Annotated in this window: 205 protein-coding genes, 1 tRNA gene, 1 pseudogene and 2 riboswitches (1 of these 209 cut by a window edge); of the genes and pseudogenes, 82 read left to right on the top strand and 125 right to left on the bottom strand. The window is 72.5% G+C overall.

The annotated features are described in order from the left end of the window. A protein-coding gene (locus ACWEEU_RS18290; protein WP_385744820.1) for a helix-turn-helix domain-containing protein crosses the window boundary here: on the bottom strand, positions 1–53 show its 5' end (the start). The gene continues 808 nt to the left of window position 1, outside the view; only the first 53 of its 861 coding nucleotides appear in the window; it begins with the start codon at positions 51–53; its stop codon lies beyond the left edge, outside the window. Positions 54–277: 224 nt separating this feature from the next. Here ACWEEU_RS18290 and ACWEEU_RS18285 point away from each other — a divergent pair, with 224 nt between their 5' ends. The 3 genes from ACWEEU_RS18285 to ACWEEU_RS18275 all read left to right on the top strand — a co-directional run bounded on the left by ACWEEU_RS18285 (position 278) and on the right by ACWEEU_RS18275 (position 3,701). Then, complete coding sequence (locus ACWEEU_RS18285; protein WP_385744822.1) at positions 278–1,117, top strand: ATP-binding protein; 840 nt, start codon at positions 278–280, stop codon at positions 1,115–1,117. Then, complete coding sequence (locus ACWEEU_RS18280) at positions 1,114–1,533, top strand: hypothetical protein (RefSeq protein ID WP_385744824.1); 420 nt, start codon at positions 1,114–1,116, stop codon at positions 1,531–1,533. The genes ACWEEU_RS18285 and ACWEEU_RS18280 overlap by 4 nt, the downstream gene beginning before the upstream one ends. A 305-nt stretch (positions 1,534–1,838) precedes the next feature. Further along, positions 1,839–3,701, top strand: a complete 1,863-nt coding sequence (locus ACWEEU_RS18275) for an ABC transporter ATP-binding protein (RefSeq protein WP_385744826.1) — start codon at positions 1,839–1,841, stop codon at positions 3,699–3,701. A gap of 18 nt (positions 3,702–3,719) precedes the next feature. Here ACWEEU_RS18275 and ACWEEU_RS18270 read toward each other — a convergent pair whose 3' ends face one another. The 4 genes from ACWEEU_RS18270 to ACWEEU_RS18255 all read right to left on the bottom strand — a co-directional run bounded on the left by ACWEEU_RS18270 (position 3,720) and on the right by ACWEEU_RS18255 (position 7,474). After that, positions 3,720–3,896 carry a hypothetical protein gene (locus ACWEEU_RS18270; RefSeq protein ID WP_086022358.1) on the bottom strand — a complete coding sequence of 59 codons (177 nt, stop codon included), beginning with the start codon at positions 3,894–3,896 and terminating at the stop codon, positions 3,720–3,722. 99 nt (positions 3,897–3,995) lie between these two features. After that, on the bottom strand, positions 3,996–4,619 hold the full coding sequence (locus ACWEEU_RS18265; RefSeq protein ID WP_451733457.1) for a DUF899 domain-containing protein: 624 nt from the start codon (positions 4,617–4,619) through the stop codon (positions 3,996–3,998). 116 nt (positions 4,620–4,735) lie between these two features. Beyond that, entirely contained in the window at positions 4,736–6,583 is a 1,848-nt protein-coding gene (locus tag ACWEEU_RS18260; RefSeq protein ID WP_385744830.1) for an FUSC family protein, read from the bottom strand. A 129-nt stretch (positions 6,584–6,712) separates the two neighbouring features. Next, the gene (locus ACWEEU_RS18255) at positions 6,713–7,474 is read right to left on the bottom strand and encodes a nucleotidyltransferase domain-containing protein (protein WP_385744833.1); all 762 of its coding nucleotides are present in this window, start codon (positions 7,472–7,474) and stop codon (positions 6,713–6,715) included. Between the two features lie 173 nt (positions 7,475–7,647). Here ACWEEU_RS18255 and ACWEEU_RS18250 point away from each other — a divergent pair, with 173 nt between their 5' ends. Both ACWEEU_RS18250 and ACWEEU_RS18245 read left to right on the top strand, forming a co-directional pair. Beyond that, positions 7,648–8,064 (top strand): RidA family protein, encoded by a 417-nt coding sequence (locus ACWEEU_RS18250; RefSeq protein ID WP_385744835.1) that lies wholly within the window; start codon positions 7,648–7,650, stop codon positions 8,062–8,064. Continuing rightward, positions 8,061–8,516 (top strand): N-acetyltransferase family protein, encoded by a 456-nt coding sequence (locus tag ACWEEU_RS18245; RefSeq protein ID WP_451733452.1) that lies wholly within the window; start codon positions 8,061–8,063, stop codon positions 8,514–8,516. Before ACWEEU_RS18250 ends, ACWEEU_RS18245 begins: the two co-directional genes overlap by 4 nt. 48 nt (positions 8,517–8,564) lie before the next feature. Here ACWEEU_RS18245 and ACWEEU_RS18240 read toward each other — a convergent pair whose 3' ends face one another. Together ACWEEU_RS18240 and ACWEEU_RS18235 are read right to left on the bottom strand one after the other, a co-directional pair. Beyond that, on the bottom strand, positions 8,565–9,260 hold the full coding sequence (locus tag ACWEEU_RS18240) for a uracil-DNA glycosylase (protein ID WP_385744839.1): 696 nt from the start codon (positions 9,258–9,260) through the stop codon (positions 8,565–8,567). Positions 9,261–9,309: 49 nt separating this feature from the next. After that, the gene (locus ACWEEU_RS18235) at positions 9,310–10,830 is read right to left on the bottom strand and encodes a YfcC family protein (RefSeq protein ID WP_451733448.1); all 1,521 of its coding nucleotides are present in this window, start codon (positions 10,828–10,830) and stop codon (positions 9,310–9,312) included. Positions 10,831–11,036: 206 nt separating this feature from the next. Between ACWEEU_RS18235 and ACWEEU_RS18230 the strand changes: the two genes are divergently transcribed. Then, on the top strand, positions 11,037–11,633 hold the full coding sequence (locus tag ACWEEU_RS18230) for an RNA-binding S4 domain-containing protein (protein WP_451733445.1): 597 nt from the start codon (positions 11,037–11,039) through the stop codon (positions 11,631–11,633). 69 nt (positions 11,634–11,702) lie between these two features. Here the strand turns inward: ACWEEU_RS18230 and ACWEEU_RS18225 are convergent, their stop codons facing one another. Then, complete coding sequence (locus ACWEEU_RS18225; protein WP_385744845.1) at positions 11,703–12,401, bottom strand: class I SAM-dependent methyltransferase; 699 nt, start codon at positions 12,399–12,401, stop codon at positions 11,703–11,705. A 192-nt stretch (positions 12,402–12,593) separates the two neighbouring features. Here ACWEEU_RS18225 and ACWEEU_RS18220 point away from each other — a divergent pair, with 192 nt between their 5' ends. Beyond that, positions 12,594–12,914 carry a DUF6343 family protein gene (locus tag ACWEEU_RS18220; RefSeq protein ID WP_385744847.1) on the top strand — a complete coding sequence of 107 codons (321 nt, stop codon included), beginning with the start codon at positions 12,594–12,596 and terminating at the stop codon, positions 12,912–12,914. A gap of 40 nt (positions 12,915–12,954) precedes the next feature. Here ACWEEU_RS18220 and ACWEEU_RS18215 read toward each other — a convergent pair whose 3' ends face one another. The 4 genes from ACWEEU_RS18215 to rpsA all read right to left on the bottom strand — a co-directional run bounded on the left by ACWEEU_RS18215 (position 12,955) and on the right by rpsA (position 16,790). Further along, a complete protein-coding gene (locus tag ACWEEU_RS18215; protein ID WP_385744849.1) occupies positions 12,955–13,335 on the bottom strand; it encodes a tetratricopeptide repeat protein in 381 nt (126 codons plus the stop codon). Positions 13,336–13,384: 49 nt separating this feature from the next. Continuing rightward, on the bottom strand, positions 13,385–13,999 hold the full coding sequence (gene coaE / locus ACWEEU_RS18210; RefSeq protein WP_451733440.1) for a dephospho-CoA kinase: 615 nt from the start codon (positions 13,997–13,999) through the stop codon (positions 13,385–13,387). Between the two features lie 100 nt (positions 14,000–14,099). Continuing rightward, positions 14,100–15,038, bottom strand: coding sequence for a PAC2 family protein (locus ACWEEU_RS18205; protein ID WP_385744853.1), 939 nt, complete (start codon positions 15,036–15,038; stop codon positions 14,100–14,102). Positions 15,039–15,290: 252 nt separating this feature from the next. Beyond that, positions 15,291–16,790, bottom strand: coding sequence for a 30S ribosomal protein S1 (gene rpsA, locus ACWEEU_RS18200; RefSeq protein WP_199587394.1), 1,500 nt, complete (start codon positions 16,788–16,790; stop codon positions 15,291–15,293). A gap of 390 nt (positions 16,791–17,180) precedes the next feature. On the opposite strand from rpsA, the gene ACWEEU_RS18195 reads away from it, so the two are divergent. Beyond that, on the top strand, positions 17,181–17,993 hold the full coding sequence (locus ACWEEU_RS18195) for a class I SAM-dependent methyltransferase (RefSeq protein WP_451733436.1): 813 nt from the start codon (positions 17,181–17,183) through the stop codon (positions 17,991–17,993). 55 nt (positions 17,994–18,048) lie between these two features. Beyond that, a complete protein-coding gene (hrpB, locus tag ACWEEU_RS18190) occupies positions 18,049–20,568 on the top strand; it encodes an ATP-dependent helicase HrpB (protein WP_451733433.1) in 2,520 nt (839 codons plus the stop codon). Positions 20,569–20,575: 7 nt separating this feature from the next. Here the strand turns inward: hrpB and ACWEEU_RS18185 are convergent, their stop codons facing one another. After that, positions 20,576–22,339, bottom strand: a complete 1,764-nt coding sequence (locus ACWEEU_RS18185) for a lytic transglycosylase domain-containing protein (protein ID WP_451733430.1) — start codon at positions 22,337–22,339, stop codon at positions 20,576–20,578. A 304-nt stretch (positions 22,340–22,643) separates the two neighbouring features. Between ACWEEU_RS18185 and ACWEEU_RS18180 the strand changes: the two genes are divergently transcribed. Continuing rightward, positions 22,644–23,486, top strand: coding sequence for a DUF4184 family protein (locus ACWEEU_RS18180; RefSeq protein ID WP_451733427.1), 843 nt, complete (start codon positions 22,644–22,646; stop codon positions 23,484–23,486). Positions 23,487–23,605: 119 nt separating this feature from the next. Here ACWEEU_RS18180 and ACWEEU_RS18175 read toward each other — a convergent pair whose 3' ends face one another. Both ACWEEU_RS18175 and polA read right to left on the bottom strand, forming a co-directional pair. Next, entirely contained in the window at positions 23,606–23,989 is a 384-nt protein-coding gene (locus tag ACWEEU_RS18175) for a hypothetical protein (protein WP_451733424.1), read from the bottom strand. Positions 23,990–24,369: 380 nt separating this feature from the next. Continuing rightward, positions 24,370–27,090, bottom strand: coding sequence for a DNA polymerase I (gene polA / locus ACWEEU_RS18170; protein WP_451733421.1), 2,721 nt, complete (start codon positions 27,088–27,090; stop codon positions 24,370–24,372). Positions 27,091–27,411: 321 nt separating this feature from the next. Between polA and ACWEEU_RS18165 the strand changes: the two genes are divergently transcribed. From ACWEEU_RS18165 to ACWEEU_RS18135, 7 genes are all read left to right on the top strand, one after another. Continuing rightward, entirely contained in the window at positions 27,412–29,712 is a 2,301-nt protein-coding gene (locus ACWEEU_RS18165) for an FdhF/YdeP family oxidoreductase (protein ID WP_451733418.1), read from the top strand. An 85-nt stretch (positions 29,713–29,797) separates the two neighbouring features. Beyond that, on the top strand, positions 29,798–30,271 hold the full coding sequence (locus tag ACWEEU_RS18160; protein ID WP_451733415.1) for a PaaI family thioesterase: 474 nt from the start codon (positions 29,798–29,800) through the stop codon (positions 30,269–30,271). A 585-nt stretch (positions 30,272–30,856) separates the two neighbouring features. Beyond that, complete coding sequence (locus ACWEEU_RS18155) at positions 30,857–32,065, top strand: branched-chain amino acid ABC transporter substrate-binding protein (RefSeq protein WP_385747056.1); 1,209 nt, start codon at positions 30,857–30,859, stop codon at positions 32,063–32,065. 116 nt (positions 32,066–32,181) lie between these two features. Next, entirely contained in the window at positions 32,182–33,111 is a 930-nt protein-coding gene (locus ACWEEU_RS18150) for a branched-chain amino acid ABC transporter permease (RefSeq protein ID WP_385747052.1), read from the top strand. 5 nt (positions 33,112–33,116) lie between these two features. Then, positions 33,117–34,922 (top strand): branched-chain amino acid ABC transporter permease, encoded by a 1,806-nt coding sequence (locus ACWEEU_RS18145; protein ID WP_451733411.1) that lies wholly within the window; start codon positions 33,117–33,119, stop codon positions 34,920–34,922. A gap of 6 nt (positions 34,923–34,928) precedes the next feature. After that, complete coding sequence (locus ACWEEU_RS18140; RefSeq protein ID WP_451733408.1) at positions 34,929–35,885, top strand: ABC transporter ATP-binding protein; 957 nt, start codon at positions 34,929–34,931, stop codon at positions 35,883–35,885. Then, the gene (locus tag ACWEEU_RS18135; protein ID WP_385747046.1) at positions 35,882–36,598 is read left to right on the top strand and encodes an ABC transporter ATP-binding protein; all 717 of its coding nucleotides are present in this window, start codon (positions 35,882–35,884) and stop codon (positions 36,596–36,598) included. Before ACWEEU_RS18140 ends, ACWEEU_RS18135 begins: the two co-directional genes overlap by 4 nt. A 75-nt stretch (positions 36,599–36,673) precedes the next feature. Here the strand turns inward: ACWEEU_RS18135 and ACWEEU_RS18130 are convergent, their stop codons facing one another. After that, entirely contained in the window at positions 36,674–37,345 is a 672-nt protein-coding gene (locus ACWEEU_RS18130) for an ANTAR domain-containing response regulator (RefSeq protein ID WP_199587380.1), read from the bottom strand. A gap of 100 nt (positions 37,346–37,445) precedes the next feature. On the opposite strand from ACWEEU_RS18130, the gene ACWEEU_RS18125 reads away from it, so the two are divergent. After that, positions 37,446–37,528: transfer RNA gene (locus tag ACWEEU_RS18125), tRNA-Leu, on the top strand. Between the two features lie 89 nt (positions 37,529–37,617). Beyond that, positions 37,618–38,397 (top strand): helix-turn-helix domain-containing protein, encoded by a 780-nt coding sequence (locus ACWEEU_RS18120; RefSeq protein WP_451733404.1) that lies wholly within the window; start codon positions 37,618–37,620, stop codon positions 38,395–38,397. A 1-nt stretch (position 38,398) separates the two neighbouring features. Here the strand turns inward: ACWEEU_RS18120 and pyk are convergent, their stop codons facing one another. Together pyk and ACWEEU_RS18110 are read right to left on the bottom strand one after the other, a co-directional pair. Then, the gene (pyk, locus tag ACWEEU_RS18115) at positions 38,399–39,835 is read right to left on the bottom strand and encodes a pyruvate kinase (RefSeq protein ID WP_451733401.1); all 1,437 of its coding nucleotides are present in this window, start codon (positions 39,833–39,835) and stop codon (positions 38,399–38,401) included. Between the two features lie 216 nt (positions 39,836–40,051). Next, positions 40,052–40,744: an SIMPL domain-containing protein gene (locus tag ACWEEU_RS18110; RefSeq protein WP_451733398.1), complete on the bottom strand. Its 693-nt coding sequence runs from the start codon at positions 40,742–40,744 to the stop codon at positions 40,052–40,054. Positions 40,745–40,893: 149 nt separating this feature from the next. Here ACWEEU_RS18110 and ACWEEU_RS18105 point away from each other — a divergent pair, with 149 nt between their 5' ends. Continuing rightward, positions 40,894–42,717 carry a bifunctional metallophosphatase/5'-nucleotidase gene (locus ACWEEU_RS18105; protein WP_385747036.1) on the top strand — a complete coding sequence of 608 codons (1,824 nt, stop codon included), beginning with the start codon at positions 40,894–40,896 and terminating at the stop codon, positions 42,715–42,717. A gap of 17 nt (positions 42,718–42,734) precedes the next feature. On the opposite strand, the gene ACWEEU_RS18100 is transcribed toward ACWEEU_RS18105, so the two are convergent. Further along, positions 42,735–44,147, bottom strand: a complete 1,413-nt coding sequence (locus tag ACWEEU_RS18100; RefSeq protein ID WP_385747035.1) for a lysine N(6)-hydroxylase/L-ornithine N(5)-oxygenase family protein — start codon at positions 44,145–44,147, stop codon at positions 42,735–42,737. Further along, positions 44,144–45,502 (bottom strand): pyridoxal phosphate-dependent decarboxylase family protein, encoded by a 1,359-nt coding sequence (locus ACWEEU_RS18095; protein WP_451733393.1) that lies wholly within the window; start codon positions 45,500–45,502, stop codon positions 44,144–44,146. The genes ACWEEU_RS18100 and ACWEEU_RS18095 overlap by 4 nt, the downstream gene beginning before the upstream one ends. Positions 45,503–45,647: 145 nt before the next feature. Here ACWEEU_RS18095 and ACWEEU_RS18090 point away from each other — a divergent pair, with 145 nt between their 5' ends. Further along, complete coding sequence (locus tag ACWEEU_RS18090; RefSeq protein ID WP_451733390.1) at positions 45,648–46,178, top strand: GNAT family N-acetyltransferase; 531 nt, start codon at positions 45,648–45,650, stop codon at positions 46,176–46,178. A 24-nt stretch (positions 46,179–46,202) separates the two neighbouring features. On the opposite strand, the gene pepN is transcribed toward ACWEEU_RS18090, so the two are convergent. Together pepN and ACWEEU_RS18080 are read right to left on the bottom strand one after the other, a co-directional pair. Next, positions 46,203–48,686 carry an aminopeptidase N gene (pepN, locus tag ACWEEU_RS18085; protein ID WP_385747030.1) on the bottom strand — a complete coding sequence of 828 codons (2,484 nt, stop codon included), beginning with the start codon at positions 48,684–48,686 and terminating at the stop codon, positions 46,203–46,205. A gap of 303 nt (positions 48,687–48,989) precedes the next feature. After that, positions 48,990–49,331 carry a chorismate mutase gene (locus ACWEEU_RS18080; protein ID WP_385747028.1) on the bottom strand — a complete coding sequence of 114 codons (342 nt, stop codon included), beginning with the start codon at positions 49,329–49,331 and terminating at the stop codon, positions 48,990–48,992. 98 nt (positions 49,332–49,429) lie between these two features. Here ACWEEU_RS18080 and ACWEEU_RS18075 point away from each other — a divergent pair, with 98 nt between their 5' ends. Both ACWEEU_RS18075 and ACWEEU_RS18070 read left to right on the top strand, forming a co-directional pair. After that, positions 49,430–50,317 carry a hypothetical protein gene (locus ACWEEU_RS18075; RefSeq protein ID WP_451733386.1) on the top strand — a complete coding sequence of 296 codons (888 nt, stop codon included), beginning with the start codon at positions 49,430–49,432 and terminating at the stop codon, positions 50,315–50,317. A 198-nt stretch (positions 50,318–50,515) separates the two neighbouring features. Next, complete coding sequence (locus ACWEEU_RS18070) at positions 50,516–51,433, top strand: rhomboid family intramembrane serine protease (RefSeq protein WP_451733383.1); 918 nt, start codon at positions 50,516–50,518, stop codon at positions 51,431–51,433. 157 nt (positions 51,434–51,590) lie between these two features. Here ACWEEU_RS18070 and ACWEEU_RS18065 read toward each other — a convergent pair whose 3' ends face one another. The 3 genes from ACWEEU_RS18065 to ACWEEU_RS18055 form a co-directional block, all read right to left on the bottom strand. Further along, positions 51,591–53,054 (bottom strand): glutamate synthase subunit beta, encoded by a 1,464-nt coding sequence (locus ACWEEU_RS18065; RefSeq protein WP_385747022.1) that lies wholly within the window; start codon positions 53,052–53,054, stop codon positions 51,591–51,593. Then, positions 53,047–57,642, bottom strand: a complete 4,596-nt coding sequence (gltB, locus tag ACWEEU_RS18060) for a glutamate synthase large subunit (RefSeq protein WP_385747054.1) — start codon at positions 57,640–57,642, stop codon at positions 53,047–53,049. The genes ACWEEU_RS18065 and gltB overlap by 8 nt, the downstream gene beginning before the upstream one ends. A gap of 465 nt (positions 57,643–58,107) precedes the next feature. Then, entirely contained in the window at positions 58,108–58,839 is a 732-nt protein-coding gene (locus ACWEEU_RS18055; RefSeq protein ID WP_451733380.1) for a VIT1/CCC1 transporter family protein, read from the bottom strand. 284 nt (positions 58,840–59,123) lie between these two features. Between ACWEEU_RS18055 and ACWEEU_RS18050 the strand changes: the two genes are divergently transcribed. Genes ACWEEU_RS18050 through ACWEEU_RS18020 form a run of 7 tightly spaced genes read left to right on the top strand, consistent with a single transcriptional unit; the run spans position 59,124 to position 66,970 of the window. Continuing rightward, entirely contained in the window at positions 59,124–60,395 is a 1,272-nt protein-coding gene (locus tag ACWEEU_RS18050) for an ADP-ribosylglycohydrolase family protein (RefSeq protein WP_451733377.1), read from the top strand. After that, positions 60,392–61,504, top strand: coding sequence for an ADP-ribosylglycohydrolase family protein (locus tag ACWEEU_RS18045; protein WP_385747016.1), 1,113 nt, complete (start codon positions 60,392–60,394; stop codon positions 61,502–61,504). The genes ACWEEU_RS18050 and ACWEEU_RS18045 overlap by 4 nt, the downstream gene beginning before the upstream one ends. 7 nt (positions 61,505–61,511) lie before the next feature. Continuing rightward, on the top strand, positions 61,512–62,687 hold the full coding sequence (locus ACWEEU_RS18040) for an ADP-ribosylglycohydrolase family protein (protein WP_385747014.1): 1,176 nt from the start codon (positions 61,512–61,514) through the stop codon (positions 62,685–62,687). After that, the gene (locus ACWEEU_RS18035; RefSeq protein ID WP_451733373.1) at positions 62,684–64,045 is read left to right on the top strand and encodes an ADP-ribosylglycohydrolase family protein; all 1,362 of its coding nucleotides are present in this window, start codon (positions 62,684–62,686) and stop codon (positions 64,043–64,045) included. The genes ACWEEU_RS18040 and ACWEEU_RS18035 overlap by 4 nt, the downstream gene beginning before the upstream one ends. Beyond that, a complete protein-coding gene (gene rbsK, locus ACWEEU_RS18030; protein WP_385747011.1) occupies positions 64,042–64,935 on the top strand; it encodes a ribokinase in 894 nt (297 codons plus the stop codon). Before ACWEEU_RS18035 ends, rbsK begins: the two co-directional genes overlap by 4 nt. Then, positions 64,932–66,161, top strand: a complete 1,230-nt coding sequence (locus tag ACWEEU_RS18025) for a CaiB/BaiF CoA transferase family protein (protein ID WP_385747009.1) — start codon at positions 64,932–64,934, stop codon at positions 66,159–66,161. Before rbsK ends, ACWEEU_RS18025 begins: the two co-directional genes overlap by 4 nt. Further along, positions 66,158–66,970 carry an HpcH/HpaI aldolase/citrate lyase family protein gene (locus ACWEEU_RS18020; RefSeq protein WP_451733368.1) on the top strand — a complete coding sequence of 271 codons (813 nt, stop codon included), beginning with the start codon at positions 66,158–66,160 and terminating at the stop codon, positions 66,968–66,970. The genes ACWEEU_RS18025 and ACWEEU_RS18020 overlap by 4 nt, the downstream gene beginning before the upstream one ends. Before the next feature lie 78 nt (positions 66,971–67,048). Here the strand turns inward: ACWEEU_RS18020 and lgt are convergent, their stop codons facing one another. From lgt to hisI, 11 genes are all read right to left on the bottom strand, one after another. Further along, on the bottom strand, positions 67,049–68,122 hold the full coding sequence (gene lgt, locus ACWEEU_RS18015; RefSeq protein ID WP_451733365.1) for a prolipoprotein diacylglyceryl transferase: 1,074 nt from the start codon (positions 68,120–68,122) through the stop codon (positions 67,049–67,051). Between the two features lie 85 nt (positions 68,123–68,207). Further along, complete coding sequence (locus ACWEEU_RS18010; protein ID WP_385745556.1) at positions 68,208–68,984, bottom strand: DsbA family protein; 777 nt, start codon at positions 68,982–68,984, stop codon at positions 68,208–68,210. A 100-nt stretch (positions 68,985–69,084) separates the two neighbouring features. Further along, the gene (gene trpA, locus ACWEEU_RS18005) at positions 69,085–69,903 is read right to left on the bottom strand and encodes a tryptophan synthase subunit alpha (protein WP_385745558.1); all 819 of its coding nucleotides are present in this window, start codon (positions 69,901–69,903) and stop codon (positions 69,085–69,087) included. Next, on the bottom strand, positions 69,900–71,183 hold the full coding sequence (gene trpB / locus ACWEEU_RS18000) for a tryptophan synthase subunit beta (RefSeq protein WP_385745560.1): 1,284 nt from the start codon (positions 71,181–71,183) through the stop codon (positions 69,900–69,902). Before trpB ends, trpA begins: the two co-directional genes overlap by 4 nt. 78 nt (positions 71,184–71,261) lie before the next feature. Continuing rightward, positions 71,262–71,489, bottom strand: coding sequence for a tryptophan biosynthesis modulator TrpM (gene trpM / locus ACWEEU_RS17995; protein WP_385745562.1), 228 nt, complete (start codon positions 71,487–71,489; stop codon positions 71,262–71,264). A 21-nt stretch (positions 71,490–71,510) separates the two neighbouring features. Then, positions 71,511–72,320, bottom strand: coding sequence for an indole-3-glycerol phosphate synthase TrpC (trpC, locus tag ACWEEU_RS17990; protein ID WP_385745564.1), 810 nt, complete (start codon positions 72,318–72,320; stop codon positions 71,511–71,513). 151 nt (positions 72,321–72,471) lie between these two features. Further along, the gene (locus ACWEEU_RS17985) at positions 72,472–72,930 is read right to left on the bottom strand and encodes a DUF2752 domain-containing protein (protein ID WP_385745566.1); all 459 of its coding nucleotides are present in this window, start codon (positions 72,928–72,930) and stop codon (positions 72,472–72,474) included. A gap of 138 nt (positions 72,931–73,068) precedes the next feature. Continuing rightward, positions 73,069–73,326: an HGxxPAAW family protein gene (locus ACWEEU_RS17980; RefSeq protein WP_385745568.1), complete on the bottom strand. Its 258-nt coding sequence runs from the start codon at positions 73,324–73,326 to the stop codon at positions 73,069–73,071. Between the two features lie 146 nt (positions 73,327–73,472). Further along, entirely contained in the window at positions 73,473–74,111 is a 639-nt protein-coding gene (locus ACWEEU_RS17975; RefSeq protein WP_385745570.1) for a TIGR02234 family membrane protein, read from the bottom strand. 50 nt (positions 74,112–74,161) lie between these two features. Next, positions 74,162–75,643 (bottom strand): anthranilate synthase component I, encoded by a 1,482-nt coding sequence (locus tag ACWEEU_RS17970; RefSeq protein ID WP_451733524.1) that lies wholly within the window; start codon positions 75,641–75,643, stop codon positions 74,162–74,164. Between the two features lie 5 nt (positions 75,644–75,648). Further along, the gene (gene hisI, locus ACWEEU_RS17965; RefSeq protein WP_361108001.1) at positions 75,649–76,038 is read right to left on the bottom strand and encodes a phosphoribosyl-AMP cyclohydrolase; all 390 of its coding nucleotides are present in this window, start codon (positions 76,036–76,038) and stop codon (positions 75,649–75,651) included. Positions 76,039–76,120: 82 nt separating this feature from the next. Here hisI and ACWEEU_RS17960 point away from each other — a divergent pair, with 82 nt between their 5' ends. After that, the gene (locus tag ACWEEU_RS17960) at positions 76,121–76,756 is read left to right on the top strand and encodes a TIGR03085 family metal-binding protein (RefSeq protein ID WP_451733357.1); all 636 of its coding nucleotides are present in this window, start codon (positions 76,121–76,123) and stop codon (positions 76,754–76,756) included. Positions 76,757–76,773: 17 nt separating this feature from the next. Then, positions 76,774–77,172: a VOC family protein gene (locus ACWEEU_RS17955; protein ID WP_356097825.1), complete on the top strand. Its 399-nt coding sequence runs from the start codon at positions 76,774–76,776 to the stop codon at positions 77,170–77,172. A gap of 9 nt (positions 77,173–77,181) precedes the next feature. Here ACWEEU_RS17955 and ACWEEU_RS17950 read toward each other — a convergent pair whose 3' ends face one another. The 10 genes from ACWEEU_RS17950 to hisD form a co-directional block, all read right to left on the bottom strand. Then, positions 77,182–78,555 (bottom strand): MFS transporter, encoded by a 1,374-nt coding sequence (locus ACWEEU_RS17950; protein WP_451733354.1) that lies wholly within the window; start codon positions 78,553–78,555, stop codon positions 77,182–77,184. After that, positions 78,548–79,144, bottom strand: coding sequence for an ArsR/SmtB family transcription factor (locus tag ACWEEU_RS17945; RefSeq protein ID WP_451733351.1), 597 nt, complete (start codon positions 79,142–79,144; stop codon positions 78,548–78,550). Before ACWEEU_RS17945 ends, ACWEEU_RS17950 begins: the two co-directional genes overlap by 8 nt. Positions 79,145–79,240: 96 nt before the next feature. Beyond that, complete coding sequence (gene hisF, locus ACWEEU_RS17940) at positions 79,241–79,996, bottom strand: imidazole glycerol phosphate synthase subunit HisF (protein ID WP_451733348.1); 756 nt, start codon at positions 79,994–79,996, stop codon at positions 79,241–79,243. Beyond that, positions 79,993–80,388, bottom strand: coding sequence for a RidA family protein (locus tag ACWEEU_RS17935; protein ID WP_385745581.1), 396 nt, complete (start codon positions 80,386–80,388; stop codon positions 79,993–79,995). The genes hisF and ACWEEU_RS17935 overlap by 4 nt, the downstream gene beginning before the upstream one ends. Continuing rightward, entirely contained in the window at positions 80,385–81,110 is a 726-nt protein-coding gene (gene priA / locus ACWEEU_RS17930) for a bifunctional 1-(5-phosphoribosyl)-5-((5-phosphoribosylamino)methylideneamino)imidazole-4-carboxamide isomerase/phosphoribosylanthranilate isomerase PriA (RefSeq protein WP_385745583.1), read from the bottom strand. Before priA ends, ACWEEU_RS17935 begins: the two co-directional genes overlap by 4 nt. A gap of 4 nt (positions 81,111–81,114) precedes the next feature. After that, positions 81,115–81,762 carry an imidazole glycerol phosphate synthase subunit HisH gene (gene hisH, locus ACWEEU_RS17925; protein ID WP_385745585.1) on the bottom strand — a complete coding sequence of 216 codons (648 nt, stop codon included), beginning with the start codon at positions 81,760–81,762 and terminating at the stop codon, positions 81,115–81,117. After that, positions 81,753–81,917, bottom strand: a complete 165-nt coding sequence (locus ACWEEU_RS17920; protein ID WP_018545636.1) for a hypothetical protein — start codon at positions 81,915–81,917, stop codon at positions 81,753–81,755. Before ACWEEU_RS17920 ends, hisH begins: the two co-directional genes overlap by 10 nt. 3 nt (positions 81,918–81,920) lie before the next feature. After that, positions 81,921–82,514 carry an imidazoleglycerol-phosphate dehydratase HisB gene (gene hisB / locus ACWEEU_RS17915; RefSeq protein ID WP_026248532.1) on the bottom strand — a complete coding sequence of 198 codons (594 nt, stop codon included), beginning with the start codon at positions 82,512–82,514 and terminating at the stop codon, positions 81,921–81,923. Further along, positions 82,511–83,617, bottom strand: a complete 1,107-nt coding sequence (locus ACWEEU_RS17910; protein ID WP_451733343.1) for a histidinol-phosphate transaminase — start codon at positions 83,615–83,617, stop codon at positions 82,511–82,513. The genes hisB and ACWEEU_RS17910 overlap by 4 nt, the downstream gene beginning before the upstream one ends. Beyond that, positions 83,614–84,939, bottom strand: coding sequence for a histidinol dehydrogenase (hisD, locus tag ACWEEU_RS17905; RefSeq protein WP_385745590.1), 1,326 nt, complete (start codon positions 84,937–84,939; stop codon positions 83,614–83,616). The genes ACWEEU_RS17910 and hisD overlap by 4 nt, the downstream gene beginning before the upstream one ends. A 178-nt stretch (positions 84,940–85,117) precedes the next feature. Here hisD and ACWEEU_RS17900 point away from each other — a divergent pair, with 178 nt between their 5' ends. The 4 genes from ACWEEU_RS17900 to ybaK all read left to right on the top strand — a co-directional run bounded on the left by ACWEEU_RS17900 (position 85,118) and on the right by ybaK (position 89,189). Beyond that, complete coding sequence (locus tag ACWEEU_RS17900) at positions 85,118–86,695, top strand: oxidoreductase (protein WP_385745592.1); 1,578 nt, start codon at positions 85,118–85,120, stop codon at positions 86,693–86,695. A 167-nt stretch (positions 86,696–86,862) separates the two neighbouring features. Further along, positions 86,863–87,915 carry a hypothetical protein gene (locus ACWEEU_RS17895; RefSeq protein ID WP_385745594.1) on the top strand — a complete coding sequence of 351 codons (1,053 nt, stop codon included), beginning with the start codon at positions 86,863–86,865 and terminating at the stop codon, positions 87,913–87,915. Positions 87,916–87,926: 11 nt separating this feature from the next. Next, entirely contained in the window at positions 87,927–88,664 is a 738-nt protein-coding gene (locus ACWEEU_RS17890; RefSeq protein WP_385745596.1) for an LON peptidase substrate-binding domain-containing protein, read from the top strand. Positions 88,665–88,688: 24 nt separating this feature from the next. Continuing rightward, positions 88,689–89,189 carry a Cys-tRNA(Pro) deacylase gene (gene ybaK / locus ACWEEU_RS17885; protein WP_451733338.1) on the top strand — a complete coding sequence of 167 codons (501 nt, stop codon included), beginning with the start codon at positions 88,689–88,691 and terminating at the stop codon, positions 89,187–89,189. A gap of 105 nt (positions 89,190–89,294) precedes the next feature. Here the strand turns inward: ybaK and ACWEEU_RS17880 are convergent, their stop codons facing one another. The 4 genes from ACWEEU_RS17880 to ACWEEU_RS17865 all read right to left on the bottom strand — a co-directional run bounded on the left by ACWEEU_RS17880 (position 89,295) and on the right by ACWEEU_RS17865 (position 93,259). Beyond that, entirely contained in the window at positions 89,295–89,960 is a 666-nt protein-coding gene (locus tag ACWEEU_RS17880; RefSeq protein WP_451733335.1) for a DUF2567 domain-containing protein, read from the bottom strand. Positions 89,961–89,994: 34 nt separating this feature from the next. Then, entirely contained in the window at positions 89,995–90,816 is an 822-nt protein-coding gene (locus ACWEEU_RS17875; RefSeq protein WP_385745602.1) for an ABC transporter permease, read from the bottom strand. Between the two features lie 94 nt (positions 90,817–90,910). Continuing rightward, positions 90,911–91,924, bottom strand: coding sequence for an ABC transporter ATP-binding protein (locus tag ACWEEU_RS17870; protein ID WP_385745604.1), 1,014 nt, complete (start codon positions 91,922–91,924; stop codon positions 90,911–90,913). Between the two features lie 102 nt (positions 91,925–92,026). Beyond that, complete coding sequence (locus ACWEEU_RS17865; RefSeq protein WP_451733331.1) at positions 92,027–93,259, bottom strand: NYN domain-containing protein; 1,233 nt, start codon at positions 93,257–93,259, stop codon at positions 92,027–92,029. Between the two features lie 225 nt (positions 93,260–93,484). Here ACWEEU_RS17865 and ACWEEU_RS17860 point away from each other — a divergent pair, with 225 nt between their 5' ends. Next, positions 93,485–93,661 carry a hypothetical protein gene (locus tag ACWEEU_RS17860; RefSeq protein ID WP_385745608.1) on the top strand — a complete coding sequence of 59 codons (177 nt, stop codon included), beginning with the start codon at positions 93,485–93,487 and terminating at the stop codon, positions 93,659–93,661. Between the two features lie 107 nt (positions 93,662–93,768). Here ACWEEU_RS17860 and dnaE read toward each other — a convergent pair whose 3' ends face one another. After that, a complete protein-coding gene (dnaE, locus tag ACWEEU_RS17855) occupies positions 93,769–97,308 on the bottom strand; it encodes a DNA polymerase III subunit alpha (RefSeq protein ID WP_385745610.1) in 3,540 nt (1,179 codons plus the stop codon). A 201-nt stretch (positions 97,309–97,509) separates the two neighbouring features. On the opposite strand from dnaE, the gene ACWEEU_RS17850 reads away from it, so the two are divergent. The 5 genes from ACWEEU_RS17850 (at position 97,510) to ACWEEU_RS17830 (ending at position 102,723) form a co-directional block, all read left to right on the top strand. Continuing rightward, positions 97,510–98,835, top strand: coding sequence for a DUF2252 domain-containing protein (locus ACWEEU_RS17850; protein ID WP_385745612.1), 1,326 nt, complete (start codon positions 97,510–97,512; stop codon positions 98,833–98,835). Positions 98,836–98,902: 67 nt separating this feature from the next. After that, the gene (locus ACWEEU_RS17845) at positions 98,903–99,592 is read left to right on the top strand and encodes a hypothetical protein (protein ID WP_451733327.1); all 690 of its coding nucleotides are present in this window, start codon (positions 98,903–98,905) and stop codon (positions 99,590–99,592) included. 96 nt (positions 99,593–99,688) lie between these two features. Then, positions 99,689–100,498, top strand: a complete 810-nt coding sequence (locus ACWEEU_RS17840) for a thioredoxin domain-containing protein (RefSeq protein WP_385745616.1) — start codon at positions 99,689–99,691, stop codon at positions 100,496–100,498. 80 nt (positions 100,499–100,578) lie between these two features. Further along, the gene (locus ACWEEU_RS17835) at positions 100,579–102,249 is read left to right on the top strand and encodes an alkaline phosphatase D family protein (protein ID WP_385745618.1); all 1,671 of its coding nucleotides are present in this window, start codon (positions 100,579–100,581) and stop codon (positions 102,247–102,249) included. Between the two features lie 123 nt (positions 102,250–102,372). Continuing rightward, positions 102,373–102,723 (top strand): hypothetical protein, encoded by a 351-nt coding sequence (locus ACWEEU_RS17830; RefSeq protein WP_385745619.1) that lies wholly within the window; start codon positions 102,373–102,375, stop codon positions 102,721–102,723. A gap of 133 nt (positions 102,724–102,856) precedes the next feature. On the opposite strand, the gene ACWEEU_RS17825 is transcribed toward ACWEEU_RS17830, so the two are convergent. Beyond that, on the bottom strand, positions 102,857–103,426 hold the full coding sequence (locus ACWEEU_RS17825) for a dienelactone hydrolase family protein (protein WP_385745621.1): 570 nt from the start codon (positions 103,424–103,426) through the stop codon (positions 102,857–102,859). Between the two features lie 110 nt (positions 103,427–103,536). Between ACWEEU_RS17825 and ACWEEU_RS17820 the strand changes: the two genes are divergently transcribed. Further along, entirely contained in the window at positions 103,537–104,643 is a 1,107-nt protein-coding gene (locus tag ACWEEU_RS17820) for a mechanosensitive ion channel family protein (protein WP_385745623.1), read from the top strand. A gap of 47 nt (positions 104,644–104,690) precedes the next feature. Here the strand turns inward: ACWEEU_RS17820 and ACWEEU_RS17815 are convergent, their stop codons facing one another. The 5 genes from ACWEEU_RS17815 to ACWEEU_RS17795 form a co-directional block, all read right to left on the bottom strand. Next, positions 104,691–106,277, bottom strand: a complete 1,587-nt coding sequence (locus tag ACWEEU_RS17815) for a Na+/H+ antiporter (RefSeq protein WP_385745625.1) — start codon at positions 106,275–106,277, stop codon at positions 104,691–104,693. A 97-nt stretch (positions 106,278–106,374) separates the two neighbouring features. Beyond that, positions 106,375–106,842, bottom strand: coding sequence for a GNAT family N-acetyltransferase (locus ACWEEU_RS17810; protein WP_385745626.1), 468 nt, complete (start codon positions 106,840–106,842; stop codon positions 106,375–106,377). Next, positions 106,839–107,783, bottom strand: a complete 945-nt coding sequence (locus ACWEEU_RS17805; RefSeq protein ID WP_385745627.1) for an RluA family pseudouridine synthase — start codon at positions 107,781–107,783, stop codon at positions 106,839–106,841. The genes ACWEEU_RS17810 and ACWEEU_RS17805 overlap by 4 nt, the downstream gene beginning before the upstream one ends. Before the next feature lie 70 nt (positions 107,784–107,853). Further along, entirely contained in the window at positions 107,854–108,465 is a 612-nt protein-coding gene (gene lspA / locus ACWEEU_RS17800; protein ID WP_385745629.1) for a signal peptidase II, read from the bottom strand. 67 nt (positions 108,466–108,532) lie between these two features. Next, positions 108,533–109,780, bottom strand: coding sequence for a TraR/DksA family transcriptional regulator (locus ACWEEU_RS17795; protein ID WP_451733319.1), 1,248 nt, complete (start codon positions 109,778–109,780; stop codon positions 108,533–108,535). A 584-nt stretch (positions 109,781–110,364) separates the two neighbouring features. On the opposite strand from ACWEEU_RS17795, the gene ileS reads away from it, so the two are divergent. Continuing rightward, positions 110,365–113,502: an isoleucine--tRNA ligase gene (ileS, locus tag ACWEEU_RS17790; RefSeq protein ID WP_451733316.1), complete on the top strand. Its 3,138-nt coding sequence runs from the start codon at positions 110,365–110,367 to the stop codon at positions 113,500–113,502. A 443-nt stretch (positions 113,503–113,945) separates the two neighbouring features. Here ileS and ACWEEU_RS17785 read toward each other — a convergent pair whose 3' ends face one another. The 16 genes from ACWEEU_RS17785 to rsmH all read right to left on the bottom strand — a co-directional run bounded on the left by ACWEEU_RS17785 (position 113,946) and on the right by rsmH (position 131,838). Beyond that, entirely contained in the window at positions 113,946–115,199 is a 1,254-nt protein-coding gene (locus tag ACWEEU_RS17785) for a DivIVA domain-containing protein (RefSeq protein ID WP_451733313.1), read from the bottom strand. Positions 115,200–115,251: 52 nt separating this feature from the next. Beyond that, positions 115,252–115,542: a YggT family protein gene (locus ACWEEU_RS17780; protein WP_018545609.1), complete on the bottom strand. Its 291-nt coding sequence runs from the start codon at positions 115,540–115,542 to the stop codon at positions 115,252–115,254. A gap of 49 nt (positions 115,543–115,591) precedes the next feature. After that, positions 115,592–116,233, bottom strand: a complete 642-nt coding sequence (gene sepF, locus ACWEEU_RS17775) for a cell division protein SepF (protein WP_385747540.1) — start codon at positions 116,231–116,233, stop codon at positions 115,592–115,594. A gap of 127 nt (positions 116,234–116,360) precedes the next feature. Continuing rightward, a complete protein-coding gene (locus ACWEEU_RS17770; protein WP_451733309.1) occupies positions 116,361–117,080 on the bottom strand; it encodes a YggS family pyridoxal phosphate-dependent enzyme in 720 nt (239 codons plus the stop codon). Between the two features lie 6 nt (positions 117,081–117,086). Continuing rightward, positions 117,087–117,815 (bottom strand): peptidoglycan editing factor PgeF, encoded by a 729-nt coding sequence (gene pgeF, locus ACWEEU_RS17765; protein ID WP_385747544.1) that lies wholly within the window; start codon positions 117,813–117,815, stop codon positions 117,087–117,089. After that, the gene (ftsZ, locus tag ACWEEU_RS17760) at positions 117,812–119,020 is read right to left on the bottom strand and encodes a cell division protein FtsZ (RefSeq protein WP_199588012.1); all 1,209 of its coding nucleotides are present in this window, start codon (positions 119,018–119,020) and stop codon (positions 117,812–117,814) included. Before ftsZ ends, pgeF begins: the two co-directional genes overlap by 4 nt. A 277-nt stretch (positions 119,021–119,297) precedes the next feature. Beyond that, positions 119,298–120,092 carry a cell division protein FtsQ/DivIB gene (locus ACWEEU_RS17755; RefSeq protein WP_385747546.1) on the bottom strand — a complete coding sequence of 265 codons (795 nt, stop codon included), beginning with the start codon at positions 120,090–120,092 and terminating at the stop codon, positions 119,298–119,300. Between the two features lie 26 nt (positions 120,093–120,118). Then, positions 120,119–121,207, bottom strand: coding sequence for an undecaprenyldiphospho-muramoylpentapeptide beta-N-acetylglucosaminyltransferase (murG, locus tag ACWEEU_RS17750; RefSeq protein ID WP_385747548.1), 1,089 nt, complete (start codon positions 121,205–121,207; stop codon positions 120,119–120,121). A gap of 6 nt (positions 121,208–121,213) precedes the next feature. Beyond that, positions 121,214–122,575: a putative lipid II flippase FtsW gene (gene ftsW, locus ACWEEU_RS17745; protein WP_451733306.1), complete on the bottom strand. Its 1,362-nt coding sequence runs from the start codon at positions 122,573–122,575 to the stop codon at positions 121,214–121,216. 68 nt (positions 122,576–122,643) lie between these two features. Next, positions 122,644–124,086 carry a UDP-N-acetylmuramoyl-L-alanine--D-glutamate ligase gene (murD, locus tag ACWEEU_RS17740; RefSeq protein ID WP_451733303.1) on the bottom strand — a complete coding sequence of 481 codons (1,443 nt, stop codon included), beginning with the start codon at positions 124,084–124,086 and terminating at the stop codon, positions 122,644–122,646. Continuing rightward, positions 124,068–125,141 carry a phospho-N-acetylmuramoyl-pentapeptide-transferase gene (mraY, locus tag ACWEEU_RS17735; protein ID WP_199588007.1) on the bottom strand — a complete coding sequence of 358 codons (1,074 nt, stop codon included), beginning with the start codon at positions 125,139–125,141 and terminating at the stop codon, positions 124,068–124,070. The genes murD and mraY overlap by 19 nt, the downstream gene beginning before the upstream one ends. Next, positions 125,138–126,553, bottom strand: coding sequence for a UDP-N-acetylmuramoyl-tripeptide--D-alanyl-D-alanine ligase (locus ACWEEU_RS17730; protein ID WP_385747554.1), 1,416 nt, complete (start codon positions 126,551–126,553; stop codon positions 125,138–125,140). Before ACWEEU_RS17730 ends, mraY begins: the two co-directional genes overlap by 4 nt. A gap of 4 nt (positions 126,554–126,557) precedes the next feature. Continuing rightward, positions 126,558–128,213: a UDP-N-acetylmuramoyl-L-alanyl-D-glutamate--2,6-diaminopimelate ligase gene (locus ACWEEU_RS17725; protein ID WP_451733299.1), complete on the bottom strand. Its 1,656-nt coding sequence runs from the start codon at positions 128,211–128,213 to the stop codon at positions 126,558–126,560. 44 nt (positions 128,214–128,257) lie between these two features. Beyond that, the gene (locus tag ACWEEU_RS17720; RefSeq protein ID WP_451733296.1) at positions 128,258–130,222 is read right to left on the bottom strand and encodes a peptidoglycan D,D-transpeptidase FtsI family protein; all 1,965 of its coding nucleotides are present in this window, start codon (positions 130,220–130,222) and stop codon (positions 128,258–128,260) included. A gap of 5 nt (positions 130,223–130,227) precedes the next feature. Then, positions 130,228–130,839: a septum formation initiator family protein gene (locus ACWEEU_RS17715; RefSeq protein ID WP_451733293.1), complete on the bottom strand. Its 612-nt coding sequence runs from the start codon at positions 130,837–130,839 to the stop codon at positions 130,228–130,230. A 42-nt stretch (positions 130,840–130,881) separates the two neighbouring features. Next, positions 130,882–131,838 carry a 16S rRNA (cytosine(1402)-N(4))-methyltransferase RsmH gene (gene rsmH / locus ACWEEU_RS17710; RefSeq protein WP_385747562.1) on the bottom strand — a complete coding sequence of 319 codons (957 nt, stop codon included), beginning with the start codon at positions 131,836–131,838 and terminating at the stop codon, positions 130,882–130,884. A gap of 424 nt (positions 131,839–132,262) precedes the next feature. Here rsmH and ACWEEU_RS17705 point away from each other — a divergent pair, with 424 nt between their 5' ends. The 4 genes from ACWEEU_RS17705 to ACWEEU_RS17690 all read left to right on the top strand — a co-directional run bounded on the left by ACWEEU_RS17705 (position 132,263) and on the right by ACWEEU_RS17690 (position 138,239). After that, positions 132,263–132,841 carry a beta-class carbonic anhydrase gene (locus tag ACWEEU_RS17705; protein WP_451733289.1) on the top strand — a complete coding sequence of 193 codons (579 nt, stop codon included), beginning with the start codon at positions 132,263–132,265 and terminating at the stop codon, positions 132,839–132,841. A 621-nt stretch (positions 132,842–133,462) separates the two neighbouring features. After that, positions 133,463–134,503 (top strand): AAA family ATPase, encoded by a 1,041-nt coding sequence (locus ACWEEU_RS17700; protein ID WP_385747566.1) that lies wholly within the window; start codon positions 133,463–133,465, stop codon positions 134,501–134,503. Beyond that, positions 134,503–135,855: a DUF58 domain-containing protein gene (locus ACWEEU_RS17695; RefSeq protein ID WP_451733286.1), complete on the top strand. Its 1,353-nt coding sequence runs from the start codon at positions 134,503–134,505 to the stop codon at positions 135,853–135,855. Before ACWEEU_RS17700 ends, ACWEEU_RS17695 begins: the two co-directional genes overlap by 1 nt. After that, positions 135,852–138,239 (top strand): transglutaminase TgpA family protein, encoded by a 2,388-nt coding sequence (locus ACWEEU_RS17690; RefSeq protein ID WP_451733283.1) that lies wholly within the window; start codon positions 135,852–135,854, stop codon positions 138,237–138,239. The genes ACWEEU_RS17695 and ACWEEU_RS17690 overlap by 4 nt, the downstream gene beginning before the upstream one ends. Before the next feature lie 291 nt (positions 138,240–138,530). Here the strand turns inward: ACWEEU_RS17690 and ACWEEU_RS17685 are convergent, their stop codons facing one another. The 4 genes from ACWEEU_RS17685 to ACWEEU_RS17670 all read right to left on the bottom strand — a co-directional run bounded on the left by ACWEEU_RS17685 (position 138,531) and on the right by ACWEEU_RS17670 (position 141,674). Then, entirely contained in the window at positions 138,531–138,920 is a 390-nt protein-coding gene (locus ACWEEU_RS17685; protein WP_385747571.1) for a DUF3040 domain-containing protein, read from the bottom strand. 274 nt (positions 138,921–139,194) lie between these two features. After that, positions 139,195–139,962, bottom strand: coding sequence for a methyltransferase (locus tag ACWEEU_RS17680; protein ID WP_385747573.1), 768 nt, complete (start codon positions 139,960–139,962; stop codon positions 139,195–139,197). A 185-nt stretch (positions 139,963–140,147) separates the two neighbouring features. Continuing rightward, the gene (locus tag ACWEEU_RS17675) at positions 140,148–140,672 is read right to left on the bottom strand and encodes an SAV_6107 family HEPN domain-containing protein (RefSeq protein WP_385747574.1); all 525 of its coding nucleotides are present in this window, start codon (positions 140,670–140,672) and stop codon (positions 140,148–140,150) included. 189 nt (positions 140,673–140,861) lie between these two features. After that, positions 140,862–141,674, bottom strand: a complete 813-nt coding sequence (locus tag ACWEEU_RS17670; protein ID WP_451733521.1) for a class I SAM-dependent methyltransferase — start codon at positions 141,672–141,674, stop codon at positions 140,862–140,864. 198 nt (positions 141,675–141,872) lie between these two features. On the opposite strand from ACWEEU_RS17670, the gene ACWEEU_RS17665 reads away from it, so the two are divergent. The 5 genes from ACWEEU_RS17665 to ACWEEU_RS17645 all read left to right on the top strand — a co-directional run bounded on the left by ACWEEU_RS17665 (position 141,873) and on the right by ACWEEU_RS17645 (position 147,941). Then, positions 141,873–142,682, top strand: coding sequence for an ATP-binding cassette domain-containing protein (locus ACWEEU_RS17665; protein WP_451733278.1), 810 nt, complete (start codon positions 141,873–141,875; stop codon positions 142,680–142,682). Beyond that, complete coding sequence (locus tag ACWEEU_RS17660) at positions 142,654–144,738, top strand: YhgE/Pip family protein (RefSeq protein WP_451733275.1); 2,085 nt, start codon at positions 142,654–142,656, stop codon at positions 144,736–144,738. The genes ACWEEU_RS17665 and ACWEEU_RS17660 overlap by 29 nt, the downstream gene beginning before the upstream one ends. A 56-nt stretch (positions 144,739–144,794) precedes the next feature. Next, a complete protein-coding gene (locus ACWEEU_RS17655; protein WP_385747580.1) occupies positions 144,795–145,424 on the top strand; it encodes a TetR/AcrR family transcriptional regulator in 630 nt (209 codons plus the stop codon). A 346-nt stretch (positions 145,425–145,770) separates the two neighbouring features. Then, complete coding sequence (locus tag ACWEEU_RS17650) at positions 145,771–146,382, top strand: DUF4126 domain-containing protein (protein WP_385744030.1); 612 nt, start codon at positions 145,771–145,773, stop codon at positions 146,380–146,382. A gap of 71 nt (positions 146,383–146,453) precedes the next feature. Beyond that, positions 146,454–147,941 carry a phytoene desaturase family protein gene (locus ACWEEU_RS17645; protein ID WP_451733271.1) on the top strand — a complete coding sequence of 496 codons (1,488 nt, stop codon included), beginning with the start codon at positions 146,454–146,456 and terminating at the stop codon, positions 147,939–147,941. A 13-nt stretch (positions 147,942–147,954) separates the two neighbouring features. On the opposite strand, the gene ACWEEU_RS17640 is transcribed toward ACWEEU_RS17645, so the two are convergent. The 6 genes from ACWEEU_RS17640 to ACWEEU_RS17615 all read right to left on the bottom strand — a co-directional run bounded on the left by ACWEEU_RS17640 (position 147,955) and on the right by ACWEEU_RS17615 (position 152,903). Then, complete coding sequence (locus ACWEEU_RS17640) at positions 147,955–148,914, bottom strand: SCO2102 family sporulation regulator (RefSeq protein ID WP_385744027.1); 960 nt, start codon at positions 148,912–148,914, stop codon at positions 147,955–147,957. A gap of 56 nt (positions 148,915–148,970) precedes the next feature. Beyond that, complete coding sequence (gene metF, locus ACWEEU_RS17635; RefSeq protein WP_385744026.1) at positions 148,971–149,894, bottom strand: methylenetetrahydrofolate reductase [NAD(P)H]; 924 nt, start codon at positions 149,892–149,894, stop codon at positions 148,971–148,973. A 112-nt stretch (positions 149,895–150,006) separates the two neighbouring features. Then, complete coding sequence (thiE, locus tag ACWEEU_RS17630; RefSeq protein WP_451733267.1) at positions 150,007–150,654, bottom strand: thiamine phosphate synthase; 648 nt, start codon at positions 150,652–150,654, stop codon at positions 150,007–150,009. Between the two features lie 127 nt (positions 150,655–150,781). Beyond that, entirely contained in the window at positions 150,782–151,147 is a 366-nt protein-coding gene (locus tag ACWEEU_RS17625; RefSeq protein WP_199583366.1) for an Rv2175c family DNA-binding protein, read from the bottom strand. A gap of 109 nt (positions 151,148–151,256) precedes the next feature. Further along, positions 151,257–152,489, bottom strand: a complete 1,233-nt coding sequence (locus tag ACWEEU_RS17620; protein WP_385744022.1) for an NAD(P)/FAD-dependent oxidoreductase — start codon at positions 152,487–152,489, stop codon at positions 151,257–151,259. Between the two features lie 9 nt (positions 152,490–152,498). Further along, positions 152,499–152,903 (bottom strand): hypothetical protein, encoded by a 405-nt coding sequence (locus tag ACWEEU_RS17615; protein ID WP_385744020.1) that lies wholly within the window; start codon positions 152,901–152,903, stop codon positions 152,499–152,501. Positions 152,904–153,006: 103 nt separating this feature from the next. Beyond that, positions 153,007–153,118, top strand: a riboswitch (TPP riboswitch). Between ACWEEU_RS17615 and thiO the strand changes: the two genes are divergently transcribed. From thiO to ACWEEU_RS17590, 5 genes are all read left to right on the top strand, one after another. Next, on the top strand, positions 153,116–154,351 hold the full coding sequence (gene thiO / locus ACWEEU_RS17610) for a glycine oxidase ThiO (RefSeq protein WP_385744018.1): 1,236 nt from the start codon (positions 153,116–153,118) through the stop codon (positions 154,349–154,351). Its footprint overlaps the riboswitch before it by 3 nt. Then, complete coding sequence (thiS, locus tag ACWEEU_RS17605; RefSeq protein WP_356097664.1) at positions 154,348–154,548, top strand: sulfur carrier protein ThiS; 201 nt, start codon at positions 154,348–154,350, stop codon at positions 154,546–154,548. Before thiO ends, thiS begins: the two co-directional genes overlap by 4 nt. 3 nt (positions 154,549–154,551) lie before the next feature. Then, entirely contained in the window at positions 154,552–155,349 is a 798-nt protein-coding gene (locus ACWEEU_RS17600; RefSeq protein WP_451733261.1) for a thiazole synthase, read from the top strand. 86 nt (positions 155,350–155,435) lie between these two features. Beyond that, positions 155,436–157,367, top strand: coding sequence for a Stk1 family PASTA domain-containing Ser/Thr kinase (pknB, locus tag ACWEEU_RS17595; protein WP_385744014.1), 1,932 nt, complete (start codon positions 155,436–155,438; stop codon positions 157,365–157,367). 93 nt (positions 157,368–157,460) lie between these two features. Next, complete coding sequence (locus ACWEEU_RS17590; protein ID WP_385744012.1) at positions 157,461–158,363, top strand: deoxyribonuclease IV; 903 nt, start codon at positions 157,461–157,463, stop codon at positions 158,361–158,363. Positions 158,364–158,393: 30 nt separating this feature from the next. On the opposite strand, the gene ACWEEU_RS17585 is transcribed toward ACWEEU_RS17590, so the two are convergent. After that, positions 158,394–159,026 carry a sulfite oxidase-like oxidoreductase gene (locus ACWEEU_RS17585; protein ID WP_385744010.1) on the bottom strand — a complete coding sequence of 211 codons (633 nt, stop codon included), beginning with the start codon at positions 159,024–159,026 and terminating at the stop codon, positions 158,394–158,396. Between the two features lie 153 nt (positions 159,027–159,179). On the opposite strand from ACWEEU_RS17585, the gene bfr reads away from it, so the two are divergent. Continuing rightward, positions 159,180–159,698, top strand: coding sequence for a bacterioferritin (bfr, locus tag ACWEEU_RS17580; RefSeq protein WP_385744008.1), 519 nt, complete (start codon positions 159,180–159,182; stop codon positions 159,696–159,698). Between the two features lie 51 nt (positions 159,699–159,749). Here the strand turns inward: bfr and ACWEEU_RS17575 are convergent, their stop codons facing one another. Together ACWEEU_RS17575 and ACWEEU_RS17570 are read right to left on the bottom strand one after the other, a co-directional pair. Continuing rightward, positions 159,750–160,001, bottom strand: a complete 252-nt coding sequence (locus ACWEEU_RS17575; protein ID WP_385744036.1) for a (2Fe-2S)-binding protein — start codon at positions 159,999–160,001, stop codon at positions 159,750–159,752. 152 nt (positions 160,002–160,153) lie between these two features. Beyond that, complete coding sequence (locus tag ACWEEU_RS17570; protein ID WP_385744006.1) at positions 160,154–161,509, bottom strand: class II 3-deoxy-7-phosphoheptulonate synthase; 1,356 nt, start codon at positions 161,507–161,509, stop codon at positions 160,154–160,156. Between the two features lie 105 nt (positions 161,510–161,614). On the opposite strand from ACWEEU_RS17570, the gene ACWEEU_RS17565 reads away from it, so the two are divergent. Then, positions 161,615–161,671 (top strand): trp operon leader peptide, encoded by a 57-nt coding sequence (locus tag ACWEEU_RS17565; protein ID WP_356098408.1) that lies wholly within the window; start codon positions 161,615–161,617, stop codon positions 161,669–161,671. A 118-nt stretch (positions 161,672–161,789) separates the two neighbouring features. Continuing rightward, positions 161,790–163,691: an anthranilate synthase family protein gene (locus ACWEEU_RS17560; protein ID WP_385744004.1), complete on the top strand. Its 1,902-nt coding sequence runs from the start codon at positions 161,790–161,792 to the stop codon at positions 163,689–163,691. A 15-nt stretch (positions 163,692–163,706) separates the two neighbouring features. On the opposite strand, the gene ACWEEU_RS17555 is transcribed toward ACWEEU_RS17560, so the two are convergent. From ACWEEU_RS17555 to ACWEEU_RS17540, 4 genes are all read right to left on the bottom strand, one after another. Beyond that, the gene (locus tag ACWEEU_RS17555; RefSeq protein WP_385744001.1) at positions 163,707–164,735 is read right to left on the bottom strand and encodes a 6-phosphofructokinase; all 1,029 of its coding nucleotides are present in this window, start codon (positions 164,733–164,735) and stop codon (positions 163,707–163,709) included. A 109-nt stretch (positions 164,736–164,844) separates the two neighbouring features. After that, on the bottom strand, positions 164,845–165,519 hold the full coding sequence (locus tag ACWEEU_RS17550; RefSeq protein WP_385743999.1) for a response regulator: 675 nt from the start codon (positions 165,517–165,519) through the stop codon (positions 164,845–164,847). Next, complete coding sequence (gene macS, locus ACWEEU_RS17545) at positions 165,516–166,739, bottom strand: MacS family sensor histidine kinase (RefSeq protein ID WP_451733253.1); 1,224 nt, start codon at positions 166,737–166,739, stop codon at positions 165,516–165,518. Before macS ends, ACWEEU_RS17550 begins: the two co-directional genes overlap by 4 nt. 97 nt (positions 166,740–166,836) lie before the next feature. Beyond that, the gene (locus tag ACWEEU_RS17540; RefSeq protein WP_385743996.1) at positions 166,837–167,571 is read right to left on the bottom strand and encodes a lysophospholipid acyltransferase family protein; all 735 of its coding nucleotides are present in this window, start codon (positions 167,569–167,571) and stop codon (positions 166,837–166,839) included. 192 nt (positions 167,572–167,763) lie between these two features. Between ACWEEU_RS17540 and ACWEEU_RS17535 the strand changes: the two genes are divergently transcribed. Beyond that, the gene (locus ACWEEU_RS17535; RefSeq protein ID WP_385743994.1) at positions 167,764–168,543 is read left to right on the top strand and encodes an alpha/beta hydrolase; all 780 of its coding nucleotides are present in this window, start codon (positions 167,764–167,766) and stop codon (positions 168,541–168,543) included. Further along, positions 168,536–169,189 carry a hypothetical protein gene (locus tag ACWEEU_RS17530; protein ID WP_451733249.1) on the top strand — a complete coding sequence of 218 codons (654 nt, stop codon included), beginning with the start codon at positions 168,536–168,538 and terminating at the stop codon, positions 169,187–169,189. Before ACWEEU_RS17535 ends, ACWEEU_RS17530 begins: the two co-directional genes overlap by 8 nt. Before the next feature lie 43 nt (positions 169,190–169,232). Here ACWEEU_RS17530 and ACWEEU_RS17525 read toward each other — a convergent pair whose 3' ends face one another. The 6 genes from ACWEEU_RS17525 to ACWEEU_RS17500 all read right to left on the bottom strand — a co-directional run bounded on the left by ACWEEU_RS17525 (position 169,233) and on the right by ACWEEU_RS17500 (position 174,517). Further along, positions 169,233–169,982: an endonuclease/exonuclease/phosphatase family protein gene (locus tag ACWEEU_RS17525; protein WP_451733246.1), complete on the bottom strand. Its 750-nt coding sequence runs from the start codon at positions 169,980–169,982 to the stop codon at positions 169,233–169,235. Positions 169,983–170,112: 130 nt separating this feature from the next. Next, a complete protein-coding gene (locus tag ACWEEU_RS17520; RefSeq protein WP_451733243.1) occupies positions 170,113–171,066 on the bottom strand; it encodes an ROK family glucokinase in 954 nt (317 codons plus the stop codon). Positions 171,067–171,144: 78 nt separating this feature from the next. Then, positions 171,145–171,657 carry a DUF5304 family protein gene (locus ACWEEU_RS17515; protein WP_451733240.1) on the bottom strand — a complete coding sequence of 171 codons (513 nt, stop codon included), beginning with the start codon at positions 171,655–171,657 and terminating at the stop codon, positions 171,145–171,147. An 82-nt stretch (positions 171,658–171,739) separates the two neighbouring features. Beyond that, on the bottom strand, positions 171,740–172,912 hold the full coding sequence (locus ACWEEU_RS17510) for an ArsA family ATPase (RefSeq protein ID WP_451733237.1): 1,173 nt from the start codon (positions 172,910–172,912) through the stop codon (positions 171,740–171,742). Between the two features lie 148 nt (positions 172,913–173,060). Beyond that, a complete protein-coding gene (locus ACWEEU_RS17505) occupies positions 173,061–173,498 on the bottom strand; it encodes an SRPBCC family protein (protein WP_018545556.1) in 438 nt (145 codons plus the stop codon). A 209-nt stretch (positions 173,499–173,707) separates the two neighbouring features. Continuing rightward, a complete protein-coding gene (locus ACWEEU_RS17500; protein WP_451733234.1) occupies positions 173,708–174,517 on the bottom strand; it encodes a metallophosphoesterase family protein in 810 nt (269 codons plus the stop codon). Positions 174,518–174,814: 297 nt separating this feature from the next. Here ACWEEU_RS17500 and ACWEEU_RS17495 point away from each other — a divergent pair, with 297 nt between their 5' ends. Continuing rightward, positions 174,815–176,611, top strand: a complete 1,797-nt coding sequence (locus tag ACWEEU_RS17495; RefSeq protein WP_451733231.1) for an AMP-dependent synthetase/ligase — start codon at positions 174,815–174,817, stop codon at positions 176,609–176,611. Between the two features lie 19 nt (positions 176,612–176,630). On the opposite strand, the gene ACWEEU_RS17490 is transcribed toward ACWEEU_RS17495, so the two are convergent. Further along, positions 176,631–177,773, bottom strand: coding sequence for a glycosyltransferase family 4 protein (locus ACWEEU_RS17490; RefSeq protein ID WP_451733228.1), 1,143 nt, complete (start codon positions 177,771–177,773; stop codon positions 176,631–176,633). A gap of 161 nt (positions 177,774–177,934) precedes the next feature. On the opposite strand from ACWEEU_RS17490, the gene ACWEEU_RS17485 reads away from it, so the two are divergent. Continuing rightward, positions 177,935–179,170 (top strand): glycosyltransferase 87 family protein, encoded by a 1,236-nt coding sequence (locus ACWEEU_RS17485; protein ID WP_451733517.1) that lies wholly within the window; start codon positions 177,935–177,937, stop codon positions 179,168–179,170. Positions 179,171–179,188: 18 nt separating this feature from the next. On the opposite strand, the gene ACWEEU_RS17480 is transcribed toward ACWEEU_RS17485, so the two are convergent. The 5 genes from ACWEEU_RS17480 to ACWEEU_RS17460 all read right to left on the bottom strand — a co-directional run bounded on the left by ACWEEU_RS17480 (position 179,189) and on the right by ACWEEU_RS17460 (position 184,521). Then, complete coding sequence (locus ACWEEU_RS17480; protein ID WP_451733225.1) at positions 179,189–180,370, bottom strand: hypothetical protein; 1,182 nt, start codon at positions 180,368–180,370, stop codon at positions 179,189–179,191. A gap of 34 nt (positions 180,371–180,404) precedes the next feature. After that, a complete protein-coding gene (locus ACWEEU_RS17475) occupies positions 180,405–181,415 on the bottom strand; it encodes a C40 family peptidase (protein WP_385744032.1) in 1,011 nt (336 codons plus the stop codon). 215 nt (positions 181,416–181,630) lie between these two features. Next, the gene (locus ACWEEU_RS17470) at positions 181,631–182,671 is read right to left on the bottom strand and encodes a C40 family peptidase (RefSeq protein WP_385743974.1); all 1,041 of its coding nucleotides are present in this window, start codon (positions 182,669–182,671) and stop codon (positions 181,631–181,633) included. A 222-nt stretch (positions 182,672–182,893) separates the two neighbouring features. Then, complete coding sequence (locus ACWEEU_RS17465) at positions 182,894–184,237, bottom strand: NYN domain-containing protein (protein WP_385743972.1); 1,344 nt, start codon at positions 184,235–184,237, stop codon at positions 182,894–182,896. A gap of 44 nt (positions 184,238–184,281) precedes the next feature. Further along, positions 184,282–184,521, bottom strand: a complete 240-nt coding sequence (locus tag ACWEEU_RS17460) for a hypothetical protein (protein WP_014672226.1) — start codon at positions 184,519–184,521, stop codon at positions 184,282–184,284. A gap of 153 nt (positions 184,522–184,674) precedes the next feature. Here ACWEEU_RS17460 and ACWEEU_RS17455 point away from each other — a divergent pair, with 153 nt between their 5' ends. Together ACWEEU_RS17455 and ACWEEU_RS17450 are read left to right on the top strand one after the other, a co-directional pair. After that, on the top strand, positions 184,675–185,418 hold the full coding sequence (locus ACWEEU_RS17455; RefSeq protein WP_385743970.1) for a rhomboid family intramembrane serine protease: 744 nt from the start codon (positions 184,675–184,677) through the stop codon (positions 185,416–185,418). Next, positions 185,415–185,696 carry an Lrp/AsnC family transcriptional regulator gene (locus ACWEEU_RS17450; protein ID WP_018545545.1) on the top strand — a complete coding sequence of 94 codons (282 nt, stop codon included), beginning with the start codon at positions 185,415–185,417 and terminating at the stop codon, positions 185,694–185,696. Before ACWEEU_RS17455 ends, ACWEEU_RS17450 begins: the two co-directional genes overlap by 4 nt. 329 nt (positions 185,697–186,025) lie before the next feature. On the opposite strand, the gene ACWEEU_RS17445 is transcribed toward ACWEEU_RS17450, so the two are convergent. The 6 genes from ACWEEU_RS17445 to ctaE form a co-directional block, all read right to left on the bottom strand. Further along, a complete protein-coding gene (locus ACWEEU_RS17445) occupies positions 186,026–187,366 on the bottom strand; it encodes an aminotransferase class V-fold PLP-dependent enzyme (protein WP_451733219.1) in 1,341 nt (446 codons plus the stop codon). Positions 187,367–187,515: 149 nt separating this feature from the next. Next, positions 187,516–187,632: riboswitch (SAM riboswitch) on the bottom strand. An 82-nt stretch (positions 187,633–187,714) separates the two neighbouring features. After that, complete coding sequence (gene trpD / locus ACWEEU_RS17440; protein ID WP_385743967.1) at positions 187,715–188,779, bottom strand: anthranilate phosphoribosyltransferase; 1,065 nt, start codon at positions 188,777–188,779, stop codon at positions 187,715–187,717. Between the two features lie 165 nt (positions 188,780–188,944). Further along, complete coding sequence (gene qcrB, locus ACWEEU_RS17435; RefSeq protein ID WP_385743965.1) at positions 188,945–190,582, bottom strand: cytochrome bc1 complex cytochrome b subunit; 1,638 nt, start codon at positions 190,580–190,582, stop codon at positions 188,945–188,947. Beyond that, on the bottom strand, positions 190,579–191,637 hold the full coding sequence (gene qcrA, locus ACWEEU_RS17430; protein WP_385743963.1) for a cytochrome bc1 complex Rieske iron-sulfur subunit: 1,059 nt from the start codon (positions 191,635–191,637) through the stop codon (positions 190,579–190,581). The genes qcrB and qcrA overlap by 4 nt, the downstream gene beginning before the upstream one ends. Beyond that, positions 191,634–192,446, bottom strand: coding sequence for a cytochrome bc1 complex diheme cytochrome c subunit (qcrC, locus tag ACWEEU_RS17425; RefSeq protein ID WP_385743961.1), 813 nt, complete (start codon positions 192,444–192,446; stop codon positions 191,634–191,636). Before qcrC ends, qcrA begins: the two co-directional genes overlap by 4 nt. A gap of 62 nt (positions 192,447–192,508) precedes the next feature. Beyond that, positions 192,509–193,129: an aa3-type cytochrome oxidase subunit III gene (gene ctaE, locus ACWEEU_RS17420; RefSeq protein WP_385743959.1), complete on the bottom strand. Its 621-nt coding sequence runs from the start codon at positions 193,127–193,129 to the stop codon at positions 192,509–192,511. Positions 193,130–193,274: 145 nt separating this feature from the next. Between ctaE and ACWEEU_RS17415 the strand changes: the two genes are divergently transcribed. Further along, complete coding sequence (locus ACWEEU_RS17415) at positions 193,275–193,676, top strand: response regulator transcription factor (protein ID WP_199583407.1); 402 nt, start codon at positions 193,275–193,277, stop codon at positions 193,674–193,676. A gap of 57 nt (positions 193,677–193,733) precedes the next feature. Here the strand turns inward: ACWEEU_RS17415 and ACWEEU_RS17410 are convergent, their stop codons facing one another. The 4 genes from ACWEEU_RS17410 to ctaC form a co-directional block, all read right to left on the bottom strand. Then, on the bottom strand, positions 193,734–194,999 hold the full coding sequence (locus ACWEEU_RS17410) for a L,D-transpeptidase (protein WP_385743956.1): 1,266 nt from the start codon (positions 194,997–194,999) through the stop codon (positions 193,734–193,736). Between the two features lie 144 nt (positions 195,000–195,143). Next, positions 195,144–195,542, bottom strand: a complete 399-nt coding sequence (locus tag ACWEEU_RS17405; protein ID WP_018545535.1) for a cytochrome c oxidase subunit 4 — start codon at positions 195,540–195,542, stop codon at positions 195,144–195,146. Continuing rightward, positions 195,539–197,269 carry an aa3-type cytochrome oxidase subunit I gene (gene ctaD / locus ACWEEU_RS17400; protein WP_385743953.1) on the bottom strand — a complete coding sequence of 577 codons (1,731 nt, stop codon included), beginning with the start codon at positions 197,267–197,269 and terminating at the stop codon, positions 195,539–195,541. The genes ACWEEU_RS17405 and ctaD overlap by 4 nt, the downstream gene beginning before the upstream one ends. After that, positions 197,266–198,225 (bottom strand): aa3-type cytochrome oxidase subunit II, encoded by a 960-nt coding sequence (gene ctaC / locus ACWEEU_RS17395; protein ID WP_451733210.1) that lies wholly within the window; start codon positions 198,223–198,225, stop codon positions 197,266–197,268. The genes ctaD and ctaC overlap by 4 nt, the downstream gene beginning before the upstream one ends. A gap of 298 nt (positions 198,226–198,523) precedes the next feature. On the opposite strand from ctaC, the gene ACWEEU_RS17390 reads away from it, so the two are divergent. After that, positions 198,524–199,900: a cysteine desulfurase/sulfurtransferase TusA family protein gene (locus tag ACWEEU_RS17390; protein ID WP_385743951.1), complete on the top strand. Its 1,377-nt coding sequence runs from the start codon at positions 198,524–198,526 to the stop codon at positions 199,898–199,900. 69 nt (positions 199,901–199,969) lie between these two features. On the opposite strand, the gene ACWEEU_RS17385 is transcribed toward ACWEEU_RS17390, so the two are convergent. Continuing rightward, positions 199,970–200,944 (bottom strand): carbohydrate kinase family protein, encoded by a 975-nt coding sequence (locus ACWEEU_RS17385; RefSeq protein ID WP_385743949.1) that lies wholly within the window; start codon positions 200,942–200,944, stop codon positions 199,970–199,972. A 130-nt stretch (positions 200,945–201,074) separates the two neighbouring features. On the opposite strand from ACWEEU_RS17385, the gene ACWEEU_RS17380 reads away from it, so the two are divergent. Together ACWEEU_RS17380 and ACWEEU_RS17375 are read left to right on the top strand one after the other, a co-directional pair. Further along, positions 201,075–201,284 carry a hypothetical protein gene (locus ACWEEU_RS17380; protein ID WP_451733206.1) on the top strand — a complete coding sequence of 70 codons (210 nt, stop codon included), beginning with the start codon at positions 201,075–201,077 and terminating at the stop codon, positions 201,282–201,284. 92 nt (positions 201,285–201,376) lie between these two features. Next, complete coding sequence (locus ACWEEU_RS17375) at positions 201,377–203,257, top strand: hypothetical protein (protein WP_451733203.1); 1,881 nt, start codon at positions 201,377–201,379, stop codon at positions 203,255–203,257. 91 nt (positions 203,258–203,348) lie between these two features. Here ACWEEU_RS17375 and erpA read toward each other — a convergent pair whose 3' ends face one another. After that, positions 203,349–203,705 (bottom strand): iron-sulfur cluster insertion protein ErpA, encoded by a 357-nt coding sequence (erpA, locus tag ACWEEU_RS17370; RefSeq protein WP_451733200.1) that lies wholly within the window; start codon positions 203,703–203,705, stop codon positions 203,349–203,351. A gap of 270 nt (positions 203,706–203,975) precedes the next feature. On the opposite strand from erpA, the gene nadA reads away from it, so the two are divergent. Then, positions 203,976–205,160, top strand: a complete 1,185-nt coding sequence (gene nadA / locus ACWEEU_RS17365; RefSeq protein ID WP_451733197.1) for a quinolinate synthase NadA — start codon at positions 203,976–203,978, stop codon at positions 205,158–205,160. A gap of 70 nt (positions 205,161–205,230) precedes the next feature. Here the strand turns inward: nadA and ACWEEU_RS17360 are convergent, their stop codons facing one another. The 4 genes from ACWEEU_RS17360 to ACWEEU_RS17345 form a co-directional block, all read right to left on the bottom strand. Then, positions 205,231–205,593, bottom strand: coding sequence for a hypothetical protein (locus ACWEEU_RS17360; RefSeq protein WP_451733194.1), 363 nt, complete (start codon positions 205,591–205,593; stop codon positions 205,231–205,233). Between the two features lie 128 nt (positions 205,594–205,721). Next, the gene (locus ACWEEU_RS17355) at positions 205,722–208,838 is read right to left on the bottom strand and encodes an efflux RND transporter permease subunit (protein WP_451733191.1); all 3,117 of its coding nucleotides are present in this window, start codon (positions 208,836–208,838) and stop codon (positions 205,722–205,724) included. Positions 208,839–209,016: 178 nt separating this feature from the next. Beyond that, on the bottom strand, positions 209,017–209,694 hold the full coding sequence (locus ACWEEU_RS17350; protein WP_451733188.1) for a response regulator: 678 nt from the start codon (positions 209,692–209,694) through the stop codon (positions 209,017–209,019). Beyond that, entirely contained in the window at positions 209,691–210,911 is a 1,221-nt protein-coding gene (locus ACWEEU_RS17345; protein ID WP_385748435.1) for a sensor histidine kinase, read from the bottom strand. The genes ACWEEU_RS17350 and ACWEEU_RS17345 overlap by 4 nt, the downstream gene beginning before the upstream one ends. A 234-nt stretch (positions 210,912–211,145) precedes the next feature. Here ACWEEU_RS17345 and ACWEEU_RS17340 point away from each other — a divergent pair, with 234 nt between their 5' ends. Next, positions 211,146–212,537 carry a DUF3616 domain-containing protein gene (locus tag ACWEEU_RS17340; RefSeq protein ID WP_385748433.1) on the top strand — a complete coding sequence of 464 codons (1,392 nt, stop codon included), beginning with the start codon at positions 211,146–211,148 and terminating at the stop codon, positions 212,535–212,537. Between the two features lie 30 nt (positions 212,538–212,567). Here ACWEEU_RS17340 and pspAA read toward each other — a convergent pair whose 3' ends face one another. Further along, positions 212,568–212,846: a PspA-associated protein PspAA gene (gene pspAA, locus ACWEEU_RS17335; RefSeq protein WP_385748431.1), complete on the bottom strand. Its 279-nt coding sequence runs from the start codon at positions 212,844–212,846 to the stop codon at positions 212,568–212,570. A 32-nt stretch (positions 212,847–212,878) separates the two neighbouring features. Then, positions 212,879–213,655, bottom strand: coding sequence for a PspA/IM30 family protein (locus ACWEEU_RS17330; protein WP_385748428.1), 777 nt, complete (start codon positions 213,653–213,655; stop codon positions 212,879–212,881). A gap of 299 nt (positions 213,656–213,954) precedes the next feature. On the opposite strand from ACWEEU_RS17330, the gene ACWEEU_RS17325 reads away from it, so the two are divergent. The 3 genes from ACWEEU_RS17325 to ACWEEU_RS17315 all read left to right on the top strand — a co-directional run bounded on the left by ACWEEU_RS17325 (position 213,955) and on the right by ACWEEU_RS17315 (position 216,553). Further along, on the top strand, positions 213,955–214,551 hold the full coding sequence (locus tag ACWEEU_RS17325) for a DUF3043 domain-containing protein (RefSeq protein WP_451733183.1): 597 nt from the start codon (positions 213,955–213,957) through the stop codon (positions 214,549–214,551). Positions 214,552–214,634: 83 nt separating this feature from the next. Beyond that, positions 214,635–215,399, top strand: a complete 765-nt coding sequence (locus tag ACWEEU_RS17320) for a class I SAM-dependent methyltransferase (RefSeq protein ID WP_385748424.1) — start codon at positions 214,635–214,637, stop codon at positions 215,397–215,399. A gap of 86 nt (positions 215,400–215,485) precedes the next feature. Beyond that, positions 215,486–216,553, top strand: coding sequence for a S1C family serine protease (locus ACWEEU_RS17315; RefSeq protein WP_385748422.1), 1,068 nt, complete (start codon positions 215,486–215,488; stop codon positions 216,551–216,553). Positions 216,554–216,774: 221 nt separating this feature from the next. Here ACWEEU_RS17315 and ACWEEU_RS17310 read toward each other — a convergent pair whose 3' ends face one another. The 3 genes and pseudogenes from ACWEEU_RS17310 to ACWEEU_RS17300 form a co-directional block, all read right to left on the bottom strand. Further along, a complete protein-coding gene (locus ACWEEU_RS17310; protein WP_385748420.1) occupies positions 216,775–217,680 on the bottom strand; it encodes a GlxA family transcriptional regulator in 906 nt (301 codons plus the stop codon). Next, positions 217,677–218,215: pseudogene (locus ACWEEU_RS17305) on the bottom strand (cysteine hydrolase family protein). The gene ACWEEU_RS17310 and the pseudogene ACWEEU_RS17305 overlap by 4 nt, the downstream one beginning before the upstream one ends. A 126-nt stretch (positions 218,216–218,341) precedes the next feature. Beyond that, positions 218,342–218,557 carry a hypothetical protein gene (locus ACWEEU_RS17300; RefSeq protein ID WP_385748414.1) on the bottom strand — a complete coding sequence of 72 codons (216 nt, stop codon included), beginning with the start codon at positions 218,555–218,557 and terminating at the stop codon, positions 218,342–218,344. Between the two features lie 205 nt (positions 218,558–218,762). Between ACWEEU_RS17300 and ACWEEU_RS17295 the strand changes: the two genes are divergently transcribed. Continuing rightward, a complete protein-coding gene (locus ACWEEU_RS17295) occupies positions 218,763–219,962 on the top strand; it encodes a bifunctional adenosylcobinamide kinase/adenosylcobinamide-phosphate guanylyltransferase (RefSeq protein ID WP_385748411.1) in 1,200 nt (399 codons plus the stop codon). 33 nt (positions 219,963–219,995) lie between these two features. Here the strand turns inward: ACWEEU_RS17295 and ACWEEU_RS17290 are convergent, their stop codons facing one another. Next, entirely contained in the window at positions 219,996–220,976 is a 981-nt protein-coding gene (locus ACWEEU_RS17290) for a class I SAM-dependent methyltransferase (RefSeq protein WP_385748408.1), read from the bottom strand. A gap of 133 nt (positions 220,977–221,109) precedes the next feature. On the opposite strand from ACWEEU_RS17290, the gene cobT reads away from it, so the two are divergent. The 3 genes from cobT (at position 221,110) to ACWEEU_RS17275 (ending at position 224,919) form a co-directional block, all read left to right on the top strand. Continuing rightward, positions 221,110–222,213: a nicotinate-nucleotide--dimethylbenzimidazole phosphoribosyltransferase gene (cobT, locus tag ACWEEU_RS17285; RefSeq protein WP_451733176.1), complete on the top strand. Its 1,104-nt coding sequence runs from the start codon at positions 221,110–221,112 to the stop codon at positions 222,211–222,213. Between the two features lie 74 nt (positions 222,214–222,287). Beyond that, on the top strand, positions 222,288–224,066 hold the full coding sequence (locus ACWEEU_RS17280; RefSeq protein ID WP_451733173.1) for a phosphatidylglycerol lysyltransferase domain-containing protein: 1,779 nt from the start codon (positions 222,288–222,290) through the stop codon (positions 224,064–224,066). A 10-nt stretch (positions 224,067–224,076) separates the two neighbouring features. Beyond that, on the top strand, positions 224,077–224,919 hold the full coding sequence (locus ACWEEU_RS17275) for a hypothetical protein (protein ID WP_451733170.1): 843 nt from the start codon (positions 224,077–224,079) through the stop codon (positions 224,917–224,919). On the opposite strand, the gene ACWEEU_RS17270 is transcribed toward ACWEEU_RS17275, so the two are convergent. Continuing rightward, positions 224,817–225,581: a hypothetical protein gene (locus ACWEEU_RS17270; RefSeq protein ID WP_385748398.1), complete on the bottom strand. Its 765-nt coding sequence runs from the start codon at positions 225,579–225,581 to the stop codon at positions 224,817–224,819. The genes ACWEEU_RS17275 and ACWEEU_RS17270 overlap by 103 nt on opposite strands. Positions 225,582–225,684: 103 nt before the next feature. On the opposite strand from ACWEEU_RS17270, the gene ACWEEU_RS17265 reads away from it, so the two are divergent. Both ACWEEU_RS17265 and ACWEEU_RS17260 read left to right on the top strand, forming a co-directional pair. Beyond that, entirely contained in the window at positions 225,685–226,497 is an 813-nt protein-coding gene (locus ACWEEU_RS17265; protein WP_451733167.1) for an adenosylcobinamide-GDP ribazoletransferase, read from the top strand. A 277-nt stretch (positions 226,498–226,774) separates the two neighbouring features. Beyond that, positions 226,775–228,289, top strand: coding sequence for a leucyl aminopeptidase (locus ACWEEU_RS17260; RefSeq protein WP_385748393.1), 1,515 nt, complete (start codon positions 226,775–226,777; stop codon positions 228,287–228,289). Positions 228,290–228,469 lie beyond the last annotated feature (180 nt).

Raw genomic sequence — 228,469 nt, 5'->3', positions numbered from 1 at the left:
CGTCGGCCGAGGACCACCTGACCCACGGTCGGCGCGGACCGCGGTTCGCTCACGTGCCACCTCCGACTGACATCCCGCTCCGGCAAAGAATCGCGGCAGCGCCGAGGCGCGCCGGGCACCGTGTCCCGACAGCCCTGCGGCGCCGTTCGAAGACGCGTACGTGGATCCGGCCGGATCGACGACGGTCTCAATTGGCGCCGCGCGACGTGCTGTTGTCAGCAGTGTGCCACGGCGCTTCACCGCGTCACACAGCACTCTGCATTTTTCAGAGTGACACTTGCCAAGTGTTCACGGCGGGGAGATAGTGGCAAGCGTGATTCCGTCCGCGCCCTTAGGAACAGACTCCGCCGCAGACCGGCCCGGTCTCGGTGTCGCCACCGGAGAAGCCCCGGTCAGGGGCGCCACCAAGCGACGGTTCCGCTTCGAGCTGGCCGCACATCCGACGTCCTCCGCCGAGGCCCGACGCGTGACGCGCGCCCGGCTGAGGGGCTGGTCGGTGTGCGCGGACACGTGTGACAGCGCCGCCCTCGTGGTGTCCGAGCTGGTCACCAACGCGATCATGCACACCGCGAGCAGCCGGGTCGTGTGCGAGCTGCACGACCAGGACGACGCGGTGCGCATAGCCGTGCGCGACGAGGGGTGCGCGCCCGGCGATCCCCACCCGGCACAGCAGCGGCCCGACGAGGAGCACGGGAGGGGGTTGCTTCTCGTCGACGCGCTGTGCCGGGCCTGGGGCACCCGGCAGCACGGGCCGGGCCTGCTGGTGTGGGCGGAGCTGCCGAGGGAGGGCGACGCCAAGGGTCCCGCGCCGCACGAGGCCACTCACCACGCGGCGTACGACACGGCCCACCTCACCGCCGACGAACTGTTCGCCGCGTACGCCGGGGCGGACGACGCCGACGACACGCCCTCCGCCGAAACCCGGGAGCACGCTCCCGCCCGCGATCCCCGCTGCGATCTCGGCTGGGGTGTGCGCCCCAAGCCGGACCCGTCGCCCGTTCCGGGTGAGGACGAGTCCACCGGCCCCGCCGCGCGGCGCGGCGACACGGTTCCGGCCCAGCGGGCCGGGCGCGGCGCCCTCCCGTCGGCGCGGATCCAGACGTGGGCCCTCCCATGACGAGCGCCGGGCAGCCACTGGGGCTCGACACGCTGGTCAAGCTGGGGCGTCGTCGTCACCTGTCCGTACCGACCGGTCGGCCTGTCCTCCCCGAGGGCATGACGACCCCGCTCGGCATGGACGCCGTGGCGGTGCCGGACCGGCTCGGCGCCCTGCTGATGCCCCGGCTGCCGCGCGTGGGCTGTGTGTACGCCGACGCCACGCACTGGTGGTGGATCGTCCCCGCCGACTCCGACTACGCCCTCTCCTGGCCCTCCCCGGCCCACTACGCCACCGGCGCCCCCGTCCCCGGCACCGCCCGCCTCCTCCACCACCCCGAGGGCACGATCCCCTACACCCCACCGATCCCCCTGTACCTCGCCCTCTGCCGGGCAACAGGCACGACCCCGGACTGGTCCCGCCCGCTGTCGGCCTGAGCCGGCGCCCCGAGGACCGCTCTCACCGCGCCGACCACAAACGCCGCCCCCGTGCGCCCTGCATGTCCTCGTCGTGCCCCACTCATGCGCGGGACCGCCCGGAAGGCGTCGTTCCGGAGTGTGTCGCACTCCCCCCGCGCCCCCCGTACCCCCGTTCGCGCCCTGCCCGTGTCGGTGGTGGGTCGGGATAGTGGCCGTTCGGGCGTGGCGGCGGGAGGTTCGGGGTGGGGCGGAGGCGGGGGCGGGAAGAGACCGAGGTGTCGGAGTCGGAGCGGCTGTTGTTCGGGGGGCCGCTCAGGTATGACATGGGGTGGAACGAGCACTCGCAGGCGTTCCTGGAGCTGAGCTTCCGGGCGATGGTGCGGCGGCTGCCGGGGATGCTGGCGTCCAGTCTGCGGCTGGCCCGGCGGGCGGACCCGGCGGCCGCGCGGACCGTGCTGGCCGCCGAGGTGGGCCGGGGTGTGGCGCAGGCGGTGAGTCTGCTGGCCGTGAACAGCGCGCTCGGCAGTCTGCTCACCGGGCCCGACATCGAGGAGCGGCTGCGGTCGGCGGCACCCGCGCTGGCCGTGATGGCCGCCATGATGCTGGTCGCCGCGCTGCTGCGGGCGGCCTCCACCTACGCCACCGGGCGCCTGGAGCCCAAGGTGGAACGTGTGGCGACCGAGCTGTATCTGGAACGCGCCGCCAACGTGGAGCTGGCGGCGATCGAGGACCACGCCTTTCACAAGCTGCTGGACACCGCGCAGTACGGCGCCCGCTCGGCGCGGCACATGATCTCCTACAGCGCCCGCGTGATCAACGCCCTGATCTCCCTGATCGCGGCCGCCGGTGTGCTGACCGTCCTGCATCCGGCGCTGCTGCCGCTGCTGGTCACCATGACCCTGCCGAGCGCCTGGAGCTCCCTGACCATCGCGCGGCGCCGCTACGAGTCGTTCCACATCTGGGTGCAGCACGCCCGGGCCGGCCAGCTCATCGGCAGTCTGCTCACCGAGCAGGGCGCGGCGCCCGAGATCCGGGTGCACGGGGTCGGCCCGTTCCTGCTGCGGCACTACCGGTCGATGTCGGAGACGGCGGAGGCGGAGCAGGCCAGGCTGTCACGGCTGGCCGCGCGGACCGGCCTGGTCGCGGCCGCCTGGACCGGTCTCGCGACGCTCGCCACGTACGCCACGCTCGGCGGGCTGCTGATCGCGGGCGCGATGGCGCTGTCGGTGGCCGGCACGGCGGTCATCGCGATCCGGACCGGCGCGGCGAGCCTGGACACGCTGGTGCTGGAGATCAACCAGTTGCACGAGGAGGCACTCTTCGTGGGCGACCTGGAGCGGATGTACGCGGAGGCGGCCGAGCGGGCGATCCCGGTCGGCGGGGAGGAGCTGCCCGAGGACCCGAAGGAGATCCGGTTCGAGGACGTCACCTTCGGCTACCCGGGCGAGAACACCCGCCCGGCCCTCGACGGCGTCAGCCTCAGCCTGCCGACGGGCCGGATCATCGCGCTGGTCGGTGAGAACGGCTCGGGCAAGACCACCCTGGTCAAGCTGCTGGCGGGGCTGTACAACCCGGACCGGGGCCGCATCCTGTGGGACGGCGTCGACGCGGCACGGGCCGACCGGCGGGCGCTGGCCGAGCGGGTCGCGATGGTGGCGCAGGACTTCAAGCGCTGGCCGTTCACCGCGAAGGTGAACGTGGCCGTCGGCCGCTCGTCGGTGCCCATGACGAAGGAGCGGCTGGAGGCGTCGGTGTCCGAGGCGGGCGCCGAGGAGGTGGTGGCCGCGCTCCCGAACGGCCTGGACACCCTGCTGGCCCGCAACTTCAGCGGCGGTCACGAGCTGTCCGGCGGCCAGTGGCAGCGCCTCGGCATCGCGCGGGCCGCCTACCGGCGCGGCGACATCCTGATCGTGGACGAGCCGACGGCGGCGCTGGACGCGCGGGCCGAGCTGGCGGTGTTCGAGAAGATCCGGGCGCTGGCGGGCAGCGGGCAGACCGTCGTACTGATCACGCACCGGCTGGCGTCCGTACGCCACGCCGATCTGGTGCACGTGCTGGAGCGCGGACGCCTCGTGGAGTCCGGCACGCCGGAGGAGCTGCTGGCCGGGGGCGGGGTGTACGCGGAGCTGTACGCGCTCCAGGCGGACCAGTTCACGGCGCCGGTGCCGACGCCCGGGCCGGCGTGAGCGGGCCGCCCGCCCTCCTCAGTCGGCGCCCTCCGGCCCCCGCAGGATCACCAGGAACGTGTCCGTGGCCAGGTCCATCACGACCTCCGCGGGCAGCCCTTCGAGGCGTCGCGCGTGCGCGAACTCCTCCGCCGGCCATGATCCGCGCGGTCCACCGGCGGGAAAGCGCCCGAGCTCCGTTCGCCCGTTCACCATCTCGCACCTCCAGAAGACGTCGTACTTCATGGAAGTCAACGCTTCGAAGGGGGTGATCGCCTCGGCCGGTGACCGGACTGAGACATTGCCGACACCAAGTCAGTGCGCACCGCCACCGTTCGGGTGCCTGCCGAGCGCGGTCAGGTCGAGCAGGCGGGGGACGGCGCCGAGTCCGTCCAGGACGTCGTCGTCGTGGACCGAGTAGGTGTGGAAGACCCGGTCGCGGTCGCGCAGGAAGCAGCTCAGACCGGGGCGTTCGACCGGCCGTCCGTCCTGCTCCACGGTCGCCTCGAAGTCGCGGTTGAAGTCACCGGGGGCCGAGGAGTACCAGGGCACCGCCCAGCCCATCCGCGCCTTGAACGGCAGGATCCGGGTGAACGGGGCGCGGGAGACGGCCGCGAACGCGGTGTCGCGGGCGCGCAGCCGGTCGAGGTGGCCCAGTTGGTCGAGGAAGGCGGCGCAGCAGGGGCAGCCCTCCGTCCAGTCCGGGGCGAACATGAAGTGGTGGACGACGAGTTGGGCCTGTCCGTCGAAGAGGTCGAGCAGGGTGGCCTTGCCGTCGCCGCCCTCGAAGACGTACTCCGGGTCGACCTCCACGACGGGCAGCCGCCGCCGCTCGGCGTCGAGCGCGTCCCGGGCCCGGGCGACCGCCTCCTCCTTGCGCCGTAACTCCTCGCGCGCCGCGCGCCACTCCTCGCGTGTGACGATGTCCGGAAGCGACATGGGCCCTCCTGCCTGTCCGACGGTCGGTGTCGTGGTGCTGACCGCGGCCGGAGGCGGAACTCATCGCGAGGCGCCGTGCTTTCTTCGCCGGTTTCCCGGCGCCCGGATGCAGGGGGTCAGGCGGCCGGGAGCACTCGCCAGTCCCGGCCGCCGCTCTCCAGCTCGCGCAGGGCCTCCCGGAGCCGGTCGGTGTGGCGCGGGGTGAGGCGGCCGGTGTCGTCGAGGTGGACCGCGCAGGCGGTGGTGGTGTCCACGAGCCGTTCCAGGGCGGTGGCCACCGCGCCGGTGTCGCGGGTGTGCCGGGCGAGGGCGGGCAGTTCGGCGGCGGCGACCGCCATGGCGGTGTGGGCCTCGGCGAGCGTGCGGTACGCCTCGCGGCGCAGCGCCCAGCGTTCCGCCGGGTCGCCGGACTCGGCCATGACGTGCGCGAGGTAGGCGTGGGCGGCGGTCCCGGCGGCGGCGAGCCGGGCCCGTACGCCCGCGCCCCGCTTCCCCGGCATCGGCAGATGTCCGACGATCAGCACCAGCGCGCAGGCCAGCATGGTCTCCGCGATCCGGCTGACGCTCGCCTGCGGTTCGCCGCCGATCATGATCAGGGCGAGGACGAGGACGGTGACGACGGCGGTCAGCGCGGCGAAGTGCCGGGTGGAGACGGGCAGCAGCGCCCCGCACACCGCGACCAGGGCGATCAGTCCGAAGGGACTCGGCAGCACGGCGGCGAACCCGGCGAAGACCAGCGCGCCGAGCACGGTGCCCGCGGCCCGGCACAGCACCCGGGAGGCGAGCGGACCGAGGTCGGGCTTGACGAGGAAGACGGCGGTGACGGGCAGCCAGTACCAGTGCTGGTGCCTGCCGTACCAGCCGGTCTGGTGCAGGGCCTGGGCGATGCCCGCCGCCGCGCCGAAGGAGAGGGCGACGCGCAGCCCGTACTCGCGGCCCCCGGTGCCGAACGCGGCCCGCAGCGCGCGCCGGACGGCCCACGGGCGCACGAGCAGCCGGTGTGCGCCGCCGTCGGCCCGGTCGAACGCCTCGGCGGCGCGCAGCAGTGCGTCGTCCAGGGCGCGCAGGGCGGGGGTGGTGCGTGCGGGGGCGGGCAGCGGTCCCGTTCCGGTGTTGCCGCGCACGGCGGCGGCGAGCCGCCGGGGGCCGGCCGACGCCCGCGCGGAGAGGGGTTCGCCGGCCCAGAAGAGGGCGGTGGCTGCCTCGGCGAGCGGGAGCGCGGCGACGTACTGCGCGTGCAGCTTCCGTTCGGGGGCCAGGGTGGCGTAACGGCGCAGCCGGGGTCCGGCCAGAACGTCCTGGGCGCGGTCGAGCGCGGCGGTGAGCGCGGCCCGGCGGGCGGTGGCGTCGGGGCCGCCGACGGCGTCGAGCAGACCGGCGACGGCGTCGTACACCTCCGCGACCGCCGTCCGTTCGCCCTCGAAGCGCAGGTCGGAGACGAGCGAGCCGGGGGTGGGCAGGGCGAGGCGCAGCAGGAGCAGCCAGGCCGCTCCGGCGAGGAAGGCGAGGGCGCGCTGCCAGCCGCTCTCGGGGCTGGGCATACCGGCGCCGATGGCGGCGGTGACGAGCAACTGGGTAGCGGAGGCGGATGCCAGCGGCCCGACGGCGCTGAGTGACCCGGCGACCAGACCGAGCAGGGCGAGGACGAGCGTCAGCGGTACGGCGGGCAGACGCTCCCCCGCGCCGGTGCCGACGAGCAGCCCGAGTCCGCCCGCGAGCGCGGGGACGGCGAGGCCGCGGACGGCGAGGCGGCGGCCTCCGGGGCGGTCGTTGATCCCGGCGAGCATCGCGCCGGTGGCGGCGAGGACGCCGTCCGCGACGTGTCCGGCCAGTACGCCCGCGAGCAGCAGCGGTCCGGCGGCGAGCGCGCCACGGGCGACCGCGCTCCAGGGGACGGGCCCGCGCTGGGCGCGGAAGGCGTGGGCGAGCCAAGGCGGCAGTGACCGGGCGGCGGGGCGCGACACGGGGCTCCTGTTCGTACGAGGGCGGGGGCGTGCCTTCGGACGACGGTGGCCGGGCTGGTGCGCCTTCAACAGTACGGGGCGTTGTCGCGTACCGGCGACGAGCGGGTTTCCGGCAGGTGAAAGGAGCGTTCAGGTGTGCGTGCCGAGCAGCTCCTCGGCCTGTTCGACGGCGCTCACCAGGGTCTGCGGCTCGGGGCGCAGGGCGCCGGTGATCGCGTCCATGGCGCGCAGCCCGGCCCGCTCCAGCAGCCGTTTCTCGTTGGTCACCCACACGCCGCGCGCCGCGAGCACGGCGTGGGCGCACTGGGCGGCGGCGACGGCGAGGGCGCCGGCGACCTCGGTGAGGCGGCCGTGCGGGGCGTGGTGCGCCTTGGCGTAGCCGAGGGTGGCGCGGGCGGCGCCGGACCAGCGCGGCGGGGCGCTGCGGCGCAGGGCGTCCGGGTAGCGGGCGGGGCGGGGCAGGCTGCCGCGCAGCACCTGGTTGACGGCCAGCTCGGCGACGATCAGATAGGTGGGGATGCCCGCGAGGTGGAACAGCAGCGGCTCCACCCGGAACCGGCCCTGCTCCGCCTCGGCCAGCTCGTGCTCCACCACGTCCAGGTCCCGGTAGTGCACGTCCACCCGGCGTCCGTCGATCGTCAGCCAGGCTCCGCCGTTGAACACCCCGCCGCCCCAGCCGCCCACCTCCGACACTTCGCCCTCCCAGCCGAGGGCGCGCAGGTCGCCGGGGTCGAAGGCGCCCCGGTAGTAGAGGGCGAGGTCCCAGTCGCTGTCGGGCGTGTGGGTGCCCTGCGCCCGTGATCCGCCGAGGGCGACGGCGCGGACGGTGGGCAGAGCGGCGAGGCGGTCGGCGGTGGCGGCGAGGAAGCCGGCGTCGGAGCGGGCGGGCATGGGCGGGGTCCTTGGGTGTCGCGCAGGGTGTCTCGGGATGTCCTTGGGCAAAAACGGAGGCCGGAGCGACGCTACGGGAGGCGGCGGCCGGGCGCACCGAAATTCGGGTGCGGGGGCGGGTCGTAGCGGCGAATGATGCGGAGGTCACCCGTCGTCCCGTCCCTGGAGCCGCCATGATCCGCCGCGTGACCGTCCCCGGTCTCTTCCCGCCGCCCACCTACTCCCACGCCTCCGTGGTCGAGGCGGGCACCCGGATCGCCTTCCTCGCGGGCGCGGTACCGCTGGACGAGCACGGCGAACTGACCGGCCCGGGCGACCCCGTGCGCCAGGCCGAGCAGGTCCTCGCCAATCTGCGCGCCCAGCTCGGGGCCGTGGGAAGCGACCTCGCACATGTCCTCGCCACCGACGTGTACGTGGTGAGCGACGACCCCGCGGTCCTCGCGGCCGTCTGGAAGGTGGTCGAGGCGTCCGGCCTGAGCCACGGCCCCCACTCCTCCACCCTGCTCGGCATCGCGTGCCTGGGGTATCCGGGCCAGTTGGTGGAGATCACGGCGACGGCGGCGGTGCCCGAGCCGGAGGAGGAGCGGTGACGGACTCGGCCGTCCTGCGCCGGGCGGTGCCGGGGGACGCCCCGGCCACCGCCGAGGTCTGGCTGCGCTCGTTCGCCGCCGCGCTGCCCACGGTGGTGCGGCCGCGCTCGGACGACGAGGTGCGCGCCTACATCCGCGAGGTGCTCGTCCCGCTGCGCGAGACCTGGGTCGCCGAGGACGCGGAGGCGGGGATCACCGGCATGATGGTCCTCGACGGGGAGACGCTGTCCCAGCTCTATCTGGACCCGGCCTGGCGCGGGCGCGGCCTCGGGGACCGGTTCGTGGCCCTGGCCAAGGAACGGACCCCGGGCGGACTCGCTCTGTGGGCGTTCCAGGTGAACAAGCCCGCCCGCCGCTTCTACGAGCGGCACGGCTTCACCGCCGTCGAGTACACCGACGGCGCCGGCAACGAGGAGCGGGAGCCGGACGTGCGCTACGTCTGGCGGCCCTGACGCGCGGGAAGCGGCCGGCCCCGGCCCTGAGGTGACGGGACCGGCCGGTCAGCGCAGCCGGGCCGCCCGAGCCGCCGTGCTCAGGACCTCGCGGAGCATCTCCGTCGTCAGCCGGCCGGTGAAGGTGTTGCGCTGGCTGACGTGGAAGCACCCGAAGAGGTCCAGGCCGCCGAGGGCGACGCGGGTGCCGTGGGCGAAGGGCGGCCGGGGGCGCGGTACGGGCCAGCCCGCCTCGGCGAGGGCGGGAAGCGCCGCCTGCCAGCCGAAGGCGCCGAGGACGACGGCGGCTTTGAGCGTGGGGCGCAGCAGTTCGAGTTCGCCGACCAGCCAGGGGCGGCACATGTCGCGCTCGCCTGGGGTGGGTTTGTTGGCGGGCGGGGCACAGTGCACGGGGGCGGTCACCCGGACGCCGTACAGCTCCAGGCCGTCGTCCGCGCTCACGGAGGTCGGCTGCGAAGCCAGACCGATGTCGTAGAGCGCCTGGAAGAGCACGTCCCCGGAGCGGTCGCCGGTGAACATGCGGCCGGTGCGGTTGCCGCCGTGCGCGGCCGGGGCCAGGCCGATGATCGCCAGGCGGGCGTCGGCCGGCCCGAACCCGGGCACCGGGCGCCCCCAGTACGGCTGGTCGGCGAAGGCGGCGCGCTTCGTACGGGCCACCTCCTCGCGCCACTCGACCAGGCGCGGGCAGGCCCGGCACTCGGTCAGCCGCCGGTCGAGGCGGGCGAGGGCGGCGCTGTCGTCCATACCGGCCACCGTAAGCCCCGCGCCCGCGCCGGGCGCCAGGCCCCACCCCTCACGTGAACGCCGCCCCCAACGCGACGAAGCCGCAGATCAGCACGAACAGCACCGCGAGCAGCGGCCACACGAACCGCAGATACCGGTCGTAGCCGACCTTCGCCAGCGCCACCCCGCCCATGACGACGGCGGTGGTCGGCACCCACAGGTTCATCCAGCCGCTGGACGCCTGCCACGCGGTGACGACGACCGCGCGCGAGACCCCGGCGAAGTCGGCCAGCGGGGCGAGGATCGGCATGGCGAGCGTGGCGTGGCCGGAGGTGGAGGGGATGAGGAAGGCCAGCGGCAGGTTCACCACGAACACGATCACCGCGAAGACACCGGAGGACGTGCCCCTGACGACGCCCTCGATGGAGTGCAGCACGGTGTCGGTGATCCGCGAGTTGTTCATGATCACGGTGACGCCCCGGGCGAGCACGATCACCAGCGCGGGCGCGATGAAGTCCGCCGCGCCCTGCACGATCGTCGTGCTCAGCCGCTGCTCCCCCATCCGCGCCACGAGCCCCACCAGCACGGCCGCGCACAGGAACAGCGCGGCGAGCTGCGGGAACGACCAGTCCAGCTCGAAACCGTACGGCTTCGCGTCCGCGTCCCCGCTCAGCGCGCTCGACCAGGGCACCACCGAGAAGATCATGAACGCGAAGACCAGCACCATGGTGATCAGGACCGCCTTGTGCAGCCCGGTCAGCTCGGGCTCCGCGTCCGGCGCCTCGGTGGCGTGGTCCCGGTCGCCGGGCAGGAACCCGGTGAGCGACCGCGCCGGATCGCGTCGCACCCGGCGCGCGTACCGGATCACGTACGCCACCGTCACCGCCGTCAGCACCAGCCACATCGCCGAGCGCAGCAGGATGCCGTCGCCGAGCGAGATGTCGGCGGCCGAGGACGCCGCCCCGGTCGCGAACGGATTCACCGTCGAGCACAGCACCCCGATCCCCGCGCCGAGGATGATCGTGCCGACGGCGACCATCCGGTCGTAGCCGAGGGCCAGCATCAACGGCACGATCAGGCCGTAGAAGCCGAGGGTCTCCTCGGCGAAGCCCTCGACCGTGCCGAGCACCGAGAACACCACCATGATCCCGGCGATCAGCAGCGCGCCCCGCTCCCGCAGCCGGTGGGCGAGCCGGGCGATGCCCCGGTCCAGCGCACCGGTCGCGAACACGACGGTGATGAACGCCCCGATGGCGAGCACGAACAGGAACACCCCCGCCGCGCCGTACAGACTCCCGGACAGGTCGGGTCCGACCAGGCCGCTCCTGGCGTCCCGCAGTCCGTACAGCCCGTTCACCGGCGAGAGGAACAGATCGTCGAGCCGGTCCGTGAGGGAGCGCCCCGAGGACACCCGGTGGTACGTGCCCTGGACCGGGGCGCCCGAGGCGTCGCGGGCGTACTCCCCCGGCGGGATCAGGAAGGCCAGCAGCCACACCGCCACGGTGACGACGGCCAGGACGGTCAGCGCGCTCGGGAAGGTGAACTTCCGCTCGCGCCGTGGCGGTTCCTGGGGCTTCGCCGCCGTCTCCATGTCCCCTCCTCGTCCCTCCTCACCCGTATCGATCACTTCAGCGTCGGGGCCGGTCGGCCGGGGCGCATCCGGGGGTGGGCCGTGGGAGGGGCCGCTGGAGGAGCACGGCACCGGCGCAGGACGGCGCCGGCGGCGGCTCGTCCCGAAGGATCACCCGGCGGAAAACGGGTCCGGCCCGGACGGCACGACGCAGTAGGGTCGGCAGCATGGCTTTGGCTGCACAGGACTCACCGGACGCGGACGACGACGTGAGCCGTGACTCCGCCGCCCCCGACCCGAAGACCTCGGCCGCCGTGGCCGCCGCGAAGGCCGCGGGACCGGTGACGGGCGAGAGCGTCCGGATCGACAGTTGGATCTGGGCCGTGCGCCTGGTCAAGACGCGTTCGCTGGGCGCGACCGCCTGCCGTGGCGGCCATGTCCATGTGAACGGCGACCGGGTGAAGCCCGCCCACTCGGTGCGGGTCGGCGACGAGGTACGGCTGCGGCACGAGGGCCGGGAGCGGGTCGTGATCGTCAAGCGGCTGATCCGCAAGCGGGTCGGCGCGCCGGTGGCCGTCGAGTGCTACGTCGACAACTCACCCCCTCCGCCGCCCCGCGAGGCCGTCGCCCCCGCCGGTGTCCGGGACCGTGGCGCCGGCCGCCCCACCAAGCGCGACCGCCGCGAGCTGGAACGGCTCCGGGGCCTTGGATCGCTGGGCGCCTCGGCGGCGGCACTCAGAGCGCCCGAGGAACGGGACGACACCGGCCGCCCCGACCGATCCGACCGACCCGGCGGCTCCGGAGGGCGACGCCGAGGACGGTGACCCCCGGCGCGCACCCCGCGTCCAGCCCACCCCCGACCAGCTCAGTCCCGCCGGCTCTGCCCGGTTCGCTCAGCCCAGCGGCAGCGCCACCGCCCGTACCCACATCCCGTCCTCCGTCAGATAGCTGTCGACCTCCAGTCCCGCCTCCGCCAGCGCCTCCTCGAACTCCGTCACGGTGAGGGGGCGCGCCCGGAAGGTCTGGGTCCAGACCGCGTCCGGGAACACGTACTCGGCGCGCACCGAGCGCACCCCCTCCCCCACCGGCTCGCTCCCCACGATCCGCACGGTGAAGCCGCTCGGGTCGACCCGCTCCCTCGGTATCCGGGTGTGATAGTCCGCGCCCTCCCGCTGGAGGAGGACACAGCCGCCCTCCGCGACGTGCCGGACGCAGGTGCGCAGCAGGCCACGCCGCACCTCCGGGTCCCCGGTGTGCACCAGGAACGAGGCGAGCATGACCACGTCGAACCGCTCGCCCAGGTCCAGGTCCTCGATGGGCGTGCATATGGTGCGCGCCCCTCTCACCCGGGCCAGCATCTCCGCCGACTCGTCCACGGCGGTGACCGTGAAGCCCCGCTCCAGCAGGGCATGGGTCACCCGGCCCACCCCGCTGCCCAGCTCCAGGATGTGTGCCCCGGCGGGCACGGCCGCCGCGATGACGTCCGGCTCGTCGCCGACCGGCAGCCTGCTGTACAGCTCGACCGCGCAGCCGTCCGGGGTGATCGCCCCGGGACCCGTGCCCTCGTATCCCTCACGCATTTCGACCGTCATGCCCGCACAACGCGCGGCGCTCGCACGGCCGTTCCCGTCCGTCGGCCAGTCCACTCGTTCGAGTCAATTCGCGGTCGGCGGGAACTCTCCGCCCTCGGTACCGCCCCGGGTGGCGCCACTGGTGCCGCCCCTGATGACGCCCTTGGTCGCGGGTCCGGCGAAGAGTACGTTGCAAGGAGGAGTGGAGACGGAATGCGTACGGGCAGTGAGCCGACGACCGCGCGCAGTGCGCTGCGAGCGCGGTTGTGGCTGGCCGTGTGGGGGTTCGGCTGGGCCGTGTTCGGGACCGTCGCCTTCGTCCTCGTCGGACGGCCGGGCTGGGCGGCCGCCTGTGCCGTGCTGTGGCTGGTGGTCACCGTCGATCTGACGCTGGTCGTGCGGCACTTGCGGCAGGGTCCGCACTATCAGCCGGGCCGCGACGTCCCGCCGTACGAGCCCGTGGACGACGAACCGCCGGGCGGACCGGAACCGCCGCGGCGGCGCCGTCTACCGACACCGCGCCGGCACCCCTGACCCCGGGACACCACGGCTTGGCAGGAGCACAGGTCCGCGCTCAGGAGTCGAAGCGCGCCGCCCGCAGATACTGCGGGTTGGGGTCGAGGGCCGCGGCGAGCCGGAAGTGGCGGCGGGCCTGGCCGGGCCGTCCCTGGCGCTCGTAGGTGCGGCCGAGGGCGAAGTGGGCGAAGGCGTTGTCCGGCTCGCGCTCCAGCACGATGGTGAACTCAAGCTCCGCGGGGCGCAGTTGGGCGGCCGCGAAGAAGGCACGCGCGCGCAGCAGCCGGGCGGCGGTGTTCTCGGGATGGGCGGCGATGACCTCGTCTAGCAGCTTCACCGCGCCTCTGGGGTCCCGCGCGTCGAGCAGGCGCTCGGCGGCACGGAAGTCGATGACATGCGTCTCCGGTGTACGTCCGGTCGATCCGCTGGTCTCGGGCACGGCGAAGTCCTTCCCTCACTCGGGCATTCCAACGCCTGTACGCCGAGGGCTATTCCGTCGAGCCGTCCTCGCGGGCGCGGGCCGCCAACTGCTCCCATACCCGGTCGACGCGTTCCTTCAGCGCCTCCAGGGGCACATCGTTGTCGACGACGATGTCCGCGATCTCCAGTCGCTGTTCGCGGCTCGCCTGGGCGGCCATGCGCGCGCGGGCGTCCTCCTCGGTCATCCCGCGCAACCGGACCAGCCGGTCGAGCTGGGTCTCGGGGCCGGCGTCCACGACGATCACGAGGTCGTAGAGGGGAGCGAGCCCGTTCTCGGTGAGCAGCGGCACGTCGTGGACCACGACGGAGCCGGGGCGCGCGGCGCTCTCCAGCTCACGGGAGCGGGCGCCCACCAGGGGGTGCACGATCGAGTTGAGCAGGGCGAGTTTCTCGGGGTCGGAGAAGACCAGGGCGCCGAGCCGGGGGCGGTCCAGGGAGCCGTCCTCGGCCAGGATCTCCGTCCCGAACGCCTCGGTCACGGCGGCGAGACCGGGGGTGCCCGGCGCCACGACCTCCCGTGCGATCCGGTCGGCGTCGATCAGTACGGCCCCGTGCTCCACGAGCAGCCGGGACACCTCGCTCTTGCCGGCGCCGATGCCACCGGTCAGGCCCACTGTCAGCATGACCGGAAGCTTAGAGCCCGCCCGACGAGCGCCGGCGCCCGGCTCGGCCCCGCCGGCCACCGCGCTCCGGCCGGCCGCCCTGGCGTACCGGTGGCCCGGCTCAGCCCTCGCCCTCCCGCTCCGCGAGGAACCGCTCGAACTCGCGGCCGATCTCGTCGGCGGAGGGGATGTCGACCGGCTCCGCGAGCATGTTGCCCCGGGTCTCGGCGCCCGCGGCCGCGTCGTACTGGTGCTCAAGGCCCTGGACGAGCGAGGTCAGTTCCTCGTCGCCCTCGCGGATCTGCCGCTCGATCTCGGTCTGCGTGCGGTGCGCCTCGGTGCGCAGGGAGTGCGCGACGCCGGGCAGCACGAGTCCGGTGGCGGCGGTGATCGCCTCCAGGACGGTCAGGGCGGCGTCCGGGTAGGTGGAGCGGGCGATGTAGTGCGGGACGTGGGCGGCGACACCGAGCGTGTCGTGACCGGCCTCGGAGAGCCGGTACTCGATCAGGGCCTCGGCGCTGCCGGGCACCTGGGCCTCGTCGAAGGGGCTGCGGTGGCCGGGCACGAGGTCGGTGCGGTTGCCGTGCGGGGTGAGGCCGACGGGACGGGTGTGCGGGACGCCCATCGGGATGCCGTGGAAGTTCACCGCCAGGCGGACGCCGAGCCGCTCCACGATCTGCCGCACGGCTGTCGCGAACCGCTCCCACTCCACGTCCGGTTCGGGCCCGGAGAGCAGCAGGAAGGGCGCGCCGGTGGTGTCCTGCACGAGGTGGACCTCGATGGCCGGCACCTCGTAGTCGGTCCATTGGTTCCGCTGGAACGTCAGCAGCGGCCGGCGGGCCCGGTAGTCCACGAGCCGGTCGTGGTCGAAGCGGGCGACGAGCTGGTGGGGAAGCGTGTCGAGAAGCCGCTCGACGATCTGGTCGCCGGCCTCTCCGGCGTCGATGTATCCGTCGAAGTGGTAGAGCATGACCAGCCCGGCCGATTCCTGAGCCAGCGCCATGTCCACCACGGCCAGCCCCTTCGGCTCCCACGCGTACAAACCCTGCGGATCAAGCACGATGACCGCCCCTCCTAGTGTCCATACCTCCCAACACCCACAGGACCAGAGCCATTCCCAAGATCACCGAGAGCAAGCCACGGAGAGCCCCCACAGCTCAACCCCTTGGGGGTCAACTCCCTGAGGGGCGCGGGGAACTGCGCGACAGACCACAGCGCACCCGCACCCGACAACGCACAAAAACCCGAGGGGCCCGTACCTCGAAAGGTACGGGCCCCTCGGGCCTACCTGCTAAGCCTCAGCGGCGAGCGTTCAGCTCTGGCCGCCCGCCAGCTTCTCACGCAGCGCGGCAAGCGCCTCGTCGGAAGCCAGGGCACCGGAGGTGTCCGCACCCTCGGAGGAGTACGAACCGCCACCGGACGCGGCCGGAGCGGCACCCGCGACGTCGCCACCCTCGGCAGCGGCCTTCTCGTCCGCCTCGCGGGACTTGATGACCTGCGCCTGGTGCTGCTCGAAGCGGGTCTGCGCCTCGGCGTACTGGCGCTCCCACTCCTCGCGCTGCTTCTCGTAGCCCTCGAGCCAGTCGTTGGTCTCGGGGTCGAAGCCCTCGGGGTAGATGTAGTTGCCCTGGTCGTCGTACGACGCGGCCATGCCGTACAGGGTCGGGTCGAACTCGACCACGGACGGGTCGGCACCGAAGGCCTCGTTGGCCTGCTTCAGCGAGAGGCTGATGCGGCGACGCTCGAGGTCGATGTCGATGACCTTGACGAAGATCTCGTCGTTGACCTGGACGACCTGCTCCGGGATCTCCACGTGGCGCTCGGCCAGCTCGGAGATGTGGACCAGACCCTCGATGCCCTCGTCCACGCGGACGAACGCACCGAACGGAACCAGCTTGGTGACCTTACCCGGGACGACCTGACCGATCTGGTGGGTCCGGGCGAACTGCTGCCACGGGTCCTCCTGCGTCGCCTTCAGCGACAGGGAGACACGCTCGCGGTCCATGTCGACGTCGAGAACCTCGACGGTGACCTCCTGGCCGACCTCGACAACCTCGGAGGGGTGGTCGATGTGCTTCCAGGACAGCTCGGAGACGTGAACCAGACCGTCGACGCCACCCAGGTCCACGAAGGCACCGAAGTTGACGATCGAGGACACGACGCCGGAGCGGACCTGACCCTTCTGGAGGGTCGTGAGGAACGTCTGGCGGACCTCGGACTGGGTCTGCTCCAGCCAGGCACGGCGGGACAGGACCACGTTGTTGCGGTTCTTGTCCAGCTCGATGATCTTCGCCTCGAGCTCCTTGCCCACGTAGGGCTGGAGGTCGCGGACACGGCGCATCTCGACCAGGGAGGCCGGGAGGAAGCCGCGGAGGCCGATGTCGAGGATGAGACCACCCTTGACGACCTCGATGACGGTACCGGTGACGATGCCGTCCTCTTCCTTGATCTTCTCGATGGTGCCCCAGGCGCGCTCGTACTGGGCGCGCTTCTTCGAGAGGATCAGGCGGCCTTCCTTGTCCTCCTTCTGGAGAACCAGGGCCTCGATCTCGTCGCCGACCTTGACGACCTCGTTCGGGTCGACGTCGTGCTTGATCGAGAGCTCGCGGCTCGGGATGACACCTTCGGTCTTGTAACCGATGTCGAGCAGGACCTCGTCCCGGTCGACCTTCACGATGACGCCGTCGACGATGTCGCCGTCGTTGAAGTACTTGATCGTCTCGTCGATCGCGGCGAGGAAGGCTTCCTCGTTACCGATGTCGTTGACCGCAACCTGCGGGGTGGTGGCGGTGGTCTCGGTGCTGCTCGTCATGTGGGAAAGGGCTCCGGTACGGACATTGAAGTCGTAGGTACTGCTTACGCCGGGAGCCCGTTTCGCTCTGCAGAAGCCGGACAGCCAAGGAAGCGCCACATAAGCACCGGGTGCCCGGTGGCGCCTCGACAACCGAGGGGACATACATACAGATGCGAGCGCGACCTGCTACGTCTGAGGTGCGCAGGCCCGCAGCGCAACTTGTAGCATACGGGGGCAGCCGGGCAGGGTCAATGCGCGAAGGCGCACACCCGGGGCGGATCACCGCATTCCCGGCAGAAGAATCGTCCCAACTGGCCACGCAGGCCCGGGAGACCCGTTCCGTGACACTCGCCCGGCGGGCCGGATGGACGGAAGAGTACGACGAGGGAGCCGATCATCCAAGAGCCCATGGGGCCCGATCCCGAGGGGACCGAGCCGGAAGCAACCCGCCGTGACGCGGACGTCGCGGAGAGCAGCCGCGCCAACCGCGGCTGGTGGGACCGCAACGCGGACGAGTACCAGGTCGAGCACGGCACGTTCCTCGGCGACGACCGCTTCGTGTGGGGCCCGGAGGGCCTGGACGAGGTGGAGGCCGAACTGCTCGGCGCGCCCGAGGACCTGAAGGGCCGGGACGTGCTGGAGATCGGCGCCGGCGCCGCCCAGTGCTCCCGCTGGCTGGCCGCGCAGGGCGCCCGCCCGGTCGCGCTCGACCTCTCCCACCGCCAGCTCCAGCACGCCCTGCGGATCGGCGGTTCCATCCCGCTGGTCTGCGCGGACGCGGGCGCGCTGCCCTTCGCCGACGCCTCCTTCGACCTCGCGTGCTCGGCGTACGGCGCGCTGCCGTTCGTGGCCGATCCCCGGCTGGTGCTGCGCGAGGTGCGCCGGGTGCTGCGGCCCGGCGGCCGGTTCGTGTTCTCGGTGACGCACCCGATCCGCTGGGCCTTCCCGGACGAACCGGGGCCCGAGGGGCTGTCGGTCGCCGCGTCGTACTTCGACCGCACGCCGTACGTGGAGCAGGACGAGAACGGCCACGCCGTCTACGTGGAGCACCACCGCACGATCGGCGACCGGGTGCGGGACATCGCGGCCTCCGGGTTCCGCCTGGTGGACCTCGTGGAGCCGGAGTGGCCGGCCTGGAACACCTCCGAGTGGGGCGGCTGGTCCCCCCTGCGGGGCGCGCTGATCCCGGGCACCGCGATCTTCGTGTGCGAGCGGGACTGAAACCCTCCCCGGGAGTGAGATCCCCGTGCGCCGGACGGCGTACGACACTGGGGGCGTGATCCGTGACGACGCCCTCGCCGCGCTGCCCGTGCGCTCCGCCCTGCCCGCCCTGACCGACGCGCTGGACGGGAGCGGCGCCGCCGTCCTGGTGGCGCCGCCGGGCACCGGCAAGACGACCCTGGTGCCGCTGGTGCTGGCCGGGCTCGTCGGCGGCGGGCCCGCGCGGCGGATCCTGGTGGCCGAGCCCCGGAGGATCGCGGCGCGGGCGGCGGCGCGGCGGATGGCGTGGCTGCTGGGCGAGAAGCCCGGCGAGAGCGTCGGGTTCACCGTGCGCGGCGAGCGGGTCGTCGGGCGGCACACGCGCGTGGAGGTCGTGACCACGGGCGTGCTGCTCCAGCGCCTCCAGCGCGACCAGGAACTGCCCGGGGTCGACGCCGTGGTCCTCGACGAGTGCCATGAACGCCATCTGGACGCGGACACGGCGGCCGCGTTCCTGTGGGACGTGACGCAGACCCTGCGGCCCGACCTGCGCCTGGTGGCGGCCTCCGCGACCACGGACGCCGAGGGCTGGGCACGGCTGCTCGGCGGGGCGCCGGTGGTGGAGGCGGCGGGCATCACGCATGCCGTCGAGACCGTGTGGGCGCCGCCCGCACGTCCGGTCCGGCCGCCGCACGGGATGCTGGTCGGCCCGGCGCTGCTCGCGCACGTGGCCTCCGTAGTACGGCGGGCGCTCGCGGAGCGCCCCGGTGACGTGCTGTGCTTCCTGCCCGGCGTCGGTGAGATCGCGCGCGTGGCGGGGCAGCTGGGCGAGCTGCCGGACGTGGACGTGCTCCAGGTGCACGGGCGGGCGCCGTCCGCCGTGCAGGACGCGGTGCTCTCGCCCGGGGTGCGGCGCCGGGTGGTGCTGGCCACCTCGGTCGCCGAGTCCTCGCTGACGGTGCCCGGAGTGCGGGTGGTCGTGGACTCGGGGCTGGCGCGTGAGCCGCGCGTGGACCACGCGCGCGGGCTGAGCGGCCTGGCGACCGTACGCGCCTCGCGTGCGGCCGGGCGCCAGCGGGCGGGCCGCGCCGGGCGTGAGGCTCCGGGCGCGGTCTACCGGTGCTGGGCCGAGGCCGAGGACGGCAGGCTGCCCGCCTTCCCGGCACCCGAGATCAAGGTGGCCGACCTGACCGCCTTCGCCCTCCAGGCCGCCTGCTGGGGCGATCCGGATGCCTCGGGCCTCGCCCTTCTGGACGCGCCGCCCGCCGGGGCGATGGCGGCGGCCCGCGAGGTCCTGACGGCGGTGGGCGCCGTCGACCCGGCGGGCCACGCCACCGGCCGGGGCGCCCGCCTGTCCCGTCTCGGCGTCCACCCCCGTCTGGGCCGAGCCCTGCTGGACACCGACCCCGCGGGCGCCGAGGCGGTCGCCCTGCTGTCGGAGGAGGTCCCGCGCGAGTACGGCGACGACCTCGCGACGGCCCTGCGGCGCGCCCGGCGGGGCGGGGACGCGTACGCGGCGCGGTGGCGCGCCGAGGTACGGCGGCTGCGGGGGCTCGCGGGGACGGCGGAGCGGGCGGACGGCTCGAGCGCGGGTGCCGCCGTTCCCCCCTCCCCCGACGGTCTCGACGCGGTCGTGGGCCGCGTGGCCGCGCTCGCCTTCCCCGAGCGCGTGGCCCGGCTGGAGGGAGGTTCGTATCTCATGGCCTCCGGGACGCGGGCCGAACTAGCGGAGGGGTCGGCGCTGCGCGGGGCGCCGTGGATCGTGGTGGCGGTGGCCGACCGGCCCGGTGGGAAGGGGCACGCGCGCGTGCGGCTCGGGGCGGCCGTACCGCGGGACGTGGCGCGGGAGGCGGCCCGCGCGCTGCTCTCCGAGGGGGAGGAAGTGCGCTGGGCCGACGGGGAGGTCGTGGCGCGGCGGGTCGAGCGGCTCGGGGCGGTGGAGCTGGCCGTGCGGCCCCTCGCGGACCCTGAGCCCGAGTTGGTGCGCGCGGCGCTGCTCGACGGGCTGCGGCGGGAGGGTCTCGGGCTGCTGAGGTGGTCCGAGGGTGCGACGGCGCTGCGGCGGCGGCTGGCGTTCCTGCGGGCACGACGGGGCGGGCCGTGGCCCGACGTGTCGGACGAGGCGCTGTACGCGCGCGCGGACGAATGGCTGGAACCCGAGCTGAGCCGGGCCCGGCGGCGCGCCGATCTCGGCCGGATCGACGCCGGGCAGGCGCTCGGCCGGCTGCTGCCGTGGGCGAGCGGGGAGGCGGCCCGCCTGGACGAGCTGGCGCCGGAGCGGATCACGGTGCCCAGCGGGTCGAGCATCCGGGTCGACTACACCGATCCCGAACGCCCGGTGCTGGCGGTGAAGTTGCAGGAGATGTTCGGGCTCGGGGAGACCCCGGCGGTGGCCGGGGTGCCGCTCCTCGTCCATCTGCTCTCCCCCGCGGGACGGCCCGCCGCCGTGACCGCCGATCTCGCCTCGTTCTGGCGGGACGGCTATCGCGGCGTACGGGCCGAGCTGCGCGGGCGCTATCCGAAGCACCCGTGGCCGGAGGACCCGGCCACGGCCGAGCCCACCCGGCACACCAAGGCTCGTCTCAACCGGAGTTGATGAGGCGTCAGGAACTCGCGGAGGGGCTCGGCGACGGCTGCGCCGAGGTGTCCCCTGCCGGGGCGACCGTCAGCTTCACGGTGAGGGTGGCGCCGCCCGTGGTGGTGATCCGGAGCAGATAGGTGCCGCTGGCGTCGTCGGCGTACAGCTTCGGGAGGGTGAGCAGGCCCTTGTCGTCCGTCTTGAGCCCGCTGAGAGTGCGGACGGGCTTGCCGTCGGCGTCCTTGAAGTAGGGGCCCTTGTCGTTCTCGGCGGGGTCGTCGTCGGACTTGATCAGGGTGGCGGTGGCCTCGACCCGGTCGGCTACGGCGCCCTTGTAGGTGGCCTTGACCTGGACGGGGTCGGTGAACTCGCCCCCGGGCACGCAGGTGTGGGCCAGGTCGTCGGTGGGGGCGAGGGCGTCGGCGGCGCGCGGGGTGACGGTGGCGTCGTAGGTGACGCCCTCGACCCGGTGGCCGACGAGCGTGGTGGTCACCTTGAAGGCGCCGGTCTTCTCGCCCGCCCGGAGCTCGGGGGCGGTCGCCACGCCCTTGGCGTCGGTGGCGACGGTGGCCACCTTCTCGCCGCCCGCGAAGGTGGCGTCGGTGTCCCCGGTGATCGTGAAGCGGACCCGCACCTTGGCCACGGCCTTGCCGTCCTCGGTCTCCGCGCGGGCGGCGATCTTCTCGGCGAAGGCGTGCCCCGCCATCGCGTTCGGTTCGGCCGCGTCGGGGTCGGCGTAGGCCAGGTGGTCCACGGTGTCCGAGGGGGTGGGCTGCTCCCATGGCGGGGTGGGCGGCTTGGGGGACGGGCGGTCGTCGCCTCCGCCCGCGTTGCCCGGGTCGGGCTTCGACGGCTTCGTGGGCTTGCCGGGCTTGTGGGGCTTCGCGGGCTTGGCCGGCTTCGACGGCTTCGCGGGTGCGGAGGGTCCGGTGGTGCCGGGGTGCGTGGTGGTGTCGTCGCTGCGGTGGGTGGGCAGGCCGCCGGTGCCGTCGGGGACGGTGTGGACGCCCTTGCGGTAGTAGTTCACCCAGTTCAGGACGAGGTTCAGATAGTCGGTGGAGTTGTTGTAGCTGAGGATCGCGCTGTGCAGGTCGTCCTCGCGGGACAGGTCCCGGTCGCCCCGGCACAGGTAGTGACCGGCGGCGAGGGCGGCGTCGTAGACGTTGTTCGGGTCGGCCTTGCCGTCGCCGTTGCCGTCGCGGCCCGCCCACGCCCAGGTGGAGGGGATGAACTGCATCGGACCGATGGCCTGGTCGTAGGAGGCGTTGCCGTCGTACGCGCCGTGGTCGGTGTCCTTGATCAGCGCGAAGCCGTTGCCGTCGAGCTGGGGGCCGAGGATGCGGCCGATCGTCGTACCGTCGGCGTCCACGCGGCCGCCGCGGGCCTGACCGGACTCCACCTTGCCGATGGCGGCGAGGAGTTGCCAGGGGAGGTTGCAACCGGGCTTGGAGCTGCGCAGCTCGGCCTCGGCACGCTTGTAGGCGTCCAGGACGGTCGCGGGGATCTGGCCCGCGACCTCTCCGTCGCCCTGCGCCACGGGGGTGCCGACGACGGGTGAGGGGCTGGGCGCGGGGCTGTGCAGCGGGGGCAGGTCGGTGTAGTAGGGGGAACCGCCGGTGGCGTCCGACGCCGTGTCGGGCACCGGGGTGCTGACGCCCGCGGTCTGTGCGCCGCCGCTCGCTCCGGTCGCTCCCGGAGCCTGGGACGCGGACAGAGCCGCGACCGCCGCCGCGGCCACGGCGGTGGTCGCCGCTCCCTTGCGCAGCCGCCTGCCGAAATGCGCCGCCATAGAGTGAACCCTCCCGCTGGGCGCTCGGGGCGCCCGTCTCCGTCCGACTGCCTCGCTGGTGTGACGGTTGACGCCGTGTTCTGGTTGCCCCTGTTTCGCGATTCCGTCCGAGTGACAGGTGAGCGCGCGTGCGCACCGGCACGACGGCCCAGTTGACCCTACGACAACTTGTTTGCCATGGGCACCCGTTCGTGTCCGGATTCCGTCCGCGTCGGGGCGTGTGCTCCACCGCGCATACTGGGACGCGCTCGATCACTCGCCCCGGGGGTGACGGGTCGACCTACTGCCGCTTCCGGAGGCTCCGTTGCCCTTCACCCTCAGCCACGCGGCCGCCGTGCTGCCCGCGGTCCGCCGGGACGGCGGCGGGCGCGGTCCCCTGGTGCCCGCGGTGCTCGTCGCCGGTTCCTTCGCGCCCGACCTCACCTACTTCGCGGCGAGTTTCGTACCGGGGGCGATGGAATTCGGGGCGGTCACGCACTCCTTCGCCGGTGTGGCGAGCGTGGACGTGCTCATCGCGTGGGGGCTGGCCGCCCTGTGGCTCCTGGTCCGCGAACCTCTCGTGGCGCTGCTCCCCCGGTCCCTGCGGGGCCGCCCGGCCACGCTGCTGCGCTGCGGTACGCCCCTTGGACGCCCGCGTGCCGCGACCGCGCTGTGGTGGTACGTCTCCGCCGCCCTCGGCGCCCTGACCCACGTCGTCTGGGACGCCTTCACCCACCACGACCGCTGGGGCTCCCGCCTGGTCCCCGCCCTCATGCGACCGGCCTGCGGCCTCCCCCTGTACACCTGGCTCCAGTACGGCACCTCGGCGCTGGCGGCGGTGGTGCTGGTGGTGTTCGTGTCGCACGCGCTGCGCCATGCACCCGCGTCGGTGCCGCATGACGTACCGGTCCTCTCCCTCCGCGACCGCGCCCTGGCGGCGGGCTTGCCGGGCGGCTGCGCGACCCTGGCCGCGCTCCGGAGGACGACGCTCTGGTGGGGTCGCCCGAACGCCCGGCTCCTTGAGCTGGTCCCCACCGTGTGCTTCGGCGCGGGCGCCGGGCTGCTGGTGGGAGTGGTGCTTTACACCGTGGCCGTCAGGGTGTGGCGCCCGGCTGCGGCGCGGGCGGGTGCGGGTGCGCGGGAGCCGGTGGGGCCCGGGGCACGGTGAGCGCCCGGTGCGTCCATGCCGTCGCCGGTGTTCCCGGGCGAGCGGAGGCGCCCCCGACTCGGGGACCCGTGCCGGGTGACCCGGGTCGCCCGTCGAGGTGGCGCGTCACGCCGTCACCGTCAGGACGCGGCACCCGGCTCCCGCCTGGACGCCCGCCCCCGCACGGGAGCCGACGAGTCGGGGCGCTCCGTGAGGGACGCGACGAACACGGTCAGGGTGTGCCGGGGGCGTGCCTTGGGCAGCGCGGCCGGCAGCAGGGCGAGGTAGCCGCGGGCGACGTCCGCCCGGGCTCGCCACTGGAGCGCGGCGAGGCGACGTCTCAGCCCCACGAGTGCGGCGCGTACCCGCGCGGCGGGGTCGACGGGAATGCGGGCACTGCTCGCGTCGGCCGCGAGCGACGGCACCGACGAGGCGTCCCCGCCCCGCCCCGGGTCCGCCTGCGCCCGCTCGATCCGACGGTGCCACGCCTCGGTCCTGCGGCGGTGGAGCATCCGTATACCCATGCTCGCAGTGTTGCCGCAGGTACGGCCGCGAGGCGTTCTGACGGGGGCCACGTGAGTGACGGGGCTCTCCGGAGGCTGGGCCGCGACCCGGAGCGGGCGGCGCCGGTGTGGCCGTGGACGGCCGCACGCCCCGATGGGACCGCCGAACGCCCGTCGGCCAGGGCCGGGGACATGACACTGGTGCACGGGCTCCCGTCGGCCCGGTCCCCGCGGCACAGCCTCCGCAGGTCAGCCCCCGCCGGGGAAACCCTCTCTCCGGCCGACCCGGGCCAGAGGCACGGCATCCGTCGGCCGCACCAAGGCGACCGAACCGGCACGGCCGCGTACGCGGGAGGGGAGGGCACCGCGTGGCGTACCCTCCCCTCCCGCGCGGGCTGACATCAGTGGGCCGCCGACTCCCAGTCCGGGCCCACGCCCACCGAGACGTCCAGAGGGGCCCGGAGGGACACCGCGGACGCCATTTCCCGGCGGACGATCTGTTCCACGGCCTCTCGTTCGCCGGGGGCGATTTCGAGGACGATTTCGTCGTGGACCTGGAGGAGCATGCGGGACGTGAGGTCCGCCTCGCGCAGGGCGCGGTCCACGTGGAGCATGGCGATCTTGACGATGTCGGCGGCGGTGCCCTGGATGGGGGCGTTCAGCGCCATGCGTTCGGCGGCCTCGCGGCGCTGGCGGTTGTCGCTGTTGAGGTCGGGGAGGTAGCGGCGGCGGCCGAACAGCGTCGCCGTGTAGCCCGTCGCACGGGCCTCGTCGACCACGCGGCGCAGATAGTCCCGTACGCCGCCGAAGCGCTCGAAGTAGGTGTCCATCAGGGCCCGCGCCTCGCCGGCCTCGATGTTGAGCTGCTGGGAGAGGCCGAAGGCGGAGAGCCCGTACGCCAGGCCGTACGACATCGCCTTGATCTTGCGCCGCATCTCCGGGTCGACCGCGTCCCGCTCGACGGAGAACACCTGGGAGGCGACCGTGGTGTGCAGGTCCTCGCCGGAGGTGAACGCCTCGATCAGGCCCGCGTCCTCGGAGAGGTGGGCCATCACGCGCAGCTCGATCTGGCTGTAGTCGGCGGTCATCAGGGACTCGAAGCCCTCGCCCACCACGAAGCCGCGGCGGATCGCGCGGCCCTCGTCGGTGCGGACCGGGATGTTCTGCAGGTTCGGGTCCGTGGAGGAGAGCCGGCCGGTCGCGGCGACCGTCTGGTTGAACGTGGTGTGGATACGGCCGTCGCCCGCGATGGTCTTGATCAGGCCCTCGACCGTGACGCGCAGCTTGGCCTGCTCACGGTGACGGAGCATGATCACCGGCAGCTCGTTGTCCGTCTGGGCGGCGAGCCAGGCCAGTGCGTCGGCGTCGGTGGTGTACCCGGTCTTGGTCTTCTTCGTCCTGGGCAGCGCCAGCTCGCCGAAGAGGACTTCCTGGAGCTGCTTGGGCGAGCCCAGGTTGAACTCGTGCCCGGCGGCCGCGTGGGCCTCCTTCACGGCCTGCTGCACCGCGCCCGCGAAGGTCTGCTCCATCGCCTCCAGGTGCGCGCGGTCGGCCGCGATGCCGTGCCGCTCCATGCGGGCGAGCAGCGCGGAGGTGGGCAGCTCCATGTCGCGCAGCAGATCGGCGGCGCCGACCTCCTCCAGGCGGCCCTCGAACGCCTCGCCCAGGTCGAGGATCGCGCGGGCCTTGATCATCAGCGCCTCGGCCTCGGCGCCGTCGTCCGCGCCGAACGCCAACTGTCCGTCGGCCGCGGCGGCCGGGGCCAGCTCGCGGTGCAGATACTCCAGCGAGAGCGCGTCCAGGTCGAAGGAACGGCGCCCCGGCTTGACCAGGTAGGCGGCCAGCGCGGTGTCCATGCGGACGCCCTCGACGCTCCAGCCGTGCTCGCCGAAGACCCGCATCGCGCCCTTGGCGTTGTGGAACACCTTGGGACGGTCCGCGTCCGCCAGCCACGCGGCGAACGCCCGCTCGTCGGCCTCGTCCAGCTCGGCCGGGTCGAACCAGGCGGCCGCTCCGCCGGAGGCCGCGAGGGCGACCTCGGCCACCGAGCCCGCGCCCAGCGCCCAGGTGTCCACGGTGGCGACACCCAGGGTCCCGGTGCCGTGCTCGGCCAGCCAGGGGGCCAGCCCGCCGGTGCCCAGGACCGTGCCGTCGATCTCCACGCCCTCGGTCGCGACCGGGGTCGTCTCCACCTCCTCGGCGCCGGGGTCGACGGCGAAGAGCCGCTCGCGCAGAGACGGGTTGCGGATCTCCAGGGTGTCCAGGATCGTCGCGACGGCCTTGCGGTCGTACGGGCTCCGCTCCAGCTCGGCGACCGTCCTCGACAGCTCGACGTCACGCTCCAGCTCGGTCAGGACGCGGTTGAGCTTGACCGACTCCAGGTGGTCCCGGAGGTTCTGCCCGACCTTGCCCTTGACCTCCTCGACCCGCTCGACCAGCTCCGCGAACGAGCCGAACTGGTTGATCCACTTCGCGGCGGTCTTCTCGCCGACGCCCGGGATGCCGGGGAGGTTGTCGGACGGGTCGCCGCGCAGCGCGGCGAAGTCGGGGTACTGCGCGGGCGTCAACCCGTACTTCTCGAGAACCTTCTCCGGGGTGAACCGGGTCAGCTCCGAGACGCCCTTGGTCGGGTAGAGCACCGTGGTGTGGTCACTGACCAACTGGAAGGAGTCGCGGTCACCGGTGACGATCAGCACGTCGAAGCCCGCGGCCTCGGCCTGGGTGGCGAGGGTGGCGATCACGTCGTCCGCCTCGAAGCCCTCGACGGCGAAGCGGGGCGCGTTCATGGCGTCGAGCAGCTCGCCGATCAGCTCGACCTGGCCCTTGAACTCGTCCGGGGTCTTGGAACGGTTCGCCTTGTACTCGGTGAAACGCTCCGAACGCCAGGTCTTGCGCGACACGTCGAACGCCACCGCGAAGTGCGTGGGCGCCTCGTCACGCAGGGTGTTGGCCAGCATCGAGGCGAAGCCGTAGATCGCGTTCGTGGGCTGGCCCGTCGCGGTGGTGAAGTTCTCCGCGGGCAGCGCGAAGAACGCGCGGTACGCCAGCGAATGCCCGTCCATGAGCATCAGCCGGGGCCGGCCGGGGTTGGTCTCGTTCTGCTTCGCTGCTGTCTCTGCCACGCCCTCGATCCTGCCACGGCCCACTGACACCCGACTCCACGCAGCCGTCCCGGCACCGTCCGGTGACGGGCCGCGGCGCCCGGGGGCGGCCTCCGCACGACCGAGGACCACCGGGGATCACCGGAGACCACCGGAACACCCCGCCCCACCCGCACCCCGCCCCACCACTCACCGCCCCCACCCGCCCGCTCACCGACCGCCTCCACCCACCCCCTCCCCCTCCGCCCCCTCACCAGGCATGCTGATGCGCGGGACAGGGGAGCGGGCCGCGAACAGCGTGCGGTGCCGGGACCGGAAACACAGGCGAAGGGGAACGGGCACATGGCGACGAAGCCGCCCAAGAGCGATCCGGTGCAGGACGCGCCGCGCACAGGAGAGCCGAAGCACGCGGCGGCGGGGCTGCCCGCGGTGGTGCACTCCCTGAAGATCGCGCAGGAGCAGATGGGGGTCAGGCGCACCGCGCTCACCCTGCTCCGGGTGAACCAGAAGGACGGCTTCGACTGCCCCGGCTGCGCCTGGCCGGAGCCCGCGCACCGGCACACCGCCGAGTTCTGCGAGAACGGCGCGAAGGCCGTGGCCGAGGAGGCCACGCTGCGCCGCGTCACCCCGGAGTTCTTCAAGGAGCACTCCGTCGCCGATCTGTCCGGCAAGAGCGGCTACTGGCTGGGCCAGCAGGGGCGCCTCACGCACCCCATGTATCTCCCCGAGGGCGCGAGCCACTACGAGCCGGTGACCTGGGAGCGCGCCCTCGGCATCGTCGCCGAGGAGATCGCCGCGCTGGACTCCCCCGACGAGGCCGTCTTCTACACGTCGGGCCGCACCAGCAACGAGGCCGCCTTCCTCTATCAGCTGTTCGCGCGCGAGCTGGGCACCAACAACCTGCCCGACTGCTCCAACATGTGCCACGAGTCGTCCGGTTCGGCGCTGTCGGAGACGATCGGCATCGGCAAGGGCAGCGTCCTCCTGGAGGACCTCCACCGCGCCGATCTGATCATCGTCGCGGGACAGAACCCGGGCACCAACCACCCCCGTATGCTCTCCGCGCTGGAGAAGGCCAAGTCTTCCGGGGCGCGGATCATCAGCGTCAACCCGCTGCCCGAGGCGGGCCTTGAGCGGTTCAAGAACCCGCAGACCCCGCAAGGGATGATCAAGGGCGCCGCGCTGACCGATCTGTTCCTCCAGATCCGTCTCGGCGGCGACCAGGCACTCTTCCGTCTCCTCAACAAGCTGATCCTGGAGACCGAGGGCGCGGTGGACGAGGAGTTCGTCCGCGAACACACCCATGGTTACGAGGAGTTCGCGGACGCCGCCCGCAAGGCGGAGTGGGCCGAGACCCTGGCGGCGACCGGTCTGGCCCGCGAGGAGATCGAGCGGGCGCTCGCCATGGTGCTGGAGTCGAAGCGGGTCATCGTCTGCTGGGCCATGGGCCTCACCCAGCACAAGCACTCCGTGCCGACCATCCGCGAGGTGGTCAACTTCCTCCTCCTGCGCGGCAACATCGGCCGCCCGGGCGCGGGCGTCTGCCCGGTGCGCGGTCACTCGAACGTGCAGGGCGACCGCACCATGGGCATCTTCGAGCGGCCCGCCCCGGCTTTCCTGGACGCGCTGGAGAGGGAGTTCGGGTTCGCTCCCCCGCGCGCGCACGGTTTCGACGTCGTACGGGCGATCCGCGCGCTGCGCGACGGCGAGGCGAAGGTGTTCCTCGCCATGGGCGGCAACTTCGTCTCCGCCTCCCCCGACACCGAGGTCACCGAGGCGGCGATGCGCCGGGCGCGGCTGACCGTGCACGTGTCGACCAAGCTGAACCGCTCGCACGTGGTCACCGGCGCCCGCGCCCTGATCCTGCCGACGCTGGGCCGTACCGAGCGCGACGTGCAGGACGGCGGCGAGCAGTTCGTGACCGTCGAGGACTCCATGGGCATGGTGCACGCCTCGCGCGGCCGGCTCACCCCCGCGAGTCCGCAGTTGCTGTCCGAGCCCGCGATCGTGTGCCGGCTGGCGCGCCGGGTGTTGCCGGACAGCACGGTGCCGTGGGAGGAGTTCGAGCGCGACTACGCCGCGATCCGCGACCGCATCGCGCGCGTGGTCCCCGGCTTCGAGGACTTCAACGCGCGCGTGGCCGACCCCGCCGGCTTCGCCCTGCCGCACGGCCCGCGCGACGAGCGCCGCTTCCCGACGGCCACCGGCAAGGCCAACTTCACGGCCGCCCCGGTGGAGCATCCCGAGCTGCCCGAGGGCCGGCTGCTGCTCCAGACCCTGCGCTCGCACGACCAGTACAACACCACGATCTACGGTCTGGACGACCGCTACCGGGGCATCACCGACGGCCGCCGCGTCGTCCTGGTCCACCCCGAGGACGCGCGCGAACTGGGCGTGACGGACGGCCAGTACGTCGATCTGGTGGGCGAGTGGCGCGACGGGGTCGAGCGGCGGGCGCCCGGTTTCCGGGTGGTGCACTACCCGACGGCGCGGGGCTGCGCGGCCTCGTACTACCCGGAGACCAACGTGCTCGTGCCGCTGGACGCCACCGCGGACACCAGCAACACCCCGGCGAGCAAGTCGGTCGTGGTCCGCCTGGAGGCGGCCGCGAAACCCCGTCTGGAACAATCGGCGACCGACTGAGCGTTCGCTCAGCGACAGACAGGGAACGCGCCGTCGGAGACGGGAACGTGCCGTCGGACAGGCGTTGCGAGAACGGAGCCGGACCATGGGTGAGCAGCAGCAGGTGAAATTCCCGCAGGAGATCATCGACGAGTACGCGGCGCTCGGCGTGGACCTGCCCGCACTGTTCTCGGCGGGCCACCTCGGCACGCGGATGGGTGTGCAGATCCTGGAAGCGGCCCCGGACCGGGTGGTGGCCACCATGCCGGTGGAGGGCAACACCCAGCCGTACGGCCTGCTGCACGGCGGCGCCTCGGCCGTGCTGGCCGAGACGCTGGGCTCTGTCGGCGCCATGCTGCACGGCGGCAGCTCGAAGATCGCGGTGGGCGTGGACCTGAACTGCACGCACCACCGGGGCGTGCGCTCCGGCCTGGTGACCGGCGTGGCCACCCCGGTGCACCGGGGCCGCACGACGGCGACGTACGAGGTCGTGATCAGTGACGAGGAGGGCCGCCGGGTCTGCACGGCCCGGCTGACCTGCCTGCTGCGGGACGCGCGTCCGGGCGGCGTCGAGGGCTGACCACCCCGCGGACGGAATCAAGTGACCGTCCTTTTCGCGAATTGATGAAGCGTCAGGGCCGGGGACCCGCGCCGTCCGGATCACCGGCGGGGCGGGCCCCCGGCCCTCGTCGTGCCCGCATATGCCCGAATTCCGGGAAAGCGGAAGACGCCCAACCATTTCCCTGGAAGTAACGCTGCGTAATACGCACGCAATACGGATTCCCGTTCCGCACCGCGTTCCCGATCTGTCCCGCAGATCGCCGAGGCCACGATTGTCACCTGCGGCAACCAGGCTCCCGTCACTAGCAAAACCCTTGAGACACCTGAACAGTTGAGGGCCGTTCCTGCGAGTTCTCACGATGTGGACGGGGCGAACCGGATCGAATTCCTTCCTTTCCCCCACTGCGTACCGCTCTGCATTACCTCGTGTCATAACAAGAGCGTCACAGCATTCGTCAGACCCTCCTCCACGTTCCCCACACACGCTTAGAGTCACGGCCAGTCACCGCTCCAACGGGAGTTCGGTACCGGCGCGGCACCCGTCGCTCTCCGTTCCAGGGGAGGGCTGTGCCTGCGGAAAGGATCGATTGTGCGACAGCGTTCTCTGGTGATTCTTACCTCCGTGCTGACGACCGGAGCTCTGACTCTCACCGCCTGTGGTTCCCGTGACAAGGACAGCAAGAGCGGCGACAGCGGCAACGTGACGGTGACGATCGGCGTCGACGCCCCGCTCACCGGCCAGAACTCCGCCACCGGCCTCGGAATTCAGTACGGCGCGCAGATCGCCGTCGACGACGCCAACAAGAACAAGACCGTCCCCGGCGTCACCTTCAAGATCCACGCCCTCGACGACAAGGCGCTCCCGGCCACCGGCCAGCAGAACGCCTCGCAGCTCGTCGCCGACAAGAGCGTCCTCGGCGTCGTCGGCCCGCTCAACTCCGGTGTGGCCACCCAGATGCAGCAGGTACTGGCGACCGCCAACCTGGTCCAGATCTCGCCCTCCAACACGGCGCCCGAGCTGACCCAGGGCAAGAACTGGCAGACCAGCAAGTCCCGCCCGTACAAGACGTACTTCCGCACCGCCACCACCGACGAGCTCCAGGGCGCCTTCGCCGCGGACTACGCCTACAACGGCCTCAAGAAGAAGAAGGCCTTCGTCGTCGACGACAAGCAGACGTACGGCGCCGGCCTCTCCAAGATCTTCAAGGAGCAGTTCGTCAAGCAGGGCGGCAAGGTCGTCGGCACCGACCACGTCAACGTGGGCGACCGCGACTTCTCCACCCTCGCCACGAAGATCAAGAACTCCGGCGCCGACCTGCTCTACTACGGCGGCCAGTACGACGAGTCCCAGGTCCTCACCAAGCAGCTCAAGGACGCCGGCGCCAAGATCCCGCTGTTCGGCGGCGACGGCATGTTCACCCCGACCTACATCAAGACCGCCGGCAAGGCCGCCGAGGGCGACCTCGTCACCTCCATCGGCGTCCCCGTCGACACCCTCCCCGCCGCCAAGGACTTCGTCGCCACCTACAAGGCCAAGAAGTACCCCGGCGACTACGGCACCTACGGCTCGTACTCCTACGACGCCACCACCGCCATCATCAAGGCCGTCGGCCAGGCCGTGAAGGACGGCAAGATCCCCTCCGACGCCCGCCAGCAGGTCGTCGACGGCGTCCAGAAGAGCTCCTTCGACGGCATCTCCGGCAAGATCTCGTTCGACCAGTACGGCGACACCACCAACAAGCAGCTCACCGTCTACCAGGTCACCAAGGGCGAGTGGAAGTCCGTCAAGAGCGGCGTGGCCAACCCGAAGTAAACCCGGCCACACCACCACGCAGCACCAGGGCCGCGCGGCGTACACACGACGTCACCGCGCGGCCCGCGCTCTACCCCGACCCACCCCGACTCTCCCCACCACATGGAGGCCATGCGGTGAACACCCTGCCGCAGCAGCTGGCCAACGGGCTGTTCCTCGGCTCGATGTACGGGCTTATCGCCATCGGCTACACGATGGTGTACGGCATCGTCCAGCTCATCAACTTCGCCCACGGCGAGATCTTCATGACCGGCGGCTTCGGAGCCCTCACGGTCTATCTCGTCCTGCCGGACGGCATATCCATGTGGATTGCCCTGCCGGCGATGCTCATCGGCGGCGCCCTGGTCGCCGTGCTCATCGCCGTCGGCGCCGAGCGCTTCGCCTACCGCCCGCTGCGCGGGGCACCCCGCCTCGCACCACTGATCACCGCGATCGGCCTCTCCCTCGCCCTTCAGCAACTCGTCTTCAACCTCTACCCGGACGCCAAGTCCGCCCGCGTCTTCCCCCAGTTGCCCTTCGGCCCCCTGCACCTCGGCTCGGTCACCGTCCAGAGCGGCGACGTCTTCCTCGTCATCGCCGCCCCGCTCTGCATGGCCGTCCTCGCCCTCTTCGTCCGCCTCTCCCGCACCGGCCGCGCCATGCAGGCCACCGCCCAGGACCCGGACACCGCCCAGCTCATGGGCATCGACACCAACCGCATCATCGTCATCGCCTTCGCCATCGGCGGCTTCTTCGCCGCCGTCGCCGGCCTCTCCTACGGCCTCAAGTACGGCTCCGTCTCCTACGACATGGGCTTCATCGCCGGCCTCAAGGCGTTCACCGCGGCCGTCCTCGGCGGCATCGGCAACATCTACGGCGCCATGCTCGGCGGACTCGTCCTCGGCGTCGCCGAAGCCATGGCCACCGCCTACATCGCCGACATCCCCGGTATGCAGCAGCTCGGCGGCGGCGGCTGGGCGGCCGTATGGGCCTTCGTCCTCCTCATCCTCGTCCTCCTGTTCAGACCACAAGGTCTGCTCGGAGAACGCGTCGCGGACAGGGCGTGAACGACATGACCGACACCACGCAGACCCCTCTGGTCCCGCTCCCGCGCACCCTCGCCCGGCCGCTGGCCGTCGCCGGTGCCGCCCTCACCATCGCCTCCACGTTCCTCTCCTGGACCTGGACCGACGAATTCCCCGGCGACCTCACCGTCTACGGCTACCCGGCCGGACTCCAGGTCATCACCCTCACCCTCGCCGCCATCGCCCTCGTCTACGCCCTGAGCGGCTACAACATCCCCGGCCTGAACCGGATCAACCCCAGCGGCAGCGGCAACACCCTCGCCCTGTTCGCCACCGGCACCTTCGCCGTCGTCTGGTTCACCGTCATCGCCATCTCCGTCGACCTCGGCGGCCTGGTCAACGTCGACCCCGGCGGCTTCGTCGCCGCGGCGGGCGCACTCCTCCTGCTGCTCGGCGCCCTCGCCCTGCCGCTGGACCGGCCCGCCGACGACGGCAACCCGCCCGCCTGGACCCGACGCCGCGTCATCGGCGCGCTGGGCGCCCTGCGCCTCGCCAAGCCCGCCACCCCCCGGCCCACCGCGGGCAGCCCGCTCACCGACCGCCTCGCCATCACCGTAGGCACCGCGCTCGGCCTGGTCGTCTTCACCTACGGCATCGGCATCGACAACGAGGCCAGCGAGACCTTCATCGGCTACCTCATCGCCGTGCTCTTCGGCGCCCTCGCCCTCGTCCACGCGGGCCTGCTCGACCGCTACGCGACCGTCTCCGCCCGCCACAAGGGCTTCTCGGCCGCCCTCGCCTTCGCCGCCGCCGCCGTCTTCCCCTTCACCCAGAGCGACGACCACAACGCCAACGTCGGCGTCAACATCCTCATCTTCGCCACCGTCGCCCTGGGCCTGAACATCGTCGTCGGCCTCACCGGACTGCTCGACCTCGGCTACGTCGCCTTCCTCGGCGTCGGCGCCTACGCCGCCGCCCTGGTCTCCGGCTCCGAGTACTCCCGCTTCTCCGGCGTCCAGTTCCCCTTCTGGGCCGCCGCCCTCACCGGCATGGCCGCCTCGCTGGTCTTCGGCGTCCTCATCGGCGCACCCACCCTGCGCCTGCGCGGCGACTACCTGGCCATCGTCACCCTCGGCTTCGGAGAGATCTTCCGCATCACCGTCAACAACCTCGACGGCGACTCCGGCCCGAACATCACCCGCGGCCCCAACGGCATCACCCAGATCCCCGACCTCGACATCCTCGGGTTCAACCTCGGCGCATCCCACCAGATCGCCGGATTCACCCTGGGCAGATTCGCCAACTACCTGTTCCTGATGCTCATCGTCACCGCGATCGTCGTCCTCGTCTTCACCCGCGCCGCCGACTCCCGCATCGGCCGCTCCTGGATCGCCATCCGCGAGGACGAGACCGCCGCCACCGCCATGGGCATCAACGGCTTCCGGGTCAAGCTCATCGCCTTCGCCCTCGGCGCCTCCCTCGCCGGCCTCGCGGGCACCGTGATGGCCCACGTCAACTTCAGCGTCAACCCGCAGCCGTACCAGTTCGCCGGAGCCGCCCCGCCCAACTCGGCCTTCCTGCTGGCCGCCGTCGTCCTCGGCGGCATGGGCACCGTCAGCGGCCCCCTGCTCGGCGCCAGCGTCCTCTACCTGGTCCCCGAGAAGCTCCAGTTCCTCCAGAACTACGAGCTCCTGGCCTTCGGTGTCGCCCTCGTCCTGCTGATGCGGTTCCGGCCGGAAGGCATCATCGCCAACCGCCGCCGCCAGCTCGAGTTCCACGAGACCGGCCAGCTCGACGTACCCGCCCAGAAGACACTCACCGACGAACCGGCCCCCACCCAGGCAGGGGCGTGACGCACCATGACGACACCTGTACTCGAAGCCCGTGACGTCACGATGCGCTTCGGCGGCCTGACCGCCGTCCGCTCCGTCGACTTCACCGTCAACAGCGGCGAGATCGTGGGCCTCATCGGCCCCAACGGCGCCGGGAAGACCACCTTCTTCAACTGCCTCACCGGCCTCTACGTCCCCACCGAGGGCACGGTCGCCTACCAGGGCAAGGTCCTCCCGCCCAAGCCGCACCTGGTCACCCAGGCCGGCATCGCCCGCACCTTCCAGAACATCCGGCTCTTCGCCAACATGACCGTCCTGGAGAACGTCCTCGTCGGCCGCCACACCCGCACCAAGGAGGGCCTGTGGTCCGCGCTGCTGCGCGGCCCCGGCTTCCGCAAGGCCGAGAAGGAGTCCGAGGCCAAGGCCATGGAACTCCTCGAGTTCGTCGGCCTCGCCGCCAAGCGCGACCACCTCGCGCGCAACCTCCCCTACGGCGAGCAGCGCAAGCTGGAGATCGCCCGCGCGCTGGCCAGCGAGCCCGGACTGCTGCTCCTGGACGAGCCCACGGCCGGCATGAACCCGCAGGAGACCCGGACCACCGAGGAACTGGTCTTCGCCATCCGCGACAAGGGCATCGCCGTCCTCGTCATCGAGCACGACATGCGCTTCATCTTCAACCTCTGCGACCGGGTCGCCGTGCTCGTCCAGGGCGAGAAGCTCGTCGAGGGCACCTCCGACGTCGTCCAGGCCGACGAGCGCGTCGTCGCCGCCTACCTGGGCGAACCCTTCGAGGGCGAGCCGGGCGAAGCCGAGGCGGCCGAGGTCGAAGCCGCGGAGACGGCGGCGGAGGAGGACCGCGAGGAGGCCACCGCCGAGGACACCGGGTCCGAGGACCCCGAGCCGGACGCGCCCGCCACCGAGGCCCGGGACGCCGAGGACGCCTCCGGGACGCAGAACAGCACCACCAAGGGAGAGACCCCGTGACCGCACTGCTGGAGGTCGAGGACCTCAGGGTCGCCTACGGCAAGATCGAGGCCGTCAAGGGCATCTCGTTCAGCGTCGAAGCCGGCCAGGTCGTCACCCTCATCGGCACCAACGGCGCCGGCAAGACGACCACCCTGCGCACCCTGTCCGGACTGCTCAAGCCCACCTCGGGCAAGATCCTCTTCGAGGGCGAGCCGCTCACCGGAGTCCCCGCGCACAAGATCGTCGCCCTCGGGCTCGCCCACTCCCCCGAAGGCCGGCACATCTTCCCGCGCCTCAGCATCACCGAGAACCTCCAGCTCGGCGCCTTCCTCCGCAAGGACAAGGACGGCATCGAGAAGGACATCCAGCGCGCCTACGACCTCTTCCCCATCCTCGGGGAACGCCGCAAGCAGGCCGCGGGCACCCTCTCGGGCGGTGAGCAGCAGATGCTGGCCATGGGGCGGGCGCTGATGTCCCAGCCCAAGCTGCTGATGCTGGACGAACCGTCCATGGGCCTCTCGCCGATCATGATGCAGAAGATCATGGCGACGATCGCCGAACTGAAGTCCCAGGGCACGACCATCCTGCTGGTCGAGCAGAACGCCCAGGCGGCGCTCTCGCTCGCCGACCAGGGCTACGTCATGGAGATCGGCAACATCACGCTCTCCGGCAGCGGGCAGGACCTGCTGCACGACGAGTCGGTGCGGAAGGCGTACCTCGGCGAGGACTGAGCCGTAGTACGACGAGGCCCGCGCTCCCCCTCGGGGGCGCGGGCCTCTTCGCGTGGACCTGGCGTGGACCCGGGCTCAGTCCTTGTCCTTGTCCTTCTTCTTGGACGACTTCTTCTCGTTGTCGTCCGCGATGACCGCCTCCGCGACCTGCTGCATCGACAGACGGCGGTCCATCGAGGTCTTCTGGATCCAGCGGAACGCGGCGGGCTCGGACAGGCCGTACTCCGTCTGGAGGATCGACTTCGCGCGGTCCACCAGCTTGCGGGTCTCCAGGCGCTGGGTGAGGTCCGCGACCTCCTGCTCCAGCTGGCGCAGCTCGGTGAAGCGGGAGACGGCCATCTCGATGGCCGGGACCACGTCGCTCTTGCTGAAGGGCTTCACGAGGTAGGCCATGGCACCGGCGTCGCGGGCGCGCTCCACGAGGTCGCGCTGCGAGAACGCGGTGAGCATCAGGACCGGGGCGATGGACTCCTCGGCGATCTTCTCGGCCGCCGAGATGCCGTCGAGCTTCGGCATCTTCACGTCCAGGATCACCAGGTCCGGCTTGTGCTCCCGGGCCAGCTCCACGGCCTGCTCACCGTCGGCTGCCTCGCCTACGACCGTGTAGCCCTCCTCCTCCAGCATCTCTTTGAGATCGAGCCGGATCAGCGCCTCGTCCTCCGCGATGACGACACGGGTCGTCAGCGGGGGCACATGCGACTTGTCGTCGTCGGACACGTCTGCGGGCTGGGGCGACTCGGCGGTCACGGGGGCTCCTTGGTACGGGCCGGGGAGGTGCTGCTGCCTAAGAAGCCTACCTAGCGGCGGGGAGCCGTGTTGACCCGGTATGCTTCCGGCAGCCGTCCCTGCCGGGTTGGTGGAATGGCATACACGGATGTCTCAAACACATCTGCCCGAGAGGGCTTGCGGGTTCGAATCCCGCACCCGGCACTCTGCGCACAGGAAGCGGAGGATCACGTTCGCGTGGTTCTCCGCTTTTTTGCTGTACGAAGCCTCGACCGGTCACACAGAGTATTCGCATGACGTCGCACACACCTTCGAAGCGCGAGGAGGCGCTCACGCTCCTGCGCGCCGGTATGTCCAACCGCGAGGTCGCTCATCGGCTCGGCGTACCGCGCGGGACCGTCGGCTGGTGGCTCAGCGAGGACCGCAGGGCGCGCGGTGAGTCGTACCAGCGCCCGAGCGACTGTCCCCGGTGCGCGGCGCGGGCCGTCGACCGGACCGCGTACGCGTACCTGCTGGGCCTGTATCTCGGTGACGGGCACATCGTCTCCAGGCGCGGGCGGCACCATCTCTCGGTCTACTGCGACGCCCGGCACACCGGGCTGGTCGCGGCCGCCGAGGACGCCATGCGAACCGTGCTGCCGTCCGCCGCCACCGGGCGGCGGGCGCGGAACGGCTGCGTCGAGGTGAAGTCGTACAGTCGGCACTGGGTCTGCCTGTTCCCCCAGCACGGCCCTGGCCACAAACACGAGCGGCGGATCGTCCTGGAGACCTGGCAGCGCGAGATCGCCGACGTGCGCCCCTGGGAGTTCGTCCGGGGCCTGATCCACTCCGACGGATGCCGGGTCACCAACTGGACCACCCGTGTCGTTGGCGGGGAGCGCAGACGGTACGAGTATCCGCGCTACCTCTTCACCAACAAGTCCGACGACGTCAGGGCGCTCTTCACCAGCGCCCTGGACGCGCTCGGCATCACCTGGACGGTGCTGAACCGCGACGGGAAGCCCTACAACATCTCCGTCGCCCGCAAACCCTCCGTCGCCCTCATGGACGCCCACGTGGGCCCCAAGTACTGACCTACCGAGGGCTGTCGTCCTCCCCCACGTGATGCACCCGGACCAGGTTCGTCGTACCGGAGACCCCCGGAGGGGAGCCCGCGGTGATGACGACCATGTCGCCCTTCTCGCAGCGACCGTGCTTGAGGAGCAGCTCGTCCACCTGGGCCACCATCGCGTCGGTCGACTCCACGTGTGGGCCCAGGAACGTTTCCACGCCCCACGTCAGGCTGAGCTGCGAGCGGGTCGCCGGTTCGGGGGTGAAGGCGAGGAGGGGGATCGGGGAGCGGTAGCGGGAGAGGCGGCGGGCGGTGTCGCCGGACTGGGTGAAGGCGACGAGGAAGCGGGCGCCGAGGAAGTCGCCGGTCTCGGCGGCGGCGCGGGCGACGGCGCCGCCCTGGGTGCGGGGCTTGTCGCGTTCGGTCAGCGGCGGCAGCCCGCCCGCGAGCATGTCCTCCTCGGCGGCGGTGACGATCTTCGCCATGGTGTGCACGGCTCCGACGGGGTACTTGCCGACGCTGGTCTCGCCGGAGAGCATCACCGCGTCCGCGCCGTCGAGCACGGCGTTGGCGACGTCGGAGGCTTCGGCGCGGGTCGGGCGGGCGTTGTCGATCATGGAGTCGAGCATCTGGGTGGCGACGATGACCGGTTTGGCGTTGCGCCGGGCCAACTGGCAGGCGCGTTTCTGGACGACGGGGACGTGTTCGAGCGGCATCTCGACGCCGAGGTCGCCCCGGGCGACCATGATGCCGTCGAAGGCGGCGACGATTCCCTCGATGTCCTCGACGGCCTGGGGTTTCTCCACCTTGGCGATGACGGGGAGGCGGCGGCCCTCCTCGTCCATGACGCGGTGGACGTCCAGTACGTCGCGTCCGGCGCGGACGAAGGAGAGGGCGACGGTGTCGAAGCCGGTGCGCAGGGCCCAGCGGAGGTCGTCCTCGTCCTTCTTGGTGAGGGCGGGGACGGAGACGGCGACGCCGGGGAGGTTGAGTCCCTTGTGGTCGGAGACGACGCCGCCTTCGAGGACGCGGGTGTGGACGCGGGGGCCGTCGACGGAGGTGACCTCCAGGCAGACCTTGCCGTCGTCGACTAGGACGCGTTCGCCGGGGGTGACGTCGGTGGCGAGTCCGGCGTAGGTGGTGCCGCAGCGGTGGCGGTCGCCCTCCACGCCTTCTTCGACGGTGATGGTGAAGGTGTCGCCGCGTTCGAGGATCACCGGGCCTTCGGCGAATCGGCCGAGCCGGATCTTCGGGCCTTGAAGATCGGCGAGGATGCCGACGCTGCGGCCGGTTTCGTCGGCGGCCTTGCGTACGCGCTGATATCGCGCCTCATGTTCGGCCTGGCCGCCATGGCTGAGGTTGAAGCGGGCGACGTCCATTCCGGCTTCGACCAGTGCCTTGATCTGGTCGTACGAGTCGGTGGCCGGCCCGAGTGTGCAGACGATCTTTGCTCGGCGCATGATTCGAGCCTAGGGCTTACCGGCGGGTAGAGAATCCGGGCCCGATGGCCATTCAACGACCTTTACGGAAAGGCTTATTGACAAGTGTTGAATTGTGCGGAGACCCGCTCCTATGAGCGATGTTTTTCGCGCAACAGTTCGTCGCTCTTTTATCCCCCTCTCTCTCTTTGCGTTCATCCCGCCTCTCCGTGCCGGGCACTTGCGGCGCCGCGTATTTCACAGCCGTGGCGGCACCAGGGTGAACCGTGCCGTGACCTGCGCGGCCACCGTGAGCCGCGCGGGTTCCAGGTCGAGGGCCTCGGGCGGTTCGGCGGGGCCGCCCCTGCTGAGGGAGCGGGCGGCGCGGCCGTAGGCGGCGGTGGTGCGGGGGCGGTCGGCGCCGGTGTCGGCGAGTTCGACCAGGGCGGCGACGGTGGTGCCGAGCGCGTCGGCGTATTCGCGGGCGCGGGTGAGGGCGTCGGCGACGGCGCGGCGGCGGGCTTCGGTGTGGACCGGGGAGCCGGGGCGCAGGGACCACCAGGGGCCGTCGACGCGGGTGAGTTCCAAGTCGGCCAGTCGGGTGGTGAGTTCGGCCAGTGCGGTGAAGTCGGTGAACTCGGCGTCGAGGCGGACCTGGCCCTGGTGGCTGCGGACGCGTTCGCCGCGGCCGCGTTCGCTGAGTTCGGGGGTGATGGAGAAGACGCCGGTGGAGAGTTCGGCGAGGGCTTCGCCGTAGGACTTGACGAGGTCGAGGACGGCGGCGTTGCGGCGGGTGAGGTCGTCGAGGGTGGCGCGCCGGTCGCGGCCGCGGGCGGCGACGGTGATGCCGATGCGGGCGATCTCGGGTCCGGTCTCGAACTCCGCCTCGCCCTGGACCACGAGGAGGGGTGCGTCGGGGGTGCCGTGCGCGGGTGCCGGTGGAGTGGTCATGTGTCCCACTGTGTCACGTGACGCCCGTGTGGGCGGGGGGAGTTCGGCGGGGATCGGTCACCGGATCGCAACCTGGGGGGTCTGTTGCGGTGGGTCCTGGCCCGGCACAATCTACGCGCGTTGTCCGATCGTGCCGAGAGAGGCCACCGATGTCGTTGAACCGCCGGAAGTTCCTGAAGAAGTCCGCTGTGACCGGGGCGGGGGTGGCCGTCGCGGGCGGAGTGGGGGCGCCGGCGGCCGTGGCCGCGCCCGGCGGGCACAGCGAGCACGACCAGCACGGCGAGCACCGTGAGAAGCGGTACGCCCTGACCGTGATGGGCACGACCGATCTGCACGGGCACGTCTTCAACTGGGACTACTTCAAGAACGCGGAGTACGCCGACCCGGCGGGCAACGCGCTGGGTCTGTCCCGGATCTCGACGCTGGTGAACCGGGTCCGCGAGGAGAAGGGGCGGCACAACACGCTGCTGATCGACGCGGGCGACACGATCCAGGGCACCCCGCTGACGTACTACTACGCCAAGGTGGACCCGATCACCGCCAAGGGCGGCCCGGTGCATCCGATGGCGCTGGCGATGAACGCGATCGGGTACGACGCGGCGGCGCTGGGCAATCACGAGTTCAACTACGGCATCGAGACGCTGCGGAAGTTCGAGAGCCAGTTGCGCTTCCCGCTGCTGGGCGCGAACGCGGTGGACGCGAAGACGCTGAAGCCCGCGTTCCGGCCGTACGTCATGAAGGAGTTCCGGGTGCCGGGGGCGCCGCCGGTGAAGGTGGCGGTGCTGGGTCTGACGAACCCGGGCATCGCGATCTGGGACAAGGCGTACGTCCAGGGGAAGCTGGCGTTCGAGGGTCTGGAGGAGCAGGCGGCGAAGTGGGTGCCGAAGCTGCGGTCGATGGGCGCGGACGTGGTGATCGTCTCGGCGCACTCGGGTACGTCGGGCACGTCGTCGTACGGGGACCAGGTGCCGTACGTGGAGAACGCGGCGGCGAACGTGGCGCGGCTGGTGCCGGGGATCGACGCGATTCTGGTGGGGCACGCGCATCTGGAGATCCCGGAGCTGCGGGTCGTCAACGAGAAGTCGGGGAAGACGGTCGTGCTGTCGGAGCCGCTGTGCTTCGCGGAGCGGCTGACGCTGTTCGACGTGGAGCTGGTGCTGCGGCGGGGGAAGTGGGAGGTGGAGTCGGTCGGGGCGTCGCTGCGGGACTCGCGGACGGTCGCGGACGACCCGAAGATCACCAAGCTGCTGACGGCGGAGCACGAGAAGGTGGTCGCGTACGTCAACCAGGTGGTGGGGCGGGCGACCGAGACGCTGACGACGGTGGACGCGCGGTACAAGGACGCGCCGATCATCGATCTGATCAACAGGGTGCAGGAGGACGTGGTCAAGGCGGCGCTGGCGGGGACGGCGTACGCGTCGCTGCCGGTGCTGTCGCAGGCGTCGCCGTTCTCGCGGACCAGTGAGATCCCGGCGGGCGATGTGACGATCCGGGATCTGTCGAGCCTGTACGTGTACGACAACACGCTGGTGGCGAAGCTGTTGACGGGCGCGCAGGTGCGGGCGTACCTGGAGTACTCGGCGGAGTACTTCGTGCAGACGGCGCCGGGTGCCGCGGTGGACGTGGACAAGCTGACGAACGCGAACGGCCGCCCGGACTACAACTACGACTATGTGTCCGGGCTGTCGTACGACATCGACGTGGCGCAGCCGGCCGGGTCGCGGATCAGGAACCTGGCGTTCGGTGGGGCGCCGTTGGACGACGCGGCGCAGTTCGTGTTCGCGGTGAACAACTACCGGGCGAACGGCGGTGGGGCGTTCCCGTACGTGGCCTCGGCGAAGGAGCTGTGGTCGGAGTCCACGGAGATCCGGACCCGGATCGCGGAGTGGGTGACGGCGAAGGGTGAGCTGGACCCGAAGGACTTCGCGTCGGTGGACTGGAAGCTGACGCGGGAGGGCACGCCGGTGTTCTGAGGGGCGGTGTCCCGTTTCTAGACCGGTGCCCCGGTGACGGTGCGGACCTGGTGGGTCCTGCCGTCGCCGGGGTTCGTGCGTTGCGGGTGGAGTCCGAAGGTGGTGAAGGCGGTGCGGGTGGGGAGCGGGTACTGCTCCTTGCCGGTGAGCGCGTTGAGGATGCCGGCGCTGCGCCAGGCGGCGAGGCCGAGGTCGGGGGCGCCGACGCCGTGGGTGTGGAGTTCGGCGTTCTGGACGTGGACGGCGCCGGTGACGGCGGGGTCGAGGACGAGCCGGAAGTCCTGGTCGATCAGGGGGCGTCCGGCGCTGTCGCGGCGCAGGTGGGGGGTGAGTCCGGCGAGGACGCCGTCGAGGGGGCGTTCGCGGTAGCCGGTGGCGAGGACGACGGCGTCGGTGGCGAGGCGGGTGCGGGTGCCCTGGTCGCGGTGTTCGAGGTGGAGTTCGACCTGTCCGGTGCCGAGGCGGCCCGCGGTGCGGACGTGGACGCCGGGGGTGAGGACGGCGTCGGGCCAGCCGCCGTGGAGGGTGCGCCGGTACAACTCGTCGTGGATGGCGGCGAGGGTGCCCGCGTCGACGCCCTTGTGGAGTTGCCACTGGGCGGGGACGAGCCGGTCGCGGACGGGTTCGGCCAGGGCGTGGAAGTAGCGGGTGTGGTCGGGGGTGAAGTGTTCCAGGCCGAGCTTGGAGTACTCCATGGGGGCGAAGGCGGGGGTGCGGCCGATCCAGTGGAGGCCCTCGTGGCCCTGGGGGCGGTGGCGCAGGAGGTCGAGGAAGACCTCGGCGCCGGACTGTCCGGAGCCGACGACGGTGACGTGTCCGGCGGCGAGGAGGGCGTCGCGGTGGGTGAGGTAGTCGGCGGCGTGGAGGACGGGGACGCCGGGGGCGGCGGCGAGGGGGCGCAGGGGTTCGGGCACGTAGGGGGCGGTGCCGATGCCGAGGACGAGGTTGCGGGTGCGGGTGCGGCCGAGGGATTCGGCCTGGCCTTCGGCGTCCAGGCGGGTGAAGTCGACCTCGAAGACGTCGTGTTCGGGGTCCCAGCGGACGGTGTCGACCTGGTGGGAGAAGCGCAGTCCGGGCAGGTGCCGGGCGACCCAGCGGCAGTAGGCGTCGAATTCGGCGCGCCGGATGTGGAAGTGCTCGGCGAAGTAGAAGGGGAAGAGGCGCTGGCGGGCGCGGAGGTAGTTGAGGAAGCTCCAGGGGCTGGTGGGGTCGGCGAGGGTCACCAGGTCGGCGAGGAAGGGGACTTGGAGGGTGGCGTCCTCGATGAGCAGGCCGGGGTGCCAGGTGAAGCCGGGGCGCTGTTCGTAGAAGACGGCGTCGAGTTCGGCCAGGGGGTGGGCGAGGGCGGCGAGGGAGAGGTTGCAGGGTCCGATGCCGATGCCGACGAGGTCGCGGGGGGATGCGGGCTCGTGCCGTGGGGGGTGGGTCATCTGGGGGTGTGTCCTTCGACGAGTTTCAGGAGGTGGGCCAGGTCGTCCGGCCGGGTGTGGGGGTTGAGGAGGGTGACCTTGAGCCAGAGGCGGCCGTCCGCGCGGGCCCGGCCGAGGACGGCGCGGCCCTGGTGGAGCAGGGTGCGGCGGACGGCGGCGACGGTGTCGTCGGGGGCGTGGGCGGGCCGGAACAGGACGGTGCTGATCCCGGGCGGGCGGTACAGCTCGAAGCGGGGGTGGTCTCGGACGAGTGCGGCGAACTCCTCTGCGCGGGCGCAGACTTGGTCGACCAGTTCGGCGAGTCCGGTGCGGCCGAGGGTCTTGAGGGTGACGGCGGCCTTGAGGATGTCGGGGCGGCGGGTGGTGCGCGGGGAGCGGCCGAGGAGGTCGGGGTAGCCGGCGTCGGTGTCGTCGTCGGCGTTGAGGTAGTCGGCGCGCTGGTGGAGGGCGGTCAGTTCGGCGGGGCGGGCCAGGGCGAGGAGTCCGGTGGCGACGGGCTGCCAGCCGAGTTTGTGCAGGTCGAGGGTGATGGTGTCGGCGGCGTCGAGTCCGGTGAGCCGGGTGCGGTGGCGGTCGCTGAAGAGGAGTCCGCCGCCGTAGGCCGCGTCGATGTGGAGGCGGGCGCCGTGGGCGGTGCAGCGGGCGGCGATCTCGGGGAGCGGGTCGATGAGTCCGGCGTCGGTGGTGCCCGCGGTGGCGGCGACGAGGGCCGGTCCTTGGAGTGCGGTGAGCGCGGTGTCGAGGGAGGCGGGGTCGAGGGTGCCGTCGGGGGTGGGCAGGACGAGCGGGGCGGGCAGGCCGAGGAGCCAGGCCGCGCGGGGCAGGGAGTGGTGGGCGTTGGCCCCGCAGACGAGGGTGAGGGCGCTGCCGTGGGTTTCGCGGGCGAGGAGCAGGGCGAGCTGGTTGGACTCGGTGCCGCCGGTGGTGACCAGGGCGTCGGCGAGTCCGGCTTGCCGGGCGAGGGCGCGGGTGACCCGGGCCTCCAGCGCGGAGGCGGCGGGGGCCTGGTCCCAGGAGTCCAGGGAGGGGTTCAGCGCGCTGGCGGCGAGGTCGGCGGCGGTGGCGACGGCGAGCGGGGGGCAGTGCAGGTGGCCCGCGCAGAGCGGGTCGGCGGGGTCGGCGGCCCCGGCGGCGAGGAGGTGGACGAGGGTGCGCAGGGCGTCGGGGTCGCCGTGCTCGGGCAGCACGTCCCCGAGGACTTCCTCGACGCGGGCGTCCACGGTGTGCGGTCCTCCGGCGGGCAGCGGTCCGCCCCGGTCGGCCGCCCCCGCCGCGAGGGCGTCGAGCACGGTGTCCAGCAGGGGCCGCAGCGCGTCGGGGCCGTGGGGTCCGGCGGCGAGGGGCGGGGTGCTCATGGGCTCTCCTGCGGGGCGGGGACGGCCGGCCGGGCGGATTTGGGGCCGGGTGTCCGCGATGTCCAACGACGGAAGTCGGTCGTGGGTACTGCCGTGCGGGGAAAACGCGTCGGAGGAGTGCGTGTACGGGCTTATCGTCGGCGGGATGAACGAGGTGTGGCCGATCGACGTCCCAGGTGAGCGGGTTCTCGTCCGGGAGGTGGAGTCCCGTGACGAGGGTCCGCTGCTCAGGCTGTTCGAGGAGTGTGAGGACTGGTTCCTGGCGGCGACGGGACTGCCGTCGGGGCCGGGTGACGTGCAGAGTCTGTTCTACGCGCTGCCGCCGGGCGCGGACCCGGCGGCCAAGGCGCTGCTGGTGGTGGAGCGCAACGGCGAGGTCGCGGGGGTGCTCGACGCGGTGCGGGACCATCCCGAGCCGGGGGCGGTGGCGGTAGGGCTGTTCCTGCTGGCGCCGTGGGCGCGGGGGCGGGGGCTGGGCCGGGCCGTGACGGAGGCGCTCCTCCCCCGCTTCGGTGAGCCCTCGCTGGTGACGGCGACGGTTCCGCCGGGCTGGCTTCCGGGTGAGCGCTTCCTGACTCGTCTCGGCTTCACGCTGGACGCCCCCGCGGCGGACCCGGGCGGTGGCGGTAGGGGCGCGCCGCGCCGGGCGGTGCTGCGGAGAGCGCCTTCCGCCTGACAGCACCGCCCGGCGCCCCCGTCGCTACTCGCCCCGTACGTGCAACGCCCTTGCCAGGTCGTCCAGTTCGTCGATCAGCTTGCGTCGCAGGGCCGTGGGCGGGGTGCCCTCGCTCAGGCAGGTCTCGCCGAGGGTGAGGGTCTCGCGGTCGACGGCGTGGCGGGGGAAGGCCCAGACGCCCGCGGCGGCGGCGATGGCGGGGCCGCGGCGGGCGGCGACGGCGGGGGCTTCCTTGAAGTAGCGGCTGACGTACTCCCGTACCAGGTCGGCTTGTTCGGGCTGCCAGAAGCCCTGGGCGACGGCCTTGAAGAGGTAGTTGGAGAGGTCGTCGCCGGTGAACATGGCGTCCCAGGCGATCCGCTTGGCCTCCGGGTCGGGCAGGGCGGCGCGGCAGCGGGCGGCGCCCTCCTGGCCGCTGGCGGAGGGGTCCCGTTCCAGTTCGGCGGCGATGGCCGCCTCGTCGGTGGCGCCGAGGACGGCGAGCCGGCCGAGGATGCGCCAGCGCAGCTCGGGGTCGAGTTCGGGTCCGCCGGGCACGGTGCCGTCGGCGAGCCAGGCGTCGAGGGTCTCGGGGTGGGCGGCGACGTCGATGAAGCGGCGTACGGCGATCAGGCGCAGGCCGGGGTTGTCGCCGTCCTCGGTGCGGCGGATGAGGTCGCGGCAGAGCGAGGTGAGGGTGGCGAGCGCTGCGGGCCGCTCCTCGGGGGTGAGGTAGCGCAGCGCGATGTGGCCGATGGCGAAGGCGAGGACGCCCTCGACGAGGGCGAGGTCGGTCTCCAGCGGGAGGTGGGCGCGGGCGGTCTCCAGGTAGGCGGCGGGCGGGAGCTCGCCGTCGCGCACGGCGTCACGCAGGGCGTTCCAGACGACCGCGCGGGTGAGCGGGTCGGGCAGTCCGGAGAGGCTGGTGCGGACGGTCTCGAAGGAGTCGGCGTCGAAGCGGATCTTGGCGTAGGTCTGGTCGCCGTCGTTGAGGACGACCAGGGCGGGGCGCTTGCCGATGGGGGCGGGCGCGGTGTGCGGGATGTCGAGGCCGAGGGGTACGCGCGGGGTGAGGCGGCCCTCCTCGGTGAGGTCGTGGTCGTAGAGGCCGACGGTGACCCGGTGCGGGCGGCCGCCCTCGTGTTCGACGGTGAGGGTGCGGGTGCCGTCCTCGGCGGAGCCGATGTGCGCGGTGAGCTTGTCGACGCCGGTGGTGCGCAGCCAGGCGTCGGCCCAGGCGTGGACGTCGCGTTCGGTGGCGGCGGCGAGGGAGTCGATGAAGTCGGCGAGGGTGGCGTTGCCGAACCGGTGCCGTTCGAAGTGGATGTTGATGCCGGCGAGGAAATCCTTCTCGCCGAGCCAGGCGACGAGTTGACGCAGCGCGGAGGCGCCCTTGGCGTAGGAGATGCCGTCGAAGTTGAGGAGGGCGGCGGCGGTGTCGTCGACGGCCTCGGGGGCGACGGGGTGGGTGGAGGGGCGCTGGTCGGCGTCGTAGCCCCACGCCTTGCGGGTGACGCCGAACTCCACCCAGGGCTCGGTGAAGCGGGTGGCCTCCAGGGTGGTCTGGTAGCCCATGTACTCCGCGAAGGACTCGTTCAGCCAGATGTCGTCCCACCACTTGAGGGTGACGAGGTCCCCGAACCACATGTGGGCCATCTCGTGGGCGATGACCATGGCACGGGTCTGCCGCTCGGTGTCGGTGACGGCGGAGCGGTAGACGAACTCGTCGCGGAAGGTGACGAGTCCGGGGTTCTCCATGGCGCCGGCGTTGAACTCGGGGACGAACGCCTGGTCGTAGGAGTCGAAGGGGTAGGGCTCCGCGAACTTCTCGTGGTAGCGGTCGAAGCAGGCGCGGGTGACGTCGAGGATCTCGTCGGCGTCGGCGTCGAGGTGGGGGGCGAGGGAGCGGCGGCAGTGGATGCCGAAGGGCAGGCCGCGGTGTTCGGTGTGGACCGAGTGCCAGGGGCCCGCGGCGACCGCGAGGAGGTAGGTGGAGATGAGCGGGGTGGTGGCGGCCTTCCAGCGGCCGCCTCCGAGGTGTTCGGTGACGCCGTTGGCGAGGACGGTCCACTCCTCGGGGGCGGTGACGGTGACGTCGAAGACGGCCTTGAGGTCGGGCTGGTCGAAGGCGGCGTAGACGCGCTGGACGTCGTCGAGGAAGAGCTGGGTGTAGAGGTAGGTCTCGCCGTCGGTGGGGTCGGTGAAGCGGTGCATTCCCTCGCCGGTGCGCGAGTAGCGCATGACGGCGTCCACGGTGAGTTCGTGTTCGCCCGCGGTGAGGTTCTTCAGCGGCAGCCGGTTGCCGTCCAGGGTCTCGGGGTCAAGCGGCTGTCCGTCCAGCGTGACGGCGCGCAGCTCGGCGGGCTTCAGCTCGACGAAGGTGTCCCCGTCGGACCGCGCGCTGAACGCGATCGCGGTGCGGGAGCCGAAGGTCTCTTCCCCGGTGGTGAGGTCGAGGTCGACGGTGTAGCGGTGGACGTCGATGAGCTGTGCTCGGGCTTGCGCTTCGTCGCGCGTCAGTACGGACATGCAGGCCATGCTGCCCGATGCCGCCGGTGCCGGACAGAGGCGGACCGGTACATGGCTTATGTCCGCCTCCCTCTGTCTCCCACGCGCCTCACCCCCGCTCCCCGGCCCCGTCGGAGCGGCCCATGTGAGGTGCGGGAGCGCCTGCGGCCCGCGGATGCCGACCGGTCGTCGGGACGGGCGCGCTCGTCGCCGCCCACGACGACGGGCGGCGGCCTCGCTCCCCGCACAGTGCACCCGTGAGGCGTCTCGGGGCGCGCCCGCCGCGGGCCGCCGGCGTCAGCGTGGCGCGGCGGACCCCGTCCTTCAGTTCGCCGGCGGCCGCACCGTGTCCTCGGCGATGCGCTCGTGGTGGCGGATCACCTCGGCCACGATGAAGTTGAGGAACTTCTCGGCGAAGGCCGGGTCGAGGCGGGCGTCCTCGGCGAGGCTGCGCAGGCGGGAGATCTGGCGTGCCTCGCGGGCGGGGTCGGCCGGGGGCAACTGGTGGCGCGCCTTGAGGCGGCCGACCTGCTGGGTGGCCTTGAAGCGCTCGGCCAGCATGTGGACGACGGCCGCGTCGATGTTGTCGATGCTCGCCCGCAGCCGCTCCAGCTCCTCGTGGACCTCGGGCTCGACGTCACCGGTACCGGTGTTGCTGATGGTCATGGGCGACAACCCTACGGGGCGCGGCCCGGTGCCGTTCCCGGGCGGTCGGGGCGGACCTATGGTGGAGTGGGCTTCCCGGCGTCTTTGGGGGTGCGGACGTGGCGAACGGCGGACCGGTCGAACACGGCTTTCCGCATCTGGCGACGGTGCGCAGAGCGGTCACCGCGCTCTACAAGCGGTTGTCGTGCGACGTGGTGGAGACCTTCGCGACCAGCGTGGCACCGGCCGACGTGGCCTTCGGGGAGGCGGACGACCTGCATCTGGGCGCCCAGCGGGTGGCGCGCGAGCTGGTGCGGCACTTCCGGCTGCCGGACGCCCGGCTGATCGTGGGCTTCCGGGAGATGACCTACGCGGCGAACGTCGAGCTGGCGGCGGGACCGGAGTACTTCGTGGAGCTGAACGACCGCTTCCGCACCCATCGCGAGGACATCGGCGCGGCCCTGGCCCACGAGGTCGCGCACGTCTATCTGCACCGGCTCGGTCTGGCCTTCCCGACCACGGCGGAGAACGAGATCCTGACCGACACGGTGGCGGTCTACCTCGGCGCGGGCTGGCTGCTCCTGGACGCCTACCGCGAGCACGGCCCCGCCTCGCAGAAGCTCGGCTACCTCACGCCCGAGGAGTTCGGGTACGTACTGGCCAAGCGGGCCCTGCTGTTCCACGAGGACCCGGCGGTGTGGTTCACCAGCCCGCAGGCGGCCGACGCGTACGCCAAGGGTCTCGCCCGGGCCCGGCACGACGAGCGCAGGCCCCCGCTGACGGCGGCGGGGCGCCCGGCCCGGCTGCGCTACGCCCGTCAGCGCCGCCGTCCCCCGCGCACTCCGCCGGACCCGGAGGCGGGCTACGCCTTCACCTTCGGGTCCGACGGACGCCCGCGCGTCTCCTTCGACTGCCCGGTCTGCCACCAGCGGATCAGGGTGCCGGTGCGGGGCCGGGTCAAGGCGCGGTGCGGGCTGTGCCGCACGGTGCTGGAGTGCGACACCTGAGCGGACCGCGACGCCCGCGCGCGGGGCGCGGGGCGCGGGGCGCGGTGACGCGGTGACGCGGCGTCGGAAAATCAGGTGATCGCAGCCGGACGGCCGGTCCTCCCCCGCCGTTCGCCCACGGTGCGCCCCCGTCCGATAGTTTGTTCGCCGCCGCCCCACCGGCTCATCCTGTCCCAGTCTTCCCCCGAGGAGCCGGCCGTGACCGCCGAGTCCGACGTGACCACCTGCTTCCGCCACCCCAAGGTGGAGTCGCACGTCCGCTGCACCCGCTGCGACCGCTACATCTGCCCGGACTGCATGCGCGAGGCGGCGGTCGGCCACCAGTGCGTGGAGTGCGTGAAGGAGGGGACACGTTCGGTCCGGCAGGCGCGGACGGCGTTCGGCGGCAGGATCAGCGCGGTGCCGCTGGTGACGTACGCGCTGGTCGGCCTGAACGTGCTCGCCTATCTCCTCGAGCTGGCCCGGCCGTCCGTGACGGACCGGTTCGGGATGCTGGGCGCGGGGCTGCTCGGACCGCACGGCGGGCACTACCTGTGGCAGTACCCCTACGACCCGGTGCTGCGCCCGGAGGGCCTGGCGGGCGGGCAGTGGGAGCGGCTGCTGACCGGCTCGTTCCTGCACATGCCGCCGGACGAGGGCCTGGGGATGGCGCACATCGTGATGAACATGGTCTCGCTGTGGACCATCGGCCGGGTGGTGGAGACCCAGTTGGGGCGGGCCCGCTATCTCGCGCTGTACCTGCTGTCGGCGCTGGGCGGCTCGGTGCTGGTGCTCCTTGTCGCGCCCGAGGACCTGACGATCGGCGCCTCGGGCGCCATCTTCGGCCTGGGCGCGGCCTATTGGGTGATGGGTCGCCGCCTGGGCTACGACATGCGGGCGGTCAACCAGTACATGACCGGTCTGCTGGTCTGGCTGGTGGTCTCGGCGTTCATGACGTCCTGGGAGGCGCACCTGGGCGGCCTGCTGACGGGCGGTCTGGTGACGCTGGCCTACGCCTACGCGCCCCGCGACAAGCGCCGGACGCTGGTCCAGGCGGGCGCGTGCGCGGCGCTGGTGGTGGTGCTGCTGGTGCTGACGTGGGTGAAGGTGTCGGGCTTCACCGGCGCCATGGCCTGAGCCGGACGCCTTCGCGGACCGGTCCCGTTCCCTTCGCGGAACCGGACCGGCCCCGGACAGGCGGCGGCGCCTGCCGGGGCGTCCGGTCGGGGACTGTCGGGCAGGCGCCGCCCGATGCCGCGTACGTCGTTGTACGGGACATCCGGTGGAGGGGCCGTCAGACCGCCAGGGCGCGGTCGGTCGGACGGATCGGGGCGGGCAGGTCGCTCGCCCCGGTGAGGTGGCGGTCCACGCCGCGGGCGGCGGAACGGCCCTCGGCGATGGCCCACACGATGAGGGACTGGCCGCGGCCCGCGTCGCCGGCGACGAACACGCCGGGCACGTTGGTCTGGAAGTCGGCGTCGCGGGCGATGTTGCCCCGCTCGTCCAGCTCGAGACCGAACTGCTCGACCAGGCCGTTCTCCCGGTCGGTGCCGGTGAAGCCCATGGCGAGGGTGACCAGTTGGGCCGGGATCTTCCGCTCGCTGCCCGGCTTCGGGGTCAGCCTGCCGTCGATGAACTCGACCTCCGTCAGGTGCAGCCACTGGACGTTGCCGTCCTCGTCGCCCTCGAAGTGGGTGGTGGAGACGGAGTAGACCCGCTCGCCGCCCTCCTCGTGGGCGCTGGTGACCTTGTAGAGCATGGGGAAGGTCGGCCAGGGCTGGTTCAGCGGGTGCCGCTCGTCGTTCGGGCGGGGCATGATCTCCAGCTGGGTGACGGAGGCCGCGCCCTGGCGGTGGGCGGTGCCCACGCAGTCGGCGCCGGTGTCGCCGCCGCCGATGACGACGACGTGCTTGCCCTCGGCCGAGATCGGCGGGGCCACGTAGTCGCCCTCCTGGACCTTGTTGGACAGCGGCAGATACTCCATCGCCTGGTGGATGCCGTTCAACTCCCGCCCGGGGACGGGGAGATCGCGGGCGGTGGTGGCGCCGACGGCCAGGACGACGGCGTCGTAGCGCTTCTTGAGGTCGGTCGCCTTGAGGTCGCGGCCGATCTCGACGCCGGTGCGGAAGCGGGTGCCCTCCGCGCGCATCTGCTCTATGCGGCGGTTGATGTGCCGCTTCTCCATCTTGAACTCGGGGATGCCGTACCGCAGCAGTCCGCCGACGCGGTCGGCGCGCTCGTAGACGGCGACCGTGTGCCCGGCGCGGGTGAGCTGCTGGGCGGCGGCGAGCCCGGCCGGGCCCGAGCCGACGACGGCGACGGTCTTGCCCGAGAGGCGCTCGGGGATGCGCGGGGCGACGTCCCCGGTCTCCCACGCCTTGTCGATGATGGAGACCTCGACGTTCTTGATGGTGACCGGCTGCTGGTTGATGCCCAGCACGCAGGCCGACTCACAGGGGGCGGGGCACAGACGCCCCGTGAACTCCGGGAAGTTGTTGGTCGCGTGCAGCCGCTCGGAGGCGGCGGCCCAGTCCTCGCGGTAGGCGTAGTCGTTCCACTCGGGGATCAGGTTCCCGAGCGGACAGCCGTTGTGACAGAACGGGATGCCGCAGTCCATGCACCGGCTGGCCTGCTTGCTGATGATCGGCAGCAGGGAGCCGGGGACGTAGACCTCGTTCCAGTCCTTGAGGCGCACGTCCACGGGGCGGGTGCGGGCGACCTCGCGGCCGTGGTTGAGAAAGCCCTTCGGATCAGCCATTGGTCGCCGCCTCCATCATCTTCTCGGTGATCTCGGTCTCGGAGAGACCGGCCCGCTCGGCGGCGTCCTTGGCGGCGAGCACTGCCTTGTACGTGCTGGGGATGATCTTGCTGAACCGCTCGGCCGCCCGGTCCCAGTCGTCGAGCAGCTTGGCGGCGACCGTGGAGCCGGTCTCGTCCGCGTGGCGGCGCACCACCTCGTGCAGCCAGACGCGGTCGGCGTCGTCCAGGGGCTCGATCGCGCCCGCGTTGCCGGGGTTGACGTTGTCCCGGTCGAGGTCGATCACATAGGCGATGCCGCCGGACATGCCCGCCGCGAAGTTGCGGCCGGTCGGGCCGAGGACGACGGCGTGACCGCCGGTCATGTACTCGCAGCCGTGGTCGCCCACGCCCTCGGAGACCACCAGGGCGCCGGAGTTGCGGACGCAGAAGCGTTCGCCGCTCCGGCCGCGCAGGAACAGCTCGCCGCCGGTGGCGCCGTAGCCGATCGTGTTGCCCGCGATGGTGGAGTACTCGGCGAGGTGGTCCGCCGCCCGGTCGGGGCGGACGACGATCCGGCCACCGGAGAGGCCCTTGCCGACGTAGTCGTTGGCGTCGCCCTCCAGGCGGAGGGTGACACCGCGCGGCAGGAAGGCGCCGAAGGACTGGCCGGCCGAGCCGGTGAAGGTGATGTCGATGGTGTCGTCGGGCAGGCCCGCGCCACCGAACTTCCGGGTCACCTCGTGGCCGAGCATGGTGCCGACCGTGCGGTTGATGTTGCGGATGGCGACCTGGGCGCGCACCGGGTGGGCCTCGGTGGCGTCCGGGACGGCGAGGGCGTCGGCGGCGAGCTTGATCAGCTCGTTGTCGAGCGCCTTCTCCAGGCCGTGGTCCTGGGTGGTGATCTGGTGGCGCACCGCGCCCTCGGGCAGCTCGGGCACGTGGAAGAGCGGGGCCAGGTCCAGGCCCTGTGCCTTCCAGTGGTTCACCGCGCGCTCGACGTCGAGCACCTCGGCGTGGCCGACGGCCTCCTCGATGGAGCGGAAGCCCAGCTCGGCCAGGAGTTCGCGGACCTCTTCGGCGATGAACCGGAAGAAGTTGACGACGTACTCGGCCTTGCCGTTGAAGCGCTCGCGCAGAACCGGGTTCTGGGTCGCGATGCCGACCGGACAGGTGTCCAGGTGACAGACGCGCATCATCACGCAGCCGGAGACCACCAGGGGCGCCGTGGCGAAACCGAACTCCTCGGCGCCGAGCAGCGCGGCGATCACCACGTCACGGCCGGTCTTGAGCTGGCCGTCGGTCTGGACGACGATCCGGTCGCGCAGCCCGTTGAGCAGCAGGGTCTGCTGGGTCTCGGCGAGGCCCAGCTCCCAGGGACCGCCCGCGTGCTTCAGCGAGGTGAGCGGGGAGGCACCCGTGCCGCCGTCGTGGCCGGAGATGAGCACCACGTCCGCGTGCGCCTTGGACACACCCGCCGCGACCGTGCCGACGCCCACCTCGGAGACCAGCTTGACGTGAATCCGCGCCTGCGGGTTCGCGTTCTTCAGGTCGTGGATGAGCTGGGCCAGGTCCTCGATGGAGTAGATGTCGTGGTGCGGGGGCGGGGAGATCAGGCCGACGCCGGGCGTGGAGTGCCGGGTCTTGGCGACCCACGGGTAGACCTTGTGGCCGGGGAGCTGGCCGCCCTCGCCGGGCTTGGCGCCCTGGGCCATCTTGATCTGGATGTCGTCGGCGTTGACCAGGTACTCGGAGGTGACGCCGAAGCGGCCGGAGGCGACCTGCTTGATGGCGCTGCGCCGGGCCGGGTCGTAGAGGCGCTCCGGGTCCTCGCCGCCCTCGCCGGTGTTGGACTTGCCGCCCAGCTCGTTCATCGCGATGGCCAGCGTCTCGTGCGCCTCGCGGGAGATGGAGCCGTACGACATGGCGCCGGTGGAGAAGCGCTTGACGATCTCGGAGACCGGCTCGACCTCCTCCACCGGGATGGGGGCCCGGCCGGAGGTGAAGCCGAACAGGCCACGCAGCGTCATCAGGCGCTCGGACTGCTCGTTCACGCGGTCGGTGTACTTCTTGAAGATGTCGTACCGGCCGGCGCGGGTGGAGTGCTGGAGGCGGAAGACCGTCTCGGGGTCGAACAGGTGCGGCTCGCCCTCGCGGCGCCACTGGTACTCGCCGCCGATCTCCAGGGTGCGGTGCGCGGGTGCGATGCCGCTGGCCGGGTACGCCTTGGCGTGGCGGGCGGCGACCTCCCGGGCGATGACGTCGATGCCGACGCCGCCGATCTTGGAGGTGGTGCCGTCGAAGTACTTCGCGACGAACTCGTCCTCGAGGCCGACGGCCTCGAAGACCTGGGCGCCGCGGTAGGAGGCGACGGTGGAGATGCCCATCTTGGACATGACCTTGAGGACGCCCTTGCCGAGGGCGTGGATCAGGTTGCGGATGGCCGCCTCCGGCTCCATGCCGGGCAGGAAGGTGCCCGCCCGGACCAGGTCCTCGACGGACTCCATCGCCAGGTAGGGGTTGACGGCGGCGGCGCCGTAGCCGATCAGCAGGGCGACGTGGTGGACCTCGCGCACGTCACCGGCCTCGACCAGCAGGCCCACGTGGGTGCGCTGCTTGGTGCGGATGAGGTGGTGGTGGACGGCGGCGGTGAGCAGCAGCGAGGGGATCGGCGCGTGCTCGGCGTCGGAGTGCCGGTCGGACAGGACGATCAGCCGGGCGCCGTTGTCGATGGCGGCGTCCGCCTCGGCGCAGATCTCCTCTATGCGCGCGGCGAGGGACTCGCCGCCGCCGGAGACCCGGTAGAGGCCGGACAGGGTCGCGGCCTTGAAGCCGGGCATGTCGCCGTCGGCGTTGATGTGGATGAGCTTGGCCAGCTCGTCGTTGTCGATCACCGGGAAGGGCAGCAGGACCGAGCGGCAGGACGCCGCGGTCGGGTCCAGCAGGTTGCCCGAGGGACCGAGCGAGGAGCGCAGGGAGGTGACCAGCTCCTCCCGGATGGCGTCCAGCGGAGGGTTGGTGACCTGCGCGAAGAGCTGGGTGAAGTAGTCGAACAGCAGCCGGGGGCGCTCGGAGAGGGCCGCGATGGGGCTGTCGGTGCCCATGGAGCCGATGGGCTCGGCGCCCGCCTTGGCCATGGGGGCGAGGATGACGCGCAGCTCTTCCTCGGTGTAGCCGAAGGTCTGCTGGCGCCGGGTGACGGAGGCGTGGGTGTGCACGATGTGCTCGCGCTCGGGCAGGTCGCCCAGCTCGATCTCCCCGGCCTCCATCCAGTCGCCGTAGGGCTGCTCGGCGGCGAGGGACGCCTTGATCTCGTCGTCCTCGATGATGCGGTGCTCGGCGGTGTCCACGAGGAACATGCGGCCGGGCTGGAGGCGGCCCTTGCGGACGACCCGGGCGGGGTCGATGTCCAGGACGCCGACCTCGGAGCCGAGGACGACCAGACCCTCGTCGGTGACCCAGTAGCGGCCGGGGCGCAGACCGTTGCGGTCGAGGACGGCGCCGACCTGGACGCCGTCGGTGAAGGTGACGCAGGCGGGGCCGTCCCAGGGCTCCATCATCGTGGAGTGGAACTGGTAGAAGGCGCGCCGGGCCGGGTCCATGGAGGCGTGGTTCTCCCATGCCTCCGGGATCATCATCAGCACGGAGTGGGGCAGCGAGCGGCCGCCCAGGTGCAGGAGTTCGAGGACCTCGTCGAAGGACGCCGAGTCGGAGGCGTCCGGCGTACAGACCGGGAAGGTCCGGGTGAGGTTGTCCTCGCTGCCGAACAGGTCCGAGGCGAGCTGGGACTCGCGGGCGCGCATCCAGTTGCGGTTGCCCTTGACGGTGTTGATCTCACCGTTGTGCGCGATGAAGCGGTAGGGGTGCGCGAGCGGCCACGACGGGAAGGTGTTCGTCGAGAAGCGCGAGTGGACGAGCGCGATCGCGGAGGCGAAGCGGCGGTCGGACAGGTCCGGGAAGAAGGGCTCGAGCTGGCCGGTGGTCAGCATTCCCTTGTAGACGATGGTCCGGGCGGACAGCGAGGGGAAGTAGACCCCCGCCTCCCGCTCGGCGCGCTTGCGCAGGACGAACGCCTTGCGGTCGAGCGCGATGCCCTCGCTGACTCCGTCGGAGACGAAGATCTGACGGAAGGCGGGCATGGTCGAGCGGGCGGTCGCGCCGAGCAGCTCGGGGGCGACCGGGACCTCGCGCCAGCCGAGGACCGTGAGGCCCTCTTCAGCGGCGATCGTCTCGATCTGTGAGACGGCCTCGGAGGTGCCGTCCTCGGGCAGGAAGGCGATGCCGACCGCGTAGGAACCGGCGGAGGGCAGATCGAATCCGGCCACCTCGCGGAAGAACGCGTCGGGCACCTGGGAGAGGATGCCGGCGCCGTCCCCGGAGTCGGGTTCGGAACCGGTGGCACCTCGGTGCTCCAGGTTGCGCAGTACGGTCAGCGCCTGCTCGACCAGCGCGTGGCTCGCCTCGCCGGTGAGGGTGGCCACGAAACCGACGCCACAGGCGTCGTGTTCGTCGCGGGGGTCGTACATGCCCTGGGCAGCAGGGCGGGCATCCATGAAGGACCAGGCGCGGTCGTTCACGGAGTGCTGGGACGGCTGGCGCGGCGTACGCATCGGCTCTCCCGTCGTCGTCATCTGGCCATGTGCGGTACCGAGGGACGACGCTGGCCCTCTGCGTGGGGTGCAAAATTTCGTGCAGGTTACATGATGGGACGGTTCCCGGGAACCGGATAGGCCGTTCCACCATGCGGACGCCACACGGAAGGTCGCGTCGGGTGCCGCGGGGTGCGGCGAGGGTGCCGCAGGGGTCGCGGCGGGTGCCGCGAGGTCGGTCGCGGCGGGGTGCCGCGCACGGCGGCGGGAAAGGTGCGTGGAGGCCGGGCCGGGGTGATCGGTCGGATCGGGACCGGGCCGGTCCGAGGGGGGGCGGGGCCGGGTGTCTTTCCCCCGGACCACGGGGCGCACCGCAGGCGTCATTGCCCGCAGTGCCAGTGCTCCCTGGTCATGCCCCATGGTTAAGCGTTCGAAACCCGCGAGTAACGATTATTTATGCGGGCTGTCGCATACATTCGATGGACATCATCCTACGGCCGTACCGAAGAGGCTGCCCAGGACGTACGTCACACCGGCCGCGGCGCCGCCGAGGACGAGCTGCCTGAGGCCGCTGTACCACCAGGACCGCGCCGTCACCCGGGCCACGACCGCACCGCAGCCGAAGAGTCCGGCCAGGGCGAGGAGCACGGCGGGCCACAGTACGGTCGCGCCCAGCAGGAACGGCAGTACGGGCAGCAGGGCGCCGAGGGCGAACGAACCGAACGAGGACACGGCGGCCACCAGCGGCGAGGGCAGGTCGGCCGGGTCGATGCCCAGTTCCTCGCGGGCGTGGATCTCCAGGGCGCGCTCGGGGTCCTTCGAGAGCTGCCGGGCGACCTCGCGGGCGAGGCCGGGCTCGACTCCGCGCGCGGTGTACAGCGCGGCCAGCTCCTCCTCCTCGGCCTGCGGGTGCTTGCGCAGCTCACGGCGCTCGACGTCCAGCTCCGCCAGTACCAGCTCGCGCTGCGAGGCGACGGAGGTGTACTCGCCGGCCGCCATGGAGAAGGCGCCGGCGGCGAGTCCGGCGAGCCCTGTGATCACGATCGTCTGATGGCCGACGGACCCGCCCGCGACGCCGGTCAGCAGGGCGAGGTTGGACACCAGGCCGTCCATCGCGCCGAAGACGGCGGGGCGCAGCCAGCCGCCGTTGACGTCGCGGTGGGTGTGGTTGTCACGGTGCGCCTCGTGCAGCGTGGCCTCGGTGTCGATGATGGCCATTCAGAACCCCCGGGGGAAGCTTAGCCAAAGCTAACTTTGGACTGTTTCTATCTTTCGACAACCCATAATCTACGTCGGGCATTCCACGCCCGCCAGCAAGGAAAGGCTCGGCTAACCAGCGGCTTTACCTTTCTTTGCTCATCCGAGGATTCGAACGCTCAGATGCCGAGAGAGTGATGCTGGGGCTCCGGAGGCTGGTGGGCGCGTGTCGCGGGGGACACATCCGCAAAGGGGCGCGCGGCCGACAGGACCTGGCGCGGCCCACCGCCGAAGGAGAGTCCGCCATGGCTTCGACCGCCCGCACCGCCCCGGACCCCGTACCGGACCCGGCGCCCGGGGACCGACCCGGACCGCGCGAGCGGGCGCGCGGCGCGCTGCTCGGCCTGGCGGTCGGCGACGCGCTCGGCGCCCCGGCCGAGAACATGAAGCCCTCCGAGATCCGCGCCCGCTGGGGGCGTATCACCGGGTACGTCAGCGACCGGCCCTCGGGCACGGACGACACCGAGTACGCGATCTTCTCGGGGCTGCTGCTCGCCCGGCACGGCTCCGCGCTCACCCCGGCGCATGTCGAGGCGGCCTGGCACCAGTGGATCGCGGACCGGGCCGAGGGTCCCTTCCGGGGCGCGGGCTTCAGCGAGCGCGGCACCCTGGAGAACCTGCGGCGGGGTCTGGCCGCACCCATCTCCGCCCAGCACCGGCACGCCTGGAGCGACGGGCTCGCGATGCGGGCGGCGCCCTTCGGGGTGTTCGCCGCCGGGAGGCCCGGCGAGGCGGCCCGGCTGGTGGCGATCGACGGCTCGGTCAGCCACGAGGGCGAGGGCATCCACGGCGGGCAGGCGGTCGCGGCCGGGGTGGCGGCGGCGATGGCGGGCGCCGGCCCGGCCGTGGTGATCGCCGCCGCGCTCGCGGCCGTACCCGACGATTCCTGGACCGCCCGCTCGCTGCGGCGCGCGGTCGCCGTCGCCCACCGGGGCGAGCGCGCGGTCCGCTCCGCCGTCGTCATCGGCGGCTACCCCTGGACCGACCTCGCCCCCGAGGCCGTCGCCCTCGCCTTCGGCGCGTACGCGGCGGCCGACGGCGACTTCCGCGAGGCGGTGCTGACGGCCGTCAACATGGGCCGCGACGCCGACACCACGGCCGCGGTCGCGGGCGCCCTCGCCGGCGCCACCCGGGGCGTTGGCGCCATCCCCGCCGACTGGGCCGCCGCCATCGGCCCCGCCCGCGGCCGCTGCCTCCCCGCCATGGCCGGCCACCACATCCTCGACATCGCCGAACTCCTGGTGCCGGAGGAGGGCGGCAAATGGGGCGAGGCGCTGGCCGTCCCGGACTTCCTGCCGGAGGAGGTACGGGAGTTCGTGCGGGGCGGGGCACTCCGGGAGGTGATGACGACGGGTAACGGCGCGGCGCCACAGGAAGTACGACGACGGGTGGCGACCGGAAGCGGGGACGCACGGGAGCTGGTGACGGCCGGGAGCGGCGCGTCGCCGGAGGACGGGACCCGCACACCCCCCACCGCGCCCACGACCCCCCGCTCCGACGCGGAGGTCCCCGCGTGAGTCGGCGCATTGAGGGGCTGTTGCTCGGACTGGCTGCCGGGGACGCCGCCGGGTGGCCTGCCGCGCGGCATCGGGCGGCGCGGATGCCGGAGTGGACACGGCGGCTCACGCGGGAGCTGGACACGTTCGCGGAGCTGAACGCGACGACCACGCTGCCCGTGCCGGTCGCGCTGAACCAGCCGCCGGAGCCGCTGCGGCTCGGCCCCTCCGACGACGCGGAGTGGGCGGCGTTCGCGGCCGAGGCGGTGCTGCGGGCGGGGGACGACGTGCTCGGGGACCTGAGCCGCGAGCGCCGGATGCGCGCGGCGATCGACCTGACCTGGACCGCCGTCGCCGCCGAGGTGGCGGCCGCGGCGGACCGCGCCCCGGAGATCGAGTCGGCCGTGCTGCCGCTGCGGGCCCGCATCTCGGTGCGGGCGGGTCTGGGGAACCTGGCCGCCGGACTGCGGCCCCCCGCCACCGGGCACGACAACCCGCACTACTTCGACGACGCCGCCTGCGTGCGCGCCTGCGTCCTCGCCGTGGCCCACCCGGGCGACCCCGGGCGCGCGGCGGACCTCGCGGAGTTCGACGCCCGCTACACCCAGGACGGCGACGGTGTGCACGGCGCGCGGGCGATGGCGGCGGCGCTGGCGTCGGCGCTGGCCGGGGACAAGGCGGACGCGTGCGTGGCGGCGGCGCTCGCGGAGCTGCCGGCCGGGACGGAGATCGGCCGCAACGCCCGTCAGGCGCTCGCGCTGGTCCCGGACAGCGGCTCGGCCTTCGAGCTGATCCCCCTCCTGGAGCACCGGATCGTCGATCATGTGTACAGCTACGGCGTGGCGGCAGCCGAGACCGTCCCCGTCGCGCTGGCGCTGACCGCCGCCTCGGAGGGCCGTATCCGCGAGGCCGTCCCCGCCGCCGCGTGCCTGTCCCGGGTCGCGGATTCCGCTCCGGCGCTGGCCGGGGCGCTCACCGGCGCGCTGGGCGGCGGCGCGTGCGTGCCCGGAACCTGGCGGGACGCCTGCCGCGTGCTGTCCGGCTGCGCGCTGCCCCGCCTCACCGGGACGGACCTCGTGGAACTCGCCGGGCTGCTGGAAGCCGCACAACGGACCCGACCGGGGGGATGATTCGGGCATGACGCCCGAAAATGAACAAACCCCCGGCCCGGGGCTGACCGCGTTGGACGCGCGGATCACCGGCGCCCTGGTCGGCGCCGCCGTGGGCGACGCGCTCGGCGGCCCCGTCGAGGGCTACTCCCCCGACCAGATCGCCGACCGCCACGGCGGCCGTGTCCACGGCTTCGTCGGTCCCTGGAACGGCGACGCCTGGCGCACCGCCCGCCCCATCGCGCCGTACCACAAGGGCGACGGGCACGTCACCGACGACACCTTGATGACCCACGCGCTGATCCGGGTCTACCAGCGCGTCCGCGACCACCTCGACGCCTACGCGGTCGCCGACCACCTGGTCCCGGACCTGATGACCAACCCCCGCTGGATCCCCGAGCTGGAGGCGGAGGCGCTGCCGCTCCAGCGGATCTTCCTCGCCGAGAAGTGGCTGGTGGCCCGGCTGGCCTACGGGCACGTCGACCCGCGCGAGGCGGGCAGCGGAAACATCGTCAACTGCGGCGCGGCGATGTACATGGCCCCGGTCGGCCTGGTCAACGCCGCCGACCCGGCCGCCGCATACGCCGAGGCACTGGACGTCGCGGGCGCGCACCAGTCGTCGTACGGCAGGGAGGCGGCCGGGGTCTTCGCCGCCGCCGTCGCCGCCGCGACCGCCCCCGGCGCCACCCCGGACTCCGTCGTGTCCGCCTGCCTGGCGCTGGCCAAGGACGGCACCCGCGAGGCGATCGAGAAGGTCTGCGAAACCGCCGCCGGACACGGCGACTTCGAGTCGGCGCTGGTCCCCCTGCGCACGGCGGTCGCCCCCTACGACACGGTCGGCCCCGACTACCGAGCCCCCTCGCTCGGCGCCCGCCGTCCCTCGCGGCTGCACTCCATCGAGGAACTGCCGGTGGCGCTCGGCATGGTGCTGGTCGCGGGCGGCGACTACCGGCACGCGGTGCTCGGCGCGGTGAACTACGGGCGCGACTGCGACTCCATCGCCACCATGGCCGGCGCGATCACCGGTGCGCTCGGCTCACCCGTGCCCGAGGAGTGGGCGAAGACGGTGGCCGAGGCGAGCCGCCTGGACCTGTGGGCCCCGGCGCGGGAACTGGCCGGGGTCGCCCGGGAGGTCTTCGCACGGGACGTCGCGCGGCGGCGTGCGCACGAGCGGGCCTTCGCCGCGCTCGGGGACCCGGCATGATCCGGCTGACCTGGGTCCAGCCCGAGGACCTGCTCGGCCACGAGATCCGCCAGGCCCGCCTGGACGGCCGGGAGCCCGCGCGGATCGAGGCACGCTGGAAGGCGGCGGGCGGACCGGACGTCCCCGAGCGGGCCGGCGCCTCCCCGGAGCCGGTCTCCCGCTCGCTGCGCCTGCTCGCCGAGGATCTGCTGGACGAACTGGCCGATCTGCCCAGCGCGTCGAAGGCGGACGAGCCGACAAAGTGGCCCGCGCTCACCGCCGCCTGCCCCGACTGGCCCGCACGGCGAGGCCGTACCGGCGTCTCCCCCGCCGCCCTGGAGGCCGCCTGGCTCGGCCGCGCGGCCGGGTGCCTGCTCGGCAAGCCCGTGGAGAAACTGCCGCTGGACGGCATCCGCGCTCTCGCCGAGGCCGCCGGGAACCGCCCGCTGACCACCTGGTTCACCGCCAAGGGCGTCCCCGCCGAACTGCTGGTCCGACACCCCTGGAACCGCCGCTCGGCCGACACCTCGCTCGCCGAGAACATCGACGGGATGCCCGAGGACGACGACCTCAACTACCCCCTGCTGGGCCTGCTGCTGCTCCGGCGGCACGGCCGCGCCTTCACCACCGACCAGGTGGCCGCGCTCTGGCTGGACGAGCTACCGCCCGGCCGCACCTTCACCGCCGAGCGGATCGCCTTCCGCAACCTGCTGAGCGGGATCGAACCCCCGCGCACCGCCCGGTACCGCAACCCGTTCCGGGAGTGGATCGGCGCGCTGATCCGCGCCGACGTCCACGGCTGGACCCACCCGGGCGACCCGGCGGCCGCCGCCGAACAGGCTTACCGCGACGCCACGTTGACCCACACCGGGAACGGCGTCTACGCGGCGATGTTCACCGCCGCCGTCCTCGCCGCCGCCGCGACCGGCACGCACGACGTGCACGCCTGTCTGCGCACCGGCCGTACGGTCGTCCCGGCCCGCTCCCGCCTGGCCGAGGCGCTCGACCACGCGGTCCGGCTGGCGCACGAACACGACGACTTCGACGACGTGGTGGACCGGCTCCACGCCCGGTACGACGCCACCCACCACTGGGTGCACGCCGTCCCCAACACCGCCCTGATCGCCGCCGCGCTCACGCACGCCGACGGCGACTTCACCGGCTCCATCTGCCGTGCGGTGTCGGGAGGCTGGGACACCGACTCCAACGGCGCGACGGCGGGCAGTGTCGCGGGACTGCTCGCGGGCTCCCCCGAGGCGCTGCCCGAGAGCTGGCGGGCCCCGCTGAAGAACCGGCTCGCCACCACCGTCGCCGACTTCGACGGCACCGGCTTCGACACCCTGGCCCACCTCACCCATCTGGAGGCGACCCGCCCATGACCCACATCGCCGTGCTCGGCAGCACCAACATGGACCTCGTCACCTATGTCGCCAAGGCCCCACAGCTCGGCGAGACCGTGACCGGGCGCGAGTTCCACACGGTCCCCGGCGGCAAGGGCGCCAACCAGGCCATCGCCGCCGCCCGGTGCGGCGCCACCGTCTCGATGATCGGCGCGGTCGGCAACGACGCCTTCGGGCTACGGCTGCGCGACACCCTCGAACACTCCGGTGTGGACACCGACTTCCTGCGCACGGTCGAGGGCCCCTCCGGCACCGCGCACATCGTGGTGGACGACGAGGGCGGCAACTCCATCGTCGTCATCCCCGGCGCCAACGGCACCGTGGACCACCTCGCCCCCGGCGACGAGGGCGCCCTCACCGCCGCCGACGCCCTGCTCCTGCAACTGGAGATCCCGCTCGACGGGGTCCTCGCGGGCGCCGAGACGGCACGGCGGCACGGCGTGCGCACGGTGCTCACCCCCTCCCCCGCCCAGCCGCTGCCCCCCGAACTCCTCGAAGCCACCGACCTGTTGATCCCCAACGAGTACGAGGCAGTCACCCTCACCGGCCGCATCGACCCGCGCGACGCGGCCACCGCCCTGCTCGACCTGGTGCCCGAGGTCGTCGTCACCCTCGGCGCGGCCGGCAGCCTCTACGTCGCGCGCGGCACCGAGCCGCTGGTGGTGCCCGCGCCCCTGGTCACCGCCGTCGACTCCACCGGCGCGGGCGACACCTTCGCGGGCGCGCTCGCGGTCGCCCTCGCCGAGGAACGGCCCATCCGCGAGGCCCTGATGTGGGCCTCCGCCGCGGCGGCACTGTCGGTGCAGCGGGAAGGGGCGTCGGTGTCGATGCCGTACCGCCAGGAGATCGAGGCGCAGTACACCGCATGAGCACCCCGGACGAGAACACGCCTCGCGCCCCGCGCCCGTCCGTCCAGCCGCTGGACGGACTGCGCGTCCTGGACCTGGCCACGCTCTTCGCCGGTCCCCTGGCCGCCACGATGCTCGGTGACTTCGGCGCCGAGGTGATCAAGGTGGAGCATCCCCGGCGGCCCGACCCCTCGCGCGGGCACGGCCCGGCCAAGGACGGGATCGGTCTGTGGTGGAAGGTGCTCGGCCGCAACAAGCGCGCCATCACCCTCGATCTGTCCCGCCCCGGCGGCCGCGCGACCCTGCTGCGACTCGCGGCCACCGCCGACGTGGTGATCGAGAACTTCCGCCCCGGCACCCTGGAGAAGTGGGACCTCGGCTGGCCGGAGCTGTCGGCGGTCAATCCCCGTCTGATCCTCACCCGGGTCACCGCCTTCGGCCAGTTCGGTCCGTACGCGCACCGGCCCGGCTTCGGCACGCTCGCGGAGGCCATGAGCGGCTTCGCGGCGCTCACCGGCGAACCGGACGCGCCGCCGACCCTGCCGCCGTTCGGGCTCGCGGACTCGGTCACCGCCCTGGCGACCTCGTACGCCGTGCTCACCGCGCTCGCCGCCCGGCACCGCACCGGCGCCGGACAGGTCGTGGACATGGCCATCATCGAGCCGATGCTGGCCATGCTCGGACCGCAGCCCACCTGGTACGACCAGCTCGGCTACGTCCAGGAACGCACCGGCAACCGCTCCGCGAACAACGCCCCGCGCAACACCTACCGCACCGCCGACGGCTCCTGGGTCGCGGTCTCCACCTCGGCGCAGTCGGTGGCCGAGCGGGTGATGCGGCTGGTGGGCCGCCCGGAGCTGACCGAGGAGCCGTGGTTCGCGAGCGGCGCCCAGCGGGCCGCGCACGCCGACGTGCTGGACGAGGCGGTCGGCGCCTGGATCGCGGCCCGCGACCGGGAGGAGGTGCTGGCCGCCTTCGAGAAGGCGGAGGCGGCCATCGCCCCCGTGCAGGACGTACGGGACGTGTTCACCGACCCGCAGTACCTGGCCCTGGACACGGTCACCACCGTCGCCGACCCGGACCTCGGCCCGCTGAAGATGCAGAACGTCCTCTTCCGGCTCTCCGCGACCCCCGGCGCGATCCGCTGGGCGGGGCGCGCCCACGGCGCCGACACCGAGGACGTGCTCACCGAGCTGGGACTCGGTCCGGCCGAGCTGGGCGCCCTGCGCGAGGAGGGCGCCCTGTGACCCGCACCCCGCTGACCTGGCTCTACGTCCCCGGTGACCGGCCCCATGTGGTGGACAAGGCGCTCGTCGCGGGCGCCGACGTGGTGGTGATCGACCTGGAGGACGCGGTCGCCCCGGACCGCAAGGAGTACGCCCGCACGGCCACCGCCGAACGGCTCTCGGAGCACCAGCCCGTCCCGGTGCACGTCCGGCTGAACGCCGCCGAGGGCCCCTGGGGGGCGGCGGACCTCGCCGCGCTGGGCAGCCTGCCCGGCGTGTCCGGGCTCCGGCTGCCCAAGGTCGCCTCCCCCGACGAGGTACGGCACACCGCCGTCCTCACCGCGCTGCCGCTGTACGCGCTCCTGGAGTCCGCCCTCGGCATCGAGCACGCCCACGCCATCGCCCGCGCCCATCCGTCGCTGCGCGGGATCTCGCTGGGCGAGGCGGACCTGCGGGCCGACCTCGGGGTACGGGCCGACTCGGGACTCGACTGGTCCCGGTCCCGGGTGATCGTCGCCGCCCGCGCGGCCGGACTCGCCCCGCCCCCGCAGTCCGTCCACCCCGACATCCGGGACCTGGACGGTCTCGCCGCCTCCTGCGCCCGGGGCCGCGCCCTCGGCTTCCTGGGGCGGGCCGCGATCCATCCGCGCCAGCTCCCGGTGATCGAGCGGGCCTACCAGCCGACCCCGGCGGAGCTGGAGGAGGCCGAGACCGTGGTCAAGGCGGCCGCCGCCGAGCAGGGCGCCCAGGCGCTGCCGGACGGCCGCTTCATCGACGCGGCGACCGTGGCGCTGGCCCGGCGCACGCTGTCCCTGGTGCGGCGGGGCTGAGGCGGCGCCCTTCCGTGGCCGTACGCGAAGAGGGCGCCCGGGGAGTCCCCCGGGCGCCCTCCGCGTGCCTGGTGCGCCTCAGCCCTTCTTGGCCTCGGCGGTGTCCTTGGCCATGTCGACCTTGGGCGCCGCGTCGGCGGTGTCCTCGGACTCGGCCTTCTCGGACTTCTCGGCCTTCTCGGACTGCTCGGTCTTGGCGCCGCCCTCCTCGGGCTTCACCTCGCCGTTGCCCTTGCCGGAGTCCTTGCCCTCGTCCTCGTCCTTGCCCTCCGGCTGGTCGCCCTCGGGCGCGTCGTCCTTCGCCTCGACCGCCTCAGCGCCCTCGGCGTCCTCGGCGGCGCCCGCCTCCACGACCGCCTCCCGGCCCGGCCGCATCCGCGCCGAGAGGACCATGTACGTCACCGCGAGCAGGAAGACGATCAGCGCGGTCCAGTCGTTGAGCCGCAGGCCCAGGATGTGGTGGGCGTCGTCCACGCGCATGTACTCGATCCAGCCGCGGCCCACGCAGTAGGCGGCGACGTACAGCGCGAAGGCACGGCCGTGGCCCAGCCTGAAGCGGCGGTCGGCCCAGATGACCAGGAAGCCGACGCCGACGCACCACAGCGACTCGTACAGGAACGTCGGGTGGTAGTAGCCCGGCACCCGGCCGCCCTCGGAGGAGGTGATGTGCAGGGCCCAGGGCAGATGGGTCTCGCGGCCGTACAGCTCCTGGTTGAACCAGTTGCCCCAGCGGCCGATGGCCTGCGCGAAGGCGATGCCGGGGGCGACGGCGTCGGCGTAGGCGGGCATCGCGACGCCCTGGCGGCGGGCGCCGATCCAGGCACCGAGCGCGCCGAGCGCGATCGCGCCCCAGATGCCCAGGCCGCCCTCCCAGACCTTGAAGGCGTCCACCCAGTTCCGGCCCGGGCTGAAGTACAGCTCGTAGTCCGTGATCACGTGGTAGAGCCGTCCGCCGACGAGGCCGAAGGGCACGGCCCACACGGCGATGTCGGCGACCGTGCCGGCACGGCCGCCCCGGGCGATCCAGCGCTTGTTGCCGAGCCAGACGGCGACGAAGACGCCGATGATGATGCAGAAGGCGTAACCGCGCAGCGGGATGGGGCCGAGGTACAGCACCCCGCGCGACGGGCTGGGAATGTAGGCAATATCCATGGCAGGGTCGACGCTACCGTGCCGGGCCGCGCGGAGGCCGGGCGACCGGGCTACGGCTCCATAACGGGCAGGTGAGAAACATGGCTCACCCCCGGTCGTTGGCCTCCACCATCTGCTTGAGCTTCTCCGGGGTCATGGACTGGTCCTGGTAGATGTTCTTGCCGTCGAACAGGACGGTGGGCGTCCCGCCGAACTTGCCCGCCGCGAACGCCTGGTGCGAGCGGTTCACCCAGCTGTTGTGCGTGCCGTTCTTCACACAGGAGCGGAAGGCCGGGGTGTCCAGGCCCTCGACCTTGCCCGCGAGCCGGATCAGCTTGTCGTTGCTCGCGAAGGCGTCGTCCGACTCCTCGGGCTGGTTGGCGTAGAGCACGTCGTGGTAGTCACGGAACTTGCCCGCGTCCTGCGCGCAGGCGGCGGCGTTGGCCGCGCGCAGGGAGCCGCTGCCGCCCAGGTTGCCGTCGATCAGGCGCACCAGGTGGTAGTCGACGCGGAGCTTGCCCGCGTCCGTCAGCTCGTGCAGCACCGGGCGGTACCGCGTCTCGAAGGCCTGGCAGGCAGGGCAGCGGAAGTCCTCCCACACGGTGAGCGTCGACTTGGCGCCGTCCTTGCCGACCGGGATCGCGAGGCTGTCCTTGCCCTGGGCGCCGGAGGGGGCCACGACCGGGCCCGCGTTCTTGCTGCCCTTTTCCTTGCCCGCGTTCGCCGCGATGACGCCGATCACCGCGGCGAGGCCGAGGACACAGACCACGCTCGCGCCCACGATCAGCGCCCGGCGCCGCTTCTCCGCGGACTTCTGCTTCTCGCGCTCCGCCGCCATCTTCTGCCGGGCACTGCGCTTTCCGTCACGGTTCTTCTCGCTCACAACCCCCAGAACGAACCGGGGAGGCGCATTGCGCCTCCCCGGCCGTAGGTCCACCCGTTCGAGTGACCATGGGGTTCCGTGCCCGCGGGGGCGCGACGGCTCAGACCGTGCCGCGCACGCCCTTCGCCAGGTCGGCCGCGAGCGCGCGGACCGCCTCGACGCCCGCCGCCTCGTCCGGGGCGTCCAGCATCCGCTTGACGAAGGCCGAGCCGACGATGACGCCGTCGGCGAAGCCCGCCACCTCGGCGGCCTGGGCCGCGTTGGAGACGCCGAGGCCGACGCAGACGGGCAGGTCGGCGTTGGTCGCGCGGGTGCGCTCCACCAGGTCCTGGGCCTGCGCGCCGACCGACTCGCGGGTGCCGGTGACACCCATCAGGGAGGCGGCGTAGACGAAGCCGCTGCCCGCCGCGGTGATCCGGGCGAGCCGCTCGTCCTTGCTGCTCGGGGCGACCACGAAGACGGTCGCGAGCCCGTGCTTCTCGGCGTGCTCGCGCCACAGCGCGGATTCCTGGACCGGCAGGTCGGGCAGGATGCAGCCCGCGCCGCCCGCCTCGGCCAGCTCGGCGGTGAACCGCTCGACGCCGTAGCGGTCGATGGGGTTCCAGTACGTCATGACGAGCACCGGCTTGCCGGTGGCCGCGTGGGCCTCGCGGACCGTGCGCATCACGTCCGCGATCTTCACGCCGCCGCGCAGCGCGATGTCGTCGGCGGTCTGGATGACCGGTCCGTCCAGGACCGGGTCGCTGTGCGGCAGCCCGACCTCGACGACGTCGGCACCGCCGTCGAAGACGGCCTTGATCGCCTCGATGCCGCCGTCCACGGTCGGGAACCCGGCCGGGAGGTAGGCGATGAGCGCGGCGCGGTCCTCGGCCCTGGCGGCGGCGAGGGTGTCCGACAGAAGCTGTACGTTCCCGCTCACTTGGCGTCCCCCTCGATCTCGGCGGTGTCGGTCTGGTCGGCGGCCACCTCGGCGTCGGTGTCGTAGAGGCCGAAGTAGCGGGCGGCGGTGTCCATGTCCTTGTCGCCGCGCCCGGAGAGGTTGACGACGATCAGGCCGTCCGGGCCCAGCTCCTTGCCGACCTCCAGGGCACCGGCGAGCGCGTGGGCGCTCTCGATGGCCGGGATGATGCCCTCGGTGCGCGAGAGCAGCCGCAGCGCCTGCATCGCCTCGTCGTCGGTGACCGCGCGGTACTCGCCGCGACCGGAGTCCTTCAGGAAGGCGTGCTCGGGACCGATGCCCGGGTAGTCCAGGCCCGCCGAGATCGAGTACGGCTCGGTGATCTGGCCCTCCTCGTCCTGGAGGACGTAGGAGCGGGAGCCGTGCAGGATGCCGGGCTCGCCCTGGGTGAGGGTGGCCGCGTGCTCGCCGGTCTCCACGCCGTGCCCGGCGGGCTCGCAGCCGATCAGGCGGACGTCCTCGTCGGGGATGAAGGCGTGGAAGAGGCCGATGGCGTTGGAGCCGCCGCCGACACAGGCGATGGCGGCGTCGGGCAGGCGTCCGGCCTGCTCCAGGATCTGGCGGCGGGCCTCGACGCCGATGACGCGGTGGAAGTCGCGGACCATCGCCGGGAAGGGGTGCGGGCCGGCGACGGTGCCGAACAGGTAGTGGGTGTGGTCGACGTTGGCCACCCAGTCGCGGAACGCCTCGTTGATGGCGTCCTTCAGGGTGCGGCTGCCGGACTTCACGGCCACGACCTCGGCGCCGAGCATACGCATCCGGGCCACGTTGAGGGCCTGGCGCTCGGTGTCGATCTCGCCCATGTAGATGGTGCAGTCGAGACCGAACAGGGCGCAGGCGGTGGCGGTGGCGACGCCGTGCTGTCCGGCGCCGGTCTCCGCGATGACACGGGTCTTGCCCATGCGCTTGGTGAGCAGGGCCTGGCCGAGCACGTTGTTGATCTTGTGCGAGCCGGTGTGGTTGAGGTCCTCGCGCTTCAGGAACACGCGGGCGCCACCGGCGTGTGCGGCGAAACGGGGGACTTCCGTCAGGGAACTCGGGCGGCCGGTGTAGTGGACCAGGAGATCGTCCAGTTCGCGGGCGAACTCCGGGTCCTGCTTGGCCTTGTCGTACTCGACGGCGACCTCGTCGACGGCGGCCACGAGGGCCTCCGGGATGAACTTGCCGCCGAAGGCGCCGAAGTACCCCTCGGCGGTGGGGACTTGACCCTCCGGGTCAGGGAAGAAGTAGTTGCTGGACATGCCAGTACCTCACGGTGAGTGCGTGGAAAAGACACTGATCGCCGTGGGGGCGGGGATTCGTCTGTTGGCCGCGAGCCGTCAGTGGCTTGTCGCGCCCACGCGGCGGAGCCGCAGAATCGGTCGGAGCCCCGCGCCCCTGAAGGTCGGCTGCTGCCATCGCATACCGTTGATCTGCCCCGGCTCGGCGCCGATGTGGTACCTGACCCTGCGGCCGTGGACCCTGCGGGCCGGGGCGCGGCAGCCCCGGGGGCGGCAGCCGCGCGCGAGGCGCGCGTGCCGGTCCACGGTGGTCAGGGTCCTGTTCATCGGGGTCAGCCTACCGGGTGGTCAGCCCCGGCCGTGGCGCAGTGCCGGGTGTTCGCCCGCCGCCACCAGGTCGGCCACCGCGGTCTTGGGGTCGCGGCCCGTGACCAGGGACTCGCCGACAAGGACGGCGTCGGCGCCGGCGTTGGCGTAGGCGATGAGGTCGTGGGGGCCGCGGACGCCGGACTCGGCGATCTTGACGAGGTCGTCGGGGATCTCCGGGGCGACGCGCTCGAAGGTGGTGCGGTCGACCTCGAGGGTCTTGAGGTTGCGGGCGTTGACGCCGATGATCTTGGCGCCGGCGTCCACGGCGCGCTCCACCTCGTCCTCGTCGTGCACCTCGACCAGCGGGGTGAGGCCGATGGAGACGGCGCGCTCGATCAGGGACTCCAGCGCGGGCTGCTCCAGGGCGGCCACGATCAGCAGGGCGAGGTCGGCGCCGTAGGCGCGGGCCTCCCAGAGCTGGTACGACGTGACGATGAAGTCCTTGCGCAGCACCGGGATGTCCACGCGGGCGCGGACGGCCTCCAGGTCGGCCAGCGAGCCGCCGAAGCGGCGCTGCTCGGTGAGGACGGAGATGACGGAGGCACCGCCCGCCTCGTAGTCGGCGGCGAGTCCCGCCGGGTCGGCGATGGCGGCCAGCGCGCCCTTGGAGGGGCTGGAGCGCTTGACCTCGCAGATGACCTTGACGCCGTCGCCCTTGAGCGCGGCAACCCCGTCCTTGGCGGCGGGAGCCTTGGCGGCACGCTCCTTGAGCTCGTCGAGGCTGACGCGTGCCTGGCGCTCCGCGAGGTCGGCCCGGACTCCGTCGATGATCTCGTCGAGCACACTCACGCGAGCGGCCCCCTTCCAGACGGTCGTGAAGATCAGGCCGTTAAGCCTGCGGGGTTCGAAAACCCGTGGTCACTGCGATGGTATCCGCAGGAGGTGCCTGACTTCGCATCCGGTGCGCGGCGGTCCCCCTTACCTGGACATTCGTAGGTGATCAAGGATGCAACCAGCCACCGAACGGCAGGTTCCGGACGACGGTGAACGCCAGCAGGGCGCCCCCGCTCACCCACAGCACGGCGGGTGCGACGTCGATCCGCAGCGGCTTCCCGCGTGCCGCCTGGACGGCCCATACGGTCCACAGCACGGCGAAGGCGGCGTAGGCGGCCACGCCGAACGCGTTGTCGCGCAGCGCGCCGAGGAGGTCGCCGTGGACGAAGGCGTGCGCGCTGCGCAGGCCCCCGCAGCCGGGGCAGTACAGGCCGGTGAGCGCGTAGAGCGGGCAGACCGGGTAGTGGCCGGGCTGGTTCGGGTCCACGGCTCCGACGTAGGCGAACGCCCCGGCCACGGCCGCGAGCGCCGCGGCCGGGGCGGCGAGGCGCCGCCACCGGGGGGCGGGTGCGGGTGCGGCGGAAGGGTGTGGGCGGCCGGGAGCGGCCGGGGTGTCGGCGTTCACGCTGGCATTGTGCCGCGCCGGTCACCGCCGCGCGCGGGGCGGGCGGCCACCCGCGCGGGACGGTCCGGGGTACGCGCGAGGGGCGGCCCGGCACGTCGTGTGCCTGGGCCGCCCCTCGGATGCGGTGTGCCGGACCGGTCAGCTCTCGGCGGTGACCGGCTCGCGGGTCGTGGCGGCGGTCAGGTGGGTGATCTGGCCGCTGCCCTTGGGCTGGCCGAGACCCATGGACCGCATGATCGCGCCCACGACACCGCCGAGGGCCACGATCACCAGGCCGGCCCAGAAGCCGAGCGGCTGGGCCATCACCGTGAAGGCGCCCGCGACGCAGAAACCGATGAAGGCGATGATGACACCGGTCCAGGCGGCCGGGGTGTGACCGTGGCTGCTGCCCGCCATGACTTGCTCCTAGCTGCTGTGTACGTGACGTACGTTTTCGAAGGCCGCCGGTCGGTACGGGCCGGGCGCCCGACGCCCATTGTCCCGCACGCGCGGGGGCGACGGACGCGGGGGTCGAGTCTGGTTGGCCACACTCGAGGCGGGGATCAGCCGCCGGTGGGGTCCTCGCCCCGGTCCAGCGCCTTCCACATCTCCTCGGGGCGCTCGGGGTCGACCGGCCGCGCCGTGCGCCGGGGGCGCTGCGCCCCGCGCTCGTAGCGCCCGGACATCGCGGGCCACAGGCGGCCGTAGCGCAGGGCGAGCACCCCGGCGAGCAGGATCAGCAAGCCGCCGACGGCCGCGACGTAGGGCCAGCCGGTGTGGGTGAGGGCGGCGACGGTGGCCGAGGTGTCGCCGGTGGTCTGCGCGGCCTTCTCGTCCAGGGCGGAGCCGTCGGAGACCCCGGCGAGGGCGGCGGCGACGATGCCCGCGCCGGAGAGCGCGAGCAGCCCGGCGACGGCGAGGCGCCCGGCCCGGCGGACCGCGAAGACGGCGACCAGCGCGGCCAGGCCCACGATGGCGAGCGCCGCCGGGACGCCGGTGACGTCGCTGCCCCTGGCGGTCAGCGGGAAGGTGCCGCCGGCCACCGTCGCGGTGCCCTCGGACCAGCGCTGCCGGGTCGCGAGCAGCGCCACGGCCGCGCCGAGCGCGCCGAACAGCAGGGCCGCGGCGAGGCTGCGCCGGCTGGACCGGACGGGCGCGGCGGCTTCGGTACGGGGGTGAGGTACGGCAGTCACGTACTCCACTATCGCCTGAACCCCGGGCGATCATGCACCCGGGGTTCCACGCGGACGGGTCAGACGGTGCCGAGCCGGTTGGCGGTGTGGACCGCGCGGAGTACCGCGGCGGCCTTGTTGCGGCACTCCTGGTCCTCCGCGACCGGGTCGGAGTCCGCGACGATCCCGGCTCCGGCCTGCACGTACGCGGTGCCGTCGCGCAGCAGGGCGGTGCGGATGGCGATGGCGGTGTCGGAGTCGCCCGCGAAGTCGAGGTAGCCGACGCAGCCGCCGTACAGACCGCGCCGGGAGGGCTCGAGTTCGTCGATGATCTGCATCGCGCGGGGCTTGGGGGCGCCGGACAGGGTGCCCGCCGGGAAGCACGCGGTGAGCACGTCGAAGGCGGTACGGCCGCCGGAGACCTTGCCGGTGACCGTCGAGACGATATGCATCACATGGGAGTAGCGCTCGATCGACATGAAGTCGACGACCTCCACCGAGCCGGGCTCGCAGACCCGGCCGAGGTCGTTGCGGCCGAGGTCGACCAGCATCAGGTGCTCGGCGCGCTCCTTGGGGTCGGCCATCAGCTCGTCGGCGAGAGCCTGGTCCTCCTGCGGGGTGGCGCCCCGGTGCCGGGTGCCCGCGATGGGGTGCACCATGGCGCGCCCGTCCTCGACCTTGACCAGCGCCTCGGGCGAGGAGCCGACCACGTCGAACCCGTCGAAGCGGAACAGGTACATGTACGGCGAGGGGTTGGTGGCCCGCAGCACCCGGTAGACGTCCAGCGCGCTCGCGGTGCACGGCGTCTCGAAGCGCTGGGAGGGGACGACCTGGAATGCCTCGCCCGCGCGGATGCGCTCCTTGACGTCCTCGACGGCCCGCTGGAAGTCGGGGCCGCCCCACAGCGCGGTGTACTCGGGCAGCTCGGAGGGCGGCAGCACGGCCGGGGGCTGGGCGACCGGGCGGGCCAGGTCGGCCTCCATGGCGTCGAGCCGGGCGACCGCGTCGGCGTACGCCTCGTCCACGCCGGTGTCGAGGTCGTTGTGGTTGATCGCGTTGGCGATCAGCAGGACCGAGCCCTCCCAGTGGTCCATGACCGCGAGGTCGCTGGTCAGGAGCATGGTCAGCTCGGGCAGTCTCAGGTCGTCGCGCTCGCCGGGGCCGATCTTCTCCAGGCGGCGGACGATGTCGTAGCCGAGGTAGCCGACCATGCCGCCGGTGAAGGGCGGCAGGCCCTCCTGGTGCGGGGTGTGCAGGGCCTGGAGGGTGGCGCGCAGGGCGGCGAGCGGGTCGCCGTCGGTGGGGACGCCGACCGGCGGGGTGCCGAGCCAGTGGGCCTCGCCGTCGCGCGTGGTGAGGGTGCCGGCCGAGCGGACGCCGACGAAGGAGTAGCGCGACCAGGAGCGGCCGTTCTCGGCGGACTCCAGGAGGAAGGTGCCGGGGCGCTCGGCGGCGAGCTTGCGGTAGAGGGCGACCGGGGTGTCGCCGTCGGCGAGGAGCTTGCGGGTGACCGGGACGACACGCCGGTCGGCGGCGAGCTTGCGGAAGGTGTCGAGGTCCATGGCGGTCACCGGTCCGTGTCCTTGGAGTCCTTCAGCAGCACGTCGGCGTCGAAGCAGGTGCGGTCGCCGGTGTGGCAGGCGGCGTCCGTCTGGTCGACCTTGACCAGCAGGGTGTCGGCGTCGCAGTCCAGGGCGACGGACTTCACGAGCTGGACGTGGCCGGAGGTGTCGCCCTTGACCCAGTACTCCTGGCGGCTGCGGGACCAGTACGTGCAGCGGCCGGTGGTCAGGGTGCGGTGCAGCGCCTCGTCGTCCATCCAGCCGAGCATCAGTACCTCGCCGGTGTCGTACTGCTGGGCGATGGCGGGCACGAGTCCGTCGCGGTCGCGCTTGAGGCGGGCGGCGATCTCCGGGTCGAGGCCGCTGGGGCGTGGGCTGCCGGTCGTACGGGTCATGGGTGCCATTGTGCCGTGCGGGGCGGCGCGTCACGGTCCGTGTCCGCTGCGGGGTCCTTCCGTATGGTCGTAGGCTGAGCCCATGTCGACCTTCGCCAAGCGTGAACGGCTGTTGCTCGCCGACCTCTTGGAAACCGCCGGTCCGGAAGCCCCGACGCTGTGCGAGGGGTGGACGACGCGGGACTTGGCCGCCCATGTGGTGGTGCGCGAGCGCCGCCCCGACGCGACCGCGGGCCAGTTCGTGAAGCGGCTCGCGCCCCGTCTGGACCGGGTGATGGAGGAGTACTCCGCCAAGCCCTACTCCGAGTTGATCCAGCTCATCCGGACGGGCCCGCCGAAGCTCTCGCCGTTCTCCGTGAAGCAGGTCGACGAGGCGTCGAACACGGTGGAGTTCTTCGTCCACGCCGAGGACGTGCGCCGCGCCCAGCCCGACTGGAGCCCGCGCGAGCTGGACCCGGTGTTCCAGGACACGCTGTGGTCGCGCCTTGAGCGCACGGCCCGCCTCGCCGGGCGCAAGGCGCCGACCGGGCTCGTGCTGCGCCGCCCGGACGGGCAGACGGTGGTGGCGCACAAGGGCGCGCCGGTGGTGACGGTGACCGGGGAGCCCGCCGAGCTGCTGATGTTCGTCTTCGGACGGCAGGACGCGGCCAAGGTGGTGCTGGACGGCGACCCGGACGCCATCGCCAAGCTGCACGAGTCGCGGCAGCTCGGCATCTGAGCCCCGGGCCCGCCGCCGTGATCAAGGTCGCGATGACCGGGGTGTACGTCGACGACGTCGAGCGGGCGCACGCCTTCTACACGGAGGTGCTGGGTTTCGAGACGCGGCTGCACGTGGACCTCGGCGAGGGCGCGCTGTTCGTGACGGTCGGGGCGCCGGACGGGGCCCAGCCGGACGTCCAGTTGCTCCTGGAGCCCGGCGGGGGCCCGATCGCGGAGCCCTACCGCGCGGCGCTGTACGAGGCGGGGCTGCCGTGCATCGTGTTCGCGGTGGACGACCTGTTCGCGGAGTACGAGCGGCTGCGCGGTCTCGGGGTGCGCTTCCCGCACCCCCCGACCGTCCAGGGTCCGATGCTGGCGGCGGTCCTGGACGACACGGTCGGCAATCTGATCCAGCTCACCCAGCCGATCCCCTGACGGGAGCGGTCAGCGGGGCAGTTCGACGCGGCGCAGCGCGGGGAAGGCGAGGACGACGACTCCGCCCAGGCCGCAGACGGCGGCGCTGACGGCGTACACCGCTCCGGTGCCCCAGGCGCCGATCGCGGCGGCGGCGAACGGCATGCTCAGCGGGGCGATGCCGAGGCTGACCAGGCTGGCGACGGAGGTGACCCGGCCGAGGTAGGCGGGGTCGCCCTGGGTCTGGAGCAGCGCCCCGCACAGGGCTCCGCTGAGTCCGGCGAGCAGTCCGATGAGCAGGGCGATGCCGACGGCGGCGGGCAGTGCGGACGCCTGGCCCAGCGCCCCGACGGCGACGGCGCCGGCCACACAGGCGCCCCCCGTGACCAGTCCTGCCCGGGGCAGCCGCCCCCGCACGGCGAGCAGCATCGAGGCGGCGCCCGCCCCCACCCCGAACCCGGCGAGCACCCAGCCCATGCCGGAGGCGCCCCAGCCGCGTTGGTCGGCCAGCAGGGTCAGTCCGATGTTCAGCGGCCCGACGAACCCGAGGTCCCCGAGCGCGATGGCCAGCACGAGCGGGCCGAGGACACGGTGCCGGCGGATGTAGGCGAGCCCGGCGCGCAGGTCGTGCCAGGCGTCGGCACCGGTGCGGCGGGCGGTCTCGGGTGCCTTGGGCGGGGGCGGTCCGAGCGGCACGGTGGCCACGGCCTCGGCGGCCGTCGCCTCCGCGTCCCGGACCTCGGCGGCCACGGCGTCGGGGCTCGTTGTGCCCGTGTCGGACAGCCCCCGTATCCGTACGGAGACCAGCAGCGGAACCGATATCGCGATGAGCGCTCCGGCCAGACCGAAGGCGGCCGCCGCGCCGCCCGTCGCGATGCCGAGACCGCCGAGCGGGGCGCCGACGACGGAGGCGAAGCGGTTCGCCAGGCCGCGCATCCCCTGGACCCGGGTGAGCTGGTCCCGGGCGGTGATCCTGGCCGGGAGGGCGCCCACGGCCGGGACGAACACGGCGTCGACGGCGCCGAACAGCAGCGCCAGCGCGGCCAGCGGCCACAGCCCGGGCCGGGCGAGGTACAGCAGCGCGGCCACGGCGAGGACGGCCACGCAGCGCACGGTGTCGCTGCCGATGACGACCCGGCGCGGCCCGAACCGGTCGGCCACCACCCCGCCGCCCAGCATCAGCACGGCACGCGGCAGCGCGCTGACGGACACCACGATCCCCGCCTCCGCGGGGCTCCCGGCGCGCACGGCGGCCCAGGACAGGGCGAGGAAGAAGACGTTGTCCCCGATCATGGAGGAGGCATAGGCCCCGAGCCAGCGCAGGACGTTGGGGTCGCGGTGGGCGGGGCGGCAGGGGGCGGCCTCGACGACGGGTGCGGCCACGGGGGCCGTGGTGTCAGACACGGAAGGGGAACCCGTACATGTGCAGCGCGACGTGCTCGCGTCCCTCGGTGTCTCCGGCGGCCACGGCGGCCCGTCCCTTCTCGTCGTACTTCCTGGCCAGGGCGGTCAGCTCCGCACGCAGCTCGTCCAGTTCGGCGGCGGTCAGCCGGAGCAGCGACTCGGAGTCGGGAGCGGCGGCGTTCCACTCGGCGCTCCAGGTGGCGCGCTCGTCGAGGTAGCGCCGGTACAGGTCGGCGCGCTGCTCGTGGAAGAGCCGGGTCGCGGCGAGGTGGGCGGCGGCCTTCTCGGGGGCGTCGCGGAAGTCCCGGTCACGGACGCTGACGCCGTCCGAGGCGGGCTGCCACCAGCGCTCGCGGCCGTCCGCGCTCTGCGCCGCCGCCTCCTCGATCAGACCGTGCTCGGCGAGCTTGCGCAGGTGGTAGCTGACCAGGGAGACCGCCTCGTCCACCTGGTCGGCCAGGTGCGAGGCGGTGGCCCGGTCCGTCACGCACAACGCTCGGTAGAGCCGCAGCCGGAGCGGGTGGGCGAGCGCCTTGAGCGTGCCCACGTCGGTGATGGGGAGATCCCTCTCCCTCTCCTCGTCTGACATGCCCACACCTTAGAAGCGAAGGAAAAGTTGCACAACATCTGTTGCGCAATTTTCCTTTCGCTTCTCGCCGACGTCCTGCCGAAGCCCAGCGCAGCGTCACCGCACGGGGTGCCCCGCCTCCCGCAGCGTCCGCTTCACGTCCCCGATCCGCAGGTCCCCGAAGTGGAAGACCGAGGCCGCGAGGACCGCGTCCGCGCCCGCCTCGACCGCCGGAGAGAAGTGCTCCAGCGCGCCCGCGCCGCCCGAGGCGATCACCGGGACGGAGACGTGCCTGCGCACGGCGGCCAGCATCTCGATGTCGTAGCCGTCCTTCGTGCCGTCCGCGTCCATCGAGTTGAGCAGGATCTCGCCCGCACCCAGCTCGGCGGCCCGGTGCGCCCACTCGACCGCGTCGATACCGGCGCCCTTGCGGCCGCCGTGGGTCGTGACCTCGAAGGAGCCGGACGCCGTGCGGCGGGCGTCCACCGAGAGGACCAGCACCTGGCTGCCGAACCGCTCCGCGATCTCGCGGATGAGGTCGGGCCGGGCGATGGCGGCCGTGTTGACGCCCACCTTGTCCGCGCCCGCGCGCAGCAGCCTGTCGACGTCCTCGGCGGTGCGGACGCCGCCGCCCACGGTGAGCGGGATGAAGACCTGCTCGGCGGTGCGGCGCACCACGTCGTAGGTGGTCTCCCGGTTGCCGGAGGAGGCGGTGATGTCCAGGAAGGTCAGCTCGTCGGCGCCCTCGGCGTCGTAGACCTTGGCCATCTCCACCGGGTCGCCCGCGTCCCGCAGGTTCTGGAAGTTGACGCCCTTGACGACCCGGCCGTTGTCCACGTCCAGGCAGGGGATCACGCGTACGGCCAGGCTCATGCGGACACTCCTCGGAACGCCTCCACCTCGATCTCGACGACCAGGCTGGGGTCCACGAAACCGGAGACGATGATCATGGTTGCGGCGGGCCGGACGGAGTCGAACAGCTCCTTGTGGGCCCGCCCGACCTCCTCCACGTCCCGCGCGTGGGTGATGTACATCCGGGTGCGCACCACGTCGTCGCGCCCGAGGCCCACCTGCCGGAGTGCGCCGAGCGCCACGTTGAAGGCGTTGACGGCCTGCTCGTACGGGCCGCCCCCGGCGATCTGTCCGTCCACGATGGAGGTGCAGCCGGAGACCAGCACCAGTCCGTTCGGCAGCTCCACCGCGCGGGAGTAACCGAACTGCTCCTCCCAGGGCGCTCCGGTGTTCACACGGCGTACGTCGCTCACCGGTCCACCGCCGCCAGAGCCTCTTCCAGGGTGAACGCCTTGGCGTACAGCGCCTTGCCGACGATGGAGCCCTCCACGCCGAGCGGCACGAGCTCGGCGATGGCGCGCAGGTCGTCCAGCGAGGAGACGCCGCCGGAGGCGACGACCGGGCGGTCGGTGGCCGCGCAGACGTTCTTCAGCAGTTCCAGGTTGGGGCCCTGGAGAGTGCCGTCCTTGGCGATGTCGGTGACGACGTAGCGGGCGCAGCCCTCCTTGTTCAGGCGGTCCAGCGTCTCGTAGAGGTCGCCGCCGTCGCGGGTCCAGCCCCGGCCGCGCAGGGTGGTGCCGCGCACGTCCAGGCCGACCGCGATCTTGTCGCCGTGCTCGGCGATGACCTTGGCTACCCACTCGGGGGTCTCCAGGGCGGCGGTGCCGAGGTTGACGCGGGTGCAGCCGGTGGCGAGGGCGGCGGCGAGGGTGTCGTCGTCGCGGATGCCGCCGGACAGCTCCACCTTGATGTCCATCGCGCCCGCGACCTCGGCGATCAGGGCCCGGTTGTCACCGGTGCCGAACGCGGCGTCCAGGTCGACCAGATGCAGCCACTCCGCGCCCGCGCGCTGCCAGGCGAGGGCCGCCTCCAGCGGGGAGCCGTAGGAGGTCTCGGAGCCGGACTCGCCGTGCACGAGGCGTACGGCCTGGCCGTCGCGGACGTCGACGGCGGGGAGCAGTTCGAGCTTGGCCATGGTCTTAGAGGGTTCCGATCCAGTTGGTGAGGAGCTGGGCGCCGGCGTCGCCGGACTTCTCGGGGTGGAACTGGGTGGCGGACAGGGCGCCGTTCTCCACGGCGGCCACGAAGGGACCGCCGTAGGTCGACCAGGTCACCGCGGGCGGGGTCATGGCCGCGTTGAGCTGCTCGAACTCCCAGTCCTGTACGGCGTAGGAGTGCACGAAGTAGAAGCGGTCCTCCGGGTCGAGGCCCGCGAAGAGCCGCGAGTCGGCGGGCGCGTCGACGGTGTTCCAGCCCATGTGCGGGACGACCTCGGCCTTGAGCGGGCCGACCGTGCCGGGCCACTCGTCCAGGCCGTCGGTCTCCACGCCGTGCTCGATGCCGCGGGCGAAGAGGATCTGCATGCCGACGCAGATGCCGAGCACGGGGCGGCCGCCGGCCAGGCGCCGGTCGACGACCCAGTCGCCGCGGGCCGCGCGCAGGCCTTCCATGCAGGCGGCGAAAGCGCCGACGCCGGGCACCAGCAGGCCGTCGGCGTTCATCGCCCTGTCGAAGTCACGGGTGATCTCGACGTCGGCGCCGACGCGGGCCAGCGCGCGCTCGGCGGAGCGGACGTTGCCGAAGCCGTAGTCGAAGACCACGACCTTCTTCGCGTCGCTCAACTCCACACCCCCAGCCGCATGACGCCCGCGACCAGGCACATGGCCGCGCCGATGGAGACCAGGACGATCAGGCTGGTGGGCATCTTCTGCTTGACGAAGGAGATGATGCCGCCGACCAGGAAGAGGCCGACGACGATCAGCAGGGTGGACAGACCGGTCATGGGTTACAGCGCGCCCTTCGTGGAGGGGAGGATGCCGGCCGCGCGCGGGTCGCGCTCGCTGGCGTAGCGCAGGGCACGGGCGAGGGCCTTGAACTGGCACTCCACGATGTGGTGCGCGTTGCGCCCGTACGGCACGTGCACGTGCAGCGCGATCTGCGCCTGGGCGACGAAGGACTCCAGGATGTGCCGGGTCATCGTGGTGTCGTACTCGCCGATCATCGGCGCCATCTTCTCGGGCTCGGTGTGCACGAGGTAGGGGCGTCCGGAGAGGTCGACGGTGACCTGGGCGAGGGACTCGTCCAGCGGGACCGTGCAGTTGCCGAAGCGGTAGATGCCCACCTTGTCGCCGAGCGCCTGCTTGAAGGCGGCGCCGAGCGCGAGGGCGGTGTCCTCGATGGTGTGGTGGGTGTCGATGTGCAGGTCGCCGTCGGTCTTCACGGTGAGGTCGAACAGACCGTGCCGGCCGAGCTGGTCGAGCATGTGGTCGTAGAAGCCGACGCCGGTGGCGATGTCGGTCTTGCCGGTGCCGTCGAGGTCGATCTCGACGAGGACCGAGGTCTCCTTGGTGGTGCGCTGCACGCGGCCTGTGCGGCTCATGCGTCGAGCTCCTTCTTCAGTTCCCGAACCGCGTCGAGGAACGCGTCGTTCTCTTCGGGGGTGCCGGCCGACACCCGCAGCCATCCGGGGACGCCGTTGTCCCGGACGAGGACGCCGTGGTCGAGGATGCGGCGCCAGGCCGCCTGGGTGTCCGTGAAGCGGCCGAACTGCACGAAGTTGGCGTCGGACTCGGTCACGTCGTAACCGATGGCGCGCAGTTCGGTGACCAGGCGGTCCCGCTCGGTCTTGAGCTGCTCGACATAGCCGAGCAGGGTGTCGGTGTGCTCCAGGGCGGCGAGCGCGGTCGCCTGGGTGACGGCGCTCAGGTGGTAGGGCAGCCGCACCAACTGGACGGCGTCCACCACCGCGGGGTCGGCGGCCAGATAGCCGAGCCGCAGCCCGGCGGCGCCGAACGCCTTGGACATGGTCCGCGAGATCACCAGGTGGGGGCGGCCTTCGAGGAGCGGCAGCAGCGAGTCGCCGTGGCTGAACTCGATGTACGCCTCGTCCACGACCACCATGGACGGCTTCGCCGCCTGCGCGGCCTCGTAGAGCGCGAGGACCGTCTCGGGCGGAACCGCGTTGCCCGTGGGGTTGTTGGGGGTGGTGACGAACACGACGTCGGGCCTGTGCTCGGCGATGGCGCGCTCGGCGGCGGCCAGGTCGATGGTGAAGTCCTCGCCGCGCGGCCCGGAGATCCAGCCGGTGCCGGTGCCGCGCGCGATGAGCGCGTGCATCGAGTAGGACGGCTCGAAGCCGATCGCGGTGCGGCCGGGACCACCGAAGGTCTGGAGGAGCTGCTGGATGACCTCGTTGGAGCCGTTGGCCGCCCAGACGTTCCGGGCGTCGAGGGGGTGGTGGCCGGTCTTGGTGAGGTAGTCGGCCAGTTCGGTGCGGAGCCGGACCGCGTCCCGGTCGGGGTAGCGGTTCAGGTTCCGGGCGGCCTCGCGCACCCGCTCCGCGATCCGCTCGACGAGCGGTTCGGGCAGCGGGTAGGGGTTCTCGTTGGTGTTCAGCCGGACGGGGACGTCCAACTGGGGCGCGCCGTAGGGGGACTTGCCACGCAGCTCGTCCCGTACGGGCAGATCGTCGATGCCGGTCACTTGGTCTCGGGTACCTTCCAGCCGAACCTCGCCTTGACCGCCGCGCCGTGCGCGGGCAGGTCCTCCGCCTCCGCGAGGGTCACCACGTGGTGGGCGACCTCGGCCAGCGCGTCCTTCGTGTAGTCCACGATGTGGATGCCCCGCAGGAAGGACTGCACGGACAGGCCGGAGGAGTGGCAGGCGCAGCCGCCGGTGGGCAGCACGTGGTTGGACCCGGCCGCGTAGTCCCCGAGGGAGACCGGCGCCCAGGGACCGATGAAGATCGCGCCCGCGTTGCGCACACGGTCGGCGACGGCGGCGGCGTCGCGGGTCTGGATCTCCAGGTGCTCGGCGCCGTACGCGTCGACCACCCGCAGGCCCTCCGCCACGCCGTCCACGAGGACGATCGCGGACTGCTGCCCGTTCAGCGCGGGCACGATCCGGTCGTCGATGTGCTTGGTGGCGGCGACCTGTGTCTTCAGCTCGCCCTCGACCGCGTCGGCCAGGGCGGGCGAGTCGGTGACGAGGACGGCGGCGGCCAGCGGGTCGTGCTCGGCCTGGCTGATCAGGTCGGCGGCGACGTGCACCGGGTCGGCCGTCTCGTCGGCGAGGACCGCGATCTCGGTCGGGCCCGCCTCGGCGTCGATGCCGATCTTGCCGGTGAAGAAGCGCTTGGCGGCGGCGACCCAGATGTTGCCGGGGCCGGTCACCATGTTGGCGGGGGCGCAGGACTCGGTGCCGTAGGCGAACATCGCGACGGCGGTGGCGCCGCCGGCCGCGTACACCTCGTCCACGCCGAGCAGTGCGCAGGCGGCGAGGATCGTCGGGTGCGGGAGACCGCCGAATTCGGCCTGCGCGGGCGAGGCGAGCGCGACGGACTCGACCCCGGCCTCCTGCGCGGGCACCACGTTCATGATCACGGAGGAGGGGTAGACCGAGCGTCCGCCGGGCGCGTAGAGCCCGACCCGGTCGACGGGCACCCACTTCTCGGTCACGGTGCCGCCGGGCACGACCTGGATGGTGTGGTCGGTGCGACGCTGGGCGCGGTGGACCATGCGGGCCCGGCGGATGGACTCCTCCAGGGCGGCGCGCACGGCCGGGTCGAGGGCCTCCAGCGCGTCGGTGAGCGCCTGAGCCGGGACACGGACGGATTCCAGCCGTACTCCGTCGAACCTCTCGGCGAAGTCGATCAGGGCCGCGTCGCCACGATGATGCACGGCCTCGCAGATCGGACGCACCTTCTCCAGGGCGGCCGAGACGTCGAAGTCGGCTCGGGGCAGCAGGTCGCGCAGGGCGGGGCCCTCGGGGAGGGCGTCGCCGCGCAGATCGATTCGGGAGATCACAGTCCCAATTCTCTCAGACCGGCGCAGCCCGCCGTCCGCGCGTATCAGTGGCTGATACGACTCGTGGGACAACGGAGGGTACAGAGCGTGGCCGGAACGTCGTCACGCGGTGTGTTGCGGAGGTCACCGGGCGGGCATCAGCGGCGTACGGGTGGCCGAGGACGAAGAGGGGGCCGCTGTGACCGATGGGTCCGGACAGGGCACCGGAGGCCTGCCGGAGGACCTGACCCCCGCCGAGGCGGGCATGTGGCAGGCGTTCCGTGACGGCAGTCTGTACGACCTGACCTGCGGGGACGCCGCCGTGGACGATCCGCACGGCGACTACTTGTGGGGTCCGGGGCGCAGTGTGCGGGCGCGGATCGTGTCCTGGCTGCTGCTGGACGGGCCGCCCGCGCTCGCGGGCCGGGTGTCCGCGCTGAAGCTGTGCGGGGTGCGGATCACCGGCACGCTGGAGGTGGCGGGCGGCACGATCACGCCGTACGTGGAGCTGCGCGGCTGCCGTTTCGACGACGAGGTCCGGATGCCGGAGGCGCACTTCACGACGCTGCGTCTGGTGGACTGCGCGGTGCCGCGCCTGGAGGCGGCCCGGGTGCACACCGAGGGCGACCTCCATCTGCCGCGCTGCCGCTTCCGCGAGGGCCTGCGGCTGACCGACGCCCAGATCGGCACCGATCTGCTGCTCAACCAGGCGGTCGCGCACCGGGACCGCAGCGGGCGCTCCCTCGCGGGGGACGGCATCAGCGTGGGCCAGGACCTCCAGGCGGAGATGCTGGAGTCCTACGGCGAGCTGAGCCTGCGCGGCGCGACGGTCGGCGTGTCGCTGAGCCTGCGCGGGGCCCGGCTGGTCAACCCGTACGCGCGGCGCGCGCTGAACGCCCCGCAGCTCACGGTGGGCCGCACGCTGTACATGACGCCGGCCGGGGTCGGCAGCCCGCTGCTGAGCGGGACCACGCCCGCGCGCGGGACCCGGGTGCAGCCCTTCGAGTGCCGGGGCGGGGTGCGCCTGGACGACGGCCGGTTCGGGGACGCGGTGGACCTGGAGCGCGCCCGGTTCGTGCTCGGCGACGACCAGGAGGTGTCGCTTCGCCGGGTGCAGACGCCCGAGCTGCGCTTTCTCGGGGACCGTCCGCCGCGCGGGCGCGTGGTGCTCTCCGGCGCCAGGATCGTGAACCTGGTGGACCACGCGGGGAGCTGGCCGGAGCCGGGCAACCTCCAGATGGGCGGGTTCGCGTACGAGAACCTGGTGCCGAGGGGACCTTTCCCGCTGACCCGGCGCCTGGACTGGGTGGCGGCGGCGACCGCCGAGTACCACCCGGAGCCGTACGAGCGGCTGGCGGCGGTGCTGCGGGCGGCCGGGGAGGACGAGGACGCCCGCGAGGTGCTGCTGGCCAAGCAGCGCAGGCGCCGCGAGACGCTGCCGCTCGCGGCCAAGCTCTGGGGGTACGCGCAGGACTGGGCGGTGGCGTACGGCTACCGGCCGGGGCGGGCGGCGGTGTGGATGGCGGTGCTGTGGGCGGCGGGCACGCTGGCGTTCCGGCACGCCGGGCACCATCCGATGGACCCGCAGGCGCATCCCGCCTGGAGCCCGGCCCTGTTCACCCTGGATCTGCTGCTGCCGGTGGTGGACCTCGGCATGGCGGGCCAGTGGCGGCTGCGCGGGGGCTGGCCGTGGCTCGCGGCGGCGCTGATCCTGCTGGGCTGGGTACTGGCGACGGCGGTGGCGGCGGGGGCGACGCGGCTGCTGCGCCGGGGGTGAGCGGCGGTGTGGCAGGGGCGGGTGAGACGTACGAGGGGAACAGACATTTCAGTGGGCTCCGGACAAGACCACAGAAGTCACCTTTTTACCGGGTCTTGACCTGACGTGATACAACCTTCCACAACTTGCCCCAACCCTCTGGCGCAGCCGCGACCTGCGGACTTTCAATGGTCGACACCATGGTTCCACTGCCCGCGTTCCTCCGCCCCACCCGGATGACACGACGAGCCGCGCGCCCGGCCGGCCCCGCCCCGGCCGTCGACGACGCCGTCCTCGACGCGCCGGACGACCGCCTCTCCCCCGTGCTCGTCGCCGCCGCGCGCGGTGAGTACGAACCCGCCGCCGCCCTCCTCGCCGCCACCCGCGCCGCGGGGCACTGGGAGGACCGGGACGGCTACGCGCGGCGCCTGGCCGCCTTCGCCCACGCCCGCCCGGAGTGGTTCGACGCCTGGCGCGCGGCCGCCCCCGACGACCCCGGCGCGCTGCTCGTGGCCGCCCAGCTCGCGGTGGACCGCGTCTGGCACTCCCCCGCCCGGGCCGAGCTGCTGCGCGCGGTGAGCCCGCTGATCACAGCGGCCGCCCGCGCCGACGACCGCGACCCGGTGCCCTGGCGGATCGCGCTGGACCACGCGCGCGGCTCGAAGGCGGGACACCGCTACTTCGAGGAGCTGTGGGAGGCGGCCGTACGCCGTGCCCCGCACCACTACGGCTGCCATGTGGCCGCGCTGCGCTATCTCGGCACCTTCTGGCACGGCTCGCACGGCGAGTGCTTCGACTTCGCCGAGCGGGCCGCGCAGGACGCGCCCGCGGACTCGCTCGTGCAGGCGCTGCCCGCGCGGGCCGCCTTCGGCTATCTGACGGACCTGTGCGGCCCCGAGGTGGGCAGGGTCCGGCTCGACGAGGCCGCCGACCGCGCGGCTGACCTCTCCGGGCGCCTCCCGGCGGCCGACCCCTGGCCGGCCGAGGTCCGCAACAAGCTGCTTTACGTGCTGCTGCGCCTGGAGCGCTGGGACGACGCCCGCGGCCAGGCCGGTCTGATCGGCCCGTACGCCACCTCCTTCCCCTGGACGCTGGTCTCCGACGACCCGCTCGGGCACTTCCTGCGGGTGCGCGAGGCGCTGCTCACGGGGGGTTCTGGCACCGCGCTCGCGGGGCTGATCCCGACACCCCGGCGGCCGGACGGCGGCCGGCGGGGGTCCAGTGGCGGCCATGACCATTAGGCTGGGGCGTCGTGACCACCGCCCGCCTGCCTCTCTTCCCGCTGAACACGGTGCTGTTCCCGGGTCTCGTGCTGCCGCTGACCGTCTTCGAGGAGCGGTATCGCGCCATGATGCGCGAGCTGCTGAAGACCCCGGAGGAGGAGCCGCGCCGGTTCGTGGTCGCCGCCATCCGGGACGGCCACGAGGTGGCGCCGAGCGCCCCGGGGCTGCCCGATCCGACCGCGCTGCCCGACCAGGGCCCGGCCGCGGGCTTCGGCCCCGACCCGCTCAAGGCGGTGCACCGGATCGGCTGCGTGGCGGACGCGGCGACCATAAGGGAGCGGGAGAACGGCACCTTCGAGGTGCTGGCGACCGGAACCCGGCGGGTGCGGCTGCTGTCGGTGGACACCACGGGTGCCTTCCTCACCGTCGAGGTCGAGGAGCTGACCGAGGAGCCCGGTGACGAGGCGGGCGCGCTCGCGGAAGGCGTCCTCGACTCCTTCCGGCGCTACCAGAAGCGGCTGGCGGGCGCCGCCGAGCACTCCCTGTCCGACGCGGAGCTGCCCGACGACCCGGCCGTGGCGTCCTACCTGGTCGCGGCGGCCATGGTCCTGGACACCCCGACCAAGCAGCGGCTCCTCCAGGCCCCGGACACCGCCTCCCGGCTGCGCGACGAGCTGAAACTCCTTCGCTCGGAGACCGCCATCATCCGTAGCCTGCCGTCACTGCCCGCGTTCGAACTGACCCGGGCGCGCACCAGCCTGAACTGACCCGAACCGAGGCCGACACCCCCGATGGCGAAGAAGTCCAAGAAGCAGCAGTCCGGCGGAACCCCGGCGACGGTGGCGCTCACCGCGGCGGGCGTGGAGCACACGGTCCACGCCTACGACCACGACCCGTCCCACCCCTCCTACGGCGAGGAGGCGGCCGAGGCGATGGGCGCCTCCCCCGAGCGCGTCTTCAAGACGCTGGTGGCCGAGGTGGACGGCGCTCTGACGGTGGCCGTGGTCCCCGTCTCCGGCTCCCTCGACCTCAAGGCGCTGGCGTCGGCGGTGGGCGGCAAGCGGGCCGCGATGGCCGACCCTGTCCTCGCGGAGCGGACGACGGGCTATGTCCGGGGCGGCATCTCCCCGCTGGGCCAGCGCAAGCGCCTGCCCACGGTCCTGGACGCCTCGGCCGAGGACCACACCACGATCTGCGTCTCGGCGGGCCGCCGGGGCCTGGAGGTGGAGCTGGCGCCCAAGGCGCTGGCGGGGCTGACCTCGGCGGTGCTGGCGCCGATCGCCCGCGCGTAGGGCCCGGGACATGCCCGAGGGCCCCGGCTCCGGGGCCCTCGGTACGCGCTCGGCCATCTGCCGCGGCTGGTCATCTGACGGGGTTGGCCATCTGCCGCGGTCGGCCTAATGTCGCGGCGGCGGGCCGTACTCGCCCGGGACGTAGTCCTCGTGCTCCTCCGGGTCACGCGGCCCGAAGAGCGCCGTCAGCCCCAGATGGACCAGGAGCGCGGCGAACGGCCAGGCCAGCAGCGCACCCTTGGCACCCAGGCGCAGGGGCGCCGCGAAGGTGACCCCGGCGCCGACCGCCTTCGCGCGGGCGATGACGTCCTGCGCGGGTCCGAGCCACACCCCGAGCCGCCAGGCCAGCAGCGATGCCAGCAGCCCGCCGACCCCGAGACCGACCGCGAGCGGCACTCCACCGCGCCGGCGCACCAGGAACACGCCGAGCGCGCTGAGGGCGCCGAAGGCGAGGCCCAGCAGGGTGAACGTGCCGTCCACCCCGACCGCCTGCTCGCCCTCGCTGTCCTTGAGGTACACCACCCAACTGTGGTCGGCCGTGTCGCCGACGAGCGGCACGTGCGGGGCGAGCTGCCACCACAGCACGCCGAGCAGCGCCCCGCTCAGCGCCACCAGCGCCGCGATCACGGCGGCCTCCCGCACTTCGGTCTTCATTCCGGGGCCGTCCTGTTCGTACCGTTCCGCGGCCGGCTCGTCGGCGGGCGGTCCCTGCCGGACCGGGTGCGCGGAGTCTTCGTGCGGCGGCGGAGGGGGAGTCAACGGTGCGGTCACCCTGACATCGTGCCAGGTCGTGCTGTGGGCCGCGTCACCGGACGGCGGCCCGGCGATAGGCCCGGGTGGCGACCGCCAGCGAGATCACGCCGACGCCCGCGCACACCCCCAGGTCAGCGAGGACCACGGCCCAGTCGGGGTGCGGGCCGAAGGTGCGGGCGTACGCCTCGACGCCGTAGGTCGAGGGCAGCAGGTCGCGGGCCAGCCGGACGATCTGAGGCATCCGGTCGGCGGGCAGCACGCCGAGCAGCAGCGCCGCGGACATGCCGAGCTGACCGAGGAGGGTGGCGAGTTCGGGGCGCGGGGCGAGCAGTCCGCAGGCGGCGCCGACGCCGGAGAGCGCGGCACCGGCGAGCGGGATCACCGCCAGCAGCACCCACAGGTTGGACACCGGCAGCCCGAACAGCGCGCAGCCGAACAGCGCGGTGACCAGGGTGCCGGGCACGGTGAAGGAGGCGTACGCGGCCGCCGCGCCCAGCACCACGGCGGCGGGCGGTACCGGCAGGGTGGCGTAGTGGTCGAGGCCGCCGCTCGCGCGCAACTGGCCGAAGTACTGCGAGAGCAGGTTCAGGGCCACGTAGGCGACGACCAGCACGGAGGAACCGGCCACCACCGACCACGCCTCGGGGCCGCCGTCGACGACCCCGCGCATCATCACGGCGATGCCGACGGACTGGAAGACGGCCACGAACAGCAGCGGGATGCGCGCCACCCGGGCGCGGGAGAGCTGGGCGCGGTAGACGGCGGCCAGCGACGGCCCGAACTGCGCGGGCGGGCCCAGTTCGACCGCGCGCCGGGCCTGCCCGGGCACGGTCCGCACGGCACCGTCGGCGACCTCCGCGGGTACGACACTCACGACGAGCTGCTCCTCTTCCCGACGGCGGCGGGGGCGCCGTCTCCCAGGGACCACGGCGTCCACGGGGACCATACGGACGCGGCGGATTCCGCGCTCATCCCTTCACCAGCCCCTGCCGGGCCGCGCCGCCGAGCGCGAGGTAGACGTCCTCGAGGCTCGGGGTGGCGAGGGTGAAGTCGTCCAGCGCGGCGAACGCGGCGCCGCCGGTGACGGTAGCGACGGCGGCCCGCGCCTCCTCGGGGGCGAGCCGCAGCGTCCAGCGGCGGCCGGACTCGGTGGCCCGCTTCCGCAGGGCGGCGACCTCGGGCACCTCCAGGGGCGCCCGCTCCCGCCACACCAGCTCGACGCGCACCTCGCCGGAGACGCGCTCCTTGAGCCCGGCCGGGGTGTCACAGGCGATCACCCGGCCGCGGTCGAGGACGGCGACCCGGTCGAGGACGGTCTCGGCCTCGATGACGTTGTGGGTGACGAGCAGCACGGTCGTGCCGCGCTCGGCGCGCCGGCGGTCCACGGCGCTCCACACCGCACGCCGGGCCACCGGGTCCATGCCGGTGGTGGGCTCGTCCAGGACGAGCAGCGGGCGGTCCCCGACGAGCGCGGCGGCCACGCAGGCGAGCCGCCGCTGTCCGCCGGACAGCTTGGTCAGCGGGCGCCCGGCGAGGGGGCCGAGTTCCAGCTCGTCCAGGACGGCGTCGCGCTCCACGCGCGCCCGCCGGGCGTCCAGGCCGCGCAGCCGCGCGGTGGTCTCGACGGCGAGGGCGACGGTCAGCTCGTCCAGGGCGGAGGACTCCTGGCCGAGGTAGGCGAGGATGCGGGCGGCCCGCTCGGGGTGGCGCACGATGTCGTGGCCGAGGATCTCGACGCTGCCGGAGTCGGGGCGCAGCAGCCCGGTGAGCTGGCGGACGAGGGTGGACTTGCCCGCGCCGTTCGGCCCGAGAAGGCCGAAGACCTCGCCGCCGCGCACCTGGAGGTCCACCTGGTCGGTGGCCCGGACCTCGGGCGTACCGGGGGCTTGGCGCCGTCCCTTGACGGGCGGGTAGGTCTTGCTGAGCCCGCGCACGCGTACGGCCTCGTCGTACCGAAGTGCCTGTCCCGCGCGCGTACTCACAAGGGAGGAGCGTACGGGGTGCGGGCCCTTTACTCGTCTTTGGGGCACCTCATCTCGGCATCCGCCGGTTCCGCCCCGGCAGGGTCCCGGTTCAGTCCCCGCTCACTCGGCGGCCGGGGTGTCGGCGGCCGCCGCGGGGACGTCGAACTCCCGCCAGAAGCCCGCCCGGATGGCGTAACGGTCGTGCTCGTCGATCTGGTCGTCCTTGTGGGCGAGCAGGCCGAAGCGGGCGGCGTAGCGCAGCAGCTCGCCGTCGATGCGGTGCGGGATGCGCGGGTACATCGCGGACAGCCGGTGCAGATGGCCCTGGTCACCGAGCCGGGACATCCAGCGGCGGGCGAAGACCTGGCCGACCTCGTAGGGGTCGCCGCCGACGGTGGTGATGTCCTCCTCGCGGTCCGCCCAGCGCTGCTCGGCGGTGGTGAGCTGCGCGAGCGTCGGCATGGAGGCGACCTCGGGCGGCTCGGCGGGGGTGCCGGGCCGGTCCACCCAGCCCTTGTCGGAGGACCAGCGCAGGGTGGCGCTGGAGGGGTGCTGCCCGGCGTGCGGGGCGGCCGTGCCGGGTGCGCGCAGCGCGGCGAGGTCCTTGGGGGTGGGGACGCCTTTGGCGGCGCTGGGGCGCTCCTCGGTGCCGTTGCGGGCCGGGCCCGTCGCCGGGTGGGGGTGCGCGGTCTCCTCGTCGGCGCGTTCCCCGGCGGGGGCGAGCGCGGACTCGGGCAGCGGGGCGGAGAGGATCGCGGCGATGTCGGGGCGGGGCGGGGGCGGGGTGGCGCAGACGGCGGTGAGTTCCTTGGCGCGCACGGCCTGGATGATCCAGGCCCGGTCGAGGACGCGCCGTTCGTCGGCCTCGGCGACCAGGTCCTCGGACTGGTTGTAGTCGCCGTCGGCCGCCTGGACGGCCCACAGGTGGACGGCGACGCCGTGCTCCTTGGCGGCCATCATGCCGGGCAGCAGATCGCCGTCGCCGGTGACCAGGACGATGTCGGAACAGGCGCGGTTGCGGGCCAGCTCGGTCAGCTCGGCGTGCATGGCCGCGTCGACGCCCTTCTGCGCCCAGCGCCCGTCGGTACGGGTCAGGGCGCCGAGCCGGACGGTGACGCGGGGCATCACCCGCAGTCTGCGGTGCTCGGGCTGCGGCACCCGGTCGGGGGCGCCGTCGAACCAGTAGATGCGCAGCAGGGGGCGACCGGTCTCGGCCTCGGCGCGCTCGCGCAGGGCGTGGATGAGCGCGGGGTGGTCGACGGTGATCCGGGACCGCGAGGGCTCACCGGCGAGGAGGCTGGCGGCGGCACCCAGCAGATACCCGGCGTCCACCAGGACGATGCAGCGGTCCACGCGACTCACCCTCTTCCCCGGAGGTTTTGCTTCGGACTTCCTTCGAGTCTGCCCGACCGCCCGGGCGTTAACGGCCCGAACTCGATCTTCGGCGTGGCGTTTCCGGCGCCGGCGCCCCCACCACCCCTGTCACAGACGGTAATTATCCGACATGCGATTGATGTCAGCGTATGTGAATCTGATGTCGGCCCTGGCCCCTAGACCCCCTTCAGGAGGCAGATCCCCATGGCCAAGAACAAGAACCGCAAGCAGACCGGCCCGAAGAACCGCTCGTCCCAGGCCGAGCAGGCCCCGGAGAACTCGCAGCGGCAGGCCGCCGAGGCGCACGAGTCCGCCGCGCAGGGCACGGGCGGCGCCTCGGACTACGCCCGCAAGCAGAACAAGCGCTTCGGACACAACTGAGTGCTTTGAGAGGGCGTATGCGCCCGGCGAGCACATGAAGAAGGGGCGCACTCCCGCGGGGTGCGCCCCTTTTCACTGCTGCTTTTTCACTTCCGTACCCGGTGCGTTCAGCCCGCCAGGCAGGACGGGCCGAGCAGCACCTTGAGGTCGCCGTAGAGCGCCGGGTCGGGCTTGACCCGGTGCCGGTCCAGGCGCAGGACCGTGGTCTTGTGCGGGCCCTGGAGCTTGATCCGGACCTCGCTGTCGCCCTTGTGGTGGCTGAGGATCTCGCCGAGACGGCTGACCATGGGCGGGGTGACGCGGGTGGCCGGGATGGTGAGGATCACCGGCGCGTTGGTGCCCGCGTTGGACAGGTCGGGCACCTGGAGTTCCATGGCGACCAGCCGGGGCACGTCCTCGCGCTTGTCGAGCCGGCCCTTGACGAACACCACGGCGTCCTCGACGAGTTGGGTCGAGACGAGCTGGTAGGTCGCCGGGAAGAACATGCACTCGATGGAGCCCGCGAGGTCCTCCACGGTGGCGATCGCCCAGGCGTTGCCCTGCTTGGTCATCTTGCGCTGGAGGCCGGAGATGATGCCGCCGATGGTCACCACGGCGCCGTCGGAGTGCTCACCGCCGGTCAACTGCGAGATGCCCGCGTCCGCCTTGTCGGAGAGCACGTGCTCCAGGCCGAAGAGCGGGTGGTCGGAGACGTAGAGACCGAGCATCTCCCGCTCCTGGGCGAGGAGATAGGTCTTGTCCCACTCCTCGTCGGTGAACTGGACGTCGAGCCCGAAGCCGGGTTCGTCGCCCGTCTCCTCGCCCATGCCGCCGAAGAGGTCGAACTGCCCCTCGGCCTCCTTGCGCTTGACCGCGACCACGTTGTCGATCATCGGCTCGTACTGCGCGGTGAGGCCCTTGCGGGTGTGGTTCATGGAGTCGAAGGCGCCGGCCTTGATCAGCGACTCGGTGGTGCGCTTGTTGCAGGCGACCGCCTCGACCTTGTCGAGGTAGTCGGGGAAGGAGAGGTACTTCCCCTTGGTCTTGCGGCCCCGGATGATCGCCTCGACCACGTTGGTGCCGACGTTGCGCACCGCGGAGAGGCCGAAGAGGATCACGTCGTCGCCCTGGGCGGCGAAGTTGGACTCCGACTCGTTGACGTTCGGCGGGAGCACCTTGATGCCCATGCGGCGGCACTCGTTGAGGTAGACCGCCGACTTGTCCTTGTCGTCCTTGACGGAGGTCAGCAGTCCGGCCATGTACTCGGCCGGGTAGTTGGCCTTGAGATAGGCGGTCCAGTAGGACACCAGGCCGTACGCGGCGGAGTGCGCCTTGTTGAACGCGTATCCGGCGAACGGCACCAGCACGTCCCACAGCGCCTGGATCGCCTCGTCGCTGAAGCCCTTGTCGCGGGCGCCCTTCTGGAACAGGACGAAGTTCTTCGCCAGTTCCTCGGGCTTCTTCTTGCCCATCACGCGGCGGAGGATGTCGGCCTCGCCGAGCGAGTAGCCCGCGATGATCTGGGCGGCCTTCTGCACCTGCTCCTGGTAGACGATCAGGCCGTAGGTGACGTCCAGGACCTCCTTGAGCGGCTCCTCCAGCTCGGGGTGGATCGGCGTGATGTCCTGCTGCCCGTTCTTGCGCAGGGCGTAGTTGGTGTGGGAGTTCATGCCCATCGGGCCCGGCCGGTACAGGGCCGACACGGCGGAGATGTCTTCGAAGTTGTCCGGCTTCATCAGGCGCAGCAGCGAGCGCATGGGGCCGCCGTCGAACTGGAAGACGCCGAGGGTGTCGCCGCGCTGGAGCAGTTCGAAGGTCTTCGGGTCGTCGAGCGGGAGGCTCAGGAGATCGATGTCGATCCCCTTGTTGGCCTTCACCATCTTGACGGCGTCGTCCATGATCGTGAGGTTGCGCAGGCCCAGGAAGTCCATCTTCAGCAGGCCGAGCGACTCACAGCTCGGGTAGTCCCACTGCGTGATGGTCACACCGTCGGTGTGCCGCACCCAGACCGGGACGTGCTCGGTGATGGTCTCGCTGGACATGATCACGCCGGCGGCGTGCACACCCATCTGCCGGACCAGACCCTCCACACCGCGCGCGGTGTCGATGACCTTCTTCACGTCCGGCTCGTTCTCGTACATCCCCCGGACCTCGCCCGCCTCCGAGTAGCGGGGGTGGCTCGGGTCGGTGATGCCGGAGAGCGGGATGCCCTTGCCGAGGACGTCGGCGGGCATCGCCTTGGTGATGCGGTCGCCCATGGCGTACGGGTAGCCGAGGACGCGCGCGGAGTCCTTGATCGCGTTCTTGGCCTTGATGGTGCCGTAGGTGCCGATCATGGCGACCTTGTCGGCCCCGTACTTCTCGGTCACGTACCGGATCACCTCGACGCGCCTGCGCTCGTCGAAGTCGATGTCGACGTCGGGCATCGAGATGCGCTCGGGGTTGAGGAACCGCTCGAAGATCAGGCCGTGCGGGATCGGGTCGAGGTCGGTGATGCCCATGGCGTAGGCGACGATCGAACCGGCCGCGGAGCCTCGGCCGGGGCCGACCGCGATGCCGTTGTTCTTGGCCCACATGATGAAGTCGGCGACGACGAGGAAGTAGCCGGGGAAGCCCATCGAGATGATGACGTCCATCTCGTACTCGGCCTGCTTCTGCCGGTCCTCGGGGACACCGCCGGGGAAGCGGCGCTCCATGCCGCGGCGGACCTCCTCCTTGAACCAGGTGACCTCGGTGTAACCCTCGGGGATGTCGAACTTGGGCATGAGGTTCTTCGCCTCGAACATGCCCGTGGTGTCGACCATCTCGGCCACCAGGAGGGTGTTGGCGCAGCCCTCCTGCCAGGCGTCCGAGGAGTCGATGGCGTACATCTCGTCCGTGGACTTGAGGTAGTAGCCGGTGCCGTCGAACTTGAAGCGGTCGGGGTCGGAGAGGTTCTTGCCGGTCTGGATGCACAGCAGGGCGTCGTGGGCGGTCGCCTCGTGCGCGTACGTGTAGTGCGAGTCGTTGGTGACCAGCGGCGGGATGCCGAGCTTCTTGCCGATCTCCAGGAGGCCGTCGCGGACCCGGTGCTCGATGTCGATGCCGTGGTCCATCAGCTCCAGGAAGTACCGGTCCTTGCCGAAGATGTCCTGGTAGTCGGAGGCGGCCTTGAGTGCCTCGTCGAACTGACCGAGCCGCAGGCGGGTCTGCACCTCGCCGGAGGGGCAGCCGGTGGAGGCCACGATCCCCTCGGACCACTTGGAGATGGTCTCCTTGTCCATCCGGGGCCACTTCTGCAGCCAGCCCTCGGCGTACGCGTCGGAGGACAGCCGGAAGATGTTGTGCAGACCGGTCTTGTTCACCGCCCACATCGTCTTGTGGGTGTAACCGCCCGAGCCGGAGACGTCGTCCCGCTTCTGGTGCGGCTGGCCCCACTGGATCTTGCGCTTGTTGCGCCGGGACTCGGGGGCGACATACGCCTCGATGCCGATGATCGGGGTGATTCCGGCCTTCTTCGCGGTGTGGAAGAAGTCGTACGCCCCGTGGAGGTTGCCGTGGTCGGACATGGCGATGTGTGTCATGCCCATCTCATTGCAGGCGTTGAACATGTCCTTGAGCCGCGCGGCACCGTCCAGCAGCGAGTACTGGGTGTGGACGTGCAGGTGCGTGAAGGGCGGCTTCGACACGGTTTCGGCCTCCGGATGAACAAGAAGGGGACAGCGAGGAAGTCTATGCCCCGGCACTGACACTCACGGGCTCCGTCCACGTACCTTCGTCGGGAACCGGGCACTCCCGCGCCGCGTCGCCCGTTGGAGACGGGGGAAGCGCGCCGCGGCCGCTCCCGTCTTTTTCACACGCACCGCACCAGCACCAGGAGGCACCCCGCGATGTCGGTTCCCCAGCTCAGCGACGAGCAGCGCGGCGAGGAGATCCTCGCCGTCTTCGACACCGCCTTCGGCCGGCTCCTGGCCGCCGACCCGGCCGCGTTCCGGGTGAAGTTCCGCAAGATGGCCGCGAGCGCCTTCGCGTTCTACCGGGGCACCGCCTGCCTCTTCTACCACGACCTGGATGCCGAGAAGCGGGGCGGCCCGTACCTGGACGAGCGCACCTCGCGCGTGTGGATGCACGGCGATCTGCACGCCGAGAACTTCGGCACGTACATGGACTCCAACGGCCGCCTGGTCTTCAACGTCAACGACTTCGACGAGGCGTACGTCGGCCCCTTCACCTGGGACCTCAAGCGCTTCGCCGCCTCCATCGCGCTGATCGGGTACGCGAAGGCGCTCAGCGACGAGCAGATCACCGAGCTGGTCACGGTCTACGCGGCCGCCTACCGCGAGCGCGTCCACGCGCTGGCCACCGGCGCCAAGGACGACGAGGTGCCGCCGTTCACCCTGGACACCGCGGAGGGTCCGCTCCTGGACGCGCTGCGTGACGCCCGCTCGCTGACCCGGTTCGGGCTCCTGGAGTCGATGACCGAGATCCGCGACTTCGAGCGCCGCTTCGCGCCGGGCGGCGGCTCCATCGAGCTGGACGCCGCCACCCGGTACAAGGTCCTGGCCGCCTTCGACGGCTACCTGGAGACGCTGCCGGAGAGCAGCCTGGTCCGCCCGGAGTCGTACCGGGTGAAGGACGTCGTGGGCCGCCGGGGCGTCGGCATCGGCTCGGCCGGGCTGCCGTCGTACAACGTCCTCCTGGAGGGCGCCACCGACGCCCTGGAGAACGATGTGGTGATCTACATCAAGCAGGCCCAGACCCCGGCTGTCTCCCGGCACATCACCGACCCGGCGATCCGTGACTACTTCCAGCACGAGGGCCACCGCACGGTGATCTCCCAGCGCGCCCTCCAGGCGCACGCCGACCCGTGGCTCGGCTGGACCGAGCTGGACGGCGCGGGCCAGCTCGTCGCCGAGATCTCGCCGTACGCGGTCGACCTGGACTGGGGCGACATCGACGACCCGGAGGAGATCGCGACCGTCGTCGCCGACCTCGGCAGGGCCACGGCCACCATGCACGCGGCCGCCGACGACCAGTCCGGCGAGTCGCTGGTGCCGTTCTCCACCGAGCGCGCCATCGACGCGGCCCTCGCGGCCGACGAGGAGAGCTTCGCGCCGCTGCTGGTGGACTTCGCCCACAGCTACGGCGCCCGTGCCCGCGCCGACCACCAGATCTTCCTCGACCTGTTCCGCAACGGCCGGATTCCGGGGCTGTGACCTTCCCGGCTCCCCCGGGACCTTTGAGGTTCCCTTCACCGCGTACGTGACAGACTCTCCTCTCACCATGGACATATCCGGGACTCAGCTCAGGGCCGTGCGCGCGGCGCTGTTCACGGCCTTCACCGTGACGCTCGCCGCCGCGTCGCACGTCCTGCTGTCCCGGACCCCGCTGCCGCCGGTGACCGTGCTCGCGGTCGCCTGCGGGGTGTTCCTCGCGGCGTACGCGCTGGCGGGCCGCGAGCGCGGCTTCGGCCGCATCGCGGCCCTCCTGGTCCCGCTGGAGCTGGCGGCGGACACGGTCTTCACCACCGGGCAGCACGCCTGCTACGGCCGCGCGGGCGGCCCGGTCGCGGGCCCGCTGCACTCCCTCGGCCTCGACCTGCTGTGCCGGGGCGGAGCGGTGGGCACCCCGCTGACCCGGCTTTCCGGGGTGCCCGCGCGGGCCGCCGTACCGCTCGCCCACCCGGCCCCGGCGACCGCCTGGCTGCTGCTCGCCGCGCATGTCGCGGTGGGGCTGCTGGCGGCAGCCTGGCTGCGCCGGGGCGAGCGGGCGCTGGCCGCGCTGCTGCGCGCGGTGGCCGCGACCACGTTCCGTCCGCTGCTGCTCGCGGTGGCCGCCGTGACGGTCCGCCCGGCCCCGGCCCGCCGTCTCCCGCGCCCCCGGCCGCGCCCGGCTCGCGCGCGCGGTCTGCTTCTCTCGCACTCCCTGGGACGACGCGGCCCTCCGTGCCCGCCCGCCCTCGCCTGCCCCTGAGGGGCGGCGCCGAGCAGGACTCGGCTGCCCACACGTATCCCCGCGTACCTGTGCCCTGAGCACGTCGTGTGCGCGTCCCCTATGGAGATCACCACCATGAGCAACCGGAACACCCAGGCAGCGAAGACGGCGGCCCGCGAGCGGCTGCGCCAGGAGCGCGAGCGCGAGGCCAAGCGGGCCAAGGTCAAGCGGCAGGTCGTCGTCGGCGTCTCGGCGATAGCCGTCCTGGCCGCGGCGGGCGGCATAGGCTACGCCGTCGTCCAGGCCAACAAGCCGAGCGCCTGGGAGGCGGCCAAGACCGCCAAGGTCGTCGCGCCGGCCAACACCTCGGGCAAGGACGGCACCACGGTCGTCATCGGCAAGGACAGCGCCAAGAAGACCCTCAAGATCTACGAGGACCCGCGCTGCCCGGTGTGCGCCGAGTTCGAGCAGAAGGTCGGCACGACCGTCAAGAAGGACATCGACGACGGCACGTTCAAGTTCCAGTACGTCGGCGCCACCTTCATCGACGGCCACGACAACGGCGAGGGCTCCAAGAACGCGCTGAGCGCGCTCGGCGCCGCGCTGAACGTCAGCCCCGAGGCGTTCCTCCAGTACAAGTCCGCGCTGTACTCGGCGAAGTGGCACCCGGACGAGACGACCGACAAGTTCAAGGACGACGCCTACCTCATCAAGGTCGCCGACACCGTCCCGGCGCTGAAGAACAACGCCGGGTTCCAGAACGCGGTGAAGAAGGGCACGTACGACGCCTGGGCGATGCGCATGTCGAAGACCTTCGACGACAACAAGGACGGCGTGAGCGGCACTCCGGGCTTCGTCATGGACGGCAAGCAGCTCAACAACGGCAGTCCCCTGCTGACGGTGGCCGACTTCGACCGGGTGGTGGGCGCGGCTCTCAAGGGCTGATCCCCTTCACCGGGTGAAGAGCGGGCGAACTTTCGAAGTTCGCCCGCTCTTTCGCTTACCGATCAGTAGCCTGATCGGCCGTGACCAGACCATCGAGACCTCTCGCGGCCGCCCAGGCCCTCAACTCCCTTGCGCCCAGCCGCCGCAGCGTCGTCAAGGCCGCTGCCGCCACTGCCGCGCTCGCCGGGCCGCTCGCCGCCGCGCTCCCCGCGCGCGCCGCCACCGCCGCCCCCGTCTTCGCACACGGCGTGGCCTCCGGGGACCCGCTGCCCGACGGGGTGCTGCTGTGGACCCGGGTGACGCCCACGCCCGAGGCGCTGCCCGGCTCCGGTGTCGGCCCCGACACCGAGGTGAGCTGGACCGTCGCCCGGGACAAGGCGCTCACCTCGGTCGTCGCCTCCGGCTCGACCACCGCGACGGCCGCCGCCGACCACACCGTGAAGGCCGACATCCGGGGCCTGGAGCCCGCCACCGACTACTGGTTCCGCTTCTCCTCCGGCGGCACCGACTCCCCCGTGGCCCGCACCCGGACCGCCCCGGCCGCCGACGCGAACGTCGCCGGTCTGCGCTTCGGCGTGGTCTCCTGCGCCAACTGGGAGGCCGGCTACTTCAGCGCCTACCGCCACCTCGCGGCCCGCGGCGACCTGGACGCCTGGCTGCACCTCGGCGACTACATCTACGAGTACGGCAGCGGCGACTACGGCACCCGCGACAAGGTCGTCCGCCCGCACGCCCCCACGCACGAGATCCTCACCCTGGCCGACTACCGCGTCCGGCACGCGAAGTACAAGACGGACCCCGACCTCCAGGCGCTGCATCTGACGGCGCCGGTCGTGGCGATCTGGGACGACCACGAGTTCGCGGACAACGCCTGGTCGGGCGGCGCGACCAACCACACCGAGGGAGCGGAGGGCACTTGGTCGGCGCGTCAGGCCGCCGCCAAGCAGGCGTACTTCGAGTGGATGCCGGTCCGTCCGGCCGTCGCGGGCACCACCTACCGCAGGCTGCGCTTCGGCAGGCTGGCCGACCTCTCCCTGCTCGACCTGCGCTCCTTCCGCTCCCAGCAGGCGTCCACCGCGAGCGGCGCCGTGGACGACCCCGACCGTACGATCACCGGTCGCGCCCAGCTGGACTGGCTGAAGGCGGGGCTCAAGGCGTCGGACACCAAGTGGCGGCTGGTCGGCAACTCGGTGATGATCTCGCCGTTCTCGGTCGGCTCGCTCTCCGCCGATCTGCTCAAGCCGCTGGCCAAGCTGCTCGGCCTGCCGCAGGAGGGCATCGCCCTCAACACCGACCAGTGGGACGGCTACACCGACGACCGCCGCGAACTCCTCGCCCACCTGCGGACCAACGCCATCGGCAACACCGTCTTCCTGACCGGTGACATCCACATGGCGTGGGCCAACGACGTGCCCTACGACGCGGGCACCTATCCGCTCTCCGCTTCCGCCGCGACCGAGTTCGTGGTCACCTCGCTCACCTCGGACAACCTCGACGACATCGTGAAGGTCCCCGAGGGCACGGTCTCGGCCGTCGCCGCGCCGGTCATCCAGGCCGCCAACCGGCACGTCCACTGGGTCGACACCGACCGCCACGGCTACGGCGTCCTGGACATCACCGCCGACCGGGCGCAGATGGACTACTACGTCGTCTCCGACCGCGCGAACCCCGACGCGACCTCGGCGTGGGCACGTTCGTACCGCACCCGCAGCGGCACGCAGAAGGTCGAGCGGACCTACGACCCGGTGTAGCGGCCCGTCGCGGCGGGTCGCGCCGGGTCGCGAGGAAACCGGCACCGGCGGACAACCGGGAGGACGATCTCTGCATCTGAGGGGGTAGGTGACACTTCGTCACATGACCACGATGGGAGACACATGGCCACCCCCCAAGGTGCCTTGAAGAAGACCGCCACTCTCGCGGCCGCCATGGCCGTAGCCGGGTTCGCCTTCGCCGGCCAGGCGCAGGAGGCCTCGGCGGCACCGGCGTACGTCAATCTGACGGTGCTGGACCAGCAGGGCGCGCCCGTATACGCCCAGCCGACCAGTTCCTCCACGCGGTACCGCGTGGAGCGGGCCGGGGCGACTCTGCGCATCCAGTGCTCGACCACCAAGACGCCCTCGGGCGCCCGGTGGTTCAGGATCTACGACTCCCAGCCGACGGCCTGGGTCTACTCCGGGCACTTCGAGTCGCTGGTCCACCCGCCCAAGGAGTGCTTCCCCGGCTGAGCAACCGCCCCGGCGAGTTCCGGGGCGCCTTGAGCCGCCGGGTCGTGTCCGCGAAGTGGCGTCGTCTGCCCGCGAGCCAGGCGGGACTTTGCGGACACGGCCCAGGGGCCCGCGAAGACCGGGGAGACGCCCCCTAGAGGCTGTCGAGGAAGCCGAGTGCCACCCGCCAGGTGGCCTCGGTGGCCTCGGCGTCGTAGTCCGGGGTGTCCTGGAACATGTAGAGGTGGCCGGCGCCGGGGTAGCGGTAGACCTCGACGTCGGCACCCGCGCGGCCCATCTGGAGGTACCAGGCGCTCAGCCAGTCGTCCGTCTCGAACGGGTCCGGCTCCGCCACGTGCAGCTGCACCGGGAGTTCGTCCACCTGCGCGGACGGCGCGATGTCCGAGGTGCCCTGGAGGAGCAGCAGCCCGCGTGCCTTCTCGTCGCCGAGGGCCAGTGTCTGGGCGACGGAGGCGCCGAACGAGAATCCGGCGTAGACCAGGCCCCGCTCGGAGTAGGGTGCCGCCGCGAGCACCGCCCGCTTCAGCAGCTCGTCCTTGCCGGTCTCCTCCTTGAACTCCATGCCCTCCTCGAACGTGTCGAAGGTGCGCCCCTCGAAGAGGTCCGGCGTCCACACCTCGTGGCCGGCCGCGCGCAGCCGGTCGGCGGCGTCGCGCACCTCGGGGGTGAGCCCGAGGACGGAGTGAAAGAGCATGATGTTCATGGCCCCATGGTGCCAGCCGGGTTCCCGAACCCCGGACCGGCACGGCCTCCTACCCACCAGGTGAGCGAACACGCAGGTTCATCACGGCCTCTCGCGGTTAGGCGCACCGGATGGAGAACGACATCCGTCCCCTGATCGTGCTCGGCGGCTCGGTCGTGCTCACCGTACTGATCGGCTGGGGCACCGACGTGCTGCTGCGCAAGGCCGACGAACAACACGGCGAGACCCCGCTGTGGGGTCTGCTGCGCCGCTGCCGCATCCCCTATCAACTGGTGCTGCTGGTCGCGCTGCTGAGAGGTTCCTTCGACCAGGTGCCCTCGCTCCGGGACCACCGCGTGGGCATCGGCCAGACGCTGACCCTGGTGCTGATCGGCTCGACCGCGTGGCTCGTGATCGGCATCGCGGCGGCCGTCGTCGAGACCTCGTACAGCCGCTACGCCCGCGCCCACCGCGACCCGGCGAGGGTGCGCCGGGTGCGCACCCAGGTGACGCTCATCATGCGGGTGGTGTCGGCGATCGTCGGGGTGGTCGCGGTGGCCGCCATGCTCCTGACGTTCCCGGAGATGCGCGCCGCCGGTGCCTCGCTGCTGGCCTCGGCCGGTGTGCTCGGCATCGTCGCCGGTGTGGCCGCGCAGGCCACGCTGGCCAACATGTTCGCCGGGCTCCAGATCGCCTTCGGCGACATGGTGCGCATCGGGGACACGGTCGTCGTGGACGGCGAGTGGGGCACCGTGGAGGAGATCACCCTGACCTTCCTGACCGTGCGGACCTGGGACGAGCGCCGGATCACCATGCCGGTCTCGTACTTCACCTCCAACCCGTTCGAGAACTGGTCGCGCGGCACCCCGCAGATGACCGGCACCGTCTTCTGGCAGCTCGACCACAGCGCGCCGATCGAGGCGATGCGCGAGCGGCTGCGGGACATCCTGCGCGCCTGCCCGGCCTGGGACGGCCGCGCCCACAGCCTGGTGGTGACGGACACGGCCCCGAACACCATCGAGGTGCGCGCCCTGGTGACCGCGAAGGACGCGGACGACATCTGGACGGTGCGGGTCGCGGTCCGCGAGCAGATGATCGCCTGGCTGCGCACCGAGCACCCCTACGCCCTCCCCCGCGTCAACACCTCCGAAGCCGTGCCCGCCCCGGACCAGATCCCGTCCCCGGACCGCAAGACCCTGCGCCGCGCCTACGAGTTCCCGCGCACCGGACGCGGCTAGGGACCCCGTCCAGAGCCCCCGTCGCGACCGGGTGCCGGGGTGCCGGATCAGCGCAGGCTGCGCACGTCCAGGTGCCTGAGCACCCGGTCGACGACCTCCGGGTCGGCGCCCGGTTCGCTGCGCGCGGCCAGCACCTCGTGGCGGGCCGCGCTCATCATCTCCGCCTGGATCTTGCGCACCCGCTTCAGCCGCCGCGCCCGCTGCTTGTGGGCCTCGCGGCGCTCCTCCTCGCCCATGTCGGGGCTGATCCGGATGCCGATGTCGAAGGCGCGCCGCAGCATCTGCTCGGAGAGTTCCTCGGGCAGGTCCTCGACCTGTTCGATCTCCCGCAGCCGGCGCCGCGCCGCCTTGGTCGCGCGTACCGCCAGCTCCGTCTCGAACTCCTTCTCCCGCTCGGAGTCCGCCCGCACCCCGAGCCTGCGCACGAGCCAGGGCAGGGTGAGTCCCTGGAGCACCAGGGTGGCGATGATCACCCCGAAGGCGATGAAGATGATGACGTCCCGGTCCGGGAAGGGTGCACCGGCCCTGGTGTTCAGCGGGATGGCGAGGGCCAGCGCCACGGAGGCCACCCCGCGCATCCCGGCCCACCACATCACGACGGTCTCGCGCCAGCCGACCGGGATGTCCTCGTCGTAGTCGCGCCGGGCGTGCAGCCTCTTGGTCAGCCAGGTCGCGGGCAGCAGCCACAGCAGCCGCACGAGGACCACGGTGGCCGTGACGGCCGCCGCCCAGCCGAGCAGCTCGCCCCAGCGGCCGGAGGCGGTGCGGATCGCGTTGTGCAGTTCGAGGCCGATCAGCCCGAAGGCCACCCCGGTCACGAGCGTGTCGATGATGTCCCAGAAGGTGTGCCCGGCGAGCCGGGTCATGACGTCGTCGGCGTCGGTGGCGTACTCGGCGAGGAAGAGCGCGGTGGTGAGCACCGCGAGCACCCCGGAGCCGTGCAGCCCCTCGGCGAGCACGTAGGAGGCGTACGGCACCAGCAGGGTGAGCCCGATCTGGAGGGTGGCATCGCCGAGCAGGTCCATCAGCTTGTTGGCGCCCCAGCCGAGGACCAGTCCGACGACGACGGCGACCACGGCGGACAGCACCAGGTCGAGCCCGGCGCCCCAGGGCGAGAACTCCCCGCTCACGGCGGCGGCGATGGCCACGTGATAGAGCACGATCGCCGTGACGTCGTTGAAGAGACCCTCGCCCTCCAGGATCGACACCAGGCGGCGGGGCAGCCCGAGCTGGCCGGCGACGGCGGTCGCCGCCACCGGGTCGGGCGGGGCGATCAGCGCGCCGAGCGCGACGGCGGCGGCGACCGGCAGCCCGGGCACGATCGCGTGGGCCACGGCCGCCACGCACACCGTGGTCACGAAGACCAGCGCGACGGCGAGCAGGAAGATCGGACGTTTGTTGGCCGTGAACTGCCGCCAGGAGGTGCGGCGTACGGCGGCGTAGAGCAGCGGGGGCAGCAGCGCGGGGAGGATGAGGTCCGGCGGGATGTCGACGTTCGGCACGAAGTCGAGCACCGCGAGAATCCCGCCGAACACCGTCATCAGCACCGGCGCCGGCAGCCCGAACCACTCCCCCACCGGGACGCTCACCAGGGCCGCGAGCAACATCACGAACAGCAGGGCCAACTGATCCACGTCGAGCGCTCCGGTAGTCCGCGATCACACCGCAAAGCTCAAGACTGCCACGCCGCCCGGCCGGAGCCGGGGTCCGACCCGGTGGGCGGGGCGACGGCTACAGGGCGCGGCGCATCGCCCGGTGCGGGATTCCGGCGTCGGGGAACTCCGGGCCGTACTGCGTGTATCCGAGGCGCTCGTAGAAGCCGAGGGCGTGGGTCTGGGCGTGCAGATCCACGGCGGTCAGACCGAGCGCGCGGGCCGCGTCCTCCACGGCGCGCACCAGGGCCGCGCCGACGCCGAGTCCGCGCGCGGCGCGGGTGACGGCCAGCCGTCCGAGCGAGCCCACCGAGGCGTCCGCGCCGGTGTGCGCGGTGGCCGCCGCGCCGTGCAGCAGGCGTCCGGCGCCGAGCGGGGTGCCGTCGGCGCCGAGCGCGAGCACGTGCACGGCGTCCGCGTCATGGGCGTCGTACTCGATGTCCTCGGGGACGCCCTGTTCGACGACGAAGACCTCCTTGCGGACCGCGAAGCACGCCTCGCGGTCGGCCGGTCCGTCCGCGACCCGGACCGTGTACGGCGCGCTCACGCGTAGGTCTCCTCCCGCACCAGGTCGAGGGCCCGCTGCAGGTCCTCGGGGTACTCGCTCTCGAACTCGACCCACTGGCCGTCCGCCGGGTGCTCGAAGCCGAGCCGGACCGCGTGCAGCCACTGGCGCTCCAGCTTGAGGCGCTTGGCGAGCGTGGGGTCGGCGCCGTAGGTCAGGTCGCCGACGCAGGGGTGGCGGTGGGCGGCCATGTGGACGCGGATCTGGTGGGTGCGGCCGGTCTCCAGCTTCACGTCCAGCAGGGAGGCGGCGCGGAATGCCTCCATGAGGTCGTAGTGGGTCACCGAGGGCTTGCCCTCGGCGGTGACCGCCCACTTGTAGTCGTGCTGGGGGTGGCGGCCGATGGGGGCGTCGATCGTGCCGCTCGTGGGGTCGGGGTGGCCCTGGACCAGCGTGTGGTAGCGCTTGTCGACCGTGCGCTCCTTGAACTGGCGCTTGAGCGAGGTGTACGCCCGCTCCGACTTGGCGACCACCATCAGGCCGGAGGTGCCCACGTCGAGCCGGTGCACGATGCCCTGGCGCTCGGCGGCGCCGGAGGTGGAGATCCGGTACCCGGCGGCGGCGAGACCGCCGATGACGGTGGTGCCGGTCCAGCCGGGCGAGGGGTGCGCGGCCACGCCGACCGGCTTGACGATGACGACGACGTCGTCGTCGTCGTACACGATCTCCATGCCCTCGACGGGCTCCGCGACGATCTGGACGGGGGCGGGCGCCTGCGGCATCTCGACCTCCAGCCAGGCACCGCCGTGCACCCGCTCGGACTTGCCGACCACGGCGCCGTCGACCTGGACCTTGCCGGCCGCGGCCAGCTCCGCCGCCTTGGTGCGGGAGAAGCCGAACATCCGGGAGATGGCGGCGTCGACACGCTCGCCTTCCAGGCCGTCGGGCACGGGCAGGGTTCGGATCTCGGGAATCGTGCTCACCCGTCGAGTATGCCGGACGGGTGGGAGGGCACCGAACGAGCCTGTGGAAAACCGGGGCGGGCCCCTGGCGTCAGTCCTTGTGGACGGTGCCGTCCGGGTCCAGGCCGCGGAAGGACAGCAGCACGATCAGGATGCCGCCGCACACGATCGCCGAGTCGGCCAGGTTGAACACCGCGAAGCCCTTGGGCGCGATGAAGTCGACGACCTCGCCCTCGAAGATGCCGGGGGCCCGGAAGATGCGGTCGGTGAGATTGCCGAGGGCACCGCCGAGCAGCAGGCCGAGCGCGATGGCCCAGGGGGTGCTGTACAGCTTGCGGGCCAGCCGGATGATCACACCGATGACGACCGCCGCGATCACGGTGAAGATGATCGTGAAGGCGGCGCCGAAGCCGAAGGCGGCACCGGGGTTGCGGATGGCGTGCAGCTCGAGGAGGTCGCCGATCAACTGGATCGGGGCGTGGTGCTCCAGCTTGGCGACGACGAGCAGCTTGCTGCCCAGGTCGAGGGCGTAGGCGAAGGCGGCCACCGCGAACAGCACGGCGATCCGGCGCCCGCGCCCGGTCCGCCGGGCGGTGTCCTGTCCGTCCGCACCGGGCCCGGCGGGCGCGGCGGCGGCCTCGGGCCGCTCGCCGCCGTCTTCCGGGGTGTCCGGCGTACCGATGATGCGCTCCGCCTCTGCCACGTGAGTCCCTCAACCTAGGTGCCTGACTGACGACGAGACTACGGCACGCCCCGGCGTACGCCCTCGCTCAGGAGCGCCGTTCCTGCTTCTGCTTGCACTCCACGCACAGGGTGGCCCTCGGGAACGCCTGCATCCGCGCCTTGCCGATGGGATTGCCGCAGCTCTCGCAGAGACCGTAGGTGCCCGCGTCCAGCCGCTCCAGGGCGCGTTCGGTCTGGGTGAGCATCTCGCGCGCGTTGGCGGCGAGCGCCATCTCGTGCTCGCGCGTGATGTTCTTGGTGCCCGTGTCGGCCTCGTCGTCGCCCGCGCCGTCCGCGCTGTCGCGCATCAGGCCGGCGAGGGCGGCCGCGGAGGAGTCGATCTCGTCGCGGAGCCGGTCGGCGTCGCCGGTCAGCTCCGCGCGCGCCTCGTCGACCTCCTCCGGCGTCCAGGGGTCCTCCCCCGGGCGTACCGCCAGCTCGCCGGGTCCGGCGGCGGGCCGCGCCTTGGGTACGGCGGTCTGCTCCGCCGTGGCCGTGCCAGGAGTCTTCTTCGCAACCACCCTCGTGGCTCCCGTCTGCCCGGCGGCACGCGCCGCACTGGTTTTCTTGGCCGTGGTCTTCTTGGCGGCGGGCTTCTTCGCCGCCGTCTTGCCGACCGCCTTCTCGGCCGTCTTCTTCTTCCCCGCCGCACCGGCGGTCTTCCCGGTGGCCTTCGCGGCCGTGGTGCCCCCGGGGGGCGCCGCCTCGGTGGCTGTCGCCATGGCGGCCGTCTTCTCAGCAGTCACCGTCTCGCCGCCCGTCCTCTTGTGGCCCGTCGTGGTCTTCCTGGCAGTGGTGCGCTTTGGAGTACTGGTCTTCTCACCGGCGTCTGCCCGCTTCTTCGCGGATTTCCTCGCCGGAGCCTTCTTCGCGGCAGCTTCCTTGGTGGAGGTCTGCTCGGTGGCCGCCTTCCTGCCGGTGGCCTTGTCGGTGGCGGATCTCTTCGCCGAAGCCTGCCGCGCCGGGGCCTGCTCCACAGGGGTCTGGTCGACGGGAGCCTTCCCGGCAGCCGTCTTCCGCGCGGCCGCCGCGTCGCCGGCCGTTTTCCCTGTGCCCGTCTTCCCGGGCTTCTGCCGGGAGACCTTCTCCCCGGCTCTCGCCCCGGAGGCGTCCTTCCCGGCGGCTTTCTCACCGGCCGCCTTCTTCGTGGCCGCCTTCTTCGTGGACGCCTTCTTCGCCGTCCCGCCGCCTCCCGCGGCCGCCCGCAGACGCCGCCCGTCCTGTCCCGGCGGCCCGACACCGGCAAGGGTTCCCGCTGAGCCACCGGAGGTACCGGCGGTCTTCTTCGCCACCATGGCCGCGGCCCCTTCACATATTGTGATCTTGCACGCGAATCGTGCTGGGACGATAAATCGACTTGAGTCCCGCGGCAACGGGGCACGCCGCCCGATTCGCCCGCCCCGCACCCCCCGCGCAGCAGACCTGCATCCGTTGTGCCCAGCTCGCGTGCGGGTAATCCGCCGGGAGGGCGGCGCCCTGACGCGCGTCCCGGCGGACTGGCCATTCGGGTCACCGCCCCGCTCCCCCGCCCCCGCCGGAAAACCGGTCGGCCGCTGTCCGCCCGGCGCCGTACACTGGGCGGAGCGAGAAGCGTGGATGGGGACGAGTAGCGTCGTCAGCAGCCCAGAGCGAGCCGGGGACGGTGGGAGCCCGGTGGCGAGCGCGATGTGAAGATCACCCCGGAGCCGCCGGAGGAAAGCCCGCAAGGGCGAGTAGAACCGGCTTCGCGACCCCAATGAGGGGGCTCACCACCGGACGGACCCCGGCGGCGAGCCAAGGAGGGTGGTACCGCGGGAGCGCGCCGCACACGGCGTGAACAGGAAGAACGCTCTCGTCCCTCCGACGGAAGGCAGCAAGTTCCGTTGGAGGATGCTCGCAGATGACAGCGCCGACGTACCGCCAGGTGCCCGCTCAGGTCGACCTGCCCGCGCTTGAGCACGCCGTGCTCGACTTCTGGCGCGACCAGAAGATCTTCGCCAAGAGCCTGGAGCAGTCCGAGGGCCGCCCCGAGTGGGTCTTCTACGAGGGCCCGCCCACCGCGAACGGGATGCCCGGCGCCCACCACATCGAGGCCCGCGTCTTCAAGGACGTCTTCCCCCGCTTCCGCACCATGCGCGGCTACCACGTCGGCCGCAAGGCCGGCTGGGACTGCCACGGCCTGCCCGTGGAGCTGGCGGTCGAGAAGGAGCTGGGCTTCTCCGGCAAGCAGGACATCGAGGCGTACGGCATCGCCGAGTTCAACGCCAAGTGCCGCGAGTCGGTGACCCGGCACACCGACGCCTTCGCCGAGCTGACCAACCGCATGGGCTACTGGGTCGACCTCGACGACGCGTACCGCACCATGGACCCCGAGTACATCGAATCGGTGTGGTGGTCGCTCAAGCAGATCTTCGACAAGGGCCTGCTGGTCCAGGACCACCGCGTCGCCCCCTGGTGCCCGCGCTGCGGCACCGGCCTCTCGGACCACGAGCTGGCGCAGGGGTACGAGACGGTCGTGGACCCCTCGGTCTACGTCCGCTTTCCGCTCACCTCCGGCCCGCTGGCCGGCCAGGCGTCCCTGCTGGTGTGGACGACGACCCCGTGGACCCTGGTGTCCAACACCGCGGTCGCCGCGCACCCGGACGTCACCTACGTCGTCGCCACCGACGGCGAGGAGAAGGTCGTCGTCGCCGAGCCCCTGGTCGAGAAGGCCCTCGGCGAGGGCTGGGAGACCACCGGCCAGACCTTCACCGGCGCCGAGATGGAGCGCTGGACCTACCAGCGCCCCTTCGAGCTGGTGGAGTTCCCCGAGCCCGCGCACTTCGTGGTGAACGCGGAGTACGTCACCACCGAGGACGGCACCGGTCTGGTCCACCAGTCCCCCGCCTTCGGTGAGGACGACCTCAAGGTCTGCCGCGCCTACGGCCTGCCCGTCGTCAACCCGGTCCGCCCCGACGGCACCTTCGAGGAGGACGTCCCCCTCGTCGGCGGCGTCTTCTTCAAGAAGGCGGACGAGAAGCTCACCGCGGACCTGGCCGAGCGCGGCCTGCTCTTCCGCCACCTGCCCTACGAGCACAGCTACCCGCACTGCTGGCGCTGCCACACCGCGCTGCTGTACTACGCCCAGCCGTCCTGGTACATCCGCACCACCGCCGTCAAGGACCGGATGATCGCGGAGAACGAGAAGACCAACTGGTACCCGGAGACGGTCAAGCACGGCCGCTTCGGCGACTGGCTGAGCAACAACATCGACTGGGCGCTCTCCCGCAACCGCTACTGGGGCACCCCGCTGCCCATCTGGCGCTGCGACAACGACCACCTGACCGTGGTCGGCTCCCGCGCCGAGCTGAGCGAGCTGACCGGCACCGACCAGTCCTCCCTCGACCCGCACCGTCCGTTCATCGACGACGTGACCTTCCCCTGCCCCGAGTGCGGCGACACGGCCACGCGCGTGCCGGAGGTCATCGACGCCTGGTACGACTCGGGTTCGATGCCGTTCGCGCAGTGGGGCTACCCGTACAAGAACAAGGAGCTGTTCGAGAGCCGGTACCCGGCCCAGTTCATCTCCGAGGCGATCGACCAGACCCGCGGCTGGTTCTACACGCTGATGGCCATCGGCACGCTGGTCTTCGACGAGTCGTCGTACGAGAACGTGGTCTGCCTCGGCCACATCCTCGCCGAGGACGGCCGCAAGATGTCCAAGCACCTGGGCAACATCCTGCAGCCGATCCCGCTGATGGACCAGCACGGCGCGGACGCGGTGCGCTGGTTCATGGCGGCCGGCGGTTCCCCGTGGGCGGCCCGCCGGGTCGGCCACGGAACCATCCAGGAGGTCGTCCGCAAGACCCTGCTGACGTACTGGAACACGGTCGCCTTCCAGGCGCTGTACGCCCGCACCTCCGGCTGGGCGCCGAGCGAGGCGGACCCGGCCCCGGCCGACCGTCCGGTCCTCGACCGCTGGCTGCTGTCCGAACTCCACGCGCTCACCGACCAGGTGACCCAGGCGCTCGAGGCGTACGACACCCAGCGCGCGGGCAAGCTGCTCTCCGCGTTCGTGGACGACCTGTCCAACTGGTACGTGCGCCGCTCGCGCCGCCGGTTCTGGCAGGGCGACAAGGCCGCGCTGCGCACGCTGCACGAGGTGCTGGAGACCGTCACCAGGCTGATGGCCCCGATCACCCCGTTCATCACCGAGCGGGTGTGGCAGGACCTGGTCGTGCCGGTGACCCCGGGCGCGCCGGAGTCCGTGCACCTGTCCTCCTGGCCGGAGGCGGACCTCGGCGCGATCGACCCGGAGCTGTCGCGGCAGATGGTCCTGGTGCGCCGCCTCGTGGAGCTGGGTCGCGCCACGCGTGCGGAGTCGGGCGTCAAGACGCGTCAGCCGCTCTCGCGCGCCCTGGTCGGTGCGGCGGGCTTCGACGCGCTGGACCCGGAGCTGCACACGCAGATCACCGAGGAGCTGAACGTGGCCGCGCTGGCCTCGCTCTCCGAGGTGGGCGGCTCGCTGGTGGACACCACGGCCAAGGCGAACTTCCGTGCGCTGGGCAAGCGGTTCGGCAAGCGGGTGCAGGACGTGGCGAAGGCGGTCGCCGCCGCCGACGCCGCCGCGCTGTCGCTCGCGCTGCGCGAGGGCAACGCGTCGGTGGAGCTGGACGGCGAGGTCGTCACGCTCGCCCCGGACGAGGTGATCATCACCGAGACCCCGCGCGAGGGCTGGTCGGTGGCGTCCGACTCCGGCGCCACGGTGGCGCTGGACCTGGAGATCACCGAGGAGCTGCGCCGGGCGGGACTCGCCCGTGACGCGATCCGGCTGATCCAGGAGGCCCGCAAGAACAGCGGCCTGGACGTGGCGGACCGTATCGTCCTGCGCTGGAGCGCCACGGACCCGGCGGTGGCCGCCGCCCTCTCCGAGCACTCCGGTCTCATCGCGGAGGAGGTCCTCGCGACGGACTTCGCCGAGGGCGAGGCGGACGAGACGTACGGCTCCGCCTTCACGGACGAGGGTCTGTCGCTGACGTTCCGCCTGCGCAAGGCGTAGGCCTCCGGCGGTTCCGACGGCGGCTGTCCTGCGGCATCTTGCTGCGGGCAGCCGCCGTTGCCGTGTCCGGCGGGAGCGGTTCGTGCCGCGGTCTTCGGCGAGCGGTTCGTTCTGCCCTGCCCGGTGCGTGTCGACCCGCGGGCCTTCCCGGATCGGTCGCGCAGTTCCCCGCGCCCCTGGGGGTGCGGTGGCCGCCGTCCGCACGCCCTGCGGCCCTCGGCAGGAACGGTTCGTTCTGCCCTGTCCGGTGCGCGTCGACCCGCGGGCCGTTCTCGGTCGGTCGCGCAGTTCCCCGCCCCTGGGGGTGCGCATCGGGGCGGCTGGGAACAACTGTCGTCCGAAGCCGTCAACTCGCGTAAAACAGGGCGGGCCCCGGACCGAAGTCCGGGGCCCGCCCTGAACGCTGCCGACGCCTATGGCGTACTACTGGCCATGCGCGGCCGTCAGTTGTCGTCCTCGTCGATCAGGAACCCACGCATCGGCGAGGGCGCCTGGCCCATCGGGCCGGGGCCCTGGGGCCGGACCGGAGCCATCGGCTGGGTCATGGCCGGCGTCATCTGCTGCTGGCCGCCGTACGACGGGGCCGCCGGGGAGGGCGGACCGCCCATGCCCTGGTTGCCGCCGAAGGACGGGGCGCTCGCGCCGGCCGGTGCCATCGAGGGCGCCGGGGACGGCGGCAGGGACGCGGCGGCCGGGGTGCGCGGCGGGGCCAGCGAGTCGTCCGCCTGGGTCTCCAACTGACGGAGCTGGGACTCCAGGTAGGACTTCAGGCGCGTGCGGTACTCGCGCTCGAAGCCTCGCAGGTCCTCGACCTTGCGCTCCAGCGTGGCGCGCGCGGACTCCAGGGAGCCCATGGCGACACGGTGCTTCTCCTGCGCGTCCCGCTCCAGGGCGTCGGCCTTGGCACGGGCGTCGCGCTCCAGACCCTCGGCGCGGCTGCGGGCCTCGCCAACGATCTTGTTGGCCTCGGAACGGGCCTCCGCGATCGCCTGGTCGGCGGTCTGCTGGGCCAGCGAGAGGACACGCGCGGCGCTGTCGCCGCCGGGGCCACCCTGACCGGGCAGACCGGGGCCGCCCATCGGGGGACCGCCCATGGGGCCGCCCATCTGCTGCGGCATGGGCGGCTGACCGCCCATCGGACCCTGACCCATCGGGCCCTGGCCCATCTGGCCCGGACCCTGACCCATCGGACCCTGCCCCATCGGGCCGGGACCCTGCCCCATCGGACCCTGGCCCATCTGGCCCGGACCCTGGCCCATCGGGCCGGGGCCCTGCGGGCCGCCCTGACCGCCGGGGCCGGCGGGCAACTGCGGGGCGCCGCTGGGCAACTGGGGCGGACCACCCATGGGGCCACCCATCTGCTGCTGCGGCGGGCCCGATATGCCGGCGGGCACCGGAGCGCCGGGTCCTCGCATACCGCCCTGCTGCATACCACCCTGCTGCATGCCGCCTTGCTGCATGCCACCCTGCTGCTGGTCCTGCTGGTCCGGGCCCTTGCGCATGTTCTGCTGGTTCTGCGCGGCGGCCCGCGTGGCAGCGGCCAGCTTGGCGCGCAGGTCCTCGTTCTCGCGGAGCAGACGGGTCAGTTCGGCTTCGACCTCGTCGAGGAAGGCATCGACCTCGTCCTCGTCATAGCCTTCTCGGAGGCGGACGGTCGTGAACTGCTTGTTCCGCACGTCCTCGGGGGTCAACGGCATCTCTTCACCTCAACGTAGTCATCGGCAGTCGGCAAGACCGTATCGTCCACCCTCATCGCGCGAAGCTCCCCGCCACCGAGATGAGAATCCAGACGATGATCATCAGTACGAAGAAGGACAGGTCGAGTGCCACGCCCCCGAGACGCAACGGCGGGATGAACCGCCGCAGCAGCTTCAACGGTGGATCGGTGACAGTGTAGGTGGCCTCCAGTACGACCACCATCGCCTTGCCGGGTTGCCACGAGCGGGCGAACTGGAAGACATAGTCCATGACCAGCCGGAAGATCAGCACGACGAGGAAGACCATCAGCGCGATGTAGATCACCTGCGCGAACACGCTCATGGCTGCGCTTCCCTCTCCCCTGTGCCGTGCATCTTCCCGGTGGTGCTTCTCAGCTCTGGTTGAAGAACCCGCCCTCTGCGATGCGGGCCTTGTCCTCCGCCGTGACATCGACGTTAGCAGGAGACAACAGGAAGACCTTCTGCGTCACCCGTTCGATACTGCCGTGAAGTCCAAACACCAAACCTGCGGCGAAGTCGACAAGTCGCTTCGCGTCAGTGTCGTCCATCTCCGTGAGATTCATGATCACCGGGGTGCCCTCACGGAAGTGTTCCCCGATGGTACGGGCCTCGTTGTAGGTCCGGGGATGCAGGGTGGTGATCCGGTACGGCTCTCGTTCCGAGACGACCTTGGGCATGATCACCGGCGCGTTCTTCTCCAGGGAGTGACGTTCTTGTGTGATGGACGCCACGGGCGCGATCCGCGCCGGACGCCCCGAATCCGCAGTCGGCGCCACGGAGTGCGAGACCGGCTCGCGCGGTGCCGGCGGCTGCACCACTCGCACAGATTCATCCCTTTGGGGTGAATGTGCGCTGTGCGGCTGGTGTGACGGTTCGTGCCGTCGGTGGTCCCGCTCGGGCTCCGGGTCCAGTTCGGGCTCGAAGTCGTCGTCGGGGTCGAATCCCCGGCCGTCGTACCCATCGTCCTCCACGAGGCCGAGGTAGACCGCCATCTTGCGCATCGCGCCGGCCATGCTCTGAGTCCTCCGCTCTGTGGTGGATCGGCTGACGACTGCCAAGTGCCCGCGATCCACGTGGCCTTCGTACCGCTTTCGGCGGCATTGACCATATTTTCTGCTGTGGTCCGACTTCTTCGCGACGTTACCCGAGGCGGGGGCGGACTCCGAGTACCGCGCTGCCGACGCGCACATGTGTCGCCCCGGCCGCAACGGCCTGCTCGAGGTCCGCACTCATCCCTGCCGACACCATGGTTGCAGCCGGATGAGCTCGGCGCAGGTCCGTCGACAAATCCACGAGCCGTTCGAACGCCGCCTGTTCGCGTCCCGCGTACTCGCCGGTGAGCGGGGCGACGGTCATCAGTCCGTCGAGTCGCAGCCCGGGCGCGTCGGCGACGAGACCGGCCAACTCTTCGATTCCGGCGGGCGCGACCCCGCCGCGCTCACCCCGGCCGCTCGCTCCGGCGTCGAGTGCGACCTGGAGCAGACAGCCCACCTCGCGCCCGGCCCGCACCGCCTCCCGCGAGAGCGCGGCGACGAGCCGGTCCCGGTCGACCGACTGCACGAAATCGGCATAACCGACCACGGATCGCACCTTGTTGGTCTGCAATTGACCGATGAAGTGCCATTCCAGGGGCAGATCCGCGCAGGCGGCAGCCTTCGGAGCCGCGTCCTGGTCGCGGTTCTCGCCGACCTGACGCACGCCCAGTTCCGAGAGGATCCGCACGTCGCTCGCCGGGTACGTCTTGGTGACCACGATCAGGGTCACCTCGTCACGGGGACGCCCCGCCGCCGCGCACGCGGCAGCGATGCGTTCCTCCACCTTCGCCAGATTTCGGGCGAGTTCGGTCTTACGGTCCGTCATGTCCACTCAGTCCAGCCACACATACGCGGCGAGCCGCCCGGTGGTGCGGTCGCGCCGGTAGGAGAAGTGATCCCCCGACTCCAGTGTGCACACCGGGGATTGCGCCCGGTCGCACACCCCGAGCCGGGCGAGCTGCGCGTGCACTCCGGCGCTCACGTCGACGGCCGGAGTGCCCCAGCTCGTCACCGCGTGCGCCGCCGGCTCGGTCTCGGCGACCTCGGCGCGCAGCGCTTCGGGCACCTCGTAACAACGGCCGCACACACAGGGGCCGGTGCGAGCGACGATCCGGCCCGGCTCGGCGCCGAGTCCGGTCATGGCGCGGATCGCCGCGGGGACGACTCCGGCGACCACGCCGGGGCGTCCGGCGTGCGCGGCCGCGACCACACCCGCGACCGGGTCGGCGAGCAGCACCGGCACGCAGTCGGCGGTGAGCACGGCGAGGGCGAGTCCGCGCCGGGTGGTGACGATCGCGTCCACCTCGGGAACGGGACGCTCCCCCCAGGGTTCGTCCACGACGGCCACGTCGGCGCCGTGCACCTGGTTCATCCAGACCACCGACGCCGGGTCAAGTCCCAGCGACTTCGCGGCCAGTTCACGGTTGGCCCGTACGGCGCCGGGGTCGTCGCCGACCGCGCCGCCGAGGTTGAGCTCCTCATACGGAGCGGCGCTCACCCCGCCCCACCTGTCGGTGAAGGCGAAGTGCGCGCCGCTCACGCTTTCGCGCTGTCCTATCACTTCAGGAAGTCCGGCACATCCAGCTCGACGATGTCCTCGTAGGACCGGGACTGGGGCACCGGCGGGGCCACCGGGACCTCGACCACCGGCTCGGGCGCCGGCTCCGGCTCCTCCTTCGGCGTCACACTGCCGAGCGAGCCGAACGAGGGCCGGGACTCGGTCTGCTGACGGGGCGGAGTCGGCTGCTCCTCGCGGCGCTGGGCCGGAGAGCCGGAGGACGAGGCCGAGCCGAGCACGTTGTCCCGGCGGGCCGGGGGCTGGCCCCCGTCGAAGCCGGCCGCGATCACGGTGACCCGTACCTCGTCGCCGAGGGCGTCGTCGATGACCGCGCCGAAGATGATGTTGGCCTCCGGGTGGGCGGCCTCGCTGACCAGCTGGGCGGCCTCGTTGATCTCGAAGAGGCCGAGGTCGGAGCCGCCGGAGATGGAGAGCAGGACGCCCCGGGCGCCGTCGATGGACGCCTCCAGGAGCGGCGAGGAGATCGCCATCTCGGCCGCGGCCACCGCACGGTCGTCGCCGCGGGCCGAGCCGATGCCCATGAGGGCCGAACCGGCCTCTGACATGACCGACTTGACGTCGGCGAAGTCGAGGTTGATCAGACCGGGGGTGGTGATGAGGTCGGTGATGCCCTGAACACCGGAGAGCAGGACCTGGTCGGCCGACTTGAAGGCGTCCAGGACCGAGACCTGACGGTCCGAGATGGACAGCAGCCGGTCGTTGGGGATCACGATGAGGGTGTCCACCTCTTCGCGAAGCTCCGCGATGCCGTCCTCGGCCTGGTTGGCGCGGCGCCGTCCCTCGAAGGTGAACGGGCGCGTGACCACGCCGATGGTGAGGGCGCCGAGCGAGCGCGCGATGTTGGCCACGACGGGGGCGCCGCCGGTGCCGGTGCCGCCGCCCTCGCCGGCCGTCACGAAGACCATGTCGGCCCCCTTGAGGACCTCCTCGATCTCCTCGCGGTGGTCCTCGGCGGCCTTGCGGCCGACGGCCGGGTTGGCTCCGGCGCCGAGTCCGCGGGTGAGTTCACGGCCGACGTCCAGCTTGACGTCGGCGTCGCTCATCAACAGCGCCTGAGCGTCGGTGTTGATGGCGATGAACTCGACGCCCTTGAGGCCGACCTCGATCATCCGGTTGATGGCATTGACACCACCGCCGCCGACACCGATGACCTTGATGACTGCGAGGTAGTTCTGCGGTGCTGCCACGTCGAAGGCCTCTCGCCTCGAATTACGTTGTCGCGCCGGGCGGTTCCCCGACCGGGACGACGGATGCCGAATTGGGACGGTCCGAACGCCGACCCGAACCCTAACCCTGAAGTTTAGGGTTACCAGTGTGTCTGTTCCCTGGAGTCTTCTGAACAGGACACTAAGTCGACAAGCCGCGCCCGTTCAACGAACACGCCGAACCTCCCGTTTTTCTTTTCACCCTATGTGATCAGCCGTAGCAGTGCCCAACCAGGGTGCTGGCCTGCGCTGATGTACGTCAACTCCCCGCTGACGCAGGGGCGGTGGGCACGCTGACATCGAAGTGCCGGGCGTCGGGAGCTGCTTTCATGAGAGCTGTGAGGGCCCGTGCCTTGGCGGGGCCGCTCTCCGAGCTGCCCCATGCCACCGTGCGGCCGTCCTTCAGCCGCAGCGAGATGGCGTCGTAGGACCGGACTTGGACCGCCCGGGTGTCCTTCCTGACGGGCGCGGGCAGCGCGGCCGCGACGCGTACGGCCTCGCGCGCCAGGCGGTCGGTGCCGAAGCGGCGCAGGCTCGCGGCGCCCGAGTCCTCGCGGGAGACGGTGAGTTCGAGCAGCGGCACCCCGCGCGGTGCCTGCGGCACGGTCGCGAACCGGACACCCTGGGCGTCGACTTCGATGTAGTGCGAGCCCTTGCGGACGAGCAGGGACGGGGTGCGTTCGGTGACCTTCAGGGCGATGCCGTGCGGCCAGGAGCGGTCCGCCTCGACGGTCTCGATCCGGGGCAACTCCCGCCGCAGGCGCGCCTCGATGGCGCCGGTGTCCACCGAGACCAGCGGGGCGCCGACCGGGACGGCGGCGGCCCTGCGGACCTCGGCCGGGGTCAGCACACGGGTGCCGGAGACCGCGACCTGGCGCACCCGCAGCCACTGGGAGCCGTACAACACCCATACGGACCCGGCTCCGAGAAGGACGAGCAGCACCACCAGGGCGATGATCATACGAAGCCGCGGTCGTCGCAGCCCGGGGACGAGCGGCGGGCCGGACACCTCCGGTCGGCGTGCGTCGCGCTCGGCGACGGTGGGTCCGGCCACGCTCACTGTCCCTTCGTTCGACGTTCCTACCGGCCCGCGGCGATCGCCTCGTAGACCATGCCGACGAGGAGGTCGTCGGCGTCGCGGCGGCCGAACTCACCGGCGGCGCGGGACATCTCGTAGAGGCGGTGCGGGTCGGCCAGGACCGGCAGCACGTTCTGCTGGATCCACTCCGGCGTCAGGTCCGCGTCGTCCACGAGGAGTCCGCCGCCCGCCTTGACCACCGGCTGGGCGTTGAGCCGCTGTTCGCCGTTGCCGATGGGCAGCGGGACGTAGGCGGCCGGGAGCCCGACGGCGGAGAGTTCGGCGACGGTCATCGCGCCCGCGCGGCAGAGCATCATGTCGGCCGCGGCGTACGCGAGGTCCATCCGGTCCAGGTAACTTACCGGGAGGTACGGGGGCATCCCCGGCATCTGCTGCACCTGCGGCAGTTCGTTCTTCGGTCCGACCGCGTGCAGGATCTGGATGCCGGCCTGCTGGAGCCAGGGCGCGACCTGCTGGACGACCTCGTTCAGACGCCGGGCGCCCTGCGAGCCGCCGGAGACCAGCAGCGTGGGCAGGTTCGGGCTCAGACCGAAGTAGTGGCGGGCCTCGGGGCGCAGGGCCGCGCGGTCCAGGGTGGCGATGGAGCGGCGCAGCGGGATGCCGATGTAGCGGGCGTCCCGGAGCTTGCTGTCGGGCGTGGAGACGGCCACCCGGGCCGCGTAGCGCGAGCCGATCTTGTTGGCCAGGCCGGGGCGGGCGTTGGCCTCGTGGACCACGATCGGCACGCCGAGGCGCTTGGCGGCCAGGTACGCGGGCAGCGCGACGTAGCCGCCGAAGCCGACCACGGCGTCCGCCTTGGTGCGCTCCAGGATCTGCTCCGTGGCCTTGATCGTGCCGCGCAGCCGGCCCGGGACCGTGATCAGCTCGGGCGTGGGCTTGCGCGGCAGCGGGACCGCCGGGATCAGCGCCAGCTCGTAGCCGCGCTCCGGGACGAGCCGCGTCTCAAGGCCCCGTTCCGTGCCCAGGGCCGTGATCCCCACGGTGGGGTCCTGCCTGCGCAGGGCGTCCGCGAGGGCGAGCGCGGGCTCGATGTGGCCCGCGGTACCCCCGCCGGCGAGTACGACATGCACCGAAATTCACCGCTCTCCGGACGAACGCGCCGCCGAGGCACGCCGTCGCATCGTGTTCCATCTCCGGGGCACCCGCTCGGCACGGGAGCCGCCCGCCCGCTTTCTACCAAAGCGGGGTTGCCGCATCGCAAGCGCCGCTCGCGCAGCGGGATCGTCACGCGCGAAGGCGATCAGCAGCCCGATGGCGAACATGGTCGGCAGCAGGGCGGACCCTCCGTAGGAGAACAGCGGGAGGGGGACACCGGCGATCGGCAGCAGGCCGAGCACCGCACCGATGTTGATCACCGCCTGCGCGGTGATCCAGGTGGTCACGCCTCCCGCGGCGTACCTCACGAAGGGGTCCTCCGTGCGTCCGGCCACGCGGATACCCGCATAGCCTAGAGCGGCGAACAGGGCGAGCACCGACAGCGTCCCCGCCAGACCCAGTTCCTCACCGGTGACGGCGAAGATGAAGTCGGTGTGGGCTTCGGGGAGTTGACCCCATTTCTCCACACTCGCGCCCAGCCCGGAACCGAAGATTCCACCGGAGGCGAGGGCGTAGATCCCGTGCACGGCCTGCCAGCAGTCGGCGCCGCCCGCCTTGGGCTCGGTCGCGCCGATGCAGGCGAGCCGGGCCATCCGGTTGGGGCTGGTCTTGATGAGGATCACACCGATCAGCGCCGCGACCGAGAGCACTCCGGCGAACAGTCTGGTCGGGGCCCCGGCGAGCCAGAGCAGGCCGAACAGGATCGCGGTGAGGATGATCGCGGTGCCCATGTCGCCGCCGAGCATGATCAGCCCGAGCAGCATGAAGGCGACCGGGACCAGCGGGACCAGCATGTGCTTCCACTGGGTCAGCAGCTTCTTGTCCTGCTTGCGGGCGATCAGGTCCGCTCCCCACAGGACGAGGGCGAGCTTGCCGAACTCGCTGGGCTGGATCTGGAAGGAGCCGCCGAGCGAGATCCAGTTCCGGTTGCCGTTGACCGACATCCCTATCCCCGGCACCTGCACCAGCGCCATGGCGAAGACGGCGACGGCGAGGATCGGGTAGGCCAGCGCCCGGTGCAGCCGTACCGGCATCCGGGAGGCGGCGAACAGGAGCACGCCGCCGATGAGGGCGGCGAGGAACTGCTTGCGGAAGAAGAACGAGCCGGGCAGCGAGAGCTGGAGCGCGGTGATCTGGGAGGCCGAGTAGACCATCACCAGGCCGAGCACGGTGATCAGCAGGCTGCCGCCGAGGATCAGGTAGTACGCGGTGAGCGGGCGGTCCCATGCCTTGCGGGCGCGGGTGCGCAGCCGGCGCAGGGGGTTGTCGGGCGCGCTCGGCCGGGGTGCGGGGCGGCGGGCCGCCCGCTGCACGGGCGGCCGTCCGGTACGGCTAGCGGCCATCCACGCCTCCCCTGAGCACCGAACGTCCCACGCGTGCCTCCCAAGTTCCGCCCGGCGGGCGGCCGGGGTCAGGCGCCGAGCTCGCGGACGGCCGCCGCGAACGCGTCACCACGCTGGTTGTAGTTGGTGAACATGTCCATGGAGGCACAGGCCGGGGCCAGCAGGACCGTGTCGCCCGGCCGGGCCAGTCGCTTCGCCTCCGTCACCGCCTGGAGCATCGCCCCAGTGTCGGTCCGGTCGAGGTCCACCACGGGTACTTCCGGGGCGTGTCGCGCGAGGGCCTCGCGGATCAGCGCGCGGTCGGCGCCGATCAGGACTGCCCCCCGCAGCCGCTTCGCGGAGTTGGCCACCAGCTCGTCGAACTCGGCTCCCTTGGCGAGCCCGCCCGCGATCCACACGATGGGCTCGTAGGCGGCCAACGAGGCTTCCGTGGCATGGGTGTTGGTGGCCTTGGAGTCGTCCACGTACGCCACGCCGTCGATGTCGGCGACGTGCTGGATGCGGTGGGCGTCGGGGCGGAAGGCGCGCAGTCCGTCGCGCACCGCCTGGGCCGGCACCCCGAAGGAGCGGGCGAGGGCCGCCGCCGCCAGCGCGTTGGCGATGTTGTGCGGGGCGGGCGGCTCGACGTCGGAGACCTCGGCCAGCTCCTGCGCGTTCTTGTACCGGTTCTCGACGAAGGCACGGTCGATCAGGATGCCGTCCACGACGCCGAGTTGGGAGACGGCCGGCGTGCCGAGGGTGAACCCGACGGCCCGGCAGCCCTCCTCCACATCGGCCTCGCGGACCAGGTCCTCGGTGCGCGGGTCGGCCACGTTGTAGACGCAGGCGACCTTGTTGCCCTCGTAGATACGGCCCTTGTCGGCGGCGTAGGCGTCCATGGAGCCGTGCCAGTCGAGGTGGTCCGGGGCGAGGTTGAGCACCGCTCCGGAGAAGGCGCGCAGGGAGGGCGCCCAGTGGAGCTGGTAGCTGGACAGCTCGACGGCGAGGACGTCGTACTCCTCCTCGCCGAGGACGGCGTCCAGCAGGGAGACGCCGATGTTGCCGACCGCTGCCGTGCGCAGGCCCGCCGCCTTGAGGATGGAGGCGAGCATCTGCACGGTGGTGGTCTTGCCGTTGGTGCCGGTGACGGCGAGCCAGGGGGCCGCGTCGGGGCCCCTCAGGCGCCAGGCCAGCTCCACGTCGCCCCAGATGGGCACGCCCGCCTTCTCGGCCGCCTGGAAGAGCGGCTTGCCGGGCTGCCAGCCGGGGGCGGTGACGATCAGCTCGGTGCCCTCGGGGAGCGTCGCGCCGTCGCCGAGGCGGACGGTGACGCCGAGCGCCTCCAGTTCGGCGGCCTGCGCCCGTGCCCGCTCGTCGTCGCCGTCGTTGACGACCGTGACGATCGCGCCGCGCTCGCGCAGCGCCCTGGCGGCCGGGACGCCCGAGACGCCGAGTCCGGCGACCGTGACGCGCCTGCCCTGGAATTCGCTCTGCCCCGAAGGCACCGAGGTGGTCACTTGTCCGCTGCCCATCCCGCGTAGAAGAGGCCCAGTCCGACGATGACACAGATGCCCTGGATGATCCAGAAACGGACCACCACCAGGACTTCGGACCAGCCCTTGAGTTCGAAGTGGTGCTGGAGCGGTGCCATCCGGAAGACGCGCTTGCCGGTGAGCCGGAAGGAGCCGACCTGGATGACGACCGACATGGTGATGAGGACGAACAGGCCGCCCATGATGGCCACCAGCAGCTCCGTGCGGGAGAGGATGGCCAGGCCGGTGAGGACACCGCCGAGGGCGAGCGAACCGGTGTCACCCATGAAGATCTTCGCCGGCGAGGTGTTCCACCACAGGAAGCCCAGGCAGGAACCCATCAGGGCGGAGGCGACCACCGCGAGGTCGAGCGGATCGCGGACCTCGTAGCAGGCGGCCGGGTTGGTCAGGGTCATCGCGTTGGCGCAGGACTCCTGGAACTGCCAGACGCCGATGAACGTGTAGGCGCCGAAGACCAGGACGGAGGCGCCGGTGGCGAGGCCGTCGAGACCGTCGGTGAGGTTCACGCCGTTCGACATCGCGAGGATCATGAACAGCGCCCAGACCACGAACAGCACCGGGCCGATGTTCCAGCCGAAGTCCGTGATGAACGACAGCTTGGTCGAGGCCGGGGTGTTGCCCCGGTTGTCCGGGAACTGCAGCGCGAGGGCCGCGAAGCCGATGCCGACGATGAGCTGGCCGGCCATCTTCGCCTTGGCCCGCAGACCCAGCGAACGGCGCTTGACGATCTTGATGTAGTCGTCCAGGAAGCCGACCAGGCCCATGCCGAACATCAGGCCGAGGACCAGCAGACCCGAGTACGTCGGGGGCTTGCCGGTGATCACCTTGCTCAGGAAGTAGGCGGCGATCGTGGACAGGATGAAGGCGATGCCGCCCATGGTCGGCGTACCGCGCTTGCTGGCGTGCTCGCGCGGACCGTCGTCACGGATGAACTGGCCGTAACCCTTGCGGGCGAGGAGCTTGATCAGCAGCGGGGTGCCGATCAGCGTCAGGAAGAGGCCGATGACGCCTGAGAACAGGACCTGGTTCATCATCGGGCGGCGACCTCGCCCTCGGTCCCGGCCGAGGCGAGCGTCTGGGCGACGCTCTCCAGACCCACGGAACGGGACGCCTTCACCAGCACGACGTCCCCCGGGCGCAACTCGCTGCGCAACAGGTCGATCGCCGCCTGTGCGTCGGACACGTGCACCGACTCCTCACCCCACGAACCCTCGTTGTATGCGCCCAGTTGCAGCCAGGAGGCTTCGATCCCCCCGACCGCGACGAGCTTGCTGACGTTGAGCCGGACGGCGAGCCGTCCGACCGCGTCGTGCTCGGCGAGCGCCTCGTCCCCCAGCTCGGCCATCTTGCCGAGCACCGCCCACGTGCGGCGCCCCTTGCCCATGGCCGCGAGCGCCCTGAGGGCGGCCCGCATGGACTCGGGGTTGGCGTTGTAGGCGTCGTTGACGATGGTCACGCCGTCCGGGCGCTCGGTGACCTCCATGCGCCAGCGGGAGAGGGAGCCCGCCTCGGAGAGCGCGGTGGCGATCTCGTTCGCGGACATGCCCAGCTCATGGGCGACGGCGGCCGCGGCGAGCGCGTTCGACACGTGATGCTCACCGTACAGGCGCATGGTCACATCGCTTGCACCGGAGGGTGTGTGAAGCCTGAAGGCAGGCTGTCCGCTGTCCGTGAGTCGCACGTTCTCGGCGCGTACGTCCGCTTCGGCCGACTCTCCGAAAAGGACCACCTTCGCGCGGGTACGGGAGGCCATCGCGCGCACCAGCGGGTCGTCGGCGTTGAGGACGGCGACGCCGCCCTCCTCGGCCGGCGGCAGTGCCTCCACCAACTCGCCCTTGGCTTGGGCGATCTGCTCACGGCCGCCGAACTCGCCGATGTGGGCGCTGCCGACGTTGAGCACGAGTCCGACCTTCGGCGGGGTGAGGCCGGTGAGGTAGCGGATGTGCCCGATGCCGCGGGCGCCCATCTCCAGCACGAGGAACTTCGTCTCCTCGGTGGCGGACAGGGCGGTCAGGGGCAGCCCGATCTCGTTGTTGAGCGAGCCGGGCGTGAAGACGGTGGGCGCCTTGCCGCCGAGGACCTGGGCGATGAGGTCCTTGGTGCTGGTCTTGCCGGCCGAGCCGGTCAGCGCGACGAGGGTGGCGCCGAGGCGCTCCACCACGTGGCGGGCGAGGGCGCCGAGGGCGGTCTGCACGTCGTCCACGACGATGGCGGGCACACCGACGGGGCGCGTCGCCAGTACGGCGACGGCGCCCGCCTCGACGACCGCCTCGGCGAAGTCGTGACCGTCGGCCCGCTCACCGCTGAACGCGACGAAGAGGGCGCCGGGCACCACCTCGCGGGAGTCCCGGACGACCGGTCCTGTGACGGTGACGGACGTATCCGGTATGTCGTGTGTCTGCCCGCCGACGACTGCTGCGATCTCGGCGAGGGAGAGGGCGATCACAAGTTCATCCCTGGGTGTTCTGGATAGCTTCGCGGAGCACCTGGCGGTCGTCGAAGGGACGGACCACGCCGGCGATGTCCTGGCCCTGCTCGTGGCCCTTGCCCGCGACCAGCACGGTGTCGCCCGCGGCCGCGCGGCCCACGGCGGCGGCGATGGCCGCGGCACGGTCCTCGAAGAGCAGCACCTCGCCGCGCTCGTGCGCGGGAACGGAGGCGGCGCCTTCGAGCATGGTCGCGAGGATCGCGAGGGGGTCCTCGGAGCGGGGGTTGTCGGAGGTCAGTACGGCGATGTCGGCGTAGCGGGCGGCGGCGGCGCCCATCGGGGCGCGCTTGGTCCTGTCGCGGTCGCCGCCGCAGCCGAGCACGATGTGCAGCCGGCCCTTGGTGACCTTGCGCAGTGCCTTGAGCACCGACTCGACCGCGTCGGTCTTGTGGGCGTAGTCCACGACCGCGAGGTAGGGCTGCCCGGCGTCGACGCGCTCCAGGCGGCCGGGGACGCCGGGCACGGCGGCGATGCCGTCGGCGGCGGTCTGCGGGTCGATCCCGGCCGAGGCGAGGGCGACGAGGGCGGCGAGGGTGTTGGCCACGTTGAAGGGACCGGGCAGCGGCGAGCGGGCGTGCACGCGCTCGCCGTTCGGGCCGATCGCGGTGAACGTCGAGTCCATCGGGCCGATCTGGACGTCCTCGGCACGCCAGTCGGCGTCCGGGTCGCCCTCGGCGGAGAAGGTGACGACCGGGACGCCCGCCTCGCCGACAAGTCTGCGGCCGTACTCGTCGTCGGCGTTGACCACGCCGAATCTGCTGCGCTCGAGCGTGAAGAGCTGAGCCTTCGCCTGGAAGTAGTCCTCCATGTCGGAGTGGAACTCCATGTGTTCCGGGCTCAGGTTGTTGAAGACGGCGATGTCGAAGACGCAGCCGTCCACCCGGCCGAGGACCAGCGCGTGGCTGGAGACCTCCATGGCGACCGCCTCGGTGCCGCGTTCGCGCATGACGGCGAACAGCGCCTGGAGGTCGGTGGCTTCGGGGGTGGTGCGCTCCGACTTGATGCGCTCCTCGCCGATGCGCATCTCGACGGTGCCGATGAGCCCGGTGGCGCGTACGGCCTTGAGGCCGCCCTCGACGAGGTAGGCGGTGGTGGTCTTGCCGGAGGTGCCGGTGATGCCGATCTGGAGCAGCTCGCGGCCCGGGTGTCCGTAGACCGTGGCGGCCAGTTCGCCCATCCGCGCGCGCGGGTCGTCCACGACGAGGACCGGCAGTCCGGTCGCCCCGGCGCGCTCGGCACCGGTGGGGTCGGTGAGTACGGCGACGGCGCCGAGGCTCGCGGCCTGGGTGACGAAGTCGGCGCCGTGCAGGCGGGCGCCGGGCAGTGCGGCGTAGACGTCACCGGGGCGGACGGCGCGCGAGTCGTGGGTGATTCCCGTGACCTCGGCGGCGCCGGCCGGTGCGGCGATCCCCAACTGATCGGCGAGCTCCGCGAGGGGGGTGGCGGAGATCCGAACCGGTCGTGGCGGTCCCGGGTAGGTCACGGAAGCGCCCTTCTGGGTGGTTTGGGACTGATCAGCGTGTGGCACGGCGGTGAGCGTACCGGGAGTACCCGCCTCGGGGCGAAGCGAGGGGCGGGGGCCTGTTCGGTTCCCGTCGTCGGGGGTGATCGTTGTCACGGCTCGTTCCTGGTGGTGGGGGCCCGGTGGGCTGTCGCGGCCGGTCAGGGCTGGTAGGTGACGGGCAGCCTCGCGGCCTTGGCGCCGGTCGGCGGGACCTGGAGGGTCTTGAGCGCGAACTCCATCACCTGCTTGTAGACGGGTCCGCAGATCTGGCCGCCGAAGTAACTGCCGGAGGTGGCGTTCTGAATGGCGCAGTAGACCGTGACGCGGGGCTTGTCGGCGGGGGCGAATCCGGCGAAGGAGGAGGTGTATCCGTGGTACCTCCCGGTGGCCGGATCCACGCGGTTGGCGGTGCCGGTCTTGCCTGCGACGCGGTAGCCGGGGATGCGCGCCTTGATGCCGGTGCCCTGTTCGTCGTCGACGACGGACTCCAGCATCTGGGCGACGGTGCGGGCGGTCTTGTCGCTGACCACCCGGGTCTTGCCGGGCTGCGGGGCCGGGGTGAAGCGTCCGTCGGCGCCCTTGGTGCCGCGCACCAGGGTGGGTGCGACGCGTACTCCCCCGTTGGCGATGGTCGAGTACACGGACGCGGCCTGGACGGCGTTGATGGAGAAGCCCTGGCCGAAAGGGATCGTGTACTGCTGCGAGGTGGACCACTTGGCGGCGGGCGCCAGGATGCCCGGGGTCTCGCCGGGGAAGCCGAGTCCGGTGGAGCGGCCGATGCCGAACTTGCGCAAGTACGAGTAGAGCGTGTCGTTGGCCGCGCGCTGGGTCTTGCCGAGCTGCCCGGTGGCGAGGATGGTGCCGATGTTGCTGGACTTGGCGAGCACGCCGTTGAGGGTGAGGTGCCAGGTGGCGTGGTCCACGTCGTCCTGGAAGAGCCGGTCGCCGCGGTGCAGCCGGTTGGGTACGACGACATGGGTGAGCGGGGTGGCCGCGTTCTCCTCCAGGACGGCCGCCATGGACATCACCTTGGCGGTGGAGCCGGGTTCGTAGGCGTCCTGGAGGGCCGCGTTGCCCATGGCGGCGGAGTCGGCCTTGGACAGGTCGTTGGGGTCGAAGCCGGGCGAGTTGGCCATGGCGAGGATCTGGCCGGTGCGGGTGTCCTGGACGACGACGTAGCCCCGGTCCGCCTTGGACTTCTTGACCTGCTGGGAGATGGCGTTCTGCGCGGCCCACTGGATGTCGCGGTCGATGGTCAGCTCGACGTCGCTGCCGGAGACGGCGGGGGTCTCGGTGGAGCCCGCGGTGGGCACCTCGCGGCCGCCGGACTGGGCGTAGCGGATCTTGCCGTCCTTGCCGGTGAGCTGCTTGTTCAACTGCTGCTCGATGCCGCCGCCGCCCTTGCCCTCGCTGTTGACCCAGCCCAGTATCCCGGCGGCGAGGTCGCCGTTGGGGTACACGCGCTGGCTGCTGGGGTCGGCGAAGACGCCCGCGAGCACGTTGCCGGTCCCGGACTTCTTGGCGAGGGCGGCCTTGAGGTCCTTGATCTGCTTCCAGACCTGCGGGGTCTGCCGGGTGGCGAGCCGGGCGTAGCGCGACTCCTTGTCGGCGGGGCGGAGCTTCCTGACGAGCATGGCCTGATCCTCGTTCAGGATCGGGGCGAGCAGGGCGGCCGCCTGCTCGGGTCCGTCGGAGATCTTGAGCTGCCGGGGCTGGAACATCATGGGGTCGGCCGTGATGTCGTAGGCGTCCTCGCTGACGGCGAGGGCCACCCCGGAGCGGTCGGTGATCCGGCCGCGCTCGGCGGCCAGGGTGTGCACGACATAGCGGTTCTGCTCGGCCTTGGCGGTGTAGGTGCTCGCGTCCACCGCCTGGACCTGGAGCAGCCGGACCACGAAAGCGGACAGCACCAGGGTGAAGGCGAGGCCGACCAGGCGCAGCCGGGGGCGCGGGCTGCCGAGCCGGAAGGCGGGCCGGGCCGGGGTCCGGGGTCCCGACGGGCGGCGGGCCGGGCGGGCGCCTGGGCCGGGACGCCCTGGCTGGTGCCGGGTGGCGGCGCCGCGGGGGCGGGGCGGTCCGGCGGCCCCGGGCACGCGGCGACGCGGCGTTTGCCTGTCGGACACTTCCGTCACCTGCCGTGGGTCGGAGTGGAGGCGGGCTGGGTGGTGCGGGTCCGGTTCTGCTTCTGCGCGGACGGGGTCGCCTTGGGGGCGGGCGTCGCTCGGGGAGCCGCGCTCGTCTTCGGGACCGAGGACGCCGGTGCGGTGGATGCGCGGGGGGTCGCCGTCGGGCTCGGGCGTCCGGTGGGGCTGCCGCTCGGGGCGGTGTCCGAGGTCATCGCCTCGGGCGCGCGGGGGCCGTTGAGCACGGCGGGGCCGGGCGCGGCGCTCGGGACGCCCTTGACGGTGCCGTCGGGGCCGAGGAAGGCGGGGTCGCCGCCGGGGACCATGCCGAGTTCGCGGGCCCGGCGCTGGAGGGCGTCAGGGGAGGAGTAGGAGTCGATGTCCCGCTGGAGGGCCTGCTCCTCGTCGGTGAGGTTCTTGGTGCGCTTTTGGAGGTCGTCGAGCTGGAACGAGCCCTCGCTGAGCGCGGAGTTGAGCATCAGCAGGCCGAGCAGTCCGCCGCCGAGGAGCAGCACGACGAGGAACACGAAGGGGGTCCGGGCGGCGCGGGCACGGCCCGCCGGGAAGAGCCGGGCGAGCCGTGCGGCCCGCCCTCGCAGTTCGGGTTCAGCGCCCACGGGCCCTCCGCAGGGTCCCCGCGCCCGGTCGGCCCCGTCCGCTCACTCGGCGTCCTCCCTGATCCGCTCGACACCGCGCAGCCGGGCGGGAGCGGCCCGGCGGTTCTCGGCGATCTCCTCCTCGGTGGGGAGTTCGGCGCCGCGCGTGAGCAGCTTGAGCCGGGGCTGGTAGCGCTCGGGCACGACGGGCAGGCCGGGGGGCGCGGTGTTGGCGGCGCCGGCCGCGAAGACCTGCTTGACCAGCCGGTCCTCCAGCGAGTGGTACGAGAGCACGGCGACCCGCCCGCCGACGCCGATGGCCTTCACGGCCGCCGGGATCGCCCGCTCCAGGACGGACAGTTCGCCGTTGACCTCGATGCGCAACGCCTGGAAGGTGCGCTTGGCCGGGTTGCCGCCGGTGCGCTTGGCGGCCTGCGGCAGGGCGTCGCGGATGAGTTCGACCAGGCGGGCGCTGTTGGTGAACGGCTCCTTCTCGCGCTCGCGGACGATCGCCGAGACGATCCGCTTGGCCTGCTTCTCCTCGCCGTACGCGCGCAGGATGCGCACCAGTTCACCGGCCGGGTAGGTGTTGAGGACCTCGGCGGCGCTGATGCCGGTCGTCTGGTCCATGCGCATGTCCAGGGGAGCGTCCTGGGCGTAGGCGAAGCCCCGGTCGGCCTCGTCCAGTTGCATGGAGGAGACGCCGAGGTCGAAGAGGACGCCCTGGACGTGCGGGATGCCGAGGCGGTCGAGCACCTCGGGGAGTTCGTCGTAGACGGCGTGCACCAGGGTGGCGCGGTCGCCGAAGGGGGCGAGGCGTTCACCGGAGAGGCGCAGCGCCTCCTTGTCCCGGTCGAGGCCGATCAGCCGGGCCTCGGGGAAGCGGGTCAGCAGGGCCTCGCTGTGGCCGCCGAGGCCGAGGGTGCAGTCGACGACCACCGCTCCCGGCCGCTCCAGCGCGGGTGCCAGCAGATCCAGGCACCGCTGGAGCATCACCGGGACGTGTCGACTCTCGGTCAAGGGAGCCTCTCAGTTCTGGCGGGCGCACGCACCGCCGGGTCCCCGCCCGCTGCTCCACGTGAGGGAGACCGGCCGGCGCCGGAGGCGTCAGCCGACCGGGAGCGGGAGGGGGCCGAGCCGTACGTACGCGCCGCGCACGCGGGGAGAGCGGTCCGGGTGGGTGCCGTGCCGTCTCCTTGTGGTTTCACCAGCGGGAAGAGCCGGGCCTCCCGCTTCGCGTCACTTTAGTCCACCCTGTGTCGCGGTCAATCAACCGGCCTGCGCGTCGCGTACGGCATCCGCACCGGAGCGGGGATCGGCCCGGATTCACCCGTCCGGCCGACGTTGGCGCTCCGTGTGGGTTAGCTCACAACAAGCCACGATGGCGTTCTTTGTCCCCTCTCACAGCAGGCCGGGGAGGCGGGTGACCAGTAACGTCGAGACCATGACGACTTCCGCACCAGTTCCCACCGGACCCGAGGGCGCCATAACGGCCGCCGGCAGCGTGACGGACCGCCTGGTCGACGCCAACGAGCAGTACGCCGCGGGCTTCAGCGATCCCGGCATGGACGCGCGCCCCGTGCTGCGCGTGGCCGTGGTGGCCTGTATGGACGCCCGCCTCGACCTGCACGCGGCGCTCGGCCTGGAGCTGGGCGACTGCCACACCATTCGCAACGCGGGGGGCGTCGTCACCGACGACGTGATCCGCTCCCTGACCATCAGTCAGCGGGCGCTCGGCACGCAGAGCGTCGTGCTCATCCACCACACCAACTGCGGTCTGGAATCCCTCACCGAGGAGTTCCGGCACGAGCTGGAGATGGAGGTGGGCCAGCGCCCGGCCTGGGCGGTGGAGGCGTTCCGTGACGTGGACCAGGACGTGCGCCAGTCGATGCAGCGGGTGCGCACCTCACCGTTCCTGCCGCACACCGACGACGTGCGCGGCTTCGTCTTCGACGTCCGCACCGGTCTGCTTCGCGAGATCGACCCGGCGAAGGAGCCCGCCTCCGGCACCGCGTCCGCCTGACCCCTGCCGCCCGATGCCCGGCCCGCCCCTCTCCGCCGACGGGAGGGGCCACGGGGGGGGCGGTGCGTGTCCGGACCGGCGCGGAGTGGCCGGTCGGGCCACGCGTGGCCGATACGACGATCGAGTGGCCGGGCTCGGCGACGAGTGGTCGGTCAGGCGAGTGGCGGCCAGACCCGGCAGCAAGTGGCCGGGTCAGGCGACGGATGACCGATCCGGCGGCAGGCGGCTGATCCGGCGACGGGCGGCCAGCCCGGCACCGGGCGGCCAGCCCGGCACCGGGCGGCCAGGCCCGGCAGCAAGTGGCCGATCCGGCGGCTGGCGGCCTACTCGGCGGCGGGCGGGCGGCGGACCCGGCAAGGGGCGGCCGATCCGGCCGATGACCGGTCCCGCGCGCCATGGCCAAAGGGTGCAAGACCGGCATGGGGAGGGGGGTTGTCCACAGGCCCTGGCCGGGCAGTTGTCCACAGGCCGTGACACGAATCGATAACGGCGGCAAGAATGCGGGTGTGACGGCGCGCGGATCTGGTTTCCGCACGGTGTCCGTGTTTCGGGGTGGGCCGGAGCCGCGTCGCGAGGTGTCGCGGGCCCCGGCCCTTGTGAGAACGGGCCGAGGAGGGCCGGGTGACGACCTATGACGATCGAGCGAGCCTCAGTGATCTGACGGCGACGGTGGAGCGGGTGCGCCGTTCGGTGGAGGACGTGATCGAGGGCAAGCCCGAGGTCGTACGGCTTTCGCTGACCGTACTGCTCGCCGAGGGGCATCTGCTGATCGAGGACGTCCCGGGCGTGGGCAAGACCATGCTGGCCAAGGCGCTGGCGCGGTCCATCGACTGCTCCGTGCGGCGTATCCAGTTCACGCCCGATCTGCTCCCCTCGGACATCACCGGGGTGTCGATCTGGGACCAGCAGCGCCGTGACTTCGAGTTCAAGCCGGGTGCGATCTTCGCGCAGATCGTGATCGGCGACGAGATCAACCGCGCCTCGCCCAAGACCCAGTCGGCGCTGCTCGAGTCGCTGGAGGAGCGCCAGGTCACCATCGACGGGAAGAGCTACGAACTGCCGCGCCCCTTCATGGTGGTGGCGACGCAGAACCCGGTCGAGATGGAGGGCACGTATCCGCTGCCCGAGGCGCAGCGCGACCGGTTCATGGCCCGGGTGTCGGTGGGCTATCCGAGCATCGAGGCCGAGCTGCGGATGCTGGACGTGCACGGCGGTGTCTCCCCGCTGGAGGATCTGGAGCCGGTGGCGCACGCGCACGACATCGTGAAGCTGATCGAGGCGGTCCGCGAGGTCCACGTCTCGGACGCCGTCCGGCGGTACGCGGTGGAGCTGGTCTCCGCCACCCGCTCCCACCCCGACCTCAGACTCGGCGCCTCGCCGCGCGCGACGCTGCATCTGCTGCGGGCGGCGAAGGCGTCGGCGGCCCTGTCCGGCCGGGAGTACGCGCTGCCTGACGACGTGCAGGAGCTGGCCGTGGCCGTGCTCGCGCACCGGTTGCTGCCCACCACCGAGGCCCAGATGAGCGGTCGTACGGCCGAGCAGGTCGTGCTGGAGATCCTGCGGCACACCGCGGTGCCCTCGGCCGCGCAGCGGGAGAGAGCCTTCGGCGGTCTCGGCCGGGCCGTGCCCGCCTATCCCCAGCAGCCTCCGCGGGGTCTGTGATGTCCGCCGGGGGGCCGGAGCGGACGCCGGGCCGGACGGCCGGGCTCCGTACGGCCCTGGCGGGGCTGACCACCCGGGGCCGCTCCTTCCTGGCGGCCGGTGTCGCCGCCTCGGTGTGCGCGTACGTGCTCGGCCAGAGCGATCTGCTGCGGGTGGGGCTGCTCCTGGCCGCCCTGCCGCTGATCTGCGCGGGCGTGGTGCACCGCACCAGGCACCGGGTGGCGTCGGAGCGGCACCTCTCCCCCGGGCGCGTGCCTGCGGGCGCGGAGGCCAGGGTGAGCCTGTGCGTGGACAACGTCTCCCGGCTGCCGACCGGGCTGCTGATGCTCCAGGACCGGGTGCCGTACGTTCTCGGGCCCCGGCCGCGCTTCGTGCTCGACCGGATCGAGCCGGGCGGGCGCCGCGAGGTGTCCTACCGGGTCCGCTCGGACCTGCGCGGCCGTTATCCGCTGGGGCCGCTCCAGTTGCGGCTGAGCGATCCCTTCGGCATGTGCGAGCTGACCCGCTCCTTCCCGGCACACGACACGCTGACGGTCGTCCCGTGTGTGGAGCCGCTGGCCCCGGTGCGCCTGGGCGGCGAGACTCAGGGGTACGGCGACGGGCGGCGGCGTTCGCTGGCGGTCGCCGGGGACGACGACGTGATCCCGCGGGGCTACCGCTACGGCGACGATCTGCGCCGGGTGCACTGGCGGTCCACCGCGCGCCACGGAGAACTGATGGTGCGTCGTGAGGAGCAGCCCCGGCGGGCCCGCTGCACGGTCCTGCTGGACACCCGCGCCGTCGGCTACGAGGACGCGGGCCCCGGCTCGGCCTTCGAGTGGGCGGTCTCCGCCGCCGCGTCGGTGCTCGCGCACATGATGGAGCGCGGTTTCTCGGTGCGGCTGCTCCTGGACACGGGGGCGACGGTGCCCGGCGAGGGCGGCGGCGGGTTCCCGGGCACGGGCCAGGAGACGGCGGCCACCTCGGGGCTGATGATGGACACCCTCGCGGTGGTCGACCACTCGGAGGCCACGGGCCTGACGCGGGCGTACGACGCGCTGCGCGCCGGGGACGAGGGGCTGCTGGTCGCGCTGCTCGGCGATCTCGACGACGAGCAGGTGCGCACGGTGGCCCGGATGCGGCGGCGCAGCGGGGCCGCGCTGGCCTTCGTCATGGACCCGGGGGTGTGGACGCGCGATCCGTCCGCGGCCGCGGACCCCGAGGACCCGTGCGAGGAGCGGCTGCGGGTGCTGCGCGAGGCGGGCTGGACGGCGCTCGGTGTGCCGCGCGGTGCCTCGCTGGACGAGTTGTGGCGGCGGGCCGACCGGGAGCGCTCCGGTCTGGTCACGCCGAGCGGAAGGGCGGGGGGATGAGCGGGCGGGCGCGACTGGCGGGGTGCGCCGCGGCGGCCACGCTGATGACGGCGTGTTCACTGCTGCCGCTGGTGGCCGGTCCCGGCTGGCTGGTGGTGGCGGCGCTCCTCGTCGGGGTGCAGACGGGCGTGGGCGCGGCGGGGCGGCGGGTTCCGCTGGCGCGGCCGCTGACCGTGCTGGCGCAGCTCGTGGTGACGCTGCTGCTGCTCACCCTGGTCTTCGCACGGCAGCAGGCGTTCGCCGGGCTGTTCCCGGGCCCGGAGGCGTTCGGGCACTTCTCGGAGCTGCTGCGGCAGGGCTCGGACGACGTCAGCCGGTACGCGCCTCCGGCGCCGCTGACCGACGGCATCCGGCTGATGCTGATCGGCGGGGTGCTGATCGTCCATCTCCTGGTGGACACGCTGGCGGTGACCTTCCGCGCGGCGGCCCCGGCCGGGCTGCCGCTGCTCGCGCTGTACTCGGTGGCGGCCGGGCTGTCGGGGGGCGGTGCCGACGGGCTGTGGTTCCTGCTCGCGGCGGCCGGTTATCTGTTGCTGCTGCTCGCGGAGGGCCGTGAGCGGGTGACCCGGTGGGGCCGCGTCTTCGGGGCCACGGCCCGCGCGCCGGGTGCCGGTGAGGGCACGCTGGCCGCCCCGGTGCGCACCGGGCGCCGGATCGGCGCGATGGCGCTGGGCGTGGCGCTGCTGGTGCCGCTGGCGCTGCCCGCGATGCGGGACGGTCTGCTGGGCGGCACGGGTGCGGGCGGCACGGGCAGCGGAACCGGCGGCATGATCTCCGCCGTCAACCCGCTGGTGTCGCTGCGCGACTCCCTGAACGTGGACAGCGACCGGCAGGTGCTGTCCCTGCGGACCAACGCCGACGACGTGTCGGACATGTACGTGCGGATCGTGTCCCTCGACGACTTCGACGGCACGACCTGGAAACCGGCCCAGCGGCACATCGTCGCCGTGCCGGACGGCTTTCCGACCCCGGTCGGGCTGGGTCCCGACGTCCGCCGGACCACGGTGCGCACGACCGTGTCGGCGGCCGGGTGGTACGCGCAGGACTGGCTGCCGATGCCGTATCCGCCGACCGGTGTGCGGATCGGCGGCAACTGGCGGTACGAGCCGGTCGGCATGACCCTGGTCGGCGACCACGGACAGACGACGCGCGGCGCGACGTACCTGGTGACCAGCCTGGATGTGGAGCCGACGGCGCGACAACTGGCCACGGCGCCGAAGCCGCCGGCCGCGTTGGCGCGTCAGTACACCGATGTGCCGCCGGGGCTGCCGAAGGTGGTGGCGCGGACGGCGAAGAAGGTCACCGCCGGCGCGGCGAACCACTACGAGGAGGCGGTGAAGCTCCAGGACTGGTTCGCGCTGGACGGCGGCTTCCGGTACGACACCCAGGTGCAGGTGGGACGCGGTCCGAACGCCATAGCGAACTTCCTGCGCGACAAACAGGGCTTCTGCGTGCACTTCTCCTTCGCGATGGCCGCGATGGCCCGCACGCTGGGGATTCCGGCCCGGGTGGCGGTCGGCTTCGCGCCGGGGACCCCGCAGGCGGACGGTTCGGTGTCGGTGAGCCTGAAGGACGCCCACGCCTGGCCGGAGCTGTATTTCGAGGGCGTGGGCTGGACCCGCTTCGAGCCGACGCCGAGCCGGGGCACGACACCGGCGTACACCCAGCGGCAGACCCCGAGCAGCGCGCTGCCGGACCCGGCGCTGCCCACGCGCGGCTCGTCGGCCGCGCCGTCGCCGCAGGCGTCGGCGAGTGAGAGCTGCGCGGCAGGTTCGGCCGCCGCGGCGGTGTGCCCCGGGCCGTCCTCGGCGGTGGCGTCGCCGGGCGGGGGCGGGGGCGCTCCGGGCGGGCTGTGGGCCGCGCTGCTCGTGGTGGGCGCGCTGGTGCTCCTCGCGCTGCCGCTGATGCCGCTGCTGTGGCGGCTGCGGGCACGCTCCCGGCGGCTCGGCGCGCGTCCCGGGACCGACGAGGGCGCGGCGGAACACACGCTGGCGGCCTGGCTGGAGCTGACCGACAGCGCCTGGGACCACGGGATCGTGCCGGAGGACTCGCTGACCCCGCGCGCGGCGGCGGAGCGGATCGTGCGGCTGGGCCGCCTGGACGAGGAGTCCGTGGCCGCGGTGCACCGGGTGGCGGACGCGGTGGAGCAGGTGCTGTACTCCCCGCGGCCCCGCTCGGCCACCGGAGTGGCGGCGGACGTCCGTCGCGCGCTCACCGGACTGAACGCCTCGGCGAGCCGGTCCACCCGCCTGCGCGCCCGGTTCGCCCCACGCTCGGCCGTACGCGCCCTGTGGACGGCGACGGACCGCTGGACGGCGCTGCGGGCCCGGGCGGCGACCTTGCGACCGGTGCCGGGCGGAGCGGCCGGCCGGGGCGGGTCGTAGGGAGACCCTGGGCGGGCGGGTCGCAGGGAGACCTTGGGCGGGCGTGGCGTGGCGCCGGGGCGCGACGGCGGAGGTCCGCCGGGCGGCCGCACGATCCTGCCCGGGAGGACTCCCGGCCGGGCGGGGCATCCCGGGCCCGGCGGGCCCCTTGCCCGGGCGGGCGCCGGATCGGCCGGGTGTCGGGGTGGCGGAGGGGTGGGCGCGGGCGTCGTACCCGGTCGCGGACATGCCCGAGGGGTGGCCACCAGTCGGTGGTCACCCCTCGGGCGGTGTCTGTCGGTGTGCGGGCGGTCAGTGGCCCTGTTCGTCTCGGCGGCGCTGCCAGCGGGCCTCGATCCGCTCCATCATGGTGCGTCTGCGGCGCATCGGGCGGCGGCGCCGGGCCGCCGGACCGTGGCGCTCGCCCGGCTTGGGGGTCTTGCGCCAGCCGGTGACGGCGAGGACGGCACAGCCCAGCATGACGAGGAAGCCCACCACACTGATCCAGATGATCTGCGCGACCATCCCGGCCATGAGGAGCGCGATACCCACGAGGAAACCCGCAACGGACTGGTAGACCCGCCGACGGGTGTACGTCCGCAGCCCGTTTCCCTCAAGCGCCGACGCGAACTTGGGATCTTCGGCGTACAGCGCTCGCTCCATTTGCTCGAGCATTCGCTGCTCGTGCTCCGAGAGCGGCACGGAGTCCTCCTCATCGTGCAGTCGCCGGGGCGACCCGGGGGGTCTTTTCAGGATAGGCAGGGAATCGCCCCCGTGAAACCCGCCCCTCTGCGCCTTCTGACCAAACGGAGCCGCCACGGCGTCCCGGCCCGCTGAAGCTTCATTCCCCAACGGCCGACCCGTCATGCCGGTTCGGTGCACCTCGATCATACGGCGCAAACCCCTCGATCGGAGGGCTTGTGGCGTACTCCATCTGCCGACAAGCCCCTGATCAGCCGCGGGTCACCCGGCACCCTCAGGCCCGCGGCGCCCCGGGAGTCTCACCGAGCACATGGATCTGCGTGGCCACGGAGTGGAAGGCGGGCAGCTCGGCCGCGGCCGCCTCCAGGCGGAGCAGGGCGTCGAGCGCGCCGGGCTCGGTGTCCACCAGGACGCCGGGCACGAGGTCCGCGAAGACCCGTACGCCGTGCACCGATGCCGCCCTGAGGCCCGCGCCCTCGACCAGCGCCGTGAGCTGCTCGGCGGTGAAGCGGTGCGGGACCGGGTCGGCCTCGCCCCAGCGGCCGTCGGGGTCCTGCAGGGCGTGCCGGGCCTCGGTGAAGTGGCCGGCCAGAGCGCGGGCGAGGACGGCGCCCCCGAGTCCGGCCGCGAGCAGGCTGAGCACGCCTCCGGGGCGCAGCGCCGCGACGGTGTTGCGGACACCCTCGGCGGGGTCGTCGACGTATTCCAGGACTCCGTGGCACAGCACCGCGTCGTAGCCGCCGCGGTCGACCACGTCGAAGAGGCCGTGGGCGTCACCCTGGACGCCGCGCACGCGGTCGGCGACGCCCGCCTCGGCGGCCCGGCGCTCCAGCGCGAAGAGCGCGTTGGGGCTGGGGTCGACGACGGTGACGTGGTGGCCGAGCCGGGCGACCGGCACCGCGAAGCGGCCGCTGCCGCCGCCGGTGTCGAGCACGTCCAGCGCGTCCCGTCCCGAGGCCTTCACCTGGCGGTCGAGGGCGTCCCGGAGAACGTCCCACACCACGGCGGTACGGAGGGAGGCGCGGGGCATCGGGTCCGGCACGGCAGTTGACTCCTCGGCGCGGCACCGCCCGTTGCCCGGCGGCGCGAAAGGGGTTGCCTCCCCGGCCCGTCCCGGCGGGGTGGAGGCATCAGGCACGTCCACCCTATTGCCTGCGGCCTCGACCGGCTCACCCCCGACGGCCTGCGCGGGAACGCGTCTCGCGACGTGGACACGGCCCCCGTGTCTCAGCCCTGCGTGCCCTCCTCCCGGGTGCGGGGCAGCACCGGCTGCGGGAGCAGCATCCGCTCGACGAGCCGTATGAACATCGCGACGTCGCGTATCAGATCGTCGGCGTCGCGGGTGGTGGCCGCGCCCCGGATGCCCGCCTCGGCGCGGGCGCGGCGGGCCGCGCCGGAGGCGAAGAGGGCGCTCCACTCGGTCAGTTCGGGCGCGATCTCGGGCAGCACCTCCCAGGCGCTGCGGATGCGGGCGCGGCGGCGGGGCGTGGGATCGGGGCGGCCGCGCGCGGCGAGCACGGCGGCGGCGGTGCGCAGGGCGGCGAGGTGGGCCGTCGCGTAGCGCTCGTTGGGCGCCTCCTCGGCCACCGCCTCCGCCAGGGCGCTGCGGGCCTGGGCGAGCAGGGCGACGGCGGCGGGCGGCGCGGTGGCCCGGCGGACCACCGGGTGCACATCGCTCGCCGGGCCGGTCCGTGACGGGACGGAGCCGGTGGCAGTGCGTCGCCGGGCGGCGGCCGCGGACGAACTGGCCATGACGAACCTCCTGTCGTCGGTGACGGCACGGATGCCATCTGCGCCCATCGTGACCCCTGCCACTGACAATCCGTCCCGACCTGCGCTTTCGCACCGATGCCGGGCATACGGAGAGGGCCGGCCGCACCACGCCGCCGGCTGGTCCGCGAAGAGCCGCCGGCTGATCCGCGAAGACCGGGGAGACGCCCCCTAGCGCCGGACCGCCGAGACGAGCCCGCCGGGTCCCTCCTCGCCCCGCGGCGGGGTACCGAGGGGACGACCGTAGGCGGCGGCGCGTTCGCGCAGGGTGTGGCTGCTCGCCTCCCAGCCGTGTCCGGCCAGCCAGTCCACCGGGTCGTCGGGCATCTCCGAGACCCACAGCGACGCCGCCGATCCCGGCGCGGCGTCCGCGCCGAAGCGCTCGATCACGCCGCGCGAGCCCAGCGTCAGCCCCATCCGGCTGCCTGGCGCCGACTGGGCGCCGATGCGGGCCAGCAGCAGTTCCACCGCGTCCTCGGGCAGATAGATCAGCAGCCCCTCGGCGATCCACACGGTCGGCGCCGCCGGGTCGTGCCCCGCGGCGGCCAGCGCGCGTGGCCAGTCCTCCCGCAGGTCCACCGGGACGGTGATCCGCTCGCAGCGGGCGAGGGCCCGCTCCCGGCGCAGCACCGAAGCCTTGAAGTCCAGGGGCGCGGCGGTGTCGACCTCGAAGAGCCGGGTGCCCTCGGGCCAGTCCATCCGGAAGGCCCGGCTGTCCATGCCGGCGCCGAGCAGCACGACCTGCCGGACCCCGGACACGGCGGCCTCCCGCAGCAGGTCGTCGAGGAACCTGGTCCTGATGACGATGGAGAACGCCACGCCAAGGCGGCGCCGGCGCGCGGCCTCGTCGGCGGGCGGCGGCGAGGACGGCCACAGACCGCCCGCCGCGGCGAAGGCCCGTGCCAGCGGGTCGCGGAACAGCGCGTCCTCCCGCTCGCTCTCCAGCGCCCGCACCCGGGCCACTCCCACCGCCGTGGCCCACACGCCCGACGGCCGCATGTGCTCCTGCTCCTGGTCCTCAGTCACCGCGCCAGCCTAGACGCGCGGTTCCCCAGCGTCCGACGAGGAGAGCCGGGTTCATCGCCGGGTACACGGAGACCGAACACCCCCGCTGTTTCGCCCAGTTCCGTCGTCCGGCATACTTTTGAACTGACCAGTCAGTTCAAAAACGTAGGGGGGCCTGTGGACGGCGTGGACGTCACGGCCGAGGATTTCGGGGTCAAGGGACCGCGGGGGTGGGCCTTTCGGGGGGTCGGGTTCAGCGCGGAGGCGGGTTCGCTCGTCGCGGTCGAGGGGCCGTCCGGTTCCGGGCGGACCAGTCTGCTGCTCGCGCTCACCGGGCGGATGAAGCCGAGCGCGGGGACGGCGGTCGTGGGCGGCCTCGCGCTGCCCCGGCGGATGGCGGCCGTACGGAAGATCAGCGCCGTGGCCAACATGGCCGGGGTCACCGATCTGGAGCCCGCGCTCACCGTCGCCGAGCATCTGCGCGAACGGGCGCTGCTGCAAAGGCGGTTCGGTGACTCCCTGCGCGAGGCACTGCGTCCACGTCCGGACCGCTTGCACGAGGCGCGGCTGCGCGCCGACGCCGCCCTGGCCGCCGCCGGGCTCGACCCGGACACCCTGCCCAAGGGATCGCGCACGCCCGTACGGGACCTGGAACGCCTTGAGGCGCTGCGGCTCTCCGTCGCCCTCGCCCTCGTCGGCCGGCCCCGCCTGCTCGCGGTGGACGACGCGGAGGTGCGGCTCTCGGCGGAGGAGCGCGCCGAGGTGTGGACCCTGCTGCGCTCCCTTGCGCGCACCGGCACGACCGTCCTCGCGGTGTGCCGCACCGCCCCGGAGGACTGCGTGGCCGTCTCCACCGGGGCCGAAGACCAGGAAACCCGAGAACCCCGGGAACCTCAGGAACCTCAGGAAGCCCGGGAACCCCAGGAAGCCCCCGAGCCTCGGAAGGAGGCGGACCCCGATGCGTTCACCCCGGCTCGCCGCGCTTGAGCTGAGGCGGTTCGGGCGAGGGCGTCTCCCGCGCGCCGCCCTCGTCGCGCTGCTCCTGCTGCCCCTCCTCTACGGCGCCCTCTACCTGTGGTCGTTCTGGAACCCGTACGGCCGCCTGGACCGCGTACCGGTCGCCCTCGTCAACGACGACAAGGGCGCGACGGTCGCCGGGAAGCACCTCGACGCCGGTGACGACCTGGTGCGTGGGCTGCGTGACAGCGACACCTTCGAGTGGCACGAGGTGAGCGACGCCGAGGCGCGCCAGGGCGTGGAGGACGGCACCTACTACCTCTCCCTGACGATGCCCGCCGACTTCAGCGCGCGGATCGCGTCCAGTTCGGGCGACTCTCCGGAGGCGGGCGCGCTCCAGGTGCGCACGAACGACGCGAACAACTACATCGTGGGGCAGATATCCCGGACCGTCTTCGCGGAGGTCCGCTCGGCCGCCTCCACCAAGGCGTCCCGGTCCTTCCTGGACAAGATCTTCGTGTCGTTCTCCACGATCCACGACAAGACGGTGACCGCCGCCAACGGTGCCGACACCCTCCGACAGGGCCTGGGGAAGGCGGAGAAGGGTGCCAGGAAGCTCACCGCCGGGCTGAAGGACGCCGACAGCGGCAGCGGGCGGCTCGCGACCGGTCTGACCAAGCTCACCAAGGGCTCGGCCGACCTGGCCGACGGCTCGCGGCAGGTCGCGGACGGCACCCAGACCCTCGCCGACAAGGTCGACGGCGTCTACGCCAAGGCCGGTCCGTTCCTGAAGGACAACGAGAAGACGATCGGGGACACCGCACGTCTGGTGGCGGACTCGGCCGGTGCCGTGGACGACAACCTCGACACCCTGGTGCGGCTCGCCCCCGGCGCGGCGAAGACGGCCCACGCCTCCGCCGACGTACTCGCCCGGATCCACCGCACCCGCTGCGAGGCCGCCCCGCTGCCCGACCCGGCCTGCCCGGATCTGAAGAAGGCGCAGCAGGCGGCCGAGGACGTGGCGAAGGTGGCCGACGACCTCAACACCGTGATCGCGGACCAGGACGGCGACCTGACGACCATGCGGAAGAACCTCAGGACGCTGCGGACGCAGTCGCGCGCCCTCGCCGAGCGCGCCCCGCATCTGCACGAGGACCTGGCCGACGCGGTGGGCCGGATCAACAAGCTGAACGACGGCGCGGCCAAGGTCGCCGCGGGCGCCAAGAAGCTGCACACCGGTCTCGGGACCGCCGAGTCCGGCGCGGCCGCCCTGCACAAGGGCATCGGCCAGGCCGAGTCGGGCGCCCGCACCCTGGACGGCGGTCTGTACCGCCTCTCCGACGGCTCCGGGAAGCTCGCGGGCGGGCTGCACTCCGGGGCGCGCAAGATCCCCGACTACGGCAAGCACGACCGCGACGAGCGCACCGGCGTCATGGCCGACCCGGTGCGCCTCGCCTCGCGGGATCTGCACCGGGCGCCCAACTATGGCACCGGTTTCGCGCCGTACTTCATCCCGCTGTCCCTGTGGGTCGGCGCGATGGTCGCCTACATGCTGATGCCGCCGCTCAACCGGCGTGCCCTGGCCGCCGGTGCCCCGGCCCGGCGGACCGCCCCGGCAGGGTGGCTGCCGGTGGTCGCGATCGGGGTGCTCCAGGTGCTGGCGCTGATGGCGGTGCTGCACTGGGGGATCGGGCTGCGGATGGCGCGGCCGGCGGGGACGATCGGCTTCCTGTTCCTGGTCACGGCGTGTTTCGCGGCGATCGTGCAGTGGCTGAACGCCCGCTTCGGCGCGGCGGGGCGCATCCTCGTCCTCGCGCTGCTGATGCTCCAGCTCACCTCGGCGGGCGGCACCTACCCGGTGCAGACCAGTCCGGGCTTCTTCAACGCCATCCACCCGTTCCTGCCGATGAGTTACGTGGTCTCGGCGCTGCGCAGGCTGATCACGGGCGGCGGGCTCGGACCGGTGTGGCAGGCGTGCGCGGTGCTGCTGGCGTTCACCGCCGGAGCCCTCGCGCTCACCGCGGTCGCCGCCCGGCGCCGCCAGGTGTGGACGCTGGACCGGCTGCACCCGGAGCTGAGCCTGTGATCGCCGGGCTCCCCGGAAAGGTCCGGCACACGCGCTTACCTGTGAGAATCGGGTCCATGGAAAGCACCAGCGCCACGTCCGGCGGCAGCACGCGCCGTGAGGCCACCCGGCAGAAGCTCTACGAGGCGGCCGTCACGCTCATCGCCGAGCAGGGCTTCTCCGCCACCACGGTGGACGAGATCGCGGAGCGGGCCGGGGTCGCGAAGGGCACGGTCTACTACAACTTCGCGAGCAAGTCGGTCCTCTTCGAGGAGCTGCTGCGGCACGGTGTGGGGCTGCTGACCGCCTCGCTGCGGGAGGCGGCGGAGCGGACGGCGGCCCAGGGCGGCACCGGGGTGGACGCGCTGGACGCGATGATCCGGGCGGGCCTGGAGTTCATCGACCGCTACCCGGCCTTCACCCAGCTCTACGTGGCCGAGCTGTGGCGCACCAACCGCGCCTGGCAGTCCACGCTCATGGTGGTGCGCCAGGAGGCCGTCGCCGTGGTGGAGAACGTGCTGCGGGAGGGCGTCGCGGCGGGCGAGTTCAGCCCGGAGATCGACATCCAGCTCACGGCGGCCGCGCTGGTCGGGATGGTGCTGGTGGCCGCCCTCGACTGGCAGGCGTTCCAGCCGGAGCGCTCGCTGGACGACGTGCACGCGGCGCTGTCCCGGCTGCTCCAGGGCCGGGTGAGCGGCAACCGCTGAACGGGTGGAGGGCGCCGGGTCCGTCGTCACGACGGACCCGGCGCCCTCCTGTTTCCCCCGTACTCCCCGTACGGTCCTTCCCGGTCCCCGTGGACGGTCGGTCCACGGGCCCCCGTGCCTCGCTTCCGCCGACGGGTCGGCGGAAGGAGCGGCAGGCGGGCGGGCGCCGTTCCGCCGCCCCGTGTCGGCGGTGCCGGGCCGCGCCCCTTGCCGTGCCTCCACTCTCCCGCCCGGACGCCCTCCGGCCCATCCGCGCGGCTACTCATCTCGCCGTCTGGGTACGGATACTCAGCCGTCCGTACGCGAACCCGCCCCCGGCGGCGGCGCGCTGGCTACCATCGCCTCCGTGTCCGTACTCCCCCTGGTCTTCACCAGCGGCTGGGCCAGCGGCGTCAACGCCTACGCGGTGGTGCTGCTCCTCGGCCTGTTCGGCCTGACCGGGGTGAGCGACGACGTCCCGCAGACCTTGCAGCGCCCCGAGGTGCTGATCGCGGCCGGTGTGCTGTTCCTGCTGGAGACGGTCGCCGACAAGATCCCGTACGTGGACTCGGTGTGGGACTCGGCGCACACGGTGATCCGGCCGCTCGCGGGTGCCTGGGTCGGGGCGCTGCTCGCCGGGCACAGCGGTTCGCTCTCCGACGTGGCCGCCGGCCTGGTCGGTGGTTCGACGGCGCTGGCCAGCCATGCCGTGAAGGCCGGGACGCGGATGGCGGTCAACACCTCGCCCGAGCCGGTCAGCAACATCGTGCTGAGCCTCGCCGAGGACCTCGGGGTGGGCGGGATCGTGTCGTTCGCGATGTTCCATCCAAAGGCGGCGGCGATCGTCTGCGCGGTGCTGCTGGTCTCCGGTCTTGTCGTGATGGTGTTCCTCGTCTCCCGCATCCGCCGCTTCCTGCGCCGTCGCGCCCGGCGCCGCGGGGAACGCCGGCCGGCCGCGCGGATGGACGGGCCGCCGTAGGGCCCGTCCGACGGACAGACCCCGGGGGCTCTCCGACGGCGTTGTCGGTGGGGGTCGGTAAAGTCGCGGTCATGGCACGGATTGTGGTGATCGGCGCCGGGATGGGCGCGATGGCGTGCGCCGCCCGGCTGGCCGTCGCGGGCCACCGGGTGACGGTGTACGAGCGGGACGAGACGTACGGCGGCGCGGTGCGCCGTTTCGAGCGGGACGGCTTCGCCTTCGACACCGGCCCGGGGCTGCTGCCGCTGCCCGCCGTCTACCGCGATCTGTTCCTGAAGACCGGCAAGGAGCCGCTGGAGGACCTGGTCGAGCTGGTCCAGGTGGACCCGGCCGCCCGGCACGTCTTCGCGGACGGCACGCACGTCGATCTGCCCAACGCCTCGCGCGCCGGGGTCGTCGCGGCCCTGGACGGGACACTGGGCGCCGGGGCCGGGCAGCGCTGGGGCGATTTCCTGGTCCGGGCGCGTGAAGCCTGGGACCGCACCCGCCGCCCGCTCCTCGAAGAACCCCTGTGGCCCAACTGGCAGGTGCTGGCGGACCGCGAGCCCTACCCGTCGGTCCCGCACAAGAAGCTGCTGCGCACCCGTCGCGCCTCCACGCTCGCCGAGGTCGGCGCCTGGGAGCTGCGCGACGACCGCCTGGCGGAGCTCCTGTCGAGCCACGCGCTCGCGTACGGCCTCGACGCGCGCACCGCCCCCGCGAGCGCGGCCGTGCTGCCGTACATGGAGCACGCCTTCGGCACCTGGTACGTACGCGGCGGGATGCGCGAGCTGGCCCGCGCGGTGTACGAGCGGTGTGTGCGGCGCAGGGTGGAGTTCGTCTTCGGCGCCGAGGTGACGCGGGTGGTGGAGAAGGACGGCCGGGCGGCGGGTGTGGAGCTGGCCGACGGTTCGGCGGTCGAGGCCGATCACGTCGTGGCGGGCGTGGACCCGGTGCTGCTCGGCTCGCTGACGGACCGTGAGCTGGACGGCGAGGGCGACGTCGCGGCCGGGTGCGCCCCCTCGGACGCCGCCCGGTTCACCGTGTCGCTGGCGCTGCGCGGGGCCCGGGAGGAGGGCACCCCGCACCGCACGGTGGTGCACGCCCCGGACGGTCAGGCCGAGTTGGACTTCCTGGCGTCCCCGGGCGGCGACCTGCTGCCGCGTCCCACGGTGACCGTGTACCGCCCCGGCGACCCCGCGCTCCGGCCGGACGACGCCCACGAGTCGGCCGTGCTCTGCGCGACCGTCCCGGTGGACGCGGGCTGGGAGGACCCGGAGAAGGCCGCCCGCGCGACGGAGTTGATGCTCGACGCCGCGAGCGCGGCGATACCGGACCTGCGTGAACGCCTGCTCTGGCACGAGGTGTCGACCCCGGGCCGGACCGGTGCCGTGCCCGCGCCCTCGCTCGCCGCGGGCGGCGGCCGGTTCCTGCACCCCGCCAACTCCACACGGCTTCCCGGCCTCTACCGGGTCGGCGGCTGGGCCCACCCCGGCGGCGGGCTGCCGCACGCGGGCATGTCGGGCGCGCTGGTGGCCGGACTCGTCGTGGAGGGGCCGGAGTTCCGCGGCTCGACGTGAGCCGCGGACGCGCTCAGTAGCGGTACTGCTCGTCGTACCCGGCGTTCGGCTGCTGCTGCGCCTGGCCCTGGTAGGGGTACGGCTGCTCCTGCGGGAGTTCGCCGCCGTACGCCTCGTCGGTGCGCTGCTGCGGCACCCAGACTCCGCCGGCCGGGGTCTGGGTCTCGCCGTAGCCACCGGTGCCGTAGGCGGCGTCCTGGCCGTAGGTCTGCTGCGTCTGCTGGGCGTACTGCTGCTGGCCGTAGCCGGATGCGTCGTAGCCGCTGTAGTCCTGCGTCTGGGTGGCGGCGTACGGGTCCTGGTAGGTGCCGTAGCCCTGGGCGCCGGTGGTGGCGTCGTAGCCGTAGGACTGCTGCTGGGTCTGGTCGTAGCCCGAGTAGTCGTACGCGTATGCCTGTTCCCCGGTGGGCTGCTGCTGGGGGGCGGCCGGGGTCTGGTCGCCGTAGACGCCGTAGGAACCGGTGTCGTCGGGCATCGGCTGGGGCTCGTAGACGGTGGTCGCCTCGGTGGCGCCGGGCTCGGGCGCGCGGACCGGGGTGAAAACGTCGTCCCGGTCGTAGGCGTCGTCCTCGAAGTCGGCGCTCTCCCGGGCGTAGGCGGGCGGCTCGTAGGCGGCGGCCCCGGTGTCGTCGTCGGCGTCACCCGCGCCGAACACGGGGTCCTGGTGCTCGCCCCGGCGGCCCCGGCGCTTGGCGGGCGCCGCCTCCTCGCCGTCGACGGGCCGCTTGACCGCCCAGCCCGCCGCGAAGCCCTTGCGGAACGAGAGCGTGACGTAGGTCTGGCCGACCGCGAAGGCGATCGCGCCTATCCCGATGACGATCACGGACGGCAGCAGCACGCCGACCACGACGCCGAGGAATCCGGTGAACGCGAGCAACCGCCAGCGCAGCCGCGCCTTGTACTGCAGCAGCACTTCGCCGAGCAACCACAGCGCGACGATGCCGAACGCGATGTAGAGGACCGTCCAGCCCATGTACGCCCCTCTCCCAGTGACCGTTACGCAGTGTGTCGTACGCCGGTGCGGCCGGTCTAGGCCCGCGGGGGGTGATGCAGGCCCAGGTTCTCGTAGATTTCCAGTGTCGCCGTGGAGTTGTTGAGCGTGATGAAGTGCAGTCCGGGCACTCCTTCTGCGAGCAGGCGCGCGCAGAACTCCGTGGCGAAGTCGATGCCAAGGGAGCGTACAGCCGCCGGGTCGTCCTTCGCTGTGAGGATCCGCTCTTTCAGCTCGGACGGGAAGACGGCGTTGCTGAGTTGTGGCAGTCGTTCCAGCATCCGCACACTCGTGACCGGCAGGATCTCGGGGATCACCGGGGTCTCGCAGCCCGCCGCGGCCACCCGGTCGCGCAGCCGGAGATACGACTCGGGCTGGAAGAACATCTGTGTGATCGCGTAGTCGGCGCCCGCGCGGCACTTGTCCACGAAGTGGGACACGTCGGTGTCCCAGTCGCTGGAGCGCGGGTGCATCTCGGGGAAGGCGGCGACGCCGACGCAGAAGTCGCCCGACTCCTTGATGAGCTGGACGAGTTCGGCGGCGTAGGTCAGGCCCTGGGGATGCGCGACCCAGTCGCCCATGGGATCGCCGGGCGGGTCGCCACGCACGGCGAGCATGTTGCGGATGCCCGCGTCGGCGTACTGGCCGATGATGTTGCGCAGTTCGGCCACCGAGTGGTCCACGGCGGTGAGATGGGCGACCGGGGTGAGCGTGGTGTCCACGACGATCTGCTGGGTCTCCTTGACCGTGGTGGCCCGGGTCGAGCCGCCCGCGCCGTAGGTGACGGAGACGAAGTCGGGGGCCACCGCCTCGACCCGGCGCAGCGCGTTCCACAGGTTCCGCTCGCCGGTCGGGGTTTTCGGCGCGTAGAACTCGAAGGAGTACGCCGTCTTGCCGGTGGCGAGGATGTCCCGGACGGTCCGGGCACGATCAGTCCTGGTGGATGCGGTTCCGAGGGCCATACCCGCAGGTTAGCCAGGGGTCGCCGGTCCCCCAACCGGGAACCGGCGATATGGCCGAATTGCCGGACGCTTGTCCACCCCTTGGACAGGAGCGGCGGAATCCGGGCGGCTGTCAGACCTCGCGCAGCCGCTTGGCGAACTCGGCGGCCGCCGCGCCCGGGTCGTCCGCCTCGGTGAGCGCGCGGACCACGACCGCCCGGCGGGCGCCCGCCTCCAGCACCTCGTCGAGGTTGCCGAGGTCGATGCCGCCGATGGCGAACCAGGGGCGGTCGGTACCGAGCCCGGCGGTGTACCGGACGAGGTCCAGGCCGGGCGCGGGGCGGCCGGGCTTGGTCGGGGTGGGCCAGCAGGGGCCGGTGCAGAAGTAGTCCGCGCCCTCCTGGACGGCGGCCGCCGCGGCCTCGGCCTCGCTGTGGGTGGAGCGGCCGATCAGCACGTCGTCCCCGAGGATCGCGCGCGCCGCCGGCACCGGCAGGTCGCCCTGGCCGAGGTGGAGCACGTCGGCGCGGGCGGCGTGGGCGACGTCGGCGCGGTCGTTGACCGCGAGCAGCTTGCCGTGGCGGGCGCAGGCGTCGGCGAAGACCTCCAGGTGCGCCAGCTCCTCGGCGGCCTCCAGGCCCTTGTCGCGCAGCTGCACGATGTCGACCCCGCCCGCGAGGACCGCGTCCAGGAACTCGGTGAGGTCGCCCTGCCGGGTGCGGGCGTCCGTGCAGAGGTAGAGCCGGGCGTCGGCGAGGCGGGTGCGGGCGGTGTCGGACATGCGGTGGTCCCCCGGGGTGTTCGGTGGTGCGGTGCGGGCCGGACGGCGTACGGGCGTGGGCCGGTCGTCCGTCCGGTGCCCCGGCAGACAGGGCGAACGCCGCCTGCCGGGGCTCTGGTGCGATGGGTCAGACGGCCAGCGCCTGGGCCCGGCGCTTCACCTCCGTGCCGCGGTTCTCGCTCAGGGCCTGGGCGGGGGTGCCCGGCAGGGAGGGGTCGGGAGTGAACAGCCACTCGATCATTTCTTCGACCGTGAAGCCGTCGTCCCGCAGGAGCGTCAAGGTGCCGACCAGGCCCTTGACGACCTTGTCCCCGTCGATGAAGGCGGCGGGGACGTGCAGCGCCCGGTTCTCACCACGGCGTACGGCGATGAGCTGGCCCTCCTTGACCAACTGCCGCACACGCGTCACCTCGACACCGAACTGTTCGGCGATGTCGGGGAGGGTGAGCCAGGCGGGGACGAGAGCATCGATCTTTGCGTCAATCTCGGTCACATGACCAAGCCTGCCATCCTCTGCCGACGGGAGGAAACCAGGACGGTCCGCCCGGGTCGCCGCAAAGCCCGTCCCGAGCCGCCCCGGCAGCCGCCCGACGGTGGCCGGGTCAGCCCGCCACCGCCTCCTTCAGCGGTCGCGCCGGGTCCGCGAGGACGCCCGCGTCCAGCGTGCGCCCCGACTCGATCAGCCGCCGTCCCTGGGCGAGATCGCGCGGTCGGCCGACGGCCAGCAGGGCGACCAGGCGGTCCTCGCGCAGCCAGCACAGGGTCCAGGCCGCCTCCCCCGGCGCGCCGCGCCAGACCGTGCGGTCGGCGGCCGCGTGGTGACCGGCGTACTGCACGAAGCGGCCGAACTGCTCCGACCAGAAGTACGGCACCGGGTCGTAGGGCGCGGTGTCGGCCTCCAGGATGTCGGCGGCGACCGTGCGGGGGCCCTGGAGGGCGTTGTCCCAGTGGTGGACGAGCAGCCGGTCGCCGTAGCGGGCCGAGGGGAACGAGACGCAGTCGCCGACCGCGTACACGTCCTCGGCCGAGGTGCGCAGCCGGTCGTCGGCCAGGACCTCGCCGTACCGGCCCAGCTCGATGCCCGAGCCGGCGAGCCAGGCGGTGGCGGGACGGGCGCCGATGCCGACCACGACGGCACCGGCGGGCAGCCTGGTGCCGTCGGAGAGCACGACGGCGCCGGGCTCGACGTGCTCCACCCTGGCGCCGGTGCGCAGCTCGACGCCCGCCGCCTCGTACCAGTCGGCCATGGGCGCGGCGGCCTCCTCGGGCAGCGCCTCGGCCAGCGGCCGGTCGGCGGCCTCGACGACGGTGACCGCGCAGCCCGCCTCGCGGGCGGCGGTGGCGAACTCGGCGCCGATCCAGCCCGCGCCCACCACGACGACGTCGTGCTGTCCGGCGAGGACCGGGCGCAGCCGCTCGGCGTCGTCCAGGGTGCGCAGGAGGTGCACGCCGGGAGCGTCGTCCGTGCCGGGCAGCCGGACGGGTTCGGCGCCGGTGGCCAGGACCAGCGCGTCGTACGGGACGGGGCCCGCCTCGGTGTCCAGCTCGTGGTCGGCGGGGCGGACTCCGAGGGCCGCGACGCCGAGCCTGAGGTCGATGCCGAGCGAGGCGAAGTCCACGTCGAAGGCGGAGTCCTCGGTCTTGCCGAGGAGGAGGGCCTTGGACAGCGGCGGCCGGTCGTACGGCTTGTGCGGCTCGTCGCCGATCAGGGTGATGGTCCCGGCGAAGCCCTGCTCGCGCAGGGCGACCGCGGTCTGCACCCCGGCCATGCCCGCCCCCGCGACGACCACGCGCCGCCCGCCCGCCCCGCTCTCCCGCGGTGTCTGCTCGCTCACCCGGCCACCTTAGACGGCGGCCCCGGAACCTGACAGCCCGTCATCCCCGGGAAGATCGCGCGAGTCCCCCGCCCGCTCCACCGGTTCCTCCACGACGCTCGTCCCCGAGCCCGGCCGCGACTCCCACTCCCAGGTCTCCTCGAGCCGCACCCGCCCGTCCGCCAGCTCCACCACGTGCGACACGCAGTGCCCGGAGGCGGTGGTGCCGTCCTGCCGGAGCTGGACGTACCGGAAGTCGAGCCGGTCGCCCTCGCGGGTGCCGACCAGATGGCCGCGCACCACGTCGCCGCCCGCGTACTCGGCCCAGACCTCGCCGTCCCGCTCGTGGTACGTGAACCGGGTACGGGTGCCGACCTGTCCTGGCGACTGGTCCGCGACCGGGGAGAGGACGAGGCCGTCGAGGGAACGGGCCATGAGGGGGCTCCTTTGTCGATGGTCCGGCGCTGCCGGATGCCGCTGCCGCGTGCCGTGACGCGCTTTCCCCCCGGCGTGCGCCGAGGGCTAGGGTGGCCACGGTAGAAGCACTCGCGGGAGCCCGGACGCACCGGGCTGAGAGGGAGGCTGGCGGCCTCCGACCGTACGAACCTGATCCGGGTCATGCCGGCGAAGGGAGGGGCTGGACGCCCATGCACGCACGTACGTCCGGAAAACCGGGTCCGCACGTCCACGGGACCCCAGGCGCGGCGGACACGAGCGACGTGCTCGTGATCGGCGGCGGGATCATCGGCCTGGTCACGGCCTGGCGGGCAGCGCAGCGCGGACTCGCCGTCACGGTGGTGGACCCCGAGCCCGGCGGCGGGGCCGCCCGGGTCGCGGCGGGGATGCTCGCCGCCGTCACCGAGCTGCACTACGGCGAGGAGGCGCTGCTCGCCCTCAACCTGGAGTCGGCCCGCCGCTACCCGGACTTCGCCGCCGAGCTGACGGAGGCGACCGGGCTCGGCCTCGGCTACCGCCGCTGCGGCACCCTCGCGGTCGCGCTCGACGCCGACGACCGCGCCCACCTGCGCGAACTGCACGCGCTCCAGCTCCGCTCCGGCCTGGAGTCGGAGTGGCTGACCGGTCGCGAGTGCCGCCGTCTGGAGCCGATGCTCGCGCCGGGCGTGCGCGGCGGGCTCCGGGTGGACGGGGACCACCAGATCGACCCGAGACGGCTCGCCACGGCCCTCGTGCTGGCCTGCGAGCGGGCCGGGGTGGTGTTCCACCGGGCATGGGCCGCGCGTCTCGACACGGCCGGCGACCGTGCCGTCGGCGTCACCGGCGAGGACGGCAGCGTGCTGCGCGCCCCCCGGGTGGTCCTCGCGGGCGGCAGCACCAGCGGGCGGCTCACCGGGGTTCCCGAGGACGTGCTGCCGCCGGTGCGCCCGGTCAAGGGCCAGGTGCTGCGGCTGACCGTGCCGCCCCGGTACGCGCCGTTCCTCAGCCGGACCGTGCGTGCCGTGGTGCGCGGCGGCCACGTCTATCTGGTGCCCCGCGAGAACGGCGAGCTGGTCGTCGGCGCCACCACCGAGGAGCAGGGCTGGGACACCACGGTGACCGCGGGCGGGGTGTACGAGCTGCTGCGCGACGCCCACGAGCTGGTGCCCGGGATCACCGAGCTGCCGCTGACCGAGACCGGCGCCGGACTGCGCCCCGGCTCCCCCGACAACGCCCCGCTGCTCGGCCCCTCCGGCCTGGACGGGCTGCTGCTCGCCACCGGCCACCACCGCAACGGCGTGCTGCTCACACCCGTCACCGGCGACGTCATGGCGGACCTGCTCACCGGGGCCGAGCCGCCGGAGGCCGCGCGCCCGTTCACCCCGGACCGGTTCGCCGCCCCCGTCCCCGCAGCCGCCGCATCCACCACCTTGGAGCACTCCGCATGAACATCTCCGTCAACGGGGAGCCCCGCGAGGTGGCCCCCGGCACCGCCCTCGACGCCCTGGTGCGGACCCTGACCCCGGCCCCCTCCGGAGTGGCCGCCGCCCTCAACGAGACCGTCGTCCCGCGCACCCGCTGGGCCGAGACCGGCCTGGCCGAGGGCGACCGGGTCGAGGTGCTGACCGCCGTGCAGGGAGGCTGAGCCATGAGCGACGATCCGCTGGTCATCGGCGACCTGACCCTGAACTCCCGGCTGATCATGGGCACCGGCGGCGCCCCCAGCCTCGACGTCCTGGAGCGCGCCCTGACCGCCTCCGGCACCGAGCTGACCACGGTCGCGATGCGCCGCGTCGACCCGGGCACCCACGGCTCGGTCCTCTCGGTCCTGGAGAAGCTGAACGTACGGGTGCTGCCGAACACGGCCGGCTGCTACACCGCGGGCGAGGCCGTGCTCACCGCCCGCCTTGCCCGCGAGGCGCTCGGCACCGACCTGGTGAAGCTGGAGGTCATCGCGGACGAGCGGACCCTGCTGCCGGACCCGGTGGAGACCCTGGAGGCAGCCGAGACGCTGGTGGACGACGGCTTCACCGTGCTGCCGTACACCAACGACGACCCCGTTCTCGCCCGCAAGCTGGAGGACGTGGGCTGCGCGGCCGTCATGCCCCTGGGCTCACCCATCGGCTCCGGGCTCGGCATCCGCAACCCGCACAACTTCCAGCTGATCACCGAGCACGCGCGCGTGCCGGTGATCCTGGACGCGGGCGCGGGGACGGCTTCGGACGTGGCGCTGGCGATGGAACTGGGGTGCGCGGGCGTGATGCTCGCCTCGGCCGTCACCCGGGCGCAGGAACCGGAGACGATGGCCGCCGCGATGCGGCACGCGGTGCTGGCCGGGCGCCTGGCGCGACTGGCCGGGCGCATCCCGCGCAGGCACTTCGCCGAGGCGTCCTCGCCCGTCGAGGGGCGCGCGCACCTGGACCCCGAGCGCCCCGCGTTCGGCTGAGTGCCTCGTCACAGCTCTGCCGCAATCCGTCCCGGCGGCCTCATTCCGGGACGGGAGTGCCGGTCCTCCCTCGTAGACTCCTTCGCGTGGATGCAACACTTCAGGACCCCCTTGTCGGGCAGGTGCTCGACGGCCGCTATCGCGTCGACGCGCGGATCGCCGTCGGCGGGATGGCCACGGTCTACCGGGCCCTGGACATGCGCCTCGACCGGGTGCTCGCCGTCAAGGTGATGCACCCGGCGCTGGCCGCCGACCGGGCGTTCGTGGAGCGCTTCATCCGCGAGGCCAAGTCGGTCGCCCGGCTCTCCCACCCCAACGTGGTGCAGGTCTTCGACCAGGGCACCGACCGCTCGTATGTCTATCTGGCGATGGAGTACGTCGCCGGGTGCACCCTGCGCGACGTACTGCGCGAGCGCGGGGCGCTGCGTCCGCGGGCCGCCCTCGACATCCTGGAGCCGGTGCTGGCCGCGCTCGGTGCCGCGCACCGGGCCGGGTTCGTGCACCGGGACATGAAGCCCGAGAACGTGCTGATAGGGGACGACGGCCGGGTCAAGGTCGCCGACTTCGGTCTGGTGCGCTCGGTGGACACCGTGACCAGCACCACCGGTGCCGTCCTCGGCACCGTCTCCTACCTCGCCCCGGAGCAGATCGAGCGGGGCGCCGCCGATCCGCGCGTGGACGTGTACGCGTGCGGTGTCGTGCTCTACGAGATGCTGACCGGCGCCAAACCGCACTCCGGCGACTCCCCCGCGCAGGTGATCTACCGGCATCTGAACGAGGACGTGCCCCCGCCGTCGGCGCTGGTCCCCGGGCTCGCGCCCGCGCTGGACGCGCTGGTGGCCGCCGCGACCGCGCGCACGGCCGCCGAGCGGCCGGCCGACGCGGCCGCGCTGCTCGGCGAGGTGCTGCGGGTGCGCGCCGCGCTCACCGAGGAGCAGCTCGACGCCGAGCCGCCGGGCGCGCTCACGGCCGGGCACGACAACGCCGAGGACCGTACGAGCGTGATCCCGCGCTCGCTGGCCGTGCCGCGCCCGCTGCCGGTGGGCGAGCCGGACGGCACTCCCGGCGGCGGTGACGTGCAGTACACGGCCCGTCTGGAGGCCGACGCCCTGCCGTCCCGGCGCTCCGGCGCCCGGCCCCGGCGCGGGCTGCTCGCGCTGGTCGCCGCCCTGGTGGTGCTCTTCCTCGGCGTGGGCGTCTGGTACGTCAACGCGGGCCAGTTCACCAAGGTCCCGCCGCTGCTGTCGCGCACCGAGGCGCAGGCCAAGAAGCGGCTGGAGTCGGCCGGTCTGAACGTGGGAAAGGTGCGCCACGCCTACAGCGACGCCGTGGAGCGGGGTCAGGTCATCGACTCCGACCCGTCGGTGGGCGCCCGGATCCGCGACCACGGTGCGGTGGGCCTGACGGTCTCGCTGGGCCCGCGGACGGTGAAGGTGCCGGACCTGACCGGCCGTACCCTGGCCGCGGCCCGGGACCGGCTGAAGTCGGCCGGTCTGGAGCCGGGCATGGTGACCCGGGAGTTCAGCGACGACGTCGAGCGCGGCTCGGTGATCTCCACGACCCCCGACGCGGGCACCGAGCGGCACGCGGGCTCCGCGATCGCGCTGGTCGTCAGCAAGGGCCGTCAGGTGGACGTCCCGGACGTCACCGGCGAGGACGTGGAGGACGCCACCCGGGACCTGACCAACGCGGGCCTGAAGGTGAAGATCGCACCCGAGCGGGTGCACTCGTCCGACGTCGACAAGGACGAGGTGGTCCGGCAGACCCCGGCCGAGGGGACCGCCGCCGAGGGCGACACGGTGACGCTGACCCTGTCCAAGGGCCCCGAGATGGCCGTGGTCCCGGACGTGACCGGGCAGGACGTGGAGACCGCGACCAAGGTGCTGGAGGCGGCCGGGTTCCAGGTCGAGGAGGACCGGGGTCTGCTCGGTCTGTTCGGCGACAAGGTGCGCGGGCAGTCGGTGTCCGGCGGCGACAAGGCGCCCAAGGGCTCGACGATCACCCTGACCATCCGCTGACCCGTGGTCCCACCCGCCGACCGGTCCTCTCCGGTGACCGGTCTCACCGCCCTCGGCGGTCCGGCGGGCGGGCCGGCGTGACACCCTGAACGGGTGACGAGCCAGGCCCCCTCCCCCGCATCCGCCCCCCTGTCCGGCGCCCTGCGCAACCCCGTCGGCGGCCATGTGCCGGTGGCCGGCGGACTGCACGCGACCGGCCTCTCCTACGCCCGTGAGCTGAAGGCGGAGACCGTGCAGGTCTTCGTCGCCAACCCGCGCGGCTGGGCCACGCCCGCCGGGAACCCGAAGCAGGACGAGGCGTTCCGCGCGGCGTGCGCCGAGGAGTCGGTCCCGGCGTACGTGCACGCCCCCTACCTGATCAACTTCGGCTCGCACACCGAGGCCACCGTCGAGAAGTCCGTGGAGTCGCTGCGCCACTCGCTGCGGCGGGGCCGGGAGATCGGCGCGCTCGGGGTCGTCGTGCACACCGGCAGCGCGACCGGCGGCCGGGCCCGTGAGGTGGCCCTGAAGCAGGTGCGGGAGCACATGCTGCCGCTCCTGGACGAACTGACCCACGACGACGACCCGTTCCTGCTGCTCGAGTCCACGGCCGGGCAGGGCGCCTCGCTGTGCTCGCGCACCTGGGACTTCGGACCGTACTTCGAGGCGCTCGACGCCCATCCGAAGCTCGGTGTCTGCCTGGACACCTGTCACATCTTCGCCGCCGGGCACGACCTGACGGGGCCCGACGGGATGCGGCAGACCCTGGACCTGCTGGTGGAGACCGTGGGCGAGGGGCGGCTGAAGCTGATCCACGCCAACGACTCCAAGGACGTGGCGGGCGCGCACAAGGACCGGCACGAGAACATCGGCGCCGGGCACATCGGCGAGGAGCCGTTCCGCGCCCTGCTGAACCACCCGGCGACGGCGGGTGTGCCGCTGGTCATCGAGACCCCGGGCGGCCAGGAGGGCCACGCGGCGGACGTGGCCCGGCTCAAGCGGCTCCGCGACGGCTGACGACAGCCGAGGGACAATGCGGGGCGGTGCTCAGAGCTCGGGGCCGTCCCCCGGCTGCTCCTGGTAGGAGTAGCGCTGCTCGCGCCACGGGTCGCCGATGTTGTGGTAGCCGCGCTGCTCCCAGAAGCCGCGCCGGTCGGCGGTCATGTACTCCACGCCGCGCACCCACTTGGGGCCCTTCCAGGCGTAGAGGTGCGGGACGATCAGGCGAGCCGGGAAGCCGTGCTCGGCGGTGAGGAGTTCGCCGTCCTTGTGGGTGGCGAAGACCGACTGGTCGGAGGCGAAGTCCGCGAGACGGAGATTGGCGCTGAACCCGTACTCCGCCCACACCATCACATGGGTGACCTCGGGCGCGGGCGGCGCCAGGTCGAGGAGCGCGCGGGCGGGCACCCCGCCCCATTCGGCGCCCACCATGCTGAACTTGGTGACGCAGTGCAGGTCGGCCACGACCGTGGCGTACGGCAGGGCCGTGAACTCCTCGTGGGACCAGGCGTGCTTGGCGCCGTCGGCGGTTGCGCCGAACACCTGGAAGTCCCAGCGTTCGGGACGGAACTTCGGCACCGGTCCGTAGTGGGTGACGGGCCAGCCGCGCTGGAGGCGCTGCCCCGGCGGAAGTTCTGCCTCTGCGCGTGCTCCGGACGCACGTTCCACCGGATGACCCATGCCTCCATCCTGACAGACCGGAGAGGGTGCATCCGACCAGGCATCACGCCAATGCGGACATACATCACTAAGCATGTACTTACTGGACGAGTTGGGGCACCGGTGAAATCATGCGGCACCATCAGCCAGGATTGCCGGAAGGAGTCCATCCCGATGCAAGGCGACCCCGAGGTCATCGAGCTGCTCAACGAACAGCTCACCGCCGAGCTCACCGCGATCAACCAGTACTTCCTGCACGCCAAGCTCCAGGACCACAAGGGGTGGACGAAGCTCGCCCAGTACACCCGGGCCGAGTCCTTCGACGAGATGCGGCACGCGGAGGTGCTGACCGACCGCATCCTGCTGCTGGACGGGCTGCCCAACTACCAGCGGCTCTTCCATGTCTCGGTCGGGCAGACCGTGACGGAGATGTTCCGGGCCGACCGGCAGATCGAGGTCGAGGCCATCGACCGGCTGCGCCGGGGCGTGGAGATCATGCGCGACAAGGGCGACATCACGTCGGCGAACGTCTTCGAGGCGATCCTGGCCGACGAGGAGCACCACATCGACTATCTGGAGACCCAGCTCGACCTGATCGACAAGCTGGGCGAGGCGCTGTACCTGTCCACCACGATCGAGCAGAGCCAGCCGGACTCGTCGGGTCCGGGCACGGGCGGCTTCTCCACCCACTGAGGACCCGCCCCATCGGCGACCCACAGCGGACCCGTCGAGGACCGCGAGGGGTCAGGCGGCGGCCGGGCGCTGCGGCAGCGCCGCGGAGGCGGCAGCGGTGACCAGCACCGGGGGCCGCTGGGCGATCTGCTCGCGGCGCGGGCAGGCGCCCCGGCCGAGCAGCGCCTGGATGCGGCGGACGCAGCCGCCGCAGTCGGTGCCCGCCTTGCAGGCGGAGGCGATCTGCCGCGGGGTGCAGGCGCCGTCCCGGGCGTGCTGCTCGACCTGCTGCTCGGTGATGCCGAAGCAACTGCAGACGTACACCCGGTTCACCTCCGACGAGAACGCCGTATGCGCCATCCCCGTATCTCGGTGAGGCAAACCTAACCTAACCCAGTGACCGGGGCCCGGGAAAGCGGAAGGGCGCGGATCTCATGTGATCCGCGCCCTACTTCACGCTTCGCGCCGCTTCGGGCTCACTGGTCCCGGTACATCTCCGCGACGAGGAAGGCGAGGTCCAGCGACTGGCTGCGGTTGAGCCGGGGGTCGCAGGCCGTCTCGTAACGCTGGTGGAGGTCGTCGACGAAGATCTCGTCGCCGCCGCCGACGCACTCGGTGACGTCGTCGCCGGTCAGCTCCACGTGGATGCCGCCGGGGTGGGTGCCCAGACCCTTGTGGACCTCGAAGAAGCCCTTGACCTCGTCCAGCACGTCGTCGAAGCGGCGGGTCTTGTGCCCGGAGGCCGCCTCGAAGGTGTTGCCGTGCATCGGGTCGGTCACCCAGGCCACCGTCGCGCCGGACGCCGTGACCTTCTCGACCAGCTCGGGCAGCCGGTCGCGGATCTTGTCGGCGCCCATGCGGACGATGAACGTCAGCCGGCCCGGCTCCCGCTCGGGGTCGAGACGGTCGATGTAGCGCAGCGCGTCCTCGGCCGTGGTGGTCGGGCCGAGCTTGATGCCGATCGGGTTGCGGACCTTGGAGGCGAACTCGATGTGCGCGCCGTCCATCTGCCGGGTGCGCTCACCGATCCACACCATGTGCCCGGAGACGTCGTACAGCTTGCCGGTGCGGGAGTCGACCCGGGTCAGGGCCGTCTCGTAGTCCAGCAGGAGCGCCTCGTGCGAGGAGTAGAACTCGACGGTCTTGAACTCCTCCGGCTCGGCGCCGCAGGCCCGCATGAAGTTCAGCGCCTGGTCGATCTCGCGGGCCAGCTGCTCGTAGCGCTGGCCGGAGGGCGAGGACTTCACGAAGTCCTGGTTCCAGGCGTGCACCTGGCGCAGGTCGGCGTAGCCGCCGGTGGTGAAGGCGCGGACCAGGTTCAGCGTGGAGGCGGAGGCGTGGTACATCCGCTTCAGGCGCTCGGGGTCGGGGATCCGGCTCTTCTCGGTGAAGTCGAAGCCGTTGACGGAGTCGCCGCGGTACACCGGCAGGGTCACGCCGTCGCGGGTCTCGGTGGGCTTGGAGCGCGGCTTGGAGTACTGGCCCGCGATCCGGCCGACCTTGACCACCGGCACGGAGGCCGCGTAGGTCAGCACGGCGCCCATCTGGAGGATCGTCTTGACCTTGGCCCGGATGTCCTCCGCGCCGACGCCCTCGAAGGACTCGGCGCAGTCGCCGCCCTGGAGCAGGAACGCCTCCCCCTTGGCGACGGACGCCAGACGGGCACGCAGCAGGTCGCACTCGCCCGCGAAGACGAGGGGCGGATAGCTGGACAACTCCGCGATCACTTCGCGCAGAGCCTCGGCATCCGGGTATTCGGGCTGCTGCGCCGCGGGCAGGTCTCGCCAGGTCGCCTCTGCGGCGACGGCTCGGGAATCAGCGTTCACGGTCACCTTGTAAACATTACGGGGTCGCAACCCGTGCTCCCGGTTCAGCTCGAAAGGTGAGACGAAGTGACTGCCCCGTGGACGGCCCGCCGGTACGGTAGGGTCTTTCCCATGTTCGCGCCTACGATCCAGAACTGGTGGTGGACCGCTTCTCCGGCGGCCCGCTGACTGCGCGTACTCAAGACTTCGCGAAGGCCGCCCGAGGGGCGGCCTTCGGTGTTTTCCGGGGTCGTCTCCTCGACCGGCGTCCGCCGTCCCGTTTCTCGGACCGACGCAAGAGGACCCCATGAACCCGACCGATCCCACCGGTGCCACCGACCCCGCTCGTACGACCGACCTGGCCCGTCTCGCCGACGACCCGCGCCCCTTCGCCCTGCTGCACCGCCGCACCCCGGGCCGCGAGGAGCCCACGGTGGAGGTGCTGCTCGGCCCCGTCACCGCCCGCGACCGCCTGGCCGACCTGCCCGACGAGGGCCTGGCACTGATCCCGTTCCGCCAGATCCGCGAGCGCGGCTTCGACGTCCGCGACGACGGCACCCCGCTCCTGGTGCTGACCCCCGAGGAGTCCTACGAGGTCCCGCTCGCGCGGGCGCTGGACACCCTGCCGGACCACGCGGTGAGGGTCGAGGACGGCGGGTTCGACGTGGCCGACGACGCGTACGCCGAGATCGTCGGGCGGGTGCTGCGCGAGGAGATCGGGCGCGGCGAGGGCGCCAACTTCGTGATCCGGCGAACGTACCGGGGCGAGATCCCGGGCTTCTCGCGCGCCGACGCGCTGGCGCTGTTCCGGCGGCTGCTCGCGGGCGAGCGGGGCTCGTACTGGACGTTCGTGGTGCACACCGGGGAGCGCACGCTGGTCGGGGCGAGCCCTGAGGCGCATGTCCGGATGTCCGGGGGCACGGTGGTGATGAACCCGATCAGCGGGACGTACCGCTACCCGGCCGGGGGGCCGACGCCGGAGCGTCTGCTGGACTTCCTCGCCGACGCCAAGGAGACCGAGGAGCTCTCCATGGTGGTCGACGAGGAGCTGAAGATGATGTGCACCGTCGGCGATCGGGGCGGGGTCGTGATCGGCCCCCGGCTGAAGGAGATGGCGCACCTCGCGCACACCGAGTACGAGCTGCGCGGCAGGTCCTCGCTGGACGTGCGGGACGTGCTGCGGGAGACCATGTTCGCGGCGACGGTCACCGGCTCCCCGGTGCAGAACGCGTGCCGGGTGATCGAGCGGTACGAGCCGACCGGGCGCGGCTACTACGCGGGCGCCCTCGCCCTGCTGGGCCGGGACGCGGGCGGCGCGCGCACGCTGGACTCCCCCATCCTCATCCGCACCGCCGACATCACCGCCGACGGACACCTGAGCGTGCCGGTCGGGGCGACCCTGGTGCGCGGCTCGGACCCGGCGGGCGAGGTCGCCGAGACCCACGCGAAGGCGGCGGGCGTGCTGGCGGCGCTCGGAGTACGGCCCGCCCGGCCGCGTGCCGAGCGGGCCCTGCCCCGGCTCGCGGAGGACCCCAGGGTGCGGGCCGCGCTGGACGGGCGGCGCGCGGCGCTGGCGCCGTTCTGGCTGCGGATGCGGGAACCGGCAGCGCCGGTCGGCATGCACGCGCTGGTGGTCGACGGCGAGGACACCTTCACCTCGATGCTGGCGCACGTGCTGCGCTCGGCGGGCCTGGAGGTGACCGTGCGCCGCTACGACGAGCCGGGGCTGCGGGAGAGCGCGCTCGCGCACGAGGGCCCGCTGGTGCTGGGTCCGGGCCCGGGCGACCCCGGCGATCCGGCGGACCCGAAGATGCGGGTGCTGCGGGAGCTGACGGCGGCCGCGCTGAGCGCGCATGTGCACGGGGTGTTCGGGGTGTGCCTGGGCCACGAGCTGATCGCGGCGGAGCTGGGCCTGGAGATCGTCCGCAAGAAGGTGCCGTACCAGGGCGCGCAGACCACGGTCGACCTGTTCGGGCGCCCGGAGACGGTCGGCTTCTACAACAGCTTCGTGGCGCGCTGCGACGACGAGGCCGCGGCCGAACTGGCCGCGCACGGCGTGGAGGTGAGCCGCTCGGCCGACGGCGAGGTGCACGCGCTGCGCGCGGACCGGTTCGTCTCGGTGCAGTTCCACCCGGAGTCGGTGCTGACCCTGAACGGGGCGGCGCTGGTCCGGGACCTGGTGCTGCGGACCCGGACCGCGACCGCGTAGCCGCGCCGGCACCCGTCAGCCGAAGAACACCCCGGCCTCCTCGTACAGCTCGGGCTTCACCGTCTTCAGCGTGGCCGTGGCCTCCGCGATCGGGACGCGCACGATGTCGGTGCCCTGGAGGGCGACCATCACCCCGAAGTCGCCCTCGTGGACGCAGTCGACGGCGTGCAGCCCGAAGCGGGTGGCCAGCCAGCGGTCGAAGGCGCTCGGCGTGCCCCCGCGCTGGACGTGCCCGAGCACGGTGGTGCGGGCCTCCTTGCCGGTGCGCTTCTCGATCTGCTTGGCCAGCCACTCCCCGACCCCGGAGAGCCGGACGTGCCCGAAGGAGTCCAGCGACTCGTCCTTGAGCACCACCTCCCCGTCCCTGGGCATGGCGCCCTCGGCGATGACGACGATGGGGGCGTACGACGCCTCGAAGCGGGAGGTGATCCAGCCGCACACCTGGTCCACGTCGAAGCGCCGCTCGGGGATGAGGATGACGTTGGCGCCCCCGGCGAGCCCGGAGTGCAGGGCGATCCAGCCCGCGTGCCGTCCCATGACCTCGCAGACCAGGACCCGCATGTGGGACTCGGCGGTGGTGTGCAGCCGGTCGATGGCCTCGGTGGCGATGTTGACGGCCGTGTCGAAGCCGAAGGTGTAGTCGGTGCCGGAGAGGTCGTTGTCGATGGTCTTGGGCACCCCGACACAGGGCACCCCGTGCTTCTCGTACAGCTCGGCGGCGACCCCGAGGGTGTCCTCGCCGCCGATCGCGATCAGGGCGTCCACGCCCTCCTCGCGCAGGTGCTCCCTGACCCGGCGCACCCCGTCCTCCTCCTTGAGCGGGTTGGTCCGCGAGGAGCCGAGGATGGTGCCGCCCCGGGGCAGGATGCCGCGCACGGCGGGGATGTCCAGCGGGACGGTGCGGCCCTCCAGCGGGCCACGCCAGCCGTCCTTGAAGCCGGTGAAGTCGTACCCGTACACTTGCACGCCCTTGCGGACGATGCCTCGGATGACGGCGTTGAGACCCGGGCAGTCGCCGCCCCCGGTCAGTACTCCGACGCGCATGGAATGTCCCTTCGCCGAGGTGTCCCGACCCAGCCACGTTAATCGTGATACAGCTCACGCACCGAGGTGGGAAGGGCGATTCCGGTGAATCACGGGTCGGCGCGGGGGCTCACTCGTCGTCGAGACCGCGTTCGATGGCGTAGCGGACCAGCTCGACGCGGTTGTGCAGCTGGAGCTTGCCGAGGGTGTTCTGGACGTGGTTCTGGACCGTGCGGTGCGAGATGACCAGGCGTTCGGCGATCTGCTTGTAGCTCAGCCCCTTGGCGACCAGGCGCAGCACCTCGGTCTCCCGGTCGGTGAGCCGGGGCGCGCCGGGGGCGTCGGTGTCGGGCGCGGGAGCGGGCTCGGCGGCCAGGCGGCGGTACTCGCCGAGGACGAGTCCGGCCAGGCCCGGGGTGAACACCGGGTCTCCGGCGGCGGTGCGGCGTACGGCGTCGGTCAGTTCCCCGGTGGAGGCCGACTTCAGCAGATAGCCGGTGGCGCCGGACTTCACGGCCTCCAGCACGTCGGCGTGCTCGCCGCTCGCGGACAGCACGAGGACGCGCAGGGCCGGGTCGTGGGCGACGAGTTCCTTGCACACCTGGACGCCGGGCTTGGCGGGCAGGTTCAGGTCGAGCACGAGCACGTCGGGGGCGGCGGCCTTGGCGCGGCGTACGGCCTGTTCGCCGTCGCCCGCCGTGGCGACCACGGCGAAGCCGGACTCGGCCAGGTCGCGGGCGACCGCGTCGCGCCACATGGGGTGGTCGTCCACCACCATGACCTTGATCGGGTCGTGCTCCGTCATCGCTTCTCCGCCTTCCCGCGCGCCCCTTCGGCGCTCTTCGGTACCGTCAGCTCGACCTCCGTGCCCTGGCCCGGCACCGAGATCAGCTCGGCGCTGCCGCCGAGGTCGCGCAGCCGTCCCCGGATCGACTGGGCCACGCCGAGCCTGCCCTCGCCCTCGGCCTCGGCGAGCCGGCCCTCGGGGATGCCGGGGCCGTCGTCGCGGACGGTGACCACGATCGCGTCGGGCTCGTCCTCGACCAGGATCCAGGCGCGGGCCTCGTCGCCCGCGTGTGCGCGCACGTTGTCCAGGGCGGCCCCGACGGCGGCCGCCAGCTCGCGCGCGGCGGCCGGGGGCAGCGGCACCGGGGCGCCCGGCTCGGCCAGGCTCACCCGGGCCCCGGCGTAGGGGGCGAGCAGGGTGCGCAGGTCGAGCGGGCCGTCGTCCGGGGTTACGGCGACCTCGTCGCGAGGTGTCCCCTGGCCCGCGTCCAGCGGGATGCGGGAGAGCGGCAGCAGGCCGCCGGAGACCAGGGTGCGCAGGGCGACCTCCTGCTCGCCGGCGAGCCGCCCCAGCTCGGCCGCCTCGCCGCCGATGACCGCGCCGCGCCGCTGCACCATCGCGAGCACCTGGAGCACGCTGTCGTGGATGTCGCGGGCCAGGCGCTCGCGTTCCCGGGTGGCGGCCTCGATCTCCAGGGCGCGGGCGAGGGTGCGCTCGGAGGCGCGGGCGACCTCGACGACGTAGCCGATGGCGATGGAGGCGAGCCAGACCAGGATGACGTTGTGCACGGTGTCGCGGGTCGGGGCGCCGCGCTCGATCAGGTTGGCGGCGGCGACGGCCGTGGAGGCGATCGCGGCCCAGCGCCAGCCCCCCTTGAGGGCGAAGGCCAGCACCGCCCCCGCCGTCCATATCGACGGCAGGGTGGGTCCGCCGCCCGCGATCCGCGCGGGGTCGTCGGTGAACGGGGTGAGCAGGATGCCCGTCACGGCGACGGTCAGGTCGGCGGCGAGGAAACGCCGGGTGCAGCGCTCGGCGCCGGTGACCCGGGGCAGGGTGGCGGCCGTCCATACGAGGAGGACCGCGTAGTACGCGACGGCCGCCCAGGGGCGTACGAAGTGGCCGAAGGCGGTGACGCCCAGACCGATGGCGTACAGCGCCGTCAGGACGCGGTACCCGGCGAGCGCGCGCCACAGCGGCAGCTCCACCGACATCCGCAGGACCCGTTCACGCCCGGCCACGACCGCCCCCCGTCTCCCCCGGCACCGCTTCCCCCGCCGCACCCCCGGCGCGACCGCCGGTCCCGGCCCTCTCCGGCTGGTCCCCGGCCTTCTCCGGCTAGTCCCCGGTGGCCCCGGCCCCCGCCGCGGCCTCCTTGGCGGCCTTCGCCGCCTCCGCGATCTGCCGCTTGGCGGCGGTCGCGTACATGTCCACGTACTCCTGGCCCGAGAGCTTCATGATCTCGTACATGACCTCGTCGGTCAGCGCGCGCAGCACGAACCGGTCGTGGTCCATGCCCTGGTAGCGGCTGAAGTCGAGCGGCTTGCCTATCCGGATGCCGGGCCGCATCAGCTTCGGCATCACCTTGCCGGGCGGCTGGATCTTCTCGGTGTCGATCATCGCGACCGGGATGACCGGCGCGCCGGTGGCCAGCGCCACGCGTCCGAGGCCGCCGGGCTTGCCCCGGTAGAGCCGGCCGTCGGGCGAGCGGGTGCCCTCGGGGTAGATGCCGAACAGCTCGCCGCGCTTGAGCACGTCTATGCCGCTCTTGATCGCCGCCTCGCCCGCGCCGCGCGCGCCGGAGCGGTCCACGGGGAGCTGTCCGACGCCCTTGAAGAAGGCGGCGGTCAGCCGGCCCTTGACGCCCGGGGTGGTGAAGTACTCCGCCTTGGCGATGAAGGTGACCTTGCGGTTCAGCATCGTGGGGAGGAAGAACGAGTCCGAGAAGGACAGGTGATTGCTCGCCAGGATCGCGGGGCCCTCGTCCGGGATGTTCTCCAGACCCTCCACCCAGGGCCGGAAGGCGACCTTGAGCGGCCCTCCGATGGCGAGCTTCATCGTGCCGTACAACACCCGTGTTCCTCCTGAGTTCCGTCGAACAGACCTTAACCCGGTCCGCGGCCGATGGACCCGACGACCCTGGTCGGTGTCGGTACGGTCGCGTACGGTGAAGCACATCCGCCGGTTCCGCACGCCGCTTTCCCCGAACCGTCCCGCACGCACCGGAAAAATCCCCTTCGCCCTTCTTCGAACAGGAGCCCCAAGGTGCCGGTCCTTCCCGGAGCAGAGCCGTACCGTCACGAAGGCGGGGAGGTGGGTGTCCTCCTCTGTCACGGCTTCACCGGCTCGCCCCAGTCGCTGCGCCCGTGGGCGGAGCACCACGCCGCGCACGGCCTGACCGTCTCGCTGCCCCTGCTGCCCGGGCACGGCACCCGCTGGCAGGACATGGCGGCCACCAACTGGGAGGACTGGTACGCGACGGTCGACCGCGAGCTGCGGCTGCTCGCCGAGCGCTGCTCCCAGGTGTTCGTGGCCGGTCTTTCCATGGGTGGCGCGCTGTCCCTCGCGCTGGCCGCGCGGCACGGCGACCGGATCGCCGGGGTGGTCGTCGTCAACCCGGCGAACCGGGTGCACGGCCTGTCCGCGTACGCCCTTCCGGTGGCCCGGCACCTCGTGCCCTCCACGAAGGGCATCGCCAGCGACATCGCCAAGGCGGGCGCCGAGGAGCTGGGCTACGACCGGGTGCCGCTGCACGCCGCGCACTCGCTGCGGGAGTCCCTGCGCCGTCTGGACGGCGAGCTGCCGCGGGTCACCCAGCCGTTGCTGCTGCTGCGCAGCGCGCGGGACCATGTGGTTCCGGCGGCCGATTCCGCCCGGGTGCTGAGCCGGGTGTCCTCGACGGACGTAACGGAGATCGTGCTGGAACAGAGTTACCACGTGGCGACGTTGGACCACGACGCGGACCGGATCTTCGAGGAGAGCCTCGCATTTGTCGGCCGGCTCGCACCCCGTGCCGACGAGGAAGGGACGGCCCCAGTTGGCTGAGCACGACTCCGATCGCGAGGACCGCGAGGAGCGCGAGCCGGACGAGCCGGGTACGACGGACGTGCCCTTCGACGAGGACGCGGCCTGGAAGGCGATCGTCGCCGGGTACGGCGCGGAGCCGCCGGACCCGCCGGGTTCGCGGCCGTTCAGACCCGTCGAGGATCTGGCGCTGCCGGAGATGGACCCGGAGAAGCCCGCCGTGCCCCCCGGCGCGGACGGCGAGACGAAGAAGGACGCGGACCGGGGCGGCGACGGGGAGGAGCCGGGTGCGCCCCGGCCCGCCCGTCCGCTGGGCAGCTCGGTCTCGTTCGCGCCCGGCGTCGGACCGCGGACCGGGCCGCGCGACCACAGCGCGCCCGAGCCCTCCGACGACGACTTCGACGGGGACGACGAGGGCCACTTCGTACCGCCCGAGCCGCCACCGCTGCCGGTGGCGGACACCACCGCGAAGTTCGCCTGGCTCGGCGTGATCGGCGGCCCGGTGCTGCTCCTGCTGGCGGTGCTGCTCGGCTGGGAGATGACCTGGTGGCTGGCGACCTGCGGGATCGGCGGCTTCGTGGGCGGCTTCATCACGCTGGTGACGCGGATGCGCACGGACGACGAGGACGGCGGCGGCGACGACCCCGGGCGCGGGGCCGTCGTCTGACGCGCTCGCCCGCGGCGCGGGACTCGCTACGGCGCGGGACTCGCTACGGCGCGGGGATTCTGAGGGCGGCCAGGACCGGGAGGTGGTCCGAGGCCGCCCTCAGGTCCGCCTCGGTGACTCCCGGCAGGTCCACCGGCACCCCGCAGGCGAGCACCTCGATGCCCTTGGTGGCGAAGATCGCGTCGATGCGGCGCTCGGGCGCGGTCGCCGGGAAGGTGTACTCCGCTCCCTGCGGGGCGGCGGTCCGGCAGTCCTGGAGTCCGGCGGCCAGGCCGCGGAAGGTGTGGCCCTCGGGGTCCTCGTTGAGGTCGCCGCCCGCGATCGCGTGCTCGGTGCTCATCCCGGCGAGGCGGTCAAGGAGTGCGGCGCCCTGGTCCCGGCGCTCGTCCCGCTGGAGGCTGAGGTGGCAGCTCAGGACCCCGAGGCGGGCCCGTCCGAAGCGGACTTCGGCGGTGGCGAAACCACGCCGGTGCAGTCCGGGGGTCAGGGGCAGCAGGACGTCCTCGGTGCGGGCGACCGTGGCGCGCAGCGAGCAGAGGATCGCGGGGCCCGCGGCGGGGGCTCCGCCGGTGAGGTAGGTCAGGCCGGTGGCGTTCGCGAGACGGGCGAGCTTCTTGCGCCAGCGGAAGAAACGGGGGGCCTCTTGGAGGAGGACGAGGTCCGGGGCGCAGGCGGTGACGACTCCGGCGAGGGCGTCGGTGTCGTCCCTGAGCGAGCGGACGTTGTAGGTCAGGACCCGGATGACCGCCGAACCGTCGGGTTCGGTGCGGGAGTTGGGGAACGGGGTTGCCATGCGGTCAACCTACGCGGTTCCGGTGTCCGGGCGCCTCGTGGGTCAGGGGCGCGGGATCGTTCGCGACTGCCGGTCGTGCGCGGCTGGTCGCGCGGTTCCCCGCGCCCCTCGAAACAAGAACCAGTGGGCCTTACATCACCGGGTCGGGCTCTCGGGCCAGGTCGGCCGCGCCCACCATGCCCGCCTTGTTGCCGAGCTGGGCCGCGATGACGTCGGCCACCGGGCGCCAGTTGCCGCCGACCAGCCAGCGCTTGTAGGACTTGCGGATCGGGTCGAGGACCAGTTCGCCCTCGTCGGAGAGACCGCCACCCACGATGAACGCGGACGGGTCGAACAGCGAGGCCAGGTCGGCCAGGCCGGCGCCGGCCCAGCGGGCCAGCTCGCGGTAGGAGTCGACGGCCACCGGGTCGCCCTGACGGGCGGCCATGGAGATGTGCTTGCCCTCGATGCCGTCGGGGGTGCCGTCACCGAGGCCGAGCAGAGTCTCGGCGTTCTCGGGGGTGGCGTTGGCGCGCTGCTTGGCGTAGCGCACCAGGGCGCGCCCGGAGGCGTACTGCTCCCAGCAGCCCTGCGAGCCGCAGCCGCACAGCAGTCCGTCCGGGACCATCCGGATGTGGCCGAACTCGGCGGCCACGCCGAAGTGCCCCCGGCGCAGCTTGTTGCCGATGATGATGCCGCCGCCGAGGCCGGTGCCCAGCGTGATGCAGATGACGTTGCGGTGGCCCTTGCCCGCGCCGAACTTGTACTCGCCCCAGGCGGCCGCGTTGGCGTCGTTCTCCACGATCACGGGGAGGCCCACGCGGGCCTCGACCTCGTCCTTGAGCGGCTCCTGGCGCCAGTCGATGTTGGGCGCGAAGTACACGGTGGAGCGCTGGCGGTTCACGTAACCCGCCGCGCCGATGCCCACGCCGACGATGTCGTGCCCGGCACGCGCGCCCTCCACGGCCGAGGCGATGGCGTCCACGATCGCCCCGGGCGTGCTGGGGGTCGGCACCTTGAAGGTCGAGAGGATGTTGCCTTCCTCGTCGACCACGCCGGCCGCGATCTTGGTGCCGCCGATGTCGACGCCGATGGTGAGTCCCATGAATCCCTCAGTTCCGGTCGAGCCCCGCTATGGCCAACGGTACCCGAGCCCCTGTGGAGGGAGAGCTGTGGGAGCGCTTCAGTCCAGGTCGATGCGCTCTCCGGGACCTGTGCCCGCGGGGCCGGGACCGTCGCCGCCGCCGTCGCCGGGGGCGGACTCGGGGCCGGCCGTCCAGCGGCGCTCCTGGGAGGTGACGGCGGAGCGGTAGGCGGCGAGCAGTTCGGCGCCGGCGGCGGCGAGATGATCGAAGACGTCCGGATTGCGCTCGACCACCGGCTCGACGGCGGCCTTGGCCTGCTGGACGACCTGGCGCACCACCTGCTGGGCGGCGGGACCGGCCACGGCGCCGAGCAGCGGGGACTGGAGGCCGGACAGCTTGTCGGCCACGGTGTCCACGAGCCTGCGCAGTTCCTCGGCGGCGGAGCCGGGGGGCGGGCCCTGCTGGGCGCGGCGGCGCGCCTTCTCGGCGGCGAGGTCCTCGGCGGTGGCCGTGGCCCAGGCGTCGGCGTCGGCCGCCCGCTCCCCGGCGGGCGCCGCCTTGGGCTCCGGCTCCGGCTCGCGGGGGTCGGGGGCGGGGTGCTCTTCGCTCATGGCGGACTCCTGACTACGGTTCGCGTTGTCGACGTTACCCGAACGGGGTACCCCGTTCATCGTCCCGTCTCGTCCACCGGGCTCATCGTCCGGTCGTCGGCCACAGGGCGGGGTCGGGGGCGAACCGTACGTCCAGGACGCCGTCGCGCAGCGCGGCACCGGCGACGGTGCAGCGGCGCAGGGCGGACGGCAGCGGGACGATCCGGTGGAACTGCCCGGCGCTGACGACGAGTTCGTCCCCGCGCCGGATCAGGTCCAGGCTCTCGCGCACGGCTCCGGGCAGCGGGAGGCGCCACACCAGGACGCCGTCGTCGGCGAGGCGGTCCGTGACGGACCACTCGACCGGGGCGGGCGCGGGGGTGACGGGGGGTACGGCGAGCGCGGCGAGGTCGTCGGCGCCCTGGGGGTCGCGGCCGAGGTGGCGGACGGGGCGGACGGCGTGCTCCCCCTCCCACTCGTCCAGGGCCTTGCGCTGCTGGGCGAGGGGTCCGGCGAGCCAGGAGTCGGCGGGGGCGTCGGGCAGGACGCGGTTGGCGATCAGCGACTCGGGGCGCAGTCCGCGCAGGGCGAGCCCGAGGGTGGCGTCCCGTACGGCTTCGACCCCCGCGGGTCCGGGCTCGGCGACCAGTCGTACGGAGGTACCGGGGTCCGCGAGGACGGCCTCCACGGCGGCCAGTTCCAGGTCCCACCGCCCCGCCGTCTCGTACAGCCAGTCGGCGGGCATCGGCACCCCGGCGAGCCGCCCCAGCATCGGGCGCAGCGCGCGGGCCGCCTGCCGCTCGGGGGGCAGCAGCCTGCGCAGATACCGGCGCAGTTCCTCGGGCAGCGCGAGCAGGGCGAGCGCCTGGGGCAGCGGCGGGAGGTCGACGACGAGCAGTTCGTACCGCTCGGACAGCGCGGCGTCGCGCAGCGCCCGCAGCAGCGACAGCTCCTCCGCGCCGGGCAGCGGGGTCACCTCCTCGGCGTCCAGCCGCGCGGCCCCGAGCAGGTCGAGCACGTTCGCCGCGCGGCTCTGGAACGCGGTCAGGTCCTCCCGGAACCGCCCGGCCGCGTCCGGCCGCCACGCGGTGAGGTTCTCCGCCACCTCGCTCGGAACGGGCCCCGTCACACCCCCCAGCGCGATACCGAGGGTGTCCGCCCGATCGGCGCTGAGCACAAGCGTGCGAATGCCCTCGCGGGCGGCGTCGAGGGCGGTGGCGGCGGCGACACTGGTACGTCCGCTGCCGCCCGGGCCCGTCATGAGGATGGTGCGCATGGAGACGAACGCTAACCGACGCCTCCGGCCGTCCGCGGAGCGGCAGTTGAGGCCGGACGACATGTCGGACGTGCGTCGGGGCCCGGGGAACCGCCCCGCGGACTGGTGGAACCGCCGGGTGGGAGCCGGGGAAGGATCGCGGGCGGGGTCAGGACCCCGTCTCGACCCGCTTCTTCAGACCCGCCAGGGCGCGGTCGATGATGACCTTCTCCGCCTTGCGCTTGATCATGCCGAGCATGGGGATCTTGACGTCGACCGTGAGGCGGTAGGTGACCTCGGTGGCCGCCCCGGCGGGGGCCAGGACGTAGGTGCCGTCCAGGGAGCGGAGCATCTGGGACTTGACCAGGGTCCAGGAGACCTCGTGCTCGCCGGTCCAGGTGTAGGCGAGGGTCTGGTCGTCCTTGATGGCGCCGGCGTCCATGACGAGGCGGACCTGCTCGGCGCGGCCGCGCGGGTCGGCCGCGAGCACCTCCGCCTCCTTGACCTCGCCGGTCCAGTCGGGGTAGCGCGCGAAGTCGGCGATCACCGCCATGACGTCGGCCGGAGCCGCCTCGATCGTGATGCTCGAACTGGTGTGTTCCGCCATCGCCGTGGCTCCTCCAGATACGGACCGAGATGAGGTTCTCGCGCGCGGGCTGCGCACGTGTGTGCAGCGTGAAGGCTACCGCGCCGCCACCCCGCCGCTTTCATCCCACCCGCCGGAACACCGAAGCCGGCCCCGTCGGACGCTCCCGGACCGTCACTCCGGCACCTCGGCGCACGGAGCCGGCCCGGCAGGCGAACCGGCGCCGTCGCTCACCACTCCAGCGCCCACGGCCGCCCGCTCCCGGCGAAGTGCCCCACGTTCACGCACTCCGTCGACCCGATCCGCATCCGGCGCGAGAGCGGCTGGTGGACGTGGCCGAAGAGGGAGTAGCGGGGGCGGGTGCGGCGGATGGCGTCCAGCAGCGCCCGGCTGCCGCGCTCGAAGCGGCGGGCGACCGTGTCGTAGACCAGGTCGGGGACCTCGGGCGGGATGTGGGTGCACAGGACGTCCACTCCGGCCACCGCCTCGATCTTCGCCGCGTACTCCTCGTCGTCGATCTCGTACGGCGTCCGCATCGGCGTGCGCAGCCCACCGCCGACGAAGCCGAAGGTGCGGCCGGCGATCTCGACCACCTCGCCGTCGAGGACGGTCGTGCCCGCGCGGGCGTACTCCGGCCACAGCGGCGGCATGTCGACGTTGCCGTAGGTGGCGTACGTAGGAGTGGGGAAGGCGGCGAACAGCTCGGCGTACTGGCGGCGCACCGCCGACTCGACCGCTGTACGCCGGTCCGTGCCGAGCCCCGCCCACAGCTCGGACCCGAAGGCCCGCGCCTCCTCGAAGCGGCGGGCGGTGCGCAGCTCGACGATGCGGTCGGCGTTGGCCTCGCCGAAGAGGTCGGGGAAGATGCCGCGCGAATGGTCGGCGTAGTCGAGGAAGAGGACGAGGTCGCCGAGGCAGATGAGGGCGTCCGCGCCCTCTCCGGCGCGGGCCAGGTCCCGGGCGTTGCCGTGGACGTCGCTGACGACGTGGACGCGCGTCCGGGCCGTGCGGGCAGCCTTGCGGGCAGGTGGAGAAGCCATGGCGATCAAGGGTAGGCGTGTGCGATGTGCGTGAACAGTGCCGCCGCTGCCTGCGGTTACTCGCCCGTCGGCGGCCATGTCGACTAGTCTGCGCGAAGCAACGCCATCCTGTGTGACGCAGCGAACATCTCGCCCGGCCCCCCTGTCGTAGACGCCATACCGGCGGGTAACGTCCGGGCAGTCCAAGCCGTGCTCCGGATTCCCGCCAGGAGGGGCCCCGAGCACCGCCCGAGCCGTGGACCGCACCGTCGCATCACACAGTGTCGTGGCGCCGGCGCCCTATGAGGAGCAGCAGTCTTGCGCGAGTTCAGCCTTCCGGCCATGTACGAGGTCCCTTCGGACGGCAATCTGACGGACATCGTCCGGAGAAACGCCGCGCAGCACCCGGACGTCGCCGTGATCGCCCGCAAGTCCGCCGGTGTCTGGCAGGACGTGAGCGCCCGTCAGTTCCTCGCCGAGGTCCACACCGCCGCCAAGGGTCTGATCGCCGCCGGAGTGCAGCCGGGCGACCGCGTGGGCCTGATGTCCCGCACCCGCTACGAGTGGACCCTCCTGGACTTCGCGATCTGGAGCGCGGGCGCGGTCACCGTGCCGGTCTACGAGACCAGTTCCCCGGAGCAGGTGCGCTGGATCCTCTCCGACTCGGGCGCGACGGCCTGTGTGGTGGAGCTGGACACGCACGCGGCCGCCGTGGAGGCGGTGCGCGAGGGACTGCCCGCGCTCAAGCACGTGTGGCAGATCGAGGCGGACGGCGTCGCGGAGCTGGGGCGGCTCGGCGCGGACGTCTCCGACGAGACCGTGCACGAGCGCAGCTCGCTCGCCAAGGCCGACGACCCGGCCACCATCGTCTACACCAGCGGCACCACCGGGCGCCCGAAGGGCTGTGTGCTCACCCACCGCAGCTTCTTCGCCGAGTGCGGCAACATCGTGGAGCGGCTGCGCCCGCTGTTCCGCACCGGCGAGTGCTCGGTGCTGCTGTTCCTCCCGCTCGCCCACGTCTTCGGCCGGCTGGTGCAGGTCGCGCCGATGATGGCGCCGATCAAGCTGGGCTGCGTCCCGGACATCAAGAACCTCACCGACGAGCTGTCCGCGTTCCGCCCGACGCTGATCCTGGGCGTCCCGCGCGTGTTCGAGAAGGTCTACAACTCCGCGCGCGCCAAGGCGCAGGCGGACGGCAAGGGCGCGATCTTCGACAAGGCCGCGGACACCGCGATCGCCTACAGCAAGGCGCTGGACACCCCGGCGGGCCCCTCGCTGAAGCTGAGGCTCAAGCACAAGGTCTTCGACAAGCTGGTCTACGGCAAGCTGCGCGCGGTGCTCGGCGGCCGGGGCGAGTACGCGATCTCGGGTGGCGCCCCGCTGGGCGAGCGGCTCGGCCACTTCTTCCGCGGCATCGGCTTCACGGTCCTGGAGGGCTACGGCCTGACCGAGTCCTGCGCGGCGACGGCGTTCAACCCGTGGGACCGGCAGAAGATCGGCACGGTCGGCCAGCCGCTGCCCGGCTCGGTCGTGCGGATAGCGGACGACGGCGAGGTGCTGCTGCACGGCGAGCACCTGTTCAAGGAGTACTGGAACAACCCGGCGGCGACCGAGGAGGCGCTGGCCGACGGCTGGTTCCACACCGGTGACATCGGCACCCTGGACGAGGACGGCTACCTCCGGATCACCGGGCGCAAGAAGGAGATCATCGTCACGGCGGGCGGCAAGAACGTCGCCCCGGCGGTGATAGAGGACCGCATCCGGGCGCACGCGCTGGTCGCGGAGTGCATGGTGGTGGGCGACGGGCGGCCGTTCGTGGGCGCGCTGATCACCATCGACGACGAGTTCCTCGGCCGCTGGGCCGCCGAGCACGGCAAGCCCTCGGGCTCCACCGCGGCCTCCCTGCGCGACGACGCCGACCTGATCGCGGCGGTGCAGGCGGCGGTGGACGACGGCAACGCGGCCGTGTCCAAGGCCGAGTCGGTCCGCAAGTTCCGCATCCTGCCGATCCAGTTCACCGAGGAGTCCGGCCACCTCACCCCGTCGCTGAAGCTGAAGCGGAACGTGGCGGCCAAGGACTTCGCGGACGAGATCGAGGCGATCTACGCCAAGTAGACCGCCCCGCGGGCGCGGTCTACAGCAGTTCCCGCAGCCGCTCGGCCAGCAGGTCCCACCGCCACTTCTCCTCGACCCAGGCGCGTCCGCGCTCGCCCATCCGGCGGCGCAGCGCCTCGTCGGCGAGAAGGGCGGTGATCCGCTCGGCGGCCTCCGCCGGTTCCCCGCCCCGCACGACCCACCCGGTCTCGCCGTCGAGCACGGCGTCGGGCGCCCCGCCCGAGTCCCCGGCGACGACCGGCAGACCGGTGGCGGACGCCTCCAGGTAGACGATGCCGAGCCCCTCGACGTCCAGTCCCCCGCGCCGGGTGCGGCACGGCATGGCGAACACGTCTCCGGCGCCGTAGTGCGCGGGCAGCTCCGACCAGGGCACGGCGCCGGTGAAGCGCACGGCGCCCGAGACTCCCAGCTCCCGTGTCAGACGGCGCAGTTCACGCTCGTAGGGGCCACCGCCCACGATCAGCAGCACCGCGTCCGGCTCGGCGGCCAGGATGCGGGGCATCGCGCGGATCAGGGTGTCCTGGCCCTTCCTGGGCACCAGCCGCGAGACGCACACCACCACCGGCCGGTCCGTCAGCCCGAGCCGGGCCCGCACCTCGGCGCCGCCGGAACCGGGGTGGAAGGTCTTCTCGTCGACCCCCGGCGGCAACTGCACCATCCGCGCCGCCGCCTCGGGGCCGAGCGCCCCCGCGATCCGCGAGCGGGTGTACTCGCCGAGGTAGGTGATCGTGTCCGTGGTGTCCCCGATCCGGCGCAGCAGCCGCCGGGCGGCGGGCAGCTGGGCCCACCCCGCCTCGTGGCCGTGGGTGGTCGCCACCAGCCGCTCGGCACCGGCCTGGCGCAGCGCGGGTGCCATCAGCCCGAGCGGCGCCGCCGCCCCGAACCACACGGAGGTGCAGCCGTGCTCGCGCAGCAGCCCGACCGCCCGCCGGGTCGCCCCCGGGGTGGGCAGCAGCATGGTCGTACGGTCGCGTACGACGGTGAAGGGCTGCTCGGCGTCGAAGGCGGCCGTCGCCTCGGCACCCTCCCGGCCGCGCTTCCAGGTGGAGGCGTAGACGACAATGCGGTCGGGGTCCAGGCGCAGCGCCATGTTGTGCAGGAACGCCTGGATGCCGCCGGGGCGGGGCGGAAAGTCGTTGGTCACGATCAGGGTCTTGTGCATCGCCGCCGACCCTACCGGGCCGCCCGGACCCGTTCGCCCGGCCGGGTTCCGTCCGCGGCGGAGTCTGTGGCAGGGGTACAGCCGTAAAGGACATCATGAGTCTTCCGACGCGCCTCACGCGCGCCATGCGTACGGCCCGCAACCGACCGGCAGGGGATCACGTGGACACCAACGGCGCCCGGCGCTTCCCGGCGGCACCGGCGGCCCTGTGGGCGGCGACCCGCGCCGTGCTGCTGCTGTGCGTGTTCAAGGTGTACGTCTTCCCGGGCCCGGACGTGACCTCGGACGTGTCCGTGATCTACCGGGGCTGGTACGAGGTCCTGCGTCAAGGAACGTTTCCCCTGGACGACGTGACCTGGCAGTACCCGCCCGCCGCCGCGCTCGCGATCCTCTCCCCCGCGCTGCTGCCCTTCCTGGACTACCCGGCCGCCTTCTACGTCCTGGCCTGCGCCGCCGACCTCGTCGTGCTGGCCCTGCTGTGGCGCACGGGAGGGCGTTCCGGGCGCTCGCGGCGCGGTCTGTGGGCGTGGACCGCCGGTGTCCCGCTGCTCGGTCCCACGGTCTACGCCCGCTACGACCTGATGGTGACCGCCGTCGCCGTCGCCGCGCTCCTCGCTGCCGCCCGGCATCCCCGGGTCACGGGCGTGCTGACGGCGCTCGGCGCGATGGTGAAGGTGTGGCCCGCGCTGCTCCTCGTGGGCTCCTTCCGGCGCCGTACCTGGGGCGCGGCGGCGGTCACCGCGGCCGGGCTCGCGGCGCTGTTCGCGGTGTCGATGCCGGGCGCGTTCGCGTTCCTGACCTTCCAGCGGGACCGGGGCACCGAGGTGGAGTCGCTGGGCGCGCTGGTCTTCCACGTGGCCCGGCACTTCGGCTGGGAGGGCCAGGTGCTGCTGAACTACGGCTCGATCGAGTTCCTGGGCCCGTACGTGGACGTGGTGAGCACGGGCGCGCTGGTGCTGACCGGGGCCGCGTTCGGCTGGCTGGTGATCTGGCGGCTGCGGGTGACCCGCAGGAACCCCGCGACGCTCGCGGAGGCCGCGTTCACGGCGGTGCTGCTGTTCACCGTCACCAGCCGGGTGATCAGCCCGCAGTACCTGGTCTGGCTGATCGGCCTGGCCGCCGTCTGCCTGACGTACCGTTCCTCCCGCATGGGCCTCCCGGCCGTGCTGGTGCTCACGGCCTCCCTGGTGACGGTCCTGGAGTTCCCGCTCGGCTTCATCCACGTGGTGACCAGCGACTGGTACGGCGTCACGCTGATGTTCGTGCGCAACGGGCTGCTGGTCGCCGCCACCTTCTCGGCGGGCCGCCGCCTGTGGCGCTCCACGGTGCCTCCGGCGACCGCGGCGCGGGTCACGCCGCGGTCCGCCCCGGCCGACGAGGCGCCGGTCGGCTCCTGACGCGGTCCCGCGGCGGGCTCAGGTGAGCTGGTCGCGGGTGTAGCGGCGCCACTGGGCGGTGAACTCGGCCGGGGTGGTGCCGAGCACGCTCCTGAGCGCCTCCTCGACCGCGCCCGCGCGCCGTTTGTGGGCGCCGACGGCGCGGTAGAAGGCGCGCAGCCGGGGCTCGCCCCAGCGGTCGGCGACCATCCGGCAGGCCAGCCAGCCCGCCTCGTAGGACTGCGCGAGCCGGGTGGGGTCGCTGGTGAAGCCGAAGGACCGGTCGGCGGGGAGTGCGTCCGGGGCGTGCCCCTGGCGCACGGCGCGGGCGAGTTCGGGGGCGATCTCGTCGGGTGTGCGGCCGGTGCCGAGGTAGCCGGTCCAGTCGGCGCAGCCCTCGGAGAGCCACAGCGGGGTGGCCGCGGTGGTGGCGGCGCGGGTGGCGACGTGGGTGGTCTCGTGGGTGAGCACGACCTGCTTGCCGAGGTCGCCGAGCGCGCCGTACGCCTCCGGGTTGACGATCACCCGGTCCGCCGGGGTGTCCTTGGCGCTGCCGGTCTCCGCGGTGGTGACGGCGGCGATCCCCCGGTACTCGGCGGCGGGCGAGCCGAGCAGCGCCGCCATGCCGTTCAGCGTGGGCGGTACGACCACCACGACCCGCCGCGCCCAGCCGGTGCCCCAGGCCCGGGCGGCGGCGGGTACGGCACGGTCGGCGAGCCGGGCGTACCCGCGCAGCTCGGCGGCGGACCGGCCGGTGCCGAGCACCAGGCTGTGGGTGCCCCTGACGGCGGTGACGGTGCCCTCGTCCCAGAGCTGGCGTCCGGCGGAGCGGGCGGGGGCGTCGGCGGTGACGTACCAGCCGCCGGAGGCGGTGCGGCCGAGGGTGAGGGTGCGGCGGGCGAGGGCGGGGGCGGTGTCGTAGCCCGCGATGCGGTAGCGCAGTTCGGCGTCGGCGGCGGCTGTCGTGCCGGTGCGGTGGACGGCGGTGACCCGGTAGGTCCAGGAGGCGAGCGGGAGGGCGCGCAGCCGGGGGTAGGCGGCGCGGCTGCCGGTCGCGGCGTACGCCTGCTCGTCGTGGCCGAGCAGGGCGGTGGCGCGGCGGTCCAGGAGGCGCTGCACCTGGTCCTTGGCCGTGTCGCCGGGGGCGGGCGCGCCGCAGCCGGCGAGCGACAGACAGAGCGCCGCCGCCATGACGCTCCACACCCGTGCCCGGCCGGCCATCGTCCGATCGTAGAGGGTGGGGAGCACCGGTGGCTCAGGGCCTGGTGACCCAGGAGACGGGCATCATGCCGACCGGGTCGAAGCGCACGGCGGCGCCGGGGTGCGGGGCGTGGACGACCTGGCCGTGGCCGACGTACATCGCGACATGGCTGGCGTCGGCGCGGTAGAAGACCAGGTCGCCGGGGCGGGCCTCGCCGAGGGAGACGCGGCGGCCCGCGAAGCGCTGTTCCTGGGAGGTGCGCGGGAGCTGGATGCCCGCGTGGGCGTAGGCCCACTGCATGAGGCCCGAGCAGTCGAAGGAGGAGGGGCCGCTGGCGCCCCACACGTACGGGCGGCCGAGGGCGGAGCGGGCGGCGGCGAGCGCTGCGGCGGCTCGGGCGTCGGGGGCGCCCTGACCGAGGAGGGCGTCCAGACCGGGGCGGCCGGAACGGCCCGCGCGGTCGTAGGCGGCGCGCTCGGCGGCGGGCAGGGAGTCGAACAGACGCCGGGCGGCGGCGAGTTTGGCGCGCACGTTCCGCTTGTGCCGGGCGACGGCCGCGCGGCCGCGCTCCAGGTCGGCCAGTTTCCCGGCGGCCTCGGCGCGCTCCTGGGCGACCTCGCGCAGGCTGGTGCGCAGCTCGCGGAGCTGTCCGGCCTGCCGGGTGCCGAGGCGGTCGAGGACGGACGCCTGGTCGAGGTAGTGCTCGGGCCGGGCGGAGAAGAACAGCGCGACGGACGGATCGAGGCCGCCGGAGCGGTACTCCGCCCCGGCGAGCGAACCGAGTTCCTCCCGCAGGTCGTTGACCTTCTGCTGGCCGCGCGCGAGGCGGTCCTGGGCTCGGTGGACCTCGCGGCGCAGGTCGTCGGCGCGCTCGTCGGCCCGGTCGTAGTCCTCGGTGGCCCGCTCCGCCTCGGCGTAGAGCCGGTCCAGTTCGGCCCGGGCGCTCGGATGCGGGGTCGCGTGGGCCGGTACGGCGCCGAGCGCGGCGGCCGCGGCCGACAGCACGCACAGGGCGGCGGTGCCCCGGTCGCATCCGGTGGTGGCGAGGCGGCGATGGGCCCCCACGGCAGTCCTTCCGCTGGCGGACATGACCGTTTCCCCGGCACCGGGGACGGGGAGACCCGCGACGCCGGGGAAACGCGCCAGACCATAACCGCAGGACCGGGCGGCGGCCAAAGACCCCGGTGGACACGTACGGTGACGCCCCGCCACCGACGCAGGTCAGGGGCGGGGCGTGCGGTGAGCGGGCGGCGGGGTGATTCGCCCGTTCGGAGGGCTCGTCAGACGCGGACGCCGAACATGAACGGGCCGCCGATGGTGCTCATCGACTCGTAGCGGACGACCGTGCCGGTGCGCGGGGCGTGCAGGATCTGGCCGTTGCCCGCGTAGAGGCCGACGTGGTGGATGTCGTTGAAGAAGAACACCAGGTCGCCGACCTGGAGGTCGTTCACCGAGGTGATGCGGGTGCCGATGTTGGCCTGCTGCTCGGAGGTGCGCGGGATGGTCACGCCGGCCTGGGCGTAGGCCCAGGAGGTGAGGCCCGAGCAGTCGAAGGAGGAGGGGCCGGTGGCGCCGTAGACGTACGGCTTGCCGATCTGGCTCTGCGCGGCGGCGAAGGCGGCGCCCGCGTAGCCGGAGCCCTTGGCGTTGCCGCCCAGCTCGACGCGCTCGGTGGAGGAGCGGTCGGCGCGCGCCTGCTGGTCGGCGAGCTCCTGCTTCTCCTTGGCGGTCAGGGTGTTGAGCAGCTTCTGCGCCTCGGCGAGCTTGCCCTGGACTTCCTGCTTCTTCTTGCCGAGCTCGGTGCGGGTGGAGGCGAGGTCCTTGAGCTTCTCGGTGGCCTCGGCGCGCTCCTGGGCGAGTTCGCGCTGCTTGTCCTGGATCTTCTTCAGACCCTCGACCTGCTGGGCGCTCAACTGGTCCATCGTGGACGCCTTGTCGAGGTAGTCGTCCGGGTCGGAGGAGAGGAAGAGCTGGACGGAGGGGTCGAGGCCGCCCGAGCGGTACTGGGCGGTGGCCATCGAACCCAGGCCGTCGCGCAGCTTGTTGAGGTCCTGCTGACCGCGCGCGACGTTGTCCTGGATGGTGGAGATCTCCTTCTGGAGCTTCTCCTGCTTCTCCTTGGCACCGTTGTACTTCTCGGTGGCCTGCTCGGCCTGCTCGTAGAGCTTGTCGACCTTCGCCTTGACCTCGCTCTTGCCGAGCTTCTCGGTCGGGGCCGCGTTGGCGGCGTTCGCGCTCAGCGCGACAGCGGCGGCGGCCGCTGCGGTCAGCACGGTCACACGCGTGCGGTTCGGCTGCTTGGGTCGACGGTGGGACGCCACGGAGTTGGAACTCCTTCTTGTGAGTGATCACCCGCTAGGAGGTTCGAGCCCTGACCCTAGTGACCCAGTTGTGATCAGTTCAAATCCTCACAGCAAAAAATCCAAACCCACCATGCATTTTTTGCACTCAACTCACAAGATGTGACGCAGGATTGACCCAACGTTGCTCAACAATGCTCTCAATTCGGGCAATGCGTAGGTCCATTGCCTTTAAGGCGCCCTTCAGGACAGCCGCTTGAGAAGTACCGCAGAGGCCACGGGGCGGGCGCCGGAGCGCGCGACTCCGTCGGCGACCTCGCGGTCCGTGGAGGCGACGATCACCGGGCGGCCCGGCGGCTCGGCCCGCACGAGCTGGCGGATCAGCTCGTCGGCGGTGACGCCCGGCTTGGAGAACAGCACCCGGACCCCGCGCGGCGGCGCGAGCAGCACCGGTGCCACCAGTTCGGCGCCGTCGAAGACACAGGTGACCTCGGCGCCGGTCTGCGCGGCGAGCGCGGAGAGCTGGCCGAGGAGTCTGAGCCGCTGCTTCTCCAGGGGCATCTGGGGATAGCCGGTCTTGGTGACGTTGTAGCCGTCGACCACCAGATGCGCCTGCGGCAGCGCCAGCAACTGGTCGAGGATCGCGGGGTCGTGCTCCGACAGGGCGCGGGCCGCGATGTCCTTCGGGGTCATCCGGCCCGGCTCCACCGCGTCCACGGTCTCGGCCGGGCGCACGGACACCGGCGGCAGCGCCAGTTCCCGGCGCAGCCCCTGGGCCGACTCCAGCAGGGTGTCGAGCAACAGCCGCACCCGCATGTCCTCGACGCTGCGACCCTCGCGGACGGCCCGGCGGGTGGCCTCCAGGGCCGCCTCCGCCTCGCCGAGGCGGGCCTTCAGGCGCCGGGACTCGCTCTCGGCCGCGGACACCTGGGTCTGCGCCTCGGCGCGCGCGACGTCCGTCTCGGCCCGCGCCTTGCGCAGCGCGGCCTCCCCGCGCTTGACGTCACTGAGCGCCGAACGCAGCTTGCGGTGCAGCGACTCGGTCTCCTTGCGGGCCGAGTCCAGCTCGGTGCGCAGCCGTTCGGTCTCGGCGCGGGTGTGTTCGCGGGCGTGCGCCAACTCCTCGCGCAGCCGCTCCAGTTCGGCCCGGCTCTCCTCGTCGGCCCGCTCCGCGTCCGCGCGCTGGGCCTCCTCACCGGCCGCCGTGACCAGCTTGACCCAGCCCGTGGGGCGCAGCACATAGGCCGCGGCCGCCACGTCGAGCGGGTCCGCGGCCGGAGGCGGCGAGCCGGAGTCCAGGGCGCCGGACAGCTCCGGCTGCGCCTCTCTGTACCGCTCCCCGATCCGCTGCCGGAACACCCGGTCCGTCTCCAGGGCGGCGGCCATCGCGTTGCCGGCGAACTTGGCGCGGCGGTTGGGGGCGAAGCGGGCGTACTGCCGTAGCTGAGCGGGCAGTTCGGCCACGGTCAGCGAGCCGAAGGCGTCCGAGACGATCTGGACGACCCGTCGGCGCACGCCGTCGGGCAGCGGACGGTCAAGCACCTCGGCGGTGCCGTCGTCCGGCCCCCCGCCCCCGGTCTCCACCATCCGTCACACCCCAATGCCTCTGCTGTCTTCGCGGCCCGCTCCGCTCAGGAGCCGGCGCCCGGCCTGTCCACGAGTTCCACCTGATCCACCGCGTTGCACCAGCGGCAGCGGACCGACTCGATGGTCTCACTGACCACCTCGCGCTCCTCCACGGTGGGTTCCCCGGCCAGGTCGAGATGGACGTACTCGACGACCTTGGAGGAGCGGGTCACGTCGAAGCGGGTGAGGTTGCCGCAGAGAGTGCAGCGCCATCGCGTCGTGGCGGTCGGCAGGGGAACCGTCATCGTGGCTGTTCGCTTCCTTCTCGGATCGGTGCGCGCCGTTCACCGACGCGTGTGGCTCGTAACCCTACGGCCTGCGGGGCATCCGTCGCCCGTCCGTCCACGGCGGCGAGGCGGTGTGTACCAGTGCGTCCGGTTACGTCATGCTCTGTATTCATGATCAGAGAGTGGAGTGCGGGTGCGGGGCGGTCCTTTCGAGCGGCCCGGAGCGCCCCGGCCCCGATGACGTACGGCCTCATCGCCCTGTGCTGTCTGCTCTTCGTGCTGGGCCCGGCCTCGGGTCTGACCCGGGCGTACGGCACCGGGGAGGCGCTGCCGGCGGCGCAGCGGGCGTACTTCCGGCACTGGGGCGTGATCCCGGCCGAGCTGTTCGCCGCGCCGGCGCGGGAGGCGCTGACCCCGGCCACGGCGCTGTTCGTGCACGGGAGCTGGGTGCATCTGCTCGGCAACATGCTCTTCCTCCTCGTCTTCGGGGTCATGACCGAGGAACGGATGGGCCGGGTCGAGTTCACGCTGTTCTACCTCGGCTGCGGCTATCTCGCCCTGCTCGGCTACGCGCTCGCCAACGCGACCTCCGAGCAGTCCCTGGTGGGGGCCTCCGGGGCGATCTCGGCGGTGCTCGGCGCCTTCCTGCACCTCTTTCCACGTGCCCGTGTCACCAGTCTGCTCCCCTTTCTCCTCTTCCTCCCGCTGCGCTTCCCGGCCTGGGTGGTGCTGCCGTTCTGGGCCGGCCTCCAGTGGTTCGCGGCCTCCCGCGCGCCCGAGGGACCCGGGGTGGCCTACCTCGCCCACGTGGTCGGCTTCTGCCTGGGCTTCGGCTACGCGTGGGTGCGGTACGGGCGGAGAGCTAGAGTGAAGGCCGTTCCGGCTTCGGCGTCCGAGGGAGAAAACCAGCCGTGATCACCGCGATCGTCCTGATCAAGACCAGCGTGGACCGGATTCCGGAGATCGCCGAGCAGATCGCCGCCCTGGACAGCGTCAGCGAGGTGTTCTCCGTCACCGGCACCTACGACCTCATCGCCATGGTCCGCGTCGCCCGCCACGAAGACCTCGCCGAGGTCATCCCGGCCCGCATCAGCAAGATCCCCGGCGTGGAGGCCACCGACACCCACGTCGCCTTCCGCACCTACTCCCAGCACGACCTGGAAGCGGCGTTCGCGATCGGCCTGGACAACTAGCCCCTCCGGCGGCTCGGCGGTTCGGCGGTTCACCTCCGCCTGAGTGCCCGGCCGGGAGCCGGAGGGCCGCCGCCGCCCCCACAAGGGCCGACCTGTACGGGATCGCGATCGGCCGCCGCCTCCCCCGCCGGGACCGAGCCGGAGGAATGTCCGGCACGGACCGTCACCCGCCCGGGGATGCCCCGCGCGAACGTGATCGGCCCGCGCGCCCGTACCCCCCTGCCCGGCCGGCGCGGGCCGTCGGCCGCCTCGGGGCGCCGAACCCCCGGGGGGCGCGGGCGCGGTCGGCCGTCGTCCCGCCTCCACCGGACCCGCCCCCGGGGCGTCGCTCAGTCCTCCGGGACGCAGTGGCCGTTCTCCGTGCGGTAGCGCCACCGCGCGCCGTGCTCGACCAGCTCTCGCACGGCCCGTACGAAGCGGTCGACGTGCTCCTCGGGGGTGCCCGCGCCGAAGCTGACGCGGACCGCGTTCAGGGGGGTGTCGGGGGTGTCGCAGGCGGTGGGGGTGTCGGGGGTGCCGTCGAGCAGGGTGCGGACGAGGGGGTGGGCGCAGAAGAGGCCGTCGCGGACGCCGATGCCGTACTCGGCGGAGAGGGCGGCGGCGAGGTGGGAGCTGTTCCAGCCGGCCACCACGAAGGAGAGCACCCCGACGCGCGGGGCGTCGTCCCCGAAGAGGGACAGGACGCGGACGCCGGGCACCTCGGCCAGCCCCTCGCGCACCCGGTGGATCAGCAGCGCCTCCCGCTCGGCCAGGCGGTCGAGACCCGCCTCGGTCAGCGCCGTGCAGGCGGAGGCGATCGCGTAGGCGCCGATGACGTTCGGGGACCCCGCCTCGTGCCGGGCGGCGCCCTCGTGCCACTCCACCTCGACGCGGCCGTCCGCACCCCGTACGACCCGGCGGCTCGCCCCACCGCCCGCGAGGTACGGCTCCGCAGCCGTCAGCCAGTCGGAGCGCCCGGCCAGCACCCCCGAGCCGAAGGGCGCGTACAGCTTGTGCCCGGAGAAGGCCACCCAGTCCACGTCCAGCTCCCGCACGCTCACCGGGTGGTGCGGGGCCAGCTGTGCCGCGTCGAGGACGATCCGGGCGCCGTGGGCGTGGGCCGTCGCCGCCAGCTCGCGCACCGGCCACAGCTCCCCGGTGACGTTCGAGGCGCCGGTGACGCAGACCAGCGCCGGGGCGCCGGTGTCCCGTACGGCGAGGGCCCGCTCCAGCGCGGCCACGGCCGCCTCGGGGCCGCGGGGCGCGGCGAGGACGGTGACCCGGTCCTCCGGCCAGGGCAGCAGCGCCGCGTGGTGCTCGGTCTCGAAGACGAACACCTCGCACCCGGCGGGCAGCGCACGCGCCAGCAGGTTCAGCGAGTCGGTGGTCGAGCGGGTGAACACCACCTGGTCGTCGCCACGGCAGTCCAGGAAGCGGGCCACCGTACGGCGCGCGTTCTCGAACAGCTCGGTGGAGAGCCGGGACAGATGCCCGGCGCCGCGGTGGACACTGCCGTAGTACGGCGCGTAGGCGGCCACGTCGTCCCAGACGCGCCGGAGGGCGGGGGCACTGGCCGCGTAGTCGAGCGCGGCGTACTCCACCTCGCCGCCGGTCACGAGCGGCACGGTGACCCCGCACCCGAGGACGGGCAGCGGAGCGAGGACGGCGGGGGCAGCGGTGAGCACGGACATGAGGAGTCAACTCCCTTGAGGAAGCCCGGAGTCGGCACGCGGGTACGACAAGTCCCGGCACGCGACGACTCGGAGAGAAGAAGAGAAAGGGCGTGCGGAGGCGGGGCTCGACAGCCCTAACGCATTCGCTTGTTCAAGGAAGGCTCCCTCGACCGCGCTTGCCGTAGACCTCGCTGCCTACGGCCTGGTCCTCACCCGGGGCACCCCGCCACGGACGGAGGGTTGCCGGACAGCCGGCCGGGGCCTGTTGGCTGTCACTCGTGACCTGATCGAAAAATTAGCGGGAGGGGGACGGTTCACGCAACCGGCGTCCGGATCGCGGGACGCCGGTCACGTCACGTCGGCACCTCAGCGGTTCGTCGCCGCCACCCACCGCTCCAGCGTCCGCCCGGCCGCCCCGGAGTCGATGGACTCCGCAGCCAGGGCCATGCCGTCGCGCAACTGGTCCGCCAGGGGCGCCCCGGTCGGGTCCAGGGCCACCAGCGCGGCCGCCGAGTTCAGCAGCACCGCGTCCCGTACGGGTCCCGTCTCGCCGCCGAGGAGCCTGCGGGCGACCTCCGCGTTGTACGCCGGGTCGCCGCCGCGCAGGGCGTCCACCGGGACCAGTTCGACGCCGACGTCACGCGGGTCGAAGACCTCCTCGGTGACCTTGCCTTCGCGCACGATCCACACCCGTGAGGGCGAGGTCGTCGTCAGCTCGTCGAGACCGTCCTCGCCCCGGAAGACCAGGGAGGAGTTGCCCCGCTCGGCGAAGACGCCCGCCACGATGGGCGCCATGGCGAGGTTGGCGACGCCGACCGCCTGCGCCCGCACCCGGGCCGGGTTGGTCAGCGGGCCGATGACGTTGAAGACCGTACGGATGCCGAGCTGGCCGCGCGCGGCGCCCACGTGCCGCAGCGCCGGGTGGAACTTGATCGCGAAGCAGAAGGTGATCCCCGCCTCCTCCGCGACCTCGGCCACCCGCCCCGGGCTCAGTTCCAGATTGACGCCGAGCTTCTCCAGCACGTCGGAGGAGCCGGAGGCGGAGGACGCGGCGCGGTTGCCGTGCTTGATGACCTTCGCGCCGGTGCCCGCGACCACGATCGAGGACATCGTGGAGATGTTCACGGTCTTCGCGCCGTCGCCGCCGGTGCCGACGATGTCGACGGTCCGGCCCGGCACCTCGATGGTGTTCGCGTGGTCGTACATCGCCCGGACGATGCCGGTGATCTCCTGGACGGTCTCGCCCTTGGCGCGCAGCGCGACCAGGAACCCGGCGATCTGGGCGTCGGTCGCCTCGCCGCGCAGGAGCCGGTCCATCGCCCAGGCGGTCGCGTCGGCGCTCTGGTCCTCGCCCTCCAGCAGGGAGTTCAGTACGGCAGGCCAGGAACGGCCCGCCGCGGTGTCGCCTCCAGCGGGGGTCACAGCGCTCATCAGCCGCTCCTGTGTGAAAAGTCCTCGTTCGTGGGGCACGCGGGTGCCCACCCCCACCCTATCCAGCCCGAACAGGGCGAAGGGCCCCGCCCGGTCCCCCAAGCTCAAAGGAGCAGGGGGTACCCCATCGGACGGGGCCCTTCGTGCGTTGTGGCGACGCGGGGATCAGTGGTGGCCGTGGCCGCTCGTGATCTCCTTGTACTCCTCGACGGTCGGCTTCGGGATCTGGTTGTCCTCGCCGTAGTAGGCGTTGGACAGCTTCACGCGCAGCCGCTGCGACGCCGTCACCTTGCGCTCGACGCCGTTCTCGTCCACCGTCGCGCCGATCTCGGCCGGCTCGTACTGGTGGTGCGCCGTCAGGGTGTGGAGCTGCTCCTGGCTGAGCGGCTCGTGCACCTCGATGAACTCACCGTGCGGCAGGCGCTTGATGATGCCGGTCTCGCGGCCGTGCAGCACCTTCTCCTTGTCGCGGCGCTGGAGGCCGAGGCAGATCCGCTTGGTGACGATGAACGCGATCACCGGGCCCGCGAAGAAGCCGATGCGGACGAACCAGGTCACGGCGTTGATCGACAGGTGGAAGTGGGTGGCCCACAGGTCGTTGCCACCGCCGACCAGACCGATCATGTAGACCGTGACCCAGGCGACACCGAACGCGGTACGGGTCGGGGCGTTGCGCGGGCGGTCCAGGATGTGGTGCTCGCTCTTGTCGCCGGTGACCCAGGACTCGATGAACGGGTAGACCGCGATGGCCATCAGCACGACACCGAACAGCACCAGCGGGATGAACACACCCAGGACCAGCGTGTGGCCCCAGAAGTTGATCTCCCAGCCCGGCATGTAGCGGACCAGACCCTCGGCGAAGCCCATGTACCAGTCGGGCTGGGCGCCCGTGGAGACCTGGTCGGGGCGGTAGGGGCCCATCGCCCAGATCGGGTTGATCTGCGCGATCGCCGCGATGACCGCGATGACACCGAAGACCAGGAAGAAGAAGCCTCCGGCCTTCGCCATGTACACCGGCAGCAGCGGCATACCGACGACGTTGGTCTCCTTCTTCCCCGGACCCGCGAACTGCGTGTGCTTGTGGTAGAAGACCAGGATCAGGTGAGCCACCATCAGCCCGAGCATGATGCCCGGCAGCAGCAGGATGTGGATCGAGTAGAACCGCGCCACGAAGTCGTGACCCGGGAACTCGCCGCCGAAGAGGAAGAACGAGATGTACGTGCCGACGATCGGCATGGACAGGATCGCGCCCTCGGTGAAGCGCACACCGGTGCCGGAGAGCAGGTCGTCCGGGAGCGAGTAACCGGTGAAACCGGTGAACATGCCGAGGACGAACAGCAGGAAGCCGAACAGCCAGTTGACCTCACGCGGCTTGCGGAACGCGCCGGTGAAGAACACGCGCATCATGTGCACGAACATGCCCGCGAGGAAGATCAGCGCGGCCCAGTGGTGGATCTGCCGGATGAGCAGACCACCGCGCACGTCGAAGGAGATGTGCAGCGTGGAGCTGAACGCCTCCGACATGAGCTGTCCCTGGAGCGGGACGTAACTGCCGTGGTACTCCACCTCGTTCATCGACGGGTGGAAGAACAGCGTCAGATACACACCCGTGAGGATGATGATCATGAAGCTGTACATGCACACTTCGCCGAGCATGAACGACCAGTGGTCGGGGAAGATCTTGCGCATGTTGGCCTTGGCCAGGGAGTAGATCCCCAGCCGGCCGTCGGCCCAGTCGGCGATGCGCTCGCCGGCCGGAGCCTTCCCGCCCGAGCGGGAAGCGTCGTTGTTCGCAGTACTCATCCGCGCTCCCAGAATGCAGGACCGACGGGCTCCGCGAAGTCGCCGAGCGCTTCGAGGTAACCCTCGTCGTTCACGCCGATGTGAAGCTGCGGCAGGGCGTGACCGGCGGGACCGAAGATCACCCGGGCGCCGTCGGAGAGGTCGAAGGTGGACTGGTGGCACGGGCACAGCACGTGGTGCGTCTGCTGCTCGTACAGGGAGATCGGGCAGCCGACGTGGGTGCAGATCTTGGAGAAGGCGACGATGCCCTCGTGCGACCACGCCAGTTCCTGCTTGTCCTTGATGTTCTCCGGCTGGAGCCGGATGATCATCAGGGCCGCCTTGGCGATCTGGTTCTGGAAGTCCTCGTCGGTCTCCTCCAGGCCCTCGGGCTTGGCGAAGGTCAGCGAGCCCACGGCCACGTCCTCGGGACGCAGCGGCTCGTTGGTGTTCACGTTGACGAGGAGCTTGCCCTTCGCCCACAGCGTGTGGCGGAGCGACTTGTGCGGCAGCGGGCCGAGGTCGCGCAGCAGCATCACGCCGGAGAGCGGCACCAGGGCCAGCGCGCCGAACATGGTGTTGCGGATCAGCTTGCGACGGCCGAGACCCGACTCCTTGGCACCCTCGCGGAAGTCCTCGAAGACCTTCGCGCGGACCTCGGGAGAGGCCTCGATCGGGTGACGCTCGGAGGCGACCTCGACGTCCGACATCAGGGTGCGCGCCCAGTGGACGGCGCCCGCGCCGATGCAGAACAGCGCCGTACCGAGGGTCAGACCCAGCGCGAAGTTCAGCGCGCTGATGTGCCCGATCGGGAAGACGAAGATCGCCTTGTCACGCGGGATGGTGACGTACGAGGCGATGAAGCCGAGGGTGGCCAGCATCGAGATCGTGAACAGCAGGGCGACCGCGCGCTCGGACCGGTCGGCGGCCCGCTCGTCGATGTCCTGGATCCGGTGCTCGTGGGGCGGCAGCCCCGGGTCGGCGAACGGGTTCTTCTCGTCCGCGACGCTTACCGCGCCGTGCGCGTGGTCCTGCTCAGCGGGCAGGTTCTCTTCAGAATTGTCTTGGCTACTCATGACTTCTTGGCCTTTGCGGTCCGAGCGGCGACCCAGACGGCTACCGCGATCAGCGCGCCGAGGCCGAAGATCCAGGCGAACAGGCCCTCACTGACCGGCCCGAGGCCGCCCAGCTCCAGACCGCCCGGGTTCACGGTCTCGCTGCCGTTGACCGCGTGCAGGTACGCGATGATGTCCTTCTTGTTCTTCTCCGTCATCGTGGTGTCGGGGAAGGACGGCATGTTCTGCGGGCCGGTCTGCATGGCCTCGTAGATGTGCTTGGGGTCGACACCCTCGAGGCTCGGGGCGTACTTGCCCTTGGTGAGGGCACCGCCCTTGCCGGTGAAGTTGTGGCACTGCGCGCAGTTGGTGCGGAACAGCTCGCCACCCTGGGCGATGTCGGCGCCTTCCGGGCCGTACTGCTCCTTCGTGGGCACGCTCGGGCCGGCGCCCAGCGACGCGACGTACGCGGCGAGCTGGTCGATCTGGGCTTGGGTGTAGATGGTCTTCTTGCGCGGGATCTGGGCCATCTGGGAGGTCGAGGCCGGCATACGGCCGGTGCCGACCTGGAAGTCGACCGCCGCGGCGCCGACGCCGACCAGGCTGGGCCCGTCGGAGGAGCCCTGGCCACCGGTGCCGTGGCAGCTTGCGCAGCCGACCTCGTAGAGCTTCTTGCCCTCCTTGATGGTCAGGGACTGGGAGGTTTCATCGGCCTGGGCCTTGCTCGCGGGTGCGAACGCGGCGTACAGCCCCCCAGTTGCCGCCAGCGCGAGGAGTAGGACGACGACCGCCGCCAGCGGATGGCGTCGTCGTGAGGAGAGCTTTTTCACGGATTACCCCGGTGTCAGGATCTTCTGCGTCGGTGCTTCTGGATGTGCGGGAACGGTCCCCGCTACTTGATCAAGTAGATCGTGGCGAAGAGGCCGATCCAGACCACGTCGACGAAGTGCCAGTAGTAGGACACGACGATGGCGGCGGTCGCCTGCTCATGGGTGAACCGCTTCGCCGCGTAGGTACGGCCCAGTACCAGCAGGAAGGCGATGAGACCGCCCGTCACGTGCAGGCCGTGGAAGCCGGTGGTCAGGTAGAACACCGAGCCGTACGGGTCGGAGGACAGGGAGATCCCGTCCTTCTTCACCAGCTCGGTGTACTCGTAGATCTGCCCGCCGATGAAGATCGCACCCATGATGAAGGTGAGGACGAACCAGGCGCGGAGCTTCTTCACGTCACCGCGCTCGGCAGCGAACACGCCGAGCTGACAGGTGAGCGAGGAGAGCACCAGGATCGTGGTGTTCGTCGCGGAGAAGGGCACGTTGAGCGCGTGCGCCATCTCCTTCCAGTGCGCCGCTCCGGTCACGGACCGGAGGGTGAAGTACATCGCGAAGAGGGCCGCGAAGAACATCAGCTCGGAACTCAGCCAGATGATGGTTCCGACGCTGGTGAGGTTCGGCCGATTGACCGACGGGTGCGCGTGCCCGGTTTCTACTGTCGTTGCTGTCGCCACGACCGACATTATGTCGGTCGCTTATCTCGCCCTCACTCCGGGGGTGCCGTTCGGAGTGTCCGTGCTTGTCGTACCGGTGTTGACGCGGTGTCCGGCGGAGTAACATCCGGCCCGGAAAGGCCCGTCCGTACGACGCCGACGTCTCGGAGGAACCATGCAGCCGACCGCCACCGTGCTGGTGTACAGCGACGACTCCACCACCCGGGAACAGGTACGGCTGGCCACCGGTCGCCGCCCGGCTCCGGACGTGCCCCGAGTCGAGTTCGTCGAGTGCGCGACGCCCGAGGCAGCGGTCCGCGCGGTGGACGCGGGCGGCATCGACGTGTGCGTGCTGGACGGCGAGGCGGTGCCGATGGGCGGCATGGGGCTGTGCCGCCAGCTCAAGGACGAGGTCTTCGACTGCCCGCCCGTCCTGCTGCTGATGGGCCGTCCCCAGGACGCCTGGCTGGCCACCTGGAGCCGGGCGGACGCGGCTGTGACGCTGCCGGTCGACCCGATGGAGTTCGCCGAGTCCCTGGCCTCCCTGCTGCGCCGGCGCCGCCTGCAGAGCGCCTGAGGCGCCCCGGGGACGCGGGAGCCGCTCAGGCGGGCCGTACGGCTCCCGCGTCGCCACTCAGGCCGCCGCGGGGTGCAGCCGCACCGAGTCCTGCGGGTTGGCCGGGGCACCGCCGCCGCCGTTCAGGGCGCTGCCCGCGCTCCACTTCTTCCAGTCCAGGTTCCAGTCGCCGAAGCCGTTGCCGAAGGGCTCCATGGCATGGCCGTTGGAGTTGACGACCTTGACGACGTCGCCGGCGCGTACGTGGTCGAAGAACCACTCGGCGTTGGAGGTGCTCATGCCGGTGCAGCCGTGGCTGACGTTGGCGTACCCCTGTGAGCCGACGGACCAGGGCGCGGCGTGGACGTATTCGCCGGACCAGGTCACCCGGGTGGCGTAGTAGACCGGCAGGTCGTAGGAGTCGGAGCTGCCCTCGGCGATGCCGACCGTGGTACCGCGCATCCGTACGAGGTACTGCTTCTCCAGGATCACCTTGACGCCGTTGCGGGTGTCGAAGCCGGGCTTTCCGGTGGTGATCGGGATCTGGTTGATCTCCTTGCCGTTCTTGTAGAACGTCAACTGGTGGGTGGCCGCGTCGGTGATGGCCTCGACCCGGTCCCCCGTGGTGATCTTCAGGTCCTTGGTCTTGCCGCCCGACAGCTTGTCGTTGATCTTGATGCCGTCCAGGTTGCTGTGCACCTGGATGGTGGCGTGGGCGGGCCAGTACTCCTTGGGCCGGTAGTGCAGTTCCTTGTCGCCGACCCAGTACCAGGAACCCCGCACGGCGGGCACCGAATCGACCCTGAGGCCCCGCTCCACGACGGCCCGCTGCGCCTTGTCCTTGATCTCCTGGTCCAGCTGGACGGTGATCGGCTGTCCCACTCCGTACTCGCCCGCCTGGGGCCCGAAGGTGACGCCCAGGGTCTTCTTGCCCGTGGCCTTGGTCGTGTCGAAGGTGAGGACCTTGCGGCCGGGCGCGCCGTCGTCGTCCTCGGTGCTGACCTGGACCGTGTAATGGGCGTTGGCGGCCAGCGGGGAGGTGCTGTGCCACCGGCCGCCGTCGGCGGCGAGTTCGCCCGTCACATAGCGCCCTGTGGCGTCCCGGGCGGTGACGTCCGTGATCCGGCCCTCGTCGCTCTTCAGGGTGACTTCCAGGGGCTTGTCCGGGTCCACCCGTTTGCCCGCCTCGGTGGGGCCGGTGAAGGAGATCTGGCCCGCCGCGTCGTACGGCTTGGTCGCCAGGGCCGCGTTGCCGCCCGAGCCACAGCCCGTGACGCCCGCGCCGAGGGCGGCCACCAGCAGGGTGCAACTGACGACAGTGCGGGTCCGCGCAGAGTGATTCATGTGATTACGTTATGAGGCGAAAAGTCCCGGGGCGCGGCGCGTACCTCGGACGAGGGACGGACACTGCGGCAAACGGAGGAGCCCGGACCCTCCTGACGGAGTGTCCGGGCTCCCGGTGCGCTCGGCGCTGTGTTACGGGGTGTCCTACTGGGTGCGGTTCTCACCGCGGTAGTACTCGAAGACCCAGCCGAACAGACCGACCAGGATGATCGGCGCGGCGAAGTAGACGAGCCACCAGCCGACGGCGATGCCGAGGAAGGCCAGGGCGCCGCCGACCGCCAGGGAGAGCGGCTGCCAGCTGTGCGGACTGAAGAAGCCCAGCTCGCCCGCGCCGTCCGAGACGTCGGCCTCCTTGTCGTCCTGCGCGCCCGCGTCGACCCGCCGGGCGGTGAAGCCCAGGTAGAAGCCGATCATGATGCACAGGCCGAAGGCCAGGAAGAGCGCCGTGGTGCCGGCCGGCTCCTTCGACCACACGCCGTACACGACGGCCATGATCAGGACGAAGAAGCTCAGCCAGATGAACATCCGGCCCTGGATCTTCACTTGCCGGCCTCCTTGCTGCCCGCGATGGCGGCGCCGTGACCGGCGTGCTCAAGCTGCTCCAGCGCGGCGATCTCGGGGTGGTGCAGGTCGAACGCCGGGGATTCGCTGCGAATCCGCGGCAGGGTGAGGAAGTTGTGCCGCGGGGGCGGGCAGGAGGTCGCCCACTCCAGCGAACGGCCGTAGCCCCACGGGTCGTCCACGCCGACCGGCTTGCCGTACTTGGCCGTCTTCCAGACGTTGTAGAGGAACGGCAGGATCGACAGGCCGAGCAGGAACGACGCGATGGTCGAGACCGTGTTCAGGGCGGTGAAGCCGTCGGCCGCCAGGTAGTCGGCGTAGCGGCGGGGCATACCCTCGGCGCCCAGCCAGTGCTGGACCAGGAAGGTGCCGTGGAAGCCGATGAACAGCGTCCAGAAGGTGATCTTGCCCAGGCGCTCGTCCAGCATCTTGCCCGTGAACTTCGGCCACCAGAAGTGGAAGCCCGCGAACATCGCGAAGACGACCGTACCGAAGACCACGTAGTGGAAGTGCGCCACCACGAAGTAAGAGTCGGAGACGTGGAAGTCCATCGGGGGCGAGGCCAGGATGACACCGGTCAGACCACCGAAGACGAAGGTGATCAGGAAGCCGGTCGTCCAGAGCATCGGCGTCTCGAAGGACAGCGAGCCCTTCCACATCGTGCCGATCCAGTTGAAGAACTTCACACCGGTCGGGACCGCGATGAGGAACGTCATGAAGGAGAAGAACGGCAGCAGCACACCGCCGGTGACGTACATGTGGTGCGCCCACACGGTCACGGACAGACCGGCGATGCCGATCGTGGCGGCGATCAGGCCCATGTAGCCGAACATCGGCTTGCGCGAGAACACCGGGATGATCTCGGAAATGATGCCGAAGAACGGTAGGGCGATGATGTACACCTCTGGATGGCCGAAGAACCAGAAGAGGTGTTGCCACAGCAATGCCCCGCCGTTGGCGGCGTCGAAGACATGGGCACCGAACTTGCGGTCCGCCTCCAGGGCGAACAGCGCGGCCGCGAGGACCGGGAAGGCCAGCAGGACCAGCACACCGGTCAGCAGGACGTTCCACACGAAGATCGGCATACGGAACATCGTCATGCCCGGAGCGCGCATGCAGATGATCGTGGTGATGAAGTTGACCGAACCGAGGATCGTGCCGAAGCCGGAGAAGGCCAGACCCATGATCCACATGTCGGCGCCGACACCCGGCGAACGGACCGCGTCCGACAGCGGGGAGTAGGCGAACCAGCCGAAGTCGGCCGCACCCTGCGGGGTGAGGAAGCCGCCCACCGCGATGAGCGAGCCGAACAGGTAGAGCCAGTAGGCGAACATGTTCAGCCGCGGGAACGCCACGTCGGGCGCGCCGATCTGCAGCGGCATGATCCAGTTCGCGAAACCGGCGAACAGCGGCGTCGCGAACATCAGCAGCATCACGGTGCCGTGCATCGTGAACGCCTGGTTGAACTGCTCATTGGAGACGATCTGCAGACCCGGACGGGCCAGCTCGGCGCGCATGATGAGCGCCAGCACACCACCGATGAGGAAGAACGCGAACGACGTCGCGAGGTAGAGCGTGCCGATCGTCTTGTGGTCGGTGGTCGTCAGCCACTTCACCACGACATTGCCGGGCTCCTTGCGCCTGACCAGCAGCTCGCTATCGGACGCGTCGGCTGCGGCGGCACCCTGGGGTTCGTTGAGGATGCTCACAGGTTGTTCGTCTCCCGGTTCTTCTCGTGGCTCGTCTGCGCGATGCCGGCGGGAATGTAACCGGTCTGCCCCTTCTTGGCGAGGTCCTTGAGGTGCTGCTCGTACCGCTCGGGGGAGACGACCTTCACGTTGAACAGCATCCGGGAGTGGTCGACGCCGCACAGCTCGGCACACTTGCCGAGGAAGGTGCCCTCGTGATTGGGAGTCACCTGGAAGGCGTTGGTGTGACCCGGGATGACGTCCTGCTTCATCAGGAACGGCACCACCCAGAAGGAGTGGATGACGTCACGCGAGGTGAAGATGAAGCGGACGGTCTTGCCCTTGGGCAGCCAGAGCGTCGGACCGGGATTGTTGGTCTGCGGGTTCCGCGTACCCGGGGTGCCGACGTCGTAGACACCACCGGCGTTCGCCGGGAATGCCTTCGTGAACCGGTCCGGAATGGCGGCCAGGTTCGGGTCGGTCTTGGCGTTCCCGGTGGAGCCCGGGACGTTCTCGATGTAGTTGAAGCCCCAGCTCCACTGGAAGCCGACCACGTTGACCGTGACGTCGGGCTTCTTCTCCAGGCTGAGGAGCTTCGACTCGTCGCGTGCCGTGAAGTAGAACAGCACGGAGACGATGATGATCGGGACCACCGTGTACAGCGCCTCGATGGGCATGTTGTACCGCGTCTGCGGCGGAACCTCGACCTTGGTGCGGCTGCGCCGGTGGAACATGACGCTCCACAGGATCAGGCCCCACACCAGCACGCCGGTAGCGAGCGCGGCGGCCCAGGAGCCCTGCCACAGGGAGAGGATGCGGGGAGCCTCTTCCGTGGTCGGGGTGGGCATACCAAGGCGGGGGAAGTCCTTGTATGTGCAACCGGTGGCGGTCGCCAGGACCAGGCCCGCGGTCAGTGCCTGCAGCAGCTTCCGCCGCATCGGGCGCCGCGGCGAGCGGTCGGAGCCGTTGGGACTCACGTAGCGCCTTCCCGAGAGTCTCGCCCGCGCGGTCGGCTGCGGCCTTCTCGCTGGTCGGTCGCCGCCCTGCGTCGGGCAGGGGTTTGGATGTTTATGCGGACCAAACCCTAGCCGACGGCCTCCGGCGGTTCGCGGGGAGGGGGGCATACGCGTCGCCGGTTCGTTTCGAGGGGTGGGTGTGGGGGCCTAATCGCCGTGGCTTGTTGCGATTTGGGGGTGTGTGCGGGTATGTGGTGGGCCGTTCGTGCGGTTCCCCGTGCCCCTTTCGCAGCGCGCCCGGCGTTCTAACGTTGAGCCTGTGAGCTACTTCGACGCCGCTTCCGTCGCGCCCCTTCATCCCGTTGCCCGGCAGGCTCTGGTCGCCTCTTTGGAGGAGGGGTGGGCTGATCCCGGGCGGGTCTACCGGGCGGGGCGCAGGGCTCGGGTGCTGGTGGACGCGGCCCGGGAGGCGGCCGCGGAGGCGGTGGGGTGCCGGGCTGACGAGGTGGTGTTCACCGCCTCCGGGACCGAGGCCGTTCGGCAGGGGATCGCGGGGGCGTTGGCGGGGCGGCGGCGGACGGGGCGTCACCTGATCGTGTCAGGGGTCGAACATTCCTCTGTACTCCATTCGGCGGAGGAATGGGAGGCCGACGGGGGGTCGGTGAGTCGGGTCTCCGTCGACCGCGGGGGTGCCGTCTCCGCGAGCGCGTACGGGGACGCGCTGCGGGCCGACACCGCGCTGGCGTGTCTTCAGTCCGCCAATCACGAGGTGGGGACCGTGCAGCCGGTGGCGGAGGTGGCCGAGTTGTGCCGGGCGGCGGGGGTGCCGTTGCTGGTGGACGGCGCGCAGTCGCTGGGATGGGGGGCGGTCGAGGGCGACTGGTCGCTGCTGACCGCCAGTGCGCGCAAGTGGGGCGGGCCCGCCGGGGTGGGGCTGCTCGTGGTGCGCAAGGGGGTGCGGTTCCAGCCCCAAGGGCCGCGCGAGGAGGGGCGGTCGGGGCGTACGGCCGACTTCGGGAACATCCCGGCGATCGTCGCGGCGGTGGCCGCGCTCAGGGCCGTACGGGCCGAGGCGGACGCGGAGGCGGCACGGCTGCGGGAGCTGACAGAGCGGGTGCGCACGCGCGTGCCTGGGTCGGTGCCGGACGTGGAGGTGGTGGGCGATCCGGTACGGCGGCTGCCGGGCATCGTCACCTTCTCCTGCCTCTACGTGGACGGCGAGGCGCTGCTGCACGAGCTGGACCGGGAGGGTTTCGCCGTCTCCTCGGGGTCCTCGTGCACGAGCGGCACGCTGGAGCCGAGCCATGTGCTGAAGGCGATGGGGGTGCTGAGCGAGGGCAACGTCCGCGTGTCGCTGCCGCCGGGCGTGGCGGAGGAGGACGTGGAGCGCTTCCTCGACGTGCTGCCCGGCGCGGTGGCGCGGGTCCGGGAGCAACTGGGGGCGCCGGCGCCGGAGACGTCGGTGCGCGCGGCGGAGCTGGTCGTGGACTCGCTGGGCAAGCGGTGCCCGATCCCGGTCATCGAGCTGGCCAAGGTCATCGGGGACGTGCCGGTGGGCGGCACGGTACGGGTGCTCTCGGACGACGAGGCGGCCCGGCTCGACATCCCGGCGTGGTGCGAGATGCGGGGGCAGGAGTACGTGGGCGAGGAGGCGGCACCCCGGGGTACGGCGTACGTCGTGCGCCGGTTGAGCTGACCGGGAGCGTGAGGGGGGCCGGCCTCGACGGACCCGCGGTAGCCCGCGGACCCGTCGAGGCACCCGGACTCAGCCCAGGTGCTCGCGAACCTCGGCAGCCGCGTCGTCCCCGTACGCCTTGGTGAAGCGGTCCATGAAGTGCGCCCGCCGCAACTGGTACTCCTGGGTGCCGACCGTCTCGATGACGAGCGTCGCCAGCATGCAGCCGACCTGGGCCGCGCGTTCCAGGGAGACGCCCCAGGCGAGGCCGGAGAGGAAGCCGGCGCGGAAGGCGTCGCCCACGCCGGTCGGGTCGGACTTGCGCTCCTCTTCGGGGCAGCCGACCTCGATCGGGTCCTCGCCGACGCGCTCGATGCGGACGCCGCGCGAGCCGAGGGTGGTGACGCGGTGGCCGACCTTGGCGAGGATCTGCTCGTCGGTCCAGCCGGTCTTGGCCTCGATGAGGCCCTTCTCGTACTCGTTGGAGAACAGGTACGTGGCGCCGTCCAGCAGTATCCGGATCTCCTCGCCCTCCATACGGGCGATCTGCTGGGAGAAGTCGGCGGCGAAGGGGATGTCGCGGGAGCGGCACTCCTCCGTGTGGCGGAGCATCGCCTCCGGGTCGTCGGCGCCGATCAGGACGAGGTCCAGACCGCCGACGCGGTCCGCGACCGTCTTCAGCTCGATGAGGCGGGCCTCGCTCATGGCGCCGGTGTAGAAGGAGCCGATCTGGTTGTGGTCGGCGTCCGTGGTGCACACGAAGCGGGCGGTGTGCAGGGTCTCGGAGATGCGGACGGACTCGGTGTCCACGCCGTGGCGCTCCAGCCAGGCGCGGTACTCGTCGAAGTCGAAGCCCGCGGCGCCGACCAGGATCGGACGGGTGCCGAGCTGGCCCATGCCGAAGGCGATGTTCGCGCCGACGCCGCCCCGGCGGACGTCCAGGTTGTCGACCAGGAAGGAGAGCGAGACCGTGTGCAGTTGGTCCGCGACGAACTGGTCGGCGAAGCGGCCGGGGAAGGTCATGAGGTGGTCGGTGGCGATGGAGCCGGTGACTGCGATACGCACGACGGGCGTTCTCCTGGCGGAAGGGGAGGTGACAGTTCACGCTACCCGGTTCCGGGCGGGCACTGAAGCGGGGAAAACTACCCGATAGTAGATCTTTCTTCACCGCCACCCGCGTGCCTACGGTGCGGGCATGACGAACCTCAGGGGCGACTCCCCCACCCCGGCGGACCTCGACGGCGGCCTCGCCGCCCTGCGCGGCGAGGCCGCCCGGATGGCCCCGCACTGGCCCGCCTCGACGGACCCCTCCGCCCGTCCGGTCGCGCCCTCCGCGATCCACGGGGTGCGTGTCCCGCCGCGCTCGGCCCGCCTGGTCGACGCCATGCCGGACTACGGCGACTGAGCCGGGGCGCACGACAGGGAACCGCGCGCCCCCCACCCACGTCCCACCGGCGCCCCCGCGACACGGGGCACGGACCGGCGAGGAGCGATGCGGTGAACCCCGAGCGACCTGAGGACGTCAACGTCCCGGACCCCGAAGACGCGGAGCAGCCTGCGGCGGATCGGCGGGCGGACGAGCGCGGGGGTGCGACGCCCGGCCCGGCTGCGGGCACGGAGCCGAAGGCGGCGGACACCGGCGCGGCGGCGGAGTCGGGGTCGGCGGACGGGGGCGCGCGGACCGGCACGGCGGCGGCGCCGACCGCGGCGACGAAGCCGGAGGCACCGGACACCGGCGTGGCCCCGGAGCCCGACGCGGCGGGCGCGAGCGTGGCGGCGGCGCCGGAGGCGGCGGAGGCGGCGGACGCGACAGCCGCAGCGACGCCGTCCGGGACAGCGGGCGCCGGTGCGGAACCGGAGGCGGCGGACACCGGCGCGGCAGGGAAGCCGGAGGCGGCGGGCAGCGCGGCGGCTGCCGAGGCTCCGCGCCCCGCACCCCCCACCCTGGACACCGGGACCCCGGGCGGAACCACCCGCCCGGCCGCGCCCCACTCGGATGAACCCGCTCCCCCGCCCCGCCCCCGTACCGCGCTGATCGTCGCCTCCGTGGCCGCCGCCGTGCTGGCGCTCGGGGGCGGTGGGGCCTGGCTGGCCGCCGGGGTCGGGGCGGACGGTGGGCCCGGGTCGGCCGGACCGGGGGCGACTCCCCCGCCGCTCGCGTTGGACGGAGGCAGCGCCGCGGGGATCGCGCCCGGGGAGCCGAATCCGTACGGCGTGCGGTACGTGGCCGACGGGAAGCTGCCGGACGGCCCGGGGGTGGCGGCGGTGCACGCGCCGGAGGGCGCCGTCGGGAAGGACGCGGTGGCGCGGCTGGCGCGGGCGCTGAAGGTCGACGGGACGCCGGTGGCGGACGGGGAGGGATGGCGGGTCGGCGGGCGCGCCGGGGAGCCGGTGCTGCGGGTGGACGGGGGTGCGGCCGGGGGGTGGTCGTTCAGCCGGTACACACCCGGCACCGACAACTGCCCCAAGGCCGACGTGTGCGCGCAGGACCCGGTCGCCCCGGCCGCCGACGCGGTGAGTGTGGCGAAGGCACGCCGGGTGGTCGCGCCGGTGCTCAAGGCGCTCGGGCAGGACGACGCGAAGAGCGACGCGAGCCAGGTCATGGGTGCCCGGCGGGTGGTGAACGCGGATCCGGTGGTGGGCGGGCTGCCCACCTACGGCTGGACGACCGGGCTGACCGTGGACGAGCGGGGCGAGATCGTCGGCGGGCACGGGATGCTGGCCGTACCGGCGAAGGGCGCCGAATACCCCGTACTGAGCGCGGACAGGACCCTCGCGCTGCTCAACTCGGCGCAGCCGGAGGGGCATCGGATGGGCATCGGGGGCTGTGCGACGCCGGAACCGCTGAAGGACCGCCTGGAGCAGCCGTGCGGGACGGGCGCGTCCCCGGCGGTGCCGAAGGGTGACCGGCTGACCGTGGAGAAGGCGGTGTTCGGGCTCGCCGCGCACGCGGTGAACGGCCGGGAGGCGCTGGTGCCGTCGTGGCTGTACCAGGTGCGGGGTACGGCGGCGCGCGGCACGTTCACGGTGACGTACCCGGCGGTGGACCCGAAGTACCTCACCACCGCGGCGCCGTCGGGCTCGGCGGGGAGCGAGCGGTCGGTGAAGGTCGGGGCCTACAGCGCGCACGGCCGTGAGCTGACCGTCCGCTTCCTGGGCGGTGTCTGCGCCGACCACCGCGCGGCCGCGAAGGAGAGCGCCGGGCGGGTCACGGTGTCGGTCACCGAGCGGCCCCGGCCGGGCAAGGTGTGCGTGCTGATGGCGAAGGAGTTCGCCGAGACCGTACGGCTCGACGCGCCGCTCGCCGGACGGACGGTCGTCACGGAGGACGGCGGACGCGTGCCGGAGGCGGAGTCGCTCGCCCGCCCCGAGAAGTAGTCCCCGCGCCGAGGAGCGGGAACGCGCGAGGCGGCGGACCCCCGGATCGGGGGCCGCCGCCTCGTGCGTCGGGCCGGTCGGGCCGGACCGCTTAGCTGAAGGAGTCGCCGCAGGCGCAGGAGCCCGTCGCGTTCGGGTTGTCGATCGTGAAGCCCTGCTTCTCGATCGTGTCCACGAAGTCGATGGTGGCGCCGCCCAGGTACGGGGCGCTCATGCGGTCGGTCACGACCTTGACGCCGTCGAAGTCCTTCACGACGTCGCCGTCGAGGGCGCGCTCGTCGAAGAAGAGCTGGTAGCGCAGGCCGGAGCAGCCGCCGGGCTGGACGGCGACGCGCAGGGCGAGGTCGTCACGGCCTTCCTGGTCGAGCAGGGCCTTGACCTTCGACGCGGCGGCGTCGGTCAGGACGATGCCGTCGGTGACGGTGCTGGTCTCGTCCGATACGGACATCTACATCTCTCCCAAGTCGTACGGAGACTGCTTTTCGAGGAGTGCAACCGGCGCGTCGGCCGATTCATTCCGGGCCGGGCGGGCGCGTTGCCGCGTTCTGCTTCTCTTCTCATGCTCGCACACGGCCGGAAGGGGGGACAGCGGCCCGGTCCCGGGACCCGGACCATGCCGGGATTCACGTCACATGGACGCTATCGCCATCGTCAAAGTGACGTGAAGCGGTTATGATAGATAGCGTCAGTTAGACGAAAACTAGAAAGGGTAGGTGTCGTGACCACCGCCCAGACCCCGCAGCTCGACGTCCAGCCGTCTCCGCTCGCCCTGCTGTTGCTCGGCCGCGGCGCCGACCCGAAGAGCGAGCGGGGCGTCGAATGCCCCGGCGATCTGCCCGCGCCCTCCGACCCGGACCTCGTCGAGCGCGCCCGCGCCGCGAAGGCGAAGCTCGGGAACAAGGTCTTCGTCCTCGGCCACCACTACCAGCGTGACGAGGTCATCCAGTTCGCGGACGTCACGGGCGACTCCTTCAAGCTGGCCCGGGACGCCGCCGCGCGTCCGGAGGCCGAGTACATCGTCTTCTGCGGTGTGCACTTCATGGCGGAGTCGGCCGACATCCTCACCTCCGACGACCAGAAGGTCGTCCTGCCCGACCTCGCGGCCGGCTGCTCCATGGCCGACATGGCGACGGCCGAGCAGGTCGCCGAGTGCTGGGACGTGCTGACCGAGGCGGGCGTGGCCGAGCAGGTCGTGCCGGTGTCCTACATGAACTCCTCGGCCGACATCAAGGCGTTCACCGGCAAGCACGGCGGCACGATCTGTACGTCGTCCAACGCCAAGCGGGCCCTGGACTGGGCCTTCGAGCAGGGCGAGAAGGTGCTGTTCCTGCCCGACCAGCACCTCGGGCGCAACACCGCCGTGCGCGAGATGGGCATGTCCCTTGAGGACTGCGTCGTCTACAACCCGCACAAGCCGAACGGCGGGCTCACGGCCCAGCAGTTGCGTGACGCCAAGATGATCCTGTGGCGGGGCCACTGCTCCGTGCACGGCCGCTTCACCCTGGAGTCGGTCGAGGACGTCCGCGCGCGGGTGCCCGGCATCAACGTGCTGGTCCACCCCGAGTGCCGGTACGAGGTCGTGGCCGCCGCCGACCACGTCGGCTCGACGGAGCACATCATCAAGACCCTGGAGGCGGCCCCGGCCGGCTCCAAGTGGGCCATCGGCACCGAGCTGAACCTCGTCCGCCGCCTGGCGAATCGTTTCGCGGCCGAGGACAAGGAGATCGTCTTCCTCGACCGCACGGTCTGCTTCTGCTCCACCATGAACCGCATCGACCTCCCCCACCTGGTCTGGACCCTGGAGTCCCTCGCCGAGGGCACCCTGGTCAACCGCATCGAGGTGGACCGCGAGACGGAGGCGTTCGCGAAGCTGGCCCTGGAACGGATGCTGGCGCTGCCGTAGCCGGCGACGACGTTCGGCGAGGGGCCCGGAAGGCACATCCCGTGTCTTCCGGGCCCCTCGCGTGCGCGTGTCAGTTGGGGTCAAGCGCCCGCCACTTGTCCGCGTGCAGCACGGGCGTGACCACGACGGCGCGGAAGCCGGCCGGCGGATCGAAGGTCACCACCAACTCCCCCGGCGCCGCGCCCTCCTGCACGCACCCGATCAGCGACCTCGGGACGGACCAGCCCCCGGGCCCGAACGCCGGTTCCGCGTCCGCCCTGAAGTGGAAGTGCTCCTCGCAGCACTCCGCGACCCCCGGGATCGTGGCGGGCTCCCCGTCCCTGACGTAGGCGATCGCGTCCGCCAGCAGCGTCTCCCCCCTGCCCACCGCGTCGGTGATCCGGTCGATCGCCGCGTTCGCCCGGCGTCGCCGCCGCCAGTCGAGCACTCCCATGTGGGCTCCTCCCTCGGCTCATGGCCCCTCCCCGGGGTCTGCCGCACCATTGTGACCTGGGGAAAGGGCAGGGGCCCGGAGTGCACGGGGTGTGCGCTCCGGGCCCCTGGCCGCCGAGAACCGGTCGGTTACACCTTCACCGGCTCCGGCTCGTCCGCCGAGGACTCCGGCTCCGTCGGGTCCGCCTTCTTCGCCGTCTTCCTGGCCGCGCGGCGTTCCTTGCGGAGTTCGAGCATCGCGTAGAGCGTCGGCACCAGGAGGAGGGTGAGGAGGGTGGAGGTGATCAGGCCGCCGATGACCACGACCGCGAGGGGCTGGGCGATGAAACCGCCCTGGCCGGTGACGCCGAGGGCCATGGGGAGCAGGGCGAAGATCGTCGCCAGGGCCGTCATGAGGATCGGGCGCAGCCGGTGGCGGCCGCCCTCGATCACGGCCTCGACGACGCCGTAGCCCTGGGACCGGTACTGGTTGATCAGGTCGATCAGCACGATCGCGTTGGTCACCACGATGCCGATCAGCATCAACATGCCGATCATCGCCGGGACGCCCATCGGGGTGCCGGTGACGATGAGGAGACCGAGCGCGCCGGTCGCCGCGAACGGGATGGAGACCAGCAGGATCAGCGGCTGGGCCAGCGAGCGGAACGTCGCCACCAGCAGCATGAACACGATCGCGATGGCCGCCAGCATGGCCAGACCGAGGTTCTTGAACGCGTCGTCCTGGTCGGAGGAGACACCGCCGATCTCGGCCGTGGCGCCCGCCGGGAGCTTCAGCGTCTTGAGCTTGGCCTGGAGCTGGCTGCTGACCGCACCGGTGTTGTCCCCGGTCGGCCGGCCCTTGATCGTCGCGGCGCGCTGGCCGTCGATCCGGGTCATCGACACGGGCCCGTCGACCAGCTTGACGGTCGCGATGTCACCGAGCTCGACCCGGCCCAGGTTCAGGTTCTCGAGCTGGGCCAGCGTGGTCGCGGGCTTGGCCGAGCGCACCACGATGTCGCGCTCGGTGTCGTCCAGGATCGCCTTGCCCGCGGGGGTGCCGCGTACGGCCTGCGCGACGGCGCCGCCCAGCTTCTGCTGGTCGAACCCGGCGGCGGCCGCCTTGTCGTTGGCCTTGACCGAGATGCGCGGCACGCTCTGCGAGAGGTCGCTGGTCACGTCGGTGACGTGGTCCAGGGCCGCCACGGTGGAGCGGACCTTCGCGGCGGCGGTCTTCAGGGTGGCCGGGTCGGCCGCCTTGACCACGACGCTGAGGTCCTGGTTGCCGAAGCTGTCGCCGCCGGACACGGTGGTCGTGCCGATGCCGTCGAGCTTGGCGAGCCCGTCCGAGAGGTGCTTCTGCACGTCGGCGAAGGACGCCCCGTCCTTCAGCATGACCTGGTACGACGCCTGGTTGGTGTCGGTGCCGCCGCCGAAGGCCGCCATGAAGCCGGAGGAGCCGATGGTGACCTGGTAGTCCTTGACCCCCTTGACCGAGCCGAGCAGCTTCTCCACCCGCTTGGCCTGCGCGTCGGTCGCCTCGAGGCTGGTGCCGGGCTTCAGCGTCTGCTTGACGGTGAGCACCTGCTGCTCGCCCTGGTCGAAGAAGTTCGTCTTCAGCAGCCCGGACATCCCGAAGGTGCCGAGCAGCACGACCACCGCGATCAGCACACTGGTCAGACGGCGCCGGGTCGCGAACCGCAGGACCGGGACGTACGCACGCTGGAGACGGCTGTTGTTCTCCTTCTCCTCGGCCCGGCGGCGCGCCTCCTCGGCGTCCTCGGGGGTGCCCTTCGGGGCGCGCAGGAACCAGTACGACAGCACCGGCACGACCGTCAGCGACACCAGCAGCGAGGCCAGCAGGGCCGCCGTCACGGTGATGCTGAAGGAGCCGAACAGGGCGCCCACCATGCCGCCGACCAGGCCGATCGGCAGGAAGACGGCGACCGTGGTGAGGGTCGAGGAGGTGACCGCTCCGGCCACCTCGCGCACCGCGCCGATGATGGCCTGGCCGCGCTCCTCGCCGTAGCCGAGGTGACGCTTGATGTTCTCCAGGACCACGATCGAGTCGTCCACGACCCGGCCGATGGCGATGGTCAGCGCGCCCAGGGTGAGCATGTTCAGGGACAGCCCGCGCGTCCACAGCACGATCAGCGCGAGGACCACGGACAGCGGGATGGAGACCGCCGTCACCAGCGTGGAACGGACCGAGGCCAGGAAGACCAGGATCACCAGGACCGCGAAGAGCAGACCGAGCGCGCCCTCGGTGGTCAGGCCGTCGATGGCCTTGGAGACCGCCGGACCCTGGTCGCTGACCACGGTCAGCTTCGCGTCCGAGCCGAGGTCGGTACGGAGCTTCGGCAGCTTGTCCTTGACGGCCTGGGAGATGGCGACGGCGCTGCCGTCGTGGTCCATGGTGACGTTGACGGCCAGGCTCGGCCGCCCGTCGGTGCGGGTGAGGGAGTCCGACGGCGCCGGGCGCTCCTCGACCTTGGCCACGTCACCGAGGCGTACGGGCTTGGCGCCGGGCTCGCCGGTGACCATCAGGTCCTTGATCTGCGCCAGCGAGGTGTAGCCGCCGCCGACCTGGACGGTGCGGTTGGCGCCGTTCTCGTCGAAGGACCCGGCCGGGACGGTCGCGCCGCCCGCCTGCAGCGCGGGGACCAGCGCGGCGGGGGTGAGACCGGCCTTGGCGAGCCTGGCGTCGTCCGGGGTGACGGCCACCTGGACGTCACGGACGCCGGTGACCTGGACGCGGCCGACGCCGTCGATGTCCTTCAGCGCGGGGACGACCGTGCGGTCCAGCTTGTCGGCGAGCGCCTGCTGGTCCTGGCCGGAGGACGCGGCGAGGACGACGGTGGGCATGTCGTCGGTGGAGCCGGAGATGACCTGCGGGTCGACGCTGTCCGGGAGCTGGCCCCGCGCCCGGTTCACGGCCTGCTGCACGTCGGTGACGAGCCGCTTGGTGTCGTTGCCGTAGTCGAAGGACGCCATGATCACGGCGTTGCCCTCGGAGGCGGTGGAGGTGACACCGGTGATGCCGTCGACGCCCTGGAGGTTGTTCTCGATGGGCTCGACGACCTGCTTCTCGACCACGTCGGGCGAGGCGCCCTGGTACGGCGCGATCACCGACACCATCGGCAGGTCGATGGTGGGCAGGAGCTGCTGTTTGATCTGGGGTATCGCGATGGCTCCGAAGAGCAGCGCGACGAGCGACACCAGGCCGACGAGGGCCCGCTGTTTGAGGCTGAACCGGGACAGCCAGGACATGGGACAGGGTCTCTCTTCTGTGAGCGGCAGAAGCTGCTGGGACGGGCGCAGAAGCTTGGGCGGGCACGGAAAAGGCGCCCACTCCATACCCTGGCCCATGGCCGGACCCGGCTCCGTAGGTCCCAGGTCCCGTCTCTTACCCGGCTCCTACTCCACGCGCAGTACACGCGGGTGGAGGTCACTCCGTCCGGGGACGTACCAGCCCGGACTCGTAGGCGATGACCACGAGCTGGGCCCGGTCGCGGGCGCCGAGCTTGGCCATGGCCCGGTTGACGTGCGTCTTCACGGTCAGCGGGCTGACCTCCAGGCGCTCGGCGATCTCGTCGTTGCTGAGCCCGCCGGCCACCTGGACCAGCACCTCGCGCTCACGCCCGGTGAGCGCGTCGAGGCGGGCGAGGCGGACCGGGTCGGGGGCGGCGGTGCCGGCCTGGGCGAGGAAGCGGGCGATCAGTCCCTTGGTGGCGGCCGGGGAGAGCAGCGCCTCGCCGTCGGCGGCCAGCCGGATCGCGGCGAGCAGTTCCTCGGGCTCGCTGCCCTTGCCGAGGAATCCCGAGGCGCCCGCGCGCAGCGCCTCCACCACGTAGTCGTCCACCTCGAACGTGGTCAGGATGACCACGCGGACCCCGGCGAGGTCAGGGTCGGCGCCGATCATGCGGGTGGCGGCGAGTCCGTCGGTGCCGGGCATCCGGATGTCCATGAGGACCACGTCGGCGGCGCGCTCCTTGGCCAGCCGTACCGCCTCGGCCCCGTCGGACGCCTCCCCCACGACGGCCATGCCGGGCTCGGACTCCACCAGCACCCGGAACGCGCTGCGCAGCAGCGCCTGGTCGTCGGCGAGCAGGACGCGGATGGTCACGCGGACTCCTCCCGGTCGGACGTACGGGTCTTGACCGGCAGGATGGCATGGACGCGGAAGCCGCCCCCGAAGCGGGGTCCGGTGGTCAGGGTGCCGCCGAGCGCGGTGACCCGCTCGCGCATCCCGAGCAGCCCGTGCCCGCCGCCCCCGCCGGGCGCGCTGGTGACGCCGGGGCCGTTGTCCAGCACGCTGACCTCGATGTTCGGTCCCACCCGTACGACGCTGACCTCGGCCTTGGCACCGGTTCCCGCGTGCTTCTGGGCATTGGTCAGGGCCTCCTGGACGATCCGGTAGGCGGCGAGGTCGACGGTGGCGGGCAGTTCGGTGTCCTGGTCGGCGCGGGCGACCTCCACCGGGAGCCCGGCGCTGCGGAAGGTGCCGGCCAGTTCGTCGAGGCGGTTGAGACCGGGGGCGGGTTCGGTGGGGGCGGCGGGGTCGCCGGACTGGCGCAGCAGACCGACGGTGGCGCGCAGTTCCCCGAGCGCGGAGCGGCTGGCGGAGCGGACGTGGGCGAGGGCCTCCTTGGCCTGGTCGGGGCGCCGGTCCATGACGTGGGCGGCGACCCCGGCCTGCACGTTGACCAGGGCGATGTGGTGGGCGACCACGTCGTGCAGCTCGCGGGCGATGCGCAGCCGCTCCTCGGCGACCCGGCGGCGGGCCTCCTCCTCGCGGGTGCGTTCGGCGCGTTCGGCGCGTTCCCGTATGGCCTGCACGAAGGCGCGGTGGCTGCGCACGGCGTCGCCCGCGGTGGCCCCGATGCCGGTCCAGGCGATGATCGCGAGGTTCTCCTGCGCGTACCAGGGCAGCGGCCCGGCGAGCATGGCGGCGGCGGTCAGCACGGCCATCACCAGCAGCGCGACCCGCCAGGTGGTGGCCCGGCCCGTGGTGGAGGCCACGGTGTAGAGGGCGACGACGGCGCACATCACGACGGGGGCACGCGGGTCGCCGGTGACGCACTCGACGAGCGAGCAGACGCCGGTGACGGCGAGGACGGCCATGGGCGCGCGGCGGCGCAGCACCAGCGCCACGGCGCCGACGACCATCAGGACCAGGCTCAGCGGGTCCGGGGCCCGCTCGCCCCAGGCGACCCCGTGCTCGCCGTGCGGCGAGGCGAAGGAGCCGCCGATCATGCACAGCAGCACCAGACCGGCGAGGACGGCGTCCAGTGCGAGGGGGTGGGCCTGCGCCCCGTACCGGGCGCGTTGGAGAGTGCTCACCGGTGAACAGTACGGGCGCCGGGCGGGGTACGGGAATCGGTCCCCGGACCGGCCGGGGCTCGCCGCGGCCGGTCCGGGGCCAGCCGACCGCCGGCCACGGACCGTCAGGTGTCGGTCGGTGTTCGCCCTGGGTATCCATGACGGACGCCTGGTGTTGGCCGTACCGGCCCAGCCTTCTGCTCGGCGTCCGTGCCCCGGCGGCCGGACGCGTCCAGTCGACGAAAGGCGGCCTCCGTGCGCCCTCACCCCTCGTCCCCGCGCACCGCCTGGACGGTCGCCGCGCTCGCGCTGGTGTCGGCGGCGGCCCCGCTGCTGCCGACCGCTCCGGCGGCGGCCGCGAGCTACGGGACGCCGACGATCAAGCTGTCGGCCGGGTATCTGTCGGGCGCGGTCGGCGCGAGCGGGGACCCGGTCGTCACGGCGACGGTCGCGCAGAGCGGTGCGAGCGCCTCCGACCTCACGGTGGCCGCCGGCCAGTCGAGCAGGTCGTCGGTGGCGGGCACGGGAGACGTGCGGGTCACGGGCTCGGACGGGACCCGCACGGTCGCCGTGACCGCCCGCGCGCAGGGGTACACCGACCTCACCCTGAAGGTGACCGGGCTCGGCGGCAAGACGGCCACCGCGACCCTGCACTACGCGGCCTCCCCTGCCGTCCAGCACTCGGCGGACGCCCGCTATCTGACCGGCGCGTCGGACGCCTCGGCCGCCGTGGACGCCGGTGACGGCTGTCTCCTGGTCGCCAACGACGAGGACAACACCCTGCGCCTGTACGACGGTTCGGTCTCCGGGGCGCCGGTCAGGAGCTGGGATCTGAGCAGTGCGCTGGGGACCGACAAGGAGGTGGACGTCGAGGGCGGCACCCGTGTCGGGAACACCGTCTACTGGACCGGCTCGCTCGGCAACAACAAGGACGGCGAGTACAAGCCCGCCCGGAACACCCTCTTCACCACCACGCTCTCCGGCTCCGGCGCGGCGACCTCGGTGACCTTCGGGACGGCGGGCCACCGGCTCCGGGACGACCTGGTGGCCTGGGACCGGGCGAACGGCGACCGGTACGGGTTCGCCGCCGCCACCGCCGACGGGCAGACCCCGAAGCAGATCGACGGCCTCAACGTGGAGGGCCTGGAGTTCGCACCCGGCTCCACGACCACCGCCTACCTGGGCTTTCGCGCCCCGCTGGTCCCGCCGCAGACGGGCGGGAAGGCGCTGCTGGTGCCGGTGACGAACCTGGACCAGGTGGCGCGCGGCACGAAGGCGACGTTCGGCACCCCGGTCGAGCTGGACCTCGGCGGTCTGTCGGTGCGGGATCTGCGCCGTAACGACCAGGGGCAGTATCTGATCCTGGCCGGGTCCTGGGCGGCGGAGGACAACAGCGCGCCCTACGCCCTCTACCGGTGGGACGGCGTGGCAGGCCACCAGCCGGTGAAGGCGCTGGACCTGCCGACGGCGGACGCGGGCGGCTGGGAGTCCATCGTGACCACGCCCGACCTGTCGGTGCCCGGCGGCCGGGTGCAGCTGATCACCGACGACGGCAGCGCCGACCTCTACGGCGACGGCGTCGCGGCGAAGGACCTCTCCCACCCGGAGTGGCAGAAGTCCCGCACCACGTGGTTCACGCTGAACTGACGTCCCCGACGTCCCGGGCCGGCCGGCCGGTCAGCCCGGGATCAGTCCGTCGTCCCCGAGCAGCTCCCGGACCTCCTCCAGAGTGGCGTCCGGGGCGGGCAGGATCAGCTCGGAGGGCTCCAGGGCGTCGTCCGGCAGCGGGGTGCCGAAGCTCCGGACGGCGTCGAGGAGGGCGGTGAGGGTGCGGCGGAAGCCCGCCTCGTCACCGCTCTCCACCTCGGCCAGCAGCTCGTCGTCCAGCTTGTTCAGCTCGGTGAAGTGCGCGTCGTCCACACGCACCTGGCCCTCGCCCATGATCCGTACGATCACGTCGGCCTCCTCGGCTCGGTCCCGGCGGCGGGCTACTGCTTGTCGAAGCGCGGGGTGTCCTGCGACCGCCGGTCCTGCGCCTGGCCGGTGCCGCCCTCGATGGCCTGCTGCGGGGAGCCCCCGGCCAGCTCGGCCTTCATGCGCTGCAGCTCCAGCTCGACGTCCGAGCCGCCGGAGAGGCGGTCCAGCTCGGCCTGGATGTCGTCCTTGGCCATGCCGGACTGGTCGTCCAGGGCGCCGGAGGCGAGCAGCTCGTCGATGGCACCGGCGCGGGCCTGGAGCTGGGCGGTCTTGTCCTCGGCGCGCTGGATGGCGAGGCCCACGTCGCCCATCTCCTCGGAGATGCCGGAGAACGCCTCGCCGATGCGGGTCTGCGCCTGGGCGGCGGTGTAGGTGGCCTTGATGGTCTCCTTCTTGGTGCGGAAGGCGTCCACCTTGGCCTGGAGGCGCTGGGCGGCGAGCGTCAGCTTCTCCTCCTCGCCCTGGAGCGTGGCGTGCTGCGTCTCCAGGTCGGTGACCTGCTGCTGGAGGGCGGCACGGCGGGAGAGCGCCTCGCGGGCCAGGTCCTCGCGGCCGAGCGCGAGCGCCTTGCGGCCCTGGTCCTCCAGCTTCCCGGACTGCTGCTGCAACTGGTTGAGCTGGAGCTCCAGGCGCTTGCGGGAGGTCGCCACGTCGGCGACGCCCCGGCGCACCTTCTGGAGCAGCTCCAACTGCTTCTGGTACGAGTAGTCGAGGGTCTCGCGCGGGTCCTCGGCCCGGTCAAGGGCCTTGTTCGCCTTCGCGCGGAAGATCATCCCCATACGCTTCATGACACCGCTCATGGGCTTCGCGCGCCCCCTTCTGACGGAACTCCGGCTCACCGATCCTGCGACAGAACCCACAGTACGGGCCCTGCCTCCATTACCGCACCGTTCGGGAGCTCATGCTCTCCTCCCCAGGGACGAGGGCGGACGCCCCCGCTCCGGCGTGAGGAGTAGGTGATCCCCGGGCGGCGCCCCGTTCGTCCCCCGTTTCCCCCGGTGCGGTCCCTGCTACAGACGCCGGGTGTTGCCGGATCGTTCCCCAGAGGGCTGGGGTCCATGCCGCGAAGCCCGTACCCTTGGGTTTTGTGTTCCGTAGCCGTGCCAAGGAAGAGAAGGCCCCCGCCGACAAGGCGCAGGTGACCCTCTCCAAGCAGACCCGTGACCCGCAGGCCCCGAAGGGCAGGCCCACGCCCAAGCGCAGTGAGGCCCAGTCCCAGCGGCGCAGCGTGGCCAGTACGCCCACGAACCGCAAGGACGCGGCCAAGCGCCAGCGCGAGGAGCGCCGGGCCGCTCTCGAGCGGCAGCGCAAGGCGCTGGCCGGCGGCGACGAGCGGTACCTGCCCGCCCGTGACAAGGGCCCGATCCGGAAGTTCGCCCGTGACTGGGTGGACTCGCGGATCAATGTCGCGGAGTACTTCCTGCCCTCGGCCATCGTGATCCTGGTGCTCAGCGTCGTGCGGGTGCCCGCGCTGCAGAGCATCGCGCTCATCCTGTGGCTGGTCGTGATCGTGGCCATCGTGCTCGACTCGGTCTGGAGCGGCGTCCGGCTGCGCAAGGCGCTGGCCCAGCGCTTCCCGAACGACAACCGCAGGGGCGCGGTGGCGTACGGCCTGATGCGTTCGCTCCAGATGCGCCGGCTCCGGCTGCCCAAGCCGCAGGTCAAGCGCGGAGAGCGACCCTGAGCGCAGACGCAGCTCCCCGGGCCGCCGCCGGGCTCCGGCCGGGCGGACCGGGCGTTCCGCGTGACCTCCTGCGCCATGAACTGGTGACCCGGCAGCTCGACGAGCAGCTCCGGGCGCGTTACTCCCTGGGACGGCGGCTGCGCGTCCTCGACGTGGGCACGGGCCGGGGCGCGGGCGCGCTCAGGCTGGCCCGGCTCGGCCATCACGTCACCGGGGTCGAGAACGACCCGGTGGTGATCGCGGCGGCGCGCGCGAACCTGGCCGCCGAGCCGGAGGGCGTGCGCGAGCGGGTCCGGCTGGTGCACGGCGACGGGCGGGACACGGGCGTGCACTTCCTGCCGGGCAGCTTCGACGTGGTCCTCTGCCACGGTCTGCTGATGCGGGTGGAGGAGCCCGATCCGCTGATCGCGGGTCTGGCGAGGATGCTCGCGCCGGGCGGTCTGCTCTCCCTGCTGGTGCGCAACGGCGACGCGCTCGCCATGCGGCCGGGTCTTGCCGGTGACTGGACGGCCGCCCTCGCCGCGCTCGACGCCACCGCCCTGCTGCCGCGCTCGCGCTCCGAGGCCGACGGCGAGAGCCCGGCCGAGCAGCCTCGCCCCCGGGGCCGCGCCGAGCGCCTGGCGGTGCTGACCGCCACCCTCGACGGAATCGCCGCCCCGCTGCACGCCTGGTACGGCGTGGGCGTCTTCACCGACCTCGCCGACGCGGACGACCCGGCGACTGCCCCGGCGTCCTCGTACCCGGCCACCGATGTGCCCGGACTGCTCGACGTGGAGGAGCGGGCGGGACGTACGGACCCCTACCGGGGGGTCGCGGCGCTGCTGCACCTGTGCGGGGTGCGGGGCTGAGCCCGTTGGCCGTGCGGGGTGCGGGCCGAGCCCGTTCGGGCGTATCCGGCGGGCCGGTACGGGTCCCGCGCGCTCAGACTCGGGGCATGGACGCTTCCCGTACCCGCGCCCTCGGCCGGGTGGCCCCGGCCGCCGCGCTGGCGTGTTCCGCCGTCCTCGGCTCCGGCTGTTCGGCGCCGGTCACCGCCCCGGCGGAGCCGTCGGCCGCGCGGGCCGCGGTGCCCGAGGTGTCGAACCAGCTCCAGGACCAGTACCAGCGGGTGATCAAGGAAGCCCTGCCGTCGGTCGTACAGATCCAGGCGAGCCGGGATCTCGGCTCGGGGGTCGTCTTCGACACCCAGGGGCACATCGTCACCAACGCGCACGTGGTCGGCTCGGAGAAGACCTTCAAGGTGACGACGGCCAGCAGTGAGGAACAGCTCACCGCGAGCCTCGTCTACTCCTACCCCGACCAGGACCTCGCGGTGATCAAGCTGGACCGGGTGCCGGCCGGGCTGAAGCCGGCGGTGTTCGCGGACTCGGCCACGGTGCAGGTGGGTCAGATCGTGCTGGCGATGGGATCGCCGTTCGGGCTGTCCTCCAGCGTGACGCAGGGCATCGTCTCCGCGACCGGACGGACGGTCAGCGAGGGCGACGAGGGCGGGGGGACGGGCGCGACCATCGCCAACATGGTGCAGACCTCCGCCGCGATCAACCCGGGCAACAGCGGGGGCGCGCTGGTGAACCTGGACGGCCAGGTCGTCGGCATCCCCACGCTCGGCGCCGCCGACCCCGGGATGGGCGGCGGTGCGGCACCCGGCATCGGCTTCGCCATCCCGTCGTCCCTGGTGCGCACGGTCGCCGGCCAGATCGTGGAGCACGGCAAGGTCACCGACTCCGGCCGGGCCGCCCTCGGCATCAGCGCCCGCACGGTGGTGGACGACAGCTACCGCCCGGTCGGCGCGGCCGTCGTCACCGTCACCCCCGGCGGCCCCGCCGCCCGGGCCGGCCTCCGCACCGGCGACGTCATCACCCGCCTCGACACCACCACGATCACCTCGGTGACGGCCCTGGCGGAAGCCCTGGCGGCGGACAAGCCGGGCCAGCGGGTGAAGGTGACCTACCAGCGCAACGGCACCGAGGGAACAGCGGAGGTCACCCTGGGCGAACAGTGAGGCACCTTGAAATCCCGCCCGAGCCACGAGTCTTTCAGGGGCGCGGGGAACTGCGCGACAAGCCACGACGGCCAGAAACCCGCGCGAGGACCGAAACCACAACGGCGATCAGACGCCCCGCCGAAACCCGAGCCGCATCCTCACTGGCCAAGCCACGACTCCCCAGGGGCGCGGGGAACTGCGCGACAAGCCACGACGAACCCGCACCCGCAAGACGACGATCACGCACCCCGCCGAAGCCTGCGCAGCATCCTCGCGTCGTCGAAACCGACTTCCCGTGCCGCCGACTCCACGGTCGCCCCGTGCCCCATCAGATGCTCGGCCCGCTCGACCCGCAACGCCTGCTGGTACCGCAGCGGCGTGAGCCCCGTGGCCCGGCCGAACACCCGCGTGAGCGTCCGCGCGCTGACCCCGGCGTGCGCGGCGAGGAGATCCAACGGCAACCGCTCGGCGAACCGCGCGTCGATCAGGTCCTGCACCCGATGCGCCGTGTCGTCCAGGTGCCCCCGGTGCCGCAGCATCGCGCTGGCCTGCGGTTCGTCCCCGTTGCGCCGCGCAAAGATCACCATCTCGCGAGCGACCCGTGCGGCGAGAGCGGGCCCGTGCCGCACCGCCAGCAGATGCAGCGCGAGATCGATGCCGCTGGCGATGCCCGCGGAGGTGACCACGCGGTCGTCGGTGGTGAAGAGCACGTCCCGGACGACGGTGGCCCGGGGGTGACGGGCGGCGAGTTCGTCCTGGAGCGCGTGGTGGGTCGTACAGCGGCGCCCGTCGAGCAGCCCGGCCCTGCCGAGCGCCTCCGCCCCGGCGCACACGCTGGCGACGGTGCCGCCCGCCGCGTGGTGCGCGCGCAGCCGCTCGACCAGGGCGGCGCCGGGCGCGGGGCCGCCGCGCAGGGTGGGAGCGCGCCAGCCCGGTACGACGACCAGGTCCTCGGGGCCGAGGGAGGGCCACTCGGTGCGGGCCGTGAGCGGAAGCCCCTGCGCGCTGGTGACCTGCGGATGCTCGGCGACGTAGTCGAGGGTGTAGCGCTGCCCGAAGCTCGCCGCCGTGGAGAAGACCTGGGCCGGTCCGGCGAGGTCGAGGAGGTGGACGTCGGGCAGCAGGACGAAGACGACGCGGGTCATACGGGCGATGCTGCCAGCTCCGCGACGGTGGCGATGCGGGCGAAGCGGTCGCGCAGGACGGCCTGGGTGCGCTCCATGATCGCGTCGACGCCCAGTCCCCGATGGGGTTGGTGGTGGTCGCGTCGGCCACGAAGACGATCTCGTAGCCGAGGTCGCTGCCGAGCCGGGCGGTGGTCTCGACGCACTGTTCGGTGCGGATGCCGCACACCCACAGCTCCCCCACGCCCGCCTCGGTCAGCAGTTGCTGGAGGTTGGTGGTGGTGAAGGCGTTGTGCGCGGTCTTGCGCAGCACCGGCTCCCCGGGCAGCGGCTGCTCCAGCTCCTCCAGGAGCCGTACGTGTCCGAGGTCCGGGTCGAAGACGTCGCCGCTGCCGGGCTCGGTGTGCAGCACCCAGACGACGAGGTCGCCCAGGTCGCGGGCGAGCCGGACGAGCCGGTTCACCGGCTCGGCGATCTCGGGGTTGCCGATCTCCTTCCACAGCGGACGGGCGCGGAAGGATTCCTGGACATCGATGACGACGAGTGCTCGCTTCATGCCGTCCAGTCTGACCTGGGGATACACGGCCGCGGCAGACACGATCGGGGCCGGGTGCGGAACGATCCGGTCAGGGCGGGGAGGGTGTCAGGTCCCGGGCGCGCCGGGACCTGACGGGTGAGCGGGTTACGCGGTCTGTTCCGCGTTCAGGCTCATCGGGCCGTAGATCTCGGTGCTCTCCTCGAACAGCCGCACCTGCTCGGCGCCGCCCTCCAGGAGCGCCTTCCAGTGCTCGCCGATCCAGGACTCGGCGTCCCCTTGCGTGGTGAACTCCTCCGGCTCGACCGCGGGCGGGACCTCCGTCCCGTCGGCCTTCTCGAACCGCCACGTCCATGCCGCCATGCGGGCCTCCTTCGATCCGACGCTGCGGGCAGCGTATGCGCTCGGCGGCGCCGGTCACAGGAGATCGTGGATCATCACCCGGCCAGGGCACCGCCTCCTCGCGCCCCGGCCAGGGCGCCCGGCCGGGGCGCCGGCACGCCCCGCGTCACCGCGTCGTCGGGGGCACCGGGGCGCGGGAGCCGCGCGGGCGGGTGAAAATCGGTCCGTGGACGTCACTCTGCTCGGCACCGGTGCCCCGCCGGGACTGCCCCGGCCCGACTGCCCCTGTGCCGTGTGCGCGACCGCCCTCGGGCCGGACGCGCGGGCGGCGACCGCGCTGCTCGTGGACGACGCGCTGCTGCTCGACCTCACCCCCGGCGCGGCCTTCGCGGCGGCGCGCGCGGGACACTCGCTGGGCGGGGTGCGCCAGGTGCTGCTCTCCCATCCGCACGACGGACCGGCCGTGGAGGTGCCAGCCGGGCTGCCCCAGCCGGTGCGGGTGCCGGACGGCCGCGAGCTGACCCTGCTGACCGGGCACCGGGTGCGCGCGCTGGCCATGGACGCGGGCGGCACCGGGTACGCGGTGACCGGGCCGGACGGGCAGCGGCTGCTGTATCTGCCGCCGGGCGGCTTCCCCGCGGGGCTGGAAGCCCCGACCCTGGCGTACCACCTGGTGCTGGCCGACGTGGTGGGCCGCCCGGACGCGCTGGCCCGGCTGCGCGCGGCCGGGGCGGTCGGTCCGACGACGGACGTGGTGGCCGTCCATCTCGACCACGACGTGCCGCAGGGCGCGGAGGTCGCCCGGCGGCTCGCGGCGGCCGGGGCGCGCGCGGTGCCGGACGGTACGACGCTGGCCGTGGGGGCGTACGAGGAGGTGCCGGACGTGCCCCGCAGGACGCTGGTCCTCGGCGGCGCCCGCTCGGGCAAGTCGGTGGAGGCGGAGCGCCGCCTGGAGGCGTTCCCCGACGTGCTGTACGTCGCCACCGGCGGCACGCGCGGCGGCGACTCCGAATGGGCGCAGCGGGTCGCGGCGCACCGCGAGCGGCGGCCGGGGTCGTGGCGTACGACGGAGACGACGGATCTGGTGCCGGTGCTGGCCGAGGAGGGGCCGCCGGTGCTGATCGACTGTCTGTCGCTGTGGCTGACGGACGCCATGGACGCGGTCGGGGCGTGGGACGACGCCGAGTGGGCGGACGGCGGCGAGAAGGCGCTGCGCGAGCGGGTGCGGGAACTGGTGGCGGCGGTGCGCGACGCGCGCCGCACGGTGGTGGCGGTGTCGAACGAGGTGGGCTCGGGCATCGTCCCGGCCACCGCCTCGGGCCGCCGCTACCGCGACGAACTCGGCCGTCTGAACGCCGCGTTCGCGGCCGAGTGCGAGCAGGTGCTCCTTGTGGTGGCGGGTCAGGCGCTGGTGCTGCGGGGCTAGCCTCCGCGTACCGGACGGGGGGGGAGCCGGGGGTCAGCCGGGGGTGCCCTCCTTGCGGGCCACCACCCGGCAGGCGTTGGCGAAGCGGGTGCGCCGGGTCAGCGGGGAGAGCAGCAGCTCCGCTCCGGCGGCGGCCGTCAGCGCCGGGGACGTGACCCTGCGCAGGGGCGGCGGAACGTGGGCGAGGGCCAGGGAGAGCGCGGCCGTGAGGTCGTACGACAGATGTGCCGCGGCGCGGTCGGTGGTGACGATGGCGCAGCCCCGTTCGGTCAGTTCGGCGCGGAGGTTGGCCGGCGGGGGCAGGTGGAGGTGGCGCGGCTGGCCGTGCGGGAGCCACCACTTGCCGAGCAGTGCGGCGAACGCGCTGGCCGGGTCCGGGACTTCGAGGACGAGATGGCCGCCGGGGCGCAGCACCGTGAGGGCGGCGCGCAGTTCGGCGCGCGGATCGGGGACGTGCTCCAGGTGGTGGAACATGCTGACCACGTCGTAGCGGGCGCGCAGCCGCTCCGTGACGCCCGGGGTGGTCAGGAGACCCCGGTGGGCCTCCTCGATCCGCCCCGCGGCGCGGGCCTTGTCGACGCGGGCGGTGGGGTCGAGGCCGTCGAAGCTCGTGTAGGGGAAGAACTCCTTGGCGGCCTCGGGGAAGCGGCCGTCGCCGGTGCCCACGTCGAGCCAGCTCTCGGGGTCGGCGAGGCAGGTCAGGGCGCGGGCGGTGGCGCGGTGGCGGCGGTGGACGGTGCGCGGGGACAGCGCGCGGGCGGCGATCTGGTCCAGATGTCTCTCGCAGGGGTCCCGTTCGTCCGCGGCGAGGTCGTCGGCGGCGAGCCGGGGGTTCTGGAAGGTGTGGGCGCAGTCGGCGCACTCGTCGAGCCCGAAGACCCCGGGGCGCTCCCGCAGCGGGTCGGGGGCGCGCAACCGGGTGCGCAGCCTCGGGGAGCCGCACCAGGGACAGTCCGCGCGGAGCGGTCCGGAGAATCCGTCGGTGGACTGCGGGGCGGGTGGCGAGGGCTGCATGGGCGGCTCCCTGTACGGCATTTCGCGGTAAACCGGAACGTATGGGATACCGATCTTGGGCGCAACGACGTGCCGGTGACGGGCTTCCGGTGTGGCGCGGAAGCGGCGGAGCGTGGACGGTACTGTTCCGCGAATGAGCAGGATTGATCTGGACGAGTTCTCCGATCTGATCGAGCGCCCGGACGGTGCGGTGCGCCGCGAGGCCGAGGCCCGCCGGGAGCGCCTGGCGGTCGCGCCCGGTTCGCTCGGGCGCCTGGACGAACTGGGTGAGTGGCTCGCGGCCGCGCGGGGCACCGTGCCGGTGCGGCAGATCGAGCGGCCGCGCGTGGTGCTCTTCGCCGGTGACCACGGCGTCGCCGCCCTCGACGTCTCGGGCCGGCCCGCGGGCACTGCCGGGGAGCTGGTGCGGGGCGTGCTGGAGGGCGCGAGCCCGGTGGCGGTGCTGGCCCGCCGTCTCGACGTCCCGGTACGCGTCGTGGACCTCTCCGTGGACACCGGGCCGGACGCCTTCCCGGCGGAGGTGGTCCGGCACCGGGTGCGGCGCGGCAGCGGCCGGATCGACGTCGAGGACGCGCTGACCCTGGACGAGGCCGAGGCGGCCTTCCGCGCGGGAGTCGCCGTCGCGGACGAGGAGGCGGACTCGGGCACGGACCTGGTGGTGCTCGGCGATCTGAGCGTGGGCGGTACGACGGCTGCCGCGGCGCTGATCGCCGCGCTGTGCGGGACGGACGCCTCCGTGGTGACCGGGCGTGGTGGCATCGCCATCGACGACCTGGCCTGGATGCGCAAGTGCGCCGCGGTCCGCGACGCGCTGCGCCGGGCCCGGCCGGTGCTCGGGGACCAGCTCCAGCTGCTCGCGACGGTGGGCGGCGCGGACCTGGCGGCGATGACCGGCTTCCTGCTCCAGAGCGCGGTACGCAAGCTGCCGGTGATCTTGGACGGCGTGGTGGCCGCGGCGTGCGCGCTGGTCGGACAGCGCGTCGCCTTCCGGGCGCCCGACTGGTGGCTCGCGGGCCACCTCAGCGGCGAGCCGGGCCAGGCCAAGGCGCTGGACCGGATGGCCCTGGAGCCGCTGCTCGACCAGGGCGTGCGGGTCGGCGAGGGCGTGGGCGCGCTGCTCGCGCTGCCGCTGGTGCGGGCCGCCGCCGCGCTCGCGGCCGAGCTGCCGGAGGTGAAGGCCGAGGCGACCGGGGCCGAAGAGGCTTCGGCCGGGGAGAGCGCGCGGCCCGAGGAGTGAACCCCGGGCCGTCGGGGGCTGCCACCCGCCGATGAGCGCGTTTCACGGCTTTGGCGCCCATATGATCGTCCGTCATGGGAGACGCCCGAATCGCCGTGGACCCGCAGACCGAGCCCGGGCGGCGGTTTGGCGGCCGGTCCCGCCGGGCCGCCGCGTGCGCGGTCTGGTACCTGCGGGCCGTCGCGTTCGTCAACTTCCTCAGCGCGGTGTGGGTGTCGCTGGGCCAGGACGTGCGCCGCCACAACCAGGAGAACCTGTTCACGCCGTACCTGCTGACGGCGGGTTTCGCCTCCGGGGTGTTCACCGCGTTCCTGGCGATCACCATGCGGCGGCGCAAGCGGGCGGCGTGGATTCTCAACCTGGTGCTCAGCGGGGTGTTCCTCGCGCTGTTCGCCTTCGCCATGGTCTTCCCGGAGATCCACGGCTCCGCGCAGAACTGGGTCTCGCTGGTCCTCACGGCCGCCTTCGTCGCCGCGCTGCTCACCGGCCGCCGGGAGTTCTACGCCAAGGGTGACCGGTCCAACCCCCGGCTCGCCGCGACCGTGGCCGGCGGGGGCGGACTCGCCGCCTCGCTCCTTGCCGGGCTCGTGGTGACGGTCACCAACCAGGCGCCGGACGCGGCGAGTTCGACCTTCCTGGAGCGGTGGCACTACGGCACCCTGCGGCTGATCTCGGTCGCCGCCGAGGAGTCCAGCTTCCCCGGCATCGACCCGCCCAACTGGGCGAACGTCAGCATCAACGTGCTCAGCACCGCCCTGCTGCTCGCCGTCCTCTACGCCGCGTTCCGCTCCCGGCGCGCGGTCGACCCGCTCACCGAGGACGACGAGAAGCGGCTGCGCGAGCTGCTCGACCGGCACGGCGAGCGGGACTCCCTCGGCTACTTCGCGCTGCGCCGGGAGAAGAGCGTGGTGTGGTCCCCCACCGGCAAGGCGGCCGTCGCCTACCGCGTGGTGGGCGGGGTCAGTCTCGCCTCGGGCGATCCGCTGGGCGACCCGGAGGCGTGGCCCGGCGCCATCGCGCCCTGGCTGGCCGAGGCTCGGGCGCACGGCTGGATCCCGGCGGTGATGGGCGCGAGCGAGGAGGCCGGGACCGTCTACGCACGGCACGGCCTGGACGCGCTGGAACTGGGCGACGAGGCGATCGTGGAGGTCGCGGACTTCACTCTGGAGGGCCGCGCGATGCGCACGGTCCGCCAGGCGTACAACCGGGTGCGGCGGGCCGGGTACCGGGTGCGGGTACGGCGCCACGAGGACATTCCGGCCGACGAGATGGCGTACCTCGTGAAGCGGGCCGACGACTGGCGCGACGGTGCCACCGAGCGCGGCTTCAGTATGGCGCTCGGGCGGCTGGCGGACCCCGAGGACGGCCGGTGCGTGATGCTGGAGTGCGTGGACGCCGAGGGGCGGCTGCGGGCGCTGCTGTCCTTCGTGCCCTGGGGTCCGGGCGGTCTCTCACTGGACCTGATGCGCCGTGACCGGGGCTCCGACAACGGGCTGATGGAGTTCATGGTCATCGATCTGCTGCAGGAGGCGCGGGAGTTCGGGGTCACCCAGGTCTCCCTCAACTTCGCCATGTTCCGCTCGGTGTTCGAGCGGGGCTCGCGGCTCGGCGCGGGTCCGGTGCTGCGGCTGTGGCGGTCGCTGCTGAGCTTCTTCTCCCGCTGGTGGCAGATCGAGTCGCTGTACCGGGCCAACGCCAAGTACCGCCCGATCTGGGAGCCGCGCTTCCTGCTCTTCGAGAAGAGCGCGGACCTGCCCCGCATCGCGCTGGCCTCGGCCCGCGCCGAGGGCTTCCTGGAGGCGCCGGGGCTGCCCAAGTGGCTGCACCGCAGACATCTGGAGACCCACAGGTGAGGACCCGCAGGTGAGCCGCGCGGTCCGGTGGGCCCGCGCCGAGTGGGGGCCGCTGTACGGCGCCCTGCGCGCGCGGGGCGGCCTGCCCGCGATCCCGATGACGCTCGCGGCGGTGGCCCTGACCGCGCTCCTCCAGTACGTCCAGAACCAGCCCTGGGGCTTCCGCGCGGTGGAGGCGGCGGGCGCGGTGCGCGCCCAGGACACCTGGTGGCTGGCCCTGCTGCGCACCCCGCTCTCCCTCTTCGTGCCCGCGCTCGACCTGCCGGTGTGGGGCGCGCTGGCGCAGATCCTGTGCGTGTTCGGCATCGCGGAGATCTGCCTGGGCCGCCTGCGGACCCTCACCGTCGCCTACGCCGCCACCCTCGCCGGCACCCTCTACGCCCGCCTCGGCATCGCGCTCGGCCCGCACTCCCCGCTGGGGCTGCCCGCCTCCGACGCCCTGGTGGTCGACACCGGCCCGTCGGCGGCCGTGGTCGGCCTCGCGGTCTTCGTGGCGGCCCGATACGGCGCCCGGACGACGGCGGTCCTGGTGCTCGTCGCGATAGTGGCGGAGGTCCTGGCCAAGGACAATCTGGCGGGCAAGGAGCATCTGGCGGCACTGCTGGCGACGGGCGCGCTGTCGGCCGCCTCGGCGGTGCGGGTCCGGTACAGGGGCCGTAGGGGGCGTCTCCCCGGTCTTCGCGGGCCCGCGACTCCACCGGCCTCCGGCCGGGAGGTCCCCTCAGGCACAGCACCTGGCCGGACGCCCTGTCAGTTGCCGCGCGGGAGACGGGCCGGGCTCGGGTCGGGTTTGCCGCCGATCCAGTCCTGGAGGGCACGGCGGGGACCGGCCCAGCGGCGGTCGTGGCGGTAGGCGCGCAGCAGGGCCCGGGCGCGGGCGCGGGGGCGGTGGACGTAGAACCGGCGGGCCCACGGCGAGGAGGGACGGGCCAGCCGGATCGCGCCCGCGAGGGCGAGCAGGGGCACGATGGCGCCGAAGATCGCGACACGGGCCTTGCCCTTGCTGAGCGCGACCAGCGAGAAGAAGAAGTTCACCGCGATGGTGGCGATGACCCCGCCGCGGTCCTGGAGTTCGTCGTGGGTGAGGTCGTTGACGCCGAACGGGGAGAAACCCGCGAGGAGCAGCCCGACCAGCGCGGCGGTCAGCACGACGACCTCGACGCTCTTGCGGCCCTCGGCGGTCCAGTAGACGTCGTCCAGATGCAGGATCAGCGCGAACTCGTCGAGCACCAGCCCCGCGCCGATCCCGAAGACCACGGCCGCGAGCGCGCCCCCGAAGCCGTGCCGGTCGCTGGCGACGGCGCCGAACCCGCCGACGAGGGTGAGGACGATCCCGGGCACCACGTGGTGGATGTGCAGCCCGCCGGCGCTGACGTTGCCGAACGGGCCCTTCCCGGCGCGGATCAGCCGGGTGACGACCCGGGTCACGACGAAGGTGGTCACGAAGGCGGCGAGGGCCAGCAGCAGCGGAAGCTTGCCCGGTTCCAGGATGTTCCGCTCCCACCAGTGCCCCATGTGCGCACTTTATCCCTGTTGTCCCGGGCGAGCGGCTCAGACCGCGCGGCGCCCGCGGGCACGGCCCCGGCGACCGCTCTCGCGCGCCCGATAGCCTGCGCCGATGTCCGAGACCCCCGCCGCCGCTCCCGCTCCAGCCCCGCTCGACGGGCTCCGCTTCGCCTTCGGCACCCTCACCGTGCTGCCCGTACGCGTGCGCCGCTGGGACCGGGAGGCGGCGCGCGCGGGCATGACGTGCGCTCCCGTCGCCGGGCTTGCCGTCGGTCTCTGCGCTGCGGCGCTCGGGCTCCTGCTCCTGCCGCTCGGCGCGGGACCCCTGCTCGCCGCCGTCGCCTCGGTCGCCGTTCCGGCGGTGCTGACGCGGGGTCTGCACCTGGACGGGCTCGCCGACACGGCCGACGGGCTCGGCAGCGGCAAGCCCGCCGAGGACGCGCTGCGGATCATGAAGCAGTCGGACATCGGACCCTTCGGCGTGCTCACCCTGCTCCTGGTGCTGCTCGCCCAGGTGGCCGTCCTGGCCCAGCTCTACGGCACCTCCTGGACCCGGGGCGCGGTCGCCGCGGTCGTCTCGGCGCTCGCCGCCCGGCTCGCGCTCACCCTGGCCGCCCGCGCCGGGGTGCCGGCCGCCCGCCCGGAGGGGCTGGGGGCGGCGGTCGCCGGAGTGGTCCCGGCGCGGAGCGCGGGGGCGGTCGCGACGGGGTGCGCCCTGTTCGCGGCGGGCTGCGGCGCGGCCCTCGGCGCGTGGGGTGCCGTCCACGCGGCGGTGGCCGTCCTGTTCGCCCTCGGCGCCGCCGAACTCCTGCTGCGCCGCTGCGTCCGGCGCTTCGGCGGGGTCACCGGGGACGTGTTCGGCGCCCTCGCGGAGACGGCGGCGACGACGGTTCTGGTCGTGCTCGCACTGGGCGGAGCGGGGTAACCGCCCTGCGGAGGTGCGCAGTTGCCCGCGGGCGGAGGGAAGGCCACGTTCGGGTGGCCGCCCGAAGGAATGAGCGAGCGGGCGCACGCGCGTACTCTCGTGGCGGGTGTTCGCCGACGGAGTGGAGACCCCGGTTGCCGAAGTGGTCCAGCGCTGGGCCTAGGGTCGGCTCTCGGGCCCGGTCGACCCACCCCTTTTGCGTGAGGCCGCCCCACCGGGCGGCCGAGGAACGCAAACGGCCACTGCAACTTCACATCGGAAGCGAGATTTCACCACCGTGACTGCTCTGACTCTCAGCACCGCCGCGGCGCCCGGCCTGAGCGCCGACGCGATCGTGATCGGTGTCGCCAAGGCCGGCGCGGGCCCCGTCGTGGCGCCCGGCGCCGAGTCCGTCGTCGAGGCGTACGACGGCGCGCTGCCCGGCGTCCTGGAGACCCTCGGCGCCTCGGGTGCCGAGGGCGAGCTGACGAAGCTGCCCGCCCCGGCGGGCTTCGAGGCCCCCCTCCTGGTGGCGGTGGGCCTGGGCGCCGAGCCCGAGGCGGAGGACGGGTACGACGCCGAGACCCTGCGCCGCGCCGCCGGTGTGGCCGCGCGCGGTCTCGCCGGGACCGGCAAGGCCGCGTTCGCGCTGCCCGTGGACGGCCCCGGTGCCGTCGCCGCGATCGCCGAGGGCGCGCTGCTCGGCGCCTACGCCTTCGACGCGTACAAGGAGAAGGCCGAGGACGGCGACGCCAGGAACGCCCCGCTGGGCGAGGCCGTCGTGCTCACCGACGGCGGCGACGACCACGACGCGGCGCTGGCCCGCGCCGTCGCGGTCAGCGAGGAGCTGAACCGCGCCCGCGACCTGGTCAACACCCCGCCGAACGACCTCGACCCCGCCGCCTTCGCGGCCATCGCGCGCGCCGCCGCCGACGAGCACGGCCTCGAGATCGAGGTGCTCGACGACGCGGCCCTGGTCGAGGGCGGCTACGGCGGCATCATGGGCGTCGGCGGCGGCTCCGCCGCCACCCCGCGCCTGGTCAAGCTGGCCTACACGCACCCCGAGGCCGACAAGCACCTCGCCTTCGTCGGCAAGGGCATCACCTACGACTCGGGCGGCATCTCCCTCAAGCCCGCCGGGCACAACGAGACGATGAAGTGCGACATGGCCGGCGCCGCCGCCGTGTTCGCCGCGGTCGTCTCCGCCGCCCGCCTCGGCCTCAAGGTCAACGTGACCGGCTGGCTGGCGCTCGCCGAGAACATGCCGTCGGGCTCCGCCGTCCGCCCGGGCGACGTGCTGCGCATGTACAGCGGCAAGACCGTCGAGGTGCTCAACACCGACGCCGAGGGCCGTCTGGTCCTCGCGGACGCGCTGTGGGCCGCCTCGGCCGAGGAGCCGGACGCGATCGTGGACGTGGCCACGCTCACCGGCGCCATGGTGCTGGCGCTCGGCAGCCGCACCTTCGGCATCATGGCGAACGACGACGCCTTCCGCGCCTCGCTGCACGACATGGCCGAGGAGGTCGGCGAGCCGGCCTGGCAGATGCCGCTCCCCGAGCACCTGCGCAAGGGCATGGACTCCCCCGTCGCCGACATCGCGAACATGGGCGAGCGCATGGGCGGCGGCCTGGTCGCCGGTCTGTTCCTGCGCGAGTTCGTCGGCGAGGGCATCACCTGGGCGCACCTGGACATCGCGGGCCCGGCCTTCAACGAGGGCGGCCCCTTCGGCTACACCCCGAAGGGCGGCACCGGTACCGCGGTCCGCACCCTGGTTCGGCTCGCTGAGCTGACCGCCGACGGCGACCTGGGCTGAACCGCCCACCGGAGCAGGGGGCGCGGTCCGGCACCGCGCCCCTCGCACCACCTCTGACACCGCTCAGCCCCAGGTGAGGGCCGTGCCGGTGCACCCGAGGGGCGCGCGGCCCCGCGAGCACATAACCGAAGAGCGGCGAGGAGGGGAAAAGGTGGTCAGAGAACGTGTAGATAAAGGAGG

This window comes from Streptomyces sp. NPDC005004, assembly GCF_053600675.1.
Note: the sequence above shows the minus strand (reverse complement) of the source record. Positions and strands in the feature narration are given on the sequence as shown.

Coding starts and splice junctions, on each gene's coding strand:
- ACWEEU_RS17690 (WP_451733283.1), top strand. CDS start 135,852: ATGAGCGGGCGGGCGCGACTGGCGGGGTGCGCCGCGGCGGCCACGCTG.
- ACWEEU_RS18165 (WP_451733418.1), top strand. CDS start 27,412: ATGGCGACGAAGCCGCCCAAGAGCGATCCGGTGCAGGACGCGCCGCGC.
- ACWEEU_RS17445 (WP_451733219.1), bottom strand. CDS start 187,366: ATGTCCGTGCTCACCGCTGCCCCCGCCGTCCTCGCTCCGCTGCCCGTC.
- ACWEEU_RS18025 (WP_385747009.1), top strand. CDS start 64,932: ATGAGCACCCCGGACGAGAACACGCCTCGCGCCCCGCGCCCGTCCGTC.
- ACWEEU_RS17705 (WP_451733289.1), top strand. CDS start 132,263: ATGACGACTTCCGCACCAGTTCCCACCGGACCCGAGGGCGCCATAACG.
- ACWEEU_RS17945 (WP_451733351.1), bottom strand. CDS start 79,144: ATGTCAGACGAGGAGAGGGAGAGGGATCTCCCCATCACCGACGTGGGC.
- ileS (WP_451733316.1), top strand. CDS start 110,365: ATGACAGCGCCGACGTACCGCCAGGTGCCCGCTCAGGTCGACCTGCCC.
- ACWEEU_RS17980 (WP_385745568.1), bottom strand. CDS start 73,326: ATGGCGGGCAGCAGCCACGGTCACACCCCGGCCGCCTGGACCGGTGTC.
- ACWEEU_RS17265 (WP_451733167.1), top strand. CDS start 225,685: ATGTCCGAGACCCCCGCCGCCGCTCCCGCTCCAGCCCCGCTCGACGGG.
- ACWEEU_RS17770 (WP_451733309.1), bottom strand. CDS start 117,080: ATGACGGACCGTAAGACCGAACTCGCCCGAAATCTGGCGAAGGTGGAG.
- ACWEEU_RS17515 (WP_451733240.1), bottom strand. CDS start 171,657: ATGAGCGAAGAGCACCCCGCCCCCGACCCCCGCGAGCCGGAGCCGGAG.
- ACWEEU_RS18240 (WP_385744839.1), bottom strand. CDS start 9,260: ATGGACGACAGCGCCGCCCTCGCCCGCCTCGACCGGCGGCTGACCGAG.
- ACWEEU_RS18055 (WP_451733380.1), bottom strand. CDS start 58,839: ATGGCCATCATCGACACCGAGGCCACGCTGCACGAGGCGCACCGTGAC.
- ACWEEU_RS17695 (WP_451733286.1), top strand. CDS start 134,503: ATGTCCGCCGGGGGGCCGGAGCGGACGCCGGGCCGGACGGCCGGGCTC.
- murD (WP_451733303.1), bottom strand. CDS start 124,086: ATGGGCAGCGGACAAGTGACCACCTCGGTGCCTTCGGGGCAGAGCGAA.
- ACWEEU_RS18280 (WP_385744824.1), top strand. CDS start 1,114: ATGACGAGCGCCGGGCAGCCACTGGGGCTCGACACGCTGGTCAAGCTG.
- ACWEEU_RS17315 (WP_385748422.1), top strand. CDS start 215,486: ATGGACGCTTCCCGTACCCGCGCCCTCGGCCGGGTGGCCCCGGCCGCC.
- ACWEEU_RS18255 (WP_385744833.1), bottom strand. CDS start 7,474: ATGCCCGCCCGCTCCGACGCCGGCTTCCTCGCCGCCACCGCCGACCGC.
- ACWEEU_RS18265 (WP_451733457.1), bottom strand. CDS start 4,619: ATGTCGCTTCCGGACATCGTCACACGCGAGGAGTGGCGCGCGGCGCGC.
- ACWEEU_RS17465 (WP_385743972.1), bottom strand. CDS start 184,237: ATGGTGGAGACCGGGGGCGGGGGGCCGGACGACGGCACCGCCGAGGTG.
- ACWEEU_RS17355 (WP_451733191.1), bottom strand. CDS start 208,838: ATGTCCTGGCTGTCCCGGTTCAGCCTCAAACAGCGGGCCCTCGTCGGC.
- ftsW (WP_451733306.1), bottom strand. CDS start 122,575: ATGGCCGCTAGCCGTACCGGACGGCCGCCCGTGCAGCGGGCGGCCCGC.
- ACWEEU_RS17645 (WP_451733271.1), top strand. CDS start 146,454: ATGGCACGGATTGTGGTGATCGGCGCCGGGATGGGCGCGATGGCGTGC.
- ACWEEU_RS18275 (WP_385744826.1), top strand. CDS start 1,839: ATGGGGTGGAACGAGCACTCGCAGGCGTTCCTGGAGCTGAGCTTCCGG.
- ACWEEU_RS18105 (WP_385747036.1), top strand. CDS start 40,894: ATGTCGTTGAACCGCCGGAAGTTCCTGAAGAAGTCCGCTGTGACCGGG.
- ACWEEU_RS17780 (WP_018545609.1), bottom strand. CDS start 115,542: ATGAGCGTGTTCGCGCAGGTGATCTACATCGCGCTGATGGTCTTCCTC.
- ACWEEU_RS17960 (WP_451733357.1), top strand. CDS start 76,121: ATGTCGACCTTCGCCAAGCGTGAACGGCTGTTGCTCGCCGACCTCTTG.
- ACWEEU_RS17280 (WP_451733173.1), top strand. CDS start 222,288: ATGGGAGACGCCCGAATCGCCGTGGACCCGCAGACCGAGCCCGGGCGG.
- ACWEEU_RS17920 (WP_018545636.1), bottom strand. CDS start 81,917: ATGACCGGTCTGTCCACCCTGCTGATCGTCGTCGGCCTCTTCCTGGTC.
- ACWEEU_RS17615 (WP_385744020.1), bottom strand. CDS start 152,903: ATGGCCCGTTCCCTCGACGGCCTCGTCCTCTCCCCGGTCGCGGACCAG.
- lgt (WP_451733365.1), bottom strand. CDS start 68,122: ATGGATATTGCCTACATTCCCAGCCCGTCGCGCGGGGTGCTGTACCTC.
- ybaK (WP_451733338.1), top strand. CDS start 88,689: ATGGCGAAGAAGTCCAAGAAGCAGCAGTCCGGCGGAACCCCGGCGACG.
- ACWEEU_RS17505 (WP_018545556.1), bottom strand. CDS start 173,498: ATGGCGGAACACACCAGTTCGAGCATCACGATCGAGGCGGCTCCGGCC.
- ACWEEU_RS17480 (WP_451733225.1), bottom strand. CDS start 180,370: ATGGCCGGCCGGGCACGGGTGTGGAGCGTCATGGCGGCGGCGCTCTGT.
- ACWEEU_RS18270 (WP_086022358.1), bottom strand. CDS start 3,896: ATGGTGAACGGGCGAACGGAGCTCGGGCGCTTTCCCGCCGGTGGACCG.
- ACWEEU_RS17555 (WP_385744001.1), bottom strand. CDS start 164,735: ATGCGCGTCGGAGTACTGACCGGGGGCGGCGACTGCCCGGGTCTCAAC.
- ACWEEU_RS17795 (WP_451733319.1), bottom strand. CDS start 109,780: ATGGTGGCGAAGAAGACCGCCGGTACCTCCGGTGGCTCAGCGGGAACC.
- cobT (WP_451733176.1), top strand. CDS start 221,110: ATGAGCAGGATTGATCTGGACGAGTTCTCCGATCTGATCGAGCGCCCG.
- ACWEEU_RS17585 (WP_385744010.1), bottom strand. CDS start 159,026: ATGGGTCATCCGGTGGAACGTGCGTCCGGAGCACGCGCAGAGGCAGAA.
- ACWEEU_RS17330 (WP_385748428.1), bottom strand. CDS start 213,655: ATGAAGCGTATGGGGATGATCTTCCGCGCGAAGGCGAACAAGGCCCTT.
- ACWEEU_RS17845 (WP_451733327.1), top strand. CDS start 98,903: ATGGACATATCCGGGACTCAGCTCAGGGCCGTGCGCGCGGCGCTGTTC.
- ACWEEU_RS17520 (WP_451733243.1), bottom strand. CDS start 171,066: ATGGGACTCACCATCGGCGTCGACATCGGCGGCACCAAGATCGCGGCC.
- ACWEEU_RS18195 (WP_451733436.1), top strand. CDS start 17,181: ATGGGGCCCGATCCCGAGGGGACCGAGCCGGAAGCAACCCGCCGTGAC.
- ACWEEU_RS18225 (WP_385744845.1), bottom strand. CDS start 12,401: ATGACGGTCGAAATGCGTGAGGGATACGAGGGCACGGGTCCCGGGGCG.
- ACWEEU_RS17300 (WP_385748414.1), bottom strand. CDS start 218,557: ATGGCGGCATGGACGTGGCGGTTCGAGAAGGCCGACGGGACGGAGGTC.
- thiS (WP_356097664.1), top strand. CDS start 154,348: ATGAACATCTCCGTCAACGGGGAGCCCCGCGAGGTGGCCCCCGGCACC.
- ACWEEU_RS17655 (WP_385747580.1), top strand. CDS start 144,795: ATGGAAAGCACCAGCGCCACGTCCGGCGGCAGCACGCGCCGTGAGGCC.
- ACWEEU_RS17360 (WP_451733194.1), bottom strand. CDS start 205,593: ATGGGAGTGCTCGACTGGCGGCGGCGACGCCGGGCGAACGCGGCGATC.
- ACWEEU_RS17895 (WP_385745594.1), top strand. CDS start 86,863: ATGGTCGACACCATGGTTCCACTGCCCGCGTTCCTCCGCCCCACCCGG.
- gltB (WP_385747054.1), bottom strand. CDS start 57,642: ATGCGTACGCCGCGCCAGCCGTCCCAGCACTCCGTGAACGACCGCGCC.
- ACWEEU_RS17840 (WP_385745616.1), top strand. CDS start 99,689: ATGAGCAACCGGAACACCCAGGCAGCGAAGACGGCGGCCCGCGAGCGG.
- ACWEEU_RS18110 (WP_451733398.1), bottom strand. CDS start 40,744: ATGACCACTCCACCGGCACCCGCGCACGGCACCCCCGACGCACCCCTC.
- priA (WP_385745583.1), bottom strand. CDS start 81,110: ATGGCCAAGCTCGAACTGCTCCCCGCCGTCGACGTCCGCGACGGCCAG.
- ACWEEU_RS17460 (WP_014672226.1), bottom strand. CDS start 184,521: ATGACGGTTCCCCTGCCGACCGCCACGACGCGATGGCGCTGCACTCTC.
- ACWEEU_RS17380 (WP_451733206.1), top strand. CDS start 201,075: ATGACGAACCTCAGGGGCGACTCCCCCACCCCGGCGGACCTCGACGGC.
- ACWEEU_RS18080 (WP_385747028.1), bottom strand. CDS start 49,331: ATGACCATCAGCAACACCGGTACCGGTGACGTCGAGCCCGAGGTCCAC.
- trpB (WP_385745560.1), bottom strand. CDS start 71,183: ATGTCCAGCAACTACTTCTTCCCTGACCCGGAGGGTCAAGTCCCCACC.
- ACWEEU_RS18090 (WP_451733390.1), top strand. CDS start 45,648: ATGAACGAGGTGTGGCCGATCGACGTCCCAGGTGAGCGGGTTCTCGTC.
- ACWEEU_RS17415 (WP_199583407.1), top strand. CDS start 193,275: ATGCAGCCGACCGCCACCGTGCTGGTGTACAGCGACGACTCCACCACC.
- ACWEEU_RS18160 (WP_451733415.1), top strand. CDS start 29,798: ATGGGTGAGCAGCAGCAGGTGAAATTCCCGCAGGAGATCATCGACGAG.
- ACWEEU_RS17490 (WP_451733228.1), bottom strand. CDS start 177,773: ATGCACAAGACCCTGATCGTGACCAACGACTTTCCGCCCCGCCCCGGC.
- ACWEEU_RS17600 (WP_451733261.1), top strand. CDS start 154,552: ATGAGCGACGATCCGCTGGTCATCGGCGACCTGACCCTGAACTCCCGG.
- ACWEEU_RS18040 (WP_385747014.1), top strand. CDS start 61,512: ATGACGCCCGAAAATGAACAAACCCCCGGCCCGGGGCTGACCGCGTTG.
- pepN (WP_385747030.1), bottom strand. CDS start 48,686: ATGTCCGTACTGACGCGCGACGAAGCGCAAGCCCGAGCACAGCTCATC.
- ACWEEU_RS17410 (WP_385743956.1), bottom strand. CDS start 194,999: ATGAATCACTCTGCGCGGACCCGCACTGTCGTCAGTTGCACCCTGCTG.
- ACWEEU_RS18235 (WP_451733448.1), bottom strand. CDS start 10,830: ATGGAGACGGCGGCGAAGCCCCAGGAACCGCCACGGCGCGAGCGGAAG.
- ACWEEU_RS18140 (WP_451733408.1), top strand. CDS start 34,929: ATGACGACACCTGTACTCGAAGCCCGTGACGTCACGATGCGCTTCGGC.
- ACWEEU_RS18185 (WP_451733430.1), bottom strand. CDS start 22,339: ATGGCGGCGCATTTCGGCAGGCGGCTGCGCAAGGGAGCGGCGACCACC.
- ACWEEU_RS17660 (WP_451733275.1), top strand. CDS start 142,654: ATGCGTTCACCCCGGCTCGCCGCGCTTGAGCTGAGGCGGTTCGGGCGA.
- ACWEEU_RS17850 (WP_385745612.1), top strand. CDS start 97,510: ATGTCGGTTCCCCAGCTCAGCGACGAGCAGCGCGGCGAGGAGATCCTC.
- sepF (WP_385747540.1), bottom strand. CDS start 116,233: ATGGCCGGCGCGATGCGCAAGATGGCGGTCTACCTCGGCCTCGTGGAG.
- coaE (WP_451733440.1), bottom strand. CDS start 13,999: ATGCTGACAGTGGGCCTGACCGGTGGCATCGGCGCCGGCAAGAGCGAG.
- rbsK (WP_385747011.1), top strand. CDS start 64,042: ATGACCCACATCGCCGTGCTCGGCAGCACCAACATGGACCTCGTCACC.
- ACWEEU_RS17785 (WP_451733313.1), bottom strand. CDS start 115,199: ATGCCGTTGACCCCCGAGGACGTGCGGAACAAGCAGTTCACGACCGTC.
- thiO (WP_385744018.1), top strand. CDS start 153,116: ATGCACGCACGTACGTCCGGAAAACCGGGTCCGCACGTCCACGGGACC.
- mraY (WP_199588007.1), bottom strand. CDS start 125,141: ATGATGAACCAGGTCCTGTTCTCAGGCGTCATCGGCCTCTTCCTGACG.
- hisI (WP_361108001.1), bottom strand. CDS start 76,038: ATGACCCGTACGACCGGCAGCCCACGCCCCAGCGGCCTCGACCCGGAG.
- trpD (WP_385743967.1), bottom strand. CDS start 188,779: ATGAGCGCTGTGACCCCCGCTGGAGGCGACACCGCGGCGGGCCGTTCC.
- ACWEEU_RS17560 (WP_385744004.1), top strand. CDS start 161,790: ATGAACCCGACCGATCCCACCGGTGCCACCGACCCCGCTCGTACGACC.
- ACWEEU_RS17525 (WP_451733246.1), bottom strand. CDS start 169,982: ATGGCAACCCCGTTCCCCAACTCCCGCACCGAACCCGACGGTTCGGCG.
- pyk (WP_451733401.1), bottom strand. CDS start 39,835: ATGCGCCGAGCAAAGATCGTCTGCACACTCGGGCCGGCCACCGACTCG.
- qcrB (WP_385743965.1), bottom strand. CDS start 190,582: ATGAGTACTGCGAACAACGACGCTTCCCGCTCGGGCGGGAAGGCTCCG.
- ACWEEU_RS17970 (WP_451733524.1), bottom strand. CDS start 75,643: ATGGACCTCGACACCTTCCGCAAGCTCGCCGCCGACCGGCGTGTCGTC.
- ACWEEU_RS18220 (WP_385744847.1), top strand. CDS start 12,594: ATGCGTACGGGCAGTGAGCCGACGACCGCGCGCAGTGCGCTGCGAGCG.
- trpM (WP_385745562.1), bottom strand. CDS start 71,489: ATGAACAGGACCCTGACCACCGTGGACCGGCACGCGCGCCTCGCGCGC.
- ACWEEU_RS17820 (WP_385745623.1), top strand. CDS start 103,537: ATGGAGAACGACATCCGTCCCCTGATCGTGCTCGGCGGCTCGGTCGTG.
- hisF (WP_451733348.1), bottom strand. CDS start 79,996: ATGAGCCTGGCCGTACGCGTGATCCCCTGCCTGGACGTGGACAACGGC.
- ACWEEU_RS18095 (WP_451733393.1), bottom strand. CDS start 45,502: ATGAGCACCCCGCCCCTCGCCGCCGGACCCCACGGCCCCGACGCGCTG.
- hisB (WP_026248532.1), bottom strand. CDS start 82,514: ATGAGCCGCACAGGCCGCGTGCAGCGCACCACCAAGGAGACCTCGGTC.
- rpsA (WP_199587394.1), bottom strand. CDS start 16,790: ATGACGAGCAGCACCGAGACCACCGCCACCACCCCGCAGGTTGCGGTC.
- bfr (WP_385744008.1), top strand. CDS start 159,180: ATGCAAGGCGACCCCGAGGTCATCGAGCTGCTCAACGAACAGCTCACC.
- ACWEEU_RS17455 (WP_385743970.1), top strand. CDS start 184,675: ATGATCAGAGAGTGGAGTGCGGGTGCGGGGCGGTCCTTTCGAGCGGCC.
- ACWEEU_RS18050 (WP_451733377.1), top strand. CDS start 59,124: ATGGCTTCGACCGCCCGCACCGCCCCGGACCCCGTACCGGACCCGGCG.
- ACWEEU_RS17550 (WP_385743999.1), bottom strand. CDS start 165,519: ATGACGGAGCACGACCCGATCAAGGTCATGGTGGTGGACGACCACCCC.
- ACWEEU_RS17510 (WP_451733237.1), bottom strand. CDS start 172,912: ATGCGCACCATCCTCATGACGGGCCCGGGCGGCAGCGGACGTACCAGT.
- erpA (WP_451733200.1), bottom strand. CDS start 203,705: ATGTCCGTATCGGACGAGACCAGCACCGTCACCGACGGCATCGTCCTG.
- ACWEEU_RS18250 (WP_385744835.1), top strand. CDS start 7,648: ATGATCCGCCGCGTGACCGTCCCCGGTCTCTTCCCGCCGCCCACCTAC.
- ACWEEU_RS17860 (WP_385745608.1), top strand. CDS start 93,485: ATGGCCAAGAACAAGAACCGCAAGCAGACCGGCCCGAAGAACCGCTCG.
- ACWEEU_RS17290 (WP_385748408.1), bottom strand. CDS start 220,976: ATGCAGCCCTCGCCACCCGCCCCGCAGTCCACCGACGGATTCTCCGGA.
- thiE (WP_451733267.1), bottom strand. CDS start 150,654: ATGTCCGACACCGCCCGCACCCGCCTCGCCGACGCCCGGCTCTACCTC.
- ACWEEU_RS18100 (WP_385747035.1), bottom strand. CDS start 44,147: ATGACCCACCCCCCACGGCACGAGCCCGCATCCCCCCGCGACCTCGTC.
- ACWEEU_RS17500 (WP_451733234.1), bottom strand. CDS start 174,517: ATGGCTTCTCCACCTGCCCGCAAGGCTGCCCGCACGGCCCGGACGCGC.
- ACWEEU_RS18145 (WP_451733411.1), top strand. CDS start 33,117: ATGACCGACACCACGCAGACCCCTCTGGTCCCGCTCCCGCGCACCCTC.
- ACWEEU_RS17270 (WP_385748398.1), bottom strand. CDS start 225,581: ATGGGGCACTGGTGGGAGCGGAACATCCTGGAACCGGGCAAGCTTCCG.
- ACWEEU_RS17830 (WP_385745619.1), top strand. CDS start 102,373: ATGGCCACCCCCCAAGGTGCCTTGAAGAAGACCGCCACTCTCGCGGCC.
- ACWEEU_RS17825 (WP_385745621.1), bottom strand. CDS start 103,426: ATGAACATCATGCTCTTTCACTCCGTCCTCGGGCTCACCCCCGAGGTG.
- ACWEEU_RS18035 (WP_451733373.1), top strand. CDS start 62,684: ATGATCCGGCTGACCTGGGTCCAGCCCGAGGACCTGCTCGGCCACGAG.
- qcrA (WP_385743963.1), bottom strand. CDS start 191,637: ATGAGTAGCCAAGACAATTCTGAAGAGAACCTGCCCGCTGAGCAGGAC.
- ACWEEU_RS18175 (WP_451733424.1), bottom strand. CDS start 23,989: ATGGGTATACGGATGCTCCACCGCCGCAGGACCGAGGCGTGGCACCGT.
- ACWEEU_RS17640 (WP_385744027.1), bottom strand. CDS start 148,914: ATGGGCTGGACGGTCCTCTACATCGCGTTCGGCATCGTCGCGCTGTGG.
- ACWEEU_RS18065 (WP_385747022.1), bottom strand. CDS start 53,054: ATGGCTGATCCGAAGGGCTTTCTCAACCACGGCCGCGAGGTCGCCCGC.
- ACWEEU_RS18230 (WP_451733445.1), top strand. CDS start 11,037: ATGGCTTTGGCTGCACAGGACTCACCGGACGCGGACGACGACGTGAGC.
- ctaE (WP_385743959.1), bottom strand. CDS start 193,129: ATGTCGGTCGTGGCGACAGCAACGACAGTAGAAACCGGGCACGCGCAC.
- ACWEEU_RS17310 (WP_385748420.1), bottom strand. CDS start 217,680: ATGACCCGCGTCGTCTTCGTCCTGCTGCCCGACGTCCACCTCCTCGAC.
- metF (WP_385744026.1), bottom strand. CDS start 149,894: ATGGCCCTCGGAACCGCATCCACCAGGACTGATCGTGCCCGGACCGTC.
- ACWEEU_RS17675 (WP_385747574.1), bottom strand. CDS start 140,672: ATGGCCAGTTCGTCCGCGGCCGCCGCCCGGCGACGCACTGCCACCGGC.
- ACWEEU_RS18120 (WP_451733404.1), top strand. CDS start 37,618: ATGACGTCGCACACACCTTCGAAGCGCGAGGAGGCGCTCACGCTCCTG.